The organism is Paenibacillus sp. FSL F4-0125, assembly GCF_038008565.1.
Lineage (GTDB): Bacteria > Bacillota > Bacilli > Paenibacillales > Paenibacillaceae > Paenibacillus_AQ.
Window position 1 is genome coordinate 5,995,224 of record NZ_JBBOZJ010000001.1, and the last position, 230,686, is coordinate 6,225,909.

General features: G+C 44.3%; 184 protein-coding genes, 1 tRNA gene, 3 rRNA genes, 1 pseudogene, 2 riboswitches and 1 other annotated feature (2 of these 192 only partly in view). Of the genes and pseudogenes, 18 read left to right on the top strand and 171 right to left on the bottom strand.

Translation table 11 applies throughout. The features are described from left to right. From rpoC to cysE, 16 genes are all read right to left on the bottom strand, one after another. Positions 1 to 3,194, bottom strand: the 5' portion of a protein-coding gene (gene rpoC / locus NST74_RS26840; protein ID WP_339288290.1) for a DNA-directed RNA polymerase subunit beta'. The gene continues 418 nt to the left of window position 1, outside the view; only the first 3,194 of its 3,612 coding nucleotides appear in the window; the start codon lies at positions 3,192 to 3,194; its stop codon lies off the left edge, out of view. Between the two features lie 115 nt (positions 3,195 to 3,309). Further along, positions 3,310 to 6,855 carry a DNA-directed RNA polymerase subunit beta gene (gene rpoB / locus NST74_RS26845; protein ID WP_341115365.1) on the bottom strand — a complete coding sequence of 1,182 codons (3,546 nt, stop codon included), beginning with the start codon at positions 6,853 to 6,855 and terminating at the stop codon, positions 3,310 to 3,312. Between the two features lie 423 nt (positions 6,856 to 7,278). Then, positions 7,279 to 7,878, bottom strand: a complete 600-nt coding sequence (locus NST74_RS26850; protein WP_341115368.1) for a class I SAM-dependent methyltransferase — start codon at positions 7,876 to 7,878, stop codon at positions 7,279 to 7,281. Positions 7,879 to 7,990: 112 nt separating this feature from the next. Next, positions 7,991 to 8,350 (bottom strand): 50S ribosomal protein L7/L12, encoded by a 360-nt coding sequence (gene rplL / locus NST74_RS26855; protein WP_042131233.1) that lies wholly within the window; start codon positions 8,348 to 8,350, stop codon positions 7,991 to 7,993. A gap of 66 nt (positions 8,351 to 8,416) precedes the next feature. Further along, positions 8,417 to 8,920 (bottom strand): 50S ribosomal protein L10, encoded by a 504-nt coding sequence (gene rplJ / locus NST74_RS26860; RefSeq protein WP_042131234.1) that lies wholly within the window; start codon positions 8,918 to 8,920, stop codon positions 8,417 to 8,419. Positions 8,921 to 8,984: 64 nt separating this feature from the next. Further along, positions 8,985 to 9,137, bottom strand: a sequence feature (ribosomal protein L10 leader region). 67 nt (positions 9,138 to 9,204) lie between these two features. Then, the gene (gene rplA, locus NST74_RS26865; protein ID WP_036680504.1) at positions 9,205 to 9,897 is read right to left on the bottom strand and encodes a 50S ribosomal protein L1; all 693 of its coding nucleotides are present in this window, start codon (positions 9,895 to 9,897) and stop codon (positions 9,205 to 9,207) included. An 82-nt stretch (positions 9,898 to 9,979) separates the two neighbouring features. Continuing rightward, positions 9,980 to 10,405: a 50S ribosomal protein L11 gene (rplK, locus tag NST74_RS26870; protein WP_042131235.1), complete on the bottom strand. Its 426-nt coding sequence runs from the start codon at positions 10,403 to 10,405 to the stop codon at positions 9,980 to 9,982. 75 nt (positions 10,406 to 10,480) lie between these two features. Continuing rightward, positions 10,481 to 11,014, bottom strand: a complete 534-nt coding sequence (gene nusG, locus NST74_RS26875; RefSeq protein WP_036680499.1) for a transcription termination/antitermination protein NusG — start codon at positions 11,012 to 11,014, stop codon at positions 10,481 to 10,483. A gap of 21 nt (positions 11,015 to 11,035) precedes the next feature. Then, the gene (gene secE / locus NST74_RS26880; RefSeq protein ID WP_036680497.1) at positions 11,036 to 11,227 is read right to left on the bottom strand and encodes a preprotein translocase subunit SecE; all 192 of its coding nucleotides are present in this window, start codon (positions 11,225 to 11,227) and stop codon (positions 11,036 to 11,038) included. Positions 11,228 to 11,247: 20 nt separating this feature from the next. Next, complete coding sequence (rpmG, locus tag NST74_RS26885; RefSeq protein ID WP_076099620.1) at positions 11,248 to 11,397, bottom strand: 50S ribosomal protein L33; 150 nt, start codon at positions 11,395 to 11,397, stop codon at positions 11,248 to 11,250. A gap of 391 nt (positions 11,398 to 11,788) precedes the next feature. Continuing rightward, entirely contained in the window at positions 11,789 to 12,433 is a 645-nt protein-coding gene (gene sigH / locus NST74_RS26890) for an RNA polymerase sporulation sigma factor SigH (RefSeq protein WP_036680496.1), read from the bottom strand. 158 nt (positions 12,434 to 12,591) lie between these two features. Continuing rightward, positions 12,592 to 13,113, bottom strand: coding sequence for an NYN domain-containing protein (locus NST74_RS26895; RefSeq protein ID WP_076121171.1), 522 nt, complete (start codon positions 13,111 to 13,113; stop codon positions 12,592 to 12,594). A gap of 2 nt (positions 13,114 to 13,115) precedes the next feature. Continuing rightward, positions 13,116 to 13,880: a 23S rRNA (guanosine(2251)-2'-O)-methyltransferase RlmB gene (gene rlmB, locus NST74_RS26900; protein ID WP_042131237.1), complete on the bottom strand. Its 765-nt coding sequence runs from the start codon at positions 13,878 to 13,880 to the stop codon at positions 13,116 to 13,118. Between the two features lie 37 nt (positions 13,881 to 13,917). After that, complete coding sequence (locus NST74_RS26905; RefSeq protein ID WP_042131238.1) at positions 13,918 to 14,352, bottom strand: Mini-ribonuclease 3; 435 nt, start codon at positions 14,350 to 14,352, stop codon at positions 13,918 to 13,920. Further along, complete coding sequence (gene cysS / locus NST74_RS26910) at positions 14,349 to 15,758, bottom strand: cysteine--tRNA ligase (protein WP_341115370.1); 1,410 nt, start codon at positions 15,756 to 15,758, stop codon at positions 14,349 to 14,351. Before cysS ends, NST74_RS26905 begins: the two co-directional genes overlap by 4 nt. A 48-nt stretch (positions 15,759 to 15,806) precedes the next feature. After that, complete coding sequence (gene cysE, locus NST74_RS26915) at positions 15,807 to 16,499, bottom strand: serine O-acetyltransferase (RefSeq protein ID WP_042131240.1); 693 nt, start codon at positions 16,497 to 16,499, stop codon at positions 15,807 to 15,809. Positions 16,500 to 16,610: 111 nt separating this feature from the next. Here cysE and NST74_RS26920 point away from each other — a divergent pair, with 111 nt between their 5' ends. Beyond that, positions 16,611 to 16,763, top strand: coding sequence for a hypothetical protein (locus NST74_RS26920; protein ID WP_170880370.1), 153 nt, complete (start codon positions 16,611 to 16,613; stop codon positions 16,761 to 16,763). Positions 16,764 to 17,007: 244 nt separating this feature from the next. Here the strand turns inward: NST74_RS26920 and gltX are convergent, their stop codons facing one another. From gltX to NST74_RS27000, 16 genes are all read right to left on the bottom strand, one after another. Beyond that, complete coding sequence (gltX, locus tag NST74_RS26925) at positions 17,008 to 18,471, bottom strand: glutamate--tRNA ligase (RefSeq protein ID WP_341115371.1); 1,464 nt, start codon at positions 18,469 to 18,471, stop codon at positions 17,008 to 17,010. A gap of 53 nt (positions 18,472 to 18,524) precedes the next feature. Next, entirely contained in the window at positions 18,525 to 19,013 is a 489-nt protein-coding gene (ispF, locus tag NST74_RS26930) for a 2-C-methyl-D-erythritol 2,4-cyclodiphosphate synthase (RefSeq protein ID WP_341115373.1), read from the bottom strand. After that, positions 19,010 to 19,708, bottom strand: coding sequence for a 2-C-methyl-D-erythritol 4-phosphate cytidylyltransferase (ispD, locus tag NST74_RS26935; protein WP_042131243.1), 699 nt, complete (start codon positions 19,706 to 19,708; stop codon positions 19,010 to 19,012). Before ispD ends, ispF begins: the two co-directional genes overlap by 4 nt. Before the next feature lie 95 nt (positions 19,709 to 19,803). Next, positions 19,804 to 20,892, bottom strand: coding sequence for a PIN/TRAM domain-containing protein (locus NST74_RS26940; RefSeq protein WP_042131244.1), 1,089 nt, complete (start codon positions 20,890 to 20,892; stop codon positions 19,804 to 19,806). A 179-nt stretch (positions 20,893 to 21,071) separates the two neighbouring features. After that, positions 21,072 to 21,809: a CDP-diacylglycerol--serine O-phosphatidyltransferase gene (pssA, locus tag NST74_RS26945; RefSeq protein WP_042131245.1), complete on the bottom strand. Its 738-nt coding sequence runs from the start codon at positions 21,807 to 21,809 to the stop codon at positions 21,072 to 21,074. A 64-nt stretch (positions 21,810 to 21,873) separates the two neighbouring features. Then, a complete protein-coding gene (gene disA, locus NST74_RS26950) occupies positions 21,874 to 22,950 on the bottom strand; it encodes a DNA integrity scanning diadenylate cyclase DisA (RefSeq protein WP_042131246.1) in 1,077 nt (358 codons plus the stop codon). Positions 22,951 to 22,964: 14 nt separating this feature from the next. Then, positions 22,965 to 24,332 (bottom strand): DNA repair protein RadA, encoded by a 1,368-nt coding sequence (gene radA, locus NST74_RS26955; protein ID WP_076121175.1) that lies wholly within the window; start codon positions 24,330 to 24,332, stop codon positions 22,965 to 22,967. A gap of 193 nt (positions 24,333 to 24,525) precedes the next feature. Next, entirely contained in the window at positions 24,526 to 26,994 is a 2,469-nt protein-coding gene (clpC, locus tag NST74_RS26960; protein WP_042131248.1) for an ATP-dependent protease ATP-binding subunit ClpC, read from the bottom strand. A 35-nt stretch (positions 26,995 to 27,029) separates the two neighbouring features. Further along, positions 27,030 to 28,094: a protein arginine kinase gene (locus NST74_RS26965; RefSeq protein ID WP_042131249.1), complete on the bottom strand. Its 1,065-nt coding sequence runs from the start codon at positions 28,092 to 28,094 to the stop codon at positions 27,030 to 27,032. A gap of 28 nt (positions 28,095 to 28,122) precedes the next feature. Then, the gene (locus NST74_RS26970; protein WP_076121176.1) at positions 28,123 to 28,647 is read right to left on the bottom strand and encodes a UvrB/UvrC motif-containing protein; all 525 of its coding nucleotides are present in this window, start codon (positions 28,645 to 28,647) and stop codon (positions 28,123 to 28,125) included. Between the two features lie 30 nt (positions 28,648 to 28,677). Further along, positions 28,678 to 29,139 carry a CtsR family transcriptional regulator gene (locus tag NST74_RS26975; RefSeq protein WP_042131251.1) on the bottom strand — a complete coding sequence of 154 codons (462 nt, stop codon included), beginning with the start codon at positions 29,137 to 29,139 and terminating at the stop codon, positions 28,678 to 28,680. A gap of 290 nt (positions 29,140 to 29,429) precedes the next feature. Continuing rightward, the gene (locus NST74_RS26980) at positions 29,430 to 30,602 is read right to left on the bottom strand and encodes a GNAT family N-acetyltransferase (RefSeq protein ID WP_341115376.1); all 1,173 of its coding nucleotides are present in this window, start codon (positions 30,600 to 30,602) and stop codon (positions 29,430 to 29,432) included. Positions 30,603 to 31,022: 420 nt separating this feature from the next. Then, a 5S ribosomal RNA gene (gene rrf / locus NST74_RS26985) occupies positions 31,023 to 31,139 on the bottom strand. Between the two features lie 132 nt (positions 31,140 to 31,271). Continuing rightward, positions 31,272 to 34,200 (bottom strand): 23S ribosomal RNA (locus tag NST74_RS26990). A gap of 177 nt (positions 34,201 to 34,377) precedes the next feature. Continuing rightward, positions 34,378 to 34,453 (bottom strand) — tRNA-Ala (locus NST74_RS26995). Positions 34,454 to 34,554: 101 nt separating this feature from the next. Next, positions 34,555 to 36,112 (bottom strand): 16S ribosomal RNA (locus NST74_RS27000). The 16S, 23S and 5S rRNA genes sit together here with 1 tRNA gene alongside, the layout of an rRNA operon. Before the next feature lie 415 nt (positions 36,113 to 36,527). On the opposite strand from NST74_RS27000, the gene NST74_RS27005 reads away from it, so the two are divergent. Next, positions 36,528 to 37,784, top strand: coding sequence for an MFS transporter (locus NST74_RS27005; RefSeq protein ID WP_341115378.1), 1,257 nt, complete (start codon positions 36,528 to 36,530; stop codon positions 37,782 to 37,784). A 20-nt stretch (positions 37,785 to 37,804) separates the two neighbouring features. Here NST74_RS27005 and NST74_RS27010 read toward each other — a convergent pair whose 3' ends face one another. The 14 genes from NST74_RS27010 to NST74_RS27075 all read right to left on the bottom strand — a co-directional run bounded on the left by NST74_RS27010 (position 37,805) and on the right by NST74_RS27075 (position 58,033). Then, entirely contained in the window at positions 37,805 to 39,712 is a 1,908-nt protein-coding gene (locus NST74_RS27010; protein WP_341115379.1) for a transglycosylase domain-containing protein, read from the bottom strand. Then, entirely contained in the window at positions 39,709 to 40,308 is a 600-nt protein-coding gene (locus tag NST74_RS27015; RefSeq protein ID WP_341115380.1) for a hypothetical protein, read from the bottom strand. Before NST74_RS27015 ends, NST74_RS27010 begins: the two co-directional genes overlap by 4 nt. A gap of 64 nt (positions 40,309 to 40,372) precedes the next feature. Further along, a complete protein-coding gene (locus NST74_RS27020) occupies positions 40,373 to 41,485 on the bottom strand; it encodes a sensor histidine kinase (RefSeq protein ID WP_341115381.1) in 1,113 nt (370 codons plus the stop codon). A gap of 19 nt (positions 41,486 to 41,504) precedes the next feature. After that, entirely contained in the window at positions 41,505 to 42,212 is a 708-nt protein-coding gene (locus NST74_RS27025) for a response regulator transcription factor (RefSeq protein ID WP_042131255.1), read from the bottom strand. Positions 42,213 to 42,413: 201 nt separating this feature from the next. Next, positions 42,414 to 44,426 (bottom strand): NAD-dependent DNA ligase LigA, encoded by a 2,013-nt coding sequence (gene ligA, locus NST74_RS27030; protein WP_341115382.1) that lies wholly within the window; start codon positions 44,424 to 44,426, stop codon positions 42,414 to 42,416. Positions 44,427 to 44,504: 78 nt separating this feature from the next. Then, positions 44,505 to 46,844 (bottom strand): DNA helicase PcrA, encoded by a 2,340-nt coding sequence (gene pcrA, locus NST74_RS27035; RefSeq protein WP_341115383.1) that lies wholly within the window; start codon positions 46,842 to 46,844, stop codon positions 44,505 to 44,507. A gap of 159 nt (positions 46,845 to 47,003) precedes the next feature. Next, complete coding sequence (locus NST74_RS27040) at positions 47,004 to 47,723, bottom strand: heptaprenylglyceryl phosphate synthase (RefSeq protein ID WP_341115384.1); 720 nt, start codon at positions 47,721 to 47,723, stop codon at positions 47,004 to 47,006. Positions 47,724 to 47,951: 228 nt separating this feature from the next. After that, on the bottom strand, positions 47,952 to 48,818 hold the full coding sequence (locus NST74_RS27045; protein WP_341115385.1) for a phosphatidylinositol-specific phospholipase C/glycerophosphodiester phosphodiesterase family protein: 867 nt from the start codon (positions 48,816 to 48,818) through the stop codon (positions 47,952 to 47,954). Between the two features lie 122 nt (positions 48,819 to 48,940). Beyond that, positions 48,941 to 50,347: an undecaprenyl-phosphate glucose phosphotransferase gene (locus NST74_RS27050; protein WP_341115386.1), complete on the bottom strand. Its 1,407-nt coding sequence runs from the start codon at positions 50,345 to 50,347 to the stop codon at positions 48,941 to 48,943. Further along, the gene (locus tag NST74_RS27055; RefSeq protein WP_445668220.1) at positions 50,344 to 51,243 is read right to left on the bottom strand and encodes a glycosyltransferase family 2 protein; all 900 of its coding nucleotides are present in this window, start codon (positions 51,241 to 51,243) and stop codon (positions 50,344 to 50,346) included. The genes NST74_RS27050 and NST74_RS27055 overlap by 4 nt, the downstream gene beginning before the upstream one ends. 157 nt (positions 51,244 to 51,400) lie before the next feature. Further along, positions 51,401 to 52,423 (bottom strand): glycosyltransferase family 2 protein, encoded by a 1,023-nt coding sequence (locus tag NST74_RS27060; protein WP_341115388.1) that lies wholly within the window; start codon positions 52,421 to 52,423, stop codon positions 51,401 to 51,403. Positions 52,424 to 52,528: 105 nt separating this feature from the next. Continuing rightward, a complete protein-coding gene (locus tag NST74_RS27065) occupies positions 52,529 to 53,983 on the bottom strand; it encodes a class I SAM-dependent methyltransferase (protein ID WP_341115389.1) in 1,455 nt (484 codons plus the stop codon). Between the two features lie 29 nt (positions 53,984 to 54,012). Then, positions 54,013 to 57,117 (bottom strand): glycosyltransferase, encoded by a 3,105-nt coding sequence (locus NST74_RS27070; RefSeq protein ID WP_341115390.1) that lies wholly within the window; start codon positions 57,115 to 57,117, stop codon positions 54,013 to 54,015. Continuing rightward, positions 57,107 to 58,033 (bottom strand): NAD-dependent epimerase/dehydratase family protein, encoded by a 927-nt coding sequence (locus NST74_RS27075; protein WP_341115391.1) that lies wholly within the window; start codon positions 58,031 to 58,033, stop codon positions 57,107 to 57,109. Before NST74_RS27075 ends, NST74_RS27070 begins: the two co-directional genes overlap by 11 nt. Before the next feature lie 277 nt (positions 58,034 to 58,310). Between NST74_RS27075 and NST74_RS27080 the strand changes: the two are divergent. After that, positions 58,311 to 58,508: pseudogene (locus NST74_RS27080) on the top strand (transposase); the annotation flags it as partial. 123 nt (positions 58,509 to 58,631) lie between these two features. Further along, positions 58,632 to 58,931 carry a hypothetical protein gene (locus NST74_RS27085; protein ID WP_341115392.1) on the top strand — a complete coding sequence of 100 codons (300 nt, stop codon included), beginning with the start codon at positions 58,632 to 58,634 and terminating at the stop codon, positions 58,929 to 58,931. Positions 58,932 to 59,245: 314 nt separating this feature from the next. Here NST74_RS27085 and rfbD (NST74_RS27090) read toward each other — a convergent pair whose 3' ends face one another. The 11 genes from rfbD (NST74_RS27090) to rfbA form a co-directional block, all read right to left on the bottom strand. Next, complete coding sequence (gene rfbD / locus NST74_RS27090) at positions 59,246 to 60,106, bottom strand: dTDP-4-dehydrorhamnose reductase (RefSeq protein WP_341115992.1); 861 nt, start codon at positions 60,104 to 60,106, stop codon at positions 59,246 to 59,248. A gap of 5 nt (positions 60,107 to 60,111) precedes the next feature. Beyond that, positions 60,112 to 61,137, bottom strand: coding sequence for a dTDP-glucose 4,6-dehydratase (rfbB, locus tag NST74_RS27095; protein ID WP_341115393.1), 1,026 nt, complete (start codon positions 61,135 to 61,137; stop codon positions 60,112 to 60,114). A 134-nt stretch (positions 61,138 to 61,271) separates the two neighbouring features. After that, the gene (gene rfbB, locus NST74_RS27100; RefSeq protein ID WP_341115394.1) at positions 61,272 to 62,255 is read right to left on the bottom strand and encodes a dTDP-glucose 4,6-dehydratase; all 984 of its coding nucleotides are present in this window, start codon (positions 62,253 to 62,255) and stop codon (positions 61,272 to 61,274) included. Between the two features lie 153 nt (positions 62,256 to 62,408). Further along, positions 62,409 to 63,146, bottom strand: a complete 738-nt coding sequence (locus tag NST74_RS27105; RefSeq protein ID WP_341115395.1) for an ABC transporter ATP-binding protein — start codon at positions 63,144 to 63,146, stop codon at positions 62,409 to 62,411. Positions 63,147 to 63,163: 17 nt separating this feature from the next. Continuing rightward, the gene (locus NST74_RS27110; protein WP_341115397.1) at positions 63,164 to 63,943 is read right to left on the bottom strand and encodes an ABC transporter permease; all 780 of its coding nucleotides are present in this window, start codon (positions 63,941 to 63,943) and stop codon (positions 63,164 to 63,166) included. Continuing rightward, positions 63,940 to 65,121 (bottom strand): hypothetical protein, encoded by a 1,182-nt coding sequence (locus NST74_RS27115; protein ID WP_341115398.1) that lies wholly within the window; start codon positions 65,119 to 65,121, stop codon positions 63,940 to 63,942. Before NST74_RS27115 ends, NST74_RS27110 begins: the two co-directional genes overlap by 4 nt. After that, positions 65,112 to 65,642 (bottom strand): GNAT family N-acetyltransferase, encoded by a 531-nt coding sequence (locus NST74_RS27120; protein WP_341115399.1) that lies wholly within the window; start codon positions 65,640 to 65,642, stop codon positions 65,112 to 65,114. The genes NST74_RS27115 and NST74_RS27120 overlap by 10 nt, the downstream gene beginning before the upstream one ends. Positions 65,643 to 65,660: 18 nt before the next feature. Then, positions 65,661 to 66,791, bottom strand: coding sequence for a DegT/DnrJ/EryC1/StrS family aminotransferase (locus NST74_RS27125; protein WP_341115400.1), 1,131 nt, complete (start codon positions 66,789 to 66,791; stop codon positions 65,661 to 65,663). Between the two features lie 15 nt (positions 66,792 to 66,806). After that, positions 66,807 to 67,652 (bottom strand): dTDP-4-dehydrorhamnose reductase, encoded by an 846-nt coding sequence (gene rfbD, locus NST74_RS27130; RefSeq protein WP_341115401.1) that lies wholly within the window; start codon positions 67,650 to 67,652, stop codon positions 66,807 to 66,809. A 13-nt stretch (positions 67,653 to 67,665) separates the two neighbouring features. Then, positions 67,666 to 68,217, bottom strand: a complete 552-nt coding sequence (gene rfbC / locus NST74_RS27135; RefSeq protein WP_341115403.1) for a dTDP-4-dehydrorhamnose 3,5-epimerase — start codon at positions 68,215 to 68,217, stop codon at positions 67,666 to 67,668. Between the two features lie 13 nt (positions 68,218 to 68,230). Continuing rightward, positions 68,231 to 69,100, bottom strand: a complete 870-nt coding sequence (gene rfbA / locus NST74_RS27140) for a glucose-1-phosphate thymidylyltransferase RfbA (RefSeq protein ID WP_341115405.1) — start codon at positions 69,098 to 69,100, stop codon at positions 68,231 to 68,233. Positions 69,101 to 69,217: 117 nt separating this feature from the next. Here rfbA and NST74_RS27145 point away from each other — a divergent pair, with 117 nt between their 5' ends. Beyond that, positions 69,218 to 71,950, top strand: coding sequence for an O-antigen ligase family protein (locus tag NST74_RS27145; protein WP_341115408.1), 2,733 nt, complete (start codon positions 69,218 to 69,220; stop codon positions 71,948 to 71,950). 72 nt (positions 71,951 to 72,022) lie between these two features. Here NST74_RS27145 and galU read toward each other — a convergent pair whose 3' ends face one another. From galU to NST74_RS27170, 5 genes are all read right to left on the bottom strand, one after another. Next, positions 72,023 to 72,910 carry a UTP--glucose-1-phosphate uridylyltransferase GalU gene (gene galU, locus NST74_RS27150; protein WP_042131276.1) on the bottom strand — a complete coding sequence of 296 codons (888 nt, stop codon included), beginning with the start codon at positions 72,908 to 72,910 and terminating at the stop codon, positions 72,023 to 72,025. A gap of 311 nt (positions 72,911 to 73,221) precedes the next feature. Further along, a complete protein-coding gene (locus tag NST74_RS27155) occupies positions 73,222 to 75,744 on the bottom strand; it encodes a U32 family peptidase (RefSeq protein ID WP_341115409.1) in 2,523 nt (840 codons plus the stop codon). A 208-nt stretch (positions 75,745 to 75,952) separates the two neighbouring features. Then, entirely contained in the window at positions 75,953 to 77,866 is a 1,914-nt protein-coding gene (locus NST74_RS27160) for a copper amine oxidase N-terminal domain-containing protein (RefSeq protein WP_341115410.1), read from the bottom strand. A gap of 27 nt (positions 77,867 to 77,893) precedes the next feature. Further along, on the bottom strand, positions 77,894 to 79,024 hold the full coding sequence (locus tag NST74_RS27165) for a S1C family serine protease (RefSeq protein WP_445668162.1): 1,131 nt from the start codon (positions 79,022 to 79,024) through the stop codon (positions 77,894 to 77,896). 129 nt (positions 79,025 to 79,153) lie between these two features. Next, the gene (locus tag NST74_RS27170; RefSeq protein WP_042131279.1) at positions 79,154 to 79,363 is read right to left on the bottom strand and encodes a DUF2759 family protein; all 210 of its coding nucleotides are present in this window, start codon (positions 79,361 to 79,363) and stop codon (positions 79,154 to 79,156) included. A gap of 877 nt (positions 79,364 to 80,240) precedes the next feature. On the opposite strand from NST74_RS27170, the gene NST74_RS27175 reads away from it, so the two are divergent. Further along, a complete protein-coding gene (locus NST74_RS27175; RefSeq protein WP_341115413.1) occupies positions 80,241 to 81,764 on the top strand; it encodes an acyltransferase family protein in 1,524 nt (507 codons plus the stop codon). 1,078 nt (positions 81,765 to 82,842) lie between these two features. Here the strand turns inward: NST74_RS27175 and uvrA are convergent. Together uvrA and uvrB are read right to left on the bottom strand one after the other, a co-directional pair. After that, positions 82,843 to 85,716, bottom strand: coding sequence for an excinuclease ABC subunit UvrA (uvrA, locus tag NST74_RS27180; protein ID WP_341115414.1), 2,874 nt, complete (start codon positions 85,714 to 85,716; stop codon positions 82,843 to 82,845). A gap of 392 nt (positions 85,717 to 86,108) precedes the next feature. Further along, the gene (uvrB, locus tag NST74_RS27185; protein WP_042131282.1) at positions 86,109 to 88,100 is read right to left on the bottom strand and encodes an excinuclease ABC subunit UvrB; all 1,992 of its coding nucleotides are present in this window, start codon (positions 88,098 to 88,100) and stop codon (positions 86,109 to 86,111) included. Between the two features lie 277 nt (positions 88,101 to 88,377). On the opposite strand from uvrB, the gene NST74_RS27190 reads away from it, so the two are divergent. Both NST74_RS27190 and NST74_RS27195 read left to right on the top strand, forming a co-directional pair. After that, a complete protein-coding gene (locus tag NST74_RS27190; RefSeq protein ID WP_341115415.1) occupies positions 88,378 to 89,160 on the top strand; it encodes a flagellar motor protein in 783 nt (260 codons plus the stop codon). Beyond that, positions 89,157 to 89,996 (top strand): flagellar motor protein MotB, encoded by an 840-nt coding sequence (locus tag NST74_RS27195; RefSeq protein WP_341115416.1) that lies wholly within the window; start codon positions 89,157 to 89,159, stop codon positions 89,994 to 89,996. Before NST74_RS27190 ends, NST74_RS27195 begins: the two co-directional genes overlap by 4 nt. A gap of 468 nt (positions 89,997 to 90,464) precedes the next feature. Here NST74_RS27195 and gcvH read toward each other — a convergent pair whose 3' ends face one another. Continuing rightward, positions 90,465 to 90,857, bottom strand: a complete 393-nt coding sequence (gcvH, locus tag NST74_RS27200; protein WP_042131286.1) for a glycine cleavage system protein GcvH — start codon at positions 90,855 to 90,857, stop codon at positions 90,465 to 90,467. A gap of 277 nt (positions 90,858 to 91,134) precedes the next feature. Further along, a riboswitch (glycine riboswitch) is annotated at positions 91,135 to 91,232 on the top strand. Between the two features lie 186 nt (positions 91,233 to 91,418). On the opposite strand from gcvH, the gene gcvT reads away from it, so the two are divergent. The 3 genes from gcvT (at position 91,419) to gcvPB (ending at position 95,447) form a co-directional block, all read left to right on the top strand. Next, complete coding sequence (gcvT, locus tag NST74_RS27205) at positions 91,419 to 92,531, top strand: glycine cleavage system aminomethyltransferase GcvT (RefSeq protein ID WP_341115418.1); 1,113 nt, start codon at positions 91,419 to 91,421, stop codon at positions 92,529 to 92,531. A gap of 106 nt (positions 92,532 to 92,637) precedes the next feature. Continuing rightward, entirely contained in the window at positions 92,638 to 93,990 is a 1,353-nt protein-coding gene (gcvPA, locus tag NST74_RS27210; protein ID WP_341115419.1) for an aminomethyl-transferring glycine dehydrogenase subunit GcvPA, read from the top strand. Then, on the top strand, positions 93,987 to 95,447 hold the full coding sequence (gcvPB, locus tag NST74_RS27215; protein ID WP_341115420.1) for an aminomethyl-transferring glycine dehydrogenase subunit GcvPB: 1,461 nt from the start codon (positions 93,987 to 93,989) through the stop codon (positions 95,445 to 95,447). Before gcvPA ends, gcvPB begins: the two co-directional genes overlap by 4 nt. Positions 95,448 to 95,781: 334 nt before the next feature. On the opposite strand, the gene NST74_RS27220 is transcribed toward gcvPB, so the two are convergent. From NST74_RS27220 to NST74_RS27245, 6 genes are all read right to left on the bottom strand, one after another. Next, entirely contained in the window at positions 95,782 to 98,796 is a 3,015-nt protein-coding gene (locus NST74_RS27220; protein ID WP_341115421.1) for an efflux RND transporter permease subunit, read from the bottom strand. Positions 98,797 to 99,053: 257 nt separating this feature from the next. Then, complete coding sequence (locus tag NST74_RS27225; protein WP_341115422.1) at positions 99,054 to 100,208, bottom strand: cation:proton antiporter; 1,155 nt, start codon at positions 100,206 to 100,208, stop codon at positions 99,054 to 99,056. A 220-nt stretch (positions 100,209 to 100,428) separates the two neighbouring features. Beyond that, positions 100,429 to 100,752 (bottom strand): L-rhamnose mutarotase, encoded by a 324-nt coding sequence (locus NST74_RS27230; protein WP_341115423.1) that lies wholly within the window; start codon positions 100,750 to 100,752, stop codon positions 100,429 to 100,431. A 124-nt stretch (positions 100,753 to 100,876) separates the two neighbouring features. After that, positions 100,877 to 102,037 (bottom strand): ABC transporter permease, encoded by a 1,161-nt coding sequence (locus NST74_RS27235; protein WP_341115424.1) that lies wholly within the window; start codon positions 102,035 to 102,037, stop codon positions 100,877 to 100,879. Continuing rightward, entirely contained in the window at positions 102,030 to 103,205 is a 1,176-nt protein-coding gene (locus NST74_RS27240) for an ABC transporter permease (protein WP_341115993.1), read from the bottom strand. The genes NST74_RS27235 and NST74_RS27240 overlap by 8 nt, the downstream gene beginning before the upstream one ends. Before the next feature lie 18 nt (positions 103,206 to 103,223). Continuing rightward, the gene (locus NST74_RS27245) at positions 103,224 to 104,159 is read right to left on the bottom strand and encodes an ABC transporter ATP-binding protein (protein WP_341115425.1); all 936 of its coding nucleotides are present in this window, start codon (positions 104,157 to 104,159) and stop codon (positions 103,224 to 103,226) included. A gap of 167 nt (positions 104,160 to 104,326) precedes the next feature. Between NST74_RS27245 and NST74_RS27250 the strand changes: the two genes are divergently transcribed. Both NST74_RS27250 and NST74_RS27255 read left to right on the top strand, forming a co-directional pair. Next, the gene (locus NST74_RS27250; protein WP_341115426.1) at positions 104,327 to 105,484 is read left to right on the top strand and encodes a sensor histidine kinase; all 1,158 of its coding nucleotides are present in this window, start codon (positions 104,327 to 104,329) and stop codon (positions 105,482 to 105,484) included. A 56-nt stretch (positions 105,485 to 105,540) separates the two neighbouring features. Beyond that, entirely contained in the window at positions 105,541 to 106,194 is a 654-nt protein-coding gene (locus NST74_RS27255) for a response regulator transcription factor (protein ID WP_341115427.1), read from the top strand. A gap of 183 nt (positions 106,195 to 106,377) precedes the next feature. Here NST74_RS27255 and NST74_RS27260 read toward each other — a convergent pair whose 3' ends face one another. The 5 genes from NST74_RS27260 to ftsE all read right to left on the bottom strand — a co-directional run bounded on the left by NST74_RS27260 (position 106,378) and on the right by ftsE (position 112,493). Beyond that, positions 106,378 to 107,688: a PDZ domain-containing protein gene (locus NST74_RS27260; protein WP_341115428.1), complete on the bottom strand. Its 1,311-nt coding sequence runs from the start codon at positions 107,686 to 107,688 to the stop codon at positions 106,378 to 106,380. Positions 107,689 to 107,979: 291 nt separating this feature from the next. After that, entirely contained in the window at positions 107,980 to 109,446 is a 1,467-nt protein-coding gene (locus NST74_RS27265) for a S41 family peptidase (protein ID WP_341115430.1), read from the bottom strand. A gap of 124 nt (positions 109,447 to 109,570) precedes the next feature. Next, complete coding sequence (locus NST74_RS27270; protein WP_341115431.1) at positions 109,571 to 110,872, bottom strand: murein hydrolase activator EnvC family protein; 1,302 nt, start codon at positions 110,870 to 110,872, stop codon at positions 109,571 to 109,573. 30 nt (positions 110,873 to 110,902) lie between these two features. Next, a complete protein-coding gene (gene ftsX, locus NST74_RS27275; protein ID WP_341115432.1) occupies positions 110,903 to 111,817 on the bottom strand; it encodes a permease-like cell division protein FtsX in 915 nt (304 codons plus the stop codon). Then, positions 111,807 to 112,493 carry a cell division ATP-binding protein FtsE gene (ftsE, locus tag NST74_RS27280; RefSeq protein ID WP_042131302.1) on the bottom strand — a complete coding sequence of 229 codons (687 nt, stop codon included), beginning with the start codon at positions 112,491 to 112,493 and terminating at the stop codon, positions 111,807 to 111,809. Before ftsE ends, ftsX begins: the two co-directional genes overlap by 11 nt. 230 nt (positions 112,494 to 112,723) lie before the next feature. Here ftsE and NST74_RS27285 point away from each other — a divergent pair, with 230 nt between their 5' ends. Then, positions 112,724 to 114,151, top strand: coding sequence for a VanW family protein (locus tag NST74_RS27285; RefSeq protein WP_341115433.1), 1,428 nt, complete (start codon positions 112,724 to 112,726; stop codon positions 114,149 to 114,151). A 151-nt stretch (positions 114,152 to 114,302) separates the two neighbouring features. Next, on the top strand, positions 114,303 to 114,704 hold the full coding sequence (locus NST74_RS27290) for a hypothetical protein (RefSeq protein ID WP_341115434.1): 402 nt from the start codon (positions 114,303 to 114,305) through the stop codon (positions 114,702 to 114,704). Positions 114,705 to 114,750: 46 nt separating this feature from the next. Here NST74_RS27290 and NST74_RS27295 read toward each other — a convergent pair whose 3' ends face one another. From NST74_RS27295 to NST74_RS27330, 8 genes are all read right to left on the bottom strand, one after another. Beyond that, positions 114,751 to 115,353, bottom strand: coding sequence for a DL-endopeptidase inhibitor IseA family protein (locus NST74_RS27295; protein WP_341115435.1), 603 nt, complete (start codon positions 115,351 to 115,353; stop codon positions 114,751 to 114,753). A 203-nt stretch (positions 115,354 to 115,556) separates the two neighbouring features. Continuing rightward, on the bottom strand, positions 115,557 to 116,162 hold the full coding sequence (locus tag NST74_RS27300) for a type IV pilus inner membrane component PilO (RefSeq protein ID WP_341115436.1): 606 nt from the start codon (positions 116,160 to 116,162) through the stop codon (positions 115,557 to 115,559). After that, positions 116,146 to 117,765: a pilus assembly protein PilM gene (gene pilM / locus NST74_RS27305; RefSeq protein WP_341115437.1), complete on the bottom strand. Its 1,620-nt coding sequence runs from the start codon at positions 117,763 to 117,765 to the stop codon at positions 116,146 to 116,148. The genes NST74_RS27300 and pilM overlap by 17 nt, the downstream gene beginning before the upstream one ends. Positions 117,766 to 117,780: 15 nt before the next feature. Beyond that, a complete protein-coding gene (locus NST74_RS27310; protein WP_341115438.1) occupies positions 117,781 to 118,530 on the bottom strand; it encodes a prepilin peptidase in 750 nt (249 codons plus the stop codon). Positions 118,531 to 118,626: 96 nt separating this feature from the next. Beyond that, complete coding sequence (locus NST74_RS27315; RefSeq protein ID WP_341115439.1) at positions 118,627 to 119,106, bottom strand: type II secretion system protein; 480 nt, start codon at positions 119,104 to 119,106, stop codon at positions 118,627 to 118,629. A 168-nt stretch (positions 119,107 to 119,274) separates the two neighbouring features. Next, positions 119,275 to 120,480 carry a type II secretion system F family protein gene (locus NST74_RS27320; protein ID WP_341115440.1) on the bottom strand — a complete coding sequence of 402 codons (1,206 nt, stop codon included), beginning with the start codon at positions 120,478 to 120,480 and terminating at the stop codon, positions 119,275 to 119,277. After that, entirely contained in the window at positions 120,480 to 121,529 is a 1,050-nt protein-coding gene (locus tag NST74_RS27325) for a type IV pilus twitching motility protein PilT (RefSeq protein WP_341115441.1), read from the bottom strand. Before NST74_RS27325 ends, NST74_RS27320 begins: the two co-directional genes overlap by 1 nt. Before the next feature lie 43 nt (positions 121,530 to 121,572). Further along, entirely contained in the window at positions 121,573 to 123,237 is a 1,665-nt protein-coding gene (locus NST74_RS27330; protein WP_341115442.1) for a GspE/PulE family protein, read from the bottom strand. Between the two features lie 375 nt (positions 123,238 to 123,612). On the opposite strand from NST74_RS27330, the gene NST74_RS27335 reads away from it, so the two are divergent. Beyond that, positions 123,613 to 128,052: a DUF5057 domain-containing protein gene (locus NST74_RS27335; RefSeq protein ID WP_341115443.1), complete on the top strand. Its 4,440-nt coding sequence runs from the start codon at positions 123,613 to 123,615 to the stop codon at positions 128,050 to 128,052. Between the two features lie 69 nt (positions 128,053 to 128,121). Here NST74_RS27335 and NST74_RS27340 read toward each other — a convergent pair whose 3' ends face one another. The 3 genes from NST74_RS27340 to NST74_RS27350 are packed head-to-tail and all read right to left on the bottom strand — an operon-like array spanning position 128,122 to position 131,051. Then, complete coding sequence (locus NST74_RS27340; protein WP_341115444.1) at positions 128,122 to 129,918, bottom strand: hypothetical protein; 1,797 nt, start codon at positions 129,916 to 129,918, stop codon at positions 128,122 to 128,124. Positions 129,919 to 129,931: 13 nt separating this feature from the next. Then, a complete protein-coding gene (locus NST74_RS27345; RefSeq protein WP_341115445.1) occupies positions 129,932 to 130,477 on the bottom strand; it encodes a prepilin-type N-terminal cleavage/methylation domain-containing protein in 546 nt (181 codons plus the stop codon). Further along, positions 130,461 to 131,051: a type II secretion system protein gene (locus tag NST74_RS27350; RefSeq protein WP_339288343.1), complete on the bottom strand. Its 591-nt coding sequence runs from the start codon at positions 131,049 to 131,051 to the stop codon at positions 130,461 to 130,463. The genes NST74_RS27345 and NST74_RS27350 overlap by 17 nt, the downstream gene beginning before the upstream one ends. A 188-nt stretch (positions 131,052 to 131,239) precedes the next feature. On the opposite strand from NST74_RS27350, the gene NST74_RS27355 reads away from it, so the two are divergent. Further along, positions 131,240 to 132,028, top strand: a complete 789-nt coding sequence (locus tag NST74_RS27355; RefSeq protein ID WP_341115446.1) for an alpha/beta hydrolase — start codon at positions 131,240 to 131,242, stop codon at positions 132,026 to 132,028. A 136-nt stretch (positions 132,029 to 132,164) separates the two neighbouring features. On the opposite strand, the gene NST74_RS27360 is transcribed toward NST74_RS27355, so the two are convergent. The 83 genes from NST74_RS27360 to fni form a co-directional block, all read right to left on the bottom strand. Then, complete coding sequence (locus NST74_RS27360; protein WP_341115447.1) at positions 132,165 to 133,001, bottom strand: phosphoenolpyruvate hydrolase family protein; 837 nt, start codon at positions 132,999 to 133,001, stop codon at positions 132,165 to 132,167. A 41-nt stretch (positions 133,002 to 133,042) separates the two neighbouring features. Further along, complete coding sequence (locus NST74_RS27365) at positions 133,043 to 134,251, bottom strand: Tm-1-like ATP-binding domain-containing protein (protein ID WP_042131317.1); 1,209 nt, start codon at positions 134,249 to 134,251, stop codon at positions 133,043 to 133,045. A gap of 99 nt (positions 134,252 to 134,350) precedes the next feature. Then, complete coding sequence (locus NST74_RS27370) at positions 134,351 to 135,550, bottom strand: phosphoenolpyruvate hydrolase family protein (protein WP_341115448.1); 1,200 nt, start codon at positions 135,548 to 135,550, stop codon at positions 134,351 to 134,353. A 144-nt stretch (positions 135,551 to 135,694) separates the two neighbouring features. After that, positions 135,695 to 137,110 carry an argininosuccinate lyase gene (argH, locus tag NST74_RS27375; RefSeq protein WP_341115449.1) on the bottom strand — a complete coding sequence of 472 codons (1,416 nt, stop codon included), beginning with the start codon at positions 137,108 to 137,110 and terminating at the stop codon, positions 135,695 to 135,697. A gap of 94 nt (positions 137,111 to 137,204) precedes the next feature. After that, positions 137,205 to 138,440, bottom strand: a complete 1,236-nt coding sequence (locus NST74_RS27380; RefSeq protein ID WP_076297891.1) for an argininosuccinate synthase — start codon at positions 138,438 to 138,440, stop codon at positions 137,205 to 137,207. A gap of 293 nt (positions 138,441 to 138,733) precedes the next feature. Continuing rightward, complete coding sequence (argF, locus tag NST74_RS27385; protein WP_042192355.1) at positions 138,734 to 139,702, bottom strand: ornithine carbamoyltransferase; 969 nt, start codon at positions 139,700 to 139,702, stop codon at positions 138,734 to 138,736. After that, on the bottom strand, positions 139,699 to 140,985 hold the full coding sequence (locus tag NST74_RS27390; RefSeq protein WP_341115450.1) for an aspartate aminotransferase family protein: 1,287 nt from the start codon (positions 140,983 to 140,985) through the stop codon (positions 139,699 to 139,701). The genes argF and NST74_RS27390 overlap by 4 nt, the downstream gene beginning before the upstream one ends. A 70-nt stretch (positions 140,986 to 141,055) precedes the next feature. Then, on the bottom strand, positions 141,056 to 141,886 hold the full coding sequence (gene argB, locus NST74_RS27395) for an acetylglutamate kinase (RefSeq protein WP_341115451.1): 831 nt from the start codon (positions 141,884 to 141,886) through the stop codon (positions 141,056 to 141,058). A gap of 41 nt (positions 141,887 to 141,927) precedes the next feature. After that, positions 141,928 to 143,160 carry a bifunctional ornithine acetyltransferase/N-acetylglutamate synthase gene (gene argJ / locus NST74_RS27400; RefSeq protein ID WP_341115452.1) on the bottom strand — a complete coding sequence of 411 codons (1,233 nt, stop codon included), beginning with the start codon at positions 143,158 to 143,160 and terminating at the stop codon, positions 141,928 to 141,930. A 20-nt stretch (positions 143,161 to 143,180) separates the two neighbouring features. Next, a complete protein-coding gene (argC, locus tag NST74_RS27405; RefSeq protein WP_445668163.1) occupies positions 143,181 to 144,236 on the bottom strand; it encodes an N-acetyl-gamma-glutamyl-phosphate reductase in 1,056 nt (351 codons plus the stop codon). Positions 144,237 to 144,411: 175 nt separating this feature from the next. Further along, a complete protein-coding gene (locus NST74_RS27410; RefSeq protein WP_042131326.1) occupies positions 144,412 to 145,296 on the bottom strand; it encodes a YitT family protein in 885 nt (294 codons plus the stop codon). A 153-nt stretch (positions 145,297 to 145,449) separates the two neighbouring features. Further along, a protein-coding gene (gene prfB, locus NST74_RS27415; protein ID WP_139328511.1) for a peptide chain release factor 2 occupies positions 145,450 to 146,563 on the bottom strand; the annotation gives its coding sequence in 2 pieces (ribosomal slippage) (positions 145,450 to 146,490 and positions 146,492 to 146,563; 1,113 coding nt in all). Between the two features lie 363 nt (positions 146,564 to 146,926). Next, positions 146,927 to 149,434, bottom strand: a complete 2,508-nt coding sequence (secA, locus tag NST74_RS27420; protein WP_341115453.1) for a preprotein translocase subunit SecA — start codon at positions 149,432 to 149,434, stop codon at positions 146,927 to 146,929. Between the two features lie 280 nt (positions 149,435 to 149,714). Beyond that, a complete protein-coding gene (hpf, locus tag NST74_RS27425; RefSeq protein WP_042131328.1) occupies positions 149,715 to 150,263 on the bottom strand; it encodes a ribosome hibernation-promoting factor, HPF/YfiA family in 549 nt (182 codons plus the stop codon). A 229-nt stretch (positions 150,264 to 150,492) separates the two neighbouring features. Next, a complete protein-coding gene (locus NST74_RS27430) occupies positions 150,493 to 151,935 on the bottom strand; it encodes an S-layer homology domain-containing protein (protein WP_341115454.1) in 1,443 nt (480 codons plus the stop codon). Between the two features lie 385 nt (positions 151,936 to 152,320). After that, on the bottom strand, positions 152,321 to 152,518 hold the full coding sequence (locus NST74_RS27435; RefSeq protein ID WP_019915069.1) for a cold shock domain-containing protein: 198 nt from the start codon (positions 152,516 to 152,518) through the stop codon (positions 152,321 to 152,323). 235 nt (positions 152,519 to 152,753) lie between these two features. Then, positions 152,754 to 153,095: a hypothetical protein gene (locus NST74_RS27440; RefSeq protein ID WP_341115456.1), complete on the bottom strand. Its 342-nt coding sequence runs from the start codon at positions 153,093 to 153,095 to the stop codon at positions 152,754 to 152,756. Further along, entirely contained in the window at positions 153,088 to 153,498 is a 411-nt protein-coding gene (gene fliS, locus NST74_RS27445) for a flagellar export chaperone FliS (protein ID WP_341115457.1), read from the bottom strand. Before fliS ends, NST74_RS27440 begins: the two co-directional genes overlap by 8 nt. 19 nt (positions 153,499 to 153,517) lie before the next feature. Then, complete coding sequence (gene fliD, locus NST74_RS27450) at positions 153,518 to 155,380, bottom strand: flagellar filament capping protein FliD (protein ID WP_341115996.1); 1,863 nt, start codon at positions 155,378 to 155,380, stop codon at positions 153,518 to 153,520. Positions 155,381 to 155,428: 48 nt separating this feature from the next. Continuing rightward, positions 155,429 to 155,821 (bottom strand): flagellar protein FlaG, encoded by a 393-nt coding sequence (locus tag NST74_RS27455; RefSeq protein ID WP_341115458.1) that lies wholly within the window; start codon positions 155,819 to 155,821, stop codon positions 155,429 to 155,431. A 172-nt stretch (positions 155,822 to 155,993) separates the two neighbouring features. Continuing rightward, positions 155,994 to 157,508 carry a flagellin N-terminal helical domain-containing protein gene (locus NST74_RS27460; RefSeq protein WP_341115459.1) on the bottom strand — a complete coding sequence of 505 codons (1,515 nt, stop codon included), beginning with the start codon at positions 157,506 to 157,508 and terminating at the stop codon, positions 155,994 to 155,996. Between the two features lie 221 nt (positions 157,509 to 157,729). Then, positions 157,730 to 157,975: a carbon storage regulator CsrA gene (gene csrA / locus NST74_RS27465; protein ID WP_341115999.1), complete on the bottom strand. Its 246-nt coding sequence runs from the start codon at positions 157,973 to 157,975 to the stop codon at positions 157,730 to 157,732. 1 nt (position 157,976) lies between these two features. Further along, the gene (locus NST74_RS27470) at positions 157,977 to 158,423 is read right to left on the bottom strand and encodes a flagellar assembly protein FliW (protein WP_341115460.1); all 447 of its coding nucleotides are present in this window, start codon (positions 158,421 to 158,423) and stop codon (positions 157,977 to 157,979) included. A gap of 117 nt (positions 158,424 to 158,540) precedes the next feature. After that, the gene (locus NST74_RS27475; protein ID WP_341115461.1) at positions 158,541 to 159,107 is read right to left on the bottom strand and encodes a DUF6470 family protein; all 567 of its coding nucleotides are present in this window, start codon (positions 159,105 to 159,107) and stop codon (positions 158,541 to 158,543) included. A 15-nt stretch (positions 159,108 to 159,122) separates the two neighbouring features. Further along, a complete protein-coding gene (flgL, locus tag NST74_RS27480; RefSeq protein ID WP_341115462.1) occupies positions 159,123 to 160,040 on the bottom strand; it encodes a flagellar hook-associated protein FlgL in 918 nt (305 codons plus the stop codon). A 15-nt stretch (positions 160,041 to 160,055) separates the two neighbouring features. Continuing rightward, positions 160,056 to 161,639, bottom strand: coding sequence for a flagellar hook-associated protein FlgK (flgK, locus tag NST74_RS27485; RefSeq protein WP_341115463.1), 1,584 nt, complete (start codon positions 161,637 to 161,639; stop codon positions 160,056 to 160,058). Between the two features lie 54 nt (positions 161,640 to 161,693). Next, the gene (locus NST74_RS27490) at positions 161,694 to 162,194 is read right to left on the bottom strand and encodes a flagellar protein FlgN (protein WP_076119065.1); all 501 of its coding nucleotides are present in this window, start codon (positions 162,192 to 162,194) and stop codon (positions 161,694 to 161,696) included. A gap of 12 nt (positions 162,195 to 162,206) precedes the next feature. After that, positions 162,207 to 162,491, bottom strand: coding sequence for a flagellar biosynthesis anti-sigma factor FlgM (gene flgM / locus NST74_RS27495; RefSeq protein ID WP_042131340.1), 285 nt, complete (start codon positions 162,489 to 162,491; stop codon positions 162,207 to 162,209). A 102-nt stretch (positions 162,492 to 162,593) separates the two neighbouring features. Beyond that, positions 162,594 to 163,004, bottom strand: coding sequence for a TIGR03826 family flagellar region protein (locus NST74_RS27500; RefSeq protein WP_341115464.1), 411 nt, complete (start codon positions 163,002 to 163,004; stop codon positions 162,594 to 162,596). A gap of 169 nt (positions 163,005 to 163,173) precedes the next feature. Next, complete coding sequence (locus NST74_RS27505) at positions 163,174 to 163,761, bottom strand: ComF family protein (RefSeq protein WP_341115465.1); 588 nt, start codon at positions 163,759 to 163,761, stop codon at positions 163,174 to 163,176. A 257-nt stretch (positions 163,762 to 164,018) separates the two neighbouring features. Then, positions 164,019 to 166,022 (bottom strand): DEAD/DEAH box helicase, encoded by a 2,004-nt coding sequence (locus NST74_RS30060; protein ID WP_445668221.1) that lies wholly within the window; start codon positions 166,020 to 166,022, stop codon positions 164,019 to 164,021. 126 nt (positions 166,023 to 166,148) lie between these two features. After that, positions 166,149 to 166,595 (bottom strand): glycosyltransferase family A protein, encoded by a 447-nt coding sequence (locus tag NST74_RS27520; protein ID WP_052414762.1) that lies wholly within the window; start codon positions 166,593 to 166,595, stop codon positions 166,149 to 166,151. Positions 166,596 to 166,832: 237 nt separating this feature from the next. Next, positions 166,833 to 167,555: a response regulator gene (locus tag NST74_RS27525; protein WP_042131342.1), complete on the bottom strand. Its 723-nt coding sequence runs from the start codon at positions 167,553 to 167,555 to the stop codon at positions 166,833 to 166,835. 4 nt (positions 167,556 to 167,559) lie between these two features. Further along, entirely contained in the window at positions 167,560 to 168,720 is a 1,161-nt protein-coding gene (locus tag NST74_RS27530; protein WP_042131343.1) for a sensor histidine kinase, read from the bottom strand. 57 nt (positions 168,721 to 168,777) lie between these two features. Continuing rightward, positions 168,778 to 171,510 carry a stalk domain-containing protein gene (locus tag NST74_RS27535; protein WP_081389832.1) on the bottom strand — a complete coding sequence of 911 codons (2,733 nt, stop codon included), beginning with the start codon at positions 171,508 to 171,510 and terminating at the stop codon, positions 168,778 to 168,780. A gap of 229 nt (positions 171,511 to 171,739) precedes the next feature. Continuing rightward, positions 171,740 to 175,780 carry an Ig-like domain-containing protein gene (locus tag NST74_RS27540; protein WP_341115468.1) on the bottom strand — a complete coding sequence of 1,347 codons (4,041 nt, stop codon included), beginning with the start codon at positions 175,778 to 175,780 and terminating at the stop codon, positions 171,740 to 171,742. 202 nt (positions 175,781 to 175,982) lie between these two features. Then, on the bottom strand, positions 175,983 to 177,185 hold the full coding sequence (gene metK / locus NST74_RS27545; protein ID WP_076119058.1) for a methionine adenosyltransferase: 1,203 nt from the start codon (positions 177,183 to 177,185) through the stop codon (positions 175,983 to 175,985). A 338-nt stretch (positions 177,186 to 177,523) separates the two neighbouring features. Then, positions 177,524 to 177,793 (bottom strand): alpha/beta-type small acid-soluble spore protein, encoded by a 270-nt coding sequence (locus NST74_RS27550; protein WP_042131347.1) that lies wholly within the window; start codon positions 177,791 to 177,793, stop codon positions 177,524 to 177,526. A gap of 151 nt (positions 177,794 to 177,944) precedes the next feature. Beyond that, complete coding sequence (locus NST74_RS27555; protein WP_341115469.1) at positions 177,945 to 178,481, bottom strand: hypothetical protein; 537 nt, start codon at positions 178,479 to 178,481, stop codon at positions 177,945 to 177,947. Between the two features lie 88 nt (positions 178,482 to 178,569). Beyond that, positions 178,570 to 181,236, bottom strand: coding sequence for a hypothetical protein (locus NST74_RS27560; protein WP_341115470.1), 2,667 nt, complete (start codon positions 181,234 to 181,236; stop codon positions 178,570 to 178,572). A gap of 821 nt (positions 181,237 to 182,057) precedes the next feature. Beyond that, positions 182,058 to 182,399, bottom strand: coding sequence for a hypothetical protein (locus tag NST74_RS27565; RefSeq protein WP_042131350.1), 342 nt, complete (start codon positions 182,397 to 182,399; stop codon positions 182,058 to 182,060). 155 nt (positions 182,400 to 182,554) lie between these two features. Next, entirely contained in the window at positions 182,555 to 186,511 is a 3,957-nt protein-coding gene (locus NST74_RS27570) for an S-layer homology domain-containing protein (protein ID WP_076119052.1), read from the bottom strand. A gap of 159 nt (positions 186,512 to 186,670) precedes the next feature. Beyond that, positions 186,671 to 187,798 (bottom strand): glycosyltransferase family 4 protein, encoded by a 1,128-nt coding sequence (locus NST74_RS27575; RefSeq protein WP_042131352.1) that lies wholly within the window; start codon positions 187,796 to 187,798, stop codon positions 186,671 to 186,673. Between the two features lie 116 nt (positions 187,799 to 187,914). Beyond that, positions 187,915 to 188,670, bottom strand: coding sequence for a WecB/TagA/CpsF family glycosyltransferase (locus tag NST74_RS27580; protein WP_042131353.1), 756 nt, complete (start codon positions 188,668 to 188,670; stop codon positions 187,915 to 187,917). 6 nt (positions 188,671 to 188,676) lie between these two features. After that, a complete protein-coding gene (csaB, locus tag NST74_RS27585) occupies positions 188,677 to 189,810 on the bottom strand; it encodes a polysaccharide pyruvyl transferase CsaB (RefSeq protein ID WP_341115471.1) in 1,134 nt (377 codons plus the stop codon). Further along, on the bottom strand, positions 189,786 to 191,822 hold the full coding sequence (locus tag NST74_RS27590; RefSeq protein WP_341115472.1) for a DUF5693 family protein: 2,037 nt from the start codon (positions 191,820 to 191,822) through the stop codon (positions 189,786 to 189,788). The genes csaB and NST74_RS27590 overlap by 25 nt, the downstream gene beginning before the upstream one ends. Before the next feature lie 134 nt (positions 191,823 to 191,956). Further along, complete coding sequence (locus tag NST74_RS27595) at positions 191,957 to 193,678, bottom strand: phospho-sugar mutase (protein ID WP_042131356.1); 1,722 nt, start codon at positions 193,676 to 193,678, stop codon at positions 191,957 to 191,959. Positions 193,679 to 193,725: 47 nt separating this feature from the next. Beyond that, on the bottom strand, positions 193,726 to 194,148 hold the full coding sequence (gene fabZ, locus NST74_RS27600; protein ID WP_042131357.1) for a 3-hydroxyacyl-ACP dehydratase FabZ: 423 nt from the start codon (positions 194,146 to 194,148) through the stop codon (positions 193,726 to 193,728). Between the two features lie 256 nt (positions 194,149 to 194,404). Continuing rightward, positions 194,405 to 194,641: a DNA-directed RNA polymerase subunit beta gene (locus NST74_RS27605; protein WP_341115473.1), complete on the bottom strand. Its 237-nt coding sequence runs from the start codon at positions 194,639 to 194,641 to the stop codon at positions 194,405 to 194,407. Positions 194,642 to 194,651: 10 nt separating this feature from the next. Next, entirely contained in the window at positions 194,652 to 195,473 is an 822-nt protein-coding gene (locus NST74_RS27610) for a flagellar hook-basal body protein (protein WP_341115474.1), read from the bottom strand. A gap of 52 nt (positions 195,474 to 195,525) precedes the next feature. Beyond that, entirely contained in the window at positions 195,526 to 196,404 is an 879-nt protein-coding gene (locus tag NST74_RS27615) for a flagellar hook-basal body protein (protein WP_341115475.1), read from the bottom strand. A 47-nt stretch (positions 196,405 to 196,451) separates the two neighbouring features. After that, positions 196,452 to 197,450: a rod shape-determining protein gene (locus NST74_RS27620; protein ID WP_042131361.1), complete on the bottom strand. Its 999-nt coding sequence runs from the start codon at positions 197,448 to 197,450 to the stop codon at positions 196,452 to 196,454. 129 nt (positions 197,451 to 197,579) lie between these two features. Beyond that, a complete protein-coding gene (gene spoIIID / locus NST74_RS27625; protein WP_019915029.1) occupies positions 197,580 to 197,867 on the bottom strand; it encodes a sporulation transcriptional regulator SpoIIID in 288 nt (95 codons plus the stop codon). A gap of 270 nt (positions 197,868 to 198,137) precedes the next feature. After that, positions 198,138 to 198,872, bottom strand: a complete 735-nt coding sequence (locus NST74_RS27630; RefSeq protein ID WP_042131362.1) for a M23 family metallopeptidase — start codon at positions 198,870 to 198,872, stop codon at positions 198,138 to 198,140. 61 nt (positions 198,873 to 198,933) lie between these two features. After that, on the bottom strand, positions 198,934 to 200,085 hold the full coding sequence (spoIID, locus tag NST74_RS27635) for a stage II sporulation protein D (RefSeq protein WP_341115476.1): 1,152 nt from the start codon (positions 200,083 to 200,085) through the stop codon (positions 198,934 to 198,936). Between the two features lie 235 nt (positions 200,086 to 200,320). Further along, on the bottom strand, positions 200,321 to 201,697 hold the full coding sequence (gene murA / locus NST74_RS27640; RefSeq protein ID WP_076119185.1) for a UDP-N-acetylglucosamine 1-carboxyvinyltransferase: 1,377 nt from the start codon (positions 201,695 to 201,697) through the stop codon (positions 200,321 to 200,323). 201 nt (positions 201,698 to 201,898) lie between these two features. Beyond that, positions 201,899 to 202,156, bottom strand: coding sequence for a DUF1146 family protein (locus NST74_RS27645; protein ID WP_042131364.1), 258 nt, complete (start codon positions 202,154 to 202,156; stop codon positions 201,899 to 201,901). Between the two features lie 299 nt (positions 202,157 to 202,455). Next, positions 202,456 to 202,872, bottom strand: a complete 417-nt coding sequence (locus tag NST74_RS27650) for a F0F1 ATP synthase subunit epsilon (protein WP_042131365.1) — start codon at positions 202,870 to 202,872, stop codon at positions 202,456 to 202,458. 104 nt (positions 202,873 to 202,976) lie between these two features. Then, on the bottom strand, positions 202,977 to 204,377 hold the full coding sequence (gene atpD, locus NST74_RS27655) for a F0F1 ATP synthase subunit beta (RefSeq protein ID WP_042131367.1): 1,401 nt from the start codon (positions 204,375 to 204,377) through the stop codon (positions 202,977 to 202,979). Positions 204,378 to 204,638: 261 nt separating this feature from the next. Beyond that, a complete protein-coding gene (gene atpG / locus NST74_RS27660; protein WP_042131368.1) occupies positions 204,639 to 205,508 on the bottom strand; it encodes an ATP synthase F1 subunit gamma in 870 nt (289 codons plus the stop codon). Positions 205,509 to 205,661: 153 nt separating this feature from the next. Next, a complete protein-coding gene (gene atpA / locus NST74_RS27665) occupies positions 205,662 to 207,173 on the bottom strand; it encodes a F0F1 ATP synthase subunit alpha (RefSeq protein ID WP_042131369.1) in 1,512 nt (503 codons plus the stop codon). A gap of 11 nt (positions 207,174 to 207,184) precedes the next feature. After that, complete coding sequence (locus tag NST74_RS27670) at positions 207,185 to 207,736, bottom strand: F0F1 ATP synthase subunit delta (protein ID WP_042131370.1); 552 nt, start codon at positions 207,734 to 207,736, stop codon at positions 207,185 to 207,187. After that, positions 207,733 to 208,221 (bottom strand): F0F1 ATP synthase subunit B, encoded by a 489-nt coding sequence (gene atpF, locus NST74_RS27675; protein ID WP_042131371.1) that lies wholly within the window; start codon positions 208,219 to 208,221, stop codon positions 207,733 to 207,735. The genes NST74_RS27670 and atpF overlap by 4 nt, the downstream gene beginning before the upstream one ends. A gap of 97 nt (positions 208,222 to 208,318) precedes the next feature. Further along, entirely contained in the window at positions 208,319 to 208,531 is a 213-nt protein-coding gene (gene atpE / locus NST74_RS27680) for a F0F1 ATP synthase subunit C (protein WP_039877624.1), read from the bottom strand. Between the two features lie 104 nt (positions 208,532 to 208,635). After that, positions 208,636 to 209,403: a F0F1 ATP synthase subunit A gene (gene atpB, locus NST74_RS27685; RefSeq protein ID WP_042131372.1), complete on the bottom strand. Its 768-nt coding sequence runs from the start codon at positions 209,401 to 209,403 to the stop codon at positions 208,636 to 208,638. Between the two features lie 29 nt (positions 209,404 to 209,432). Beyond that, positions 209,433 to 209,810 (bottom strand): ATP synthase subunit I, encoded by a 378-nt coding sequence (locus NST74_RS27690; RefSeq protein WP_042131373.1) that lies wholly within the window; start codon positions 209,808 to 209,810, stop codon positions 209,433 to 209,435. After that, the gene (locus NST74_RS27695) at positions 209,803 to 210,036 is read right to left on the bottom strand and encodes an AtpZ/AtpI family protein (RefSeq protein WP_076119036.1); all 234 of its coding nucleotides are present in this window, start codon (positions 210,034 to 210,036) and stop codon (positions 209,803 to 209,805) included. The genes NST74_RS27690 and NST74_RS27695 overlap by 8 nt, the downstream gene beginning before the upstream one ends. A 178-nt stretch (positions 210,037 to 210,214) precedes the next feature. Beyond that, positions 210,215 to 211,375, bottom strand: a complete 1,161-nt coding sequence (gene wecB, locus NST74_RS27700; protein ID WP_076119034.1) for a non-hydrolyzing UDP-N-acetylglucosamine 2-epimerase — start codon at positions 211,373 to 211,375, stop codon at positions 210,215 to 210,217. A 60-nt stretch (positions 211,376 to 211,435) separates the two neighbouring features. After that, on the bottom strand, positions 211,436 to 212,065 hold the full coding sequence (gene upp, locus NST74_RS27705) for a uracil phosphoribosyltransferase (protein ID WP_042131376.1): 630 nt from the start codon (positions 212,063 to 212,065) through the stop codon (positions 211,436 to 211,438). Positions 212,066 to 212,488: 423 nt separating this feature from the next. After that, on the bottom strand, positions 212,489 to 213,736 hold the full coding sequence (glyA, locus tag NST74_RS27710) for a serine hydroxymethyltransferase (RefSeq protein ID WP_341115477.1): 1,248 nt from the start codon (positions 213,734 to 213,736) through the stop codon (positions 212,489 to 212,491). Between the two features lie 113 nt (positions 213,737 to 213,849). Then, a complete protein-coding gene (locus NST74_RS27715) occupies positions 213,850 to 214,434 on the bottom strand; it encodes a TIGR01440 family protein (RefSeq protein ID WP_341115478.1) in 585 nt (194 codons plus the stop codon). Between the two features lie 74 nt (positions 214,435 to 214,508). After that, positions 214,509 to 214,591, bottom strand: a riboswitch (ZMP/ZTP riboswitch). A gap of 48 nt (positions 214,592 to 214,639) precedes the next feature. Continuing rightward, on the bottom strand, positions 214,640 to 215,227 hold the full coding sequence (locus tag NST74_RS27720; protein ID WP_341115479.1) for a low molecular weight protein arginine phosphatase: 588 nt from the start codon (positions 215,225 to 215,227) through the stop codon (positions 214,640 to 214,642). Positions 215,228 to 215,274: 47 nt separating this feature from the next. After that, positions 215,275 to 215,847, bottom strand: coding sequence for a manganese efflux pump MntP (locus NST74_RS27725; protein ID WP_341115480.1), 573 nt, complete (start codon positions 215,845 to 215,847; stop codon positions 215,275 to 215,277). A 126-nt stretch (positions 215,848 to 215,973) separates the two neighbouring features. Continuing rightward, on the bottom strand, positions 215,974 to 217,212 hold the full coding sequence (locus NST74_RS27730) for an L-threonylcarbamoyladenylate synthase (protein ID WP_341116001.1): 1,239 nt from the start codon (positions 217,210 to 217,212) through the stop codon (positions 215,974 to 215,976). 208 nt (positions 217,213 to 217,420) lie between these two features. Further along, positions 217,421 to 218,176: a stage II sporulation protein R gene (gene spoIIR / locus NST74_RS27735; protein WP_341115481.1), complete on the bottom strand. Its 756-nt coding sequence runs from the start codon at positions 218,174 to 218,176 to the stop codon at positions 217,421 to 217,423. Between the two features lie 83 nt (positions 218,177 to 218,259). Further along, positions 218,260 to 219,444, bottom strand: a complete 1,185-nt coding sequence (locus tag NST74_RS27740; RefSeq protein WP_341115482.1) for an FtsW/RodA/SpoVE family cell cycle protein — start codon at positions 219,442 to 219,444, stop codon at positions 218,260 to 218,262. Positions 219,445 to 219,665: 221 nt separating this feature from the next. Further along, complete coding sequence (locus NST74_RS27745) at positions 219,666 to 220,850, bottom strand: FtsW/RodA/SpoVE family cell cycle protein (protein WP_341115483.1); 1,185 nt, start codon at positions 220,848 to 220,850, stop codon at positions 219,666 to 219,668. 139 nt (positions 220,851 to 220,989) lie between these two features. After that, on the bottom strand, positions 220,990 to 221,988 hold the full coding sequence (prmC, locus tag NST74_RS27750) for a peptide chain release factor N(5)-glutamine methyltransferase (protein WP_341115484.1): 999 nt from the start codon (positions 221,986 to 221,988) through the stop codon (positions 220,990 to 220,992). Further along, positions 221,981 to 223,054: a peptide chain release factor 1 gene (gene prfA, locus NST74_RS27755; RefSeq protein ID WP_042131385.1), complete on the bottom strand. Its 1,074-nt coding sequence runs from the start codon at positions 223,052 to 223,054 to the stop codon at positions 221,981 to 221,983. Before prfA ends, prmC begins: the two co-directional genes overlap by 8 nt. Before the next feature lie 233 nt (positions 223,055 to 223,287). Further along, on the bottom strand, positions 223,288 to 224,388 hold the full coding sequence (gene ychF, locus NST74_RS27760; RefSeq protein WP_042131387.1) for a redox-regulated ATPase YchF: 1,101 nt from the start codon (positions 224,386 to 224,388) through the stop codon (positions 223,288 to 223,290). 142 nt (positions 224,389 to 224,530) lie between these two features. Further along, positions 224,531 to 225,883 carry a S41 family peptidase gene (locus NST74_RS27765; RefSeq protein ID WP_341115485.1) on the bottom strand — a complete coding sequence of 451 codons (1,353 nt, stop codon included), beginning with the start codon at positions 225,881 to 225,883 and terminating at the stop codon, positions 224,531 to 224,533. A 163-nt stretch (positions 225,884 to 226,046) separates the two neighbouring features. Continuing rightward, positions 226,047 to 226,517: a GNAT family N-acetyltransferase gene (locus NST74_RS27770; RefSeq protein WP_341115486.1), complete on the bottom strand. Its 471-nt coding sequence runs from the start codon at positions 226,515 to 226,517 to the stop codon at positions 226,047 to 226,049. 41 nt (positions 226,518 to 226,558) lie between these two features. After that, positions 226,559 to 227,590: a type 2 isopentenyl-diphosphate Delta-isomerase gene (gene fni, locus NST74_RS27775; RefSeq protein WP_339291503.1), complete on the bottom strand. Its 1,032-nt coding sequence runs from the start codon at positions 227,588 to 227,590 to the stop codon at positions 226,559 to 226,561. A 292-nt stretch (positions 227,591 to 227,882) separates the two neighbouring features. Here fni and NST74_RS27780 point away from each other — a divergent pair, with 292 nt between their 5' ends. Beyond that, positions 227,883 to 229,412 (top strand): phospholipase D family protein, encoded by a 1,530-nt coding sequence (locus NST74_RS27780; protein ID WP_341115487.1) that lies wholly within the window; start codon positions 227,883 to 227,885, stop codon positions 229,410 to 229,412. Between the two features lie 68 nt (positions 229,413 to 229,480). Here the strand turns inward: NST74_RS27780 and cls are convergent, their stop codons facing one another. Further along, positions 229,481 to 230,686: the 3' portion of a cardiolipin synthase gene (gene cls, locus NST74_RS27785; RefSeq protein WP_341115488.1), read on the bottom strand. Its footprint extends 303 nt past the window's final position; only the last 1,206 of its 1,509 coding nucleotides appear in the window; its start codon lies off the right edge, out of view; its stop codon occupies positions 229,481 to 229,483.

Below are 230,686 nucleotides of genomic sequence, written 5' to 3' on the forward strand. Positions count from 1 at the left end.
TTATCATTGATCTCAACGCCCTGGTTACGATATACACGCTGAACTTCTTGCAGAATGTAGTTTTGTACCCCACGGATCCCTTTGATTCGCAGCATTTCTTTAGGGTCAATCGAACCGTCTGTCAACTCATCGCCGGCTTCAATTTCTTGGCCTTCGCTGACACGTAGACGTGATCCATAAGTAATGGAATAAGTCTTGGATTCTGCTTCACCTTGAACTTCGATTTCACGACGATCCTTAGTTTCACGGATTTCCTTGATTACACCATCGATCTCACTGATTGTAGCCTGACCTTTAGGGTTACGGGCTTCAAACAACTCTTGAATACGCGGCAAACCTTGCGTGATGTCATCACCGGCAACACCGCCGGTATGGAACGTACGCATTGTAAGCTGGGTTCCTGGTTCACCGATAGATTGTGCAGCGATAATACCAACCGCTTCACCGATCTCAACGTGTTTACCAGTTGCCAAGTTACGACCGTAACATTTCTTACAAACACCATGACGAGCACGGCAGCTTAGTACAGAGCGGATTTGTAGCTTAGTTACACCAGCGTCTACGATTGCTTCCGCTTTATCGGAGTCAATCAAATCGTTGCGGTGAACAATGATTTCGCCTGTTTCTGGATGACGAACAGTCTCGAAGCAGTAGCGACCTTCAATACGGTCATACAGATCCTCAATAACCTCTTTACCATCCTGAATTCGACTAACTGTAAATCCTTTGTCCGTTCCACAATCTTCCTCACGGACGATAACGTCCTGAGCTACGTCAACGAGACGACGAGTCAAGTAACCGGAGTCAGCAGTACGAAGTGCGGTATCGGCAAGACCTTTACGCGCTCCGTGAGTGGAGATAAAGTACTCCAAGACCGTAAGACCTTCACGGAAGTTCGCTTTAATTGGTAATTCGAAAATCCGACCCGAAGGTGTTGCCATCAGACCACGCATACCACCCAGCTGAGTGATCTGCGATTTGTTACCCCGCGCTTTGGAGTCAACCATGAGCATGATAGAGTTGAAACGGTCCATCGATTTAAGCAGGATGTTCGTAAGATCATCCTTCGTCTTCGACCAGATCTCAATAACACGGTCGTACCGTTCGTCATTAGTGATCAGACCACGGCGATATTGGTTAGCAACCACATCTACCTTAGCTTCGGACTCTTTCAGGATCGTAACTTTCTCCTCAGGCACGATAACATCCGACACAGCAACGGTAACACCGGAACGTGTGGAGTACGTAAAGCCGAGTTGTTTAATTTTATCCAAAATCATAGAGGTTTTGGTTGTATGATAAGTTTCAAAACAACGTGCGATAATCAGACCCAGATATTCTTTACCTACAGCGCTGGCTTCAGGAGCGGATTCAATCAGCTCGCGAATATCTGCGCCTTTTTCATAGATAAAGTATTTCTCTGGCGTGCCATGCAGCAAGTTAGTCTTAGTCGCTTCATTGATATAAGGGAAACTACTTGGGTAAATTTCATTAAAGATAATCTTACCGATCGTAGTAATCAACATTGCACCTTGTTGTTTTTCCGTAAAGCAAGTCTTACCTAGTGCTTTAACTGGAATAGCTACACGAGCATGAAGACCTGCAGTTCCGCGTTGGTAAGCTGATACAGCTTCATTTACGGTACGCAGAATCATACCTGATCCTTTTTCTTCCTTGTTGTCCATGGTCAGGTAGAAAGTACCAAGGACCATATCCTGGGAAGGTGTTACAACTGGTTTTCCGTCTTTAGGGTTCAAGATATTACCGGATGCAAGCATAAGAATACGTGCTTCCGCTTGAGCTTCTGCTGACAGAGGAACGTGCACCGCCATTTGGTCACCGTCAAAGTCGGCGTTGTAAGCCGTACATACGAGTGGGTGAAGACGAATAGCATGACCTTCCACCAAAATCGGTTCAAAAGCTTGAATACCGAGACGGTGAAGTGTTGGTGCGCGGTTTAGAAGTACTGGGTGCTCTCTGATTACTTCTTCAAGTACATCCCATACTTCAGGACTTACACGCTCAACTTTACGTTTCGCGCTCTTTATGTTGTGGGCTAGGCCCTTGTTAACCAATTCTTTCATAACGAAAGGCTTGAACAATTCTAGCGCCATTTTCTTAGGAAGTCCGCACTGATACATCTTCAGGTACGGTCCTACAACGATAACGGAACGTCCAGAGTAGTCAACCCGTTTACCGAGCAAGTTCTGACGGAAACGTCCTTGTTTACCCTTCAGCATATGGCTGAGTGATTTAAGTGGACGGTTACCAGGACCCGTTACAGGACGTCCTCTACGGCCGTTATCGATGAGAGCATCGACAGCTTCCTGTAGCATCCGTTTCTCGTTCTGCACGATAATGTCAGGTGCACCAAGATCCAGCAGTCTTTTCAGACGGTTGTTCCGGTTAATAACACGACGATAAAGATCGTTCAAATCAGACGTAGCAAAACGGCCACCATCCAATTGAACCATCGGACGAAGTTCCGGAGGAATAACCGGTAGTACATCCATGATCATCCAATCAGGTTTGTTGCCTGAGTTACGGAATGCCTCAATAACTTCCAGACGTTTGATCGCCCGGTTACGACGTTGGCCTTGAGCCGTACGCAGTTCTTCTTTGAGGAATTCCAGTTCTTTCTCAATGTCGATGTCTTGAAGAAGCTTCTTAACAGCTTCAGCACCCATGCCGGCTTGGAAACCGTAACCGTATTTTTCACGGTAGCTACGATATTCTTTTTCGGACAGAAGTTGTTTCTTTTCCAATGGTGTTTCACCTGGATCAGTTACAACATAAGAAGCGAAGTAGATAATCTCTTCAAGAGATCTTGGAGACATATCTAGTGCCAAGCCCATACGGCTTGGGATACCTTTGAAGTACCAGATATGAGATACCGGAGCAGCCAATTCAATGTGACCCATACGTTCACGACGAACTTTAGCACGAGTAACTTCAACGCCACAACGGTCGCAGACTACGCCCTTATAACGGACACGTTTGTATTTACCGCAATGACATTCCCAGTCTTTTTGCGGTCCAAAGATACGCTCGCAGAAAAGACCCTCTTTTTCCGGTTTCAATGTACGATAGTTAATGGTTTCCGGTTTCTTAACTTCTCCGCGGGACCATGAACGAATCTTCTCCGGAGAAGCGAGTCCGATTTTCATAAATTCAAAATTGTTAACGTCCAACAAGGAGCAACCCTCCTTAACCTAATCCTGATTTAGTACCGCTTTGCCCTCCTCTGACTGTTACATCAAAAGAGGGCGCGGTCCTTTATAAAATGGAACTCTAAAGCTCCTAGCGTGATTATTCTACTCCGACTTCTGCGCCTTCTAAATTGAGGCTTAGCTTGTCGCCTGACGTCTCGTCCTCATCGTCCAATTCTCTCATTTCAATTTCCTGCTCGTCACCGCTAAGAATCTTAACATCCATACCCAGGGACTGCAGTTCTTTGATCAATACTTTGAACGATTCAGGAACACCTGGTTCCGGTACATTTTCACCTTTGACGATGGATTCGTACGTTTTCACGCGACCAACCACGTCATCGGATTTCACGGTCAAAATTTCTTGCAATGTATATGCAGCACCATAAGCTTCAAGCGCCCACACTTCCATCTCCCCGAAACGCTGTCCACCAAACTGAGCTTTACCACCCAGCGGCTGTTGCGTAACTAATGAGTAAGGACCTGTTGAACGGGCGTGAATCTTATCATCAACCATGTGCGCCAGTTTAATCATATGCATGACGCCGACAGTAACTTCACGTTCGAAGCGTTCACCTGTCCGACCATCGTACAATACAGTCTTACCATTACGCTGCATACCTGCTTCTTCCATCGTATCAAACACGTCGTACTCACGCGCTCCGTCAAATACCGGCGTTGCAATGTGAATACCCAGACGCAATGCGGCCATACCAATATGGACCTCGAGCACCTGTCCGATGTTCATACGAGAAGGAACGCCTAGAGGGTTAAGTACAACCTGTACTGGCGTACCGTCCGGAAGGAACGGCATATCTTCTTCTGGCAGGATACGGGCAACGACACCCTTGTTACCGTGACGTCCGGCCATTTTGTCACCCTCAGAGATCTTACGTTTCTGAGCGATATAGACACGTACCAATTGATTTACACCAGGAGGCAGTTCATCACCGTTCTCACGTGTAAATACTTTAACGTCCACGATAATACCATCACTACCGTGAGGAACGCGTAAAGAGGTATCCCGTACTTCACGAGCCTTCTCACCAAAGATAGCGTGCAGGAGACGTTCTTCTGCTGTCAGTTCAGTTACACCCTTCGGAGTAACCTTACCAACCAGAATGTCACCAGCGCTGATTTCCGCACCGATACGGATGATTCCACGCTCATCAAGATTGCGCAGAGCTTCTTCACCCACGTTTGGAATATCACGAGTAATTTCTTCAGGTCCCAGTTTAGTGTCACGAGCTTCAGATTCGTATTCTTCGATATGAATCGAAGTGTATACATCTTCCTTAACTAGTTTCTCACTTAACAGGATCGCATCCTCGTAGTTGTAACCTTCCCAAGTCATGAACGCAACGACTACGTTGCGACCAAGAGCAAGTTCGCCCATTTCTGTGGAAGGACCATCTGCCAGGATATCACCTTTCTTAACAATGTCCCCTCTTTTAGCTAGAGGACGTTGGTTAATACAGGTACCTTGGTTAGAACGCATAAATTTGTGTAATTTATATTTAACGATATCGCCTTTAACTTCTTTGCCTTCGACTGTTTCAACCCGGCGCAGCCAAATTTCATTAGCTGAAGAACGTTCGATAATACCGTCATACTTAGAAACAACACATACGCCAGAATCCTTAGCGGATTTATGCTCCATCCCTGTTCCGACCAGCGGAGCTTTAGGAATTAGAAGTGGAACGGCTTGACGCTGCATGTTAGATCCCATCAGTGCGCGGTTGGAGTCATCGTTCTCAAGGAACGGAATGAGCGCCGTAGCGACGGATACGACCTGTTTAGGCGAAACGTCCATGTAATCCACACGATCACTTGGCATCGTTGTAATGTTGTCAGAGTCTTTATTGTAACGAACGATTACCATGTCTTCCTTAAAAGAGCCATCTTCGTCGATCAATACATTAGCCTGAGCAACTACATAATTATCTTCCTCATCAGCAGTCAGATAATCGATTTGTTCAGTTACCTTACCTGTCTTTGGATCTACCCAACGATATGGAGCTTCAATAAAGCCGTATTCGTTGATACGAGCAAAGGTAGACAAGGAGTTGATCAATCCAATGTTCGGACCTTCCGGTGTTTCAATTGGACACATCCGACCGTAGTGACTGTGATGGACGTCACGAACTTCAAAGCCCGCGCGCTCACGTGTCAAACCACCGGGTCCGAGTGCAGATAGACGACGTTTATGCGTAAGTTCCGCAAGCGGGTTCGTCTGATCCATAAATTGAGACAACTGAGAGCTACCGAAGAACTCTTTAATGGACGCGATAACCGGACGAATATTGATCAGAGCTTGAGGCGTAATTGCATTAGCATCCTGAATCGACATTCTTTCACGCACAACGCGCTCCATACGGGACAAACCGATACGGAACTGATTCTGAAGAAGTTCACCCACAGAACGCAGACGACGGTTACCCAAATGGTCAATATCATCGGTATTACCAATTCCGTGAAGCAAATTAATAAAGTAGCTGATCGAGGATATAATATCAGCTTGAGTAATGTGCTTAACAGACTTGTCGATGTTGCCGTTAGCGATCAGCTTAATAACCCGACCTTCTTCGATTGGCGAGAATACGTCAATCGTCTGAAGAGGAATATCTTCGCTGTCCATAACCCCACCAGTAACACGGTAGTTTTTAAAGGCAACATTCTTTTCGAAATATGGAATCAATTCATCAAGCAGTCTGCGATCGACCATTTGGCCGGACTCTGCCAGGATTTCTCCTGTAGCTTCGTCAACCAAAGGCTGAGCAAGACGTTGATTGAAAAGACGGTTCTTAATGTGTAGCTTTTTATTGATTTTGTAACGGCCTACATTGGCTAGGTCGTAGCGTTTTGGATCAAAGAAACGCGCGACCAGCAAACTTTTGGCATTGTCTAGTGTCGGCGGTTCGCCCGGACGCAAACGCTCATAAATTTCAATAAGCGCCTTCTCCGTGGAGTCCGTGTTGTCTTTATCCAGCGTATTGCGAATATATTCATCATTGCCAAGCAATTCCAGAATTTCGGCATCACTACCGAAACCGAGAGCACGCAAAAGTACGGTAACAGGAATTTTACGAGTCCGATCGATACGAACATACATAATATCCTTAGCGTCGGTCTCAAGTTCCAACCAGGCTCCGCGGTTCGGGATTACTGTGGCGGTGTAGGTTTTTTTGCCGTTCTTATCCACTTTTGTGCTGAAATAGACGCTTGGAGAGCGAACCAACTGGCTGACAATAACCCGTTCCGCACCGTTAATAATAAAAGTGCCGGTCTCCGTCATCAGCGGGAAATCTCCCATGAACACTTCCTGCTCTTTGACCTCACCGGTCTCCTTATTAATGAGCCGCACCTTTACACGCAGAGGAGCCGCATACGTCACGTCCCGCTCTTTAGCGTCGTCAACCGTATATTTTGGTTCACCCAGGCTGTAATCAATGAACTCTAGTACCAAATTACCTGTGAAATCCTGGATCGGCGAGATGTCCTGAAACATTTCCCGCAATCCTTCCTCCAAAAACCAATCATACGATTTTTGTTGGATCTCGATCAGGTTCGGGACCTCGAGTACCTCGTTAATTCTCGCATAGCTCCGCCGAGTGCGTCGACCATACTGAACAAGATGTCCTGCCAACTTTACTCACCCCTCATGTCTACTCACTTAAAAATTGATTGCGAACCCTTGTTTGGAACCGTATAATGGAACCATACTACAAGGATTCAGTCATAAATAAAAGAAAAGCCCTTATCGAAATCTTCGAAAAAAGAGCGCACTTATCCATGACCAAAATACTCCTTATCCAGTAGATTTGCCCAAAACGTACATATTATACGTCACCAAGCAACAGTTTATGCGCTATTATCTATTACCGCGTAACACTCGCTACGCCAGAGCATAGAGAACCAATTCGCACAAAACTTGCCGTACGGCTTGCGCTAGCCGGCGACAATATATCGCTTGACATTTTCAGCAAACTAAAGACATGGAGCCTATCTTAATACTGACATTTTATAATAATACCATTATCACTATCACATGTCAATAACCTATTGATTTTTATTTCTGAGCTTTAATAATACGATAACCTTTATCTTTCCCCACTTCTTCCACATTCGAGAACAAGCTTTCAAGTTTAGCTACCGCTGACGGAGCACCCTGCTTCTTCTGAATAACAATCCACAGAAAGCCACCCTCATTCAAATGATCATAAGCTTCTTCAAAAATCTGATGCACTACAGCTTTTCCTGCACGTATCGGAGGATTGGTAAGAATCACATCGAACTTTTGTTGTTCATTCAATGCGCCGAGTACATCGCTTTCCATTACCGTAACATTCCGGATTCCATTGTGCTGAGCATTCTCACGCGCAAGTTCTACCGCACGACTGTTAATATCAATCATCGTCACTTGCCCTTTGGGGGCTAGGCATGCTGCACTTATGCCTATCGGTCCATATCCGCAACCCACATCAAGCACTGCCGAACCGTCCGGAATGATCATAGCTTCAATAAGAACTCGGCTACCGTAATCGATATCTCCTTTAGAGAAAACACCCGCATCGCTCGTAAAACGAAAGCTTTTGCCTCTTAGAACGGTGTCGATGGTACGTCTGTCATGACGCACTTCCGGTTGCTGCGAATAATAATGTTGCGACATCTCTATCCTCCCTTTCCTTTATGTTAATAGTTTGTATTTACAAAACCCTACTAACTCTATTTATAAAATAAACCCCTTGAACAAGTTCAAGGGGTTTTCAGTATAGAAGGAATTACTTCACTTCTACAGCTGCGCCTGCTTCTTCCAATTTTGCTTTAGTAGCTTCGGCTTCTTCTTTGCTTACTTTTTCTTTGATTGCTTTTGGTGCGTTGTCTACAAGATCTTTAGCTTCTTTCAAGCCAAGGCCTGTGATTTCGCGAACGATTTTGATAACGTTGATTTTGGAAGCGCCAGCGCCTGTCAAAATTACGTCAAATTCGGATTGCTCTTCAGCAACTGCTGCTACCGCACCGCCAGCTGCTACTGGAGCTGCTGCAGTTACGCCGAATTCTTCTTCAATTGCTTTAACCAGGTCGTTCAGTTCCAATACGCTCATGCCTTTAATTGCTTCCAAGATTGCTTCTTTACTCATGATTGAACCTCCATTTATAATTTAAATTTGTTTGTGGTAATGATTTATGCTGCAAGAGTCAAAGGCTTACGCGCTTTGTTCTTCTTTTTCAGCAACAGCTTTAACTGCAAGCGCGAAGTTGCGCATTGGAGCTTGAAGTACGCTAAGCAGCATGGACAGCAAACCATCGCGGGATGGAAGCTCAGCCAGTGCTTTCAGTTGGTCCGCGTCGATGACACGTCCTTCTACTACGCCGCCTTTCAATTTCAAAGCGTCGTTTTTCTTGGCGAAATCGTTCAAAATTTTAGCTGGAGCTACTGCATCAGTTGCGCTGAATGCGATAGCTGTTGGACCAGTCAAAACTTCATCCAACTCAGTCAACTCAGCCGCAGCAGTTGCGCGACGTAGCAATGTGTTCTTCAGGACTTGAAACTCAACGCCAGCTTCACGAAGTTGCTTACGCAGTTCAGTCACTTGGGAAACGTTCAATCCACGATAGTCCGCTACAACAGTCGAAAGACTGTTTTGCAGTTTCGCAGTAACAACGTCAACCGCATCCTGTTTTGCTTGAATTACTTTTGCATTTGCCAATGTATACACCTCCTGAAAATTTATGTGTCGGCGTCCTTTCCAAGGAAAGCATCACCGCTCCTACGCAGGCATTAGAAAAGCCTCCGCAGAATCACGAAGGCTTGATAAAACGAAAGTTATACGAGCGAGCTCGTTACTTCTTGTTTCTATCACAACACCTCGGTAGGGAATTAAGCACTAAGGCACCTACTGTCTACGGTAAGCATATTCAAGGTTAAGATTGATACCTTAAGTTTCACAACTGTTATAGATTATCAAAATTGACTCAAAGAGTCAACCCTTATTTATCTGAAGACGGTTGTGTTCACACGAGCGCTAGGACCCATTGTGGAAGAAATCGAGATGCCTTTAAGGTATACACCTTTAGCAGCAGCTGGTTTCGCACGGTTCAAAGCGTCGATAAGAGCTTTAAGGTTATCGTTCAATTGTGCAGCATCAAAGGACACTTTGCCGATTGGCGCGTGAATTTGACCTGCTTTGTCGAGACGGTATTCGATTTTACCGGCTTTGATTTCTTGCACAGCCTTGGAAACATCGAATGTAACTGTGCCGGCTTTAGGGTTAGGCATAAGACCTTTACCACCAAGCAGACGACCTAGTTTACCGACTTCACTCATCATGTCAGGTGTAGCTACGCAGACATCAAATTCAAACCAGCCTTGTTGAATTTTGTTGATCATGTCTTGATCACCAACAAAATCCGCGCCAGCAGCTTCTGCCTCTTTCGCTTTTTCACCTTTTGCAAATACAAGCACGCGTTGTGTTTTACCAGTGCCGTGAGGCAGGACAACAACACCACGAACTGCTTGGTCTTGTTTACGCGGGTCTACACCCAGACGAACTGCTGCTTCAACGGTTTCGTCGAATTTTGCAGTCGCTGCCTTTTTCACAAGCTCTACAGCTTCTGAAGGCTCGTAAGTTGCTTCGCTGTTGATCAGCTTAGCAGCTTCTTGGTATTTCTTACCATGTTTAGCCATGAAAATGTTCCTCCTTTGTGGTGTTAGCGGAAATTCCTCCCACATACTTGCGGGTCACGAATGACCGATTCTTCGAAAACTACTAGTCTTCGATTGTGATACCCATACTGCGAGCAGTACCTTCAACCATACGCATTGCAGCTTCTACAGATGCAGCGTTAAGGTCGGGCATTTTTGTTTCAGCAATTTCACGAACCGCTGCGCGGCCGATTTTTGCTACTTTTTTCTTGTTTGGTTCGCCGGATCCTTTTTCTACTTTAGCAGCGATGCGAAGCAGAACAGCAGCCGGAGGAGTTTTAGTGATGAACGTAAAGGAACGGTCTTCAAATACTGTAATTTCAACCGGAATGATCAAGCCAGCCTGGTCGGCAGTACGAGCATTAAATTCCTTACAGAATGCCATGATGTTGACACCTGCTTGACCTAACGCCGGACCTACTGGAGGCGCTGGATTCGCTTTCCCTGCAGGAATCTGCAGTTTCACCATTTTAATAACTTTTTTAGCCATGAGTGACACCTCCTTGCAAAAATAGTGGTCTTCGAACGCCATTAGCGCTCTCCCACAAGAAACCCTTAGCTTATGTTATATTTTCTCCACTTGAGTGAAATCCAACTCTAGCGGGGTTTCCCGTCCAAACATGTTAACATGCACTTTAATCTTGCTCTTGTCAGCCAAAATTTCTTCCACGGAACCCACAAAATTCGCAAACGGACCAACCATAATACGTACGGATTCCTTGATTTCGAAATCAATCTTCGCTTTAGGTTCAACCATGCCCATATGCTTCAGAATTTGTTCTACCTCTTCCGGAAGCAAAGCTGTCGGTTTAGACCCTGAGCCTGTCGAACCAACAAATCCAGTAACGCCCGGAGTATTGCGGACAACATACCAGGAATCATCAGTCTGAACCATTTCCACCAAAACATAACCCGGGTAAACTTTACGCATGACGGTTTTTTTCTTACCGTCTTTGTTTACGATTTCTTCTTCCATAGGAACAAGAACGCGGAATATTTTGTCTTCCATGCCCATGGACTCAACGCGCTTTTCCAAATTGGCTTTGACCTTATTCTCATACCCAGAATAGGTATGAACGACATACCATCTTTTTTCCATATCAAGCCACCTGGGACCTCTCTAAATAATCGCTTCAATCACAGCGGAAATACCGATGTCCAGAACCCAGAAGTAAATAGCGACAACTACAATTGTACCGAGAACGATCAATGTATAGTTGGTCAATTCTTTACGACTTGGCCAGCGAACCTTTTTGAGTTCACTCCAGCTCTCAGTGAAAAAGGAAAACATAGACTTGAAACTACGTTTCATGCCGACTACACCTCCACAGACTATCTGGTTTCGCGATGAGGAGTTTGCGAGTTACAATACTTGCAAAATTTCTTCATCTCCATGCGGTCGGGGTGATTTCGCTTGTTTTTGGTAGTCGCATAGTTTCTTTGTTTGCAACTTGTACAAGCCAAAGTGATAATTACCCGCATGATGTGCACCTCCCGAGACGTCCTTCTAACTATACAATTAGAAGACGTAAATATTGATCCTAAAAAAAGCCGCGAATTTAGGCCTACCTAAAACACTTTAGCATAATGTCAAGGTCTGTGTCAACGAAAGAATTCCGTTCTGCACTGGGTAATTTCGGGTGTTATAGTCATATGGCCGTACCCTGCCTTTGGGTCTATCTCTTCCTCACACTTCGCTGTCTTCCTTATCATTATGGGGTATTCCGACTGTGTATAAACCTACCCTCAACGGCAACGACTAAAATCGACTCAAATAGGAATTTATGGTATTAGACCCTAATTCTATCCGAGCAATTTCATGAGACTAAAAAAAAGAACTCGATGTACGAGCCCTCTTGTGTTCATTATATCATTAATTGTCGCGCACTTCTAGATATCTTTCTAATTTCCGCTTTACACGTTGTAAAGCGTTGTCAATAGATTTCACATGCCTCTTTAGATCTTCAGCAATTTCCTGATAAGATCTTCCGTCTAAGTACAACATTAGAACCTTACGCTCTAGGTCACTTAAAATCTCTGCCATCTTATCTTCAAGTCCAATGAATTCTTCTTGATTAATAATTAGTTCTTCTGGATCTAGAACCTGAGTTCCACAAATGACATCCATAAGCGTTCGGTCAGAATCTTCATCATAAATGGGCTTGTCCAAAGAAACATAAGAATTGAGCGGAATATGCTTCTGACGAGTGGCCGTCTTAATAGCGGTTATAATTTGACGTGTAATGCAGAGCTCAGCAAAAGCCTTAAATGAAGAGAGCTTGTCACCTTTAAAGTCACGAATAGCCTTATATAGACCAATCATTCCTTCTTGAACAATATCTTCACGGTCTGCCCCGATCAAGAAATAAGAGCGGGCTTTAGCACGTACAAAATTACGGTATTTATTAATTAAGTGTTCCAATGCGCCACTGTCGCCACCACGGAAAGCCTCGACAATATCTTCATCACTTATGAAATCATACTCAGACAGCATTATTTCCTTGAGGTCGACACTCACCAAGAATCCCCCCGGCTGCAACGCAAGACACATCGTTACTTCGCGAAATATAGGATCAGTATATATTATGTTACCTTACACCGTCAACCGGATTTGTCCAAAAACAATCTGGAATAGCATATAATGGAATAAAAACATTACCTAAATCTTCCCAACTATCACTGTCTACGCCAATTTTCCAGTTTACTCCGCACATCAGGTGGCAGTTTGTCTCCTAAAGAATGACGTGTAGAACTGATACTTCCCGGTTCGATAGCCTTTTTCACTTGTTTCTGATTCTCTTCAATCTCTAGATGTAATTCTCTTGCAGAAATCCGCAGTGCACCTTGAGCAAAAATAATATGCTGCTCCACTAAATCACTCGTTGCAACATAGATTTGGCGACGTCGGTTGCTAAATTCCCCAACCAGTCGCTCGATGCACTCGTCTGCGGTTTCTTTTTCCTTGGTGAAAAATACCTGGACTTTGCCTTGGACAAATGACCGTCCCAATCCTGGAACGCGGTATGCATCAAACACAGCAATAACCCTTCGTCCTGAGTAAGCCTGGTAATCAGCCAGCAAATCCATCAAGCGGTCGCGTGCTTCCTGCATACCAATCTGGGACAGTGCCGCAAGTTCCGGCCAGCCACCGATCATATTATATCCGTCCACAAGCAGCACATCACGCCAGTCGGCCATAGTTATCCCTGCTGTTGCCGAAGGCGTACCACTTCATACATAATGACTCCTGCGGCGACAGAGGCATTTAATGAATTGATCTTTCCGGCCATCGGCAGTTTAAGTAATACATCACATTTCTCACGAATCAGGCGTCCCATCCCTTTATTCTCATTACCGATTACAACAGCTACCGGTCCTGTGAAAATATTGGATCCAAACAGATTCTGATCTGTATCCACATCTGTACCTACTACCCAGACTCCCTGCTCTTTCAGACGATCAATGGTCTGACCTAGGTTAGTCACCCGCGCAACCGGAACATATTCAACGGCACCCGCCGATGTTTTGGAGACGGTAGCAGTAATCTGAGCCGAACGACGTTTAGGTACAATTACTCCATGCACTCCAGTACAATCTGCTGTCCGCAGAATGGATCCCAGGTTATGTGGATCTTCGATCTCATCCAGCAAAATTAGGAATGCAGGCTCTCCTTTAGCTTCTGCTGCAGCAAGCAAATCATCTACCTCGACATAGGCAAAAGGTGCCGCTTGAGCAACTACCCCTTGATGTTGAACTCCTGGAGCGAGTTGATCCAGCTTACGCTTGTCCACATGTTGAATGACAATCCCCGCTTTGCGTGCTTCAGCGACGATTGGTGCAGTCAGATGCTTCTGAGCCGTTTCTGCGATCCATATTTTGTTTAAAGTACGACCCGCACGAAGTGCTTCAAGCACTGAATGCTTCCCAGCTAATATTTCCTCTTCTGTCTTCAAATCTTCTTCCATGTCCACTTCTCCTATTCTCTATTTCACAAAAGCCATATCACGGCTGATTCAACATAAACTGTATACCACTGTGTACAATTTCTTGTATTCGCTCTTGTTGACCTGTGTAGTATAAGTAACCAATCAGGCACTCAAAAGCAGTAGCATGACGGTATTCAAGCACATCTGCATTCTTAGGAATACTTCCCGACTTAGCGTTTCTCCCTTGACGGGCGACATCCTTTTCCTCTTCTGTGAGATTCGGCTCCAAAAATCCAAGAATGGCACTCTGCGCCTTAGCGGATACAAGTCCTGTAGCAGAGCGATGCAAATGGTTTGGGCGCAAATTCGGAAGAGATACTAAATACTGACGAACTGACACCTCGTAAATAGCATCTCCTACATAGGCAAGTACGATTGGTGAGAGGAGTCGCGCAGGTTTGGAAGGCTCGTAAGGAAACCACCCGTTCTGAAACTTGCGTTCCTCACTCATTTACGCCGCCACCGCATTCCTTGCGGAGTATCCTCAAGCAATATGCCCAAGCGGCCTAATTCATCACGGATCTCATCGGACCGGCTCCAATTCTTATTCTTACGCGCTTCAACCCGCTCCGCGATCAATCGTTCAACTTCTTCACTCGCGATCTCTTCTTCCTCATGCTCAGGTGTCAAACGCAGCACAGCATTCATTTCCCCAAAAGCTTGCAAGAGCGCAGCAAAATCAGACGGGGCTGCTTCACTATTCGCAAGAGTATGGTTTGCAAGACTCACCCAATCAAACATAGCGGTAATCGCATCTGGAGTATTAAAGTCATCCTGCATTTTAGCATGAAAATTGGCCACTATAGCAGATAACTTATCGTTAATCTCTAAGCTCACTTCACCTTGGGCAACTCCTTCAGCAAGCTCAAGACGATGCTTAACATTGCTCTCAGCTAGAGAGATACGCTCAACGCTCTTTTCGGCTGAAGTCAACGAATCAACAGAAAAATTCAAAGGATTACGGTAATGTGTCGAGAGCATGAAGTAGCGGATGGTTCCAGCTTTAAATTGCCCACGGATATCTTTTACAAGCCAACCATTACCAAGGGATTTGGACATTTTCTCGTCCCCGATATTGAGAAATCCATTATGCATCCAGTAATTAGAGAGTGGCTTTCCTGTCAGAGCTTCTGTCTGAGCGCATTCGCATTCATGATGCGGGAACTGCAAATCTTGTCCGCCACCGTGGATATCGATTGTATCTCCTAAGAACTCTCTTGCCATGGCCGAGCATTCAATATGCCAGCCTGGACGTCCATTCCCCCAAGGGCTTTCCCAATACACTTCACCTGGCTTCGCCGCTTTCCATAGTACAAAATCCTCAGGCTTCTCTTTACGGGAATCAACCTCTACACGAATACCAAACTGTAATTCATCTAGATTCTGACGAGACAGCTTACCATAGTCTTCAAATTTGGAAGTGCGATAGAATACATCGCCGCCGCTCTCATATGCGTACCCTTTTTCCTCAAGGTCTTTAATGAATTGAATGATCAGATCCATGCTTTCTGTAACCCGCGGATTCAATGTCGCCGGCTTCACTCCAAGTCCTTCGAGATCCTCAAGATAGGCAGCGATAAAAATCTCCGCAACCTCCGCTACTGTTGTATTCATTTCCTCTGCTTTGCGTATCAGTTTATCATCTACATCCGTGAAATTCGTAACATACCGTACCTCATTGCCAAGTTGCTCCAAATAATTCCGGACCATATCAAAGACAATAATAGGTCTAGCATTTCCGATATGCATATATCCATAAACGGTTGGACCACATACGTACATTTTCACTTTGCCCGATTCCTGGGGCACAAACTGTTCCTTGCTGCGTGTCATTGTGTTGTAAATTTGTAAAGCCATCCTATTCCAACCCTTTCTGTTGTCCCGATTCCTTAGTACCGGATATGCTTAAATTTCGTAATCACCAATATACTGCTGAGTTTCAGCCAGTCGCTGTGCGGTCTTTTGCTTATCTTCTTCGCCAAGCTTCTCTCTGATCTCTTCGATTTCTTTTTGCAAAAAACGAAGTGAATCTACAAGCGGGTCTGGCATCTTGGTATGATCCAAACGATCGGATACACGTTCACCGTTTCGTTTTACTACACGGCCCGGGTTCCCTACTACCGTACTGTTATTTGGCACTTCACGCAACACAACTGCATTAGAACCTATATTTGAATTGTCGCCGATACGAAACGATCCTAATACCTTCGCACCAGAACCAATAACTACATTGTTGCCAACTGTGGGATGACGTTTACCTTTTTCTTTCCCTGTTCCCCCGAGTGTAACCCCTTGATAGATAATAACATCATCACCGATTTCACAGGTTTCTCCAATAACAATCCCCATACCATGGTCGATAAACAGCCTATTTCCGATGACGGCTCCGGGATGGATCTCAACACCGGTCATAAATCTACTAAACTGTGAGACCAAACGGGCCATTGTATACCAGCGGCGTTTGAAAAAAGAATGAGCAATTCGATGACCCCAAATGGCGTGCAACCCTGCATATGTGAAGACAACCTCGAACCAGCTGCGGGCAGCGGGATCGTTATCGAATACCGCCCGAATGTCCGACTTAATATGCTTAAACATCACGGTTCCTCTCTTCTTGACTCCCCCATCTCCTGTTAACAGGTACACAAGGGAGGTATTGTCTCCCATTCATCATTCTTATCATACATATGCTGTGGGTGTTTGCTTGGTTTGTTATATAAAAAAGATACCTCGAAACAAAAAAAGCCCCTGCAGCATAAAGCTGCAGAGACGTTTAACCGCGGTTCCACTCTGCTTGAACGAATCAAACAGGCTGCGTTGTTACCATCGGCAGAGTTTCTTCGTTCCACTTGGCATCATTAACGGCGATGTACCCGGCACGATCTAACGAACCTTAAGGATCGTTCAACCGTGCAGCTCACAGGCGCATGTTCTGCCCCGGACAAATGAATAACTCCCAGCCCGAAAGGTATCCCTTTCTCGGTTATTCTCTCTGGCAATTGCCTTAATGGACGTACTTCTCCTGATCGCAGCTATTATCATATGGTACTATCTTAGCGCAAAAGCTAAGGGACTGACAAGAGGCTTAGTGATAAGTAATCCTGCTTTAAGCTCCCTTAATTTGTGATTTCAAACGTTCGATAACTCGGTTTTGGCCGAGCAAAGCAATCGTTATATTGAGATCACGTCCGTGAGTTTGTCCGGTCAGAGCTACGCGGATCGGCATAAATAACGCTTTACCCTTGTGACCTGTTTCCTTCTGTACTTCTTTAATTAGAACAGCCATGTTGCTAGCACTGAAATCCTGACAGGCTTCAACCTTAGCCAGGAAAGCAGACAAGACCTCAGGTACTTGGCTTTCCGCCAGAACCTGCGCCGCTTCTGTTTCCAACTCCAGATGACTGCGGAAGAATAGTTCAGATAGCTCTACGATATCGGAGGCAGAGGTCATCTGCTCTTGATACAGTGCTACAAGGCTTTCTGCCCATGCCTGCTGCTCATCATTCAGCTCAGCCGGTATTTTCCCCGCTTTTTGTAGATGTGGAATCGCTAATGCCGAGATCCGTTTAGGATCAGCATGCTTAATATAGTGATTATTTAGATGCGCCAGCTTATTCTTATCGAATACAGCCGGACTTTTGGACAATCGGTCCGCATCAAAAATAGAAATAAGTTCTTCTTTACTGAAAATTTCTTCTTCACCTTCTGGCGACCAGCCCAGGAGAGAAATGAAATTAACCAAAGCTTCAGGCAAATAACCCAATTCGTCATATTGCTCGATAAATTGAATAACGGATTCATCCCGCTTGCTGAGCTTCTTGTGGTTGTCGCCAACAATAAGGGTCATATGACCAAACAAAGGCGGTTCCCAGCCAAGTGCTTCAAAGATCATAAGTTGACGCGGGGTATTGGAAATATGATCTTCTCCACGCAATACATGGGTAATAGCCATCAGATGATCATCAACAGCTACTGCAAAGTTGTAGGTCGGAATTCCATCCTTCTTTACAATAACAAAGTCACCCATTTCCTTCGTATCAAAAGAAATGTTGCCCTTTACGATATCATCGAACGCATACGTACGATCTTCTGGTACGCGGAAGCGAATACTAGCTACCCGTCCTTCAGCTTCAAAAGCAAGGCGTTGCTCTTCCGTCAAATCACGGTGTTTACCGGAATAACGAGGAGTTTCTCCACGAGCAGTCTGTTCTTCACGTTCCGCTTCCAGTTCTTCCTCTGTGCAATAGCAACGGTAAGCCAAACCTCTATCCAGCAACTCCTGCCAATATACGCGATAAAGATCCAGACGTTCAGTCTGGCGGTAAGGTCCATACTCTCCGCCAACATCAACGCTCTCATCCCAATCCATACCTAGCCATTTCAAATATTTAAGCTGGCTCTCTTCGCCGCCTGCGACATTGCGCTTCACGTCTGTATCTTCAATTCTGATAATGAATTTACCGCCTTTATTACGGGCGAACAGATAGTTAAACAGCGCCGTTCTGGCGTTACCTATATGTAAATGTCCCGTAGGGCTCGGTGCGTAACGCACCCGGACTTGATCCGTCATTATATTCCCTCCGCTTCATATGGTTAAAACTTAGATTTACTACTTAGACCATCTCAAGATGATATCACATCTTGGAGTAGACAGACAATAGATTGTGCGGCAATTCCTTCGCCACGACCGGCAAAACCAAGCTGCTCGGTAGTGGTAGCTTTAACATTCACCTTGGACGGGTCTGCATGAAGCGCACGAGCGATGATCTCCGTCATTTGAGGAATATATGGCGCCATCTTTGGTTTTTGGGCAATAATCGTGGAATCGATATTTCCAAGCTTATAACCACGCTCGCTAGCAAGCGCCCATACTTGTTCTAATAATTTCAAGCTATCCGCGTCCTTAAACGCCGGATCTGTGTCCGGAAAATGTCTGCCAATATCACCTAGTCCAAGCGCGCCTAGAATAGCGTCACTTACTGCGTGCAGCAGCACATCTGCATCGGAATGTCCCAGTAGTCCTTTTTCATATGGAATCGTTACTCCTCCAATAATACAAGGCCTTCCCTCTACCATTTGATGTACATCAAATCCTTGTCCTACAGCGATCATGATTGTCCCTCTCCCCTGTTTCTTTCTGTGAATTCTGCAAAATCTAAATCATCAGGCGTCGTAATCTTAATATTTCTGTAGCTTCCCTCTACCACAGAAACCGGAATGCCGGCACGCTCCGCTAAACTGGAATCATCTGTACCTAAAAAACCATCCCGCTCCGCTACCGCATAAGCATCCAGCAATTCAGAAAGACGAAAAGTCTGCGGGGTTTGAATCGCCCACAGACTTCGCCGATCCGGCGTAGAAAGTACTTTGCCTTCGTTATCTACCTGTTTGATCGTATCTTTGACGGGTACAGCAAGAACTGAAGCACCGATCTGCTTCGCTCGCTTGTAACATGCCTCAATTTCAATCGGCTGTACAAACGGGCGAACCCCATCATGCACCATTACCCACTGTGTCGTAAGTTTCAACAATCCTTTATGTACAGAATGCTGACGCTCAGATCCACCAGGCACGATAGCCTTAACCTTGTCCAGCTTATAGAGCTGTATCCATTCCCGGCAGCGTTCAATATCTTCCTTACCGGTTACAAGCACGATTTCGGAAATCAATTCGTGCTGCTGAAATACTTCCAGCGTATGAACGATAATTGGTTTACCCTGCAATAACAGATATTGCTTGCTCTCTACAGTCCCCATTCGCGTTCCTCTGCCTGCCGCCACAATGACGACGCCCACACTGTTTGACATTACTCAGGCTCCTGTCTTTCACGTATATTCCCATCATAACGTGTTTGGCGGGCATTTCCAACCCATAGGACAGTTGTCGTACACTTTATCTTCACTTATTGTGCTTTTTCCAAGAGCTTTGGCTTCGCAAATATCATCCGTCCAGCTGAAGTCTGAAGCACACTAGTGACAAGTACCTCCATCGTAGTCCCGATATATTCACGTCCGCCTTCCACAACGATCATCGTTCCATCATCTAAATAGGCTACGCCTTGTCCATGCTCTTTGCCATCCTTAATGACCTGTACCACGATTTCCTCACCGGGCAACACTACGGGCTTCACAGCATTCGCAAGATCATTAATGTTCAGAACTGAGACTCCCTGCAATTCGCATACCTTATTCAAGTTGAAGTCATTTGTAACTACTTTACCTCGCAGTACCTTCGCTAACTTCACCAGCTTACTATCCACCTCAGAGATTTCTTCAAAATCCCCCTCATAGATTAACACCTTCACATCAAGCTCTTTTTGAATCTTATTGAGAATATCAAGTCCCCGCCGTCCGCGATTCCGTTTCAGTAGATCGGAAGAATCTGCAATATGCTGGAGCTCCTCAAGTACAAATTCCGGAATAACAATCGTTCCTTCAATAAAACCAGTTTTACAAATGTCAGCAATCCGTCCATCAATAATCACGCTAGTATCGAGGATTTTATGCTCCTCCAGCCCACGACCTTCCGGCTCAGCCGCTTGTCCCCATCGTCCAGTTGTCCAAAGCGCAGCTAGTTCCTCTTTTTTCTCCAGCCCGATCCGCAGCCCCATATATCCAAAAGCTAACGTAACGGGTACCTGCAGCAGCTGTCCAGCTTTTCCAAGCCAAATCATCGCAGGATATAACAGAAGAGACAGCAGAAGCCCCCCTGTAAGCCCAGCTGCACCTGCAGCCAATTCATTCATTGGTATACGCGAACAGTACAGAACCGCCTCCCGCAGTTTTGAACCTCCCCATTCCGCGCATAAAGACCCCGCAAACAAAAAAATAATGGCACCCAGCACCGTAAATAAAATGCTTCCCTCTACAGGTAAACTTTCACTCAGCTTTTCCATCCCCTTGGGGAATCCTCTTTCAAGCGCATGGTATAGCGAAAAACCAGACCAAGCTCCACATATTAAAGCAAAAGACAATATCACTTTTTTCCACATAACCTAACGCACCTCCTTTTTATTCATCCTTGAATGATCTATACCTCACCAGTATGTTCCAATTTTCAAGACGATAAACTTGGAATAGCGCTGTAATTGCAAAAAGGCTCTGCCATCCCAAGGGACGACAAAGCCTTTTGTTATAATTGTATGGATTCTCCTTACTACGAGCGAATACTTTAACCGTTCTTTGAGTGATACACTTTATCTTCGGAACGTCTTCTACGACGATGACGGCGTCTTGCTGTCAATCGATCGATGTTTTGTTTAAAACCATATAACGCGTAAATCCCAAGTAAGACGAAAATTAGCTTAGCAATTTCCTCCGGGAATACAACGGCAACTGCTACAGCAACAATAATGACTACTGGCGCACCGACAACCACTTTTTTAGGCAAGCCGACCTTCTTAAAATTAGGATATTTAACAGTACTGACCATCAAATACGATAAGAGCAGTGTAGCCACGATCATAAACGGAGCGGAAACATCTTTATTAAAAAGAGCTAATGTGGCAAGTACACCACCAGCAGCAGGAATTGGCAAACCGATGAAATAACCAGGAACCCCTGGTTGAACATTAAAGCGAGCAAGGCGCAATGCCCCAAACACCGGGAATATTGCAGTTACTGTCCAGGCTAATGCAGAATTCAAATCATGCAGGCTTGAAACGTACATAATAACAGCCGGCGCTACTCCAAAGGAAACGACATCAGACAAAGAGTCCAGTTCCTTACCAAATTCACTCTCACATTTAAGTGCACGAGCAACTCGGCCATCCAATCCGTCTAACAGCATAGCAATAATAACCATGATAGCGGCCATGCTAACTTTACCGTCAAACGCCATCATGATACCAAACATTCCGAGCATCAAGTTACCTATGGTAAAAAGACTCGGAATTGATTTTTGTATCATTTCTTCACCTCAATTTTCTCACATTGGCCTTAAATAGCTCCAATATTACGTGATTGTATGTTATTTACATTTGCCTGTCAATAAGAACTTGCTTCTGTAAACGTTTGAGCCCATCCTGAATATTACGAGCTCGCACCTCCCCAATTCCGTCCACTTCATCCAGTTCGGCTATGCTTGCAGACATCAAATTAGGCAGCATTTCAAACCGCTCCACCAGATTATGAATGATCACATTTGGAAGCCGCGGAATTTTGTTAAGCAGACGATACCCACGTGGTGTAACCACTTCTTCGGATGAAATTGCCGTTGAAGAGTAGCCCAGCAATCGAGCAATATGGTTGTCATCCATTAGGTCATCATCACTAATACGTTTGAGACCGGCAATAATTTCACGAATTTTATCTTCTTGCTCTTCCTTAGCATAGTCTCTGTATAGGAGCCATGCTTCTTCCTCTGTATTTCCAACCAGTTCTTCCATCTGCATGCTGATTAAGCGTCCTTCGTTGCCTAATTCATTTATATATCGTTTGATCTCCATTTTTATGCGTAGAACCATCTCTACCCGCTGAATCACTCCGACCACTTCGGCCACGGTTACGATTCCCTCATACTCCGAAGCAGACAAATTCGTCAGTCCTTGTGTAAGAACCGCTTTGTACTTTTCGAGGGTCTGAATCGCTTGATTAGCTTTAGCCAAAATAGCTCCGATTTCTTTTAGTGCATATCGAATGGAGCCTTGATACAGAGTAATGATATTACGGCGCTGTGAAATGGAAACCACCAGTTTGCCTGTTTGCTTCGCTACACGCTCGGCGGTCCGGTGACGAATGCCTGTCTCGATTGATGAAATAGACGAATCCGGAATCAATTGTGTATTTGCATACAAAATCCGCTTTAAGTCTTCACTAAGAATAATGGCACCGTCCATTTTGGCGAGCTCATATAAATAATTGGGCGAAAAATCGCAGTTAATGGAGAATCCTCCATCCACTACTTCCATCACCTCGGGACTATAGCCAACGACGATTAGTGCTCCCGTCTTTGCGCGCAGCACATTCTCCAGACCTTCCCGAAAAGGTGTTCCCGGTGCCGCCAGTCTGAGCAGATCATTCATATTCTCTAATTGGTTATATTCTTTCATAATCCCTGTGCCCCCTAATCTAACGCGACCGATAGTGCATCTGCTACGGTACTGACGCCTATAATCTGGATATCTTGCGGGTGCTTCCAGCCCTTCAAACTTTTCTCTGGCATGATCACCCGCCGGAAGCCTAGCTTCGCGGCTTCCTTCACACGCATTTCCGCGCGTGAAACACCTCTTACTTCACCTGTAAGTCCTACTTCACCGAAGAAAACATCGTAAGGTTTTGTTGAAATATCACGAAAGCTGGAAGCGATACTAATAGCTACTGCTAAGTCAATCGCCGGTTCATCCAGCTTTACTCCTCCAGCCACGTTAAGGTACGCATCCTGATTCTGTAGGAACATGCCCATTCGCTTCTCCAGTACAGCGATGATGAGTGCCATCCGTTGATGATCCATACCTGTGCACACCCGGCGCGGGGAGGGGAAATGAGTAGCAGCGACAAGAGCCTGAAGCTCAACCAGCACCGGTCTAGTCCCTTCCATACTGGCCACCACGGTGGATCCGGCTACGCCGAGTGGACGTTCCGACAAGAAGAGCTCAGATGGATTTTCTACTTCTGTTAGGCCCACTTCACCCATTTCGAAAATGCCGATTTCATTCGTTGAACCGAAGCGGTTCTTTACAGCCCGCAGAAGTCTATACGTATGATGCCGCTCTCCCTCAAAATACAGCACACAATCCACCATATGTTCAAGCATCCGTGGGCCTGCAATAGCGCCTTCCTTGGTGACATGCCCAACGAGAACTGTTGCAATTCCCCGAATCTTAGCGATACGCATAAATCTTGTCGTACATTCCCGAACCTGAGTCACACTGCCTGGCGCACTGGTTACTTCTGGCATAAATACAGTCTGAATCGAATCGATCACAAGGAATTGCGGCTGAATTTGTTCAATCGCTTCTTCTATGCTTTCCATATTCGTCTCACATAGTACATATAGCTCAGCTGACAACGCACCGAGGCGATCCGCACGTAGCTTAGTTTGCCTTACCGATTCTTCGCCCGAGATGTACAGCACTCGCAATCCCTGAGTTGTTAGAGCATGCGATGTCTGTAACAAGAGCGTAGATTTACCGATTCCTGGGTCTCCCCCTACTAATACCAGCGATCCTGGCACGATCCCCCCACCGAGAACACGGTTAAGCTCACCTATACCTGTCAGTATGCGCGGTTCCTTGTCACTTTCTATACTTATGATCGATTGTGCTTTTTCTTTACTATGAAAAATAGGGGCATTCATTCCCTGTGTTTTGACTACGCTTTCCGTTTCCTCCACCATGGAGTTCCAAGCTTGGCACCCGGGACATTTACCGAACCATTTTGGCGATTCGTATCCACAATCAGTGCAAAAAAATTTAGTTTTTGGTTTAGCCATTTGTTCTCCTTACGGTCCGAACTTTTAAATTGCGGATATTTTCTTCTAATGAAAGTTTACCATTTCTGCCTCTTTAACGAAAGGTCATTCGGCATTTGTACTAAATGTATATTTTTAAGTGAAAAATTTATATTAAAAAAGCTCCCACCCCTCTAAAAAACTGAGGAGTGGAAGCCTTATTTATTCCGTTTTATTATTCGGATTCTACTTCTTTTTCAAGCAATGGCGCTACTGGAGCATCCACTTTATTCACTACAAGTTCTCCGCCAACCTCATCAATGTTGAGGGAATCACCCTTTTGGATATTTCCTCGGAGCAATTCCTCGGAAAGACGGTCTTCAATATGCTTCTGAATCGCACGACGCAACGGACGTGCACCAAAGGCTGGGTCGTAACCTTCCTTAGCTAGGAAAGCCTTTGCTGCATCCGTGAGTACAAAATCAACATCATATTCACGCAGCCGCTTGCGCAGCTCATCAGACATCAACGTAACGATTTCAGCAATATGCTTCTCATCGAGGGAATGGAAGACGATGATTTCGTCAATCCGGTTCAAGAACTCAGGACGGAAGCTCTTCTTAAGCTCTTCCATAACCTTGCCCTTCATATTGCCGTATTCTGCTCCAGCATCTTGCACAGCTGTGAATCCAAGTGTCGAATTCTTCTTGATCGCTTGTGCGCCTACGTTAGAAGTCAAAATAATTAATGTATTACGGAAATCGACTACCCGTCCTTTAGAGTCAGTCAAACGACCGTCTTCAAGAACCTGCAGCAGAATGTTGAATACTTCTGGGTGCGCTTTTTCAATTTCATCAAGCAGCACTACAGAATAAGGTTTACGGCGTACCTTCTCGGTTAATTGGCCGCCTTCTTCATAGCCAACATATCCAGGAGGGGCTCCGACTAAACGGGACGTGGAGTGCTTCTCCATATATTCCGACATATCAATACGGATGACCGCATTCTCATCGCCGAACATAGCCTCAGCCAATGCACGAGCCAACTCCGTTTTACCTACACCTGTAGGACCGAGGAAGATAAAGGAACCCATTGGACGTTTCGGATCTTTAAGACCCGCACGCGCACGGCGTAGTGCCCGGCTAACTGCCTTAACGGCTTCATCCTGACCGATCACTCGTTCATGCAGTAAAGCCTCCATGTTAAGCAGACGGTCGGTCTCCTCTTCCTTCAGCTTGCTTACAGGAATCCCCGTCCAGCTAGCTACAACCTGTGCGATATCTTCAGGTGTAACCTCTGAATCCGTGCGACCTTGTTTTTCTTTCCATTGGTTCTTAGTGGTATCAAGCTCTTCACGGATCTTTTGCTCTGTATCACGCAAGGCAGCCGCTTTTTCAAACTCTTGACTCTGCACTGCGGAATCTTTCTCCTTGCGGATATCATCCAAGCGCATTTCAAGTTCCTTCAGATTTGGCGGGATGGTGTAAGAGTGAAGCCTTACTTTAGATCCTGCTTCATCGATAAGGTCAATCGCTTTATCTGGCAGGAAACGGTCCGGAATGTAACGATCGGACAACTTCACTGCTTCCACAATAGCTTCATCCGTAATCTTCACACGGTGATGCGCTTCATAACGATCGCGAAGTCCGAACAGAATTTGGACCGCTTCCTCTGGAGAAGGCTGATCCACCGTAATCGGTTGGAAACGTCGTTCGAGCGCTGCATCTTTTTCAATATATTTACGATATTCGTCAAGCGTAGTAGCGCCTATGCACTGAAGTTCTCCTCGGGCCAAAGCCGGCTTAAGAATGTTAGATGCATCAATCGCACCTTCCGCGCCGCCAGCACCGATCAGCGTATGAAGCTCATCGATAAAGAGCACGATATTACCTGCTTGGCGAATCTCATCCATAATTTTCTTGAGGCGGTCTTCAAATTCACCGCGATATTTTGTTCCAGCCACTACTGAGCCCATGTCGAGCGTCATGACGCGTTTGTCGCGAAGTGTTTCTGGGATTTCATTGTTGATAATCTTTTGTGCAAGTCCTTCCGCGATAGCTGTTTTACCAACACCAGGTTCACCGATCAGTACCGGGTTATTCTTAGTCCGGCGACTCAGTACCTGAATAACACGTTCAATCTCCTTGCTACGGCCGATAACCGGGTCTAGATTGCCCTCCTTAGCATAGGCGGTCAAATCGCGCGCAAGACCATCTAGAGTCGGTGTGCTGACATTAGCCGGAGTTCCACTATGACTAGAGGCAGCCTCACTGCTTCCCAGGAGCTGCAGCACTTGCTGACGAGCTTTATTCAAGCTGATGCCGAGGTTATTAAGCACACGTGCCGCGACACCTTCCCCTTCACGGATAAGTCCAAGTAAAATATGCTCAGTGCCGACATACGTATGTCCCAGCTTACGGGCTTCATCCATCGACAGCTCAATCACTTTTTTAGCGCGAGGAGTATAAGCAATGTTCGTAGGCTGTTCTTGACCTCTGCCAATCAGTGTCTCCACTTCGTCCTGGATTTTTTCAAGACCTAGCCCTAAAGCAATTAATGCCTTAGCAGCAATGCCGTCTCCTTCACGAATAAGTCCGAGCAAAATATGTTCTGTGCCAATATTGTTGTGTCCTAAACGAACAGCTTCTTCCTGCGCCAGCGCTAGCACTTTTTGTGCGCGTTCCGTAAATCTTCCAAACATCATATCTCCTGCACCTCCATGAATAGTAAATATCTATATTAATGTTGTGTTCCCAATGTCTCTCGGAGCAGTTTTGCCCGATACATATCTCGTTCAGTGGCGTTTAACTCATCGCCGAACATCTTTTGCAGAAATCCTGGCTGTGTCTTAACGTTAAGTTCATTTAGCACTGAAATCGAAAGACCTTCCAGAATGCCAAGATCAACCCCAAGTCTCACATCAGACAGTCGTTGTGCAGATTCTTTAAGCTCCATAAGAGCTGCATAACATAAAATCCCATAAGAACGCTTCACTCGGTCGGTTATTCTCAGTGCGGAATCAACAAGCAACCGTTCACGGGCATTTCGCTCATGCTCTATGATCTGCGTAACTACACTGTGAAGGTTCTCTATAATTTCACTCTCCGTTTGACCGAGGGTGATCTGATTGGATATTTGAAAGATGTTCCCTACTGCTTCGCTGCCCTCACCGTAAATTCCTCTTACAGTCAAGCCTACTTGGTTCACTGCAGACAATATGCGATTGATCTGATGCGTCATTACAAGTGCTGGCAAATGCAGCATTACTGAGGCACGAAGCCCTGTACCCACATTAGTGGGGCAGCTGGTCAAGTATCCTCTTTTATCATCAAAAGCGTAATTGACAGCTGCTTCAAATATATCATCGATCGCCGTCGCACGTTCCCATGCTTCTCTAACCTGAAGACCAGGAAACAGACATTGGATTCGCAGATGGTCCTCTTCGTTAATCATGATGCTGACCGACTCATCTTCATTTAACAAGACAGCCGCGCTGCGCGAATCATTAGCCAAGTTAGGACTGATTAGGTGTTTCTCAACCAGTACCTTTTTGTCCAGTTCATTCACTTCATCAAGCTTTAGGAGTTGAAAAGATCCGAAATCTGCAGCTGCTTCCTCATGAAACACAGGAGCCAACAGCTCTAACACTTCTTCCGATTGCTCTAAGGAAGCCAGCATTGGAAACGGAAGATGCTCTAGATTACGGGCAATACGCATACGACTGCTAATTACAATCTCGGAGTGGCTACCTCCAGAGCGCATCCAATCACTAAGTGCTTGTTCAGTAAATCGGAGACTTGACATGTCATATCCCCCCTATATATCAAAGACTTTACTCTTGTGCTATTTCTTTTTCAAGTTTACGAATCTGATCCCGCAGCTCCGCTGCTTTCTCGAATTCTTCTTGTGTAATACTCTGCTGTAATTCCTGCTTGAGTTCATCAATTTGGCGTCTAAATACAATCTGAGCTCCTGCACGTTTCGGAATCTTACCTACATGTGAAGTACTGCCATGCACTCGCTTAAAAAGCGGGTCAAGTGCGCTGTTAAAATATTTATAACAGGAGCTACAGCCAAAACGGCCTAACTTGCTAAACTGGGAGTACGTCATCCCACAATTCTCACATTGCAGACTCTGCGTTGTCTTCGTTGCAGCCGACTTCTCCTTGCCGGCACCCTCTAGATCAAGCAGACCTGACAGCAGACTGTGGATGGAGAACCCTCCAGCCGTTCCGGGAATGAGTTCCCCCTTCTCCCGTGCACAGCTCTCGCAGATATGAAACTCCGTCTTCTCTCCATTCACGATCTTAGTGAAGTGGAGTGTTGCCGGCTTGACGCCACATTCCTGGCATTGCATAAGCGAAAGCCCCTCCCTTATGGTTGACAATTATTTGCCTAACAAAGAGATTAACATCGCCTTCATAATCTTGGCACGAATCTCATCCCGGTATGGAATCTTAACCGTTAGGCATTCCCGAGAAACAGCAGCGCGCATAAGGCACGCTTCACGCTTACTTAGAAAACCGGCTTCCTCCAGCTGATAAATCAGCCCTTCAGCAGCGTTCTGATCAATCCCGCCACCTATAGTATGGTTTAAATGGGCATGCAGTGCCACGTTTGGTGGCAATTCAAAACGTTGAATACGAATATATCCCCCACCACCACGCTTACTTTCCACCACATAACCTTTTTCCAAAGTAAAGCGTGTACTGATGACATAATTGATCTGTGACGGTACGCATGAGAACTGGTCCGCCAGGTCATTTCGCTGGATTTCCACCGTACCTTCGGGACTTTCATGCAAAATATTCTTCAGATATTGTTCGATAATATCAGAGATATTGCGCATCACTCATCCTCCAGTGCTTAAATCTTTATAATACCGATTGCAACTTGCATTCCTAATGACAATGGTCTTTAATTGAACTTAAACATTTGTGGATAATTCCACGTGTTCAGAGGATCGGATCAATGTCATTAAGTTTCGTTGACTTTGACTTTCTTTGACTTTTTAATATTATAACATATTCTGTGCTAATTCCAAGTGGATTCTCTTATTTTTCACTTTTTTCAGCGAATGTATTCGGAAATAAAGAGCCCTCCCAACATCTTTCGAAGGGGAGAGCCCGAATTTTTATTTTAAAAATGATCAAATAATGCAGTGTGTGCTTGCGGTAAGATTTCTTCAAACCATTCCAGTGCAGCTGAATGACCTGAGATGCATCCATAACGAGCTAACTCTGCCGGACGTTTATATCCAAGCATTAATGCCGTCAATGTGCCGATATCACAGTTTAAGTCTGCTTCTGCCGGTTTCCCTTCCCCGCGTGTAAAAGTTGCCGATCCCTCATTAGAAATATTCAATTCCCACAATCCATCATTCCAAGGTGCGTATTTATCTTCTATATAAATAAGCTGTTTCTTTGGGCTGCTGTTTCCTCTGAAGGTATAACCTTCAATGAATGTCTTAGCATTCACAATACGACCCATAAAATAAGGATAATTCTCCTGCTCTATACGCGGATCTGGCAGCAAGAAGGGTAACATGTCGTCCGAAGGCACCAGCTTCAACGATGCACCGGTCACCATCGAATCATGGTTCGCAAGAAATGTCCACAGCCCCTGCCGAGCTTGTTCGTTCAAAAAAACAAATTCATCAATGACCAGTTCTCTGTTCTCTACCTTATACAGCACGTATCCCTCTGGTTCACCACTTTTAGAGTAAAACACTGCACTTTTTCCTTCGTCATCTAATACAGAATTCTCCCACCAGTCCAAATCACGCTTAAGTGTCCCGTTATATCTGACAGCGAATTGATTGTATAAGCTATCCAATACTTCGATATCTTTAATGTCCCGTTTAACTTTGCCCTCAACTTCAACCTTCTTGGGAAACTTCGCTACAGGAATGGAGTATTTCTTATATTCACAATAAACTTCCCAACCAAATTTACGATAAAAGGGAATCAGGAACGGATGCAGAAAAGAGAGCGTTTGACCCGCTTCATTCATCGTTTGCAGTGCATGTGTTAAAAGCTTTGCCACATGCCCTTGTCTGCGGTTCTCTGGCCATGTTGCTACCCCAGCGATACCACCCATAGGCACTACTTTCCCTTGTATGTACACTTGGAATGGCAGAAGCGTCAATTTTGCTTCGAGTGTCCCGTCTTCAAAGGCACCCCATACCCGTTCCGGCTTGAAACTTTTTTGAGCACTTTCCCGTTTGTCGCTAGGTAACTTGTATTGAAAAGCATATTCTGACAAGTTCATGCTTGCATCGAACTCATCTGGGCGTAACTGTCTTATTACCACAAACTCACCTCATCCTTTATAAAATTACTTTTAGGATAAGTATAACAAGAGCGTCAATTGTGCGCTAATCTATTGCATTATTTATAACTTTATTTTTAGTTATCCACAGCTCTATGCAGTTTTAAAAATAGTCTTGAAATCTTGTCACATCCAAGTTAAAATAGTTATCCACTTATCAATAGCTCTATCCACATAATCCCGGCTATATCCACAGCAACCCGTGTATTACTTAGGTTTTCTGTTGACAGATCTATATAAATATGTATTTAATCCACACTATTTAGGGATTATTTCTCTTTCAATCATCTATCCACATGTGCGTAACTTTTCTGCAAATTCAAAATATTATCCACAAGTTTTCCACAGTCTATAATAAACGCAAAAAAGCCACTGTCGATTACTCAACAGTGGTCTAATTGTGCTTGGCAACGTCCTACTCTCCCAGGACCCTTCGGTCCAAGTACCATCGGCGCTGGAGGGCTTAACGGTCGTGTTCGGGATGGGTACGCGTGGAACCCCTCCGCTATCGCCACCAAACATGATTTTTCGAAGCTTTCGCTTCTCGAAATCGCTGCGAGAAAATATCAGCCCTTATAAAGGACATGCAGCTTATTGATTACAGGCTTAATGCCTGAAAACTGAATCCGAATTGAATTTGCGTTTTAAGTATAGGATAAGCCCTCGACCGATTAGTATTGGTCAGCTCCATGCATTACTGCACTTCCACCTCCAACCTATCTACCTCGTCGTCTTCAAGGGGTCTTACTAATTGGGAAATCTCATCTTGAGGGGGGCTTCACGCTTAGATGCTTTCAGCGCTTATCCCGTCCGTACGTAGCTACCCAGCCATGCTTCTGGCGAAACAACTGGTGCACCAGCGGTACGTCCATCCCGGTCCTCTCGTACTAAGGACAGCTCCTCTCAAATTTCCTGCGCCCACGACAGATAGGGACCGAACTGTCTCACGACGTTCTGAACCCAGCTCGCGTACCGCTTTAATGGGCGAACAGCCCAACCCTTGGGACCTACTTCAGCCCCAGGATGCGATGAGCCGACATCGAGGTGCCAAACCTCCCCGTCGATGTGGACTCTTGGGGGAGATAAGCCTGTTATCCCCAGGGTAGCTTTTATCCGTTGAGCGATGGCCCTTCCATGCGGTACCACCGGATCACTAAGTCCGACTTTCGTCCCTGCTCGACTTGTAGGTCTCGCAGTCAAGCTCCCTTATGCCTTTGCACTCTTCGAATGATTTCCAACCATTCTGAGGGAACCTTGGAACGCCTCCGTTACTCTTTAGGAGGCGACCGCCCCAGTCAAACTGCCCGCCTGACACGGTCCCCGTACCCGATTAGGGCACTAGGTTAGAACCTAGATACGATCAGGGTGGTATCCCAACGGCGCCTCCACCGAAGCTTGCGCTCCGATTTCTACGGCTCCCACCTATCCTGTACAGATCGTACCCAAATTCAATATCAAGCTGCAGTAAAGCTCCATGGGGTCTTTCCGTCTTGTCGCGGGTAACCTGCATCTTCACAGGTATTAAAATTTCACCGGATCTCTCGTTGAGACAGCGCCCAAGTCGTTACGCCATTCGTGCGGGTCAGAATTTACCTGACAAGGAATTTCGCTACCTTAGGACCGTTATAGTTACGGCCGCCGTTTACTGGGGCTTCGGTTCATAGCTTCGGGTTACCCCTAACCACTCCCCTTAACCTTCCAGCACCGGGCAGGCGTCAGCCCGTATACTTCGCCTTGCGGCTTCGCACAGACCTGTGTTTTTGCTAAACAGTCGCTTGGGCCTTTTCACTGCGGCCCCCTCGTGCTATTCACACTACCGGGGCACCCCTTCTCCCGAAGTTACGGGGTCATTTTGCCGAGTTCCTTAACGAGAGTTCTTCCGCGCGCCTTAGAATTCTCTTCTCGCCTACCTGTGTCGGTTTGCGGTACGGGCACCTTCTCCTGGCTAGAGGCTTTTCTTGGCAGTGTGAGATCATGACCTTCGCTACTATAATTTTCGCTCCCCATCACAGCCCAGCCTTAACGATGTGCGGATTTGCCTACACATCAGCCTCACTGCTTAGACGGACATATCCATCAGTCCGCGTCACTACCCTCCTGCGTCACCCCATCGCTCATAGCGGATTACGGTGGTACAGTAATTTCAAACTGTTGTCCTTCGACTACGCCTTTCGGCCTCGCCTTAGGTCCCGACTTACCCTGAGCGGACGAGCCTTCCTCAGGAAACCTTGGGCTTTCGGCGGATCAGATTCTCACTGATCTTTTCGTTACTCATACCGGCATTCTCACTTGTATGCTGTCCAGCGCTCCTTACGGTACACCTTCAACCCACATACAACGCTCCCCTACCCCAGATACATACGTATCTAGCCATAGCTTCGGTGGTGTGTTTAGCCCCGTTACATTTTCGGCGCAGAGTCACTCGACCAGTGAGCTATTACGCACTCTTTCAATGGTGGCTGCTTCTAAGCCAACATCCTGGTTGTCTGTGCAACTCCACATCCTTTCCCACTTAACACACACTTGGGGACCTTAGCTGATGGTCTGGGCTGTTTCCCTTTTGACAATGGATCTTAGCACTCACTGTCTGACTCCCGGCAATAAGTATATGGCATTCGGAGTTTGACTGAGCTTGGTAATCCTTGCGGACCCCGCACCCAATCAGTGCTCTACCTCCACTACTCTTATACCGAGGCTAGCCCTAAAGCTATTTCGGGGAGAACCAGCTATCTCCGAGTTCGATTGGAATTTCTCCGCTACCCCCACCTCATCCCCGCACTTTTCAACGTGCGTGGGTTCGGGCCTCCAGTGCGTGTTACCGCACCTTCACCCTGGACAGGGGTAGATCACACGGTTTCGGGTCTACGTCCACATACTCATTCGCCCTATTCAGACTCGCTTTCGCTGCGGCTCCGTCTTCTCGACTTAACCTTGCATGTTAAACGTAACTCGCCGGTTCATTCTACAAAAGGCACGCCATCACCCATTAATAGGGCTCTGACTTTTTGTAAGCACACGGTTTCAGGTTCTATTTCACTCCCCTTCCGGGGTGCTTTTCACCTTTCCCTCACGGTACTGTTTCACTATCGGTCGCCAGGTAGTATTTAGCCTTAGCAGATGGTCCTGCTGGATTCATACGGGGTTTCACGTGCCCCGCACTACTCGGGATCCGTCTCGGAGAGAACACAGTTTAGGTTACAGGGCTTTTACCTCTATCGCGGGCCTTTCCAGACCTCTTCACCTACCATATTCCTTTGTAACTCCATGTGAGACGTCCCACAACCCCTAAGAGCAAGCTCTTAGGTTTAGGCTGTTCCGCGTTCGCTCGCCGCTACTGACGGAATCACTATTGTTTTCTCTTCCTCAGGGTACTTAGATGTTTCAGTTCCCCTGGTCTGCCTCTACATACCCTATGTATTCAGGTATGAGTAACTGCGAATTACCACAGCTGGGTTTCCCCATTCGGACACCCCCGGATCAAAGCTTGCTTACAGCTCCCCGAGGCAGTTTCGTTGTTCGCCACGTCCTTCGTCGGCTCCTGGCGCCTAGGCATCCTCCGTGTGCTCTTATTAGCTTAACCTTGATTTTTCCGCAGGAAAATATCATACGATATCTCTCTTGGAATCATCTCACTAATAACATTTACTTGTTTGCACAAGTTGCTAAAAGATGTTCTAAAACGCAAATTCGTTTCGGTATCCAGTTTTCAAGGATCAAGATAAAACTATTCTAGACATAACAAATAGATGAAGTTTGTTGGTGGAGCCAAGCGGGATCGAACCGCTGACCTCCTGCTTGCAAGGCAGGCGCTCTCCCAGCTGAGCTATGGCCCCGCAAATTCCATCAAAACCGAACAAATGGATACGCGTTAAATAATTGTGGAAGTTTAACTTCCGATTTGAATGTCTCCACTTCCGAAGACGATTCTCCATAGAAAGGAGGTGATCCAGCCGCACCTTCCGATACGGCTACCTTGTTACGACTTCACCCCAATCATCTACCCCACCTTCGGCGGCTGGCTCCCTTGCGGGTTACCCCACCGACTTCGGGTGTTGTAAACTCTCGTGGTGTGACGGGCGGTGTGTACAAGACCCGGGAACGTATTCACCGCGGCATGCTGATCCGCGATTACTAGCAATTCCGACTTCATGCAGGCGAGTTGCAGCCTGCAATCCGAACTGAGACCGGCTTTGATGGGATTGGCTCCACCTCGCGGCTTCGCTTCCCGTTGTACCGGCCATTGTAGTACGTGTGTAGCCCAGGTCATAAGGGGCATGATGATTTGACGTCATCCCCACCTTCCTCCGGTTTGTCACCGGCAGTCACTCTAGAGTGCCCAACATTACTTGCTGGCAACTAAAGTTAAGGGTTGCGCTCGTTGCGGGACTTAACCCAACATCTCACGACACGAGCTGACGACAACCATGCACCACCTGTCTCCTCTGTCCCGAAGGCCGCTGCTATCTCTAGCAGATTCAGAGGGATGTCAAGACCTGGTAAGGTTCTTCGCGTTGCTTCGAATTAAACCACATACTCCACTGCTTGTGCGGGTCCCCGTCAATTCCTTTGAGTTTCAGTCTTGCGACCGTACTCCCCAGGCGGAGTGCTTACTGTGTTAACTTCGGCACCAAGGGTATCGAAACCCCTAACACCTAGCACTCATCGTTTACGGCGTGGACTACCAGGGTATCTAATCCTGTTTGCTCCCCACGCTTTCGCGCCTCAGCGTCAGTTACAGCCCAGAAAGTCGCCTTCGCCACTGGTGTTCCTCCACATATCTACGCATTTCACCGCTACACGTGGAATTCCACTTTCCTCTTCTGTACTCAAGTCACCCAGTTTCCAGTGCGACCTTAGGTTGAGCCCAAGGTTTAAACACCAGACTTAAATGACCGCCTGCGCGCGCTTTACGCCCAATAATTCCGGACAACGCTTGCCCCCTACGTATTACCGCGGCTGCTGGCACGTAGTTAGCCGGGGCTTTCTTCTCAGGTACCGTCACTCCGGTAGCAGTTACTCTACCGGACGTTCTTCCCTGGCAACAGAGCTTTACGATCCGAAAACCTTCATCACTCACGCGGCGTTGCTCCGTCAGACTTTCGTCCATTGCGGAAGATTCCCTACTGCTGCCTCCCGTAGGAGTCTGGGCCGTGTCTCAGTCCCAGTGTGGCCGTTCACCCTCTCAGGTCGGCTACGCATCGTCGCCTTGGTGGGCCGTTACCCCACCAACTAGCTAATGCGCCGCAGGCCCATCCCTCAGTGACAGATTACTCCGTCTTTCATTCTTTTTTCAGGAGAAGAAAGAAATTATCCGGTATTAGCTACCGTTTCCGGTAGTTATCCCAGCCTAAGGGGCAGGTTGCCTACGTGTTACTCACCCGTCCGCCGCTAAGTCATTTTGAAAGCAAGCTTTCAAAATGACTCCGCTCGACTTGCATGTATTAGGCACGCCGCCAGCGTTCGTCCTGAGCCAGGATCAAACTCTCCAATTAGTATTGAAAAGAGCGATATGCTCATTTTGAAACTGACGATTCATTAAATGAATCTTTTAAAAATTAACGCGTTCCATTTGTTCAGTTTTCAAAGAACTTGCTCCCAGCATTTCGACATTCAATGTCTCTTGCACAGGAATTTGAGTATATCATATTTTCGTATTTCTTGTCAACTTATTTTTTCATCGTTTGTGTTTCATTTGTTCGATGCGTCATAAGCACAAGAGATAATATACCATGCGGTTCTTATGTTTGCAAGCTTTTTTTGAAATAAAAAATAATCGACGCATAAATACTTTCAAACCAGCACAAACCAACACAAATTGATTCCAATCATCCGTGATCTGTGGCTAAATAGAACTTATCGCAATCCCATAATATTAACTTCGAATGATACGTACAGAGAGGAGTCTAAATGAAAAACCAACCATCTAGTGCTGCGATCCCAACAAACACTAAGGACAAGGAGCAGCGTAATCTGCAGCAAGCAACAATCTATAAGATTTTGCTGGCAGTCAGCTTTGTTCATTTATTTAATGATTCTATTCAGGCAGTTATCCCTGCAATCTTCCCTATTCTCAAAGATAACTTATTACTCTCCTTTGCTCAGATCGGATGGATCTCCTTTGCCCTAAATATGACGTCCTCAGTTATCCAACCAGTCATCGGGTATGCTGCTGACCGCAAGCCTCGTCCTATATTATTACCACTAGGCATGTGCAGCACATTTTTAGGCGTACTTTTATTGGCATATGCCAACAACTATATTCTTGTATTGTTTTCCGTCATGCTAATCGGCTTTGGCTCAGCTACTTTTCATCCGGAAGGCATGCGTGTTGCTCATATGGCTGCCGGGCAGCGGAAAGGCCTTTCGCAATCCATTTTTCAAGTCGGCGGTAATGCTGGGCAATCTTTAGGTCCAATGCTCACGAAATGGATATTCATCCCCTTTGGGCAGATTGGGGCACTTGGTTTCACTATCGTTGCAGCTGCCGGTATTGCCGTCCAGACTTACGTTGCTCGCTGGTATCGGGAGATGCTGGACGCAGGATATACATTTCATAAGAAATCAACAGCTCGTGCAATCGATCCTGCCCGCCGCAAAAGTATTCGAACAGCAACAATTATCCTTGTCTTCCTAGTCTTTGTAAGGTCATGGTACGGCGCTTCTATCGGCAGTTACTACGCTTTCTATCTAATGGACAAATACCAAATGACGCTTGATAAAGCCCAAATCTACATTTTCATGTATTTAGCAGCTGGTGCCATTGGTACATTCTTTGGAGGCCCCTTGGCGGACCGCTTCGGACGGCGTAATCTCATTCTTCTCTCTATGGTCGGAACAGTGCCCTTCGCGCTGGCTCTCCCCTTTGTGAACCAAATGTGGGCCGCTGTACTCCTACTGATTGGCGGTTTCATCCTTTTGTCCAGCTTCTCTGTTACTGTAATCTATGCTCAGATGCTTTATCCAGGGAATATCGGAACAGTCTCAGGGTTAATCACCGGTCTTGCTTTTGGTCTCGGGGGAATTGGCTCCTTGGTACTCGGCAATCTGATTGACAGCATTGGGATTTCAAAAGTGTTTATAGCTTGTGGCTTCCTGCCTCTTCTCGGTTTCCTCGCTCTCCTGCTTCCTAGAGATGAGAAACTAGAAGAATGGGCCGCTCAATAAACATCAATAACATCATAGAATCAATAATTACTTAGCGCTTTACTCATCACTGTAGAAAATAGAGCGGCAGCCTTCCCGCTGCCCTCTGTCATATAATTATCCTTATTTGTACGATCAAACCCCATCCACACTGCAGCTGTCCATTCCGAAGTATAACCAACAAACCATAGATCCCGATTTGCTTTCTTGCTCACACCTGGCAGGTCCAATTGAGTTGTTCCGGTTTTCCCTGCTACGGGTCTGTTCATTTGTGCCTTTTTGCCGGTTCCTTCATTGACAACACTACGCAGCATAGTCGTCATTGCATCTGCTGTTCGTTGCGATATCACCTGACGTGATACAGTGGGATGTGTATATACGACTTTCCCTCCTGCATTAGTTATCGAGCGCACCATATGAGCCTCATTGAATTTACCTCCATTAGCAAAGACACCGTAGGCCTGTGTCATTTTAAGTGGAGATACCCCTTTATGAAGCCCTCCTAAAGCTATTGATAAATGGTTGTCCTCCTGCGTCAGTACTATTCCTAATTTCGCGGCAAATTGCCGTGCAGAAGAGATTCCAACCTGCTTCAAAAGCCAAACGGCTGGCGCATTCACGGATTTTTGCAGCGCTCTACTCATTGTAATTTGACCTTGATACACACCATTCAAATTCTCAGGTACATAGTTGCCATAAGCATATTTATGATCAGACAGTATACTATTTGGGCTATACTTCCCGCTCTCTAGCGCGGGTCCATAATCAATGATCGGCTTGAAGCTGGAGCCTGGCTGCCGCGCATCAATTGTAGCTCTGTTCAAGCTCCCCTCGTTTTGCTCACGCCCACCAATCAGTGCCACCACTTCACCTGTACGATGATCCATGATGGTCATAGCTGCTTCCACCAGTTGATCCTTTCCATCGGGCGGGAAAGAAGACGCCTTAAGAAAAGCCTGTTCAAGCGCCTGCTGCGCTTTAATATTCAACCCTGTAACGATAGTGTAGCCTCCCGTTCGAAGCTCTTCTACTGACTTCCCAGTGATCTGAGAAGCTTCTTTAAGCGCAGCATCCACATAATGCACGCCAATGACTTCTACTTTGTTCGCAGCCGGAGGTTGATACTGTTTATCTCTGGCCTCCATCATTTGTTCAGTAGTGATCAGTCCTTGATCTAGCATGATCTGTAGAACGAGATCCCTTCTTGTTTTGGATAATGTACTATTGTCTACCGGATTATAAATAGACGGTCCTTTAGGAATTCCCGCTAGGGTGGCTACTTGCCATATCTCTAGTTTTTTCAAATCAGATACACCGAAGTAACGCTCGGCAGCTGCTTTCACTCCATACTGTCCTCGTCCCATATAGATTTGATTGAGATAAAGTCCCAGAATTTCACGTTTAGATAGCCGCCGCTCCAAAGCAAGCGCAATGGATGCTTCATTTAGCTTGCGCATCACATTCTTGTTCCTGTTCAAATAAAGATTGCGAGCAAGCTGCTGAGTGATGCTGCTTCCGCCCTCGGAGAGATCCATATCCACAACATTATTCAAAAAGGCGCGAGATATCCCTTTGTAATCTATTCCCTGATGGCTATAGAAACGACGGTCCTCCACTGCTAAAAATGTATTTATCAATAATGCAGGCATCTCCTCCAGCTCTGCTAGATGTCTATACCCAGAGCCTGGTAAAGGGATCATCCTTAATGTCGTCCCATCCGAGGTCTTAATGATGCTCGATTCCGGCAGTTGAAGTTTATCCTCTTGTTGTTTAACCACTTGTCCGCCGTATTGAAATACGTAAAGCAAACCCACAAGCGCTATTATTATTCCAATGACACTCGTATCAAAAAATAAATATCCCAGACGGAGTATCCGAGTACGCACGATCCATCTGCCATCTTTGTCTGAATGGACTTCACTTAGTTTTTTTTCGGTAACGGCACTCATGATTCTATAATCAGGTTCTCTAGGAACCGCTCCATACTACGGGCTTCAACATTTGCCGCTTCAAGAAGTGCGTGCGCTTCTGCCCCATCATCTGTAATGTCAGCCTCTTCTACCTCACGAAGAGTACGGAGAATTGCCCGAGTTCTAATCAATAAAGCTACAGCTGGTGTATCTTGCATCGTTTCTGGTGCTAAACCTCTATTCGGAACTTCAATTCTTTGCATACGATTCAGGTTAGCGGCGATTTGGCCTAATTCTCCTCCAGAGAGGACCTTAATTTCTTTTGTTGCTCCCTTGTCTGCCATCTCTGAGGTCCCAACCAATACGGTGTACAAATCATCGGAAATTTTCTGTGAACGTAGAATAAACAGACCGCTGAAGAGCAGAACAAATAGAATAACAGCACAGGGGATTTTTCCAATATGATTAATGACCCAGTGGGTAAGACGGATAAAAAAAGCATCTGATTGCCCCGAATAATGAGCGTACAGCAAAGCAACACCCCGCTGGACAACAAAAAGAAAGGCAGCACTCAAAAGAGCACTCCCTATAAAAATATAAAGATAGTGGATACGAATCGTCTGAAGTTTGTGCATAGTAATCCCCTCCTTGTGCTCACAAGGATATCTTCCAAATCTTAAGAACCCGCCAAGAGTTTTCTTAAGATTCTCTGAAGAATGGGAAATGGGTAATAAAATCCGTTCGAAGGGGGGAGCTTTCTACATAAATAACGCCATTATGGCGTTCAATGATACTTTTTGAAATGGCAAGACCTAGGCCCGAACCACCTGTATGCTGTGAACGGGACTTCTCTGCCCGATAGAATCGTTCAAAAATATAAGGGATATCACTCTCTGCAATCATCTCTCCAAAGTTACTAATGCGAACAACCGCTTCATTCCCCTTTTTACTGAAACCAATCTCCATTTTTCCGCCGCTTCTACCGTAACGGATCGCGTTCGTAATCAAATTCTCATAAGCACGAACTAACTCTTTAGGGGAAGCTTCTATCCATAACTCATCTGCTTGGTCATCGATCTCATAGGTCATTTCAGCCTTTGTTAGTTCGGGAACGGATTCCTCCGCTAACTGCCGTATAAAGGCTTTTAAATCTAATCTCTCCAGAACCAGAGGGTATTCTCCACTATTAACACGTGTATATTCAAAAAGATCGTCGATCAGTTTACGCAGCACAAGCGATTTGTTGTAGGCTATACTCACGTAATAACGTATTTCTACTTCTTCCTGACATCGATCCTGCTCGATATACTCCAGAAAACCGAGGACAGAGGTAAGCGGGGTTCTTAAATCATGTGAAACGCCAGTGATCAAATCGTTTTTCGCGTTCACAGCTTTACGTTCCTCCTCCACGGAGTGCTGCAAGCGTTCAGCCATTTCATTAATATTCTCAGCCAGCACTCCCAGCTCGTCCGTGGTTCTGACTTTAATTCGGTGCGACATCCCAGAGCTTGTGATTTCCCGAATCCCTTTGGTGATCTCCTCCAGATAAAGTACTACTTTACGAGTATAGATAAAAAAGAACAGCAAAAAGCTGATAATACCAGCGGCGGTCAGCAGTGGCATAGAACCAATATGATTAATGATCCAGCGTAAGATACGTGAATAGGGAGCCGACTCTGACGCTGGATTCAAATAGATCATGAAATTAACGAGCTGGTAACCTGCAAACAGCAGTAATCCACCGGAAAGCACACTAAGCAAAAAGGCGTATATAAACTTCCAACGAATCGTAGTTATATATTTGGAATTCAAGAAGCCTCACCTAATCCTTTCAGGAAGGTCCATCTAATTTATACCCAACTCCCCAGACGGTTTGTATATAACGCGGGCGCTTCGAATCCACTTCGATTTTGTCGCGGAGGTTACGAATATGTACCATAACAGTATTACCTCCATCTAAAAATGGCTCGTTCCACACCTTATCGTATATCTGCTCTAAGCTGAGCACTTGACCTTGGTGCCTTGCCAAAAGCTCTAAAATAGAAAATTCCCGGGGAGTCAGCTTAATCTTCTGCTGGTCTATATGTACCTCATGCTTAGACGTATCTATAGTTAAATCTTCAAAGCTCAGTTTGTTGTCAGTTCCCAAGCTATTACTTTCTTTATTGAAGGCGTGGTAACGACGCAGTTGTGACTTCACCCTAGCTACAATCTCCAAAGGATTAAACGGCTTGCCCACGTAGTCGTCCGCTCCTATGCTGAGTCCTGAGATTTTATCCATATCGGTATTTTTGGCTGAAAGAATGATAATTGGCATCTTCCGCTCTTCACGGATCTTCATACACGCAACTAGTCCATCCATCTTAGGCATCATGACATCAAGAATGATTAAATCTACTTCTTCCTTCTGCAGACACGCTAGCGCTTCCATTCCATCATAGGCTTTAAGCAGCCGATAGCCCTCATTACAGAGGTATATCGATAATAGCTCGACTATTTCCTTCTCATCATCTACTAACAATATCGTCTCTCTCTTCACGGAAGGGGTTTCCTTTCAATTATAGTAATAATATCTATAGCTTCTATATTAGCAGATCAATCGAACGATTTTCCTCGAAAATAGAAACATGTACTTACAATCGCATGACAATAAAGTAGGTTACGCGAAAAAGGGCACCCGCTCCTCTCGTACTTAAACGAAATGGAACAGGTACCCTTTTAGGATCTATTGAAAATATGCTTACATCTCCAGCAATCGAATCAGCTCATCCTCATCTTCAATGACTTGTATGCCTAACTGCTGTGCCTTGGCCAGTTTACTGCCTGCCTTCTCTCCGGCAATAACCAAATCGGTCTTCTTGGATACACTTCCGGATACCTTTGCTCCAAGCGCTTCTAAGCGCTCAGCCGCTTCGTCACGTGTAAGCTTTTGTAATGAACCGGTCAACACTACCGTTTTTCCACTAAAGAAGGAATCGGTATTAACAGGACGCGGTGCTTCAGGGGCCTTTGCTTCAACACCCAAAGCTCGCAAGCGAGCAACATTTGCCACCACAACAGGATCTGCGAAGAAATTAACAATACTCTCGGCGACAATCCCACCAATGTCCGGTAACTCGGCGAGTTCCTCCGCTTTAGCCTGCATTACAGCATCCAGATCACGAAAATGATCAGCCAGCATCTTGGTTGTTGCTTTACCTGTGTTAGGGATTCCTAACGCAAATAAGAATGACGCGAGATCGCGCCCTTTACTATCCTCTAACGCTTGCAGCAAATTCTGCGCTTTTTTCTCCCCAAAACGGTTCAACTGTACAAGCTGTTCAAAAGACAATTCATACAGATCCGCAGAGTCATGTACATTAAGCTCGTCGTAGAGCTGACCTGCCGTCTTCTCACTAAACGTCTCAATATCCATCGCATCACGCGAAGCGAAGTGGGTGATCCGACTAATAATTTGCGGTCTACAGTTCAGCTTATTATTACAGAAAAGATGCGCACCGCGCATTTCTAGCGGATATCCGCAAGCCGGGCAGTCCTCAGGAAAAATAATTTCTCCTCCGTCATTCTCCTCTGTTACCTTACCGAGAATTTCCGGGATAACATCATTAGAACGCCGAATAAACACTCGTGCCCCTAAGGCGAATTTCAAATTTTTACGCTCAATATCGCCTACATTATTTAATGTGCAATTCTGTACAGTAACTCCAGCAAGTTCTACGGCTTCAACACGAGCCAGCGGAGTCACTTTGCCTGTACGTCCTACATTCCAGCTAACAGACTCAAGCACGGTCGTTGTTTCTTCAGCCTCAAATTTATAAGCCACTGCCCAGCGGGGGAACTTGTCAGTGTAACCAAGAACTTCTCGAATACGGAAATCAGTCACCTTGATTACAGCTCCATCAATGAGGTAATCAAGACTCGAACGACTCTCCTCGATTCCAGCAAGCTGTTCGGTCACATCATCGAAATCATTACAGTAAGTCAAATAAGGATTTACTTTGAATTTGTTATTCCGCAGAAAATCCATCATCTCCTGATGATCGGCGAATTCTACACCTTCTGCAAAACCTACATTATAGAAATATGCATTTAAACGACGTTCTGCAGTAGTCTTCGGATTTAGATTGCGCAGTGCACCTGCTGCTGCATTACGCGCATTCTTCAGCGGATCTGCAGCCCGTGTATTATAATCAGCTAGCACAGACAGATTCATAATCCCTTCACCTTGAACCTCAATGACCCCTTCTTTAAAAGGAATCGTTAATGGAACAGACTTAATGGTCTTCACCTGCGCAAGGATTCCTTCACCAATGACACCATTACCACGCGTCGATGCCTGTTCAAGAACGCCATTTCGATAGGTTAAATTCAGCGTTAAGCCATCGAACTTCAGCTCTACTGCATAACAAGGATCAGGAAGAGGGTTGTCTGGATTCTTAAGATTGTACTCATTCACTAACCGGAGTACCCGCGTATTCCAGCTCCGCAGCTGTTCAATATTCTGTGCTTTATCGAGACTCCAAAGCGGAGCCAGATGCCGATGCGGCGTGAAGCCCTTAAGCAGCTCTCCACCTACACGTTGTGTAGGAGAATCCGGTAGTACGAAGCCACTTTCAGCCTCCAGTGCTACAAGCTTGTCGTATAAAACATCGTATTCCTTATCACTGACTAGCGGAGCATCCAGCGTGTAGTAGTGGTAATTATAATTATTTAACTCCGCAACAAGCTCTTCCATCACATGCATAGCATCCATGCAGGTACATCCCTCCGTCAATAAGTTTCCTAATGGTTAGCGTGGTCTAAATATCCGTTCGTTAATCGTTTCCTACTATTATTCCACCCTGGTAATCGGTGCAAACCCTGCAAGCAGTCGTTTTACACCCACTGGTGCCGGGAAAGCAATCTGCAGCTCCGTGTCATTCCCGGTGCCCTTAACAGCCACAACGGTACCGGTGCCCCATTTGCCGTGCGAAACCTTATCACCCGCTTTGTATTCGCCAGCTGCTGCAGCCCCTGATCCAGTAGCGCGCTGAGCGCCTCCTGAGGTTACGGTCACGCTGCTTTTGCTTGTCGCTGCGGACGATGTGCTTCCGCTGCCACTCGGTGCCGCACCAGCGGCTCCACTTCGGCCGCCGAAGTTCCCACGACTGCCGCCACTGAAGCCGCGTCCGCCGTAAGCACCGCCTACCTCCGAGCCTCCACGTTGGAAACGGTCCTGCGTCTTAGCTGTATCTTCCTTCAGTTCCTCCGGAATCTCTTCAATGAAGCGGGACGGCTGATTCGCCGTCGTCCGCCCAAAGAGCGTACGCATCCGCGCGCAAGAGAGAAACAGCTGTTTCTCCGCGCGGGTGATCCCTACATACGCAAGGCGGCGTTCCTCTTCGAGCTCGTCATTATCTTGGAAAGCACGGCTGTGCGGGAACACGCCTTCTTCCATCCCGACAATAAACACCGTTGGGAACTCCAGACCTTTGGCGCTGTGCATCGTCATCAGGACTACAGCGTCACTACGGTCCTCTTCATCATCATTCACACTATCAATATCTGCGATAAGTGCAAGATCCGTGAGGAAGGAGACAAGCGACTTGTCCTCGTTATTCTTTTCAAACTCCATCGTCACCGACAGGAACTCATCGATGTTCTCTAGTCGCGAGCGAGATTCGAGTGTGTTTTCATTTTGCAGCTCCAAACGGTACTGCGACATCTCTAGTATTTTTTCCGTCAGTTCGGTTACGGACAAGAACTCCACCATACGATGCAGAGCTTCAATCATATCGTAGAACTCTACTAGCATATTCCGCGTCCGCCCAGCAAAGCCCAAATCATCTACAGTTTGCAGTACGCGGAAAATAGAAACACCACGCTCAGCAGCCGCAGCTGCCAGCTTGCCAACCGTTGTATCCCCTAATCCCCGCTTAGGTACATTAATGATACGCGTCAGACTAATGTCATCATCAGGATTTGACAGCAGGCGTAAATAAGCGAGCAGATCCTTGATTTCTTTACGATCATAGAACTTAATCCCGCCCACGATTTGATACGGAATATCAGATTTAATTAGAATTTCCTCGATTACCCGTGACTGGGCATTTGTACGATACAGTATCGCATGATTCTGATAGGCCTGACCCTGTTTCACATTTTTGCTGATTTCTCCGGTTACAAAGTAACCTTCATCATGCTCGGAGTCCGCCCGGTACACCTTAATCTTGGCGCCTTCCTCGGAATCGGTCCACAGCTTCTTCGGCTTACGTCCACTATTGAGTGCGATCACACCATTGGCTGCATTCAGGATATTAGCAGTTGAACGGTAGTTCTGCTCTAGAAGAATGGTCTTCGCTTCTGGATAGTCCTCTTCAAAATTAAGAATGTTCGTAATATCCGCTCCGCGCCAGCGATAAATCGACTGATCACTATCCCCTACCACACAAATCCGGTGGTGGCTGTCAGCGAGCATACGGCACAACATATACTGCGCTCTGTTCGTATCCTGATACTCATCCACGTGGATGTATTTGAATTTCTTTTGGTAGAAATCAAGGACCTCGGGAACTTCCTTAAACAGTTCGATAGTCTTCATAATCAAATCATCAAAATCAAGCGAGTTATTGCTTCTTAAACGCCTTTGATACATCTTATATACCTTTGCAACTAAGCCTTCAAAATAATCGCCAACCTTCTGCTCATACTGCGCCGGAGTGATCAACTCATTCTTGGAAGCGCTAATGATGGCCTGCACTGCTTTTGGTTCAAATTTCTTCGTATCAATATTCAGTTCCTTCATACAGTTACGTATTACGGATAGCTGATCTGTAGAGTCCAGAATGGAGAAGTTGGAGGTAAAACCAATCCGCTCGATATCCTTCCGCAAAATCCGAACACACATAGAGTGAAAGGTGGATACCCAGATATCTCTTCCCTCAGGTCCGACAAGCTTAGATACACGTTCCTGCATTTCCCGCGCGGCTTTATTCGTAAACGTAATCGCCAAAATCGCCCAAGGCGGCGCCTTTCGATTGGCAATCAGCCAGGCAATTCTGTGAGTCAACACTCTCGTCTTCCCACTGCCCGCACCAGCCATAATCAAAAGTGGTCCTTCAGTAGTTTCGACAGCCTGTCTTTGTGGAGGATTCAGTCGACTTACTGCGTCTTGTATGCTAATAAGTTGCATGTGTAACATGCTCCTTTCTAAATATAAAATCACAAATCAAAAGTAGTCCTAAAAATAACCACTAAGCATAAACACCTTCGGCATCCTTATAAGGACGGTAAGTGTTTATGCGAAAATATAAAGATAATGTATAACGTGAAACTTATACTTTCTTATATTTTAATCAAATTGCTCTTGTACTGTCTTCCTCACAGCCGCAACTGTTAGCAGTGCCTGCTGTACATCGCTATAAATAATATTGCCGACCACTACTGTATCACATAGAGCTGCTGCTTGCTCGGCCTCTGCCTCACAAGTAATGCCCCCTCCATAAAAAAGCTGAGCCTGCTCCACCATTTCACGCACCGTCCGCACGGTGTCCATATCCCCGAATCTACCGCTGTATTCAAGATAAACAATCGGCAGTGACATCAGCCTGTCCGCAACCTGGGCATATGCAGCCGCTTCTTCAGCATCAATGGCCGTCTCAGCCCCTGTAATCCGTGCAACTGAAGAGTCACTATTCAGCACAATATAACCTTCCGCTAGAAGCGAATCCCATGGAATCATAAATCCATAGCGTTCAATAGCTCGGCGATGATGGCCTACAATCCAGGCTGTATCAGGCGTATTAAGCACCATAGGAATCATATAAAGATCAAATCCGGGTACAGCAGCTTCAAGTTCGGATACCTCGAGTGCACAGGGTAACTCAAAATGCCTCACTCTTGATAAGAGATCCACTGTATTCTCATAGGTTACTCCTGTAGATCCCCCTATCAGTATGGCATCCGTGCCTGATAAGCAAACAGCCTCCAAATCCTCATCCGAAATCATCCGGTCAGGGTCTAGCTTAAACACATGCCGCCAAGGTTTGATCATTTGCTGCACTGCTTTCATGAGAATCATCCTTAATAGTCATTTGGGCAAGACAAAGACACTCCTGCCGCCGCAAAAGATATAGATCTAGTCTATGCCAGCACAGCAGGTGTGTCAATTTAAAGCGAACAAAAATGCGAACATTTTTTCGTATATAAATTTTGGGACTCCCGCAAAGCACCTGAATACACATCTATGGAAAGCACCACTTTTTAGAGATATATTAATGGTAATAAGTAGTCAAAGATTTCAACGTACACCTGAGATGTTAATCAAATCCTCTTCCGGCACAAAATCAGTGTAAAAACCATCCACGCCCATACGGGATAACTCCCGAATTTCATCTTCTTCATTCACAGTATGAACATATACACGTGCGCCAGCCTTCTTCAGCTTTTTAACAAAGCTTTTGTTGGCCCGACTAACCGGCATGGTAATATCCACTCCAGCTCTTTGGACAAAATCAATGACTTGCTCATCCGTATCCTGAGATTGGTAAAGGGTATAGAGTACTTTCGAAAAAGTGTGTACTTTATTGATCTCATCAAGCATCTTCTGATTGTATATTTGTGGAATGATTCGTTCCAATATGGCTGGATCCCGGCGCTGCGCCGCTTCTACCAACAATGTAAATTGTTTATTTATAAGTTCAGATTTGATCTCTTTCGTATCCGTCACGATATAGGCATCTGGATAATGCTGCATCAGATCAAGCAACCTCTCAACATCGATTGGGGAGTAAATATTCAGAATTGGACTATCCATGAATTCTTTATAATCTAGTACAACCCCTTGTTTATTAGCAGGAAGCACATCCAACTGTCCTAAGAGCTTGCTCATATTCCCTGACCACTCATGCCGACCAACTAGCTGATCATCAGCCGATAATAACAAGTCTACTTCAAATACGCGAGTTCCTTGTGCATAATTAGCTACAAATGCTTCAAAAGCATTGGTGTACGTATGACCGTTAATGCCACCCATGGCATGTGCTACGACCTTGTGAGCTTCAAAGCCGCTTACAGATTGCTCGTCTTCATTACTAAAAGCGATTACAAGTAGCGTTATAAGAGCCCCAATTACAATTACGGTTGCAACAATCCTTTTCTTATCCATAGTTGAGAGTTTCCTTTGCGAAGTTTAGATTATAAAACCAATAGAAAAACAATACCCCGCTCTACCATAGGTAGAAACGGGGATCCAATTAAAGTTTTAGCAAATCTGAATCAGTGCAGGAATCAATAAGCATTTTTGTTGACGAAGCCGTTGCGAATCGTTTTGAAAATAATTCGAATATCGAACAGTAAAGACCAGTTCTCAATGTAGAAAATATCGTGTTTGATCCGCTCCTCGATGGAAGTGTCACCGCGGAGTCCATTGCTCTGTGCCCAGCCTGTGATTCCAGGGCGTACATGGTGTTTTACCATATACTTTGGAATTTCGTCACGGAACTGTTCCACATAATACGGGCGTTCTGGTCGAGGTCCAACCACGCTCATATGTCCCAGCAACACATTAAAAAATTGCGGAAGCTCATCCAGACTTGTCTTACGGATAAAGGTCCCAAATCTAGTTCTACGAGGATCTTCTGGTGTACTCCAGCCTGTATCCTCTTCGCCGTCCTGCTGCATTTTCATCGAGCGGAACTTATACATCATGAAATTACGTCGATTTAATCCCACTCGTTCCTGCCGGAATATAATCGGTCCCGGAGAAGTAAGTCGGACACCAAGGGCTACGATGAGCATTACAGGAGATATCATAATGATTGCGAACAAGGAGAACACAATATCAAACAATCGTTTTGCCATCTTATTACCCGTCATATCTAGTGGAATATCACGAACATTAATCATTGGCATACCTGCAAAGTTATCAAAGTACGGCCGCGCTGGTAAGTAGTCAAAAAAGTCAGGGATAATTAATGTGCGCACACCTGCTTTTTCACAGGCTGCAATAATTGAAGGATACTTCGAATGCGCATCGAGCGGCAATGCTAGTATAACTTCATCCACAGGCAGCATCTCTAGCATACCGGACAACTGGTCAACTGTTCCCAGGATCGGCTTATAACGTTGTTCTTCAATTCCATCCCAAGTGTGATAGTCATCCAAGAAACCAATCGCTTCATAACCGAGCTCGGGGTATTGCTCTAAATTATTATAGAATCTTTTGCCTAACGTACCTGCGCCGATGATAAGTACAAACTGTCGGTTGAAGCCTTTTTCGCGAAAAGATTTAAGCATCTTCTTCAGTACATAACGGTACAGCATAATAGAAAGAACGTTAAATCCCAAATAAAGCGCAAGATATGTACGCGAAATATTTATTTCTTTCACGAAAAACATCAGACCGAGCAGGATGAAAATACTCATTATATGCACTTGGAAAATCTTAATAAATTCATCGACAAAACGTTTCTTCCGCTTAGGCAAATACATTGACAGAAGTATACCGATTAGGACAGCCACTCCACCGTAAATCATACTCCAGTAAGCGTACGACTCTACAGGCAAAGGATTTTCGTACTCCATCCATCCGCTTCTAAACTTTAGCCACCAAGCTACTAGGAAGGACAGCTGGATGACAAGAAAGTCAGCTACCATATAAAGCTGTGTCAAAAATTTTTGATTCCGCCGAATCATAATCTCACCTCAGTATTTTTTTCGTTACGGGCACCTGTTTCATTAGCAGAGTTAAGACTCTGAGCAGGTGATGTGACCGTTTTAGGAGAGGTTAAGGCATTCCGCAAAAGCGAAAGTGCGAACTTCACACCAACGCCGGCATATACTGTTCCATTTATCATACTGTTGTACTTCTTACTATAATGCTTACGATGAAATAAAATCATTGCCCGGTGGAATTCATAGACGATCTTGAACGGCCTACGTCTAGCGCTACCGCCTTTAAGATGCACGATAGAGGTCTTCGGATAATAATAAATCTCCCAGCCAGCCTCTTTAATACGATAGCACCAGTCCAAATCCTCACCGTACATAAAGAATTCTTCATCTAATCCGCCCACCTGATCAATCGTCTCCCGCCGCAGCAGCATAAACGCACCAACAAGACAATCAATCGGGTAATCAAGATCAGGGTCCAGATAGCCTAACTGGTAACCGTTAAACCTCGGACGATCCGGAAACAGCTTACTGAAGCCAAAAGCATAATAGAAAGAAGCAGACGGTGTAGGGAATCCACGCTTGCACGCTTTATCCAGCGAACCATCCGGCAAAATAATCTTACATCCTGACGCCCCAACATCGGGTCGACCGTCCATAAAGGAGATCATTGTCTCCAGCGTATCCTTACGTACTACCGTATCTGAGTTGAGCAGAAGCACATACCGTCCCGATGAAGCTTCCATCCCCTGATTATTAGCACGGGCAAAACCGACATTGTCGTTATTTGCGATCAATATTACACCTGGAAACTCTCTACTAATCTTCTCTACTGATTCATCACGGGAATTGTTGTCTATCAAAATAATCTCATAGGAATAGTTCGTTTCTGAGTCATACACCGACCTGAGACAGTCCATCGTCAGGCGACAAGTGTTGTAATTAACAATAAGTATGCTTACATCTACATTCACTGCGTAACGCTCCTGACAAATATAGTAATCTACCGACAATTATTATAACATAAAACCTCCCTGAGAGGAGGTGACGTTTCAGGGAGGTTTTTCCATTTTCGGTTTAGTTTTTGTGTTTCTTTCTCTCTTTTATCGTAGTTTGTATATACTTCCGCTTCTTTTTTAACGCAGGGAGCTGAGTGAAAAAGGATTTCCAAGCAACTATTAACTGCGGCTCTCTAAGCAGCATATAGCCGTGAGCTGCAATTTCATAGGGAAGAGAAATGAAGATTGTTTTCAAGATAGTTAGAGCAGGTTCATTCTTGTAGATCATTTTATAGCGGTTAATGTAAGATATTCGTCGGATAAACATCGGCTTGGTGTTACGACCAGATGTTTTCCAGCCACGTTCGTGATACCCGATCGCCTCAGCATCATAATATCCCTGCCAGCCGAATAACTCCGCCCTCCAAGCCACATCCACATCTTCCTTATATGCGAAAAAGTCAGCATCAAAAAATTCACCATTAACACTAATATCATCGATCATCCGCCGAGAGTACATCGCAGCCGCTCCAGATACACCGAATACCGGACCCGACTGTGTCCATTGATCAGCTGGCTCGCCTGCACCGCGATCAAACGCACGCCGTGCTCTATTCATTCGAAGACCTGTGCTGTCTACCAGCCCATGATCCGCCTTAAGCAAAAGCTTGCCTGTGACGCTGCCGATCTGCGGGTTGGCTTCCATGTGTGCAATGAGTCTAGAAACATAGTCAGGAGCCAGCGTTAGGTCAGGGTTAAGAACGAGCACGTAATCTGTACTCGTGGCCGATATCGCCTGGTTGTGGGCTGGGGCGAAGCCTGTGTTGTTTGGGTTTTCTAGAAGGACAAGAGATGGATATTTGGTAGTTCTACCTTCGGTGCTCGAGGCATAATGGTCCGCTGAGAACAATTGTGCTGAACCCGATTTGATCTGTTCGTAAAACCATCTGACCTTGTCTGTCGAATCATCGGCTGAAGCATTGTCCACTATGACAATTTTTTCGAGCGGATAATCCTGGGCAAGGACTGCCGACAAGCATTCAATAATATCATCTACGCTGTTATAAGTAACGATATGCACGCTTACTGTTTTATTCTTCATAAATATCCTCGAATTCAGCCCAAGTTATTTAATAAAACGTAAAATGGCCGATGGTATTTCCATTTGCACTTCTTTTTCCAAAGAAAATTACTGTATAATGTCATGTTACTCATTAGTAATGTATGCTGCTAAGCTTACATTAGACAAAAACATGATTTTCCGACTACTAATCTCTAACAATCTAACAATGCTATAATTATCGCAAACGCGAAATCTAAGCAACACTCCGCCCTTAACTTCTCTTTCCAGCTCCCAAACCTGCATACCTTCTTGTGTAACAGTAAAGTTCATTTGCTGAATAATAGTTCCGTTTTGAACTAGTTCTATTAATAAATTAGCACCAATATTTGAGAATAAAAAATAATAAATCTTACTGCCAACTCCAGATAATGAATACTCGAAGTATTTACTGTAGGGAACTGTATTTGATATTGTTAAAATTGAGTTTCTATTAAAAGAATTATTGAGAAATGTAAGACCATCTATAAACTTAAAATGATTACTAGCTAAAGCACTGTATATATTATTCCCTTTTCTAAATAGCTTCTGCTGACGCCATTTGAAGACAGGGGTTTCTTTGTCCTCCATTAGTTCGAGGACAGATGAAGCTAAACTATTTTTTTCTAATAATAACTTTTGAAGTGAACTTGTTGTTTTCTCATTCTCTTGCTTAATTTTAAGTATTTGCTCTAACTGATCCTTTTCCATTTGTTGGACTCTTTTTCCTAGCCAACTTAGTCGCTCTTCTGATTCATATAATTTTTTTTTAATTTCATTAATATCATTGTGAGCATTTTCAATACTAATTTGAACATCATTAGTGTGACTATCTAGTCGTTTTTCAAGTCTATCATTCCATTTTTTTATATCTGAAAGAATTGAAGTACCCATGTCTTGATTTATTTCTCTATTACGAACTTGTTGTATAATATCAGGTTCATTTTCGTCTGCTAATTTTTTAAATTCTAAAACTTCATCCAAAGTGAAAGGACTTCCCGATTTATTAACCGCTAATACATAGTATATTTGATCACATACATTTTGGAGCGACCTACGAGCATTGCGCTTTTCTTCTTCAGATAAATCGATATAATCAGGGAAATAGAAATATTCCATGCTAACAGTGTGTATATTTACACTCAATTGGCTATTATCGCTCGAACCTAATCCCCAATTATAAGCATGTGGATTGTAATAATCCCTTTTATCTATGGAAGTGTTACTATCGGATGTGAAAAAACGAAAAGTCGCCTCATTAAAAACTTGCTTATGATAAAAATTAGCGAAATTTACAGTCTCCATATGATACGGAGATAAGACATAAATCAACGCCCCATGCTTACAGACACGATAAATTTCCTCCATGATGAAGTAGATATTATCAAAGTGTTCTAATGAATGTGAACATAACATAATATCAACTGAGTTATCTTCAAGAGGAATTCCATTATTCACGTCTGCTGCGATGTCTACCCCAGATAGAAGGAATCGGTCTATTCCTAAGTATCCCTCAGCTTTTGTGTGTCCACATCCTAAGTCGACCCTTACTATATTATCCATTTCATTTGTCCTCCAAGCCGTTTAACTACTCATTCTTTAAGGTCAATGTAAAGTAAATCAGTAATTGGCAGGTGAATATTTACTCTATTTAATATTTTATACAAATAATTTCTTTTCTGTTTATTTTCAAATATTCCGATAGTATTTTGGGCAGATTGAATAGAAAATTCTATAATAAAAAGTCTTTCTGCACAATTTGAAATGGGCTCGAACTTGAAATATGTCCATTCATTAAAGCTAATACTACTAATATCTAATACAGCATCTCGCAGCTTTCTATCATTCACATATAATGCCATATTAACTGTTCCAGCATTATCTTCTCCATTTAAGTTGCCAAAAACAATGCCAATTTCACTTAATTGATTCAAATTACAGATAAATTTATACTTCTTTGAGTTATTAATAGGTCTAGAGAAACTAATGGAATCAGGGTCTATTACTCTGGGTTTAATTAAATGATTAGCTGTTCTATAAATATCATAAATCTTAGTTGAAGAATGAGATATAGAGTTATGTTTTTTTGTTCTAGTTTTTAGTATTAGATGGTCTAACAATCGACTTCTCACTACTTCTAAGCTGTATTCTTTACCTATAAGATCATTTATATTATTTGTGATTGTATACCATTTTTCTTTGCTATCGATAGCTTTCTGAAGCGTTTCATATATACTCATTGTTTCAAAATCTTTAGTTAAGTAGCCAGTTACCCCATCAATTATTAACTCTGAAATTCCACCACAGGGACAAGCAATTGGAATCAATCCACCCGCTGCGCAAATTAATAGAGTTTGTGGGATACTTTCATCAATTGATGTTGATAGTATAATATGATTCTCGGAAATTATTTCTTCCATAGGCACTAGTCCATGTAACCTAATCTGGTCATTCAATTTATACTTTTCGATATAGTTTTGAATTTCTTCAACATAGGATGATAGCATTTGAAGTTTGTACCCGTATAAATTAAGTTCGATATTATATCCATTTTGAATAAGTAAATGACATGCTTTCACAGCTTCTAATTGACGCTTCCTCTTTTGTAATGTGCCACCAATTGCAATGGAGATTTTTTGAGTATCAGATTTTATTTTAATTATTGACTCATTAAGGACTATAGAAGGGATTTTTATAGCCGTTAAATCAAAAGCTCTATTATAGATCTGGGCTGCCCAATCTGAATCAGAAATAATACTACTTGCTGCTTGCTTTAATTCTATGATTTTTTCAAAACTATATCCTGTAGGTTGAAATAAAGCAAACACTGAGTGAACATCCATCATGGACGCTACCGAGACTATATCATCAATGTTACTGCTACTTATTATTAATCCCACTTCTTGTGTAGATATCCAATTGATCAAGGTTTCTCTATAATTATCCTCTTTATTCTTGGAATTGTATGGTGCTTTTAATATCGGTGGCAAACCTTGACTTTGAATATATTTGTTTAGATCATCTTCGCTTTCATCATCCCCATATTTTTTTTGATCTGGAACACAGATTTGTACATTAATACCGACACTACTTAGCATTTTACCGATTTGTACACCGTAAATCTCCGAGCCTGAAATCATAGATGAATTTAAAAATATTAAACACTTTTTATAATTAATATTTGTTAGTAATTGGATAGTTTGTATGATGTAACTACTAAACTCATCTTCCTTCAATTGTAATTTTCTTGTGTTTATTTTAATAATTTTATCATCACAATCAGAGAGATTAACTACAAGATCTGATATATCCATTAATTGTATAGCAGCTTGAAGCCGTTCTTCATCCCATGGAAGTCCCATTTTAGGAAAGTACAAATCCATCTTAAAGACGTTTTGAACACATTCGAGTTGATTGTAATCAAGGATATTCTCAAAAGCATTCTTTTGAAGTCCATACGAGATTAAGTACAAAATAGGAATATTTATTTCTTTGTACTGTCGAATATAGTCCATCATAAAAAGACCTGTACAATCAACCAATAAGAGAAAGTCAATATCAGAAGGCGAATATGATGATAGTTGCCATTCTCCACAAGTTAATATAATAGAATCCTTATGTTGCTTTTGAAGAAGTTCTTTATACTTTGAAACTTTGTCATTATATACATTACAAACTAAAAGAATCCGAAGTTTACGGTTCAAACTGAATTCGGAGTTAAACGGAGAAATCTGATTTTTATCATTAGTACTAAACAATCGGTTATTAAAGGAATTTTCATTATTATAATAGGTATGCCCTTCAAAAAAGGGCTTATATACAATGTTATCTACATTCTGATACTCATCATAGTTTTTTACATATGGTAATAACACGTTAAAATCAAATACATCTAATTGATCAATCGTGTCAGGCAACAATTTTTTAGTTCTTTCATACATACGTTTTTCATCAGTCATTAATGCATAAGTTAGCTTATAATCCATTTTAACTGAGAGGCCAAGTGAAACTGGAGAAGAGGGGCCTAATTCAGTGCTAAGTACCTTATTAACATAATTAAATGAAGCCCCTAGTGATTTAGCTCTAAGCCACAGATCCCAATCACATAAACGTCGCATTCCAATATGAGGATCATATAGTCCATATTGTTCAAAGAAGGATTTCTTACAGAGAACTGAACCATTTGGAATCGTATTTAGATGATACATGAATTCAAGCGTTAGGGGCCATTCCCCTAAAAAGAAATGTTCGTCGTCGCTAACCTTCATTTTCGTTATAGAATATTGTACATCAGCGGATTTTGAATCCATCTGAGTTAATAGAGTCTCCAAAAAAAGAGAGTCCCATATATTATCGTCAAAAATGAATGCGACATATTCGCCCCTAGCTTTCAATATTCCTTCATTTGTTCTGACAGCTGGTAAACCGCAATTGGTATCATGACGTATATATACTATTCTATTGTCCTTTAAAGCGTATTGAGTTATAAGCTCTTGGGAACCATCACTTGAACCGTCATCAATAATGATAAATTCAAAATTCATAAATGTTTGGCTTAATACGGACTCTATACAGCGTTCAAGAAAGCCTTCTGCCATTCTACAATATGTTGGCATAACAATGCTAATTATGGGGGTGTTATTCTCGAAGCCATTATCTAATATTTGTTGATCATGTAAAAATTCATTAAATCTCATTGTTATTTTCCTTTTTCCTTTTGATAGTTTTTTGAATTCCCTCTTCGAGGGTGAATTTCGGTTGCCACGAGCAATCCTTTGTAATCTTTGATATGTCTAGGACATTCACACTAACCCCACTATAATCATTATTATGAAATACGATCGCCTCTTTATTCAATATATGCTCAATTATATGTATGATATCCGTCAACTTTCTGCCTTCGCCGGTACCAATGTTGTAAATCCCATGTTTCTTTTTATCTAATAGTGTAATCAACGCGTCACAAAAGTCATCAATAAAGATGTAATCTCTTATAGAATTCCCAGCACCACTCCATATGGTTATTGGGTTATCGTTTGAAATATTTTGAATAAAAATATCCACGGCTCCCTGTTCTACTTTTCTATAAAAGTGGCAACCGTAAAGGTTTGAAATCCTAAGAATTAAATATTCGACATTATGAATTCGATTATAAAATTTTATGATTTCCTCACTTAAAAGCTTACCTTGGCCATAAGAGGAGAGAGGATTTAGTTCGGTTGACTCCGTTGCAGTTTGTTCTTCACAGTTTCCGTATATAGTTCCACCAGATGAAGGGAATACTATTTTCTTCACATTTAATTCTACCATTGCATCCAGAACATTATCTAATGCAAGAAGTGAATTCTGTAACTCATAGTTTAAATTATCGCGACTTGATCGTGGCAACGAATGTGATACAAAATAAAACACAACATCAACATCTCTAAGCGCTGATCTAACTGTATCTTTATCTAATACATTTCCAACTAAAGTTTCAACGTTTGTTCCATTAAATTTATCTGTAATATTTCGATCTAGCACCTTTACGTTCCAACCATTATTAAATAGTGTCATAGCTACACTAAACCCAATAAACCCTTGCCCACCAATCACCAGAGCTCTATTTACCACTATTAACCTACCTTTAGTTTATTTGAATTTCTATAACATATTTCTACTAAATTACCCTTACTAGTAAATTATACGGCAAGTAATCTTCTTAGTAAACTTAAACGTGTATTAATTTGTTTCCAATAAAACCTTATTGCAAGCACAGTATATTTATATTTATTGTGCAGCTAGAATAAAAAGTAGACGCTCCTTACTTAATGGACAACAGATAATTAAAGCAACGTAAATGGATATGATGTTGGAAATGAAAGCCACTTGATAGAACTATAACGAGACATTCAAACGTGAGGCAGTGAAGTACGTACATAAACAATCGAAATCAATGGAGCAAATTGCCGATAAACTGAATATTAATCTAGGTACTTTACATAACTGGATGGGCAAGTATCGCGAGTCCGAAAATGAGCCATTGGCGAATCACTTCGTCGACACTCACGAATTATTAAAGATCAGAAGAGAAAGATTGATGAATTAAGGGAAGAGGTGCCATTCTGAAAAAGGCCATGCACATCTTCAGCAAAGAAAGGAACTGAGGTTCCAATTTACCGAAGATCATCGCTCTGAGTTTCGATTGTCGAAGATGTGCAAAGTACTTCTTGTGTCCAAGAGCAGTGTTTACAAATGGCAAGTCTCAGAATCCTCTGAACGAGAGAAACGAAAAGAAGACCTGGTAAAGCGCGTGAAGTGGTACTTCTATGACTCCGATGGAACCTACGGAAGCCCTCGAATACGAAATAAGTTAGTAAAACGCACAGTAGGTATCATTATGCGTGAACACAGTCTTCGCTCCTGTATGTCTCGTGAATTTAAAGTGGCTACGACCGATTCCAAACATGATCATCCAGTTGCTCCTAACGTACTGAAACAAGATTTCAAAGTCACAAAAACCAAACGATAAATGGGTTGCTGACATTACCTATATTCCATGTCGACAAGGTAAGCTCTATCTAGCTACATACTAGATCTGTACACTAAAGAAATTGTTGGTTGGAAGCTACGTGATTGCATGACGCTCGATATTACGCTAGATGCACTAAAGATGGCATATGACGCTTCCATACAAAAGTCAATACCCCTTTATAATGTAAACTTGCTTAACAAAACCTCTCATTTATGGCTTTATGGTATCTAAACTAATGATAATGTTCTCACTACAGACAAGTAATTTAGGTTTCTGATGAAGCGATCTCATTAAATCTTGGAATATTATTTTCAAGTCAGTTCTTGCAAAAAATCTCTTAGCCCCTCCCTCCATGGCCGCAAATCCTGAAACCCATTTGTACGAATTGATAAATGCTCCATTACCGAGTTACGGGGGCGTGGTGCCAACCGGTGAAACTCCTCCGTGCTGCATGGTACAAGTTGCGCAGAAAATTTCAGTCCCAAAACTTCTTCAGCTTCCTCGAAGATCGCTTGAGTGAATTCATACCAGGTACAGGACCCGCTGTTAGAAGCGTGGTATATACCATATTTTTCGGTTTGGATTAGTTCCAGAAGGATCTTCGCTAGATCAACCGTATAGGTTGGAGAGCCCATTTGATCGTCTACAACCTGTAGAAACGACTTTTCCTGCCCCATCTTCAGCATAGTTTTAACAAAGTTGCTACCATGTTTGCCATATACCCAGGAGGTACGCACAATAAAAAATTTGGAGGAAAGGGATTGAACCAGTATCTCTCCCGCCTTTTTGGACTTGCCGTAAATGCTCTTGGGATTGGTATTATCATATTCATGGTATGGATCTATCCCCATGCCGTCAAAAACATAATCAGTGCTAATATACACCAGCTTGGACCCGTTCTTTTCTGCAGCTATTGCTACATTACGGCTACCCGTAGCATTTATCATATAAGCAGAATTCACATCACTCTCAGCATCATCAACCGCTGTATATGCAGCACAATGTATGACAACGTCAGGACCGAACTCTTTAATAACCTCCTGACATCGCTCTAGAACAGTAATGTCCATCTCCTTACGGCCACACCCCATAACTTCATGCCCCTGCTTCTGGAGTTGCAACATAACATCCTGACCTAATTGTCCTGCAGAGCCTGTGACAAGCACCTTCATCTGGGTCACCATAGAGTCTCCCCGAGACCGTTTCCGTACTGCTGTTCAGTATATTTATGGTACTCTCCCGATTGAATTCTGCTCAACCACTCTTGGTTGTTCAAATACCATTGAATAGTCTCTTTGATGCCCGTTTTAAACGTATACTTAGGCTTCCAGCCTAAATCGTTTGTTATCTTTGTCGGATTAATGCCATAACGGCGATCATGTCCAGGGCGATCCTGAACATAAGTTATGAGAGATTTGGGTTTGCCCAACTCCTGAAGAATCGTGTTTACGATATTCAGGTTTGTACTTTCATTGTTACCGCCAATATTATATACTTCTCCATTAACACCTTTATGAATAACCAAATCTATCGCACTGCAGTGATCCTCAACATACAACCAATCGCGGATATTCAAACCATCCCCGTACACCGGCAATAGCTGATCATTCAGAGCACGAGAGATCATCAACGGAATGAGCTTTTCAGGAAATTGGTAAGGACCATAATTGTTCGAACAACGAGTAATATTTACCGGTAAACCAAACGTCTCATGATAGGCACGCACAAGCAGATCCGCGCCCGCTTTACTCGCTGAATACGGACTGTTTGGAGTCAAAGGAGTTTCCTCAGTAAAAAGGCCTGTAGCTCCCAGCGTTCCATATACCTCATCCGTAGACACCTGGACAAATTTAGTCAAACCATACTTCAACGCTGCATCTAAGAGTACCTGCGTACCCAAAACATTCGTCTTCACAAACACATCTGGTTTCAGGATACTCCGGTCCACATGGGACTCCGCCGCGAAGTTAACTACAACGTCAACACCTTGTAGAAATAGCTGCTCAATCGCCTTTGTATCGATAATATCTGCCTTTGCAAAGGTATAATTAGAATTACCTTCAATCAGTTTCAGGTTCTCCGAATTCCCGGCATAAGTCAGCGCGTCCACATTAACAATTTGATAATCCGGATGCTGTTGCAGCATGTAAATGATGAAGTTACTTCCAATAAACCCGGCTCCGCCGGTAACGAGTAGTCTCATAAACAAACCTCCCCAAAAATGAGAATGGAGTAATGGCTCCATTTCACCAGCAAACAATCACCTTATTAATATTCATTATCCTTTTAAAAGGTGATTGTTTTTGTCGGGGAGGCTTCTATGAAAAATATAAATAATTAATTGTTCTGATAGGATCCATTCAAAATACTCTCCCACCAGTCCTGGTGCTCAAGATACCATCTTACAGTTTCTCTAATGCCTGTCTCGAAATTATACTCAGGCTTCCAATTAAGTTCTTTTTTAATTTTTGTGGCATCTATAGCATAACGTCTATCATGTCCTAGACGATCCTCCACATATTCTATCAATGTTTCCGGCTTATTCAGTAGTTCAAGTACCAGTTTTACTATACTAATATTGGTATGCTCATTGTTTCCACCGATATTATACACTTCGCCTGCTACCCCATTATGAATAACCAAATCAATCGCTCTGCAATGATCTTCTACGTAAAGCCAGTCTCTTACATTTAATCCATCTCCATAAACGGGCAATTTCTTATCATGAAGAGCATTGATTATCATCAGAGGAATTAACTTTTCCGGGAAATGATTAGGTCCATAATTATTAGAACATCTCGTAATATTAATGGGAAGGCCATAAGTTTCATAATAGGCTCTCACCAATAAATCAGCACCCGCTTTGCTGGATGAGTAGGGGCTATTAGGAGCCAATGGAGTCGTTTCACTAAATAATCCTGTTGCACCCAATGATCCATAAACTTCATCTGTTGAAATTTGCACGTACTTTTGAATTCCGTACTTTTTCGCCAAGTCGAGGAGAGTTTGGGTTCCTAGAACATTGGTCATTACAAATACATTCGGGTCCACAATACTACGGTCCACATGTGACTCCGCAGCAAAATTCACAACAACATCGATCCCTTTCTGAAAGAGGGGTTCTAGTTGAACCTTATCTAGGATACTTGCTCTTAAAAATGAGTAGTTTTCCATATTTGAAACAGCAGTGAGATTATGCAAATTACCGGCATATGTCAAAGAATCCACATTAATAATTGTATAATCGGGATGCTTGTTGCAAATATAGTTGATGAAGTTACTACCAATAAATCCGGCTCCACCCGTGACTAACAATTTCATTTCCGATCCTCCCAAAGAAAATTTATTAGTATTTCACTCGAAAAGCATACAGTTGAATCTTATTAATTTTCAAAAGTATATATCTAATTCGTTATAAAACTAATATTATTTTATTTTCAAGTAGTTCACCTCGAACAAATCTTTGTCCCCCTGCTATTTTGAATTCGGCAACATAGCTTGAAGATAAGCTTGAGATACTTCCTCAGTACCACCAATCATTCTAATTTGTCCTTTATCTAACCATATACACTTGTTGCAAAAATCCTTTAGAGATTTCATGGAATGCGTAACAAAAACAAGAATTTTAACACTTCCCATTAATTCTTTCATTCTCTTTTCAGCTTTCTCCAGAAATGCCGCATCACCCGCAGCAATAACTTCATCTAGCAATAATATATCGGGTTTAATAGCTGTGGAGATTGAAAAGGCTAGCCGCATAAACATACCAGAAGAATAATATTTGACTGGTACATTTAAATATTCACCCAAACCACTAAAGTCCGCGATCTCTTGTGTTTTATTTTTAATACTTTTTGGATGTTCTCCTAACATTAAACCTCTTAAATATATGTTATCCCATCCTGTAGCTTCCATTTCGAAGCCAGTAGCCAGTTCAAATAAGCAAGCAATACTTCCGTCAACGTGAACATTCCCACCAGTAGGAGGATAAATTCCAGCTATCAATTTAAGTAAAGAGCTCTTCCCAGCTCCATTGTGTCCAATTATTCCAACACGTTCACCCGCATTTATAGTAAGATTTAAATTACTTAATGCATTAATTTGCTGTGACTGCCCTTGTTTGTTAGTTTGTTTAAGCAATATATCTTTTAAACGAGCATCTTTTCTAATCTGAAACGTTAAATCAACGGAGTTCAAGTTTACAACACTCATAAGATGGTATTCCCCTTCTATAATCTAAACGTAATTTTTCTTCCCACACGTTTCATTAAAGTTATCGCAGTAAGAAAAGCACTAATAATAATAACAGATGCTATAATCCAAGCATTCGAAGAAGGAAATTCTCCTAGTAAGGGCCGACGAATAATTTCCAATATATAGTATATGGGATTCCATTGATATAACCATTCGAAATTTCCATCACGTAGCATTTCAGCTGGAAAAACAATCGGCGTAGCATAGAACAGTCCTTGTAATAACAAGGATTGAATATGGATAAAATCTCTGAAATAAGTGTTAACCAACCCAGATATTATAGTGATTGATACACCAAGTATCAACCATAGACACATTGCTGGAATTACCAATAACATTTTAAAATTAAAAGAATCAATATTAATAAATAAAATTATCAATAAAAAGGCGGAAAGAGAAATCATCAATTGAATAAATGATCCGAACATTGTACGCAAGGGGAAGACAATTACAGGAATCCTAGTCTGTTTTATATACCCTTCTGCATTAAGAAACGTCATTGTACCTCCATCGGCACATTGCGTAATAAACATCCAAGGAATAAGACCTGAGAAAAGATAGGGAATAAAATCCCGTAGAGGCTGCCCCATTAGCTGTGAGTATACCACCCCTATTATAGCCACAAGACCAAGCGGGTAAAGCAATGACCAACCAATACCCAGAATAGAATTGCGATATTTATTTTTCAAATCCTGTCTCACTAAACTTAACAGAACAAAACGAAATTCAAATAAACTCTTCAACAAAATAATCATTCCTTTTTGCGGAGTTTCCAAATCACCTTTTTAGTTATATATAATGGTGCTCTGAAGCCCATGGATTTTACGATATTGACTAATTTACTAATCAATAACTCCTTGTCCCCTAAATTCAACTTCAAAATATCGGGTTTACAGTATGGTGCTTGAAACTTTGTTAATTCCACTAATCCACTTGATATATCATTTGCTATTTGTGGCGTTGTAAACTCAGCCTCTAACTGAAACCGAGCCGATTTATAAATATTCGTCCTAAGCATCTGATTATCTATAAGAGTTGATAATCCTTCTATCCAAGCCTCATCCGTATTCTCAACTAGAAGACCATTCACTTGATTTTGGATTATTTGTTTGTACGGTTGAACATTGGAATATATACCTGCCGCGCCAATAGACCCATATTCCAAAAATTTATTGTAATACTTACATGAATGAAAATCACTCTCCGGCAATGGGGCTACCCCTATATCCCATTGAACTTCACTCATCTGCCGAATATAACTGTTGTAATCAGATTGATAAGATATATGTCTATATGGAATTTGATCTCCAAAATCCGGCTTTGCCCCCATAAATTCAAATTCAATCTTGTCCCTATACTTTTCCTTTAGTTGATATAGAGGTTTTTTTAGGAAAGTCTCCAGATTCGCTTTATGATCAGTTCCACCGCTAAATCCAATTATAATTTTGCCACTTGCCGATTCTTCATTCTTTTTAAGTGCTATCTCTTTTAAAAGAAGTGCGGGAGCCTTAACAATTAAAGCCCCCCTTTGAACGAATGACTCGTATTTTTCTTTTATATTGATTGTGTTAGTTAATAAATAATCACAATTCCCCATTATAGAAATGATGTTATTTTTAACCAATTCACTGTTGAAATATTCCGTACTTGCTGCATTTTGCGGGATGTTCAGCAAGTCATCATCCAAATAATAAATTATTAGCTTGCCGGCTTTCTTGCATTCCCTAACAATGTTTAGTTCATAAGAATCGGCCGAACGGATGCAGATTATAACATCAGCTTCTGCAAGTATCTCTCGGGTCAAATGTGCTGCTAAGTAAAAATCGAACTCTATCAGTCCTTCTTTTTGCAATTCCAGCATAGGCTCAACAATCCCTATTCTAGCCGAGGGAATATCGCCTAGGCAAAAAGAAACCACTTTAGTTAAACGCATTTCAATTGCTCCTTAAACAACGACATTCGTAATACTTCTTTACCGTCTTTGTAATACTGACCTTGTGGTAAGAACCCTACTTTGGAATATATCGTATGTGCAATAGAATTCTCACCTAAGACCTCAAGACGAATTTCATTCAGCTTCAATTGCTCAAACCCGAATTTGCAAAGTAATAAAGTTACAGTAAACCCTAGCCCCTTTCCACGGGCAGAGGGTTCACCAATTAAAAACCTTCCAAATTCAGCGGTTCCTAGTTCGGTGTTCACATCATATAGTCCGACCATACCAATTTTTGTAGTTGCACCTGTAATATCATTGATAATAAACATTATGTCATCTTCTTTACCCAGATACTTCTGATACCATAACCTCTGCTGTTCTGCTTCAATATAGGAATTCGTTAGAAAGCTTGTCTGATTAATTGGAGCGTTTCTCCAGTCCCTCATGAGCTCAATATCATCTTCACCTATTGGTGTCAGAACAATTTCACTTGATCGGATAGTGTAATCGTGGTTCAAACCAGCATCGGCCTCCCCTTACATACTTGTAAATTTAATAACATGTTCAACCACTCTGTCGACATCGGCCTTCTGCATTCTGAGGTGCATAGGTAGAGACATGATTCTTTCACTTAGTTTGTGAGAATTCGGGCAGGTTCCCTTAGCGTATGAATACATTCTATATTCCGTATTATCTCTATAATGAACACCAGGATAGATCTCAGATTCATTTAAAGCTAGCAACAATTCATCCCGCTTATCGATTTCAATGACATATAAATGTCTGGATGAGTCACAACCCGGAGCCATTTCCACTGGTTTAATATTGGAGTGTCCACGGAATCCTTCGTCATACCACCGAGCCAATTGTTTCCGGTATGCATTATCTTGATCTAGATACTTCAATTGAACCAGACCAATCCCAGCCATAATAGAGTTTCCGTGATATTTATAGCCTACGTATTCAACATCATACTTCCATTTGTATGCGCCTTTATCGTTAGAACGTGCGTAAGTGTCTTTATTAATCCCCAACCAAGTAAGTTTACGGCATAGATCATCATTATCTTTTTCCTTAAAGCAAATCATTCCAGAATCAGCAGTAGGAAGATTCTTCACCGCTTGAAAAGAATACACTACTGCATCTGCTTCACTACCAGGAACTTTCCCATTCAATCTTGTCCCAGCCATATGTGCGGCATCGAGAATAAGGGCTAAATCATATTTTTTACAAAGTTCAACAATTTCGAGATATCTGCCTGTATTTCCTCCAATACCTACAAATAGAACAGCTTTAGTTTTACTTGTGATTTTGGATTCTACGTCCTTAGGATCAAGACACATAAATTCATCTACATCAGCAAATACAGGTTTTAAATCTTCGTACATAATCGCATGGTTTGTAGATACAAAGGTTAGTGGAGTTGTGATAACTTCCGCTTCATCATCCCATCCATTCTGCATTTTTAAAATTTTGAATGCTAAACTTAATCCTACAGTAGCAGAATTCAAAAAGTGGGCATTTTCAAGTCCAGTATACTCTTTCCATTTGTCCTCAAACTGATTGGTTTTAAATCCCAGTCCGGTCCAACCCTTTTCGAGACATTCTCTGATCTCCTCTAGGCATTCCTCTATTCTGAAAGTTGGCATAAACAATTGAATTGACATAGATACACTCTCCATTTATCGATTTATTAAAAAGCTATGTAACGCTTCACTAAAATGTCTTAACGGGTGCTTGTACACCTTCCATTTCGTATTATCCAACACTGAATACGTGGGACGAGCAGCCTTTGTGAGATAGCTACTTGAATGAACAGGCTGAATGCGTGTTTCAAAATCAAGAATATTTTTTTCTTGAGCAACTAACCGAGCAAGTTCGTACCAAGAAGTAGAACCGCTATTTGTAACATTATAAATTCCATAAGGACAATCCAGCAATTCAAGTAAAGACTCCGCCAAATCAACTGTATAAGTGGGGCAGCCAATTTGATCATCTACAACACTAAGAATTTCGGTTTCTCTCAAAAGCTTTTGAGCTATAGTATCAGGAAAACACTTTCCTCCCTTACCGAATAACCAAGAGGTTCTGATGATATAATACTTTTCGTAATTAGCCCTCAATATATCTTCTGCCAGGAGTTTCGATCTTCCATATATATTAAGAGGTCTACAAGGGCTTTCTTCCCGATAAGGAATTCCTTGTTTTCCATCAAATACGTAGTCCGTACTGAAGAAAATAATTTTAGGTTTTAACTCCGAAATAGATTGTAACAAATTGTACATACTGAGACTATTAACGTTATAAGTATCCATCGGAATAACTTCTGCCAGATCGACGTTAGTTAGCCCAGCAGCATGAATAATTAACTCAGGCTGGTATTTAATTATAGTTGTCTTTAGAGACTCAATATCAGTTATGTTACACTCATCTTTGGACATTCTCACTGTTTGATAACCAGCGTGCTGGAAAGCATGATATATATCACTTCCAAGCAATCCAAAACCTCCAAGTATTAATGTCCTCATTATTCACTTCCTTTCACTGGCTCAGCTCGTTAATGCTCTTCCAGTTCTCATCCTTTGTTGAAAGAGAAACCTGTGATATCCCTTCCAACGGCCACACAATGCCAATTTCAGGGTCATTCCATTTCAGACCTGACTCATGGGTTGGATCGTAGAAATTAGTACACATATACGAAAATACCGCAGTTTCTGAAAGCACTAAAAAACCATGGGCGAATCCTTCCGGAATGTACATCTGCTTACGATTTGAAGCAGATAGGTTGACACCGTACCATTTCTTAAACGTAGTTGAGTTAGGTCGAATATCCACGGCAACATCAAAGACCTCACCCTCAAGAACACGAACCAACTTCCCCTGTGGATTGCGAGTTTGAAAATGTAGACCTCTCAACACGCCCTTTTTAGATAGGGACTGGTTATTCTGAACAAACGTTGCACCGATTCCACCATTTTTATAATCTTCATAATGATAGGTTTCCATGAAATATCCGCGGTCGTCCCCGAAGATTTTTGGTTCCACTACGATCAAACCTTCTATACCCGTCTGAAGAAAAGAAAAGTTGCCCATATATTACCTCCCATTAATTATGTGTGGACAGTTCTAATAGATATTGTCCGTATTCTGTTTTAAGCAGTGGTTCTGCTAAAAGTGCCAGCTCACTGCTAGAAATATAGCCCATTCTATAAGCAATTTCCTCGATACATGAGATATACAATCCCTGTCTTTTTTGAATAGCCTCAACAAAATTACTTGCTTCAAGCAGAGACTCATGAGTTCCTGTATCTAGCCAGGCCATGCCTCTTCCCATAATCTCTACACGAAGCTTACCTTTATTCTTATATTCTTCAATCACTGAAGTTATTTCTAATTCACCTCTTGTGGAAGGCGTTACTTTTGAAGCGATATCCACAACATCCCGGTCAAAGAAGTAAAGTCCTGGGACTGCGAAGTTAGATTTCGGTTTATTCGGCTTCTCTTCAATAGAAATCACGTTATTATTAGCATCAAATTCTACTACCCCATAGGCAGAAGGATCTTTAACATAACAACCGAAAATGACTGCTCCTTCTTGAAGTTTTGACGCATTGTTCAACAGCCCACTAAAATTGTGCCCGTAAAATATATTATCTCCGAGAACCATTGCCACAGAATCGCCATTTATAAAAGTCTCGCCTATAATAAAAGCCTCGGCCAAACCCTTCGGCTCGTTCTGAACACGATATTCAAAACTCATTCCAAGCTGTGATCCATCACCTAAAAGACTCTCAAAAAAAGGGAGATCTCTCGGAGTAGAAATAATTAAGACCTCTTTAATTCCGGCCAACATCAAAACAGATAATGGATAATAAATCATCGGCTTATCATAAATTGGCAACATTTGTTTAGAAACTGCACGGGTTAATGGATAGAGTCTCGTCCCTGATCCACCCGCTAAAATAATACCCTTCATCTCTACACTCCTTTGAACAGAACCTCGAACATATTTTTTGAAACTCAATAGTATGTAGCCCCATCAATAATCATATGCTAAAATATTGTCGTACCTACAGGAAAAGGAGATTATAATGTGTCGAAACCAGTATACGGTAAAAACGCCGCTCAGTCGAGAAATGTTGAAAAGATAGCAAGCCCGATCTGGGCATTGGTTATTGCTTTCATTTTATTTTTATGTTGGGCCCCATTTCAAGTGGGATTATTTAACGGACAGCAGTTAGACTTCGAGAAGCCCATATACGTGTCAGCACTAGTAAGTGGACTTTTGCTGCTAGTCTGTCTTGGCTTATACTACAGAAAGTTCAAACTAGATGAACAGAGGGACATAGTGGCTTCAGCTTCAATATTACTACCACTGACTTATGCTCTATCATTGTTTGTCGCAGTTTCGCATTATATGGCGATGAATATGTTGTTTATTCAGAGCATGTATGTTGCAGTATTCATTATAGCCTTTTATCTCTTGAAGCAAAAGCAAGTAAATGTTGTCATTCAAAATGCTATCTTAGCAATTGCTTATTTCATAGTAGGTTTTGGACTCCTAAATTGGCTGGGGAGTAACAAACTAGCGGGAGCTCTAGTGGGTTGGTTCTCAAACACTGTAAGAAATAATATTTACTTAGATGCAGTAATGACTGATTCTAACGGACTTCGTCTGACTTCGATCTTTCAATATGCAAATACCTATGCGGCATTCTTGATGGCCTTTTTATTTGTAGCTATATTCGCTCTTATTCGCTCTAAAAAATGGTATGGAACGTTAACACACAGCTTTATGTTAGTGCCCATCATTGTATCGATCTTATTAACATTATCTCGTGGTGGCCTAGTATTGCTACCTGTAGTATTTATATTGCTGCTGATGTTCCTGAAACCTGCACAGCAAATCCTTTGGATTCTACATCTTGGTGTTGCTGGTATTGCTTCGTTACTCATCACGACTCCAGTGACTAATCTAGGATTAGAATTAAATACGAATTTCACTTCTTCCGGCGCCTTAAAAGGCTGGGGATATCTGCTTGGAGCCTCAATCGCTGTAGCTGTAGTATCTTGGGTCATTCAGAGGTTTGCCGCTCCTTGGCTAGAGAAGAAGCTTAGCAATTGGTCGTCGCGTAAATTAACAGGTCTATGGATTCCACTTGGTTCTGTTGTACTCGTCGGAATTATAGCTTTCCTATTAATAGGTACAAGCGCAAAAAATATTTTACCTAGCAATATGGCAACTCGTCTTGAGAACATCAATTTCCAGCAACATAGTGTTCTTGAGCGGATTACTTTTTATAAAGATGCTATGAAGGTAGTTAAGGATTATCCGATTCTTGGTGCTGGTGGTGGTGGATGGTCCTCATTATATGAACACTATCAAAACAACCCTTACATTAGCCGTCAGGTGCATAACTTCTTTTTACAATTTTTGATTGAGGTTGGGATCCTTGGTTTCTTCGTATTTATGGGATTCATTTTGTATATTTTCTATAAATATATTCGTGGATATGTGAAACGGGATAAAAATGATTTTGAGAATGGTTTCTTTTATCTAATTATTGCGCTATCTATTCTTGTTCACAGTCTACTAGATTTCAATATGAGTTATGCCTTTATGGGAATACTCGTCTTCCTTGGACTGGCAGGCATGGCAGTTGTCATGGATAGCAAACAGCTACGTAAAAGTTGGAATAAAACTAGTTTGCGGCTGGGATATTCCGCTGTTCTCACAATAGGTACTATATTCTTGTTGTTCCTCTCCATTAGCTATATTGGTTCCAGTAATGCTGCTTTAAAAGGTAAGAATTTAATCGGGGTTAGTACCTCTTACGAAGAAATTAAGAAGCCATTAACTGAGGCTTTAAAAACACGTCCCGGTCATCCAGAATCCGTCTTGTACCTATCCTCGTTAGATCTACAGGTTTTTAAGCAGAATCAAGATGAACAATTTCTAAATGAGGCTTATAGTGTACTGACTCGAGCACTAGAGGATGAGCCATACAATAAAAATATTTTAGCTCAGTTAGTAAGCTATTATGACTTAAAAGGCCAAAGTGACCTTGCATACGGTGTTTACCGTGACAATGCTGATAAGTTCAACTGGGATATTGATTGGTACGAAACTCTCATCAGTCGTTCCTTTGCATTAGGTCAGCAAGCACTAAATCAAAAGGATGAAGCTAAGAAACAGGAATATTTCGATGCAGCACTTGAAGCTTATGAGCATGTTCTTGCTGGTGTAGAGCACCTAAAGACTCTTCCACCTGAGCAATTGCAAGGACGTCCGTTCTCGGTAACTCCAACGATTGCATTAAACATCGCCAAAATTCAGCAGATTTCTGGACAAGCAGAAGCTGCCACTGCAACCTTGAAGCTTGGTTTTAATGAGAATTACGCTGATATAATTAATACCGGAACGCTCTGGGATATGAACTGGTATGATGCGCTCATCAGCCGCTCTTACGAGCTGACTGAACAAGCTCGTGCCGGACAAGACGATGCTGGTAAACTTCTTAATCTTAAGATTGGGCTACAGGCATATAACCAAGTGGTCGGTGACCACGAAACCCTTACACCAAGTATCGCTCTGAATACGGGTAGAATTCAGTTAATGTCTGGGCAGTTACAAAATGCTATAGAGACCTTAAAGCTTGGTCTGAGCGATGATTATACGAATGCGACGAATCGTGAAATTGCTCGCTGGTATCTTGCTACATTGAAGAAGTCAAACAATGAAGATCAAACAATTTATGATAAGCTGATCGCAGCAGATCCTGCGGAAGCAGCACAAATCGAGGCTATCGCAAATTCACAATTCTAAAAAGGAAGAAATCAAAAAAGCGCGTCACTGTAATTACAGTGACGCGCTTTTTTTCAATGATATGAGTTCTATTTAAAGCCCAGCCTTAGCAACTTCACTATCTACAAGCTCTTTCATATAACGAAGTAAATCATCTTTTAACTCTTCATGCTGTAGTGCATAATGAATAGTGGTCTGAATGAAGCCCATCTTCTCACCAACGTCATGACGTTTGCCTTCAAAGTCATAAGCAATAATCCGCTCCACTTCACTTAAGCGAGAGATGGCATCCGTCAGCTGAATTTCTCCACCCACACCCACCTGCTGCTCGCCAAGCATATCGAAGATACGTGGAGTCAGAATATACCGACCTAGGATAGCCAGGTTAGAAGGTGCATCTTCTCTCTTCGGCTTCTCTACAAGACGATTGGCCTTATAGACTCTCTCAGCCAATTCAGTTCCATCTACCAATCCATAGCGGGAAACTTCTTCCCAAGGCACAGGTTGGACACCCACAATGGAGGATTTATACTGCTCATATACCTCCATCATCTGCTTGAGGCAGGGTTTCTCCGACTCAACAATATCATCACCCAGCAGTACTGCAAACGGCTCGTTTCCAATAAATTTACGCGCACACCAAATCGCGTGTCCAAGACCTCTTGGCTCTTTTTGGCGAATGTAATGGATATCAGCCATTTCAGAGGATTTGCGAACGGACTCAAGAAGTTCCCACTTCTGCTTCTCTGCTAAATTAAACTCTAGTTCAAAAGAGTTATCAAAGTGGTCTTCAATCGCCCGTTTACCTTTCCCCGTCACGATAATAATATCCTCGATTCCGGAAGCAACTGCTTCTTCGACAATATATTGGATCGTCGGTTTATCTACTATCGGCAGCATTTCTTTAGGCATTGCTTTGGTTGCAGGCAAAAAGCGGGTACCAAGACCTGCAGCGGGGATAATGGCTTTACGGATCTTCATCACATTAACTCCTTCTGTCGGTTACTCTTCCATTTTAAATTCTGTATAGTAAAATGGCATATTTCCTTCAATTATAGCAGTTATACCAGACTAATGTCAGAGAGTTTGTTATATTTGTATATCAATTCCAATCAAACCTGAGAGTGGGGAAATATTTTAGATCTTATACAAGATTAAACCCTTTACTGACTCTCACGATACACTATCTAGTATATGCAAATCATGATAAGGACGAGATTATTTCTATAAAAAAGGGCCAAGCAACACCAGTATCTCCTGGTAGTCACCTAGCCCTATTTCTTTAACCTTTGTTACTTCGCGTTAACCAATTGCCCCCGAGTAACCCCGAGCTGGTTGGTAGCCTTCAAGCTCTTCCATACCTGCGTACCAGAGATCTCACCACGCAGTGCGCGGCTGTACAGGCTAATTACCTCAGCCACTTGCTCTGGTGTCTCTTCCAGGAACTCCACACGGTACGAGGATACACCTAGATCACGGAAATTGTTCAAATACTCCGCACCGGACTGCTCAACTGCGTTGTAGACAGTATTACGGCAGCCTTCATCCACACGAACAGGATGTGACATTCCAATACGGTCTTGCAGGGAAGCGCGATGCTCTTCACATGGACGGCCACAGTTCGTAAAGTCTGTGCCTTCACTCATGAAGGTACAGTATACACAGTGCTCTGTGTGGAACATCGGCAAATGCTGATGGATTACAATCTCCATACGAGAAGTGTCGCTGTGCTCAAGCAGATCGACCATCTGTTGAATGTTCAAGTCATAGGATGGTGTTACCATGTCACAGCCTGCCTCAAGGAACAGATCCACTGCCTTATGATTGGCGATATTCAGTGAGAAATCGCCAATCAAGCGAGGATGCACAGCATCCGGTTGTTCCTGGCGGCGGCGCAGGTAATAATACAGCGCGCCTGTGTTGCGTACTAACACGGCATCCGGCTGCAAACGCAGGATATTGGCGTGGTAGCCGTTCTCGCCCGGCATATGAATGCGCGGCGTGGCCAGCGCGATGCTGGCCCCTGCAGCCCGTACAGCATCTACCGCTGCCGGGAACTGCTTAATAAACTCGAAGTCGGCGTAGATATTTCTCACGCCGGCCTCGAGCGCAGCCTGCACCTGCGGCAGGCTGCGGCACAGCGCGGTGAGCTCCGCTTCACCAGCGCGCTGCGGAGCGACGCCCCTACGGGTAGCGTCGCCATAGACCTCGATCGCCCGTTTCACGTACACGGGCGGTTTCGGGCGCTCGCCCGCAAGCAGCTCCACCGCTTGGCGGCGGATGCTGTTCAGCTCGCGCATAGGGACGATCACGTCGCCTTGCAGATGCGACTCTAACGCGTCAAGCTGGAACACGGTCCCGCCCAGGCGGCCGAATTGTTCTTCCAGCAGCGCGGCATCCATCGGACGCTTTTGCGCGGTTTCCAGCGCGAGCTCCGAGTCCACACGGACGGTAACGTTCTTCTGAACATCCGTCCACCAGGTGGTCAGCTTCTCTCCTACGCAGCCCTGCACTCGCACATGTACCGGGAATACCCGGTATGGCTTCTCGGTTTCATAAGTCTGACGCAGCGCCTTGTCTAGCGCAGGGTCATTCGTCTTCCAAATGCGGTCACCGACATTTAGACGTCGTAGGTCCACATCGTTACGACCGGCTACGATGTCGACGATCCAGCCTTCCCCGGCTTCGCCTTCGAGTTTCACGCCTTTACGACGAAGATCGTATACGCGTCCACCTTCTTCTTTTTTCGTCGGATCCCCTGCATCAAACACGATGCCATCGCCACGCTTCAGCGGTGCATGAATACGGCAGACTACACCATCGCGAAGAATTTGTTCAACTGTTCCGAGATATACACCACGGCTTTTCGGGAAAGTGCCGTCTACGAGCTTCTTATTGTTTGTTCCGTCTAGGAAACCATGTGTGAAACCGCGGGAGAAGCTCTGTTGCAGTTCACGAACTTCTTCCTTCGATGGTTTGGACAGATCGCCATCAAAATACCGATCAATTGCCTTACGGTACTTACTAACTACATTCGCAACGTATTCCGGGCTCTTGAGGCGGCCTTCGATTTTGAAAGAAGTTACACCCGCCTCGATCAGCTCAGGCATAAGATCAATAGCTGCCAAGTCCTTAGGGGAGAGCAAATAAGTCACATCACCCATTGGTTTAACTTCTCCATCCACCATCAGATCATAAGGCAGACGGCAAGCTTGAGCACATTCTCCACGGTTGGCGGAACGTCCACCCCACATTTCCGAAGTTAGACATTGACCCGAATAAGAGACACATAAGGCTCCGTGCACGAATACTTCCATCGGCAGGCGGGCTTGTTCCCCAATCGTCTTAATTTGCTTCAGATTGTTCTCACGACCGAGTACCACGCGTTCCAAACTAAAAGGCTTAGTAAACTCAACCGCTTCCGGTGAAGTGATCGTCATTTGTGTCGAACCATGAATCGGGAAATCCGGTGAGATTTCACGGATCATTTTGACCAAACCTAAATCCTGTACAATCACCGCGTCCACGCCAGCATCTACACAAGCGTCAATCAGTTCTTTCGCATCAGACAATTCATTTTCAAAAACCAGTATATTAAAGGTCAGGAAACCCTTCACACCATAGCTATGCAAAAACGCCATAATTTCCGTCAGCTCGTCCATGCGAAAGTTATTCGCTCTCGCCCGTGCATTAAACTTCTCTACGCCAAAAAAGATAGCATCCGCTCCGTTCGCTACCGCCGCACGCATGCAGTCCCAGTCACCTGCAGGTGCCAATAGCTCCACGTCTTCTCTGCGTATTTGTTGCTCTTTCATTTATATCCTCCCAAACCGCCAGGTGGCGGGTCATTTCTAGTTGATTAACTTGATAATTGTATCAAATATCACATCACAGCGCCATGTGTTTACCAACATTTATATAAAGAAAAGAACGTCCCACGCCATTTTGGCAACAAGGACGTTCTCATCTAATTGAATTACACTCTACTATTAGTTAGTCATGAACTCCAAGTTCGCCTCTAAACTATTCATTCCCCGTAAACCGAAACGATTGCAGCGTTTTATCCAGCAGCGCTTGCTGTTCTGTAGTAGCATTGGCATCATTTAGCATAACAGTAATCGTATAGACCACCTCATTTTTACCAAAAACAACTTGCTTACTGCGGAGAGGCACACCATTCTTGATTTGATTCACAATAAGGATCGTAGCAGGAACACCCGCAAAGGTAGATTCCACTATACTTTCAATGCGGGGACCTTTAGGATCATTATTTTTATTTTGATAAGAATCCTTGAGTACATTAACCGTATAATCCACGGAGCCCTCAGGTTTTGAACTGATCTGGAAGCGTCCTCCGATGAACCGATACTCCACCGACTGTGTCTCGAATACATCTTGATTAGGCGTCCACAAGCGTGGAATATCGATGGCATAGCCGTATCTTTTGGATACTATGGTTATCGTTTTATTCTTGAGTGTCTTATAATCATCGCTAGCGAGTCGCCCGAAGTTCTCCTTCATGAGATCAAAATCAATATCAATTGAGGCTATAATGGCTTTAAATTTGGCCTTATCGTCTTCTTGTCCAGCAGATGTCACATATTCAAAATAGTATCGGAACCCATTCTTGAGCACAATTACCTGATATTCTGTCGTCCACCCGTTGCCGAAATTCAACTGTGTCTCACCTATTTGCGCAGGTACACCGGAGATTTCAGACTTCTTGATATCCTTAAAAATATAAGCATCCGCTACAAAGTTTTCCTGCGTTTTGGTCTTCAATTCTTCAGCCCAGCTCTCTAGTGTGGAACCAGCAGGTGCCGACGTGATCGCCACACTCAAATGACTCCCTTGTTTGCTTTCATAATAGAAATGTTGGTCATCCTTAGTCCAAGCAACAGGAACCTGTAGTGAAATGCCGTAGTCCTCATTGTAGGCTTCGCTCAGGCCGTTTTTTACAGTAGATAGATCACGGATCTTGTTATCCTTGGTGTCAAAAGAGGGTCGAAAGGAACTCAGCAAACCCGAATACTTAGCAAAGTCTTTATAATTAATGGCTTTTTCATCCGTCAAATAAATCTCATAAAGTCTACCTTCTGCATAGATCAACCTGCTTTCCCAGAGTGCTCCGCTGGAATCTTTACTGACCAATCGCGCATAGGGCACAGAGGCCTTGGGGAACGACTCCCGATCTAATATCAATTCCCCACCTTCCTCGACTTCCCGAACTAGTTGTTCCAGAAGCCCATCTGCATCTAGCGAAACCGCCTGATCAATTGCATGAATCTCCAAATAATAAAGATTGTCAGCACTCGAAAAGGTAGCCACGCTCTCATCTCCACCGCTATTTCCAGTAATCAGTCCAGACGGATAATTTAATGTCCATTGAAAATAGCTGTTCCCAATTCGCGTCTTCCCCACATCACTATCAATACCCGTATCCACTGGTACATCTCCTTCATTGTCTGCAGGAACTAGGGTAATTATTAGCTCACCGCCTTTCCCTTGGGAGAGAGTTGCACCCAGTACATTCGCCACAAAACGCAGCGGCACCATTAGCACACCTGAAACCATCCGAGGCGCGGAGCCGAGTCTAACTTTAGTCTCATCCTTCCAGGCGCTAGTACTACCCATTGTCATCAACCCTGTATGAGAGCCGTACGTTACTTTCACTACATTATTTCCCTCTAAGGAAACCGTACTGCCAAATGTCTTTTTAAAAACCCCAAGCGGAACCATAACCGTTCCATTCTCTATAAAAGGTCGCTCAATAGCCACCTTTTTTCCATTCACCGTAGCTGATGTACTACCAACTTTAAGGCTCAGCTGTAGCTTCTTTGCTTCTGCTGCCCGTGCTGCTTGTATGGGTAATATAGAAAAAAATAATAGTAAGGCCAGTATCACACACAATCCTTGTTTTAACACTTTAAAGCCCATTTACCGTCCCCCTCACGAGTTCCCTGATTATTCTTCCGTATGCTCGTCCCCATCTGTTCCTGAACCTTCTTCACTTAACAGGGGATCACCCTGAGTGAGCACGACCTTACGGATAATGATATCCCCTTCACTTTGCATAACCAGTCGTACCGTCATACCTGGAGAATAGCTTTTGAACAATTCATTAATATCCACTAGTGAGACCACACGGTGACCGTCAATGCTGTACAAGACATCGTCTTCGGCAACACCCGCCTTAACTGCTTCAGGAGATACCACCTTGGTTACGGTCAGTGGATCAAACGTTGGCAAGCCCACAATTGAGGACCAACTCGCTTCTAACTCCAGTCCAAGACTCGGGTGTTTTACTTCACCGTACTTAAAAAGCTGGTTCATAATATACTGCACGGTGTCTGCCGGAATAGAGAAGCCCATATTCTCCACACCCACCGCTGAGTATTTCAAGCTGTTTATTCCGAGCACCTCACCCTTCATATTCACTAGCGGACCTCCGCTATTTCCGGGATTAATCGCTGTGTCACTCTGAATCAGACGATAAGCCGCAGCTACTTCACGGTTAAGACCACTTATTACCCCTACAGTCGCAGAATTCCTTAGTGAAAAACTGATCGGTGTGCCGATGGCGACTACCTTCTCACCAACTACTGTTTTGCCTGTCGATGGAATAAACTTTGCAGGTTTAAGGGAGGTGGCATTGATTTTGATCAGTGCCAGATCACTTACTTCATCGAGATACGTTTCTTTAATGCTGTAGGTTTTGGAATCCGACGTCACTACCACGGCGTTCTGCAGATCCTTGATGACATGTGCATTAGTTACAATCCAGCCGTTCGATTTCACAATAATGCCAGAACCATGCGTCAGATTGTACCGATCATCCGGTCCGCTATTCCCACCACTATCGTCTTTGCCGATAATGCCCACTACGGAAGGGGTAACATTTTTAATAATCCCTGGTATGAGGTCTTCTGCTGCTGTCGAATTTTTAATTTTGCTTCTCTGGGCTGTCGACGCCGTGCTAACCGTCTTTGCCGCACTACCAAACGCATAAACCGACTCACTCCATACTCCTGACAGCAACACACCGCACAGCAGCAGGCTCAATCCTTTCTTCACCAGCTTCTCCCCAATCCTCATCGACCTTCACCAGACCCTCTCTGCACATGGATAAATTTTACAATATATAATTTGAAAAAAGACGCCTTCAATGCGCCCACGGCGTTAAAGGAGTCTTTTGGTGCAAAGCTGTTCAGTTTAGTTCTTTCGTTAACTTAACCAATGCATCACCATGGCATAGTCAGAGATTATAAAAACCAGCAAACTAACCGCTCCGAAACCAATGGCGAACTTGTTCTTCTGCGGAGCTCTCAGCAACCGAATGACTCCGACCAAAATTAGGATGGTGAATAAAATCATAAAAACATCAAAGGTATGAAATTTAGACGGTCCTTGCGCGGCAACTTCTGCAAGTAGCATTACCTTACCTCCTCAAAAATGTTGTCAAGCAAGATCCAGTATTCCCCATATCCTCTTCTATGTTATCGCTACCATTTGGGCGATGCAATAGGTTTTGTAGAAAAATTATGTATTTGTCGCAAAAAAAATATTTTATTCCTGTCAATCGAGGAATATGAGTGATGTTATTCATTGACGTTAGCTGTTTCGAGCATAATAGCGAATCGATTAATAATGATCTATCCTCATGAAGATGATTATTAAAAGTTAATTAGCATCCAAAAAATAAGCATTTTAAATTTCAATTAATACTTAGCGCTTCTATTTCGTACTTTTATAGATTAGGGAATCCCTCTCTAAAACCCCTAATAATCCAAGCGTTTTAATAGAGTCTCATGTCTAACTATTTTATTTATTTTTCAAGGAACCCTATCCATTAAGCATGTTTCCATTACCAACATGCTCCTCATTAAATCTTACGACGGATATATCTTATATATGCTACCTTGTCTATTATTCTTTCTTTATATGAGTCTTTTATTTCAAACTTACACTTTTTTCTAGAAATCTTGCATCAGATCAAATTATATTGAAACGTAATCCGATTGATTTTCGAATGACAACGAGCAAAAAGCTGCAGCGAATGCTGCAGCCTTTTCTTTTCAGTAGAGAAACATCCATTATGAGTAATTTCATCGCAATTCCTTGATCTTTTCTCTCATCCATGAACTCATCAATCTCTATACCCATCAGAAATTACCAATGCACTCCAATACACACTCACGAACAGTTTGGTCCTAATACGCAATAGATATTCCACCGTACTTAGTGTACATTATTTCTTGTATACTTGTAGTATAATTACTACTTTATGAATAAAGAAAAGAGGTTCTTCTTGATGTCTTCTTCATTAAAGCCAAATGAACAAAATCACAACTACTCATTACAAATACTTCGAGGCATTGCGGCGCTGATGGTCGTTATTTATCATGTCAAAGGTTATACCAACATCGTTGGAAATTACCCCGATAACTTATTCAACTACATCCCCCAGATTTTCGGGTTGGGAGCGCCACTTTTCTTTTGTATATCAGGCTACGTTATGGCAATGTTAATCGAAAGTAGTTACCCAAACTTTCTATACAAACGTTTTATGCGGATTTACCCCCCCTTCATAATTGCATCAATATTAGTAGTGTTTGCAAAAGCTTTATTTTTAGGAAACGTATCATATAACAAGTTATTCTATGCTATGACCTTATTGCCTTTAGGCATAACACCGAGCTACCCGCTTAATATAGAATGGACCATGATCTACGAAGTTTTTTTCTATATAGTTTGTTCTATATTCACACTGAAATTTTGTAAAAAGTTATTTCTCCCCTTTTTAATTATTTGGGGATTAGTAATTTTAATAGCACATAATGTCTTCGGGATTCAGACGAGTGAGTTAACTACAATTAAACTTATACCTTTTTCAACGTATAATTATTTCTTTATAACAGGTGCAATTGTTTACTATATTCACAGATTCAAAAAAAGCAATTCAATAAAAATCAACTTTACTATGATATTTTTATCCACGACCACACTATTTACTTTCTATTATATCGTATTAAAAAACTCTGTTTTGTTAATGAAATTCAATTTTTTAATCTTTGCAATACTTTTTGGAATAATAATCTATTTTGTTGTTAACCTAAAAGTAAATAAATCAAATATATGTTCGCGATCTGGGGACTACTCTTATGGTATCTATTTAATGCATGCACAAGTCCTTTACATTGTTTTGTCTATGTGGGGCAACTATTTCCCTATAAACGAATTAGCTAGTAGTTTTGCTTTAATTATTTCTCTTGTTGTAAGCTGGAATTTCGGAAAATTTGAGTATGCTCTTCATAAAAAACTTAAAAATAATAATTTCAAAATCCCTATCTTTAAAAGAGGCCAAATTATAACAGCAATCTCTGTCTGTTTATTGCTCTCTTCACTCTTCGCTGTTCAATATTTTAATAGCACAAAACCTATGGAGGATGCAGTATCTTTTGATTCCACAAACGTATTGAGTAACGAATTAAATGCCGGTTGGGTTGACAACATATCGGATTTAAGTGTAGGGATAAACCAAGACTTCACTTTATCTGGTTGGGCGATCGATCCTTTTCTCGTCACACCAGCCTCTGAGGTTATACTGGTTTCTGAAAATAGAATAATCCCAACTCAGTTAAATTGGTACGAAAGAATAGGTCTGCCTGACGTATTTAATACAAACTCCGTTTTAATGTCTGGATTTATACTGACTGCAAACTCACATTACTTTAGTAGTAATTCTATAAATAATATTGATATCTATGCAGTAACAAAAGATAATAAATACATTAAATTGCAAGTATCCTCTCCAATAAATATAAGTAAAAAATAGAACAATAGAAGAGAGACCATTCATAGTCTCTCTTCTATTGCCTTTTTACCATATTGTCCATCTACGCAATATACATCAAAGAAACAAGTATTATAGTAATCCCTCAATCAAATAATCTTTTGTAAAGATACTTCGAAAATTCCACTCCCGGGTTATCAACCAATCAGTAGTATGTATACTTATACACTACAAGAAAAATAAATGATATCCCAAAAGAAATAGCGAGAGCAACCGAATAATTTATACTCTCTATGAGAGAAGTGAATATATGGGAATAACACTAAATAAGACTAGTTATGAATTAAATATATTGAAAATGATATATTTTTCAAAAAAATACAAATGACATAGAACTAAATGTCGTCTGGACAATCTTCGAGTACAAGGAGAAAAGTACAATTAACACAGCAGCTAAAGAGTGATTAATAAGGTAGTAATCAACATTAAGAAGATTAGGGAATGGAAATTTTAAATTTTGATAATTCACGCCACTCAAAGCGTTTGTACTTTCTTGGTAGGGAATGAACCAAATGCAAGTGCTAATATTAATGTGAGTTCCAGAATATAATTATTAATATGGTATAGATAATATTGGGTTATGATTCCGTCGGTATGACCTCTCATTATCTTCTAGTCTCAGCTAGGGATCGAACAATCTGCGTCTTCCCTGTTAAACAACCAAGTGTTCTATAACCTCCCTTTCTATAAATATTTTAGTAGAAAACATAAATCAAATGGACCTTATAATTAACACAGTTCCTTCCGATGATAATATAATTCACTCCTTGCAGGAGGTCTACAAAAAGGCAGACATGTTTGAACCATAGGACATTTGTCCCTCATTCCCTAGGAAAACATCTCCGACTCAGTAGCCAATGTTCACCTCTTTACTTCGGAAACAGCCAGTTTCAATTAATCACTGTTTGACATTGGCGAGGTGGAACCATGAGATAAAAAATGACCCCTGTACAATACAGAGGTCACCTTCTACAATCTGCCTAGCTTTCTTCAAATGTCCTTAATGTAGAGTACAGTTTAAAGATGCTTTGGATACTTTCATTTAATTATCATACTTGGCTTAAGTGGTTTCCGCCGTCTCAAGCATAAGAGCTTTGGTACGCTCTGTATCACGAATCAGAACCGGCTTCAGATACTTACCTGTGTAAGACTCCGCAACGGTAATGAGTTTCTCTGGTGTTCCTGTTGCCAGCACAGTTCCGCCGCCACTGCCTCCTTCAGGTCCCATATCGATGAGATAGTCCGCGGTCTTAATAACATCCAGATTATGCTCAATGACAAGTACCGATTCTCCAGAATCCACCAAGCGATGTAATACTTCTAGTAAACGACCAATGTCATCCACATGCAGACCTGTTGTAGGCTCATCCAAAATATAGAGTGTTTTTCCGGTACTACGACGGTATAGCTCGGAAGCCAACTTCACGCGCTGCGCTTCACCACCGGATAAAGTAGTACCTGGCTGACCAATCTTAATGTAACCAAGACCAACATCCATCAGTGTTTGCATTTTACGATGAATACGAGGAATATTCACGAAGAATTCTGTAGCATCCTCTACCGTCATCTCCAACACATCAGAAATATTCTTCCCTTTATACTTCACTTCTAGTGTTTCCCGGTTATAACGCTTGCCCTTACATACTTCGCAAGGAACATAGACGTCCGGCAAGAAGTGCATCTCAATCTTGATAATTCCGTCCCCACGGCAGGCTTCACAGCGTCCACCTTTTACGTTAAAGCTAAACCGTCCTTTTTGGAACCCTCGCACTTTAGCTTCATTTGTCTTCGAGAACAGATCACGAATGTCGTCAAATACACCCGTATAGGTTGCTGGGTTAGAGCGTGGTGTACGCCCAATTGGTGATTGGTCGATTTCAATAACTTTATCGAGATTTTCCAGTCCCCGAATTTCTTTGTGCTCACCAGGTCGAACCTTCACAGCCTTATTCAATTGACGCGCCAAGCTCTTATAAAGAATCTCGTTAATCAGTGAGGATTTACCGGAACCCGATACCCCTGTTACCGCAGTAAAAACACCTAATGGAATCTTCACATTCACATTCTTCAGGTTATTCTCTTTAGCACCACGGATTTCAATCCAGCGATCATCAGTTGCGCGACGCTTAGCGGTTACCGGAATAAACTTACGACCGCTTAAATACTCACCCGTTAAGGAATTCGGATCATTCATAATTTCTTCCGGCGTCCCTTGTGCCATAACTTGTCCACCATGAATACCTGCACCGGGACCAATATCAATAATATAATCCGCTGCCATCATCGTGTCTTCGTCATGCTCTACAACAATCAGCGTATTCCCTAAGTCACGCATATGCGCAAGGGTTGAGATGAGGCGATCATTATCCCGCTGATGCAGTCCAATACTTGGTTCATCCAGAATGTACAATACACCCATTAAGCTTGAACCGATCTGAGTCGCCAACCGGATACGCTGTGCTTCACCACCAGATAGTGAGCCTGCTGCACGGCTAAGTGTCAAATAGTCCAATCCGACATTTACCAAGAACCCCAGACGATTGCAGATTTCCTTAAGAATGAGATTAGCGATAGCCGTCTCTTTCTCACTTAACTTTATATCTTCAAACCAATGCTGGCAGTCACCAATCGAGAGATCGGTAATATCCGATATGTTGCGTTCGTTAATCGTTACCGCCAAAATTTCTTTCTTCAGACGTTTACCCTTACAGACATGACAAGGCTTAGCACTCATAAATCCTTCGATAAATTCACGAATACCGTCAGATGCAGTCTCCCGGTAACGACGCTCCAGATTCGGAATAATCCCTTCAAAAGCAACCATCGCATCTTTCTTTTGTCCAAAATCATTCTCATATTTGAAGCGTACCTTCTCACTACCTGTACCATGCAGTAGTTTGTTCATATGATCAGGTGATAAACTGCTCACTGGAACGTTCTGTGGAATATTAAAGTGCTCACACACGGACTTTAGAAATTGCGGATAGTAATTGGAGGTACTTCCGGTCCAAGCTAAAAAAGCACCCTCTTCAATGGATTTTTCAGCATCAGGAATAAGCAGGTCTGGATCGACTACCATTTTCATACCAAGACCATCGCACTCCGTGCAGGCTCCGAATGGACTATTGAAAGAGAACATACGAGGTGCTAATTCTTCAATACTGAATCCACACACCGGACAAGCAAAGTTAGAGCTGAAGAGAAGCTCTTCCTGCCCGATAATATCCACAAGGATTTTACCACCCGAAAGCTTCAGGGCCGTCTCCAATGAATCTGTAAGACGTGTCTCCATATCATCTTTAACGACAATCCGGTCAACAACAACTTCGATAGTGTGTTTCTTATTCTTCTCTAACTCGATATCTTCAGAAAGATCTCGCAGTTCTCCATCCACACGTACACGTACGAAGCCTTGCTTGGAGATATCTGTGAAGAGTCCCTTATGTTCCCCTTTACGTCCTGAAATGATAGGCGCCAGGATCTGCAAACGTGTCTTCTCTGGATACTGCATAATCCGGTCTACCATTTGTTCAACAGTCTGCGAAGTAATCTCAATTCCATGCTCTGGACAATGAGGGTGACCGATCCGCGCGAAAAGCAACCGTAAATAGTCATAAATCTCAGTTACCGTACCTACTGTAGATCGCGGATTACGACTTGTTGTCTTCTGGTCAATAGAGATCGCCGGGGACAATCCGTCTATGGAATCCACATCGGGTTTCTCCATTTGACCCAGGAACTGACGAGCATAAGCGGACAAAGATTCAACATAACGCCGTTGTCCTTCGGCATAAATGGTATCAAATGCAAGCGACGACTTACCTGATCCGCTCAGTCCCGTCAGCACGACGAAACGGTCACGTGGAATCGTCACATCGATGTTTTTGAGATTGTGCGCCCTCGCGCCTTTAATTACAATATTATCGTTCGCCAACGGAACCTCTCCTTAATGAATCTAATATCAAAGCTTTATCAAAAGCGTTTTCGATCCCTCCCAAACCCTCCCTTCCAAGGGAGGGCCCCAAGGGTTGCACCCTCTGGACACCCGCATTTTTTGGTGAAGGAGGTTGGTGGGACGGGACTTAGTGACTACGGCGTTCAGATCGCTTATCCCTACAGGACCGCTTGGACGTTAGGCGCACACTAGCTAAAAGCGGAAAGTGCGAGATTACCGCAACTGCTATAACGTTGCGGAACGCTGTCCCTACGGGATGCGCTAACTACACAGGGCACTGGGATGCGCGTCCATCTATTTATTCAAAAAGAACGGCCTGGACAGCACCGTTCATTACATATTTTAAATATCGGTGATGCGTTTATCGTTTGTTACTCGGCCCGAAGCTCCAGCAATGCGTCACGCAGCTCTGCTGCGCGTTCGAATTGCAGGTTCTTCGCTGCGTCCTTCATCTCAGCTTCCAGACGCTGAATCAGACTTTGTTTCTCTTTCTTATTCATCTTGCCACCAACACCCGTAAGGTAATCCGCTTTAGACTCGGCAACCTTGGTTGCCTCAATGATGTCACGCACCTTTTTATTAATGGTGGTTGGGGTAATACCGTGTTTCTCATTATGGGCGATCTGGATGGCGCGACGACGCGATGTTTCGCTCATCGCTTTCTCCATCGAATCAGTGATTCGATCACCGTACATGATTACACGACCCTCGGAGTTCCGGGCCGCACGACCAATCGTCTGAATCAGCGAGCGTTCGGAACGAAGGAAGCCCTCTTTATCAGCATCGAGAATGGCAACCAATGATACTTCTGGTAGGTCAAGACCTTCTCTTAGCAGGTTAATCCCTACTAAAACATGGAATGTACCGAGACGAAGATCACGTAAGATCGCCATCCGCTCCAGCGTTTTGATATCAGAGTGCATGTAACGAACCTTAATTCCTATTTCCTTAAAGTAATCCGTCAGATCCTCCGACATCTTCTTCGTCAACGTGGTGACGAGTACACGTTCATCCCGTTCCACCCGTTCGCGAATTTCACTGATCAAATCATCGATCTGCCCCTCTGTAGGACGAACCTCAATGATCGGATCTAAAAGACCCGTTGGCCGGATAATCTGCTGCACCATAGTATCACAGTGTTCCATTTCATAGGGTCCAGGAGTCGCAGAAACGTATATAATTTGCTTCACCTTTTCTTCGAATTCCTCGAACTGGAGTGGACGGTTATCCAGCGCAGACGGCAACCGGAAACCATGCTCTACCAGCACCGTCTTACGCGCACGGTCACCGTTATACATCGCTCGAATCTGCGGAAGCGTTACATGGGACTCATCAATAATGATCAGCATATCATCCGGAAAATAATCCATTAATGTATACGGAGTTGCCCCAGGCTCACGGAAGGTCAGCGGTCCGGAATAGTTCTCGATCCCCGAACAGAAGCCCACTTCCTTCATCATCTCAATATCATAACGTGTTCGCTGCTCCAGACGTTGAGCTTCCAGAAGTTTACCTGCGTCACGAAGGACCGTTAAGCGATCTTCCAGCTCCTTCTCAATGTTGACCAGTGCCACTCGCATCGTTTCTTCCTTGGTAACAAAGTGAGACGCCGGAAAAATAGCGACATGATCGCGTTCCCCGATCAGTTCACCCGTCAGCACATCAATCTCAGTGATTCGCTCAATTTCATCACCGAACAATTCGACTCGAATGGCATGCTCACCCTGAGATGCCGGGAAAATCTCAACCACATCACCGCGTACACGGAAGGTTCCGCGTACAAAATTGATATCATTACGCTGGTACTGAATATCCACTAGTCTGCTCAAAATCTCATTTCGAGGCTTCTCCATCCCTACCCGCAACGACAAAAGCAAGCTTCCGTATTCCATCGGCGAACCGAGGCCGTAAATACAAGACACACTCGCCACAATAATAACGTCACGCCGTTCGAACAAGGAGCTCGTTGCGGAGTGGCGCAATTTATCAATCTCTTCATTAATACTGGAGTCTTTCTCGATATAAGTATCGGAGGAGGGAATATACGCCTCTGGTTGGTAATAGTCGTAGTAGCTGACGAAATAGTCTACCGAATTATGTGGAAAAAACTCCTTAAACTCACTCGCCAGTTGGGCAGCCAAAGTCTTGTTGTGCGCAATAACTAGCGTTGGGCGGTTTAATTTGGAAATGACTTGTGCAACGGTAAACGTCTTACCTGTACCCGTTGCGCCCAGCAGCGTCTGGTGCTTCTTGCCCTGCCGGATGCCTTGTAATAGTTCCTCTATGGCATGAGGCTGATCGCCCTGGGGTGTATACTCGGACTCCAATTCAAAAGTCTTTGTACTGACGACAATATCACTCATTTGCCCGTCTCCCCTCTATCGTCTAAACTAGATTAATATATTATAATTGTTGTCTGAATGTTCTCTCTCCATACGATGGCAAGCTAAAACGCCTTTGGCGTCTCTAAAAGACGTTAAGTGTTTGTGCGAGAATTATAAGGGTTAAAGTATAACGTGAAACTTATACTTCCTTATAATTAAAAAATATGGAAGATAAGAATATGTGTTCCCGTTCATTATACAGTGTTGATGAAATCGATGCAAACCATAATACATAGAAATGTTAGGAGCTTAAAGCATGGATATCACCTCAATAATCGGCCTATTGGCTGGACTGGCTGCGTTAATCGGCGGCTATCTCTGGGAAGGCGGAAGCCTCTCAGGACTGCTGCAGCTTAATGCAGCTTTGATTGTCTTCGGAGGTACATTTGCCGCCGTTATGATCAGTTTCCCGGCATCTAAGCTACGCTCCATCCCAACAGCACTGCGCATGGCCTTCGGCAGCAACCCTGATCGTGATGTAGAAAAAGCAGAAGAACTCATTTCAATGGCAACCGTGGCGCGTCGCGGCGGTGTGTTAATGTTAGAAAAACAAGCAGAAATACATCCAGATCCTTTTACACGCGAAGGTCTACTTCTGATTGTCGACGGCACTGACCCAGAACAGGTTAGGCAAATTCTTGAACTGGAAATGGACGCTAAGGAACTGAAGCATGAGAGCTACGCCAAAATTTTTGAAGCCGCTGGTGGGTATGCTCCTACAATGGGAATTATCGGGACGGTGATGGGTCTCATTCGTGTGCTAGGCAACCTTACAGACCCTTCAAATCTGGGCACTTCTATCGCAGTTGCATTTACCGCAACACTGTACGGTGTCGCTATCGCTAATTTAATATTTTTACCCATCGCTTCCAAAATTAAATCCCGCAGTCAAAGTGAGTTACATAGTATGGAAATGCTGCTTGTCGGCATTCTTTCTTTGCAGAACGGAGATCACCCCTTGCTCGTTCGTAAAAAATTAAACTCATTCATCTCAGACACGGACACGAATGACCGCGCAGAAACTAGAGGTCTTCTATGAGACAAAGATACCGGCGAAAGCGGCGTGTAGAGACTCGGGAAAGCCGCGACCGCTGGATGATTACTTATGCTGATCTAATTACACTTTTGCTTATATTTTTCGTTATATTGTATGCGATGAGCAGCCTGGACACGGACAAATATAATATTGTGACGGGCTCGTTATCCGAGACCTTCAAGTCTGGAAGCACTGTTCTTGACGGTGGGAATGGCATTTTAGATGCTGGGAAGACAACTGAGAGCAGACAGAACAGTGTGGACGGGAATGGTGGGAACGCAGCTGCAACTGCGAGACCGAATGATGGATCTGCTGAACAAACGGAGAACGAAGCACCTTCGGCACGTGAGCTGGCATTTCGAGAACAAGAGGCAAAGCTTGCTGAATTAATGGGTGTGATCACCCAATATGTCGAGGCAAATAATCTCGGAGAACAAATATTTGTTGCTGACAAACCACAAGGGATAGAAATCACCCTCAGTGACCGTTTTCTCTTTGATGCGGGTAAAGCTAATTTGAAATCTCCAGCCTTTCCTGCCCTTCAGCAGTTGTCTGGTTTATTCAAAGACATCGGCGCAAAGATTAGCATTGAGGGACATACCGATAATACGCCAGTATCTTCGGCTTCGCACTATAACGACAACTGGGAGCTATCAGGTGCTCGTGCGCTGTCAGTGCTGCGCTTTTTCTTAGATCATGAAGGGTTGAATCCCGACAATTTTCAATACGCGGGTTATGCTGATACCCAGCCCACAGCGGAAAACATATCAGCAGCAGGTAAGCAAAAGAACCGCCGTGTAGAGATCATTGTGCTGCGGCAGCTTCAAGAAGGTGAGTAAGTTTAGAACTAATCAATTATTGATAATTAAGCGTTAAAAATTGCAGCATAATAACAATTCAGAAACTGCTTAAAAATACTACCATAATAGAACCGCCACACTAATTACGGAAAACCTCCCTAATTATTTACTTATTATCTTATTCAGGCGCGTAATTAGGGAATTCCTCCCCGATTATTACTCTTTTTCGTCGGAAATAGTGGTTTTACCGAGATTTTTAAGGAGGAATTCCCTAAAAATCATATTTTCGCGCTAAAAACGTCTAAAATCAGGGAGGTTTTCCCTCATTTCATATCAGTAAATTTGATTCCAAGAAAATTTCCACAATTCCCAACAGAATCGAAGATCTAACGCAAAGTTATCCGATGCTCCCATAAGAAACACCAAACAGCAAGTCCCCAAATCACAGAAACTTGCTGCTACAAAAATCACACGCGATGAAATTAATATACAGTAAAAAAACCTTAATTACTCTCCTACCAATGCTCGGTATCCGGCTGCATCAAGCAAACCTTTTACAGCATCAGCATACTCTCCGTCTACTTCAATTTCAAAGATCCAACCTTCGCCATACGGCTTATCATTGATCAGCTCTGGACTTGCTTCTAATCCGTCATTAATCTTGGTAACCGTCCCAGAGACGGGTGAATACAATTCCGATACAGTCTTAACGGATTCGATACTACCTACGCTGTCACCGGCTGAAATGGCCGAGCCCACTTCTGGAAATTCCACAAATACGATATCGCCTAACAAATGCTGAGCATGATCCGTAATCCCAACACGTACTACGCGTCCTTCCACTTGCTGTGCCCACTCATGCTCTTCGCTGTAAAGAAGGTTATCTAAAACTTCACTCATTTCAAGCCGCCTCATTTCCAAATTGGAATTCTAAATTTAGTTATAGCCTAAGTGATCCCAGAGCATAATGTCAATATTACTAACAGTAAAATAAATTTGTCGTTTTTTTGACTTTTTCTTGTTGACAGCGCCCTCCTATACCCGTTTAATGGAGACATACAAGAAGAAACAACGATGTCGTCTTTTTATAGACGATAACCGTTTCTCGAAGAAATATAAGGATAATGTATAATGTGAAACATATACTTTCTTATATTTGAAACAAATACAGTTGCGGATGATGGCATAGGGAGAGACTGTCTCACTTGAAGACGGCGCCGAAGGAGTAAACCCTAACAGGGTGAATCTCTCAGGCAAAAGGACCTTTGTCGGACGTATCTCTGGAGAGCATCAGACGCAGGGCGAAGGTGCGTCAGGTCACCAACGGGGAAACTTGCAGGTTAGTTACGCAGGGTAACTCTCAGGTACAAAGGACAGAGCAGAAAGCGATTAGTGCATTTATGCATGATTGCTTCTGCCTGTCCTTTTTTCGTATGTAATCAGATCAAGGGGAGTGACGACATGGATGCTTTGAAAAGAACGCCTTTTTATGATCTCTATTCCGCTTATGCGGAATCCAGATGCATTGATTTTGGCGGCTGGGAGCTGCCAGTACAATTTACAGGTATCGTGAAGGAGCATGAAGCCGTTCGCCAGCAGGCTGGACTGTTCGATGTATCGCATATGGGTGAATTCATGGTGATCGGGAGCGGTGCAGAAGCCTTTTTGCAAAAGATGACGACTAACGATGTCAGCCGCCTCACCGATGGTTCGGCACAATATACGCTGCTCTGTTATCCAAACGGCGGAGTTGTAGACGATTTACTCGTGTATCGACTAAGCGAAGGTCGTTATATGCTCGTCGTTAATGCCTCCAACATCGATAAGGACTTTCAGTGGCTGAATGAGCACCTGACCTCTGAATTCGGTGAAGTCACACTCACTAATGTCTCCGATGAGACGCTTTTACTTGCCTTGCAAGGTCCGCTGGCAGAGACTATACTCGCGGAAGTTACTGATACTCCTATCTCAGCCCTCAAGACTTTCCACTTCATCGAACACGCTACCGTCTGCGGTGTAGAAGTATTGATCTCCCGTACAGGTTATACCGGTGAAGATGGCTTCGAAATCTACGCTTCGCTGGATGGTGCAGGAGCGTTATGGAACGGGCTTCTTGCTGCGGGTGCTCCTCATGGATTAACACCTGCTGGCCTGGGCGCACGGGATACCCTGCGTTTTGAAGCGAAATTGCCGCTGTACGGTCAGGAACTCTCAGCTGATATCACGCCGCTTGAAGCAGGATTGCAGTTCTTCGTGAAACTAGACAAAGCAGACTTCATCGGTCGTGATGCGTTAGTGCAGCAAAAAGAAGCCGGTCTTCCCCGCCGCCTTGTCGGCCTAGAGATGATTGATCGAGGTATTCCGCGCTCCCATTACCCCGTCTATGCAGACGGCGTTAAAATCGGAGAGGTCACAACCGGAACACAATCGCCAACGTTGAAGCGTAACTTGGGATTAGCTCTGCTTGATACAGCTTATAGTGAAATAGGTACAGAGGTTTACGTAGAGATCCGCGGCAAACAGCTTAAGGCTGTCGTGATTAAGGCCCCTTTTTACAAGTATAAACGCCTTTAGCGTCCATATAAGGACGGTGAGCTTTTAAGCGAGAAATAGAAGGATAAAGTATAGCCTGAAAATTCTACTGTCTTATATTTTAAAAAAGCCAAGGAGTGAAACCTTAATGAAGCACCGTTATCTGCCCATGACTGCACAGGACCGCGAAGAGATGATGGAAGCCGTCGGGATTCAGTCCATAGATGAGCTGTTCTCCGATATTCCTGAAGCCGTCCGTTTTCAAGGCACTATGCCGATGTCTGAACCACTCGATGAATACGCCCTGCTTCGTCACATGAAAGGTCTGGCTGACCGAAATGCCGACTTTGATTCTCACGCCAGCTTCCTCGGCGCCGGATTATATGACCATCACATCCCTGTGGTGATCAACCATGTCATTTCCCGTTCTGAATTCTACACTGCCTACACTCCTTATCAACCGGAGATCAGCCAAGGTGAGCTGCAAGCGATCTTCGAATTCCAATCCTATATTTGTGAACTAACCGGTATGAAAGTAGCTAATGCCAGTATGTATGATGGCGCAACCGCATTATCCGAAGCAGCAGTCCTCGCAGCTGGTGCTACCAAACGTAAAAAAATAATCGTCTCCCGCACCGTTCATCCTGAAGCACGTCAAGTACTACGCACATCGGCTAATGCCTGGGGTCTTGAAGTGGTAGAGATTGACTATAAAGACGGAGTTACCGATCAGGCGATGCTTGCTGAAGCCATTGATGGAGATACCGCAGCAGTACTGATGCAATCGCCTAACTTCTTTGGCTGCATCGAAGACCTAAGCTCTGTTGAGCCGCTAATCCATGCGGTTAAAGGATTGTTCGTCGTCAGTGCAAATCCGATTGCTCTTGGCGTACTTGAAACACCGGGTAAGCTTGGAGCCGACATCGTAGTCGGTGATGCTCAGCCACTCGGTATTCCAGCCTCCCTCGGTGGTCCAACTTGTGGATTCTTCGCCGTAGCGGAACATTTGATGCGCCGTATGCCGGGCCGTATCGTCGGTCAAACCGTTGACCGTAACGGTAAACGCGGCTTCGTTCTGACACTTCAAGCTCGCGAACAGCATATTCGCCGTGAAAAAGCGACATCGAACATTTGCTCCAATCAGGCGCTGCTAGCTCTTTGCGCGTCCGTCTATTTGTCCGTTATGGGCAAAGAAGGTATGCGTGAAGTTGGCGAGTTGAACATTCGCAAAAGCCATTACGCCGCTAATAAACTTAGTGGACTAACAGGTACTGAGCTTACCTTCTCCTCCCCATTCTTTAACGAGTTTGTCGTGAAGCTTCCTGAAGGAAGCAGCGTGAGCGCAATTAATTCCAAGCTGCTGAAGGAAGGTTATCTCGGCGGTTATGATCTGGGCCGTGATTATCCCGAACTTTCTGGACAAATGCTGATATCCGTTACGGAAAAAAGAAGCAAAAACGAAATCGATCAATTCGCTAGCGCACTGGAGGGCTGTTTATGAAACCGGAGCAAAGTCTAATTTTTGAATTAAGTCGTCCCGGCCGTTCGGCCTATTCCTTGCCACTTTGCGATGTGCCGCAGGAAGAGAGCATTGAAACGCTCATTCCGCAAAACCTGCTACGTAGTGAACCCGTCGTACTCCCAGAAGTATCGGAAGTGGATGTCATTCGCCACTACACTTCGCTTTCACGCCGTAACTTCGGTGTAGACAATGGCTTCTATCCGCTAGGTTCGTGTACGATGAAATACAATCCGAAGATTAACGAAGATGTTGCCCGCATCGTAGGCCTAGCTAAAATCCACCCGTACCAACCGGAAGAAAGTATTCAGGGTGCACTGGAATTAATGTATACCCTCCAAAATGACTTGTCCGCATTAACCGGCATGGATGCTGTATCTTTACAGCCAGCCGCAGGTGCGCATGGTGAATGGACCGGTCTCATGATGATCCGCGCCTACCATGAAAGCCGCGGCGAGAGCCGCACGAAGGTTATTGTGCCGGACTCCTCGCATGGCACCAACCCTGCTAGTGCTTCAGCAGCAGGACTTGAAACGATTACGATCCCTTCCACGGATAAAGGGATGGTTGATCTTGAAGCACTGAAAGCAGCGGTCGGCATCGACACAGCCGCTCTGATGCTGACTAACCCAAGCACACTCGGCTTGTTCGAGACCCAAATCGTCGAGATCGCTGAGATCGTGCATGAAGCAGGCGGCTTACTCTATTACGATGGAGCCAACTCCAACGCTATTATGGGCATCACCCGTCCAGGTGACATGGGCTTTGACGTTGTGCATTTGAACTTGCATAAGACAATGAGTACCCCGCATGGCGGCGGCGGCCCTGGAGCCGGTCCTGTAGGTGTAAAATCCATTCTGATTCCGTTCCTACCACAACCAACTGTGGTGAAAAACGAAGATAGCAGCTTCTCACTCGACTTCGGCGGACCTGAATCCATTGGACGCGTGAAAGCTTTTTACGGAAACTTTGGTATTCTCGTTCGTGCCTACGCCTATATCCGTACCTATGGTCCAGACGGACTGCGTGAGGTATCGGAAAATGCTGTGCTGAATGCGAACTATATGATGCATCGCCTGGCGCCATATTTTGAAATCCCATATCCGGGTGTATGTAAGCATGAATTCGTAATGTCCGGCAAAAATCTCAAGCAATATGGCGTTCGCACCTTGGATGTTGCCAAACGGTTACTCGACTTCGGCTACCACCCGCCAACCGTGTACTTCCCATTGACGGTAGAGGAATGCATGATGATCGAACCGACGGAAACCGAAAGCAAAGAAACGCTCGATGGCTTCATCGATACGATGATCCAGATCGTGAAAGAAGCGCAGGAGACACCGGAGATCGTAATCAACGCACCGCATACCACAGAGATCAGCCGATTGGATGAGACACAGGCAGCTCGTAAACCGGTATTAAATTGTTCTTGCGGTTAAGTTCTCTATATTAACAAGTAACAATAAACAAGGCTAAAGCCTGGTGTTTAACACCGGGCTTCAGCCTTGTTTATCTTTTATCAGATAGCATTCTTGTCCTAATAGTAAGGAACAACGGCGTGGATCAGATTTACCTGAAGTGCCTTTAGGACCAAACAGATGCTATTCGTCCATTCACTGGCTTATTGAGTTACTATTGGACTCCTGAGTCCGATGCATCATTGGACAACAAAAAAAGCCATGATTCACACTTCGTTCCGAGAAGAGTTCATAAACAGGAACATCCCAACAGCATTATCATAGCCGTTGGGACGCCCTATTCCTCTAATCGATATTACGCACCATGCGTCGGAGTTTCGGCTTTCACCACGCCTTTGCGCTCCTTAGCAGATTTACGGAAGTAGAACAGTTCGTAAATCGCTGGAACTACAACCAGCGTAAGCAGTGTTGCCGCAGTTAATCCCCCAATAACTACAATTGCCAAGCTTTGCGAGACGATGCTTCCCATCTCGGCATGCCCGAACAGGAGTGGAGTCATGGCGCAAATGGTAGCAATGGCCGTCATCAGAATCGGACGCATCCGTGTTCCGGCCGCTTCCAGAATCGCTTCGCGAATACTCATATGCGCTTCATTTTGCTTAATGCGGTCAATTAGCACAATCGCATTCGTGACGACGATACCAATCAACATTAACGCTCCGAATAAAGCGGTAAAGTCAGGCGTTACACCGGATACGATCAGTCCAACAATCGCACCAATCGCAGCTAGCGGCAAGGAGAACATGATCGCCAGCGGAGCACGAAGCGTTTTGAAGGTGAGGACCATGATCAGATATACCAACCCGATGGAGATCAGCGCTGTCATACCAAGGTCTGCAAAATCCTCTGACTGATCAACCGAGGCTCCGCCTGCAAACAGAGTCACACCCTTTGGAAGGGTAAGACTATCGGTTTCTTTTTTAATACTCGCCCCGATTTCAGACACTTTCTTCGGATCAACTTCCGCTGTAATTCTCGCATATGGCTTTCCATCTTTATGGAACAATAAGGCTGGTTCATTCCGAACCTCATAGGTTGCGAGTTGGGACAGTGGCTTTGGACCTTCAGCAGTCATAAGCGTCATTGCCTTTAAATCCTGCTCCGACTTCGGCTCAACCATAGGATCCAACACTACTCCTGCAGGAGTACCGTCCAGCTCGATCTGCCCCATAGGGATCGGATTCAGCATAGCCGACAATTGCATGGTAATTTCTTGTGCATTCGTCTGAGCCGGATCTACCTTAAATGAAAATACTGGTTTGGTATCCTCCATATTGCTGCTGACCTTCTGAATACCCTCCACAGTTTTCAACTTATTCGTAACTTCAGCTGCAACAGCAGTAATATCTGTAAGATTATCACCTACGATATCAATATACTCGCTGGTAGAGCTTGAACCCATCATACTCATCTCGTTCGCAACGAGTGTTGCTCCAGCGTAGGAATCCTTCACATCACGAACATAATTGATGAACGCCTCAGCATCCGCACCTTTTTTCATAACAACGGTATAATCCACCAAGGTCTCCGAGCTGACAGTACCCCACTGGGCCGCATCCGCACTGTTCCCTGACTGCATGATCACCGTTTCTGCTTGTGGCTGTTTCATCAAATCTTGCTCTAACTGTTTTCCTTTTTCCAAGATCTCTTTAACAGGGACATCCTTAGGATAATTCAATTGAACAGAGACATAGCTGGCATCTGAAGCATCAAGCGCACCTTTTGGCATAGTTACATAAGCTGCGATGGAGCCAATCAGAAGGAGAAGACCTAGTGATAAAGTGATCCATTTCCGGCGCAGATTCCAATCTAGGAATCGGGTGAACCATTTAGATGGCTCGTGCTCTTTCATTGAAGTTCTTCTCAGCAGCCATGAGCTTAACAGCGGAACCACTGTCAAAGCTACAACGAGTGAGGTTAGCAATGAATACGTGACTGTTAAGGCAAACGGCAGTAGAAAAGCCTGCAAACTACCACGCAGAAGACCCATCGGCAGAAATACCGCTACCGTTGCAATCGTCGATGAAGTAATCGCTCTAGCCACTTCCCCGGTTGCGCTTATAATCATTTCACGGGAGAAGGGTTCTTTTTGCAGCCTACGGTAAATGTTCTCGATCACTACGATACTATCATCCACCAAGCGACCGACCGCAACAGCTACCCCTCCGAGTGTAATGATATTCAGACTTATGCCGGATATATCAAGCAGATATAGGGTAACTGCTAAAGAAAGCGGGATAGAAACCGCCGTAATCAGTGTTGCCCGCAGGTTGCGCAAGAACAACAGAATCACGATCGTAGCGAACAACGCGCCGAGTAATACTTCACGCATCATACTGTTCACTGAAGTAACCACCATATCTGATGTGCTGAATACCACCGCTGCTTCCGCGTTTGGAATGGTTTTGTTAATATGAGCAATGGTATCCTGAATATGATCTCCAACACTCACTGCATTCGCATTTGCTTCTTTGGTCACTATGGCGAAAAGAACATCTTTCCCATTCGAGCGGCTAACGCTTTCTTGATCCTGCTTCAATTCGACGGCAGCGATATCCTGTAGCTTAACGCCCGCGGAAACAGGGAGTTTTTTTAACGTATCGATACTATCTATCGTCGAAACCACGTTGACATTACCTGTCTGGCCGCCAATCGTCTGCTCCCCGAGAGATGCCGATACATTACGCCCTTGAAGTAATCCTAGCACTTGAGGGGTACTGATTCCCTTCTCAGCCATTAACTTTGGATCTAGCTTCACTCGCACTTGTGGAGTTACTTTGCCGTATAAGGCGACATTGGCAACACCTTCTGCCTTTTGCATTTCTGGAATGATCGTTTCTTCCGCAAGCTTCAGATTCTCTTTCGTCAGCCCTTCGTCAAACGCTAGCGTGATCTGTGACACAGGAATCATTGATGTATTCAGCTGAAGTACAAAAGGAGCCATCACCCCTTCAGGGAATTGTAACGAATCTACAACCTTTTGGACCTCCCCAGCAGCATCCTTCATATTTGTTTTTGAATCATAAAAAATATTTACCTGTGCGTATCCGTCTCCGGAAGTGGACAATATTTCTTTCTTCCCCTTAACAAAAGCGGCCCCAGCCTCAATCGGCTTCGTAACCTTCGTCTCCATCGCATGGGCATCCTGACCCGGCCCAAGCACCGTAACAGTCACTTGAGGATTATCTGCCTCCGGCATAAATTCCATCGGTAGCGAAGTATAGCTCATCCCTCCCACTACAAGAGCCATGACCACTAAAAGCCCCACCGCAGCCTTGTTACCGAACGACCATTTGGTTAACCATTTCATTTTCGTTTCCCCTTCCACCCCATATATTTCTGGTACTTCTCTTATGACTGCCCCATTATGTATTATTTTCCATCCCGAGATTTAGTTTAGACATTTTTGGCCGAAGTCAAAACAGCCCTACGGCTGGTTTTATACTCCGTCTTAAGACGGGGACCTTGCTCCTCCCCAAGTACAGGGAATTAGGGCGGTGAAGAATAAAACAAGGTGCCCCATAAGCCATTTAATGGCTTCGGAGCACCTTGTTGTTTGGTTTTGCTTTATTTTTCTCCCGCGCGTACTGGATCACGGAACATATATTTTAAGAGCGGCGGTGTTACAAGTGTAGTTACAATGACAACAATAATTACGGAAGTAAAATACTGCTGCTGTAACAAGCCGCTTTGCAGACCTGTTGCCGCGATGATCAACGCAACCTCACCCCGCGAAATCATCCCTGAACCAATAATAAGCGACGAATGGTTATTAAAGCCTGTAAGACGCGCACCCAGACCACCACCAAACAACTTGGTCAGAATGGCGACAACCGCCAGCAAGAGCACGAATCCGATTTGACTGCCAACCCCTTCAAAGGAAACATTAAGTCCGATACTTACAAAAAAGACCGGAACAAAAATCGAGTACGCTATAGGCTCAAGCTTGGTTTCCACCGTATGCTTAAAAGAGGTTTGAGATATAGCAATCCCAGCCGCAAAAGCACCGATGATCCCTGCCATCCCCATAATTTCAGCAAAATACGCGAACGCAAAGCAAATCATTAGCGCCGCTGCGATAACAGCCTCCGTCACCTTTAGCGGAGCCATCCATTTCATAACCCGAGGCACAACGAACCAACCCACAACAAGCGCTACAGCGAAGAACAACACTTTTTTCGTAATCAAAAGACCAATGGACACTGATTCTCCTGTGCCGAAAAAGCTCATTAATACAGCGAGCAAAATAACAACCAGGATATCATCGACTACAGCGGCTCCCAGAATGGTAGAACCTTCACGTGTATTCAACTTATTCATATCCTTCAGTACCTGAACCGATATGCTGACCGATGTTGCACTAAGAATGACGCCCATAAACATAGCATTATGATAAGCAAAACCAAACATTTCTCCAATGGCGAATCCACCTAGAAAAGGTAAAATAATACCTCCGACAGCTACTGCGAAAGCTGATTTCCAGTTTTTTCGCAGTTGATCCAGATCCGTCTCAAGCCCAGCGATAAACATTAATAATAGAACACCGATCTCCGAAAAATAATGAATAAACTCTCCACTCTGAATCCATCCCAGTACCGCAGGACCCAGTATAATACCGACAATTAGCTTACCCAGTACCGACGGTTGTCCCAGTCGCACAGATAAATCACCAGCTAGCTTGGTGAATAGTATAATCAGCATAAGATATAGCACAAACTCCATGTTTCATCCACTCCCTTGTTGTATATAAGAACTGCCAACCAGGGACATCCCAAGCCAAAAAAAGACAAAGAGGAGCCCTTGTTGACAGGCTCCTCCAAAAAACAAAAAATTATTCAATTTAACATTATTAAATATATTATAACCGTAATATAAAAGACTGTAAACAAGATACGCCGATAATATACAATATGCAAATTTTAGTTAATAAAGAATCAGCTCACTATTTTAGATAGAACACTTCGTTTAAGGGCTGCATCGGCACCTCATCATTGAAATCAAATGAGCCTTCAACCATCTTTGAAGTAATGGCATTCCATCGGTTGCAGGCGTCACTTTTAGCAATGTAATCGACAGCCGCTTCAGTATCCTCACATTCAAAGCAATAAAAAAACTGATTGCCATTCTGAAAGATAGAATAGTTAGAAATACCAGCCTTACTGTGCTCCTCCAAAACTTCTGGCCAAGGATTTAAATGCATGGCTACATACTCTTCCAGACATTCTTCCTTCACCCGCCATGTCCAAGCCAATTTATTGCTGCTCATCTGTTCATCCTCCTAGAAATGCCCTCTATTGTACATAATAAGAATCAAATACATTTGATACCTATTATTGTACCTGAAGGAAACAGGTCAGGCTATGAATATCTAACCTTCCATTTCAAAATACCTAAGCGTTGATTCCTGCTTGGCTTGGACGGAGAATGGCAGAACCAATAGCCAGCAGCACAGCGGCCATAAGTCCTAAGATGGCAAAAGGTAACCATAACTCATTCCAGCCACCTCCAGTTGCAGCGATATCAACGGCTTGGATGGCCCATTTTTGCGGAACAAAATTAGCCGCCTTCTGCATATAGTCCGGCATAATGGATAAGGGCCAGAAGCAGCCTCCAAGCATACAAGTGGGTGTGATAATAAGGGAATTCAGCATACCAGCATTATTAGGATTACGAATTAACCCCGCCACTGTACTCGCGATTCCCATGGACACCAGCATAAATGCCGCAAGAACAAGGAAATATAGATAGATTGGAACTTCATAATCATAGTGCAGCACCCAGCGGCCTAAAGCCAGCACTACGACGATCTGAATCATACCGACCATGAAGCTGCCCAGAAAATTACCAATCGCAATTTCGTAAGAACGAACCGGAGCACTGAACATCCGCATCATGGTTCTTCCTTTTCTATCATCCATAATCAAGGATACAGAGCTCGTGACTAGGCTCATGAGGAACATTAGTGTTAAACCTGTAACAACTCCTAGTCCCTCCCGAGGATACAAATTATAATCGGTTCGAATGCTGCCTATACTATGCTGTTCCGCTCTTTGCATAACAGTAGTGAACTGTGCGTCAACGTCACTAGATCCTTCATTTGCTGCTCCAATAGTCGCGGCGGTACTCCGCATCTCATCAGCGATCGCACTTGCTTTTAATTTGATCATAACAGAAGTTTCATTCGTCTTAAGCTCATATACACTAATTTGTGGTTCTTCCCCGGCAAGTAGAGCTGAAGTGAACCCTGCTGGAATCAGAATCCCCGCTTCTCCATTCTGATCTACAACACCTTCTCTTAAAGCAATCTCGTCATTCTTTTCTACAAATTTATATTCACCGGAATTTTTTAGTTCAGTGAGCAAGTGCTTACCTGCAGCCCCGTTATCCATATTGGAATACAATACAACCGCTGGGTTCTCCCCCATCGTTCCAGTAACGGAGACAATACCTGCAAGTACAATACAAGGAAGCAGAATATATATAAGCACACCCTTCCTAGTACCAATGGTTCGTTTCACCATGTTCCAGCCAATCGTTAAGATTTTATCCATGATAACCCACCTTCCGGTACGAGATTGCTGCTGCACTGAACAACACTAGACAGATCAGCGATAAAACTCCCAAATTCGGCATGATTTGTGATACATCAGCATGTAACATCATTTTCAAAATCGCCTGCATTGCCCAATGGTTAATTGTAAAAGCCCCTGCAGAGTTCACCCAAGATTCTGGAAGTGGAGCCATCCCTCCACTAATGAAGGTCATACTTACTGTAAGCAGTGTAACGATATTTCTTGCGCTTGCTCCAGTCTTACTGAACATAGAAATAACGATAGATAATGTCATCGAAGCCACAATCATCAGTAGGCAAAATAGGAGTAACAAGCCCGGCCGATTTCCCCAATTTACACCGAAGAGCACATTCGTTAGAATAATAATCGCTGCGCACTGCACTATACTTACGACACCTACACCAAGCATTTTACCAATGAATAGCTCAGATCCTTTAACGGGCATTGAATTTATCCGGAAGAGGGTATGATTTTCTTTTTCATTAAAAAGAGAAGTACAAACCGTCAAGCCGCTATATAGCAGGAACATCAACATCATAGATACTGCATAGAACTGTGAAGAAGTATATGAATACCCTCCCTCGCTCAATTCTCCAAGTTTTACGGAAGGCTGATTACTGGTGGAATTAGGTGCCATAACGTTTAATGCTGCCGGACCCAGTGTCAAAGCTACAGACTGTTTATAATTAAGAGTCTTTAAAAAGTTATCGAATACCGTTCCTGCCACTCTATTGTCTGTACTTTTTTTGCCAAGTATAAACTCCAGCTGTGCAGCTTCACCATTCTGAACCTTACTATCAAAGCCTGGAGGGACAACAACCGCATAGCCATATTTTCCTGTTCGTAGACCGCTTTCTGCTGCCTCTCGACTATTTACTATAATCGGGATAATAATATCCTTAAGCGCTGTTGATTTCAAAAAGCTGTCCATCATCGTTGAGCTCTCATAGCCCTCGCCAGAAAGATTAACAACTGCCACACGCACAATATCGATATTAGAGGAGCCTTCTTTATCACCAACGACACCGGAGAGCGAAGCACCTAAGAGAAAGATTAATAACAGGGGCAGTAAAAACATATTTAATATCATAGAGCGTGAGCTAAATAATCTTCGCAGCTCATAGATCATAATCGTCCAAGTATTCATCAAAATAATCCCCCCTTTTTAGTCTCGTAAGGTACGTCCGGTCAAGCTTAGAAACAATGTCTCCAGATCAGGTTCTTCAATATTTAGCGAGCCGATAATCCCCTTATGTTTGGCAAAAATAAAAAGGATATCCTGCAGTTCCCCTTGTGAAGAGGGCAAGTACAGCTCGACTACTTCTTCCTTTGCTTCTACGCGTCTAATTCTAGGGTGAAGCGCCAGCTCTTGGATAAGCTCCGGTGTGATATTAGCAGCTTTAATGACGATTTTTTCTTCCTTGGCAACGCGTTCCCGCAGTTCCTTCTCTGTACCACAAGCAATGATATGTCCTTTATCCATAATGGCTACCCGATCACAAATGGCTGCAACCTCCTCCATATAGTGACTGGTATAAATAATAGTTGAGCCGAGCCGATTCAGCTCTTTGACCGATTCAAGGATATGATTGCGAGATTGTGGATCGATCCCCACCGTAGGTTCATCCATAATAATCAACTTTGGACGATGCATGATGGCGCAGGCAATATTCAGACGTCTTTTCATTCCCCCGGAGAATGTTGAGGGCTTCTCTTTACCACGATCGCTAAGACCTGTGAAAGCAAGAGCCTCTTCAACCCGTTCCTTCAAAAGCTTGCCGCGCAAGCCATATAATCTTCCGAAAAAGGTAACGTTATCCGCCGCTGACATCGTGTCGTATACGACCAACTCCTGTGGAACCAAACCAATTCTTTTCTTCACCTCAAGTGATTTCGAAGACACAGGCAGACTGTCGATGACAATGTCTCCTCCGTCAATTTTAAGTAAGCCACAGATCATACTGATCGTTGTACTTTTACCCGCTCCGTTCGGGCCAAGCAAGCCAAAGATTTCCCCTTCTTCTATCGTCATATTCACATGGTCCACTGTTAATTTACCTTCATATCGTTTCACCACATCGGTTAATACGGCGATTGCCATTCGATCATCTCTCCTGTCATTTGCGCTTCTATATTTCCAATTTTATACTACATTTCATTCTACAGGAGGTACGAAAGGTCATCTTTTGAAGGTGACTAAAGTCATCTCCTGAAGTAGTAGGCTAATATGCTAAGATTAGAAGAAACCCTGTAAAGGATGTCTTAGGCGTGACTAGAGAGCTGAATCTATTGCGTTACTTACTCATTATAATTCCAGCTTGTATTAGCATTTACATCTATCCATATGCCGATTATGGAATCTTCACACTGCATATTCTGATGCTTCTATTCCTTGTGGTCATGGTACCAAAGCTGCCCCAATCCCTTCATCCCTTGATAAGCATCATTGAAGTACTATTCACCGCCTGGTTATGCTACCAATACGGCAGTATAATGATTTTTCCAGCGGTCTCGGCCTTACTTTATTATTCTAGACTTCAGCCCCAAGCCGTGCCGCTCGTGTTTACGGTTGTGCATCTGATTACCCTGAACATAGCGCTTCGGGATTCTCCACAGCTCATCATTACGTTCATCAACATTACTTTTCTGCTCATCGCCTATCTCAACGAATTATTACAGCGGGCTGGTCGGGGCCGTGAGAATACTCTCCATCTATACGATGAGCTCCGGAAAAAGCATTTCGAGCTGGATGAAGCCCGCAACCGACTGCTGGAGTTTAACACCCAAATAGAAGATGCAGCCCAGTCCAAAGAACGGGTCCGCATCTCACGCCAGCTCCATGACGATATCGGTCACCGCCTGATTCGTATTAAAATGATGATGGAAGCCGCGCTGCACACCTTACCCACCTCGCCTGAGAGCGGAATGCAAATGATGGAGCTCATTCGAGATCAGCTGTCAGCTAGCATGGACGATATGCGCTCCGCAGTGAAGCGTATCAACTATACGCCACAACTAGAGGGTGCTTACGCGTTAGATCGTCTGCTTGAGGAGACAGGACGAGATACGGGAATCGAGACCTCATACCAAGTACTTGGGATACCTTATCCGCTATATCCTAGTATCCAGGTGATCTTGTATAAGAACGCCCGTGAGGCCATAACCAATGCTCTGCGTCATGGAAAAGCAACAGCAATCTGGATTACGGTCGACTTCAGTACTACTGGAATTACGATGGAGGTTAGCAACAATGGAACACTTTCCGAAGAGAATAAGCTAACTACATTGCCGGGAAGTGGTGGTGTCGGAATGAAAGGAATGTTAGAACGAACGCATTTGATCGGCGGAACCTTGGAACTGCGGCAGGAGCCTCAATTCACAATTGTTACACGATTGCCCATTTATAAGCAGGGAGAGATTGTATAGGGAAGATAGTACCCATGGTTATATAGAAACCTAAATTCAATCAAGGAGACTTGCTAATGATTAAAGTGATGATTGTAGATGATGACCCTTTTATTCGCCAAAGTCTAAAGCTACTACTAGAATTGGACTCGGAGCTTAAAGTGGTCGGAGCTGCGAGTGATGGAAACGAGGCCTTGAGCTTACTCCAGACTGAAGATGTAGCCGATGTGGTTCTGATGGATATACGGATGCCGGGCTGTGATGGTGTTGAAGGAACAGAGAAAATTAAGCAGGCTTTTCCTCAGGTTTCGATACTGATGCTAACTACTTTCGATGACGATGAGTATATCATTGAAGCGTTACGTAACGGAGCCAGTGGATATTTACTCAAAAACATACCGCCAGACCGTATCATACAAGGCATCAAAACGGTCAATGAAGGTAATATGCTAATTCATCCCGATATCGCGCGCAAACTGGCAACCTTCCTACAGCCTGCATCCCGTCCTGAATCTCCACAGGCACAGCCGCTGGAGTCCTTCGGACTGACTAAAATGGAATTGGCTGTTGTGGCCTCTATCGCTGAGGGGCATACCAACAAAGAAATCGCCGGACAGCTGTTCCTAAGCGAGGGTACGGTCAAAAATTACATAACGGATATTCTAAGCAAATTACAGCTGCGAGATCGAACGCAAATCGCGATTTTCTATTTAAAAGGTGGGCGGGGGTGAAGTAGGCGGTTTGTTCAAGTTGATTCTAACGTCTCCTATTTTTGTTTAAGCTTCATTTTCAGTCTTGGTCAATTCTTCTTTTGACAATTATCCTGATATTAAAGATAGTTGATGCATTCCTCCACGCTCGCCATGCTACAAAAAAGCCCGGACTCTATTTCCAGAGTCCGGGCTTAACTTTAGCTATCCTTCCGCTGATTCCTTCTTGGCTTTAGCGGCTTTGTTCCGTTTGAGTCGGCCGTTCGGAAGATTGCGGCTGCGAGTACCTGTCTTCATCGCGATGATACTGAAGATGCTAGAAGGCTTCGCCTCCGCAGTAACCGCTCCATCTGTCTCCGGTACCAGAATGATCCCGAGCTGATGATGGTCCCCGTCGTAGATCGGGCTCTGAAGGTATTTGCTCTCCCCTTCACGGTTCTGCACCTCCAGCTTGCAGAACGCTGGATTCATGCGCAGCGCCTCATGTAGCTGCGCGGCATCGGTCAACAGGACCCCGTTGACCTTCAGTAAGATCTCGCCGGGCAGGATGCCCAGCTCCTGCCCGGGACTGCCCGGCAGCACGGCCAGCACCTTGCGGCCGCGCGGTGGATGCACGAAGATGGGGCTGATGCTGCGCTCTTCCAGAGCGCTGTACCAGCTTAACCCTTCGTGCAGCACCATTGCTGCGAGCGCCGCGAGCAGGGTCAGCGGGCTCCACCAGGCGGCAAGCAGGCTTAAGCCGAGCAGGACGATGCTGTAGATCAGCAGCCGTCCTGAAGAGCGGGCCGCCTTGCGCCCGGGCAGCATGCCCTGCGTCATCTCGCTGAAGCCGATGATGACGGGCAAAGAGACAATGCCAAGCCCGCCGCCCAGCAGCGGCTGCCATGGCAGATCCGTTCCTGCGCCCGAAGGGATCAGCAGGAACAGCGGCAGCGGCCAAAAAGCCTGCAGCTGATAGCCGCCGACAACCATGCCGCGCTTGCCCTTCAAAAAGAGGGGCGTCGCAAGCTTCGCCCCTTGCCAGCGGGCCAGCAGAGCTTCCGCCATATGCAGCAGCGCAGCTAGCACTAGCAAGGCTGGAATATCCATTTCCCGTATGGCTGTTGTAATGTTCCCGACCGTTCCACTATGTAAGGCATCAGGAAAGAAAGACAGTACAAATTGAATCACGCCAAGCAGACCTATAGAATAAGCAAAGCACAAATACCGCACACGCAATAGCGATAACAGCACACTGACTACCCAAATGCAGGCTACAGCTGTACCTGATAAGGAAATCCCTAACAATATGGCTGCAATAGAAACCACTAATCCCATCACCAGCCCACTCCACACCGTTCGCCACGTTTCTTGACCCCAGCTATGTAACTTCACATGAATCAGCTTGCGTTCTAATGCCACCTGCCGACGGTAATACAATGCAATAAATATAATAGCAATATAATAATATGGCTGGATCAGCAAGTGTAAGAACGCAGTGCCCAAGCTTCCTAACAGTTCCTGAATCACATTCAAACTGTTCGTCACACTCCTTCCTTATCTACAAAAAAACTTTTATGAACCCTTGTTCACATACCAGAATAAATGTTCAGCTCTCTTATTCACACCTGTAAAAGTGCAGCATTTTGTACAGATATCCTCTTCATTATACGCGAATACTGCAAATATACAGGAATAACCTCACTTATGGCTCGAAGGCTCCGCTACGGATTAGCCAACCATCCGCATTGAGCTACACCGTGTGTACGCTTATGCCCTTGATCGATTCTTTCATTTATAAAAAAAAGAAGGCTGAATTCAGCCTTCTTACTTTTTCGACGCTGCCGCCTTAATTTCCTTCTGAATTTCAGCAATCCCTCTATTCCGTTGGTTGTCGTTGGCAGGATCCTGAATCACTTTGATCAGTGCCACCTCCAGCGCCTCCGCCGTCTTGACATCAATCATGCCTGTGACTTGAAGTTTCGCTTCACTTTGGAATTTCTTCACTGCATTCTTAGTGCCAGCATCGAAATAGCCATCTTTACGACCCGGCTTGTAGCCTAAGCCGTCCAGCATCGTCTGTGCACTCTTCACATCAGCATTGTTCATGTTATATTGCAGTGTCACACTCTTGTTAATCGGAGCCACTGAGAAGTAATCCGGCTGTGCTACTGCGATATCCGGTTTAATCCCCTTGCCGTGAATCCACGTGCCGTCCGGTGTAAGCCATTTAGCAATAGTAACCTTCAGCAAGCTTCCGTCTCCGAGCTGTTTATCAAAGCTCGTCTGCACCGTGCCCTTACCAAATGAATTATCACCAATAAGCTTAGCTCCTGCTGACTGCTGCAAGGCACCCGCCAATATTTCTGAAGCGCTCGCGCTACCTTTATTCATCAGCACTACCACAGGATAAGCCTTGCTCGAGCCCTTGGACGTACTAACTTCGCGTTTTTTATCTTTGTATTCTATTTGAACTATGTTTTTGCCGGCTGGAACGAACTCTTCAGCCATTTCAATAACAATCGGGAGAACACCGCCTGGATCATTACGGACGTCAATGACCAGTCCCTTCATACCTTGCTTCTCTAGCTTTCCAAGCTCTTCCTTGAATCGTTCTGCGGTATTTAGAGAGAACTGAGTGACCTCGATTACCCCTACTCCGTCTTTTTCCATGGTCGAGTAGACCGTCTCAAGCTTCACATCATCCCGGGTAAGTGCAAACTCCAGAGGCTCTGCAGAGCCGGAACGTTGTATTTTCAAAGTAGCCTTACTACCCTTAGGTCCACGTATCTTCGCAACAGCAGCATTTAGATCCATGCCTTCCAGCGATTCTCCGTTAACGGACAGAATGATATCTTTGGCCTGAATTCCTGCTTTTTCCGCAGGTGAACCCTTAATCGGGGAGACCACGACTACCTTGCCGTTATCTGAAGAGACTTCCGCACCGATGCCTGAGAAGGAACCTTCAATGCTTTCTTCAAACTTCTCGGCTGTTTCTTTAGCCATATAATTGGAATAAGGATCGCCTAGCGCTTCCATCATACCGTTGACAGCACCATCTATCAGCTTCTCCCGATCTACTGTCTCGTAGTAATTACTCTCAATCAGACTGAGCGCAGTCCCAAGCTTCTGAGATTCCTTTTGTTGTAGACCTGTCACCTGCAACGCCGAGGCCAGTCCTTGTCCTGCAGCTTGTCCAAAGACATGAGTATAACCCGTCACGCCCAAGGTTACTAAACTACCACATAGCAAGGCGGCGACAATCATAAACGCCGCTGTGCTTTTTTTCAACATGATTTTCCCACCGTCCCTTCTTGTCCATCTCGTAAACAACACCTATGTCCGTCCTGAAAGGTACGGTATCCATTCCAGTATATACCGTACAATCAAATAATATGAGTTATGAGTTCCTTAAAAGTTAGAGATATGGCATAGGATTTACTGTCTTACCATCAATCCGCACTTCGAAGTGAAGGTGAGGACCCGTTGAATTACCTGTGGAACCAGATTCAGCGATCACATCTCCGCGATTGACTTTATCCCCAGAACTAACCCTAATACCGCCTTTACGTATATGTCCGTAGAGGGTCCAAACTCCGCCTCCATGGTCAATAATTACACAATAGCCGTAACCACTCCACCATTCAGCTAAAATAACCGTTCCGGAATCCGCTGCATGAATACTGGTTCCTTGCGGAACCGCAAAGTCGACGCCAGTGTGCACTTTGCCTTTCTCACCTGTGATCGGATGTGTCCGTGGTCCAAAGGAGGACGAGATTCTTGCCGACCCTACAGGAAGTAGAAACGGTCCGTCTCCACCTGCATAAGCCGTTTCATTCGAGCTGGAGCTTGAACTGCTGCTTCCCTTGCTGGCAGCAGCCTTCTTGGCAGCCTCCGCAGCTCGACGAGCTGCTTCCGCCTTAGCTGCTGCTGCTTTACGAGCAGCTTCCTCAGCCTTGATCTTATCCTTTTGCGTTTCCAGTGCAGAACGTTCGCTTGCCAATTTGACCAGCTTCTCATTCTGCTCCTCACTCAAATCATCGCTTTCTTGAATTTGCTTGTCATAGAATGCGATAAGCTCTTGCTTCTCCGCTTCTTTCTCCTTGAGCAGACTTCTCTGTTGCTCCAAAGAAGTGTACAACTGCTTAGCTTGAGCATATTGCCCTTCAAGCTCCTGTTTCTTTTCTATCACTGTCTGCTTGTCCAGCTTATGTTGCACTAGCAGCTCCTGATCCTGATCCACGATCATCTTAAGTGAATCTGCACGGTCTAGGAAATCAGCAAAGCTTGTCGAAGAGAGTAAAACATCCAAGTAAGAAACCGCTCCATCGGTATACATTAGCCGAACACGGGACCCCAAGACTTCCTCTCTTGAAGCGACCCGCGCCTCTGCTTTATCCAATTCCGTTGCTGTAGCATTCAAAGATTGCTCTGTATCGGAAATTTTGGTTGAGATTTCGGTCATTTTACCCTTAACTTGATCTACCTGCTGCAGTACGTACTGCAGATTGAGATTCGTCTTATTCTTATAATGTTGTGCTTCCTGCGTTTGGGACGCCGCTTTCTCCTGCTGCGCCTTAGCTTCCTGCACCTCTTTTTGCAGCTGCTTTAACTGCTTATCGATTTCGGCAACACTTGTTTTTTTGGCATATCCATCAGAGGGCTGGAATATAGTGACAGCTAGTAACATTACGGCTAGTCCGGCGGCAATCTTCTTCAACTCGCACTCCCCATCCTTCACTTTTTAATATTAAACTTTCAAGAACTTTCGAATAGAAACCGTACTTCCCCAGACGCCGATCAGCACGCCTAGCCCAACTAACACACCAATGATTTGCATCCAAATATCTCCGAATGGAATCAGCTGCAATTGGAGCATTGGATCTCCCTGTACGGAGGACTCCAACCCGCTGTAACCCAAATATAAGATACCAGAGGTGACAAGTGATCCGATCAATCCGATCAGTGCCCCTTCTATAAAGAAAGGCCAGCGAATAAAATAATTTGTCGCGCCAACCAGCTTCATAATACCAATCTCCTTACGACGGGCAAGAATCGTAACCCGAATCGTATTGGAGATGAGGAACATAGACATGAGCGCAAGACCTGCAACAAAAATAAAACCAATATTACGTACAGCGCGCGTTATTTTGAACAAGGTTTCTATCGAGCCCTTGCCATATTTCACTTTGTAAATAGGCTCCTCGGTATGTGTCTTGTTGAGTGCTTCAATCTTTTCTGCCACAAAGGCTACTGTAGTAGGTTCAACAACTTCTACCTTAAGCGTATCCGGGAGAGGGTTATTGTCTTCATCGAACCCTTCCAGAAGCTCCGCTGCGTCCTCACCCATGTCTGCACGGAGATCTTTAAGTCCTTGGTCCTTGGAGATAAACGTAATCTTGCTGACCTCTGGCATATTGCCAATTTCAGTCTGCAAAGTCTCACGCATTTTCTGGTCTACATTCAGTGCCAAATGCACATTAATTTGTACCTGACTGTCTGCCTCATCCGCTACAGCATTCACATTAAGAACAAGAAGAATAAATACACCTAGGACAAAAAGAGAGACGACGATGGAAGTGATCGAAGCAATCGACATCCAGCCATTACGGAATACGCTTTTGAAGCCTTCCCGCACATGTCGCAAGAAGGTTTTAAAACTCATATCCATATTCCCCTCTCGCTTGGTCTCTAACAATATTTCCGTTCTCAATCGCAAGCACCCGTTTGCGCATTTTGTTCACGATATCTTTATTATGGGTAGCCATTACAATCGTTGTTCCACGAAAATTAATTTCGTCCAGCAGTTGCATTATGCCCCATGAAGTCTCAGGGTCCAAGTTGCCTGTAGGCTCGTCCGCAATAATAACAGAGGGGTTGTTAACAATAGCCCTTGCAATTGCAATCCGCTGCTGCTCGCCGCCAGAGAGCTGTGAGGGCTCACGATTCGCTTTATTTTTGAGTCCAACCAGATCGAGAACTTCATTCACACGTTTCTTGATGACCTTCTTCGGCGCTTCAATAACCTCCATGGCAAAAGCGACATTCTCATAAGCCGTCATCCTTGGCAATAGCCGAAAGTCTTGAAATACAACGCCGATATTACGGCGCACATATGGGATTTTACGTTGTTTAAGCTTCCCTATGTTAAAGCCTCCCACAGAAATTTGACCCTTAGTTGGCACTTCTTCTCTATAAATCAATTTCATAAAAGTAGATTTACCCGCGCCGGATGGACCGACAACATACACGAATTCATTGCGGTCAATTTTTACTGAAACTCCTTGCAGTGCGTGAGTTCCGTTAGGGTAGGTCTTCCATACATCTTGCATTTCAATCATTTTCTCACTTCCCAATTATGACATTTTCCACTTGTTTGAATCGACAGGGTCCAGCTTAAGTTTCCATAAACTTCAATATTTCCGCAATGTATCTATTGTAACAAATCTGTAACCGATTGAGTACCCCGTAACTGCTCCACTATTCGAAAGTTTTGTAGTGTCTGTACATATAAATAGAAAAAGCACCTACGGTGCCTGCTCGCAGATGCCATCCAGGAAGGGGATTAATCATGAAAAAAATTCATCTGGCCCTCATAGTACTCACTGCACTCATTCTTATCGGCTCATTAATATATGGGGGACTTCATCTATATAGCCACAATAACACGCTTCCAAAAGGTACAACCCTTGCCGGATGGGAGGTGGGCGGGCTGAACATCTCGGAGGCTCGTTCCGAACTGGAGGAGAAGCTCCATGCCCTTGAATCTGTCCCCCTCGTTCTGCAGGTAGAAGGGAATTCTGAGCTTACCCTCAAGCTTAAACAAGCCGGAATGACCTATGCGGCCGCGGCTTTTGAGCAAGGACTACAGGATCTCACAGAAGGAGGTCTATGGGATCGGGTAAAAGCCCGTTACAGCTTCCCCCAGAATTGGAGTCTTGAAGCCCATCTGAATATCGCTCAATTAAAGACCATCCTAAGTCCCGCTTGGGAGAGAGAATCCTTTGGAGATCCGGTCGATGCTACGCGGCGAATTACGGGGGATGATCGTGTAGTGTATACGCCCGAGAAGACTTCTCTTGAGGTAGACTGGACAGGAATGGTCACCTCACTGTCGGCTGCCGCTCCCACTCGGTTTAATCGTCTGATTACGCTCCAGGAGAAGGGGATTACACTGGAAGTTCCTTTAACTATATTACAGCCGGATATCACCCTAAACGCATTAAAAGAGCAAGGCATTGAGCGAAAAATCATGCAATTCAGCACCTCACTCGGCGCAAGTGGACCTGGACGAATCTACAACGTTGAATCAGCGGCCAAAGCTGTGAACGGAACGGTGCTCCCACCTGGAGCGGTCTTTGATTATGGCAAAGCTATTGAAAAAGCAAAAATAGAATATGGCTTCCGCGAAGCGCCAGTCATTGTGAACGGTAAGCTACAAGCCGGTGTCGGCGGCGGAATCTGCCAAGTGTCCAGTACACTGTACAACGCCGCTCTTCGTACTGGACTAGAGATTGTGGAGCGCCGCAATCACTCCTTGCCGGTCAACTATTTACCCAAGGGCCAGGATGCGACGTTTGCTGAAGGCTATATTAACTTCCGTTTTCGCAATACGACTGGCAAATATCTTGTCATTAAAGCAGCTGTGCAAGGCCGCTCACTAACGATCAAGCTCTTCGGTACCTTTCCGCAAAATGTTACTTATAAAGTCCATTCACAAATCGTAGAGGTGCTGCCTCCAGTCGACAAGTACGTAAACGACCCTTCCCTCCCTCGCGGAGGTACACGTGTTATTCAAAACGGGAAAACTGGCTATGTTGTTGAAACCTACAGCACCCGGTTAGTTGACGGTAAATCCACTGAGGTAAAAAAGCTGTCCCGCGATGTGTATTACGCACAAAAACGATTAATCGCCATCAATCGTGGAGGCGTGAGCAAATCCGTTATTCCAGAAGCACCTAGAAAGCAGTTGGTAGAGGACGGCGTGCGAAGTGAATAGATTACTTACAAAAAAAACGGCCAGACCTCGTGAGGTTCTGACCGTTTTTGCTTGTGAATCTATTTTACCTGTAGATGACCTTTCTCGCCTTTAAAATTTACGATTCGGGGGTACATTAGAAATAGACCTATAATCAGAAAGGATGAACACCATGTCAATAGCTCTTGTAAATGATCTTTCTAATATTGTCCGCAGTGCACCTGCTATTTTCGCCTCACGTACTTGTAGAGAAGCCCTTCGCGTAATGTTCCAGCATCCGGAATCGAAATGTATTGTCGTCTGTAATGCTATGAATGAACCACTTGGATTATTAATGAGCGAACGTTTCTTTTTAAAAGCTACAGGAAGATCAGGGGTAGATATGTTCTACAAAGAACCTGCCATGAAGCTTATGAGCAAAACACCGCTAGTCTATGATATCTCCACTCCACTTGATGTCGTATTCGCTACTGCTATGAACCGCCCAGATCCTATGAAGAATGATTGTGTCATTATTACCCGCAAAGGCAAATTCGCAGGCGTTGTTTATACCTCTGATCTTAAGCGCTGTTAGTTCATAACCCCTACTATCCTCTTTCCTCTAATACCTTTCCCTTTCCTCAAAAAAGAATATCCGGCGACATGTCGATTCTCCAGTATCCCTCCACTTTCTTCAGCTTCACATACACCGACTCACTGCTTCCCTGCGCTTCTGGATAAGGAACGGTCAGTTCAAATTCAGCGGTTGTCGCAGTCTTGGAGAGCATGCGGGCGGTGGCTTTTTCATACATTAATAGATTGCCCACATCTGCATTAACCTGCGACATTCTTCCGTCATGCTCTAAAAACTGTGTCTGTACATAATAAGCTGCAGCGTTGTGAGTGTACGCTTTTTTTATGTAATTCATTAGCTTCGTCTTGGTGCCAAGATCACTGGAAAGATAACGGTACTCCTGCGCTTTATATGTGAAGGTTTCTATCGGGAAGATATTGCCGCCTCGATTACTATAGAAATAAAGAGCTCTTGCATGGACTACGAGCGGAATGATACTTTTCACCGTCAAATTATTGATGGTAGCAGGGCCCTCTTTCCCAGGTGCAGACACAGCCACCTTCTTGATTTCCGTACTTCCTGCTGACGGTGAAGCTGCCATAGCTCCCCCACTTGCTGAGATCAGCCCTATGGAAAGGGCCAACGAACCAATCATCCACTTTTTGTTCATTCGGAATTCCTCCTTTGTCATTTGAAAAATACAGGCGATAGCCACTGTTCCAGCTTATGCACCCCGCAAGCTAAAATACCCAATAAACAGGGGAATGAAAACGGATTTATATATTTTCGGTAACGAAAAAAACCACCCTCCTGTTTTACAGGAAAAGTGGAGTCGTATAATGGTGCAATTGTTTTATTACATGGGTGAGATTTCTAATTCGATGTTGGAGTAACGGCCTCATAAAAAGCTGTGAAAGCTACGTTAGCAGTCAAGATACTTTCTGGAGTGTTCGCAGAACGCTCTTCATAGGACTGTTGGAAATTAAACGAGTCAACATTCACAATACGCGGCAGCTTCTGCAACTCCTCCATCCATTGTCGTATCCCCGTATACGTACCTTCTATGACTGCGGTCATTTTGATCTGTTTGATGGTAGGGAACAATACTTCTGCTGAGCCTGTCATTTGCTGAATCGGATTAGCCTCATCCAGAATAAAGCTAACGTCTCTTAGCCGCGCTTCTGAGGAAGTGCTTACTCCCCGCAAATCAACGATCAAACCTTCGCTTTCATCGCCTTTCGGGAGTGCTGCTAGAAGTTCCTGTTGTTCTGAATCCACAGAAGCTGCATTGCTTTTCAGTTCATTAATTTTAGCTTGGAGAATCTCTGCTTCTTTTTCAAGCTGGCTGACCTCAGCGTTCTGTGCGGATATTTCTTTATTGGTCGGTTGAACCCCCAGCATATAAAAGGCAAACAGCACCAAGAACAGAATCAATACACCTAGTACGATTGGAGAGCGATACTTATTGAACTGTTCCATCGCTATTCACCTCCTCTTGGCTTACATCCGTTCCATTGGCCTGTTGATTATTAGATAATAAGTTTACTTTATAAATCGCTGTATACATATTTAAAGAACTTGTTCCAGCATTCTGACCGGCCGTTCCTTCAGTCAGCTTCGAAATTGAGGCGTCCACTGTAAAAGACATTTGGCGAAGTTGTCTTAAATAATTAGAAGCATCCACCATAGCTGGTACGTTTACAGTCAAGTCAATAGCAGTGCGGTAGGTGTAGTTAATATCAAGGATCACAGCACCCGGTGGCAACCCTTCAACTAATTCATCCAGAATAGGAACAGCAATTACCTTACTATTCTGAATCTTCTCGATAGCTACCTTCCGATCTAACTGCCCAGGTCCGCTGTTCTTAAGTTTGCCAAGCTCTACCTGTAGCATTAAACTGCGATCCTGCAAGCCCTGCAGCTCCTCTTTACCATTAGAGATTTGACCCTTATTAGCTGAAAAATAAATCCCCGTCCCAATCGTTCCCACCAGCCAGATCGCCACAAGACCCATGGTCACATAGGGGAATAATAACGTCTCTCGGTCTTCTCTCGGCAGTAAATCAATCGTATCCACGCTGATGATGCTTTTTAGAGCCGTTCCTGCGGCTACTCGATAATCATTTAGCTCGAGATCAGATACAGCATTTTTCCCCATCTGATCTAGGCTTATCGGTGTAATATCGAGTTCTGCCAGCGACTGCTGAAGCTCTAGGTCTAGCTGTTTACGAATGGAGGGGGTACCTGTTATGACTAGGTTTTTGATACGAGTCGAACCATCGTGTAAGCTGTACTGGTAGAAGCTAAGCATCCGCGAGATTTCCGCAGTGATCTCCACCATTTGCTCCGGTGATAATTGCTCTTCTACAGCTACTGCTGTTTCTGCCAAGACCTCACTGTCTGCCATGAATTCCATTGCCGTCGCCGCAACGTTTCTTCCCTTATGCAGATCAAGCAAGTTAATCGTACGAATGAATACCGGATTCCCGTTTCTGAACATATAAATGTCCATGACCGAAGGCTCTAGATTAATAAGCATTGTTTCCGCAAAGCTTTCCCCATGTCCAGTTGCTATACTTCGCGCCAAGGCCGTTGCCGAAATTTCAACACTGCTTATTCGGAGACCTGCACGCTCCAGAATATCTACATAATCCTGTATCGATTTCCGCGGAGCAGCAAATACGAGCAAATGACTATGTTCCTCATCCACTTCGAGCGTCACGTAGTCGTAAACAGGATTTTCAAATGGCAAATGCAGCCCCGTCTCCACTTCGAGCTTTACAAGCTGCTCTACCTGTTTGTCGTTGGTACTTGGGATGCTCATTTTGCGGATGATGATCTGCGAAGGTGGAATAGACAAGGAAACCTTACTGCCCCTTAACCCTTCTTTCTTCACCCACTGCCTGACCCGATCATAAAGCGCCTCACTATCCGCCACCTGATTCTCAATGATCATGCCTGGAAGGAGCGGAAGATACCGTTTTTTGCGGACTTCCCATGACTGTTTATTCTTAAAACTAATATAACGAATACCGGTAGCCTCAATTGAAATCCCGGCCACTTTAGGGCCTAATCCAAGCATATGATCGGTTTCCTCCTATCCGATGAGCGAGAGATACGCGCCAATGATGTGTGAACCATACCCGAAACTAATTAATGCACCTATTGCTAACCATGGACCAAAAGGAACCGGTTGTTTGCGTTTGATGATACCAAGCAGCATTAGCAGTCCTCCGACCACACTTCCAAGCAGACAGGCCAGCAGAAAGGCCAAAATAACATTCGGAAATCCGATGACCAAGCCTAGTAGCGCAAATAACTTCACATCCCCAGCCCCCATCCCGCCTAACAACACAAAGGGAATTAGGATACCTCCTCCAAGGACAGCTCCTAACAAGTGATGCCATAACGGCCCCTCCGGAAAGAGCAATACAAGAATGAGCAGCAGCGGCAAAAAGAACAGCAACACCTTGTTCGGAATCAGCATGTACTTCAAGTCAGAAACTGTCACAATAACCGTCAGACTCACAAGCACAAATCCGACGACTCCCTTACCTGTCAGCCCAAACTGCAAGTATACCCATAGAAAAAGCAAACCCGTTACAGCTTCTCCTAGCGGATATAAAGGCGACACCCTTGTGCCGCAATAACGACACTTGCCTCCTGACAGCAGGTAGCTTATTACCGGAATCAAATCCCGCACCTTTAGCCGTGTATTGCAGTTCGGGCAATGTGACGGTGGATTGAGTAAGGATTCCTTAGCTGGCACACGCAGTGCCACTACGTTATAGAAGGAGCCCAGAATCAGGCCCAATAATGTGATGTAACTTGCGATGAATATTGTCATGGATTTCCTCTGTTGGCTTTCTGGATTTTAAAAAAGGAATCGGGAAGTCCGATTCCTTGGAGTAAAAAAATTTCAATCTATAAATAAAAGATAATGTTAGTCACCTGAAACTGGAGTTGGTGTAGGAGCTGCTTTCGCACCTAGCACCTTTTCAGCAACATAAACTCCATTATCACTTCCCGCTGGTTTTGGATCGATAGTTACCGAAACTAATTCCCCTTTGGCATTAAAACTCACAAATGTTGTACTATCATTAAGTGATTCTTTTGAGCTTGGTAAAACAAGAGTCTGATCAATATAATTACCTGATTTCAGCTCATCAAGGGTTACTTTCGCAACAGATGTAAAATTGCCATTCTTCTCACCCATTATATACATACGAGACGCGTCATAAAGTTGTCGTGCTGTCGCCAGGTCTGCATCTTTCTTTGAATTATTAATAATCCCACCAATCATCGGTATAGCAATAACCGCGATAATCCCCAAAATAACGATAACTGCCAATAACTCAATTAGCGTAAACCCCTTTTGATTTTCCTCTTTGCTCAATCTTCTCTTAATGGCTTGTGCTAACATTTTATTTCCCCCTCTAAGTGGTGTGTGATAATAAGGCCTATATTTTTTTGTTTCAATGAATCCCGCTACACTAATGATCCTTCCTAGTCAGCGCCAGCAAAAGATCTGTGGCCCTGCCCTGCTCCCTCGGGCGTCACCCCTCTCAATATTTACAAGGAACCGCAAGGTTCACATATTACCGTACAGACTGAACATCGGCAGCATAATAGCGGCCACAATCACACCTACAACACCTGCTAAAAAAGCAATCAGTAACGGTTCAAGTAATGACTTCAGACGATCAACGGTATTTTCTACGTCCATCTCATAGAAATCAGCTACCTTAGACAACATCGTGTCGAGCGCCCCCGTCTCTTCACCAATCGCAATCATTTGTGTAACCAGCGGCGGGAAGACCCATGCTTTTTTCAGAGGTTCAGACAGTGGATTCCCTTGTCTCAGCGAATCTCCTGCACTACGGATAAAACCTCCAATGACCTTATTTCCTGCTACCTCTTCTACAATCACCAAGGATTGCAGGATCGGAACTGAACTGGCATATAGAGATGAAAAAGTACGCGTAAACTGAGCAATCGAGCCTTTTTGATTCAGCTTGCCGAACACCGGAATCTTCAGCTTGGCATAATCAAGCGCATAGGCACCCTTTTCTGTGCGTTTTGTAATCTGAAAAGCTATCACTAGGAGGAGAACTCCGAGTATCCAGAAATACCATTGACCTTGAATGCTTTTGCTAAGGGCCAATACCATCTTTGTAATCGCTGGAAGCTCTGCATTCATCGATTCGAACATCGTTACAAACTGCGGGACTATCGCCCAGAGCAGGTATATAACCGCTCCAATCGCCATCACCCCGACCGTAATCGGATAAGTGAGCGCAGATTTAATCTTCTCTGTCGTAGAGTGCTGTTTCTCAAAAAACATCGCTAACCTGTCGAGCGTCCCTTCAATATCTCCGGATTCTTCACCGGCACGGATCATGCTGACGAATAGCTGCGGGAAGATTTTTTTATGATCCTGAACAGCTTGTGAGAACGATATCCCGCGCATCAGGCTAGAGTTCACATCTGCTAGTGCTTTACGTAGTGGTTTACTTTCTGTTTGCTCTGCCAAAATACGTGTTGCATCCACAATCGAAACTCCAGCACGCATAAGCGTGGCAAACTGCCTACAATAAATGATGAAATGAAGCGGTTTGACTGGATTACCAATATAAATATCCATCGATAGAATCGTTGTTTTGCGTTCGATCAGCGAGAACACCGTAAGTCCCCGCTTGCGTAGCTCTTCCATTGCCGTAGGCTTATCTGTTGCGGTCAGCTTTCCTTTAATGGATTTACCTGCGGTTGTCTTCACTTGATATTCAAAAAGAGGCATCAGCTACTCACCTCCGCCATAAACGCCTTAGCTGCAGCCGGATGAATGAAATCCTGAGATATATACTCACGGATACTCATGTCCAACGTATGCATGCCTTGCGAGCGTCCAGTTTGCATTACATTTTTAATCTGATGTGTCTTTTCGGTACGAATGAGGTTGGCTACGGCAGGTGTATTCACTAAGATTTCTGTTGCACATATCCGCCCGCGTCCTCCTGCCCTTGGAAACAACCGCTGACTGACAACTGCCAGTAATACTGAGGCTAACTGTGAACGAATCTGTCCCTGCTGATGACCCGGAAAAGCGTCAATAATTCGATCAATCGTCTGTGGTGCGTCTGTTGTATGTAAGGTTGCCATCACTAGATGACCTGTTTCCGCGGCAGTAACTGCTGCTGTAATGGTCTCCAAATCCCGCATCTCTCCAACGAGAATAACATCCGGATCCTGACGTAATGCAGCACGTAGTCCGCTCGCAAAGCTAGCTGTGTCACTGCCCACTTCGCGTTGATCCACTAAACAGGTTCCATGACTATGCAGAAATTCTATAGGATCTTCAAGTGTCACAATATGCTTGCTTTCGGTCTTGTTAATGTAATTCAGCATAGCTGCTAACGTAGAGGATTTACCGCTGCCCGTAGGGCCTGTAACTAGAATCAAACCTTGTGGTTTGAGTGATAAAGTGGACAAAATTGGAGGCATCGACAGCTGTTCTAGACTCGGAATCTCTGCAGGAATTGCCCGGGCAGCAATACTAATTTCACCCCGCTGACGATAAACATTCACCCGAAATCTTGCACCGCCATCCAGCGGATAAGAGAAATCTACCTCGCCTGCATTCCGAAACACTTCGCTTCTTTCACTGCCAAGCAGCGCTTCTGCCATTTCAGCAGCTTCATCGGCTGATACTGGTTCACCCTCAAGAGGGTGAAGCGTTCCATCCATACGTATAACTGGAGGCGAGCCTACAGAGATATGTAAGTCGGAAGCTTTGGAGGAGTAAGCTGTCTGCAAAAGCTGTCTTATATCCCGCGTATACGTTGGCATCCGCTGCTCCCCCTAGATTAAAATGCAATTCACCTTATATATCCTAATGTGAGACCGTCTCACGCATGACCTCTTGTAACGTCGTGATTCCCTGACTAACTTTGAGTAGTCCGTCATCCATCAGTTGAACAAGTCCACGCGCTTTTCCTGCGATACGCAGTTCTTCTACCGAAGCGGTGTTCGTAATAAGCTGCCGCAAATGATCGTCAATACTAAGTACCTCATGAATCGCTATTCGGCCACGATAACCGGAACTGCTACAGCTACCACAGCCTCGACCACGATGTAATTCGTCCGCTGGCAGCCCCAAGCTACGTAACATAATCGCTTCCTGCTCAGACGGTTTGTAGGTTTCTTTGCAGTCGGTGCAGATTTTACGAACGAGCCGCTGCGCTACTACACCTATTAGTGAAGAGGCAATCAAGTAAGGCTCCACCCCCATATCTCGCAATCGAGAGACGGAGCTAATCGCATCGTTTGTATGTAAAGTAGACAACACCAGATGACCTGTTAATGAGGCACGAACTGCAATTTCAGCAGTTTCTGCATCCCGTATTTCACCCACCATTACAATATTCGGATCTTGTCGGAGAATCGAACGTAGTCCCGCCGCAAAGGTTAACCCAATAGCCGAGTTTACGTGCACCTGGTTTACGCCCTCCAGCTGGTATTCCACTGGATCTTCAACCGTGATAATATTTGCACTTTCTACATTAAGTTGATTCAGCGCTGAATATAAAGTTGTTGTTTTCCCACTACCTGTAGGTCCAGTGATTAATAGAATTCCATAAGGGCGAGCGATCATTTCCTTAAAAGCTTCCGCATTTCCCTCACTGAATCCCAAAGCATCTACAGATTTGACCCCAGTGCTTAAATCTAGTAACCGCAACACTATCTTCTCTCCGTGCATCGTAGGCAATGAGGATACACGAATATCTACCATTTTGTAATCAAACTGCATTTTGATTCGCCCGTCTTGTGGCAAACGCCGTTCTGCGATATTCAGTCGGGCCATTATTTTCAGACGAGCGGTGATAAAGCCCTGCATCTGCTTAGGGATAATCCGCTCCGTCCGTAAGGTTCCGTCAATCCGATAGCGGATCGTTAGATTATTCTCACCTGGATCCATATGTATATCAGACGCCCGCAGAGCAACAGCCTGCTGAATCATCTGGTTGACCAAACGCACGATTGGAGAGTCCTCGTCTGTAATCTCCGTTTCTTCTATTTCTTCTTGTGTAGGGAGCTCTACTAGCATCTGATTCATAGAATCACGCATCCCATAATGACGCGCAATCGCCCGCTGTAGCTCATCTCTAGTAGAAATAGCAGGTTCGATCCGGAAGCCAGTACTCATTCGCAAATCTTCTATCGCAAAATAATCCAGCGGATCGGCCATCGCAACCATCAGCTTACCTCCTTCTTTCAAGAAGGGAAGCACCTGATAACGCTTAGCCATACTTTCAGGAATAATCTGCGTAATCGCAGGATCAATCTGGTATTTAAATAAACTGACATGCGGAATGCCGAGCTGGAATTCAAGCACTTCAATCAGCTGCTGCTCCGTGATATAGCCTTGAGAGATTAGCAGATCGCCAAGCTTACGCTTGCTTTTACGCTGTTCCGCAAGTGCTTCAAGCAGCTGTTCCTGCGAAATAATATTATTTTCTACCAGCAAATCTCCAAGTCTCTTTTTCGCGATGGCCATGTCCGTTCAGCTCCATATGCCGTTATTGGTTATACCTTTATACCTACTAGATAATGGATAATACTTGGAATAAACGGAGGATAAATTACCAGTTACATTTCTGCAAAATATGAAAATGATTTTTTCCATAATTACGGATTCATCAATTTTGTCAAACTAGCGTATTTTTCAATAGACTTGGGACTTTAGTAATAAATTTATAGGTATATTTCAATAGATTTATGTTGTCTATCAATGCTGAATGTCCTAGAATGTATATAACATAGATTGGATAATTTTACAACGAATTCAGCTGAAAAAGCTGTCGGAAACTAGCATACACAACATACAATTCGACCATATCTACCAATAGTTAACAATCAGGGAGAGATGAACATGAAATTTGCCAGTAACAAAAGGATCTATCTTTTTACAGTAACGATCTTGCTTCTCCTTCTGCTTGTTCTGCCACTCAAAAATCACTTCACGAATGTCGAAGCCAGTTCAAATGATTATCAGATTCGTATGCTTGAGGTTACGGAGAATGGAGTTAGTGAGCTTGCGTCTCTAAAAACGGGAATATCTGGCCTTACCATTGATACGATGAGTATGAAGCGCTTTGTGGCGCTGCGGGATGATCTGGATGGAAGATACGATGCGATTTATATCGGGAAGGGGACTTACAGTACGAGTGGGGTTTCTGGAAAAGACCATAATACCAAATTAGTCATGAACGACATAACTAATCTAAAAGCTAAAGAAATTACCGATTATTTTATTAATAAAGGGCTTTACGTAATTTTCCACAAGCAGCCCTTCTCAACTCCAACACAAAACGGAATTTTATATAAGACCTTTAATACATACCAGGCATTAACTCCAAAATCTAATGTTCTATTCTTTAATGATTCTGAGTTAAATACCTTTATCTCTGAATTGAAAAAAAGTAATTCTACTTATTTGTCCAAAATGAAGCAAAGACCTCAACTAGAGATTACTAACAAGAGTCAAATTATCGAATACGGTTCTACTGTACCCAAGATCTATACGCCTGGCGACGAGCTCACGTTCAAGTTCAATGTTTCAAATGTTAATTTAGGAACGAACCCTATACTTGTTAAGCTCTATCTGGGCTTAGATAAGTCCACAAAAATGACTGAAGATCAAGTCGTTGCAACCACCTCCTTAAGTACTTCGACAACCGGAGAAATAAAATACAAACTTCCCAAGACTTATTCAGGCCTACTTTATTGGAAGCTAGAAGCAGTAGATTCTCTGAATCAAAAATCTCTAAGCGATTTCACTATCGGTACTATTCAATTTAAGGGCAAGAAGACAGTGGTCAATGTATTGCAGATCTTACCAGATGGAAATAATGACAGCAAACTTATTAATAATGAATTAGTTATGGATCCTAGCTATCTACAAAACGTATCTAAGGACTACGAACTAGTTATCGAAACAAAATCAATGACTCAGTTCAATGAATACATTAAAAGTAAGGAAAACTCTACTCCAAAATACGGCTTGAATGGCACATATGATATGCTCCTGTTTGGATTCCGGGATGTATACAATGAAAAAGCTCTAATTGATGAGCTCTCCTCGAATGCTGTATTAAATTTCATCAATGATACCAAGCAAAGTGTTATGTTCACTCACGATACTATTTATATTGCCAGCAACAACAAGAGTAGCCAATGGATTAATAAGTTCCAAGGAATCACAGGTCAAACCAGCCCTCAAACCAATTTGGGCTTAAATGCTCCGAGTACATCAACCTCTGTTACTCCTGTGAACGATGGATTGCTAACTCAATATCCTTTTAATTTAAGCGAGCAAGATGATAAGAATAAGGTAGCCAACACACATAATCAATACTTTACCCTTGACTTAGAAGATTCCACTGTCATTCCTTGGTACAACATTACTGGAAGTAATCGGGATATTAACGACAGCTGGAACCACTACTATACGTACTCTAAAGGGAGTGTAACTTACTCAGGAACCGGACACATCATCGGAACATCTTATAATAGAACTCAAGCAACCTCTTTCCCAAAATGGGAACAAAAGTTGTTCGTAAACACGATGTACCGTGCATTTACAGGTGCCAATCATGCTCCAGAAATTACTGTGCATACACCTATGGACAAAAGCATTAAACCTTCTTACCAGAACCAACTGGTCGTCAGCTATACAGTCGATGACTGGGATTTGAAAGACAAGAACCTATTTACCAGTATTAAGTTTAAACAAAACGATAATGTAATTACCGGCTATACAATGAACGAGAAAGCAATTTTATCTGGAGAGACCGTTACGCAAACTTTTAACAATCCTCTTCCTGCAGGGGGAAATCTTCAAATTGAGATTACTGCCAGGGACAGACAAGGTGCAATCTCTACTAAAACTATAAATGTAAACGTTCAAAAAATCGAATCAAACCTTACGATTCAACGTACACAGTCTAACTCTACTGTTGAAAAAGGGAATCCGATCACTTTTACGTACACAGTAACGCCAAACGCTGTTCCTTATCTTGCTGTTGATCCAGGTGAGCAAGGGATTGAAGATCTAGTGATCTCAAACGTTCAATTTGAAGAGAAATTTCCGCCTAATCTGGAATTTAGTGATCCTCTTCCAGAAGGCATGAGTAAAAGCGGTACTTTAAGCGAGGGATATACTCTATCTAAAAATTTAGGGAACATTAACTATAAGTTAACAGAAAGTAACAACGTCAAATCTTATACACCAATAAACAATTCTGCTAACACTTTTAGTCTTACTGCAATTCCACAAGAAAAGAAGACATACCTATTGGATAATTCTAAGATTTATTATGATGAGATCCATGCAGCGACATCTTCATTCCCTGGATCCAATGCTCCAGTCTCATCACTGGGCATAGCTAATGATTATTCAATCTTTATGCTTGAGAACATTGATTTCCCAAACAATGGATTCACAAATAATTGGCGTATAGCAGCAGGTGGGAATATAAATATTGCATCATTTAGTTTAGGAGGTTCATTAACAAATGCCGATACTACTGCAACTGTTGTGGCAGGTAGAAACTTGACCTTAAATGGTGGTTCAATGAAAGGGATGGCCTATTACGGTGGCAATATAACGGCTCCAGCCTACCTTATTAATCAAACTCAGCATAAAGACAACTATATTGATTTTGCTGAGGTTGGGAAAAAACTTAAAAATCGTTCATTGTATTATGCAGCATTACCGGAGACGTCCAAATCAACCGATCTGTATCAGACCATTACTCTAAAGGGAACCGATCCTAAACTTAACATATTTCATTTAAATCCAACCAATGGAAGTATTAATAGCCTGAGCATTGATACTCCAAGCACTTCCACTACTGTTGTCAATATTTCCGGGGAAAATGTAACCATCAGCAATGGCACCAACACCCTTACAGGTGTAAGCAGTAAAAACGTGTTATACAATTTTTATGAAGCAACATCATTTAGCCTACGCGGATACAAATTATATGGTACTGTTCTGGCTCCATTAGCAAATATATCTTTCACTGGTGATATTGTTGGCTCATTTATCGGAAAATCAATCTCAGGTTATAATGGTGGGCACAGTATCGATCTGTCTCCATTCACCGGAGATTTACCGAACCCTACACCAGTCACCCGAGAACGGGTAACAATAAGTTTCTCTCCGATTTCCTTTGAAGCTATCGTTAAAGTAGCGAACATTCAACTTCAAGATACAGTGATTCGGATAGATAGTGAACTGAAACTGCTACCTGTCATAACACCTGAAGATGCCAACAACAAAGAAGTCAGTTGGTTGTCTAAACAGTCGGATATAGTCTCTATTAGTGACACCGGAGTAATAAGAGGTCTAAAAGCCGGAGAAGCAACATTAGTGGTTACAGCTAGAGATGTAAGAAGCGATGGTAGCCACGTCTTTACTACTGCAAAAGTAAAAGTCGTTTCAGCTGATTTAACGATTACAGGAGCTAAGGACGCTATAGTCGGTGAGAAAGTTCCCTTCGAAGCTAGTTATGAGCCCTTTGATGAAACCATAATTGGCTACGAATGGTCCATCAAACCAGGGGCGAATTCAGCCAATGCTACAATAACTAAAAATACCGATCCATCTATTGGAAGTAAAGCAACCCTGCTGGCTAATCGATCTGGATCAGTGACAATTGTGGCCACAGTCAAAACTGATCGGAAGCCTAACGGTGCTATCTATTCAAAAGAACATACCGTTACAATTACAAATCCTGTTCGTGAGATACAAATTAATGGGGATTCTTTTGTAAACATCGGAAATGAAATACCGTTAAATGTGTCTGTCGTTCAACCTGTAGAGAATTCCGATCCGGTTGAATACGTATGGAGCCTGGAAGGGGATGGAAGTAATTATGCAACATACGTCCCTACCCCTGATAACAAAACTATAAAGTTAAAGGGCAACGTGTTTACCAAATCAGTCAAGGTCAAAGTGATTGTAAAAGGATCCTCCCCTGTTATTGAAGCCTTTAAAGAAATAGCAATTGGTGTTAAATTAACTAACCTATCCTTACCCGCGCCATTCAAAATAGGAGTTGGACCGGATAATTCCAGAGATTTATTTAATAACGGTCTTGTACTTTGGCCAGAAAGCTTAATCAAAAATGACTTTAAAGATAAACTCCTCTGGACAAGCAGCAACATAGCCATCCTGACGGTTTCAGGTGATGGTAAAATAACCGGTCTAAAGAAGGGGAAAGCCACTATTACTGTTTTGTATATTGAAGACCCTAAAATTCAAGCCTCTGTAGAGGTAATTGTAGAGAACGAAGATCGTTACTAAAAAGGCAAAACCCCCGAGTCGCAAAGATACTGCGACTCGGGGGTTTTATATTCCACATTTTATCAAACGCTACTCCAACTGCATGTCTTCTACGCTAATATTCACTGTCTTCACACGGGGAAGTCCGGCCTTCTGATCTTCAAAGATCTGATCGTTATAAGCTGCTTTGAACCGGATCAAATTGCTGTTGCTGTCTATTACAATATTATTATCTTTGCCTACAGCTGTTCCCCGTACAGCATTTATAGTAAGATTCCCCTTTGCAAAGAATCCTCCGCTAAGCGAGAATATAGATCCTACACCATATAAATCCGCATCCGAATCAGTATAGAAAAAAGCATCTAACTGAGTAGGAGTGTTACTGAAGGCGGCCAAACGATTAATAAGTATTGGACCACGGGAGATCAATACTAGTTCCTTACCATCCAATCCTTGAAGTGTTGCATCTTCTACCAATGTAGTATGTTCGGGAATTCCATTAATAGTCGAGGGTTCTTTAAATACAAACATAGTGGAATCAATTTGAACATTCCCCCGAATTTCTACCTTTCCAGTCACCAAAATATTCGCTCGTATCTGTACTGGTTTTTCATTACCATAGTTATCAACGATTAGATTTCCGTCTACAATGAGCCACTTACGGGATGACGTTGAGTTTTTGTCTTCTTCTGAGTATAAGACACCCGGAAAGTCATCACTGCCGTCCAGATCCAGATTTCCATTATAAATAACAGATTTGGTTGGATGCTTTATAGTGTTTAACTTTTTAGTATATTCCCTCATTTCCTCCTTATAATCCTTCTGAGCCTCAGGCGAATCATCCCTTAGAATTGGCTTGATTAAGCCAATCTGATCAATAGCGTCAAAATTATATAGATTCATACCCGCTAAATAGGATGCTAGTTTGCCTTCAGCAAGCTTATTTCGAATCGTAGTTCTGTCAGCCCCTGCCCCTATTGCTTCCGCCACTTTATCCACAAATGAACCCTCAACATTAACTTCTACGAATGTACGACGATTTCTAATTTCCACCTTATCTTGAGGGATTTTCCCAGTCATGGAGGTTTCTTTAGTAATTTCAGAAGCCTTCAACTCACTTTTACCTTCCTCTCGATATATCAGCTTATCAAGAGATTGAACATGCGCCTCACCATCTATTTCAAAGGGACTTGATACAAGTGTATGGAATTTTTTCTTATACGTGTACTCAGCCTTGTCGCTGATAATTAGTATGTCTCCTGCGTAAATGTTCCCAATAATTAAGGGTGCTCCATTAATCGCAAGATTCTTCTCTGACCCAATAGTGTATTTAAGAAAATCTGGAAAAGTGTCTATAAACACCCTTTGCTTAAGATTACGCTTGACCCCGTTAACCTCAGCCTCCGAGTTGATAGTCACTATGTATTTGACCAACGTTCCTGTTCCAATCGTCCCCTCTACCGCATATGTAATTCCACTTATTTTCCCAGCTGCGTTTGCCAAATCAGTACTTGTCTTAAGACCTGCTGAAAGTGTATCTGGAAGTGTAGTTGGAAGTGCAGTCAAAAAATTCTTTATGGACTGATCCAGTTCTGCTTGGCTAATATCTATATTACTCTCTATTTTTTTATTTAAGCTCGATGTAATATACGCCACAGCCTCATCAAGTGTTTTTTCAGCTAAGTGTAGACTTTGCACATCATTTTTACGCATCTCCGTCCGCTGTGCACCGCCCACTGTAGCACTAAGTACACTTAAACCGAGAATAGTAAGAATCAGTACAATGAACATGACCAGTACAAGTGCCGAGCCTCTCTCTTCTTTTAAGCATTGCAAACTAGTATGAGCTATTCTGACGCGGATAGACCGGGATGATTGTCCTGTCATTATGTGATTCCTCCTAAAACCCAAATTTGCTCACCATCTCCATATCATATGTCCTTCCATCGTAATGCTGAGTTAAAAGTAGTTTTATATCAACCAGTCCGCTTCTACAAGGTACATTAACCTTGCAACCCGTACCATTAGAATTGGTAGAAACAATCGTAGAACCAGAAAGATCGGAATGAATTGCGGTACGAGGATCGTTTATGACACTATTAATGGTAAGTGTGGTAATGCCACCTTCCCCGCCCTCAGAAGTAACAAATTGAATAGTCCGCGTAGATATCACACCATCTGAATCCTTTATCAGATTTAATCCATCTGTCGTATTCTCCACTCTAGTTGGTCCGAATACATATAATTCATTGATGATAGATGACATAATCAAATCAGCTTCCTCACGAAGTGAGTTCTCAATCGTTATTTTATGATAGCTGCGGAAACCGAACATCATCACCATAGAGAGCATTCCTGCAACCATAGCGAAGAGGGTAATCGCGGCGATCATCTCAATCAGTGTGAAGCCCTGCTGGTATTTTAGGCGGTCAGCGAATCTTCTCATCCGTAATATATCCCTCCACCACCGTAGTATAAGCTGTTCCACCAGGCCCACCATTACCACTAACTTTCACCTCGACAGGGATAAGATACGGTGCCATCTCGCTCTTGCGGGTATCTACCCCTCCACCACTATTCTTTCCTTCCTGCATCTCCTGATGTAATTGAAACTGGTATCGAATATTAATCTCATATTTGATGTTGTTAACGACTGGATTTAATACATCTGGTAAAGCTCCACCATTTACAAAACTATTGCTATAAACACATGTTATAGTCGTCGTGCACTCAGAAGCCTTAATCATGGGCAGTTCCTCACCTGCATCTACAATCATCTTATGCTTTAATGGATCTGTTACAAAAAAATTACTCATTTCCTCAAAATCCTGCTTCTCCACATAAAACAGCGCGTTCCGCGCCAGATTGACCATAATCGTCTTGTTCTGGTTCGATTTAGAGTAACTCATGGCGTTTGTAAAGTAAGACGTAAGCACCAGTGATACTATCGACAAAATCACAATAGCGGCCAGCACTTCGATCAAAGTAAAACCTTTTTCCTGCTTTAGGCCCGATTTCATCCTACTTTTTGCCTCCCGCCTATGAAAATAATTTCGTATTTGCACGTTTCTTCCTTATTTTTCTACTTCCATTATATTCTCTCATATCTAGGTACAGCAATCCTCAAAATCCTTATAATTCAGATATTTCTACAATATCTCTCACTTTTTCTATGTGCTATTATTTGGAGAGAGAGGGGATGGATGAAATGGCTTTAATAGAGTGTAAATTTTATTCGGAAGTACTAGGTTTGAATACCTCAATGACTGTAATTTTACCGCAAAAAACAACCACACAAATCGGTATGAGCAACGTAACAAGGGGAGAACTACATCCTACATTGTATTTGCTGCATGGTTTGTCCGACGATGATTCGATCTGGCTTCGCCGGACTTCGATAGAACGATATGTAGCAGAGATGGGAATAGCTGTAGTTATGCCGAATGTGCATCGCAGTTTCTATACGGATATGGCGGTTGGCGGTCGTTATTGGACCTTTATTAGTGAGGAGTTGCCTATGCTTGCGCGCTCATTCTTCCCATTGTCAGATAAACGCGAGGATAACTTTGTAGCCGGGTTGTCGATGGGTGGTTATGGAGCGATTAAGCTGGCACTGCGGAAACCGGAGGCTTTTGCGGCGGCGGCAAGTCTGTCGGGCGCACTTGATATGGCGCATAATTTTATAAACTTTGAGGATCCTACCGTCAAAACCAAAGAATACGAAATGATCTTCGGAACAGAAGATATCGCCGGTACGCCCGAAGACCTGCTATGGCTGCTTGAGGAAGTGAACCGCTCCACGGGACCGAAACCAGCGCTGTATCAATGCTGTGGCACAGAAGATTTCCTGTACACAGATAACTTGAAATTCCGCGATGCGTGCCGAGCAACCTCCCTGGACCTCACCTACGATGAAGGCCCGGGTACACATGAATGGGGATATTGGGATGCCAAAATCCGCGATATATTGGCTTGGCTGCCGTTGAGTAATAATTAGCTTCTTCTAATAGACAACAAAAAAGGTGCAGCTATAAGCTACACCTTAATTCTATACTACTCAGATTGCCCTCTCCGGAGGGTTCTTTTATTTCTCGATTAATGGCTTACCGTCCTTATAGGGACGCCGAAGGCAATTATGCTTGTTTGGTGATATTTTTAAATAGAACTGTCTGATCTTTAATTCCTTTTTCAGCAGCAAATCTTTCAATACTCGAGGCACCAAAGAATCCGTCTATACCTTCTGTCCGTTCAATTACATACGCAGCATCTTCTGGTTCAGCAATCGGTCCACCATGACAAATCACCATAATATCTGGATTTACTGCTTTCCCTGCTTTAATAATCGCTTCAATTCTTTCTACACAATCATCCAATGTCAGAGCGGTCTTAGCTCCAATTGTACCTTTGGTAGTCAATCCCATATGCGCTACCAAAATATCTGCGCCTGCTTCTGCCATCGCTTTTGCTTGATCAGGATCAAATACGTAAGGAGTTGTGAGCATATCCAATTCATGCGCTGCTCTAATCATATCTACTTCTAAACCATATCCCATCCCGGTCTCTTCAAGGTTCTGTCTGAATACGCCATCGATCAAACCAACGGTTGGGAAGTTTTGCACGCCGCTAAAGCCTTGATCCTTAAGCCCCTTCAAATACACCTCCATCACTCTAAAAGGATCTGTTCCACATACGCCTGCTAGAACAGGAGTATTTTTCACAACAGGTAATACTTCAGAGCCCATTTCGACTACGATTTGGTTGGCGTCTCCATAAGATAGTAGCCCTGCCAATGATCCACGACCTGCCATTCTGTATCTACCTGAATTATAAACAATCAGCATATCCGCTCCGCCAGCTTCACTGCTTTTTGCAGTAATCCCTGTACCGGCTCCCACGCCTAAAAGAATCTTTCCATTTGCTACTTCTTCTCTAAACTTCGCCATGATTTCAGTTCTTGTATTTTTGTTCATGTGTAACGCCTCCATCATTATTTAAATGTTCTGTGTTAGTGTTATTTGCTCATGAGATCTATTAGCTTCTGCGCTGCTGCTTCTGCAAACTCTACATCATTAATGGCACAATCCATTTCGATAACCTCGACAACATTCCGGTTCACACCATTTCTCAAGGTATCAAATAACATTTGATCTTCCTCTACACCGTAAAAAGCTTCCCCTGCAACATCAATGCCCGATATCCCTTTAAGCGGCAACATTAACACCGTTTTCTCTTTGGCCATATTTAATTTCTCGACAAGTTTTTTGCCGATAGCTTCATTCTCTTCTACTGTTGTTCTCATCAAAGTAACTGTAGGGTTATGCTTATAGAACTTATGTCCAGCAAATTTCTCGGGTACCGTATCATAAGGGCCAAAGTTACACATATCAAGGGCACCTACCGACACAACCTGTGGAATATGATGTTTACCAGCAGCTTCTAACCGATGAGGTCCAGCATTTAGCACACCACCAATAATTTCGTCCGCCCATTCTGTTGTGGTCAGATCCAATACACCTTCAATAAAACCAGCCTCGATTAGCGCTTCCATGGACTGGCCACCTACACCTGTTGCATGGAATACAAGCACCTCATATCCTCTAGCTTCAAGATAGTTACGGGCTGCCGTCACACAGGGAGTTGTTACCCCAAACATTGTTGTAGCTACTAATGGTTTTTTCTCTATCACTTGTTTATTCTCAAATTTAAGCATTCCGGCGATGGCGAAGGCTGCATTGGTAAAAATCTTTGTTGAAATGGAGTTCAGTCCAGCAACGTCTACTACGGAAGGCATCATGACAATATCACTAGTGCCTACATATGGGGCAGTATTCCCAGAAGCTACGGTCGAAACCATCACTTTTGGTACACCAATAGGTAATGCCCGCATACCAGGGGTTACAAGTGAAGTCCCTCCAGTACCCCCAAAGGAGATAATCCCATCAAATTTGCCTTGCTTATATAATTCAGGTACTAATTTTTCCATACCTTTGGCTAATAATTCTGTCGCTAATGCTCTATCCTTCTTGGCAACGAGCTCATCTATACTTACACCCGCGGCTGCTGCTACTTCACGGTTAGAGATATCCGGTGTAAAAGTGGGTTCAAACACACCCGTATGAATCGTAAACGTACCTAGCTCCAAGCTTTCCAGCAAATTTTTAATGTAGAGATATTCTTCACCCTTGGTGTCAAAAGTTCCGGCAATGGCAATCGTCTTCATTTCTTCAACCTCCTCTTCAAATATCTACAACAAAAAAGCATGATCAACTTATGAGTTAATCATACTTCTTTGAATTATGAATGAAAACGCTTTTATGTCTTATGTTTTTGTGTTTATGTTAGATTTATATTGTTTTGGAGAGAACCCTTTGTACTTCTTAAACATTTTGCTAAACTGCGCATAATCTTGATATCCAACTAATGGCGCTAGCTCAGATAACTGGATAGGGTCTCTATGTAATATTTCCGCTGCCTTATCCATCCGAAATTGTACGAGATACGTTTGAAAGCTGCAGCCAACTTTTTTGGTAAACAAACTACTTAAGTAACTTCGGGATACATGCGCCACCTTAGCTAAATCTGCAAACAAAATCTCATTCATATAATTTTGAGCTACGTATTCTTTTACAAATTCAACATAATCATAGTGCTTTGTAATGCCGTCTAACATTTTCACCATAAAATCATCTTCATCCAGCGTCCCCGACACTTTAAAAGCTTTGGTTATATTTGTGATGGACTTCTCCGATGGAATTCTTTCAAAAGCAGAGCCCCCGATGTACCCCATCAGGTTTTGATTATTACTGTACATATACTGCACATCGATCGGCGTTTTCACGGGACCACCATACACCAATTTAATTAAATCTGGCTTTAACGCATTGCATGTATTAAAAATCTTGTCAGCCTTAGCCTTGGCGGCTTCCAGAGAGAATACTTTTTTGGCTCCTAATAATCCCCCTTCGGTTAAGCCTAGATGTGCACAAATAATATCCGCTCCAGCCTCGATCATCTGAGCAGCTTGAATTTCGTCAAATACAAAGGCTATGGTAAACAAATCTTTTTCATGGGCGATCCTTATAGCTTCTACTTCGAGTAGATAACCATTCCCCTCTTCTTCGAGTGCTTCTCCAAATTGACCATCTATTAATCCGACCGTGGGGTAATTATTAATTCCGGAAAATCCCTTATTCTTTATTTCACTAATATAGCTCTCCATATCTTTTGTCGGATCGGTTGCATTGAGTCCAAAAATAATAGGAATATCTCTTACCAGAGGGATGATTTCCCTAGACGCAAAGTCCATCACCATATCATTGCTATTGCAAAATGGCAAAATCCCAGCGAGAGAACTCCTCCCCATCTGGCGGAATTTACCCGAATTTAACATCAGAAGAAAATCAGCGCCACCCTGCTTCGCATACTTTGCCGTTATTCCAGCACCTGTGGCTACTCCGATAATATGATTGCCCAGTTTTAATTGCGATCTAAGCTCGTCTAGGATCTGCTCTCTACTCATACTTACGAACCCTCCAATCCCTAATTTAAGGATAACCGTAAAGAGCACTGTGAATCCAGTTGTGTTGTACTTAAAGCCCCATTAGATAAAAAATCTCGCCTGCGACCTATAAAAGTCTGAGGCGAGATTTGGTATTGATACGGTTTACAAAATAGCTTCACCGTGTTTTACTACCCATTCATTAGCTTCCTGCAGCGCCTGCTCCGCGCGTTCGATCGCAGCCTTCACCTGAACGGTGGCTGTGCCGCCATAAACGTTACGGGCGTTAACTACAGCTTCCGGTTGAAGAACAGCATAGATATTCTCGTCGAACAGCGGTGAGAATTGCTTGAACTCTTCCAACGTCAGATCCAGCAGGAACTTGCCTTCGTTAATGCAGTAGAGCACTGTTTTTCCGATTACTTCATGTGCTTGGCGGAAAGGAAGACCTTTGCCTACCAAGAAGTCGGCGATATCCGTTGCATTCGAGAAGTCCGTGTTCACGGCTTCACGCATACGTCCCTTGTTCACCTTCATGGTGGAGATCATCGGCGCGAACAATTGCAGTGCACCAGTCAGTGTAGTAACAGTATCGAACATGCCTTCTTTGTCTTCCTGCATATCCTTGTTGTACGCCAGTGGCAAAGATTTGAGCACGGTCAGCAAGCCAATCAGGTTGCCGTAAACCCGGCCTGTTTTGCCACGTACCAGTTCTGGTACGTCCGGGTTCTTCTTCTGTGGCATAATGCTGCTGCCTGTGCAGAAAGCGTCATCCAGTTCCACAAAGCTGAACTCTGTGCTACTCCACAGTACCAATTCCTCACTGAGTCTGGATAGATGTGTCATAACAAGCGCTGCATTTGCCAAGAACTCGACGATGAAATCGCGGTCGCTGACAGCATCCAGACTGTTCTCGTACACACTGTCAAAGCCCAACTGTTCCGCTACAAAATGGCGATCGATCGGGAAGGTTGTACCAGCAAGTGCGCCTGCTCCGAGTGGCAGCACGTTGATCCGTTTGTAGCTGTCTGTCAGACGTTCTGCATCGCGGCGGAACATGGAGACGTAAGCCAACAAGTGGTGAGCAAACAGGATCGGTTGTGCCCGCTGCAAATGCGTGTAACCAGGGATGATCGTCTCTACATTATCTTTGGCTTGTTCAATCAAAGCTTCCTGTAATTCATGCAGCAAGCTAACTAGCTCAACTACACGGCCCCGCAGGTAAAGGTGCATATCCGTTGCCACCTGATCGTTACGGCTACGTCCAGTGTGCAGTTTACCACCGACCGGACCGATTTCCTCGATCAGATGTTTTTCAATATTCATATGGATGTCTTCATCCGCTACGGAGAAAACAACCTCTCCAGCGTTAACCTTGTCCAATACTTTGTTCAGACCTTGCTTAATCGTCTCCACATCTTCTTGTGGAAGGATTCCGCATTTGCCCAGCATTGTGACATGCGCCAGACTACCTTGTACATCTTCTTTGGCCAAAGCCTTATCAAATCCAATGGAAGCCGTATATTCCTCCACCAGCTTGTTTGTTCCTTTAGTAAACCGTCCGCCCCAAAGCTTGCTCACCTATAGTTTCCTCCTCTTGGACGCCAGAGGGCCGCTCCTATCCTGACGGGAGGAACGGCCTTCGGGGTTGCCCGTTTAAGTTTATGTTATCGTACTATTTCGAAGCTCCATTTACACCTGTAGAAACCTTAAGGCGCAATGCGTTCAAGTGGATAAAACCAGTTGCATCCCCTTGATCATAAGCTTGTGTAGGATCAGCTTCCATCGTTGCAATTTCAGGGTTGTACAGGCTGACTGGGCTCTTCACTCCAGCGCCGATGATGTTGCCTTTGTACAATTTAAGACGAACAGTACCCGTTACATTTTGTTGGCTCTGTGTTACAAGAGCTTGCAGTGCAATACGCTCTGGAGCGAACCAGAAACCGTTATACACCAAAGTGCTGTAACGAGTGATCAGGCTATCACGCAGGTTCATCACTTCACGGTCCATCGTGATGGACTCCATTTTGCGATGAGCGACGAACAGGATTGTTCCACCCGGAGTCTCATATACGCCGCGGCTCTTCATGCCGACAAAACGGTTCTCAACCATATCCACACGTCCGATACCGTGTTTACCGCCTAGCTCGTTCAGTTTCTCCATCACTTGAAGTGGAGTTAAGGACTCACCATTCAGGGCTACGCAGTCTCCCTTAACGAAATCGAGTTCTAAATATTCCGCTTCATCCGGAGCATCCTCAGGAGCGTTGCTCAGCAGGAACATTCCTTTGTTCTCTGGTGCACTTGGATCGAACCAAGGATCTTCCAATACGCCGCTCTCATAGCTGATATGCAGCAGGTTACGGTCCATCGAATACGGCTTCGCCGCAGAGGCTTGTACCGGAATATCATTAGCTTCCGCATAAGCGATCATTTCCGCACGACCCGGGAATTGATTGCGGAACTCTTCCAGACGCCAAGGTGCGATCACCTTGATGTTCGGAGCCAATGCAGCTACACCAAGCTCGAAACGCACTTGGTCATTCCCTTTGCCTGTCGCGCCGTGCGCGATAGCCGTTGCGCCTTCTGCGATGGCGATATCCACCATGCGCTTAGCGATCAGTGGACGAGCAATACTAGTTCCGAGCAAGTATTGACCTTCATAAAGCGCGCCGGATTGGAACATTGGATAGATGAAATCGCTAGCGAATTCATCACGCAGGTCGTCGATGTATACCTTCGAAGCGCCAGTAGCGAGCGCTTTTTCTTCCAGACCGTCGAGCTCTTCCTTTTGGCCGATATCGGCAGTGAAGGCAATGATCTCCGCGTCATAAGTTTCTTTAAGCCATTTCAAAATAACGGATGTATCTAGTCCGCCGGAGTAGGCGAGTACAATTTTTTCTTTAGCCATGGTGTGGCAACTTCCTTTCGTGTGGGCTATATAAATTAAAATAACCGTGCTCTCGCTAGCACTTTAACGATTAATCGCAACTACGCTGAATGTTTGGACTTCCGGTCGCTGTTATCATCAGATTTCTTTTATTTCAAACCGCATTATGCGAGATGAAATCTGATGATAAAGGCGAACGCTACGCTCCTACAGTTCCAAAAATTCCGCTCCATTACTCTATCGTCCAAAACCTAACTTCGCTCAACATTAATTCAATTTATATAGTGATTTATATTTTATATTATTTAAATTCCTTAACTCATCAGAGCAGCCATTAAAGCCTTTTGCGCATGCAGACGGTTCTCAGCCTGATCAAAGATGACAGAGTTAGGGCCGTCAATCACGCCTGTGCTGACCTCTTCCTCACGGTGGGCCGGCAGGCAGTGCAGGAAGAGATAATCGCTCTTCGCACCTTTTACAAGCTCCTCATTGACCTGATAGTCCTTGAATGCCGCTTCACGCGCCTTTTGCTCCTCTTCGAAGCCCATGCTCGCCCACACATCGGTGTAGATGACGTCAGCGTCTTGTACAGCTTCTTGCGGGCTGTGAGTAACCACAATCTTCGCTCCGGTTTCTTTAGCGATCTCACGGGCTTCTGCTACAACCGCTGCATCCGGCTCATAACCTTCCGGTCCGGCAATAGATACGTCCACGCCCAGCTTAGCTCCGCCAATCATCAGAGAATGCGCCATATTGTTGCCATCGCCGATGTAAGCCAGCTTCAGGCCTTTGAGCTTTCCTTTGTGCTCATAAATCGTTTGGTAATCCGCCAGCACTTGGCAAGGATGTGCCAGGTCGCTCAGGCCGTTGATTACTGGAATAGAAGCATACCGAGCCAGATCCTCTACTTTGTCATGACCGAAGGTACGGATCATAATTCCGTCGAGGTAACGTGACATTACTTGTGCTGTATCGCCAACCGTTTCACCGCGTCCAAGCTGAATGTCATTTTTGCTCAAGAAAAGGGCATGCCCTCCCAGCTGATACATTCCAACTTCAAACGACACGCGCGTACGAGTAGAGGATTTTTCAAAAATAAGACCAATCGTCTTTCCCTTCAGCGGCTGAAATTCTTCGCCATTTTTCTGCTTCTTCTTCAGCTCAATCGCTGAATCAATCAGATACGTAATTTCTTCCGGGCTGTAATCGTTCAGCTCCAGTAAATCACGGCCTTTCAGTTGCTGTGCAATGGTGTGCTTGTTACTCTGTACGCCCTGACTCATGAGCTTACCTCCCCGTTTGCTTGTTTAGCATAAGTATGAATGAGTTCGGAGACGATGTCTACCGCCTGGTCGATCTCCTCTTTACTTACATATAAATTAGGCAGCAGGCGAAGGACATTAGGACCCGCTGTCACGAACAACAGGCCTTTCTTTTGTCCAGCCAAAACAATATCGCCCACTGGTGATTGACATTCAATCCCGATCAACAGACCTTTACCACGGATATCCTTGACAAAAGAACAGTCTGCCAGCTTCTCTTTCAAAAGACCTGTCAGGTATTTACCCATTTCCTCGGCGCGCTGTGGAAGCTCATCCTCCAGCATCGTCTCAATCGTCGCTGCCATAACCGCTGTTGCGAGCGGTGTTCCTCCGAAGGTGGACGCATGGCTGCCAGGTGAGAATGCTTCACGCAAATAGCCTTTGCCAAGCATTAAGCCCGCTGGGAACCCACTAGCAATCCCTTTAGCCAAAGTGAAAATATCTGGTTCAATTCCATAATGCTGATGAGCGAACAGCTTGCCTGTACGTCCCATACCTGTCTGTACCTCATCTACAATCAGAAGCAATCCGTGCTTCTTGCACAGTGCCACTACAGCGTTCAAGTACTCTGGTTCTACCTCAAGCACGCCTCCCTCTGCAAGCACCATCTCCAGCATGATAGCAGCGGTATGATCACCGATAGCAGCCTCTAATGCCGGGAGATCATGCAAGGGTACAGTTTTGAAGCCTGCTGGAAGCGGCAGGAAGCCTTCTTTTACCTTTTGCTGACCTGTAGCTGTTAGTGTGGCTAGTGTACGTCCATGGAAGGATTGTTCAAATGTGATGACCTCATAACGGTCGACACCTTTTACCTTCTGGTGGTAACGACGAGCCAGCTTAATAGCAGCCTCATTTGCTTCTGCTCCACTATTACAGAAAAACACTTGATCAGCGCAGCTATTCTCTGTCAAAAGATTTGCAACTTTGTCCTGTCCAGGAATATGGAACAGGTTCGAGACATGCCAGAGCGTATCAATCTGATCCTTCAGCTTCGCACCGACTTTTTCAGGAGCATGACCTAGACTGGTCACAGCTAATCCACTTGTGAAATCAAGATACTTGTTGCCCTTATCATCCCATACCCAAGTGCCTTTGCCTTTAACTAAGCTGAGATCGTATCTGGCGTAAGAAGGGAATACCGCGCTAAGCTTGCCTGCTGCAACATCCGGTGTACCTGATCCTACTGTATCGGTCTGCTGTGCCCCTGCTTGCAAATCCAATTCAGCTTGTGTAAGCTTGCTCATTCTAAGTCACTCTCCCATCGGCTGCTCCTGTGTACCAGGCTGCACCTCTAAATGATATTCATCTATGATTCTACGAACGAATAATACGTGTGCCTATCGCTTCACCTTGCAGTACTCGGCTAAGCACCCGCGGTTCTTTTCCATCCACAATGATAACCTCTGAAACGCTGCCTTGAATGCAATCGATCGCTGCCCGTACTTTGGGGATCATGCCGCCGTAGATTTCTCCACTTTCAATTAAAGCTTCGATTTCCTGTACGGTAACGGATGGAAGTACAATTTTTTGACCCTCCACCGTACTCATAATGCCAGGCACATCTGTGACCACGATCATTTGGGGAGACTCTACATAAGAAGCGACTGCCCCTGCTGCTGTATCTGCGTTAATATTGTAGCGCTGACCTGCAGCATCTACACCGATAGGTGCAATGACAGGAATATATCCCATCCCAACAATACCATTTACGATCTCAGCCTTCACTTCCGTTACTTCTCCTACCAAACCTACTTCAGCGCTATTAGCTACGGGTCTAGCAGTAATCATATTTCCATCGATGCCGGATAGCCCTAGAGCTAGACCGCCACTTCCTTGAATTCGCCTTACAATTGCTTTGTTGATGCTCCCTGCCAGCGTCATCTCTACGACATCTAGTACTGCCTCGGTGGTTACCCGCAGACCGTTCACGAAGCTGCTTTCAATGCCCAGCTTTGCTAGATTCTCTGAAATGGCTGGCCCTCCGCCATGAACAATTACAGGCTGAATGCCTTCCTGCTGCAAATCTCGTAAATCTTCGAAAAAAGAATCAGGAAGAGCAGCCAACGTACTGCCGCCGCATTTCATCACAAACAATCCACTACCATCTAATGCATCTATGAGTTCAAGCTCGCTATTTAGCGTCATATGTTCGGTATCCTTCCCTTGTGGGCTTAAGCCGCCACAAATTAAGTACGGTATGCAGCGTTAATACGCACATAATCGTAAGTTAGGTCACAGCCCCAAGCTGTAGCCTTTCCGGTTCCATCATGCAAATCTACAGTGATCAGCACCGTTTCACTTTTTTGCAAATAAGCCAAAGCCTTCTCTTCATCAAAAACAACCGGCTTCGAGTGCAGTAGCACCCCAATATCACCTAAAGAAATGTTTACGCGCTCCGGCGATACCGGAACACCCGCGCGTCCAACCGCTGCAATAATTCGTCCCCAGTTCGCATCCGCTCCAAAAATAGCAGATTTCACTAGACTAGAACCTACCACTGTCTTGGCAATCGCTGCAGCAGCTTCGTCATGAACTGCACCATTCACTTGAACCTCAATCAGATGAGTCGCACCTTCTCCATCACGAGCAATCGCTTTGGCAAGCGTCTGGCAGACATACGTGAATCCTGCAGCAAAAGCATCCCAATCCGGATGCAGTCGAGTCAGCTTCTCATTCCCTGCAAGCCCACTCGCCATCGACACTAACATATCATTGGTACTAGTATCTCCATCGACTGTAATCATATTAAAAGTAACGTTCGTAGCAGAACGAAGTAGACTGTGTAAATCTTCCGCTGAAATATCAGCATCTGTAGTCATAAAACCGAGCATGGTAGCCATGTTAGGATGAATCATCCCGGAGCCCTTCGCGGCTCCAGCAATAATAACTTCTACACCGCCAACAAGCACCTTCACGGCAACCTCTTTTTTAACTAAATCAGTTGTAAGTATGGCCTGACAGAATTCCTCCGCTCCAGCAGCCCCACCGTCCAGCTTCTCTGGTATTGCAGCAATACCGCTACGTACGCAGTCCATTTTCAGTAATTCACCAATAACTCCAGTTGAAGCGACAGCAACATCGTTAACTTTCACGCCCAAATGCTGGGCCGCAGCAGCGCGCATCTCATAAGCATCGGCTTCACCTTGTTCACCAGTGCAGGCATTAGCATTCCCGCTGTTCACGACCACCGCCTGCAACGTTCCGTTCACAAGGCTTTCCCGCGTCACCTTCAGCGGAGCCGCCTGAAAAACATTCGTCGTATACACGGCGGCAGCCGTAGCTGGAACCTCACAAAGAATCACTCCGAGATCGTTGCGGTCCGTTTTTTTCAATCCACAGTGCAGTCCTCCGGACTTAAATCCTTTAGGTGAAGTAATGCTTCCACCTTCCAAGGCAGTAAATAATTCAATCTCGCTCATGTTATTTGTACCGCTGATCCTTATGGATACACAGGTGTGTAGCCGAGGCCAAGGGTTTCCTCCCATCCCATCATCAAATTAAGGTTCTGTATTGCCTGACCTGCCGCACCTTTTACAACGTTATCAATGACGGAGACTATGGTCACCCGCCCTGTACGAGCATCTGTCGCAAATCCGATATCACAATAATTAGAGCCGCTAACTTCTTTTGTTGCCGGAATCACACCTACATCGCGCACCCGCACATAAGGTCTGCCCGCATAATATTCACGATATAAATCCACAAAATCCTGCTCCGTATAATTGCCCTTCATTCCTGCATACATCGTACTCATAATGCCTCGGCTCATCGGTACGAGATGTGTGGTGAATGTTACGGTTACCTTTTCTCCAGTAATCTCCGAGAGCGTCTGCTCGATTTCCGGTATATGTTGATGTTTATTTAATTTATAAGTTTTTAAGTTCTCATTTATCTCTGCATAATGCACCATCAGGCTCGTTCCGCGTCCTGCTCCGGTAACCCCGGATTTCGCATCAATAATAATACTGTCATGCTTAATCCAGCCTGCCTGAATCGCAGGAATTAGTCCAAGAAGTGTAGCCGTAGGATAACAGCCTGGATTAGATATAAAATCAACCCCAGCCACACGCTCTCCGAACACCTCACAAAGTCCGTATACAGCCTGTTCTAGGTATTCATCAGCAGGAGCCGTATGTTTGTACCAGTGCTCATACTCTGCGCCATCCTTCAATCGGAAATCGCCGGATAGATCTACGACCTTAAGTCCAACTTCCAGCAGCTGCGGGACCAGCTTTGCACTTACACCCGACGGCGTAGCCGTAAAAACCACATCCGCCCGCTCAGCCATCTGCACCGGATCAACGCCATCCAGCCTTCGGTCAATAATGCCCGTCAAATGAGGAAACCCTTCCTCTATCGCATCCCCTGCACTAGATGAGGAAATTACCGAAGTAATCTCTACTTTAGGATGACTTTGTAGTAGCCGAATCAGCTCTACGCCTCCATAACCCGTTGATCCAACAATCGCCGCCCTCAGCTTGCCTTCCACTGTCATCCCCACTTCCTGCTTATCATGAATATATTATTTAATATAATGCATACCGTCTTAGAAATATGTATTATTATACATCCCTATTAATATAAATACAACACAATATGTGAACTTTATTCATCCTAAATATAACCTCATTTAGAAAAAAAGAGAAGCGTCGCCTCCCCCGTAGGAGAGATTACGCTTCTCTTTTAAACCCTTCGCCTAACACTTCATGTGCTTCGGTAATAATAACAAATGCACTTGTATCTACGGATTGGACTATCGCTTTTAGCCTTGACACTTCATTCTGGCCTACCACTACCATCAGAACGGTACGTGCATCGCCAGTGTACCCGCCATGTGCGTCCAGCTTTGTCAGTCCACGATCCAGATCATTTAATATCGCCGCAGATATTTCATCTGTCTTGTCCGAGATAATATATGCAACCTTCGTATAGCGGAAGCCTACTTCTATCGCATTAATGGCCTTACCTGTCACAAACAATCCAATCAACGCATACAGCGCTTGCTCCATACCGAGAATAAACGCAGCCAGTACAATAACCGTCCCATCCAGCAACACAACGGAAACCGAGAAGCTGAGACCCGATATTTTTTGAATGATTTGCGCCAAAATCGTAAGACCACCTGTTGAGCCCCGTCCGCGGAACACGACGCCAAGCCCCACTCCCACACAGATACCGCCATAGATGGAGGCTAAAAGTGGATTTGTTGTAGGTGTAGGTAAATCTTTTGTCAACAAGATAAATAGCGGCAGCACAAAGCTCCCAAGCAAGGAGCGAACGCCGTATTGTTTACCAAGGAAGATTACTCCGAGCACAAACAACGGGATATTAAGTGCCCATTGCGTAAATGCCGGTTCAGCCCCAAACCAAGCTTCAGCCAATACAGAAAGACCCGATACACCACCAGAAGCTATATGATTAGGCAGAAAAAAAAGATTAAAACCCAGTGCCGTGATTAGCGAACCGATCAGAATAAGCGTTGTATCCACCACATGACGGACGGGTCCATTCAGTGGAATCAGCGGGGGTTTATTACGAGAATTGATTTTTTGCATTTCATGGCGCTCCTTAAAGTGTCATCTTGCTCTACGTAAGAAGAAACGGGTACCCCATTCAGATCAAAGAATGGTATCCGTTTCCCCGAAAAATAAATATATAGATAAAGTATGGAGTAACTTTATACTCTCCTATATTCCCGAAAAAATCCCTTAGTCCGCCTCAACCTTGATCTGGCTACGCAAGTAGCCATCGATGAACGCATCCAGATCTCCGTCCATTACCGCACCCACATTACCCGTTTCTACGGAAGTACGGTGATCCTTGACCATGTTATATGGATGGAATACATAAGAACGGATCTGACTGCCCCAAGCGATATCGGATTGCTCACCGCGAATCTCATCCAATTGCTGCTGCTGTTCTTGCAGTTTGCGCTCATATAGTTTAGAACGTAGCATCTTCATTGCTTGTTCCCGGTTCTTGATCTGTGAACGTTCATTCTGGCAGGTTACCACCACACCCGAAGGTAAGTGAGTAATCCGTACCGCAGAGTCTGTAGTATTGATATGCTGACCACCGGCACCGCTCGCACGATACGTATCGATCTTAAGATCCTCGGTACGGATCTCAACTTCTACGTCATCCGTAATTTCCGGAACTACGTCACAGGATACAAAAGAGGTATGGCGTCTACCAGAAGAGTCAAACGGAGAAATCCGCACCAATCGATGTACACCCTTTTCAGCTTTCAGATATCCATATACATTGAAGCCTTTGATGAGCAGTGTGACACTCTTGATTCCTGCTTCATCACCCGGCAAATAATCCAAAACCTCAACCTTGAATCCACGTTTCTCAGCCCAACGGGTATACATCCGCAGCAGCATTTGTCCCCAGTCCTGGGATTCCGTACCGCCCGCACCCGGATGGAGCTCAAGGATTGCATTCAGCTTGTCATACGGCTGGTTAAGTAGCAATTGCAGCTCGAATTCATCCACTTTTCTGCCTAAGCTGCTGATTGTCTCCCCAATCTCTGCCGCAAGATCTTCATCGCCTTCTTCGTCCGCAAGCTCTGCCATCATCGCAGCATCGTCGTATTCTTGTTGCAGCTTCTCATATTGATCCACAGAAGATTTCACGGCATTCATCTCACCGATCACACTCTGTGCTTGCTCTGGATTATCCCAGAAGCCTGGAGCAGCCATTTTTTCTTCAAAGTTAGAAATCATCTCTTGCTTAAGATCTAAGTCAAAGAGACCCCCTAAGGTCAGTTAGTTTCTTGCCTATTTCACGCAGATCTTGCTTTACATTCGCTTCTATCATAGGTCACTTCACCTTTCAAAATAGGTTGTTACGGTCTTCGCTCTAATGGATAGTTAGTGCGTGAGTGATTAGCCATTCCGAGAAGGATTGGACTTCCGATCGCTGTTATCCTCAGATTCCTTGATTAGATAACCGCAATTGGGGTTGGAATCTGAAGATAAAGGCGAGCGCTACGCTTCTACAGAACAATTCCACCTGCTCCGCTCTATGATCACCCAACTACTAAATATCCAAAAAAGCGACTGGGCCGTAAACGGGGGATACCCCCGGGCCCAGCCGCTCTTTATGGTTAGTATACCCATAGACATCAGGGATACAGACTTACATCTTACTCCTGATTATGAGTGCTACTGAACGTTTATCTTATGCGTTTTGACCGTGGCAATTCTTGTACTTCTTGCCGCTTCCGCAAGGGCAAAGATCGTTACGGCCAGTCACAGCCTCAACATGAACCGGACGTTTCTCAACAGGCTCTCCGTTTGTAGAAATCTTGTCTTCATCAATAACGGATTGACGTTCCTGATTCGCTTCGATGTGAGCCTTCATAATATAAGTAGCTACTTCTTCTTGAATCGTAGCAGTCATAGTATTAAACATCTCAAAACCTTCGAATTGATACTCGCGAAGTGGATCCGTACCCCCGTAAGCACGCAAGTGAATCCCTTGACGCAATTGATCCATTGCATCAATATGATCCATCCATTTGCTATCTACGGAACGAAGCACGATTACCTTCTCGAATTCACGTACGAGTTCTGAACCTAGACGTTCTTCACGTGCAGCATATTTCTCAAGCACACGTTCGAAAATAAACTCGATGATCTCCTCTGCTTCCTTACCCCATAGAATATCACGGGTCAAAGCACCTTCTTCAAGCAGCTTACTGTTTACGTAATCAGCAACTTCTTGCAGTTCCCAGTTCTCAGGAATATCATCGCTACAGTGTGCAAGAACGATACGCTCAATTACTGGTTTGATCATTTCAAGCACGATATCTTTAATATTATCAGACTCCAAAATCTCACGGCGTTGTTTATAAATAATTTCACGCTGCTGATTCATCACGTCATCATATTGCAATACGACTTTACGGATATCAAAGTTATTGCCTTCAACACGTTTCTGAGCAGATTCTACAGCACGTGTGATCATGCGGCTCTCAATCGGCTGATCTTCCTCAAATCCGAGACGATCCATCATAGTTAGAACGTTGTCAGCACCAAAACGCTTCATAAGCTCATCGCCAAGCGATAAGTAGAATTGCGTAGAACCAGGGTCACCTTGACGACCTGCACGACCGCGCAGCTGGTTATCAATCCGACGCGATTCATGACGTTCTGTACCAATAATATGCAGACCTCCAAGATCTGTCACACCTTCACCTAGAACGATGTCCGTACCACGTCCAGCCATGTTGGTAGCAATCGTAACTGTACCCGGTTGACCTGCATGTGTAATGATTTCCGCTTCTTCAGCGTGATGCTTCGCGTTAAGCACTTGGTGTCTAACACCTTTACGCTTCAGCATTTCAGATACGAGCTCTGAATTCTCGATTGACACTGTACCAACCAGTACAGGCTGGTTCTTTTTGTGACGCTCTACAATTTCTTCCACAACAGCTTTGAACTTACCGTTCTCACTCTTGTAGACAACATCCGGCATATCTACACGTTGATTCGGTTTGTTCGTAGGGACTTGAAGAACCTCAAGACCATAAATCTTCTTAAATTCCTCTTCCTCAGTCTTCGCTGTACCTGTCATACCGCCCAGTTTGCGATACATACGGAAGTAGTTCTGGAATGTGATCGTTGCAAGAGTCATACTTTCATTCTGTACTTCAATTTCTTCCTTCGCTTCAATCGCTTGGTGCAGTCCATCGCTATAGCGACGTCCTGACATTAGACGTCCTGTAAATTCATCGACAATAACGACCTCACCCTCGTTTACAACGTAATCTACATCACGACGCATAATTACGTTTGCTTTCAGGGCTTGGACGATATGGTGATTCAAGGTCACATGACTGTGATCATACAAGTTCTCAATACCAAAAGCGCGCTCAGCAGTAGCTACACCTTTTTCAGTCAAGGCTACAGACTTCACTTTAATATCAACTGTGTAGTCTTCCTCAGCTTTAAGCTTTTTCACGAAACGGTCTGCTGAAAAGTACAATTCTGTAGACTTCTCAGCTTGTCCGGAAATGATAAGAGGTGTACGTGCTTCATCAATAAGAATAGAGTCCACTTCATCAATAATACAGAAATACAGAGGGCGCTGAACCATTTGCTCTTTATAGAGCACCATGTTGTCACGCAAATAATCAAAACCAAATTCGTTGTTCGTGCCGTACGTAATATCGCAGGCATAAGCAGCTTGTTTATCAGCATGGTCCATACCGCTCAGGTTAACCCCAACCGTCATGCCCAGGAAGTTATAAATTTGTGCCATTTGTGCGCTATCGCGCTGAGCCAAATAGTCATTGACCGTTACTACGTGTACACCTTTACCTAGCAAAGCATTCAAATACACTGGCAATGTACCTACTAGCGTCTTACCTTCACCAGTCTTCATCTCGGAGATTCGGCCTTCATGCAGAGCCATACCACCAATCAGCTGCACATCAAAATGCCGCATACCAAGTGTCCGCTTGGAAGCTTCACGCACGGTTGCAAATGCCTCGGGAAGAATTTCTTCCAAAGTTTCGCCTTTTTCAATACGGGCACGGAATTCTGCTGTCTTAGCTTGTAACTGATCATCAGACAGCTTTACAAATTCCGGTTCCAATCCATTAATTACATCGACTGTCTTCATGAGACGTTTAACGTCACGATCGTTGGTGTCTCCGAATATTTTCTTTACAAGTCCTAGCATGGTTAACCCCTTTCATGCAACACAGATGGTGGAACCGAGCCCATCCTCACAAAATTGAAAGGGCCATTTATAAATTCGATTCCGCTGCTTCATAAATTGTAACAGTTTGTAAGAGATGCCGCAATACAAGGTGTATCAGCCACATTTTTCAAATCTAGCCGCTTATACGCACAAGAGCCCTATTCGCTTGCAGCGAATAGGGGCTCGGTTTAAATTTCTTAGGTTCTGACTAACTCTCGAAGCCCTTTATACTTAGAGCATAACTGGCATCACTTGGATCTTAGCCCTGTTCAATCAGTCCATATTTACCATCATCACGTTTGTAAACTACGCTTACTTCCGAGGTGTCGATATTGGAAAACACAAAGAAATTATGTCCTACCATATTCATTTGAAGAATCGCTTCTTCAACATCCATCGGCTTCATCGTAAAGCGCTTGTTCCGCACAACTTCTAAATCATCATAATCTTGTTCTTCTACAGCAACAGCGGTACTTGCTCCGTCCACAAACAGCGTCTTGAGTCCCTCTTGACGGAACTTACGATTGATCTTCGTTTTGTGTTTGCGAATTTGACGTTCTAGCTTGTCCACAACGGCATCTATGGAAGCATACATGTCATCGCTGCGATCTTCCGCACGAAGCGTCACGCCAGCAAGCGGAATGGTTACTTCCACCGTATGAAGGCCGCGAACTACGCCAAGCGTCACAGACCCTTCAGAGGTAGGGGGTGCTTCGAAATACTTCTCAAGTTTGCTGAGCTTCTTATCAACATACTCTCTCAAAGCGTCGGTCACGTCAATTTGTTGACCTCGAATGGTGAATTGCATGGCCACTCCTCCTTTAGTTACACCTTCATTATACCAAATTGTTAAGGCTAAGTAAAAAGTAATTCCTTACAGCCCTTACAATTAGATAACAATTATTGTCGTAGTGTTCACAAATAAAACAAGTCCGGCAAGAGCAACTATTCGCCTCACCGGACCAAGAGTAAACCTGTCGTTATTATAGTACGAATTCCATTCTTATATTCCCAAACTGAGACAGTATAAGATTAAGTTACTTGGTATGAATTTGAATGATTTCTACAGGTGACAATTGCGTACCCGATCCTGTAATAACGTATACCTTATAGGCAGTATTGGCTGTCAATCCAGTCAATGTATGCGTATGTTTTACACCAGGAGCGAACGTAAGCGTGTCCGTCCATGGAGCAGTCAATGCTGTACCAGTACTATTCTGGCCTAAAGAAATTTGTGTTGCGCTAGGTGCTTTTTCATTAGCAGGCAATACTACATATCTTACTGGGGTTGGAGCGGCACCTGTCGCACCATATTTAATATATACATCTGCTGTAACTGTACCTACTTGTCCTGGCTCAAAAAATGTAATCGAGTTTGTACTTGCCTGAGCAGTAGTTAATCGAACAGTTGTCACAGTAGACAGATTGCCAGATGCATCCGCTGCTACGATATATGTTGCGTATTCTGTCCCAGGATTCAATCCGTAAACAGAGAAGGTAACCGTTGTGTTGGTCATAGTTGCAACACTACCATGAATTTCGCTTGCAGTTCCATTGCTGATTTGTCCATTTTCCACCTGCAATGCACTCGGTGCACTTACGTTAGCACTATAAGGAGCTACAACATAATATACTGAGCCCGTTACGGTAGATGTCAGGTATACATCGGCTGTTACCGAACCAACGTTACCATAGGTTGCTCCACTTACGGTTGGTGTAGTGACAGTTCCGCCATCACCGTTACCAGATCCACCACCGCTGCCTCCACCTGTACTACCCCCAGGGGTAGCTGTTGGCGTTGGGGTAGCTGTTGGTGTCGGAGTAGCTGTTGGCGTTGGGGTAGGAATTACTCCACCACCTGTACCGCTACCTGGGTAATAGATCACTGAAGTATTGATAATCCCTACAGCCTCTGCACGTGTTAACGATCTCTTAGGACCGAAGGTTCCGTCCGGATAACCGTTAATGATCTTCTTATCGGCTGCAGCGGCTACTGCACCTTTTGCCCATGCTGCAATTTGTGCATTGTCTTTAAATTTGCTAGTAGTGGTATTAGTGCTCAATTTAAGTAATTTCGCAGCCATTACAGCTGCCTCTTGTCTTGTGAGCGGACTATTAGGACGGAACGTATTGTCCTCGTATCCTCCGATATAACCAGCTTCCACGGCTTTAGCCACTTCACTGTAGTTCCAGTTTGTACTTTTCATATCTTTAAAGCTTACAGTTGCTTTTTGTGTAAAACCGAACAGGCGATTTACCAGAGTCACATACTCTCCACGTGTAATTGCCTTATTTGGTTTAACAGTACCGTCTGGGTATCCTCCAAGGTATCCTCTATCTAGCCATTCCTGTAGCTGACCTTGGGCCCAGTGACCTTGAATATCCTTAGGTACGGAGGCGGCAGATGCGCTGCCAAGAGATCCTAATAACATACTAACTCCTAAAACTCCGGTCATAAGACCGCGCAACTTCTTTTTCATCCTGCTAATCATCCTCCTAAAAGTTTTGATAGCATAGGCTATATGAATCTTTTCTTAGATGTATTGACCTAGGCTAACATAGTGTGCGTCGAGGTAAGATAAACAGCTCAACGTACAACTATTACCCACATTTCGAAGAGTTCTAACATTTTCCATAATATGAATTTACAAAGCACGCAATTTTCTAGCTTTTAACAGCCTTATTAGAGGTTTATGAGAGCACAAAATATCCCCACAAAGTGGAGCTTTACTTCGATGCATACTCAGGTACTTTGCGGGGGCCCCAAACACAAAAAAAGGACCTTGGGAGAGTTCCCAAGATCCTTGCTAGCGCTGTCTAAATTGCTAACCATCTACTTATATGTAGGTCGGCTTAGCCGTATGATTATAATTTGATTACGTTAGCTGCTTGTGGTCCGCGTGCACCTTCAACGATATCGAACTCTACGGATTGGCCTTCATCCAAAGTCTTGAAACCATCAGTTTGAATCGCGGAAAAGTGTACGAATACGTCGCCACCGTCTGCAGTTTCAATAAAACCATAACCTTTTTCTGCGTTAAACCATTTTACTTTACCTTCCATTGATTAAACATTCCCTTCGTCATCAGATGAACGTGAGTCTTGCTCACAAATCGACTATACCACCGCAACTTCTTTATTGTCAATTGGAAAAGTAAATGTTTACATGCAATAATTTACCACGTAAAATATGACATTTATCTCTCCCTAATTAAGAAATAGATTTGGTATAACGATAAAATAAAAAGCAGACGGTATTTAATACCCGTCTACTCCTATAGTGAAACACTGAAATCATTTATTTTCTGCGATCCATTAGAAAGCTGTCTGGGGTGTAAGCGGCCTCGTAGGCGCTGCGCTGTACCTTGGCCTGATTACGCTTCTGCAACCATTCCAGAGCCTCGAGGCAAAGAGTGTTCATGCGAGCAGTGATTTCTGAATCGTGATGCAAAATTCGTTCAATTTCGACTTTTTGCGCTTCCGTTGCAGGAACCAACGAGAACTGTCGGATGATGTCATCAATTAATTTCTGACGCTCGTCCACGAAAGACTCTAACTCTTCAAATTCAACTTCGTATAACCGCTCCATTATTTTCTGCGTCAATTGCTTCAACTCTATAATAAGCTTATCTTTATCCATTTGAAATTTCCGTAGAAAACGGCGGCTGACCTAGACCTGCTGCGATTTTGGAAGCCTGCAACCACGTTTCCCGTAGTTCAATCAAATATCCCACCGCTTCCTCAGCCTTTGTTGTATCTTTGCGTATATTGGCCTCAACAAGTAAGAAATTTGTATATTCATAGAGCGAATACAGGTTCTTGGATACTTCATAATTATTATCAAGAGTGCTCATCAACTCACTGACAATGGTTTGGGCCTTGCCAAGATTGATATTGGTTTTTTCAAGGTCATCCCGCTTTAAACCATCTAAACCAGCCCGAATGAAACGAATCGCTCCATCATAGAGCATAAGTACCAGTTGAGCAGGCGTAGATGTCTGAACAGAAGACTGCCGATATTTATCGTAAGGAGAATTAATCAATAATCTCACCCTTTAACTATTATGATGATAGACCTAAGCTGGAGAGTAAACTGGAGGACTGGGATTGCAACTTGCTCATTGCTGTTTCCATGGCAGTAAACTGTTTGTAATAGCGGTTTTCAGCATTAACGAGATTCTTATTCATAACTCCGATTCTTCTATTATAATCCTTTAGTGTCCTTCCCATGACACTTTCTTCCTTGAAACTACTAGTCAGGTCCATTGTAAATCTGTTAGTACCAGCACGATCAGAGATTTTTTGAATCGCACTTGTCATATTAGCGGCTAACTTATCAAATAAACCAGAATCTGAGGCACTTGCTGGACCTTGAAACAAATCTAAAGCAATTTGAGGATTGGCACTGATAGCTTTCTTCAACTTTGTTTCGTCCTCAAGTATTAATTTGCCGTTCTCCATATACTTCCCTGTGGTAATACCAAGCGCACCGAGTGGACCGAGTTGTTGAGTAATAACCATGCGCATCTCAGACAAAACAGTTTTCATGATATCGTCATTTTTGAAGAGCCCACTCTTTGCTTTTTCTGTCCAGCTTTTTATATCATCTTCTTTCAATTCCTTTTTCTGCTCGTCCGTCAATGGCTTGAAATCTCGGAACTTGGCCTCATCAACTTTTGTGTTGAGCATTTTGATCAAATCGTTATAATCTTCTATAAATCCCTTGATGGTTTCTAAAACTTTTTCTGGATCAGATTGATTTTTTACTATAAGGGGGGTATCAATCTCTGTTCCACCACTGTCCTTTACAATAGTCGCCTTCAACAAAGTGAGTTGAAAACCATTAATTGTGAAAGTATTACTCTTTATATTATCAAGTTTTTCACCATTGATAGTAACTTGTGCATTCTTCCCATCTATGACTTTCTCAATAGCATCATTTCCAATTACTTTTGGCACTGTCCCTTTAAACATCTTTAATAGCTCATAGGAACCGCCGCCCATAACTACTGCACCATCATCTTTGCCTACAATTTTTAATTTTTTTCCATCAAAACTAGCTATAACATTAGCTCCAACCTGATCATTAATTCCCTTTACCAAATTAGCAATTGTAGTGTTTGCATCGAAATTAAAGGACTTTCCATTTATACTAAAGTTGTATTTCTTCGAATTAGCTTCTTCCACTGTTAAATTTTGCAGTTGTCCCATTGTTGTTGTAGATTCATCTATCGTTGATTCCAACCCATTTGTTTCAACAACTTTTGTTTTTGAAAAAAGACCAATTAGTGCGTTCCCTTGCGCGGGATTAACAATCTCTACAGTTCCACCCTCACCACTATCTTTTGCAGAAATTGTTAACTTTCCTGTAATTTCATCAAAACTTGCAATCGCATTTGCTTTTTCATTTGAATTAATTGTTGCTACCAATGTAGAAATGGATGTGCTGCCATTGAAAAGCGACTTACCATTCTTATCTTTAAAATCCGCACCATTTATTTTAATATCAAACCCTTTATTCAGATACTCTTCCACTTCTTTTGGAGTCATGATTGACAGATCAACATTATCTAGCTTAGCTAATGATGTAGACCCTGTTATTCCCTGACCTAGTCCAGGTGTTGAGTAGGTCGTTCTGGTCGCCAATTGAGTAACGCTGATCTTCATTTCAATTCCATTGGCCATCGACGTTGCCTCAGCTTTTACCGCATCTGTATTTCCTGTGACAACCGCCTTATTAGCATTCAGTGCGGAACTGCTACCATACTTAGTTCCCAATTTATTAGTCCGGAAATCATAGAGCCTACTGTTCAACTCACGATAACCTTCCCGCTTCCATTCCAGTAGCTGTTTATCTTGATTAAGTTTTTCAAGTGGCACTCTTTTGGCGTTCATCATATTCTTGACCATACTGTCAATATCCATTCCCGAGAATCCGTTTACTCGTGTAACCAAAACAACACCCCCATAATGTTATATTTTTTCGTCTACCAAAATCCCGGCGATCTCCATCATATTGGCTACAAGATCCAGCGTTTTCTCTGGAGGAACTTCACGAATCAACTCACCAGTGTCTTTATTGAGTACCTTCACCATAATTTCATGCGTCTTTTCATGAATTGAAATCTCTAGAGTGGTCAACGGTCCTTGTAATGATTTTACCGCCTGTTCAATTGTACGGATGAGTTGTTTTTCGGCAATTGACACGTTTACTCCCTGCATTTCTTTTGCACTCATATCTTTGCTGTCTCTGATCAAAGATGTTTTACTAGCCTGTGACCCCGCACCTGTATTTTGCTTGTTGTCTGCGGCTCCGCTCTGTCCCGTTATATTGGGAGTAGCAGTAAGCGAGAATTGTATATTCATTAATTCGACCTCCAACAAAGCTCGATTTATACTATATATCGGTTTATTTGAGGGATAATTTAGGACTTTAACCTGTCAAGCAAAAAAATAACACTTCCAGCAGCAGATTGATTACCAAAACAAAAAAAGGCCCCAGGGATATCCCCAGGACCAGAAAAAAGCAGAATTAATTTTAACGAAGCAATTGCAGAACGCCTTGCGGTTGTTGGTTCGCTTGAGCCAACATAGCTTGGGAAGCCTGTGCAAGAATGTTGTTCTTGGTTTGTTGCATCATTTCTTTAGCCATATCTACATCACGGATACGGGATTCAGCAGCTGTCAAGTTCTCTGAAGAAGTTCCCAAGTTGTTAATGGTGTGTTCCAAACGGTTTTGAACAGCACCCAGTTTTGAACGTTCACCAGATACATTTTCAAGAGCGCTTTGAATTGTAGTAATAGCTTTGGAAGCATCTGCTGAAGTAGCGATGCTGATTTTTTCTCCTCCAATAGTAAGACCAAGCGCTTTAGAAGACATATCCTCAATGTCAAGCTTCATTGTTTGATTCTCATTGGCACCAATCTGGAAAGTAGCGGAGCTGTCAGTTCTTGCTGCAAGAGCATCCTTAGCTTTCAGACCATCGACAACAAGCTTGTCTCCACCAGCAATATTAGCTGCACCTTTATTAATAGTAAGACCGTTGTAAGTGATGTTACCTGATCCATCTTTACCAGATCTGTCCACAGTAGTGGATACATTGCCAGACGCATCTGTAAATTTATCTGTTACTGTAAGCAAAGTGGCACTAGCATTAGTGGACGCTTTAGCTGCTGTACCTGCACCTGATCCAAACAAAACGTTAGTTGCACTTGTTGCACTTGCAGTAGTTTGTAAGATATTAAGTTGAGTAGCTGAAGCTGCCTTGCTGGAAACAACCAATTTACCATCAACTAATTCAGCCTTAGCATTAGTTTGTGTAGTGATTGCATTCATTAAATCTGCTACAGTACTGTTAAGGTTAATACCTGTCAGTGCAGTTTCAGAGCCAGAATCACCTACTGCTAGACCTGCCACATCTGTAATGCCTAGAGAAGCAAGAGTTTCTGTTCCATTAAAGTTAGAAGCTGTTCCTTTTACTTCACCAGCAACACCTGTTGAGAACGTAATTTCATGTGTACCAACTTTATTACCTGTAAGAACACCGGTTGCTCCTGTGATATTAGCAGTCGAAGAACTTTTGAAGTTAGCTTGTCCTTCAACTACTCCAGCAGTTGCAGTTCTTGCAGCTCCAAGGTTACCATTCAACAGTTTCTTAGTATTGAATTCTGTTGTGTTCGAGATACGATCGATTTCATCAACAAGTTGGCTAACTTCTTTTTGAAGTTCTCCACGGTCCAGGTCGTTGTTAGTATCGTTTCCGGATTGCACTGCGATCTCACGCATACGTTGCAAGATGCTGTGAGTTTCGCTCAAAGCACCTTCAGCTGTTTGAATCAAAGAGATACCGTCTTGAGCATTACGGGAAGCCTGATCCAAACCACGGATTTGACCGCGCATTTTTTCGGAGATTGCCAGGCCAGCTGCGTCATCACCTGCACGGTTGATGCGAAGACCGGAAGACAGTTTCTCGATATTTTTGTTAGTGTTGGCAGTGTTTGTAGACAGTTGGCGATGAGTGTTCAAAGCCGCGATATTGTGGTTGATAATCATTTGATATTTCCTCCCTGAAATTAAGTTAGTTCCACATCCATGTGGTAAACGCCGAACCATTAAGGTCGGCCGCCCTGCCGGATCAGCGTCTACTACATATATCGACGGCATGTACCCAACTGTTTAGAGCATTTCGAAGTTTTTTTAAAATTTCTTGGAGAATCTGCCTATATCACAAAAAAACCTGAGGCTGCAGCCCCAGGAATGAGTTTTGTAGACACTTATTCGTTATTGCCATTGGGTACGCGAAGCCGATGAATCAGCGCATTAAGATCCGATTGCAACGGAGCAGCCGATTCACGGTTTGCTTCCTGTATAGACAGATATACTTCTTTACGGAAAATATCTACATGCTTGGGAGCGGCAATGCCTATTTTAATCGTATCTCCCTCCACACTTAAGACCGTTAGTTCAATCTGATCTTGAATGACGATGGACTCCCCTTTTTTGCGGGAAAGCACGAGCATATTATCCACCATCCTTTCCGTCTATTGCTGGCTGCTCTTGCAGCAGGCTATGCTTGGTGTGATAAGCTGTTCTGTGTAGAACAATTTGTTTACCCGCTTTACCATCAGGATTCAATACAATGGGAGCCAGCAGATTGATTGTAGACTGCTCAACTTGTTCCTTCAGCGTAATGATGCAGCGGACAACCACATTCGAACCAATCCGGAGCTCTTCAGCTTCATCATCCAGCAGTTCAAATTCATAGGAGGGATAAAATATAAACGGATCACCAAGCAGAAAGGATAATCCTTCGTTCTTCACTGACTGCAAGTACCAGAAGGGAGATTCAGCCATTTCTATCAATGCGAAATCTGTTTCTTCGTCGAATCCTGGGATTCCTTTAGAAAAATGATAAAGCTGTTCCTCGTTCACTTCAAGTTTGCCCCAAGACAGTGTTTCTATAATCAAGTTGTTCACTCCTCAAAAGTTCTGCATAGCAAAACTGGTTCTTAACTTACTTCATTCGGATTCTAAAGAACAGAAAAGCTATAGAGGCGCTTTCCGGCACATCTATAGCTTAAGAAGCTACAATTGAACATTCAGTTCTGGTGGAATAAACTGAATCGAAGCGTATTGCTGCATGTATATGTTCAACTTCCCACGGGTATATTCAATTTCTGGATTATGTCTCTCCACCTGAATATCCACTTTTGCGGCTCGAAAATCGATTTGTGGGGCTCTCGTTTCGATGTGAATATCCACATTGTCGTAGGATGCAGGTCCTCGAATCTCCGGAAACGAATTCGGCTCGGTATCTGTGCCGTAAACTTCTGCAATTGTGTTACCAGGTCTGAAAAACTGAGCCATACGGTTCCCTTGCTCGACCTTCCTAGCAATCCCCTGAAGATACAACTGCTGAATTCCAGAGTAAATCCGTCTATTCATATCGAGCATTTTCCCGCCATTATAGGCTTCCCATGCTCGAGATTGATCTACAGTAAGCTCAGGCCGAGTGGATTGAACCGTTAATTGCCCCGGAGTGGTTGTAACATTGACCTCAGCCTTTGGCTGGGCTATCGAATATGTGCCCGGATCAGCATCAATGCCAATCACTGCAGGCTTCTGACGGATTTGCAATATCGGCTGAAGCAAGGAGCACCACCTCCGTTATCTGATAAAGTCTACGAGTGTTGTGGAAATAATCTTTGCACCCACAGACAAAGAGGCATTATAGATATTCTCTTGAATCTTAGAGTTCATAATCAAACCCTCATAGTCCGCATCTTCAGTCTTAGCCTGTAAATCTGTTAAGTTAATATTCAAATCACTAAGCCGATCCTGCATTAATTCCACACGATTGGTTTTGGCGCCTATTTCAGAGCGCGCCGTCAGAATTTTTTCCACCCTTGTATCAATTAAACCAAGTTGTGCCGATATTCCTTTGGAATCACCAGATTTCAAGGCAACTGATAATTGATTAATGATTGCAAACAAATTGTCAGCATCCCCAGTATTACCAAAAACGTCATTGCCAGTCGTACTAATTGGCATACGTACATCTTCACCTACTATAAACTGAATCTGCCCGCTATCTGTGGTAATCGCCTTGGAGACATCATAAGTGCCATCTGCACCTTTAGTGAAATCATAAGGTTTTGTGTTGTATTGTTCGCCATTAAAGATATACTTCCCATTTAGCGTACTGTTCCCAATATCAACAATCTGCTCTTTCAACTGCATCACTTCTTCGTTAATACTATCAAGTGCTGACTGGGGGTTAGTTCCTGTCGCAGCCTTTACTGTCAATTCACGAATCTTCTGTACAACGTCCCCAGCTTGACCTAGGACTGTATCATTATAATCCAGCCATGAAAGGGCACTATCTACATTCTTGGTATATTGCTCATTAGATGAAAGTTCCGCACGGTAACGCAGGGAGTATGTAATCCCTACAGGATCATCGGAAGGCTTATTGATTTTGCGGCCGCTTGAAAGCTGTAGCTGTGTGTCATTCATCGTACGGGCATTACGGTTTAGGTTAAGCAGAAGCTGTGAATTCATCATGTTAGAGGTTACTCTCAACATACGTTATATCTCCTTTTATCTGCCGACTGTGCCGGTGGAATTAATCAATTTGTCGAGCAGTTCATCAAAAGTAGTCATAAAACGCGCAGCGGCACTATAAGCGTGCTGGAACACGAGCATATTCGACATTTCCTCATCCAGAGACACTCCGCTAACCGATTGACGACGGGAATTAACCTGCTCTACCAGATAATCTGAGTTATCGGTTTGACGCGCAGCCTCTTGTGATTGAATACCTAACTGACCCACCATGGAGCCAAGAAGCCCACCAACAGTATTGCTAATGCTACCGTCCGGCGTAGTGAATTTACTATCCTTGAGGTTCGTCAATAAAAGAGCCAAGGTGTTATTTCCTTTAACGACCTGCGTGTTGCCAGCTGCATCTACAGTAGTACGCAGTGAGGTTGCGAATAAACTAACATCCGCAGCAATTTCCGGATTCAACTTGATCGTTCCAGCGTCACCAGAGGTTACAAAGAAATCACGGCCGGAGCTTCCATCCATTGCATAACCTAACTTGTGAAGTCCGTTCAAGCCTTTAACAATGGTCTTGGTGTCCTCATACATTGTTGCTCCCTTAGGCATAGCCTGACCTGCAGCCAATGTAACTACGGTGCCATCTGCTTGTGTAATCTTAGCATCAGTAGTCAACAACGTACCTTCAGGAAGATTTGAACCTGCAGGTATTGTAATTTCAACATCACCAGTAGCAATCGTACTAGCCATATCGTTGAGTTGTTTCTTGTAGTCGGTAACATAAGTATTTTTGGAGAAAATCATTCCGTAAGCCTCTCCGCCCTTCAAAGTACCGGCGGCGTAAGCATTATTAAGAAATGCGCTATCTACGTTTGCAGTAACTTCTCCACCCTCTACCAACGGCTGTCCACCCAGAGAAACGTTATAACCAGCTTCCGTCTCCACAACGGTAATATTTGCAATCTTGGATAGCTTGTCCGCCATCAGATCGCGTTGATCGCGTAAATCATTCGCTTGATCACCCATACCCTCAATCTTATAGATCGATTTATTCAAGTCTGCGATAGCGGTCAGGTAGCCCTGAGCCTCTTTTGCTTTAACGTCAATATTAGTAGTTAGATCCCGATCAAGATTATCTAATTGCGTGCTCATATAATTCATAGCATCAGTCAAAGATTGTGCAGTCTGTACTACAATCTTTCGTGCGGTAGGGTCTTCCGGGTTTTTACTAAGATCTGACCATGATTTCCAAAAATTATCTAGAACTGTACGAATACCTGTATCCGATGGTTCATTAACAATCGCTTCTAGTTTAGAGAGGGTATCTGCTTGAAGTTTCCAGTTTCCAAATGCAGAATTCTCACCACGGTACTGATCATCCAGAAACATTTCCCGAATCCGATCGATAGACGAGAATTCCACCCCAGTACCCATTTGACCAGGAACAGTAGATTTATTAAATCCGTACGCTTCAATAGGTAAAGCGGCCTTCATATTAACACGTTGACGGGTATAACCCTCGGTATTCGCATTAGCGATATTATGTCCAGTTGTATTAAGAGCTGCGGTCTGAGTAAAAAGGCTGCGTCTCGCGGTCTCTATCGAGTGAAATGTGGATGTCATGCTTCTTACTCCTCCTTATGTTCTGCTCCAGCAGAACACTTCATCAGTACAATTCTAGCCTCTTGCATCAAAAATCCCCGACCGATTTACGTTATTGCCCTTATCGGACGGACGATGATATGTGATATCCTGATTCGGTCTTCCGACCAGCAGATCCAAAGAATAATCTATAAAAGTAAGCGACTGCTCTATCAGCTTCTGATTAAGCTCATTTGCTTCTTTCAAGCGGTGTAAAGTGCCAGAAAGCTTCTGCTGAATATGCAGCAGTCGTGCCTTGTCTTCAGGGTCAAATATAAGTCTGGACAGCTCAGTTAGGTTCAGGTTCAGGTTGGAACGAATACCCACGCCTTGCAGAACGGTATATGCTGCCGCGATTCGCTGTTCCTCGAGCTGTCCAATCAGTTTCATTAACTTGGACTCACGGTTCAGGATGTCGATTAATGCATCCACCTTGTTGTCCATAATCGTCTGTTTTTTCTCAGCGGCCAGCTCCAGCATTTGGTTATGTACTTCGTCCAGCCGCTCCAATAATTCTATTAATGTTGTCAATGCCATGGATGGTTTCACCTAATTCTCGGAGGATTGCTTAAAGTAAGGGGCGAGTTTCTCTGCTAGCTTAGCTGCATCTACTTGATAGGTACCTGCGGAGACCTGTTGCTTCAAACTGTCGATCTTAAGTGCACGTTCAGCATCATTACCAGAATTCTGTGCTTGCAAGAGCTGAATTGCTTCATCAGAGATCGATACCTCATCCTTGCGTGAACTTTTCTTCATTTGTTCCTGCCTTTGCGCGTCGGCGCTGCGTTGATACGGATTAATCGCGTTAATTCGTCCGGTCTCGTTAATTTTCATAACTTCACCTTCCTTCTAATATAAAAAAGCCGATAATCTTTACTAAGTTTATCGGCGTAGACTGAAACATTCTTTATAGCTGCAAACGTTTTTTTGCAGAATTTATAGGCCACGCAGCTTATCTATGGCGCGATATGCGCCGTCTGTTGTCTTTTTGGTAGTATCCTCAGCAGCACTTTCCTTGGCGGCACTGGAAAGATCCTTCCTTAGCCGACTACGGCAGCTGTCGCACATATGCCCATCGCGAATCAGTGTTCCACACACCTCGCAAGGATACATCATATTAGGAGCATTAGCTATAGATATCCGGCCCTCTCGAATAAAGCGGGTGATCTCCTTAATCGAAATTCCCGTAGCATCGGACAGTTCTTGAATGTTGGTTCCTTTGTTCTCCCGCAAATAATTCACGCAGATCTCATATTCATGCTCCAGATCTTTGATGCAGGGCTGGCACAAACCCATAAGATTCTTGACAAACAACCGGCCGCACCTTGGACAATTGTCTAGATTCATAACAAGCAGCCGCTCCTCTCCGTACATTCTGTACAATGCATAATATCCTCATGCTCCTAGATTACATGATTGCAGAGAATTCGTCTATGGGACGGAAGAAACGCTATTAAGCGTATGAATCTCCTTAAATAATGAATGGAGGTGTTCACAATCATGCATTTCTCTCTCCTTAGGAACGTGCCCAAGTTAAGCTATAGACCTCAACCGTATAACCATAATCTAAACCCATTTGTTGTATGATCTCAGCGCACGCACGAATGGTACTGCCCGTCGTATAAATATCATCAACAATAATAATCCGAACAGAACGATTTAGAGGTGCCTCCCTTTTTAGCCAATCTGAAAATTGTGCTGTTACTGCCGGATTCTCTGCAAAAGCGTGTTTCATATCGGTCAGTCGTTCCGCTCGGCTCTTAAAGCTTTGTTTTCCGGTATGGTGTGTGCGGATCAGCAGCGGAAGCTGGGGAACCTTCCTACGTCTAGACAAGACATCACCCAGTCTCTCCGCTTGATTAAACCCCCGTTCTATTAGCCGAGAATCGCTGACAGGCACTGGAACTAACAAATCAGCAGACCAAGAGCCGCGTTGTATATCTTTTTTATTTTTGAAGTAATGCATGATGGATGATTTTCGGGATAAAAAAACACTCTGTTTCTCTTCTTTCAAGGTTAGATACGCTCTGTCCAGCATGAGACCAAGTAAAAGGACGTATCGTTCATTGCCTCGATATTTATACTGACCCAACCATTCCCTCATAACGCTTGTGTAGGCCACTGCACTCCGGTTACAAATAATCGGTGACGGTTCATTACTACGGGAACAGTCAGGACAACCGACATGCCGACCACATTTCAGGCAACGAGGGGAACGTATCCAAGGAATGGATTCTACGCAAGTTCTGCAAACTCCAGGAAATTGTGAGGACCCAGGGTTGCGCTTGCCGCAAGTTAAGCATGGTGTTACTGAAGAGGACAAGAGTGCCTGTGACTTAGTTAACCATGAGAACAGAGAATTCATCTCGACACATCCTTACTGATATATCCTTTGCGGCGAGCGATAATGTTCATAGTTCGGATCTGGGAGATTGCTCTACGTTGGGATCGGGTCCATTGTGGAGAGGCAAATACAACACGCCCGGCAGGATCATCCTTAGATCGCCCTGCACGACCCGCCATCTGAACCAAGGAGGCTTCGTCAAAAAGATCGCTGTCCGCATCCAAAATAAATACATCGCTGCGAGGCACTGTAACTCCTCGTTCCAGAATCGTAGTCGTTACTAATAAGGAGATCGCGCGGCTACGGAAAGCAGTTACCTTCTCTGCCCGGAAGGGATCCTTGGAGGAAGTACCTTCGATGACTACGCCGGGAAAGCTCCGACGAAGCAGAGCCAGTAATCCTTCAATATGTGCAATACGCGACACAAAACAAAAGATTTGCGCCTCTCGCTCGAGCGACTTACGAAGCGTATGTATGAGAGATCTAGGTACCATCCCACGCTTTAGGCATGTTTGAACGGATGTCATGGTCAAATGCTGCGGCACAGGCAAAGGATGACCATGGAAACGGACAGGTACTCTAGCATGTGGAAGTCTGCCTGACCGAACCAACCGCTGCATTTCTTGTGGTGGTGTGGCTGATAAGTAGATAAAAGATCCGTTTGCCTTACAGGCTTGTTCGGCAGCATAAGCCAACATAGGATCATTGTGATAGGGGTACGCATCCAGCTCGTCAATGATTACGAGATCAAAGCCTCGATGGAAGCGCAGCAGCTGGTGGGTAGTCGCGAGCGTTAAGCGACCACCCACCCAGCGTTCTGCGCTGCCGCCGTAAAGCACGGCGAGAGTCTCCGCCGGGAAAGCCTTAGCGAGCCGCGGAGCGAGCTCGAGTACGACGTCGCGCCGCGGCGTCGCTACGAGGGCCCGGCCACCGGCGGCGAGCACGGCCTCTAGGAGCGGGAAGATCATCTCCGTCTTCCCGGCTCCCGTCACCGCCCAGAGCAAGAACCGCTCTGGGCACGCTTTGGCGGAGCGCTCGCGCCGCTCCGCCAGAAAACCCAGCGCAGCGCCAGCGGCTCCCGCCTGCGCTGGGCTTAACCCCCACCGGCCTGCGGCCGCGGTGGGGTCAAGAGCGGCCGTGCACCGCACGGCCGGAAGCGCTGCGCTGCGCAGCAGCAGCGCGCAAGCCCGGCTGCGCCCAAGTGCGAGGCAGGCCTCGCAATAGGCGCAGCCCATAAGGCCGCACGCGGCGCATGCCGTGCGGCCGGTCGGGGCGCTGCCGCAGCGCAGGCAGCGCGAAACCGCGCGGCGGGCGACAGCGCCGCGCCACCACACGTGCGGCAGGCTAGCCGCCGCACGCGCCAGAGCGCCAGCACCTGCAGGGAGCTGGCGGGCCCGCGCCCCATGTGCAGCCGGGGCGTGACTACCCACGGCGGCTGTCAGCTGCAGCCACCCCTGCAAATGTGCCAGTTGTGCCGCCTGGCGCCAACGACCTGTCAGCGCCGGCAATTCCTCTGCCAGCAACGCTTCTATTTCCGGTTGCAATAGTGAGCGCCCAGCCACCGCCCACGATAGTTGTTCTGCCTCCGATTCAAGCAAAGCATAATCGAGATCATTTCCTCTGCAATCATTGTTCTTCTTATCCTGTTCTATACATACCTCTCTTTGCTCAGAGAGCCGCCATAACGAAATCCCATCATAAAGCAATTCTTCCTTCGCAATTCCTCCTACCTCCCTTTCCTCTTTCAACTCAGGCTCAAGGACATTACTCACATATTGCCCCCATTCCTTAGTCCCCCAGCTCCTCATCCCCCCTCTTTGTTTGAAGGAATCGCGTAGCTTCACCGCCCACCCCAGCGGTAGCGCAGGAGATAATAAGACCAGCTTGTCCACCGTTACTAAGCCCCTACCTTGGCTCAACGAGCTAGCGCTGGACCACCACCATATATCTACTGTAAGGTCTAAAGAAATCCATACACTCCAGGTGCCCCTACATTCCAAGGCATATACAGCAGCTCGCATAAAACCCGCCTCCTTAACTCTCACCATTAATCACTCTTGCTTACACCACTTCCCTTACCGTAAACGCAAAAAGCACACTCCCCCATTTCTTGGAGAGTGTGCTTCACCCGTAACTTACATATTTACTTAAGATCTGTCGCGCTTTGATTCGCATCCCCTACTTCCTGCCATCCCCATAAAAGGCAACGAGCCAGACTGCCCTGACAACCGCAAGTCTACCACAATCCCTTGTTGCAGCAACTCTTCTTCACTCACCTGAAAAGTGTACATAGATGTTGCAAGATCGATAGAGCAGCCACTATCAGCCATCCTGGAAACAATTCCAAGGGTTCCATCGCTTGAGCCATCATCCATGAAAGTTACTCGAAATCGTTTTCCGGTTAAAAAAGCTTGAAATGTCAGCGCTCGAATGTACCATTCCACAACAGATGCATGATTGCGGGTAATGAAAATATAATGAATCCATTTCACGGACTGCGGTGTCTGCCGCACCTTCTGCCGATTATGCAGCATATGAATAATCACTGCAGCGGATACATAAACAACCGCAATCCATATCAACTGGGCTACCATGGAGATGCACCTCCTCTGTATACCAACACTATATGCCGGCTTTAAAAGGTCGGTGACTGCCCAGAGTTCCTATCAAGCATAAACGCCTTCGGCGTCCTTGAAAGGACGGTAAGCGTTTAAGCGAGAAATATAAGACATAAAGTATGGTGTGAAACTTATACTTTCTTATATTTTATAGAAACAAGCTGTGCTCTCCTTGATTTGATTCCTATATGTAACGTAAATCTGTAGATATTTTTATAAAGTTACCCAACCATATTTGATCGAGTTAATTACAGCTTGCGTACGATCATCCACTTCCATTTTTTGCAAAATGCTACTCACATGATTTTTGACCGTTTTTTCACTAATAAATAAATACTCACCGATCATTTTATTACTCTTACCTTCCGCCATTAGGCGCAGAACTTCCGCTTCACGACGTGTTAGAGGATTGTTGTCACCGGCTACAAATTTAACACCGGCTTCCTTCACTACTGTATCCGCAGCTACTCCAGTCTCATTAAGGTAAGTCATGCGCCGCAATTGATTGATTAGCTTTCCGGTAACCTTTGGATGGATAAAGGCGTGCCCCTCACAGACCGAACGGATCGCATTAATAAGGGATTCGGCTTCCATATCCTTCAGTAAATAACCATTGGCCCCTTTACGAAGGGTTTCAAACACATAACTCTCATCATCATGAATCGATAAAATAATAACCTTAACCTCTGGGAACATTTCCCGCAGTTTTTGAGTAGCCTCCACGCCATTCTCAATAGGCATATTAATATCCATCAGTACGATGTCTGGTTTAGTTCCGTTACAGAACTCCAATACCTGGATACCGTCACCACATTCACCGATGACTTCGATATCCTCCTCCATATTCAAAATACGTTTCAGCCCTTCACGAAAAAGCTGATGATCATCCGCCAAAAGAACTTTAATGGGCGTTTTAGTAGAGTTTAAGTTCTCCATCACATTACTCCTTCCCTTTCTCCACGTTCGTCGGAATGTGGATCACGATTGTTGTCCCCTGATTCTCGGCTGATATGATTTCCATTCTACCTTCAAGCAGCTCTACACGTTCCCGCATACCAACTAGCCCGAAGCTTTCACGATTGCCCTGCGGATTCTTTAATTTCTGCACATTAAAACCTAATCCATTATCCTTAATCACAATCTTAATTAACTGCGCTTGGTAAGTAATCTCTACCAATACGAAACTCGGGTAGGCATGTTTAGCTGCATTAGACAGAGCTTCCTGGACCAATCGGTATACCGCTGCCTCCATGGCTGAAGATAGTCGATGTTCCTGACCTCTGGTTTCCAAGGTCGTCCTCAGCTTCGTCTTCTCCTCAAAATCATGCACATATTTCCGCAAAGTCGGAATTAATCCCAAATCATCGAGAGCCATCGGTCGTAAATTAAAGATGACCTTACGCATTTCTTCCAGGCTGTATCGAACCTGTCCTTTCAAATCTATTACTTCGTCCTGCACCAACCCAAATTCCTGCTTTACCAGCATTCTTTCTACAATTTCCGTCCTAAGGACTAGATTTGCCAGCATTTGAGCAGGACCATCATGAATTTCCCGGGCAATTCTCTTCCGTTCTTCCTCTTGAGCCAGGATTATCTTGAGTCCTATCATCTGTCTGTTCTTCGCAGATTCGACAATTCTCGTCACCTGACCTAGTTCTCCCGACAAATATTCGAGCACTACGCTCATTTGCGAACCAATTGACTCTGCACGTTCTACAGAATTTTCGACACTGCGCACTCGCATTTGTAATTCATCACGTCTTGATCGAAGATAGACCTCTCTCTCACGCGTCATCATGAGTTCGAGCTGTAGCTCCGTAGCCTTCTCATAGGCTATACGAATATCCTTCTCTGAGTAGCGGACAAAGTCCCGGCTGACCTCTGTCAGCCGGATTCTGGAGCGGTGATACTGCAGCTCCAGCTTATCTACTTTTTTTAATGTCTCATCCGTTTCGTCCATGACCCGCTGCAGTTCTTTATTGAGTGCAGCAAGTTCATCACGTGCAACCTGCAATATTTCAAAAATCTGATACTTGCTGCTCTCCATCACGTCGATGGTATTTTTAATGACGCGATCAATCGCATCGGCTTGAAATTCCACGGATGCTTGCCCCTTTTCTATCGAATCGTTTTAAAGGTTTTCCTTTATATTAACATATCACGATTCGATAGTTACGGTCTTCGTTTTCTGTTCCCATTTTACAGTTAATCCTAGCTGTTCAGAAACTAGTCTTAACGGTACTAAAGTCCTACCTTGCAAAATGATAGGTGCTACTTCAGCACTCTGACGTTTACCATTCAGCAGATATTCTTTTTTATTTACGGTAAGATCCAGTGCCTTGGCTCCGCGTAATACCATGATCTTCTTATTCACCTGATCCCAAGTAGCGCTGCCTCCGAAAGCATCTAGTACATACCGAATTGGCACATAGGTACTGCCGTCTTTTACAATTGGAGCTACATCAATAGCTTTCTTATTTCCATTTACAGTCATTGCTTTCGAGCCAATGCTCATAGAAGCCGTACCTTTTGGTAAGCCCGCATCACTGGAAAGTGAAGGCATTGTAAAGGTGATATTATCAAAGGCAACTGTACCTGTCTTCGCCCGTTCATCTTGACCTTCCTCTACGTTGACTACATAAAGTCTCTTCAGCGTAGCTGGGAATTTAATACCTGAGCCTGACAAGTCGATGTTAATGTTCTTCCAACCGTTCCAATCGATAATCTTTGCAAGATCTACATAAGCTGTAGCTCCGCTGTTGTCTACAAACTCAGCACGCAGCCAATTCAAGCTCATATCTCCCATCACATCAACCGACATCGAGGTTGCAAGCGCTGGAACTGTTTTTCCACTTGTACCATTAAGCTGGGCATAAGCATACATTTTTCCGCTTCCAGCCGTCATATCATAACTGAGTGACAGTACCTTAGAGCCTACTCTTTCGGCTGTTCCATCAACTATTGCTGCAGTACCCTGTACCGCTGGAACATTAGTCGTAAAGTTGATTGGATAGCTTACCTTCTCAAAATCTTCCCACGTTGTAGCCGCTGCTGTCGATAATACAACCACTGCACTAAATCCATCATAACGAGCAATAGCATAACCTGTAGTTACCCCTGCATCTACAGAGTTTACAGTAAGCTTGCCATCTTTCACGGCTCCCTTAAACCCTACAAACTCCCACTTCAGGGCTGAATCTGGAACATTAATAGTTGCTCCACTCTTCGTAGCTGCCGTAACAGGCACAGACACAGTGGTTCCGGCTGTCAGCGGCGCTGTAGCTGTACCTACACTCATACTCGACAGATCATTGCCACCCAGAACTGTAACGGTTGTAGAGGCGCTTGCCGAGCCGCTTTTAGCTGTTAAGGTGACGGTACCTGGCTTCACTGCCGTAACTTCTCCTGCATTTACAGTTGCGCTTCCTCCACTGGATACCCAAGTAGGATTACCTGCCGCTACATCAATAGGGTTATAGTAAGTGTCATACCCTTTTAAAGAATACGTAGCCTTTTGGCCAACTAGCAATGCAGAACTTCCACTAATCTTGATTCCCTTCACTTCACCTTGAGGTGCGTTAGTATAGACACCAAGCGCATTAACGATGCTACGTTGCTCTGTGCCATACTCTGTATTAAACGTGAGTGTAGTCGAGGTTTCGCCGAGGGGCCTGTCTACCATCGTTGTAGAGCCGCCTCCATCGAGATTAAGCCCCTTCCAGACTCCAATATTCGTCATAAATGATTGCAGTTCGGTTAAAGACATTCCTGAACTATTGCCGTTTTTTTCAGCCGCTATGATATATACATAACGTCCATCCTGTGAGTAACCTAAAGCCGTACGTGCACGATAGCCCCCAATGCTGCTAGTTGATCGCGAAAACGTTGCTGCTTTCCCGTTATTTACTAGAATCGTATGTCCGCCGATCATCGTTTGCAGATTCGCAGGATCGAGCGATTGCTGAGTAGTCTTGGATTTCAAAGAATACTCGCTGGTAACAGGTTGTCCTACTGCCAAATGGGCAGTAACATATCGTGCGGCTAAGCCATGTGCCCGTAAAATATAAGCTCCCTTAGGAACCGCTGTAGGAAGCGCAGCATTCTCTGAGATTTGAGTAACTACACCATTCTCAACAAGTACCTCAGTTGGAGTGGTAGAGCTATTTTTAGGACGATCAAGTGCAGTCCATACATCTGTGTAGATATACATAGCATTAGCATGACTATAAGTCGAGCTTCCGCCTTCAGGGCTATAAGCACCTTTATTGATACCGGAGATCTCAAACTGTGCGCCATCTGGTGCGGTTACCATCCCCTCAAAGCTGTACTCGTCAATAATAGGTTTACGGTCTTTTGTCACTGCAAAGGCATACATTCCATTCAATTGTGAAGGGGTAGACACCAGTACTCCACCTGATACTTGTCCACCGATTGGAGCACCCTCACCGCCTGTATTAAAATAATCTCCATTTACAGCAGCTACGGCTCCAGTTTCCTTAGCCATTCCACCAGTACTTTGCCGTGTAGTCAGGTTTCCGCCTTTACCCGTCATCACATCTAAAGAAACATATGGGTTGTTAAGATCTACTCGAATAACATCCGCAAGCCCAGAAGCACTCGCTCCAGAACGTGTAGTAGTATATTTATATTTCATCATAATGGCGCCCGAAGTAATCACTTCTTCTCCCAGCTTACTTACTTTAAAAGGAGCTGTGGCTGCAGCTGCGATTGGTGCAGACCCCTGACCAAACAGCATCATACCTTCACTGCCGATTACCGGCATAATCCATAACACACCAGCCAATGAAGCAGCAATCCACTTTTTAGTGGAAGATAATCTTATTCCCCGTACAACATCGCTACTCTTCTTCTCCATGAAAACTTCATTCATTTCAACGTAACTCTCCCATCTCTTTTGTACTCTATCAGTCCATATCAATGTCTGGAAACTGGTTCCTATTTTTCTAGTACTCTTTTAATAGACTGAAAATAAGCCAAAAAGTTGCGAAATTGAGAGATTTCAAGCTTTATAGAGTCGGAATTGTCATAATTAGACGACAAAAAAAAGCCCGGCATAATTACCGGACTTTACCAATTGATTCTTTGTTTACAAGAGTTGTTTACAGGTAATCTGCCTGTTTCAGCATCCGCTGCAGCATCACGGCAGCTTGAGCACGGGTGGCATTGCCCTGAGGCTGGAACTCACTTGCTGTCATGCCCAAAATTATCCCTGATTGCACTGCCTTGGCGACGAACTCAGCGCTTTGATTCTGAATCTTCGACTTATCCTTGAATTTTGCAAGCGTTGAGGCAGAAGTACCGCTTAGCGTAATAGGATGATTGGTATATTCCATCGCACGGATCATCATAATCGCCATCTGCTCGCGTGTTATATTATCATTCGGACGGAAGGTTCCATCCGTATTCCCCGTAATAACTCCTGCTTTAGCCGCTGCGCCAATGTAGTCTCCAGTTTGTGTGGAAGGCTGCACATCCCGGAAGCGTTGCGCGGTCTCACGATCTCCCAGCAAACCTAAACCGCGACTAAGCATAACAGCAAACTCAGCACGGGTAATTTTTTTCTCTGGATTAAATGCACTACCGTAGCTGCTATCTATAATATTCTTAGCGGTAAGTTCAGCAACAATCGCATTGCTCCAATGCTTACCCATATCCGTAAAGGTTCGGGTGGACAAAAAGGTCCCTAATATCTGATTACCAGCGGTACGAGCACGGATAACCGTATAGTTGCCGACCGTACTGACTTTTGTAGGTAGATAAGCCGCATCGTAATAGGAGAGGTCTAATCTGGCCGCAGATGTTTGCGCACTATTTAATGAAGAAGTAGTACGTACGGTATATTCTCCTGGTACAGTCAGTGCCTTGGCATTCGCATAATTATCACTAATTATTGCTGTCACCCGGACATCCAAAAGACTTGTAATGGTTCGCATCCCCATCGTTTGTAGCTTTTGCTCAAAAGGTGTAAATGTGCCTGCTGGAACTTTATCCAAGCGGAACACAAGTGAAATATTTTTACTGTCTGAAATCAAGCTACTTGCAAGTCCGCTCATATCAATATCATTGAGTCCTACACTAAATAGGTTATCTCCATGTCGAATCATAAACTTTGTATTTTTATTACGGTTCACCGCGTCAAGCAATGGTTTTAGCGGAACGGTCACAAAAGCTGCTTGTTCCGTGGAAGGAACCTCAAATGCCAAAATATCATTATTCATCTTAGACAGATATTCATAACTGGCAGCTATTCGATCTGCATTTAAAGTATATCTTTTTAGAGACAGATTATATAAAGAGCGGTCATCCACAATTTGCGAAGAATCACTCTTTAGTAGTGCATACTCTTTACCAAACTCACTCGTTGCAAGTGTTCCTAGATAGGATGGACGATTTCCAGATCCGGTTGTCACGCCTGTCAGATTCTGAACTGATAGTGCAGAGAATGACGACAGTACATTACCACTGAAATCCTTAATCGTACCGGCACCAGACATATAGGATAAGTCCACTGTTTGACCGGTCTTTACAACAGAGGATAGCGTTATTTTTAGAATATTGCCGGAGATATAGTAGGATTGCACACCCAAGCTGCTGCCATCTGCTCTAACTCCAAACTGATTGGCGTAGAGGGAACCGGATGCTTGCATATTCTTTGCAAAAGTAACCGTTAACTCGTCTCCTGAAACGGTCGCTGAGTTAATCTCCGGTATGGTAGTACCGCTGTTTTCTGAGATGGATACAGGCTGTAGGTTAATATACGCTGCCCGATTGCCATTCAGATCGCTTATCCCGGCAGAACCAGGCACATAAGATATGGTCACATTCTGATTAACTGTCAGCGCAGTCTGAAGCGTTAAAGTAACCTGAGTGCCGCTAACCGATACATTAGTCACATAATTAGGTGTGCTGCCCACTAACACAGAAAACTGACTATTCAGCGGGAGACTGGTTGTAGACAAGCCTTCATTATAATTCAGAATGATCTTAGTGCCGCCTCCGGTTGCACTTTGAAACACTGGCGGAATGGTATCGTTGCTGTTACGGATATTAAAATCAGTAAAGTCCGCAATATTTTGTCCATAAGAATTCTGCAAAGGATATGAACCTGCATAATAGGACACCCGAACGTTCTGTCCATTTGATGCTTCACTACTCAATGTTAAGTATACTGTACTGCCGCTGGAACTTATCGAGTTGACTCCAAGTGAGCTTCCATCTGCAATCACTGAGAACTGGTTATGTGCGTAATAGGAAACCGGTTTTAATGTGTCATTAAAATTCAACACTACGGATCTACCCGTGATTCTCCCGTCTTTAGGTGTCGGCATGGAGGACTCGATAGAGTTCGTAATCTGTTTAGCGCTAAAAGTGCTCGCTGCATTTCCGCTTGGGTCTTGAATTGTCCGCAGTCCGCCATTATAGCTGACCTTCACAATCTGCCCAACAGCTACTCCTGTACTCAATACCAGATAAGCGCTGTCTCCTTGAATATAGACACTTTCAATCGCTCGATTCTCGTCATTGACCGTAACTCCAAAGCTTGAAGTCAGCAGCGCTATGGATGAATTGAGCGTCTCATTATATTTCAGACGAATGGTTCGGTTATTCTCAAGCTGTGCAGATGTGAGCTGTGGAGCTGTTTTGTCCAGAGACAAGGTCTTGAAGCTCCATGAATTTTTACCGCTTAATCCTTCATATAGAACGTTAGCATCACTTGCATCTACAAAAGCCCCTTTGGCGATGTCAATGTAATACGTAGAGTCACTATCTAACGCTACGGAAGGTGTGATGATATATTCTTTAGCTGTGCTGGTACTCCGAGTAACGTTAACCGGCACCTGAGACCCCCCACTTTTATATAGAGCCACACCACTAGCCACAGCGCTGTTGTAATTCACATCCCGATTAAACGCGATCGAAAAGGATCTGTTATTCGCTATAGATTCACTTCGATCAGATGGATTCAATGCACTTACACCAAGTCCAGTCAAAGATACCGTTGTGAAGGTCCAAGTGTAAGCGCCCGAGGCAGGAAATACATTTCCATCTTGGTCATAAAAAGCACCTTGGGGGATGGTAACTGTATATTGCGTGCCATTTAGCAGAGGTGAGGCTGCTGATGCCGGATTCAATGTTATGGTTCTGCTGCTTCCTCCAGTAACCGCTGGCGAGTTCACATTAAGCCATCTCGTTCTAGCATCGTTAGCAGCCCCTGGGGACACCGTAATCACACCTGATGCAGGCATCATAGGTCGGTCAAAAGTAAGCTGTAGCGCTCCTGTGGTAGATACACCACCTGTACCGTTAGCAGGTGATGGAGTCATCGGAATTTCAGCTACACCTTTTGTAGAAAAACTCCATACATTCCCGCTAGAAATACCAGAAAATGTTCGATTATCTACATCTTTAAAAGCGTAGGAATCAATGAGAACATAATAATTCCCTCCGGCTCCCAAGGCTTTATCCAACGATAATTTAACTGTTGTAGAACTAGCATCAGTTTGAACGTTAACTCTGGTGTCATCATCCTTAATTCTGAACTCTTGCACTGTTGTATTATCTGCTGAAGACAGGACTCGGATAGAGCCTCCACCTTTTAACAGCTGCTTATTTAGTGTCAGACTAAGTTCCTTTAAACTCCCGGCATCTACTCTTGCATTACTAGCCGGTGTGAAGTTACCTGCGGTAATAGCCGTATTACTCTCAGGAGCAGTGGTAAATGCCCATGAAGTAAGCCCTGATTCATTCCCCTCATTATCTTTGAACAATCCTTTGGGAATTGTAACCGTGTATGCCTTATTCGGAGTAAATTGTTGGTTTGGACCTAACTTAAGCTCGTAGTCTTTTGAACTACCAATTAATCCATAGCTACCAATAGGAATCGTTACAAAAGGTGCACTATCTCCCTGTCCCGTGATGGTAATTTCTCCAGCCTGTGGGTTGACTTGACGGTCAAAGCTTAGTTTAAGAGATGATCCTATATTTACATAGGTTGCTCCAGGTGCTGGTGACACGCTTATGCCAAATTCCGCTGCAGCATGCACTGCCGATATTCCGATTCCAATAGAAGGATACCCTGTTCCAAGTACCAGTTCTCCCGCTAGAAAAAGCGCCGTCCATATTGAAATTTTTCTTTTCATGCCGTGATAGACTCCTCTCAAACCATACTAACGTCTTTATGTATATTCTTATATTTCGGTTAAAGGGCTTACAAAGTTTAGTAGTCTACTTCTCTATGATTAGAATCAATCCTAATTCTGTTCATTACATAAAAATAGCCCGCACAGTCGACACTAAGTGCCAACTTGCGGGCCTAACGTATTATTAAGAACGTATAATTAACTACAATCCAGCCTGATCTCTGAGTAATTCCGCTTTATCTACGCGTTCCCATGGAAGATCTACATCCGTACGTCCGAAATGGCCGTATGCCGCAGTCTGTCTATAGATCGGTTTACGTAAATCAAGCATGGAGATAATCCCCGCAGGGCGAAGGTCAAAGTTGTTGCTGATCAGTTGAACCATCTTTTCTTCACTGATTTTACCTGTTCCGTATGTATCCACATTAATCGAGACAGGAGTAGCCACACCAATGGCATAAGCAAGCTGAATCTCACATTTATCAGCCAGACCTGCAGCCACTAGATTCTTCGCTACATAGCGAGCTGCATAGGCAGCAGAACGGTCCACTTTAGTTGGATCCTTACCAGAGAATGCACCACCGCCATGACGAGCATATCCGCCATACGTATCAACGATAATCTTCCGTCCAGTCAGACCGGCATCCCCTTGAGGACCACCAATAACAAAACGTCCGGTTGGGTTAATAAAGTACTTGGTTTCGGAATCGAGTAGTTCCGCAGGAACAACCGGCATAATTACATGTTCTTTAATATCAGCCTGAATTTGTTCAAGAGAGATTTCCTCCGCATGTTGTGTGGATACTACGATAGCGTCCACGCGTACAGGCTTCTCATCTTGATATTCAATCGTAACTTGTGTCTTTCCGTCAGGACGCAGATATTCCAATGTTCCGTTCTTACGAACCTCAGACAAGCGACGAGCAATACGGTGAGATAAAGCGATCGGTAGCGGCATCAGTTCTGGTGTCTCATTCGTAGCAAAACCGAACATCAATCCTTGATCACCCGCGCCAATATTTGCCGTTTCTTCAGCCAATTGTGCTGGATCACGGTGCTCTAGTGCAGAGTTTACACCCTGAGCAATATCAGCTGACTGCTCATTAAGTGAGCTCAACACTGCACAAGTATTATAATCGAAACCATATTTTGCACGTGTGTAGCCAATTTCTTTAATGGTGTTGCGTACGATGGCAGGAATATCTACATACTCAGATTTGGTACTGATTTCCCCGATCACCAAAACAAGACCAGTTGCTACTGCTACTTCGCAGGCTACACGTGCATTTGGATCATTAGCTAAAAATGCATCCAATACCGCATCGGAAATCTGGTCACAGATTTTATCCGGATGCCCCTCCGTCACGGACTCGGAAGTAAACAAATGACGCCCTTTAATAGACAAGTATAACAACCTCCCTTATGGTTAGTCTGACACTGTATAAGGAGTTCCTTTATAATCACACAGGCCAAATAAAAAAACTATAAAACAAAACAACTCAGAAGCCTGTTTCTTTTTATGAAGGATGATTGCAGTATTTCATGTTTATATTCACTAAACTCTTCAAAAAATGAACCTTTCCCATATGGAAAAGGTCTAAGGCTTTCCTCAAAAGTCATATTATCTTATTTGGGAGGTGGTGTCAATTACTCCGAAACCCCTCCAACACAGTATAAATATTGATTTCGCCGTATGAAAAAGCAATATCAGATAGGATATATAAGAGTCCCTATACCCTGATATTATTGAAAAAGAGACTGTTCGGCTTGCTTAATGAGTCTCTTCGTGATTTCTCCGCCAACAGAGCCATTATCTCTTGAACTAAGATGTCCAAGATACTGGCTACGGCCAGAACCACTACCTCCGATTGCCCCTAATTCAGAAGCAAACTCCGTGTCTGCTCCGCCTCCATAGTGCGCTCCATATAAACCAAATTCAGCTGCAATCTCATATTGCATTTGCTTCAACATTGCCCGACTTTCCGGTACCACTGTACGATTGTTACGTGCCATGTTACAGCACCTCCTGTGAATTTGTAAGATTACAGGAATATTGTGCGTCCAATATCTACTCTTCAATCGCGCCAATGATTTGTAACTTTGGAAATCAGTTTGAATGTATGATCAAGTACTTTTAAGGGCATTATGAGTATATAATTACAAATTATTTCAGTGTATAACCACCGCGAACCATGACAACAAGGCCAAGGGTTTGTCCTGTTTGGACAGTAATACCACGACTATCCCGAGGAAAGGATAATAAATGGTTAGTCGGCGCAGCTACTCCATTTGCAAGATCTTTACCATCTGTTAAATCAGCCACACCGTTTGCATCCTGAGAGTAGATAACCGCTTTACCTGCGCGAACAATAAATTCAGCACCTGCGGAAGCAATTAAAGTTTGACCTGGTTTTACATCGACAATTACGGATTCATTACCACTAGTAGTTGGAGCTGTTGTTGCTGTTGGAGCTGAGCTAGGACTCGGAGTAGCTGTAGCTACTGGAGCTGTACCTGTACCACCTGTAAGTGCTTTCTGAATTTGCTGATCTACATAGCTTTTGGTAACCACTGGATCATCTGCTGTGCCAGGTTGTGAACCAACACCTGCACCTTCAGCAGTAACATTCAACAGTGACCCAGCCCATACACCACCAGCCAGCAATATTACAGCTGTTGTTACTTTCCATACCGATTTCAATGAAGTTCCTCCTCATGAGTGGGGATAAATGCCTATAAAAAAAGAATAGCCTCCGAAGAGGCTATTCTTGCTTCGTAAAGGAAGCTAATTATCTTACAGTTTGTTTGTTACCTTTAACAATTGTAAGACCATCGTTATCAGCAGATTTAGCATTTTCCTTAACTTCAACAGTCAAGGAATCAACAGTATTCAAATCTGTGATTACTTTACCGTTAACAGTAAGTTTCAACAATACTTTACCTTCTTCGCTACCAGTACCAACAGTTGCATCTACAACTGCTTTAACTGTATCCTTACCATCCAAACCTACAACAACATCGAAGTCACTAGCATCAACAGTCTTAACATTACCTGAGAATGTCAATGTCAGGTAAGTAGAATTGCTGTTAATAGCTGCTTCAGTCAATTTAGGAGCAGTTGTGTTCTTAATATAAGGATTTGCAGAAGCTGCAGTAGTTGTATCCAGTCCGTTTCCTGCTGCATCAGAGATACCAACAACTTCAAACTTGTAGTAGTCAGATTTTGTAATTCCACCTACTGGAATGAATACATTCACATGAGCAGTAGCTGGTTTAGTAGCAGAATCATCTTTACCGATTGAAGCTACAACAGGATAAGAGCCGGAAGGTAGAGCTTTACCGCCTAGAACATAGCTGCTAACATCACGAAGTGAAGCTACATTCAAACCAACGTTGTCATTAGCAGTTACTGTGAACTGATGGTATCCAGGTTGTGAGGAAACCGTCTCATAAACTACAGAAGTAACTGTAGGTCTCTTGTCATCGTTAGTTGTGATTTTTTCAGCTGTAAGATTAACAGTTGCTGCGTCGGAAGCATTAGCTGCTCTAGCTTTATCCTTCACCAATCCAGCAGTCAGACGAACTGTGTAATCTCCGCCCAAAGTAGTGCTAGTCTTAACAGTTACTTTTGCACCTTTAACAGTCATATTAGCTTGAGTAATTGGTGAACCAACAACAGTACCTGTGGATTCATCAATGATGCTAACAGATCCAGTTGCAAGTACAACATCTTCACTGAAAGTCAGTACAAGACCGCTAGAACCGTAAGTAGCAGATACTACAGTTGGAGCAGTAGTGTCTTTAACGAAAGTAACTGCTTGAGTCACAGTGGATCCAAGAGTGTTACCCAAAGTATCACGAACTGCTGCTGCAAATGAAAGTGTACCAGTGAAAGTTCCGGATGATGGGAAATTGAAACCACTAGGTACTTGCAGTTTAATTGTGTCGCTATCGTCAGTTGTAACAACGCTCATGTTACCAACTTTGTCGCCGTCAGCTTTCAACAAGGAAACATTACCCTTGAAGGATGCAGCGTTAACCTTTTTGTTAAATTTAATTTTTACATATTGATCGCTCTCAGGAGTAACGCTAACGATCGTAGGAGCAGCAGTATCAGCTACTACAGTTACACTTGTTTTAAGCGAGCTTGCAACGTTACCAGCAAAGTCAGTAACTTTGTTAAGCACTACATCATTAGCTGTACCAGTTTTCAGTGCAGTATTTGTAGTCAATTTAAATGTATCAGCGGATTCTTTGGATACAGATACAGCAGAACCGTTAACAGTAGCAGTAAAGCTATATTGTTTTACTGGCTCGCTGAATTGTACGAATACTTCTTTAGTAGAATCTTTAGCAACAGCATTGATAGCTTTAACTGTTGGAGCTACTGTATCAGCAACTGTCAACAATGTAGTGTAAGTAGCAACTTTAGTTCCAGCTGATGTCAGAACGCTGTCACTTACTACTACTGTGTATTGACCCTTCAAGTAGTCAGTATCAACTTTGTCAAGAGTGATTGTCAACTCGGTGCCAGCTTCATTCAAGCTTGCAGCTGAACCAACAACAGTTACAGCAGTTCCGCTTACAGGTACTACCTTAACAGTGTCAGCAAGCAATTTACCATCTTCAATCACAGAATCAGCGCTAATTACACGGTTGAATTTAACAACCACTTGTTTAGCGTTTGGAGCTTCTACGGAAAGAACCTTAGGAGCTGCCAAAGTTACTTTAGTTGTGTAGTCGTGGTTATTATGTTTGAAGGAAATTGAAGTTTCAACGCCTTCTACAAGTGCTGTAGTCAAAGTTACAGTAGTAGTAGTTTTGTCAGAGAAAGTTACAACTACGCTAGTTGGGCTTACTGCTTCTGCAGAAGCTACAGTAGGAGCTGCTTTCAATTGATCAACTGCATATGCTGTTTCAACTACCAAAGAACGGCTAGCGTTAGCTTTGAAGTTAGTGTCTTTAGCAATCAGACCAGCATCGATTACTGCTTGAGCATAACCTTTAGCCCATGCAGATGCACTGTTGTCGCTTGTTGCTGGTGCTTCAAGTTTCAAAGCGCGGAACAATACAGCCGCCACTTCTTCAACAGTTACTTTACCGTTGTAGTCGAAGATACCTTTAACAGTATCTTTACCTTGCATCAAGTTAGCTGCAGTAACAGCTTCGATGTAAGGAACTGCCCAGTTACTAGCGTTGTAACCTTTGTCTTTGTAAGACAATTTGTTAGTTACTTCAGTAAGATCGAACAATTTAGTAACGATCTTCGCGAATTCAGCGCGAGTAAGATCTTTTTCAAGGTGAGCTTGACCATCTGGGTACCCATTGAGAATACCTTTTGCTGCCAAAGCGTCAAATTTTTGTTGCGGAGTTGCTGCTGCGTCACCAAACGCTACAGAGGCAAACATCGAGAATGCCATTGCTGTAGATAATGCTACGGATAAAATTTTCTTCATAACCTTTTTTTCTCCTCCTTGGACGTTCATAAACTGAGATTTTTCTTTAGTTGAGTAGCTCGTGTCACTCATTAGCCGATGCACCCCCTTTCCAGAGTTGAGCAAATTAAGTATAAATAATGTCTGTGACGGGTATCACAGAAACTGGTAAACAATGATCAGGACATGACAATACTAGATTCCTAATTATACCTAAGTATTATACAATGTGCCTCAAGTCACGTAAAGCTAATTTTTCCATTTTGTTAAATTCGCTTTACCACCGGTTAATTTCAACTGCCTGTGTAAATGACTCTACACCTTAAACGCAGAAGATTTGGAAAAGTTGCGGTTTCTCAAAAAAAATATTTTCTTTTTTTGTTTTCCGGTACAATCCCAATAGAAGATACATATGTATGTTCTACTAACTATTGTTAATCATGGGTTGCCACGGAAAATAGTATACCATAGTCGTTTTCTAAACGTCATTATGCAATATTTACTAAGTATCATTAACACTAGTGCCATTTATTTAAACATTCCTACAAAATTTGAGTATAAAGGGGCGAAAAGACCTGATTACTCACATTCACCGTAGGCTGTTTATATGGCGGCTCCCCTTCTGAGCTTCAGCTCTTAAAGCTATAACCTAAAACCCTTCGCTTATAGATTCGATCAAACATGTCCTTTCTCGGTTCGCCTCCTGGCTCATTGCTTTGATGATTCGTAAGCTGATGGCTACTACTTACCATCACCACTCGGAGATCCGCTCTATAGATAGCATCATGCTGAACGCAACAAAAAAGCGCCGTTGCCGGCGCTTGCTTCTATTACAGTAGGGTCTAACGAATCTTCATAGATAACTGGATCAATTCCTGACGCTTTTCAGGACTTGAGTTTACATTGTCGTACATTGCATCAATAGCTGCGCGATTCTCGCGGTAGCTCTTTTCATGCTTAATTGTAGTATGAGACCATTCGATCAGAGCGTTCTCAGCAACGACAAGCTCATTGTAAGAATCATGGAATCCTGTAGCTTGCACAAGCTCCTCCATAACCTCCTGTGTAATCTCCTGTAGTGCCCGCTTAGCCGCAATTTCCTTTTCTAACACTTTTGCTCTATTCTCAAACATATTCTTGGCTTTCATGTAATCCAACTGTGCTTTTGCTAAAATCGGTTTCATGGTTGGCTTTCACCTTTCAGAAAATAATATTTTCTACGTTATTGTATCGTAAATCTAAGAAGAATACAAAATATATGTCTTTGGTAATTGCTCTCATTACATTAAAACACCGGTCTGCGAATATTTTTTCGCAGGCCGGTGAACATTTTTTTGCTTTAGTTAAAGTTCTTCGGGAAGATGCTTGTACTCTTTTGCAAGAGCGCAACTGTAATCTTTCCAGCCTCCGCTCTAGTCAATTTACCCTTTGGATTAAAGTTATATACGGGTTTCTTCTGTCCTGTAACCGTCACGGCGCTTCCTTCCATAATCTTAGCTTTGGACACAGCTTCAATGGCAGGGCGTGAATAGAAATCCATATTACTAGTATCAACAAACGATTTACTTAAGGTTGCCAAGAGTTTACTGTCATTCAAAGACATCTTCAGCTTTAGCGCCCTAGCGATCATTACCGCCGCTTGTTCACGTGTTAAAGCTTGGTCAGGTCCAAAGAAGCCGTCACTTAGTCCTGTAACAATACCTGCCCTAGCAGCAGTCTCAATATGTTTGAAATCCCAGGTAGCCGAAACCGCTTGTGGCACAATATCGAAGAATGTTTGCTTATTGGCATCATAGTTTAAAGGAATACTCAGAGATTTCACCAGTAGTGTAGCGAATTCTCCACGTGTTGTTAAATCATCTGCGCCGAATGCATCTGCACGAAGATTAGTCATGAACCCTTTAGAATACAATCCATTCATAATATTTCTACCCCATGGGTGATTCGTAATATCAACAAAACCACGACGTAGCTTCATAACAGTGTAGTAACCAAACTCATCAAATGGAACTGTGATGGTGTGCTTCTTCGTATCTACTTCTCCACCTATGTTTTCCCATTTCCCAGCATCGGTATAGCGGAATACTGTTATTGTCGACCCCACTTCATCCACAATGCTGGAGTTAAAAGTAAGCGTCAATTCACCGCGTTGGGAAGGTACAATTTTACGAGTTTGACTGTACTGCGTAAAATACCCCGTCTTCCCGCTAGCGTCCACAAAATGCGGAGTAACGCCATTGGTTTCAACATTAACACCGTCTTCTCCTAAACCTCCACTGAGCCAGTAGATATCAGATACTCTTGAAAAATTATTTGTAGAGACGGTTGATGTGAAGCGCAAAGCGAGATCCTGCGGGATCACAAGTTGGCCTCCTCCGCCTTCTGTTCTGTCATCGCTGCCAGTGACGTTAATTATATTCCCGTAGTCATTCTTTCGTTCAACGACACCGTCAGCGGGGTCCGCAATACCAAACAATAATTTTGTATTAGGATAATATTTCGCAGCACCAGAGCTCGTAAATCCCTTCATAATTGTCCCTTTAGGGAAATTCAATTCCAGGGCTTTATTGAAAACACTATACTTCGTAGCTACCTTCTCCGCCATATACTGCGTGTCGATCTGTACCGCACTGGCATAATAGACATCTATAGTATCGCTAATTGTAGAGTTAGCACGGACGATTTGTATCTTAATTGGCGTGGATTTGTCTGCCTTCAAACCTACATAATCATAGGTAAAACGATCTTGATTCGGAAAATCTGTGCGTTTTTTGGCTTCATCTTTACCAATAATTACTTTAGTCGCGCCTTCTGCTTCAATATCGAAACGAACAAAGTTCTTGTTAACAACGATTTGTTTACCTACAGTTGGTACAGGTGAGAGAAGACGATATGGAGCCACCTCTCGTACTACCTCGAGACGCTGTGTAGTTCTTGCCCCTGTCTTATTAATAAGCTCAAGTGTATAAACTTGACTTCCTGGAGCATCAAATTTAATGTCACGTAATCGTAAGATAAAGTTCTTAGCGCTTCCGATGTACTCATAGTACAGGCCATTTGCAGCCAACTCATCAGGATAACGTTTTGGACCAATAGGACCTTCAGGATTGTCTGTTAGGAGCTTATCTTGTCCTGTTGAAGTAAATACCAGAGTTGAACCCTGATATAGATTTAACGTCGAAGCTCCGCTTCCTTGTAGCACCAAGTCAAATTTATCTTTGCTTGTTGTATATTTCTCGTCCTTATAAATAATTTCAGATGGCAATGCAAGAATTGCATTACGCTCTACTTCATTAGTAAGAGTTGTCGATGTAAAAGGTAGACGATTATCTCCTAAGGTTGGGTGGAACTGCTTCAACCCAGATATGTTGGTATCAATGATATAGAGTTTCAGTTCTTTTTTAATAATCCGCTGATTTCCTGTACTATCTTTAGAGACCCCTGTAAACACGATTTTATTCTCACCGTACACCAAGGGACCCGACTGGCTAATTCCTAAGTTGAAATTGAAGGTCGTCTTGTCGCTAGTTGAACCATTCTTCACCACACCAAGTGCAAATTTATTTACAATAACTTTACCCTCTGAATTCTTGGTATCAGGTAATTGATTACTATCAATACCATTAATCTGTACTTGTGCACTCTCGATATTCTCAAATCCAATATATTCACCATTAACATTCAGTGTTCTATCGATACTTGAATCGAATTCGTAGGTTTGTCCGTCCTGCAGATTGCTTACGTAAATATAGTTTTTAGATACATATGAAATATCAGCATTATAATAAGACTCCGATCCTGTGTATCGGAACTGTACTTTCTGCTGACCGTTAGAGAAACCCGTAATTTTATAAACGTATTCGTTTGTACCAGTAACCGCCTCAGTAACAGGAGATATACTTAACGGTTTATTACTCAAAGGTAAATAGTTAGCAGTTAACACAGCTGATGTTGATTTATTTGTTTTTGCCAAAATATAAAAGGTATCACTCTCCAACTGTTGACCATTTAGAGGCAGTTTTGAAATGTTTGTAAGAGCTCCTGAGCCTGTATATCCAGGAAGATAGTACATTTCTGTTATAACAGTCTCATCTTTTAAGAATTTATAAGAATAGATATGAGAACTACTATGGGTGCCATAATCAACGGACAGCTTAAAGTCATTTACACCTGGGAGAATATCTAGATTAGTATCAGTCGTAAATTTAACCAATTTGTACGTTGGAGTAACGCCATCAGGACCAGGAATAGTTAATTCCTCTTCCACGCTTTTTATCGTAACAACTTTTTCAGTACTGGCAGTACCTTTATTAAGAGTTAGTACAGCACTTGTTTTGAATGGAGCTACGTTGTAAGGCACCAATATTTGTCCTGTAAAACCTGCAACACTAGGACTAAGATCAGCAGTTAATGTAGGTATTTTATCATTTAGAATATTATAATCGACAGAATTATGATTGATGTTCAAAGAAGCAAACGGTTGATCCTTATCAAAGAAATAAACCGATCTGTCTATGGTTATAGAATCCGAGGCATTTTGAATCACAATTTTTAGAGTACTTAAACCCGGATTCAAATTTAAAGCAGGTGTAAAAAATGTTCCATCTTCCAATAAGGAGGTCTGTAATGCAGTCCCGCCATTCACGGAGACACTTACTTTCGTTGCATTCGCTACTTTACCTTGAAGAGTAACTGTAGATACCGGCACAACAACCTGTGTTCCTTCGTTTAAATTAAGCGCAGAAGGTCCACCCAATACTTTTAATTCTGTTACATAAGGCACTTGATCATATAGCACATAGAAGGATTCTGAACGTTGAAGATTACCTTGCATACCAGAGAAAGTAATCTTATTAAAGCCTGTATACAAAACAAGACCAGACGCTACAAAGCGATTGTCCGGACTATTGTTATCTGTTGTAACTGTTCCTGTAGTCAAGCGAGTCGAATCCGTTACCCATTTTTTGCTTGAGCTATCCTGAGTTAGCTGCTCAACAGTAACCTTCATTGTAGATGAAGTTACCTGTGAGTATGTCCCTGTAATCGAAAAGGTAGGATTACTTATTTTGTAGACACTAGAACGACTAATTAACCCCTCTGGGTTTTGATTATCTGTTGTTGGCACAACGTCCTGCTTCAACAAAACGGTATTACGTAATGTGAGATCATCCGGACTGAAGAAAGTCGTAGAGCTCGTGGTTGCCGCTGCCGCTAACGGCGTGTATTTACCTGGGAACATAGAAACGATCAAAGCCGCCAGCATCAGCCAAACGAACGGTCTCTTAAAGCGTTGCATGTGTTATATCTCTCCTTTGAGTATAAGTTCTCGTAAACCTTCACTTTGTTCTTTATCGGTCATAAGTAGTGATATTTTTAGGGAAAATAACAAAAAACTCATCCGAAATCGAATGAGTTTTGTTAGATATAGAAAATTTTAGAATAATTGCTTAGTCACTTAGGACTTAGAGCCTCTTTCCGGATCAGCCTTCATACGCATTCTTAAAAAGAAATCAATCAGCGGACGTTTTGTCTTGCCGATCAAACCTGTGATTTCAGCACCAATCTGCAGGAAGAATAGCATGATGCAGATGACCACGAACGTAACCCAGTTCGCTTCATATAGAGCTGCTGATGATTGAATGACAGCTAGGATACCGAAAAATGCAGCAATACCATAAATAATAAGTACAGTCTGACGATGGCTGAAGCCAAGCTCGCGAAGACAGTGATGCAAATGCCCTTTATCTGGCGCGAAGATTGGTTTCTTCTGCAGCTTACGTCGCACGATCGCAAAGAACGTGTCCGACAAAGGTACACCGATAATAAGTAAAGGTGTAATAAACGAAACTACAGCAATCTGTTTAAATCCTAGCAAGGCTAGTAAAGCTAAGCAAAAGCCTAAGAAAAGCGAACCCGTATCTCCCATGAAAATCTTAGCGGGATGGAAGTTAAAGAACAGGAATCCAATAATGCTACCCAGAAGCAACAGACACAACATTGCAACCATGGTGTTTCCCATTACGAAAGCCATTGCCGCAATCGTAGCAATAGCAATTCCTGATACACCAGCCGCAAGCCCGTCCAGCCCGTCAATCAGATTAACGGCATTGGTAACACCGACAATCCAGAAAATCGTAAGCGGGATAGCAATCCAGCTCTCCAGTGAGGAATACGTATTGTTAAATGGAATATTCACAAAATCTACAGTAATACCAAAGCCGAAAACAACGATACATGCTGCGATAATTTGGCCCAGTAGCTTCACTTTTGCTGATAATTCAAATCGGTCATCAAGTGCCCCGATAAGTACAATCAGTCCGCCGCCACACAGCAGCGCTTTAATGAAGTTGACCTCCCGCGGAGTGAACTCGTATGGAATAATCGGCAATACGGCAAGCAGGCCTAACACAAACGCTAGAAAAATAGCTAATCCGCCAAGGCGGGGCATTATTTTCGTGTGCACTTTACGAGCATTCGGCACATCTGTTGCACCAATCTTAATGGCGAATTTCTTCACCAAAGGTGTGAGGCCAAGTGCGAGTCCCATGCATACGATAAATCCAGCGATGTATATGATTAACATTTGATCAGTCGACCCCCATTTCTCTACCGCATTGAATTATACGCTGTTACAAAAACAAATTCCAATCCTTTATTTAGGCTATTTATCTGATTTTCTAGGTGAATATCGGCATTTCACTAGACTTTTGTTACTTTATCTTTCTCACGCACCACTTTTAATGCGAATTTCGGCAGTGCAAGCATTCGTTTGTACCGAGTAGGCTCTTTTAGGAGGCGGTACAACCATTCTATTCTCATTTTTTGGAAGGCTTTTGGTGCCCTTTTACTCTTTCCAGAAATCACGTCAAAGCTGCCGCCGACCCCCATCATGATAGGAACACCCAGTTTGGATTTATATTTAGCAATCCATGGTTCCTGACTATCCGCACCTCTGGCAACAAATAGTAGGTCAGGATTAACCTTAACAATTCCAGCAACAATTTCTTCATCTGCTTCCGGACCAAAATATCCGTCGTGATATCCTGCAATGATAACACCCGGATATTGCAATTGTAACCTTTCAGCGGTTTCCCGAATCACTTCAGGCGTAGAACCAAGGAGATATACCTTCCAACTATATCTTTCACCCTGTCGCATCAATTCATGTAACAGATCATAACCTGCTACCCGTTCTGATACCGGCTCATTACAATAATTAGCAGCCCATACAACGCCCGTCCCATCGGGGACAACCAATTCAGCCGATTTCATAATATCCATATAAGCTGGATCTTCCAGTGCAGCCATAACCATAATCGGATTTGCTGTAATCACTTGATGCGGGATACGGGTATGAACAGCCTCCGTCAAATAGGCAACTGTTGCTGCCATATCAACTTTCGAGACTCTAATCCCAAAAATAGGAACTGTAGGTACCGCGCTTTCTGCTTTCACTTTAGATCATCCTTTATGGTGAAAATATTCTACAATTTGCCGAGCTGGTGCCCCTGCTTCTTGAATCAACTTGGAAATGACATCTTTACGTTCTGTTCTCCATTCCTGACCTGTGTTCAAAAGATGGACAATCTCGGCAGCAACATGTTCAGCATCAAGTGCGTTTGTTGCTCCAACAGGATGGCACTGGATTCTTTCCAGAAAATGATCGATCTTCGGATCATAAGAAATACCTATCAGTGGAACACGTCTTCCAGCCGCGTATATCAAGCTATGAAGTCGCATACCGATCAGAACATCGCATACTCCCACTTCCCGTAGCATCTGCTGTGGGTGAATAGCATCCTCACAAATACTGACCTGCCCACCATGTTCGGTTATGCTTTCTTCCAAGCGCTCCATCACATAACGCGAGGCTTCATTATCAGTTGGAAAATGAAACGGAAGGAATCTTAAATGCAACGGCTTATCAAGATTCGCCTTAATCAATCCTTGCACAAGTGCATCCAATTCCTTGCGATCTTGTTCCCAATAACGTACCGATATTCCTACTACAGGAAGTACACCCGAAGAAGGCGGCTGTCCTGCAGAACCAGTCTCCTCAGGCAGAGACAAGCCCAAAACTGGGTCAGGAACAACCTCTATGTTCTTCTGCTCTAGTCCCATAGATAGGAGAAGTTCGCGGGATTGTTCATCCCGCACAGATATATAGTTACATTTGCGAAACACGGATTTGATTAACGGGTGAAAAAGTTTGCGATTCACAGGTCCGATACCTTGAGCATAGATAAAGGTGGGTCTACCCATCCACTGCGCAAGCTTTAAAATACCTAAATAGTAAGGAATGGTCTTGCTACCTGTTACATCCTGCAGCAGGCTGCCCCCACCACTGATCAGACCAGCACTCTCATAAATCGCTTGGCGGACTTCGACAAGCTTCATCCGGTGCACGGATTTCACTCCGTATGTGGCACTGGTCCACTCAGGATCAATCGATAGCACTATAGGCTCAATGGATATACCCAAAGCTTGAGACTGTTTCTGCAGTGCAATTAGAATGGACTGTAGCACCGCTTCATCTCCACTGTTACTGAAACCATAGTAACCAGAGATAACTATTTTTTTAGGAGTGGCGACCATCGTTTCCAACACCCTTCTGCAATCTGCCATACGATTACGGCAATTATACCAATGATCAGTCCGAGACCAAGACCGAGCAATCCGCGAACCAGCGAGATCAGAACAGGTGAATGAATATGTGCAAAGGTATCCACCATGGAGAGCTGACCGATTACGGCAATAATCATGATAAACGCTGCACTCCGGTATCTAAAGGCTAGGAATGCACCCAAAATTAAGAGTGGGTGAGCCAGTAAAAATTCTTTGTTACGTGGCCGGACACCGACCGTATTCTCAAGGAATGTACGGAAAGCCATTTCTAAAGGTGTTACGTTGCCACCATTTCCAGTTCGGCTCAAATAATACATCCCCACTACCCCAAGAACCGCAGCGGCAATAACCCAAGCCAGTGTAATAGGTGTCCGAAGCAGCTTGCCTGTTTTGTTGAAAACAAACTCTCCACGGTATAAAAGTACATATAGTGCCACAAGGCCGATAGGTGCCATGTGCAGTAGACTAACACCACGGAACTGGTCCAGCACTAAACTGTAGGTTATGTTGTTGAGCAGTGCAATCACGAATGGCACAGCACTCAAAGAAATTAATGAGGTCTTCAGATAAAGCACCAGACTATGCGTGAACCGACGTTGCGGGCTCATAGCCTTATAGGTAAGGTTATTGCCCCGTAAAGGAGGCCCCATTTCATTGACCTTACGAATGGCAAGTACAACCGCAAGAGTTGGTGCACTTATCGCGGCCGCTAGCGCCAGTGCCTGCTCAAACAGCTCTGGTTTCAATACCAGCAGGCCTGCACTTCCCAGTAATCCTAGCACCCATGCTGGGATCGTAAGCCAAGGAATAAAGTAAGAAATCAGCAGCGCCACTAACGAGACTGCGCCAACTACTGCAACTAGCTTGAAGTAACGCTGATAAGACGAATCTACAACCTCAAAAGCCGTAGCTTGTCCTAACTTAAACCCATTGTCTTTGATCTGCTCAACGGCACCACCAGGATCACTAAGACTCGTGACAAGGTTGTCCAGCGTATCTGTTATCTGTGCCTTAGCTGTATTCCGTGAAGGAATCGTATTTAAATAAATCATGCGGATATTACGATCCTTTGTTGCCAAAGCGAAACGATCCGAGATCACTTTTGGATCTAAGGCAGAATCACCTTCACTAAGGGAATATAACCGTGTTACGTTATAGTCCAGCAAATAAGCAAGCTTGTTAAAGCCCTTCTGCTGTTTCTTAATATTTTCAATCGCTGCAATTCCGATTCCACGTTCTTTAAGGAGGTTTGCAAAGTCAGTGATACTGCCAGTATCGGCATCATCATTAAACCCTTTAACGGACTCTCCTTCGAATAGGATTCGTTTTACACCCAATTCTTCATAACGATCCAACAGCTTCTCAACTGTTGCTTTATTATAAGTCAAAGAATCCACAAGACGCGGTACAATGGTGAAACCTTTGTCATGCAGCATCTCCAGTGTAAATGGATCTGGCTGAAGTGGCTTCAGTGTAGCATCTTCTATTGGAGTCTCAATAATAAGACCTTGTTGTCCGCGGAAACTCCATTCCTTTGAAGTAATCCCAAGATTACCGAATGCCTCTTTAATAACAGGCGCCAGAGCCTGGTAGTAATCAGGATTAGTAAAAAGAACATAAGTATAATTCTCATTCTCCGGAATGATTGTATCGGTAAGATTAGCGATATCAGCCGCACCCCACATCATTAGACGACGCGCCTTACGATAATCTTCCAGCGTGCTTTCGTAAATCGCCATGCTCTGAACACCAGCATCTTTTAGGCGATCTAACTGTTCAGAAATATAATTCTGCGGATTTGCACGATAGCTGGCGACTTCAACTAAATCACGATAATCAAATACAAATTCCACTGTCTTGGAAGACTTCTCCGTCTGCAGACGGTCATAGACAACAGGCAGGGCAGCTAAAACGCCAACCACAACTATAATCCACAGCCACTTTCGGGAAGAAATATTCCAACGTTGCCATTTTTGCTGCACCAAAAGTACCTCCTCTTTCACTTTAAAACTCTTTTTACAAAAGTAGAAACGGATCGTCATCCTTTTAGAGACGGTACCCGTTTCTACGTAAAAAATATAATTTCACAATATAGAATGCGCTCTATATTCTTATTTTATTGTTCCCCGTCAACACGGGCCATAACCTGTTTGGATAGTGTAGCTACCTTGTCTTTAGCATTCTGCAAGGATTCACCCACAACCGCAAAATAAACTTTAATTTTTGGTTCGGTACCGGAAGGACGCAGGCAGAACCATGAACCGTCAGCGAGCAAATATTTCAATACATTTTCCTTCGGCAGACCATTCAAGCCTAGTGAATAATCCAGTACCTCTGTAACGGCAGATCCGGCAATTTCTTGTGGCGCATTCGTACGCCAATCATTCATAATACCTTGAATTTGCGCAACGCCATCCTTACCCTTTAAGGTACGGGACTCCAGGCTTTCCAAGAAGTATCCGAACTGCTCATACAATTCCTGAAGAACATCATATAGTGTTTTGCCTTGAGCTTTGTAATAAGCACCTGCTTCAGCGATCAACATAGCCGCAAGAACGGCATCCTTATCACGGGCATAGTTACCTGCAAGATAACCATAGCTTTCTTCATAACCGAAAAGATATGTGTAATCTCCGGATTGTTCGAATTGAGTCATTTTTTCGCCAATATATTTGAAGCCCGTTAGCGTATTAAATACAGTTGCACCATAATGAGAAGCTACAGCAGCTCCCATCTCGCTCGTCACGATAGTCTTCACAACTGCACCATTGCTAGGCAACTTACCTTGTTCCTGTAAACGGCTCAAATAATAATGAATCATCAGAGCTCCAGATTGATTGCCCGACAAAACAACAAATTTACCCTCATTGTCGCGAACCACTGCACCCATACGGTCTGCATCGGGATCCGTACCAATTAAGAGATCCGCATTCAACTCTTCACCCAGCTTCATAGCCAGTGTAAAGGCTTCGCGCTCCTCTGGGTTCGGCGATTTCACAGTAGAAAATTCGGAATCTGGTTGCTCTTGCTCAGGTACTACATGCACCTGTGTGAACCCAATTTTCTCAAGCACACGACGAACTGGCAGATTACCAGTACCATGTAGCGGGGTGTATACGATTTTGAAGTCTTTTCCAAGCGTGGAGGCAATCTCTTCACTTGCAAGACTAACCGCAGCGACAGTATCGGTAAACGCTTCGTCATCCTTCTCACCAAGCCAGTGAAGCAGACCTTGGCGCTCCGCTTCTTCTTGGGAAATCCGTTTCACACCATCAAAAGTGTCAACCCCTAATATGTAAGAAATGACCTTTTCGGCTTCGTCAGGAACAAGCTGTCCCCCTTCAGAATTATAAACTTTATACCCGTTATATTCTGGCGGATTATGACTTGCAGTAATAACAATACCACCCGTTGCCTTCAAATGACGCACGCTGAACGAGAGTTGCGGTGTTGATCGCAGAGAAGTGAATAAATGAGCCTCAATGCCATTAGCAGCCAATACTAAAGCAGCCTCAAGCGTGAATTCTGGCGAGAATCGACGGGAGTCATGAGCGATAACAACAGAAGGTCTTCCCTCTCCAGTATGCTTTTCCAGAATATAATTAGCGAAACCTTGTGTAGCTCTGCCTACCGTATAACGATTGATACGATTACTACCCGCACCAATTACACCGCGTAGACCACCTGTACCGAATTCTAGATCTCTATAAAATCGTTCCTCAAGCTCCTGTGGTTCGTTCTCCAACGCACGCAACTCCGCCTTCGTAGACTCATCGACAGAGGCGTTCTCCAGCCAGCGAGATAAGGTTTCTGCCGCTTTTGGGCTTAATTGAGTCATTTAGAATCTCTCCTTCTCCATGTATAATATATTTTCGCTAATTAATATTAGCTCAGAGCAAACATAATTTCCCCAGAGGCAACAACTTTTCCATCAACCGATGCAGTAGCTTGTCCTTTTCCAATACTGCCCTTAAGACGGGTAATCTCCACTTCAAGAGTGAGCGTATCTCCCGGTACAACTTGACCACGGAAACGGAATCCATCCAGCCCAGCTAAAAATCCAATTCGGCCGCGATTCGCTTCTACCCCCAGAATAGCAACCGCCCCAACTTGAGCAAGCGCTTCTGTAATCAATACACCCGGCATTACCGGATAACCAGGAAAATGACCTGCGAAGAAAGGTTCATTGATCGTTACATTTTTGATGCCTACAGCTCGTTTACCCATTTCAATCTCTGTGATTTTGTCCACCAGCAGAAATGGAGGCCGATGGGGGATGATTTCTTGAATTTGGTTAATATCCAGCATTATAACAAAACTCCTTTCGGATGATACTTCATTTATTCTTCGCCGAAATGCATAAATTTAGGCAGCTTCGGTAAAAACTATAACTATCCTTCACCACCTGCAGAAGTGGAGGTTAAGATAAGGGGCTTTCTCCAACGGATGCGACAGCATAGCGGAGAGGGCCCTTTTTGCTGCCCGTGGCCCCCCACCATTATACATTTATCCGTATAAAAAAGAAAACTCCCTTATACAACAAGGGAGTCATTATCCTCTTTAATTATGGAGCAAAAACCAAATCATATACATGTCTCCATGTGCTCCATTGTATAACATCGCTAAACTCTTTTTTGCCAAGGACGACGTAACCGACGACCAGCCCGCCTCCAAGTGCAGCAACGAGAAGCAAAGGAATAAGAATCCACTGGATGAGTGTCCATTTTGATAATCCTCGCTGCTTCGTCTCTTTCTTGTCTTCGGGTTTGTCTTCCGATTTTACCTTTTTCTGACGTTCCATTCCTTCACCTCTACCCGCGCATGTTATTGGCCAGACCTAGCATCTGATCACTGGAAGAAAGCGCCCGAGCTGCGAGTTGATACGTACGTAGAATCTGCATCATTTCTGTCATTTCTGTGGTCATGTCGACATTCGACTGCTCCAGCCACCCTGAGCGCACTCCAATTCCAGAAGCCTCACCTGCCGCTCTTTGAACAAAAGCCTGCTGTACTGTTACTCCATCGGCAAGCATATAGAAATTTCCGTCCACTGCCTTTAAAGCATTCTGTGTCTTAGGTTCTACAATCATTATAGTACCCGCTACCTGAACAGGTCCATTCTCAGTCTGTTTCGTTAATACACGACCAGATTCATCGATAGCCGCATTCACGCCCACAGAGACCCTTAAAGGATTACCTGCTGTATTCAGTACCGGATTCCCCGTATTATCTACAAGGACCATCTTCGTTGCATCGGCAGTGTCCGGAGTAAAGTGAAAGTCACCTTGTCGTGTATAAGCTGTAGTTCCATTGACCTGAACTCCAAAAAGCCCATTCCCCTGAATCGCCAAATCGGTTGGATTACCGGTTTCTTTAAGAGGTCCTTCTTCCCAATTGGTCGTAATCGAAGGCACATAAGTCCCAAAACCGATATTAAAACCCAGCGGTGTAGCGCGGCCCGGCTGATCATAGTCATCTGATTGCTGCTGTACACGAGTCAGCACATCCTCAAAGGAGCCTTGCTTGCTCTTATAGCCATTTGTATCCATATTGGCTAGATTATCCGCTATAATATCAAGCCGCTTCTGAAGGCTGGACATGGAGACTGCTGCACTAATCGTTGAGTTGTTCATAGATCAAACCTCCTATAAGCTTTACCTGTAAAGCTCAGTTCATAAGTAGTGCCTATACCCTGCCGACTTCAGTTACAGCCTTTTGCAAGCTGCTATCATAATATTGAACGATCTTTTGGTTCGCTTCATAAGCCCGGTATGCAGCATTCAAATCTACAGTAACCTGGGTAGGATCAACATTGGAGCCCTCTAAGTATCCTTGACGCACCTGCAAGTTATCAGTTGCATTGGAGTAACGAATGTCCGCCGCCGCTATATCATCAGCGTGAAACACACCTTTACCATCACGTACAAGCTCCTGCGGCTTTGTAACTACACTCACACCAATCTTGGTCCCTGTCGGAAGTCCTGTTTCTGGATTTAGTACATTCCCCTGCCCGTCCACTTTAAGGGTGTCCTGATTTCCTGTCAAGACAAGAGGCTTGCCAGTGGAATCAAGAACCTTGAAACCTCCACTGCTCAACACTTCTCCCGTAGCTGCATTGACTGAGAAACTTCCATTTCGGGTAAATAAGTTATTGCCTTCAGCATCCTGTACTGTAAAAAAAGCCTGTGGACGGTAAATAACCTCACCATCAGGGCTTACATATTTCCCCGAACCATCAAAAGATATATTCTGACCCGTCACAGGGTCCGTGACTTGCAAATCCGTAGATAAAGCAAAATCCATAGACTTGCCGCTCTCCCTTAAATCACCCTGTAAGTATTGGGATATCGACTGTTCTGCAAAAACCCCCGTGTTAAGGCGCCCAACCGGCGTAGTATTGCCATTACTCATAGCCGAGATCAAGACATCCGGAAAAGCATGATTAACACTATCCACCTGCTTATATCCCGTTGTATTTAAGTTAACAATGTTCTGTGTTGCCGTATCGTGTCTACGTTGCTGCGCAACCATACCTGCAGCTGCCGTATATAATCCTCTTATCATGAAGGTAGTCTCCTTCCGAATCTAATGCTACCTTTTATATCGGCTGCTTAGAACTTTTTCTTAACGACCTTGTCCAAATTGTCCAGCATAATCCCTGTTCCCTTTACTACACAATGCATAGGGTCTTCCGCAACCCAGACAGGTACATGTAATTCTTCTGAGAGCAGCTCGTCCAATCCGTTAAGCAGAGCACCTCCGCCAGTAAGAACAACACCCCGGTCAATGATGTCCGCAGACAATTCTGGTGGTGTACGCTCCAGTACCGATTTAGCCGCAGCCACAATGGAAGAAACCGGATCCCACAACGCTTCCTTTACCTCACCAGCCGTAATAGTGAGCGTCTGGGGAAGTCCGCTTACCATGTCCCGGCCGCGAATATCCATTTCGGACTTCATCAAACCAGGTCGAACCGTACCAATAGTAACCTTAATATCCTCTGCTGTCCGTTCACCGATCAATAATTTATACTTTTGTTTAATATATCTTAAAATGGCCTCGTCGAACTTGTCTCCAGCGACTTTAATCGAAGAAGCGGTAACGACGTCGCCCATAGAAAGTACGGCTACATCCGTCGTTCCGCCACCGATATCGACGACCATATTTCCACTTGGTTGATAAATGTCCATTCCCGCTCCAATCGCAGCGGCCTTTGGCTCTTCTTCCATAAACACTTCCTTAGCCCCGCTACGTTCTGCCGCTTCCCTTATGGACTTCTGTTCCACAGATGTAATATTTGTAGGGGCGCATATCAGAATGCGAGGCCGTGAGTACCAGGTACGACCGCCAACACGGTCAATAAAATACTTCAGCATCATTTCCGTGATTTCAAAATCCGCAATGACACCATCCCGTAAAGGACGGATAGTTGTTATATTTCCAGGTGTACGTCCAACCATGCGACGTGCCTGTTCTCCCACCGCAAGGACTCTCTTCGTATCACTTTCAAGTGTGACCACGGAAGGTTCATCCAGAACGACTCCCCTTCCCTTAACATGTATGAGCACATTGGCCGTGCCGAGGTCGATTCCGATATCCTTGCTAAACATAATGAAAGAGCCCCCAAAGTGTTATTTTAATTGAAAAAACAGCAGTTAGTACTAAATTTAAAAATAACATACTTTAGGGGAAGTACACAATGTTTTAAAGCTGAATATTTCCTTAAATTTCCGAAAATCTCATGGCTTTGATGCTACAGCAACCTCACGCTTTTTCCCCGTCGTTTTTTTATATTTAATTTTTGTGGCTTCTCCCCCCCGAAGATGTCGGATGGATTTGTGATATTCAAGAATGTGCTTCACCTGATCAGCCAGATCAGGATTGATCTCTGGCAGACGCTCAGTCAAGTCTTTGTGCACCGTGCTCTTTGAAACGCCAAATTCCTTGGCTATGGTCCGGACCGTATGCCTGGTTTCCACGATGCAGCGTCCGATTTTGATCGTACGTTCCTTGATGTAATCGTGCACGCTCCCGCCTCCCAACTGTGGATAGTTTGGTACATTATATGAGGGGCGGGCTTATATATTCGCGCTTTCAAGACATGACAAGCCTGGGAGGGCTCATTTTATTTAATGGACAACCTAAGAAGCCTTGTTATTCGCAAGCCGGAACGTTATTAGTCCTTTAGAACATGCAGCCGTTTCTCGCAGAAAATAAGGCTCTTTATAAGCATGCAGCTTAAGAAGAGCCTTGTTCACAAAAAAATAGGGGGCTTTCGCCCCCCGCTATAGCTATTCTTATCGCCCTGGCAATAACTCAGATGGATTAACTACGTTACCATCCTTATACACTTCAAAGTGTACATGATTACCGAGGTTCTTCTCGAGTTCACTGCGACCTGCTGTTGCAAGAGTATCCCCTTGTTTCACAACATCGCCTTTTTTAACTTTCGTGTCGCCAAGACTTTGGTACACGGTCTTCATGTTACCTTGATGAGTAATCTCAATTACCTTACCTAATACCGCAACATCTTCCACTCTAGTTACTTCACCGCTAAGCGCTGCTTTAACGTCGAATGTGTTGTTGTCTTCACGGGCAAGATCAATACCGACATTAGGAATAAATTTGTCGTTATACTGCACCATGGCGGCAACGTGATTATCCTCTGTACCATTCTCATCATAGTACGGCTTGACCACTTCTACTTCCCCTGGATTGGCTACTGGCCAAGCCAAGCTTTCCGCTGAAGCAAGAACTTCAAGGGCATCTGGATTACTGTTAGCAGTACCAGCTTCGTTAGTCGAAGCTCCTACTTGCTGTGTTGTGGCGGCGGTGTCCAGCGGCTTTTGGCCGGCATCCTGATAGACCCACACCAAGGTTAGTATAATTGCCGCTGCCGCCGTGTAGACTGCTGGGAACACCCAACGTTTAGATAACATCTTGCTCCATGAAGAAGGTTTAGCACCTGAATCTCCCTGCGATTTTTTGAGAGATTCATCATGGTTTGTTTTGTTTTTGTCTTGTTCATTCATATGGTTATCACCTCAGTAACCAGTGTTACCGGGCTTCTATCTTTTATACGTATCTTTCAAGTTATTTTTTCAGAAGAGTTGAGATTTGCGTAAAAGAGATACCACTGTAATAGTGTTTGAGAATTTGAGTAGCCGTTCCGCCTTCCTTTGCCATTCCATTTGCTCCCCACTGACTCATTCCCACACCATGCCCATTTCCGAAGGTAGTTATAAAGATTTTGTTCCCTTTTCGACCCCAACTGAATTGGCTGGAACGTAACCCTAGCTTCTCTCTTACTTCTCTTCCAGTAAAAATAGTACCGCCGATAGAGATTTCTTTAACCCGATGTCCAGTGGTAAGAGACAACACTTCTACCGGCAATTCAGAAGAAGTAGATATCTTCTTAGTTGGGACTGAATGGGTCATTTCTTTGGAAGCAGGGATTACGCTGTCGTTTAACCCAAGTCTAGTAAGTATTTCCGAAATGGTGAAGGTCGTTGTCACCGCATAGTTTGGCGTAATCTCTTTCTCCCAAGGACTCGTCACACTGCGCAGATAGGGAATAGCCGCATTCCAGTATTCTTCCGAGTTCTCCGTATATCCTCCACTGGAGGCGAAAAAGGAGGCCGTAATCGGCTGCCCTTTATAGGTCATAATGACACCGCGCGTCTCAAGGACCGCGCGCTGAAGCTTAGCGAGCTCGGCGCTTCTTCCGCCGAGCTTCCACTCCCGTTCCAGCGTGTCCTTAGATACGTAAGCCTGATGGCTTACCGTATCGGTTACATCCGCCCCCGGAACGGGGACGCCGCTCCTGTCGCCAGCCAGCAGGCGGCGAAGGATAAAGGTGCGGGCCGCTACTGCCTGTGCTTTGAGCGCTTCAAGCTCAAAGCTGGCCGGCATCTCGGCCGCAAGCACGCCGCTGACGTAGTCCTCCAGCGGCAATGTCTCTATTTGTCCGCTACGCGACAAATAGACGGAGACCTTCGGCTGCGGCGCTTCCTGCGCAGCCGCCTCCGGCCCTGCGGGTGCGGCCGGTGCGGCCGTAACCGCCGGCAGAGCCGGAGGCGTCGGTTGTCCCCGGTGCAGCGGGACAACCACCAGTGGAATCAGCAGCGCCGCCAGGATAGGCGCTGCGAACCAGGCGACGGGACCAAGTCGCCTGAGCCGGGGACCAAGGGGACGCGAGTGCCAGCGCGTTGACTTGTTACGTCGCAAGTAGTGGAAATCTTTCATCTCTATGGCTCCTTCCGTGAGTCACTGTTGATTCTTATAGATATGAATTTAAAGCAACTACTAGAACAACATTTGAGAGAAAGAGAGTAGCATTCTCGTATCTATCACTATGCCCCGTGTTTGAGAAATACAAACCAAAAAAATCCCCACTAGATGAGGATTTAGAGATACATTCTTAACAATAAAAAAAGACCAGGCCGCATCACTGCAGCCTGATCTCACCTAATGACTGATATTATACCCAAGTTGCTTGAACCTGAAAGCGAGGTTTAACTTCTTCGCTTTTATTCGATTCGCTCTTGGCGACTTCTGGTTTAAGAGTTTCATCCTTCACTGTTTGTACAGCTGTGTCTTCCATGGAAATACGCCATATTTCCGCACCTAGTCCAGACAGCTTCTCAGCCAAATGTACGTATCCGCGGTCAATATGATGAGTTCCACTTACCTCAGTAGTACCTTCAGCAACCAGACCTGCCAAAATAAGCGCAGCTCCCGCACGTAGATCCGTAGCACATACTTTGGCTCCGACCAATTGTGCATTACCTGTAACGATTGCTGAGCGGCCTTCGATCTTAATCTCAGCATTCATGTTATGGAATTCGTCCACATGCATGAATCGGTTCTCGAATACAGTTTCCGTAACGACACTAGTACCTTCAGAGCGCAGCAATAATGCCATCATTTGTGACTGCATATCCGTTGGAAAGCCTGGATACGGCAAAGTCTTCAAATCAACAGCTTTAAGAGGTTTGTCACTAATTACACGAACCCCGTTCTCATCAGGAATAATGGTTACGCCCATCTCTTCCATTTTAGCAATGACAGGTCCCAAGTGATCAGCGATTGCGCCTTCCACATATACATCGCCACCTGTAATTGCTGCAGCAGCCATATAGGTGCCGGCTTCAATACGGTCAGGAATCACATGATGCTTAACGCCATGCAGACGTTCAACACCTTCAATACGGATAACACCTGTTCCTGCACCGCGCACGATTCCACCCATGCCGTTCAAATAGTTGGCTAGGTCTACAATTTCAGGTTCTTTGGCCGCATTCTCAATCACGGTCACACCTTCGGCTAGTGTTGCTGCCATCATTATATTTTCGGTCGCACCCACGCTAGCTACATCCAAATACACTTTGGCTCCGCGCAGGCGACCGTTACTTTTCGCTTCAATGTAGCCCTGGCCGAGACTAATCTCCGCACCAAGCGCTTCAAATCCTTTCAAATGTTGATCTATCGGTCGTGTGCCAATGGCGCAGCCGCCAGGCAAAGAAATTCTTGTCTGACCAAGCCGAGATAACAGAGGTCCCATGACTAAAAAAGACGCCCGCATTTTTCGTACCCATTCATAAGGTGCTTCACAGGAAGTGATGTTTGTAGCATCCACCTGGATAATATCGTTTTGATATGTAACCCCTGCACCCAAAGATTCCAGCATTTTTGAGATCGTCATTACATCATCAAGCGGAGGTGCGTCCACAATGACGCTTACTCCTTCTTCTGCCAATAGAGAGGCGGCTATGATCGGTAATACGGAATTTTTTGCGCCGCTAACTTTCACGCTCCCGGTCAATCTGTTGCCACCGCGGACGATAAATTTGCTCATTTTCGGTTTCCCTCCGCGTCCATTATTTCTTAAATTATTTTTTTAGATTAAAAGTAATTGCAAAAAAATTCGCATACTCCATCAATATGCCCTTTTAGCCGGGCATGTTCCTTAAAGTTCAGTGTTGACATAATAAAACCTTATTATTCGACACTTTTTGACCACTGCGACCTATGACACTTATAACCAAACTCCATATTCCTAAAACATATAGCGGATCATCCCACTCCAGCTAAGGTAATCCAGAAAGAATCCTGCAACTAAACGACCAAGTACAATGGCCAGAAGCAAGTGCAGCAGCCTTCCCTGAGGACTCTTGGGATATCTTATGACCAAATCCAGCTTAAGGTTCTGCAATGCCCACCAAGATAATACAACACTGAGCAAAGAAACAATCATTGAGATCATGCTGCTGGTTCCAGCTGCACTAGACCATCCATTGGACAATATATCCCCCATGCTAACCCTCCGTGTTCGTATTACTCGGAAATCGACTCTTATATCATACTTGTGCAGGGCAAAAGAATCCAGTACTTTTACAAATTTTTAAACAATTCAATGCCAATATCCAAGAAAATGAAGAAATCTTAACCTTAAATATATAGATTACTATAACAAGCTTAAACGCATTCAGCGGCGTCCTTATAAGGACGGTAAGCGTTTATGCGAGAAATATAAGACAGAAAGTATTGTGTAAAACTTATACTCTCTTATATTAAAAAAAAAGCAGTCAAGCTTAGAGCTTGACCGCTAATAACCTACTGTTGTCCTTTACCAGTGGACACTTTAATCCGTGTAACAGCGCGTTGCAGCGCCAACTCCGCACGGCGGTGATCGATATCATCTTGTTTGCTACGAGTCTGGAGACGGCGTTGAGCCCGTTCTCTAGCGGCTTCGGCGCGCTCAACATCAATATCTGTTGGCAGCTCGGCACTTTCGGCCAGCACTGTTACCTTGTCCTTATGCACTTCAACGAACCCGCCATGAACGGCGATGGAAATCGTAACACCGTCCGATTTGACGGATAACGGAGCAACCTGAAGTGGAGTCACAAGCGGAATGTGTCCAGGCAAAATACCCAACTCGCCTTCGACTCCCCGTACTGTCAAGCTATTCACTTGTTTAGAATAGACGAGATGCTCCGGCGTGACAATTTCCAACAAAAAGGTATTCACTTCCATTCCTCCTTAAAGCTTTACGAAGTAAAGCTCTCATCGAAAGCATACACTTAGCTTTACAAAGTAAAGCTCGCTTCGAAAGCATTTCACTTAGCTCAGTGTTACATCGATTTCGCTTTTTCAACCGCTTCTTCGATTGTACCTACGAAAAGGAACGCTGCTTCTGGAAGATCATCATGCTTACCATCCAGAATCTCCTTAAAGCTACGTACAGTTTCTTTGATTGGCACGTATTTACCCTTGAAGCCGGTAAACTGTTCAGCTACGTGGAAAGGCTGCGACAGGAACCGCTCAACTTTACGAGCACGGGCTACGATAACCTTATCATCCTCACTCAATTCATCCATACCCAAGATGGCAATGATGTCCTGAAGTTCGGTATAACGTTGCAGCAATTGTTTAACACCTTGTGCCACATTATAGTGCTCTTCACCAACAATTTCCGGAGCTAGCAAACGCGAGCTGGAAGCCAGTGGATCAACCGCTGGGAAAATCCCCTTCTCGGAAATCTTACGCTCAAGGTTAGTTGTTGCATCCAAGTGAGCAAACGCCGTTGCCGGAGCAGGGTCAGTGTAGTCATCCGCTGGTACGTAGATGGCTTGAATGGAAGTAACGGAGCCTTTTTTGGTAGAAGTGATACGCTCTTGCAACTGACCCATTTCAGTAGCCAGGGTTGGTTGGTAACCTACCGCGGACGGCATACGTCCGAGAAGAGCGGATACTTCGGAACCCGCTTGGGTAAAGCGGAATATATTATCGATAAAGAGCAGCGTATCGCGGCCTTCTACATCACGGAAATATTCCGCCATAGTAAGACCGGTCAAAGCTACGCGCAGACGCGCGCCTGGGGGCTCATTCATTTGTCCGAACACCATTGCTGTTTTCTTAATAACGCCGGAGTCCGTCATTTCGTGATAAAGGTCATTACCTTCACGAGTACGTTCACCCACACCCGCGAATACGGAAATACCGCCGTGTTCTTGGGCAATGTTATTAATCAATTCTTGAATCGTTACCGTTTTACCTACACCGGCACCGCCGAACAGACCAACTTTACCGCCTTTAGCGTAAGGTGCGAGCAAGTCGATAACTTTAATACCCGTTTCCAAAATTTCGGCTTGTGTTGACAATTCATCAAATGTCGGAGCCAAACGGTGAATCGGGTTCTTTATTTCGGAAACAACTTCACCAGCGTTATCAATTGGATTTCCAAGTACGTTAAATACCCGGCCTAATGTCGCTTCCCCTACAGGAACCGAAATAGGACCACCTTGGTCAATCGCATCCAGTCCACGAACCAGACCATCTGTAGAAGACATCGCGATACAACGTACCAAATTGTCTCCCAAGTGATTGGAAACCTCAAGTGTTAGGTTAATCTGGCGACCATTGTCCAAGACGGTTTCAATTTTGATAGCGTTGAATATCTCGGGCAACTGGCCGCGTTCAAATTCAATATCGACAACCGGACCCATAATGCTTACAACGCGTCCTTTGTTCATCTTCATTTCCCTCCTCGAAAGCTGTTACGTCAAGAAGAAACGACGTTGTCGTCATATAAAGATGACAACCGTTTCTCGTAGAAATATAAGCATTTTGTATAGTGAAAAACCTATACTTTCTTATATTTTAAGAAGAACTGCAGTGCCGTTCTTAAGGAGCCATACTCCAGAAGCGGGCGATACTCTGTATCGCTCCATGCGGCACTGTTTCTCGTAAAATACAAGGCAAGTCAAGCACAGTGCTTAACTGTTCTTGTATTTTTAAGACTGAGCGTTCGCTCCGGCCACGATCTCGGTAATTTCCTGCGTAATTGCCGCCTGACGGGCACGGTTGTACGTAAGGGTAAGTTCTCCGATCATTTTCGACGCGTTCTTTGTTGCACTGCCCATCGCTGTCATTTTCGCACCCAGCTCACTGGCCTTGCCATCCAGAATTGCGCTATAAATTAAAGTTTCAGCGTATTTCGGAAGTAGCACTTCGAGTACGCCTTCTGGTGAAGGTTCATATTCGTAATTTGCAGTCGCTTCATGATGCTCATGATTTCCTACGCCTTCCATAGGCAACAATCGATCAACAGTTGGAATCTGGGTAATCGCATTGACGAATTGGTTATAACAAACGTACAGCTCATCATACGTACCATCTACAAACTGTTGTACTGCCGAATTAGCGATAGACTTGATGTCAGCAAACTTCGGCGCATCCGATAGCTCAGTAACCTCCTGTACAATCGGATATTCACGGCGGCGTAAGAAGTCACGGCCTTTACGACCGATAACGAACAAGGCGTACTCATCTTTGGATTTATGGCGTTCCGCGATGAGCATCGTCACCTTACGTAAAATATTAGCGTTGTATCCACCCGCAAGCCCTCTATCAGAGGTCACGATAAGATAACCAGTTTTTTTCACAGGCCGACTGACCAGCATAGGATGCTGAACGCCTTCTGTACCGGCAGCAATGCTCGATACAACCTCTTTCAGCTTCTCAGCATAAGGACGGGCGGCAATCGCCTTCTCCTGAGCTTTTCTCAGCTTGGAGGCAGCTACCATTTCCATCGCTTTTGTGATCTGTCTTGTGTTTTGAACACTCTTAATTTGACGTTTAATATCACGCATGCTTCTTGCCATGATTTCACCACCTTAGAGCTTTGACGGAGTCAAAGCTAACTTCGTAAGCATCTTCTTAGCTTTGACCAATTCAAAGCTAACTTTATAAGTAATAGCCTGAGCTTCGGCAGTGCCAAAGCTCACTTAATAAGATTTGTTTACGCGCGATCTATATTAGCTAGTAGCAAAGCCTCTTTTAAATTTATCAATTGCAGCTTTAAGAGCGGCTTCGTTATCGGCTGTCAAATCCTTGGTATCTCTGATGGATTGAGCAACTTCAGCAGCACTGCTATCCATGTAAGCAAGGAATTCCTTTTCAAAACGTTTTACGTCCTTAACAGGAATATCATCCAAATACCCTTTTACAGCTGTGTACAAGCTAAGCACTTGATGCTCAACAGACAACGGCTGATTTACACCTTGTTTCAGAACTTCCATCATACGCGCTCCGCGATTCAGACGAGCAAGCGTGGATTTATCAAGATCTGAGCCAAACTGTGAGAATGCTTGAAGTTCACGATATTGAGCAAGATCCAAACGAAGCGAGCCTGCTACCTTTTTCATCGCTTTAATCTGAGCGGAACCCCCTACACGGGAAACGGAGATACCGACATTGATTGCCGGACGTTGTCCAGAGTAGAACAGATCAGACTCAAGGAAGATTTGACCATCTGTAATCGAGATTACGTTCGTAGGAATGTAAGCCGATACGTCAGATGCTTGTGTTTCGATGAACGGAAGCGCGGTTAATGAACCACCACCAAGCTCATCACTAAGCTTAGCCGCACGCTCCAAAAGACGGGAGTGCAAGTAGAACACGTCACCAGGGAATGCTTCACGACCCGGTGGACGACGAAGCAGCAAGGACAATTCGCGATAAGCCGAAGCTTGTTTTGAAAGGTCATCATAAATGATCAATACGTGTTCGCCCTTGTACATGAAGTATTCGCCCATTGCGCAACCTGCGTATGGAGCAATATACAACAGTGGGGACGGCTCGGAAGCCGAAGCAGTTACAACGATTGTATATTCCAACGCGCCATGACGGCGAAGAGTTTCTACAACCTGTGCTACTGTAGATTGTTTTTGTCCAATGGCAACATAAATACATTTCATGCCGTTGCCTTTTTGGTTGATAATCGCATCGATTGCGATTGCAGTCTTACCAGTTTGACGGTCACCAATGATAAGTTCGCGTTGTCCACGACCAATTGGTACCATCGCGTCAATCGCTTTAAGGCCAGTTTGCATTGGCTCATGAACCGATTTACGGTCAATAACACCAGGAGCGTTATTCTCAACCGGACGGAACTCCGTCGTTTGAATAGGGCCTTTACCGTCAAGCGGCATACCGAGTGCATTAACTACACGACCCAGAAGGGCCTCTCCCACTGGAACTTGCATGATTTGTCCAGTACGTTTTACTTGATCGCCTTCACGAATTTCCTTGTACTCACCCAGAATAACAACACCGACGTTGCTTTCTTCCAGATTGAGCGCCATGCCCACTACTCCGTTGGAGAACTCTAGCAACTCGCCTGCCATTGCGTTTTCCAGACCGTAGACACGAGCGATACCGTCTCCGACTTGAATGACGGTGCCCACTTCGGCAACTTCGATATCGGCTTTATATTGCTCAATTTGACTTTTGATCAAAGTGCTGATCTCTTCAGGTCTGATGCCCAATATCCTCACCCCTATCTTCTATGCTTATCATTAAAGGATTTCTCGAGACGTTCCAATTTACTAGACAGACTGCCGTCATACAGCGTATCGCCGATATAAACTTTCAGTCCTCCCAGCAGGCTTGGATCTACCACATTCGTAACCCGGATTTTACGGTTTACGAGCTGGCCAAATTCTGCAGCTACAGCCGCTTGTTCTTCTTCACTTAAAGAATAAACGGAGTATACCTTAGCATCACCAATGCCAAGAGCGTCTCCTTCAATCTTGATATACGTATCCAGCAGTTCGGCAAAAATATCGGTTCTGCCCCGCTCTACTAACAGTTCTACAATGTTCATCACGATAGGAGAGAGCTTATCTTGAAGTGCTGTGCGCAGCACTTTCAGCTTGTCGGACTCCGAGATACGTGGTGCAAGAATAAACCGCTGTACCTCTAGGTCTGAGTGTAATACTTCGACCACTGCCTTGAGCTGTTCTTCTACTTCAAGGGTAATCCCCTTCTCTACTGCTGCACTGTACAATGCTTTAGCGTAGCGCTTGGCAACTACCGTATCGCGGCTCATGATCGGCCTCCTACCTCATTGAGGTATTGGTTCACAAGCTGCTCCTGCTCACTGCTAGCGCTAACTTCTTTCTTAAGAAGTTTAGAAGCAATACGAACAGATGCCGTTCCAATTTCGCTGCGCAACTCTTCCACTGCTTTATTCTTCTCGTTCTCGATATCGCGCACGGCCTCTTCTTTGACGCGTGCAGCTTCAACTTTAGCTTGCGCCAAAGCTTGTTCTACCTGTTGATTACTAGTAATTTGCGATTGTTGGATAATCTGTTGAGCTTCCTGGCGTGCACTGTTCAGCGCTTGCTTCTGCTCTTCCACATACGCGACCGCTTGCTCTCTAGTCTTCGCAGCTTCATCCATTTGCTGCATTACCAGCTCACGGCGCTTCTCCATCACTGCGAACAATTTGCTGAACGCATACTTACTGAGCAAGAAATATAGAATCCCAAAGGCTACAATTGAAAATACGATGTTTGTCCAAACAATTTCCACTGAGGTCACTCCCTTCCGTTACCGCGTCATGCGGACGTATACAAAAGTAAGGCGCGGATGGCACTGGCCGTCCCCGCCAAACCGTAAATACGGTTTATTAAGAAAACATGATCAGGAATGCGATAACTGTTGCTGCGAGCGGAATAACTTCGACGATACCTACACCGATAAACATTGTTGTTTGTAGGGCATTACGAGCTTCTGGCTGACGAGCGATGGACTCAACTGTTCTACTAACGATCATACCGTTACCAAGACCTGCGCCAAGTGCACCCAATCCAACCGCTATTGCTGCTGCTAAAAATTCCATTTGTAAATATCCTCCTTTAATTTCGGTTCATATTGTGTTTAATGATATAAGATATCTCCCGCGAAAGAAAATCAGACGATAGCCGTTCTCTTCGCAGCAGTTCATTAATGTGCTTCTTCTTCGTGAATCGTCATCTGTGCGATATAAACCATCGTCAGAATCGTAAAGATAAACGCCTGTAGTGCCCCGACGAAAATACTGAAGCCTTGCCATACAGCCAGGAACGGAATACTGAGAATCCCCAGTTTCAAAATGACTGTAATCAGTACTTCTCCGGCAAAAATGTTAGCAAATAGACGAATAGCCAAAGCTACTGGTTTTGCCAAGTTCTCGATAATGTTCAGTGGCAAAAAGATTGGAAACGGCTCAATATAGTGTTTGAAATAATGCTTTCCATTGAGCTTAATGCCCAGGAAGTTCATCAGTATAAACACAATAATTGCCAATCCTGCAGTGATATTAATGTCAGCAGTCGGCGACTTGTACCATAAGATCTCAACATGATCACCATGCGCCAAGTTCTTGGTTGCTTCAATCACATGGCCAAACACAGTTACAGGTCCATGTGCTTCAGTTACAACTGAGAAAGGCAATCCAAGAAGGTTGGAAACAAAGATAAACAGAATCAACGTTAGCCCCAAAGATATGTAAGGTTTTCCTTTCTTCAGGTCCATGGCACTGCTAATGACACCCTCTACAAATTCAACAACCCATTCCATAAAATTCTGAAGCTTAGATGGATTCTCAACCGAAAGCTTACGAACCGACAGCATCACCAGTACAAATACTACTGTACAACTGATCAGAAGCATCAATACGGCTGATATATCTATCGGTATTCCCCCGACAAAGATTTTCGGCATCTCATGCATAGTATCATCCCCCTTTCTCTTTAATCTGGTTAAAGTTTGTTCTTCACACTCAGATATATCCCCGCAGGAATGGCGAGAAGCTGAGGAATGAATACGCCCGAAACAGTTGCTACCAGGGAGAAATGCTCAATCTTGACCGCGAACATGGTGACCAAAATTGCAAAACTAATCCGTGTAACAAAACCGAGGCTGAAGGCATTCCCTTCGTTGCTCGCAATCGACTGCGTTACCCGTCGAACCTTGACGGCCAGATAACGAAAGTTTACCAATCCCGCCACCAGACCCAGAGTCATGCCCAGCGTAGTCTCCCTGGTCTCATGATGAAGCGCCCAGCCCATTAAGAGTCCTGCCATAAGGACGAGCGTAACTCTAGTGACGGTATTGATCATGGGAGTCATATTATCCATTCTGCTCCCCCAAAAATTTTTTAATTAACAGGACGACGTTCATAATCCCCAGAATCATTCCGGTTATTGTGCCAATGGCGAGCCAATATTTCGGACCCTCCATCAGGTCTTTCAGCCACCTTGCCGCAAAAAAACCAATAACAATGTAAGCGGCGAGTATAGTGCCTGCACTTCCAATGATAAGCGCGGTCTGTAACAAGCTGTCCCTGCTATTTTGTTCTTTCATTGGCTACAATCCCAACTAATTTTACTGAATTTCTGGAGACTTTGTCAATTCATTGAACATTGCCTAAAAACCCTTGAAAACATGAAAATAATCACAGCAAAATGTTCCAAAACCATATAAACCGTACAGTTTGACTGTATGGTGTTTTTAATCAGCTCAGATATTACTTTAAATGAAATTATTTATTTTTTGTGAACATTCTGTGAAACTCTTCAGGACGTTCCTTATTTACACCGAAATGGTGCAAAATCGCATTGACAATTCGTTGGGAGGCTTTGCCATCTCCGTACGGGTTGGCGGCCCGACTCATCGACTGATAGAGCTCATTATCAGTCAAAAGAGCATGTGTCCGTTCATACACCTTCTCCTCGTCCGTGCCCACAAGCTCCAGCGTTCCAGCATCTATCCCTTCAGGACGCTCCGTCGTATCACGAAGCACAAGGACGGGAACTCCATATGAAGGAGCTTCCTCTTGCAAACCGCCGGAATCGGTTAAAATCAAGTGGGTATGCGGATAAAAATTATGCAAATCCACGACATCCAGCGGATCAATCAGCTTAATTCTTGGATGTCCACCAAGAATTTCATGTGCAGGTTCCTTAACAGCAGGACTCGGATGCACAGGATAAACAATGGCTACATCTTCGAATTCATCAGCGATTCTTTTAACAGCTCGGAAGATATTACGATGCGGTTCACCTTGCGATTCTCTGCGGTGAGCAGTCATCAAAATAAGTCTTTTTCCTGAAGCAAAATCCAAAACAGGATGCCGATAATCCGGCTGTACGGTATATTGAAACACATCGGTTACGGTGTTGCCTGTGATATAAATACTTGATTCTTTTTTGTTCTCGTGTTTCAAATTACTAGCTGACCAATCGGTCGGAGCAAAATGCAGATCGGCCAATACACCTGTTAGTTGACGGTTCATTTCCTCAGGATAAGGAGACAGTTTGTTCCATGTCCGAAGTCCTGCTTCTACGTGCCCAACCTGAATTTGCTGCAGGAAGGAGGCATAGCTCGCAAGGAACGTTGTTAATGTGTCCCCATGCACCAGTACGATATCAGGCTTAACCTCTTTCAGCACAGGCTCCAAGCCTTCAAGCACACGAATAGTAATTTCATTCAGCGTCTGACGGTCTTTCATCACATCCAGATCGTAATCAGGAGTGATCTTAAACACTTCCAACACTTGATCTAGGAGTTCTCTATGCTGTGCTGTTACACAAACAATTGATTCGATATGCTCAGGATGCTTCTCTAGTTCAAGAACTAGAGGAGCCATCTTGATCGCCTCGGGGCGCACTCCGAAAACAGTCATCACTTTAATTTTGGACATAACCCCTACCCTCTCATCAAAAAATTCAAATATTTCATATCCCTAATCACGAATTGCTATTTACTTAGTTCCGTACAAACGGTCTCCCGCATCGCCAAGTCCTGGAACGATATATCCATGTTCATTCAAATGATCATCAAGCGCAGCTACGTAAATATCTACATCCGGATGAGCTTCTTGAACTGCAGCAACACCTTCTGGAGCCGCAATCAAGTTCATCATTTTAATTTGTGTACAGCCACGCTTCTTCAACGAGGTAATAGCAGCAATCGCGGATCCCCCTGTAGCTAGCATCGGATCGATTACGATTAGCTCGCGTTCCTGTACGTCTGTAGGAAGCTTAATGTAATACTCAACCGGTTGAAGTGTGTCCGGATCACGGAACAAGCCAACATGTCCTACTTTAGCAGCAGGGAGAAGCTTTAGAACGCCCTCAAGCATCCCTAGGCCCGCACGAAGAATAGGAATAAGCCCAAGCATTCTTCCCGAAATCACTTTACTTTCCGTTTCAGTGACCGGTGTCTGTACCGTAATGGTCTCTAGAGGAATATCACGTGTAATCTCATAAGCCATCAATGTGGCAACTTCATCAACATGCTCTCTAAAATCCTTTGTGTTTGTTCTTACATCGCGAATAAATGTTAGTTTGTGTTGAATTAAAGGATGATCGCAAATCACCAATTTTCCCATTTTAATGTCCCTCCGGTAATTGTAAGTCTTGTCTATAACCTCAGAAAGCGCTTTTTGCTTCTCAGTGGCTAAATCCTGTCTATTATAGCATTCCCTTCGCTTCATTTCACCTAGAAAGGCACTTGTATCCATATTGAACACATTCCTATTGTATATCCTTGACCTGAAAGGTAATGATTGGTTGAAACATTCAACCTTTCAATAATAAAACCCAGATTATGTTGTGCAAGTTTTACTTTTTCATACTATTCACATTTTTTTCACTATTGTTTATGAAAGTTCCATGAACTTTCATAAACAATTTCATCGGTTTCCCATCCATTCCCTATGTAATATTGTGAACAATAAACAACAAAAAACCTCCACCAAACCCTAAAATCAGGACTTGATGGAGGTGAACTCATTAATGAATACAAATAAGAACTAGTATTTCAATTCTGGATAAAGTGGGTACTGGTCTGTCAAATCAGCAACTTGACGAGCTGCCTCTGCCAATTTCGCTTCGTCCTTAGGATTCTTCAGAACATTAGCAATAATACGGCCAATAACTACCATTGCTTGCTCGTCCATACCACGGGAAGTGACTGCAGGTGTACCAATACGAATACCACTAGTTACAAAAGGACTCGTAGGATCAAATGGAATTGCGTTTTTATTCACGGTGATTCCGATGGAATCTAGTACTTTTTCCGCATCTTTTCCGGTAATGTTCAGGTTACGGGTATCAAGCAACATCAAGTGGTTATCCGTACCACCGGATACAATGTTAACCCCTTCGCTAATCAGCGTCTCCGCAAGAACATTTGCATTCTTCACTACATTTTCAGCATAAGTCTTAAAGGAAGGCTGCAAGGCTTCACCAAACGCAACTGCTTTTGACGCAATGACATGCATCAGCGGTCCGCCTTGGGAACCAGGGAATACAGCTTTATCGATCGCAGCAGCCCATGGCTGTCTGCACATAATCATACCTCCACGAGGACCACGTAAAGTCTTGTGTGTAGTAGTTGTAACAAAATGAGCATGAGGTACCGGGCTTGGATGAAGGCCAGCAGCAACAAGACCTGCGATATGGGCCATATCTACCATAAACAGAGCGCCGACATCATTGGCAATAGCACCAAGTTTTTCGAAATCAATAATCCGTGGATACGCACTTGCACCAGCAACAATCAATTTAGGACGGTGCTTAAAGGCCGCTTTGCGTACTTCATCATAATCAATTAGGAAAGTATCTTCTTGCACACCATAGGCAACAAAGTTATACAGCAATCCGGAAGCATTGACTGGACTACCGTGCGTTAAATGTCCGCCATGCGCCAAGTTCATACCAAGAACAGTGTCACCCGGGTTTAGCGCCGCCAAATAAACAGCCATATTCGCTTGTGCTCCGGAGTGCGGTTGTACGTTAACATGCTCCGCACCGAACAATTCTTTTGCACGATTACGAGCTAAATTCTCAACGATATCCACATCTTCACAGCCACCATAATAACGTTTGCCTGGATAGCCCTCTGCATATTTATTCGTAAGCACCGAGCCCATAGCTTCCATTACGGCTTCGCTAACGATATTCTCTGAGGCAATAAGCTCAATGTTGGCACGTTGACGTTTCAGTTCCAGTTCCATCGCTTCCAGTACTGCCGGGTCACTCTTACGTAATTGTTCCATGTTCTTATTTCCTCCCTAGTGTGTGTAGATATGTTGTATTTAAGTAGAAACGATTTGCCCGCCATAATAAGGCTTTAGGTCTGCGTTTCTGCAAAAAATATAAAACTAAATTATTAATCACAACCCTGTAAACCACTCTGCTCTGGAGCTCGATAAACGGCACGCTCGCCGCCAATCAGCGGGGGTCTGGTCCAAGCTGCATTCACCCTAGCCGCTCCAATGTAGCGTAAGGTCGGTCGAAAAGGAACCGCTACCCGGCGTAAATGCATCCCTATAAGCGTCTCACCAATGTCTAAACCCGCGTGCGCTTCTATTGTTTCCGCCAAAACAGGATCTTTCATAGAGCGATAGGCAGCCGCCGCCATCGAACCTCCAGCCCCCGGTATGGGTACAGCTGAAACTTCTTTTAACCCAAGCGACTCAAGCAAAGAGCGTTCCATTACAAGCGCACGATTCAAATGCTCGCAGCACTGATAAACGGGATGAAATCCTTTTTCCGCTGCGACCAAACGGACCCCTTCCAGCAATTGCTGTGCGACTTCAAGCGCACCACCGGTTCCAATTCGGACACCAGCGACCTCACTTGTGCTAACTCCAACGACAACAACTTTACCTGATCCAAGGTTACCAGCTTCCGCCAACTCCTTTAACACAGTGACGGTGGCTTCAGTTAAAGATAGATCCACAACTTCGTCCATCACTCAACCTCCTCAAGCTTCAAACAAGCTTTATTTAAACAAAAAAGAGCAGTCCGCAGGTAGCTGCGGATTTGCTCTTTTGCCCAGGCGACCGGCCGTTTATTCCGATGCTCCATCGTGGTTTGATCCACATTTGTCGCCAGTTACATCGGAACCGATTAGTTATATTTTCATCTTAAAGCAAAGCGGACCGAAAATCAACCATTTACATATGGCGTAAAGATTCCAGTTTATCTAGCAAACTAAACAGCGCAGTGCGAATTTCAGCAGCAGTAAGCTCATAATCCTCACGCGTACCCCCAAAAGGATCGGAAATATCAAAGCTCGGAATCCGTTGGCGGATTTCAATCATTCGCTGCAGATCCGTTGCGTTGGGTTCACCGCCTAGAGCAATGCTTAACTCAGCATCTGCATATAGGCTGTCCAATTCCTTAATATCCTCAGTCACAGCTTCTTCGTTATGCACATATTCCTTCAATGTATATGTTTTAGTTACGGCATCCGGAAAATACTGTAGCAAATGCCGCTTATGTCCACTGGTCAGGGTCAGCACAAGATCGGCCCAAGCAACGGATCGACCTGTTAATTGCGACGACTCCAAATGATCATGAATGCCTTCTTCCTGCAAAATAGCTGCAGCATGTCTCGATATAGAAGTGCCGGAAATGGCGGATACACCTGCAGACCGCACTTCCAGGTCGATTCCACGTTCCTTCGCGAGCTTTCGTAAAAGCCCCTCAGCCATAGGACTACGGCATGTATTACCGGTGCAGACGAATAAAATATGCAGCATGCTTTTGCACCCCCATGAAATTAAAATATTGTAATGCCGTTATTGTATCAAAAGATGAATAGCAAGCCAAACCCCAATAAAATAGCCCCGCCCAGTGCTTCACCATAATCCCCGAGCCCACGACTGACATGCCGCCCAAGAAGTAAGCCTACAATCGACATCAGACCTCCACAGACACCGAAAGCTAGTATAGTCAGAAGGATACCATTTACAAACATCCCTAAGGATACCCCCACAGAAAAAGAGTCCACACTCACACTGAGTGAAAGAAGCAGCATTCCCCATAAGGTTCGGTGATTCATAGCTCGCGTACCTACCACTTCCGGACGAAAGGAGTTATACACCATATGTCCACCTAACAGCACAAGAAGTCCTCCGGCGGCATAAGTCGTTACTTGACCCAGCAGCTGCCCGACATAACTTCCCGTTAATAAACCCAGAAGAGGCATCAGCATATGAAAAAAAGCAATGAGCACACTCATTTGCAGAACATGTAACAGACGAATCCCCTTCATCCCGATACCTACACCAAGCGAAAAAGCATCCATTCCTAATGCAATCGCCATTATGGCAATAGTAACCGTCTGCCCCCAACCGGCATATACATCCCCTATGCCCATGCTTAACCCCCCAAGTCCGAAATATCTTGTACAACAACGATATGCGGACAAGGGGGTAATCATGACTTCATAGGAGATTTCAGCTTAGAATAAGCGCTGCAAAGCTGGGTAGAATAGGCGCCGTAACTATCCGGCGTCAATCACGGAACCACCGGCGGCTTTCATAAGCCGGTTCATAATCGCAGCACCGAGGCCCGTATACGGACAAGCCTCGGCCAAGATGTAAGTCGCTCCCGCTTCATCGAAGCGCCGCAACGCGGCATATAGGGAGCGTGCACCTTCCTCCGGCGAGGATAACGAGCCGAGGGAGAGAACGCAGGCGGCAGGATCGGCGGGATAGAGGGGCTTATGCTCCTCAAAGAGGAGTAAGCCCGTCACTTCGCCGCTCAGTTGCGCCGCCTGAAGTAGACTTGCGGCTTCTTCCGCAACTCGTTGCGGAGAAGATCCGCGCACTACACCGAGCCAGCCGCGCGGCGCGTAGTGCGTGTACTTCATGCCCGGCGCGCGCGGCGCCGAGCTGTCGGCAGCTTCTGCACCGGAATGTTCCTGCGGTGCAGTGCCTTCTGGAACTTCCACCGCTGTGGAAGTTTCAAATTCCTTAACCGCAGCTGGCTCAGCAGCAATTGCTTCTGCCCCCACTACAGCAGCCAACTGCTCTGAAGTAATTCCGCCGGGGCGCAGCACGGCAACCTTTCCATCCGGCTGCACCTGCACTACAGTTGACTCCAGTCCAACTCCCGCGGCGCCGCCATCAAGAACACCATCGATATATCTGGACAAATCTTCCATCACATGCGAAGCTAAGGTCGGACTCGGACGACCCGAACGGTTAGCACTCGGTGCCGCAACAGGACAGCCCGCTGCACTGATCAGCGCCAAAGCTACCGGATGGTCAGGCATACGTACACCCACCGTGTCTAAGCCTGCCGTCACACAAGGCGACAAAACACCTGCACGAACAGGAAGCACAACTGTCAGCGGTCCAGGCCAATATGCATCCATCAATGCCGCAGCCGTAGGATGCACTTCTGTAACCAACTCTTCCAAAGCACCTGAATCGGCAATGTGCACGATTAAGGGGTTGTCAGACGGTCGCCCTTTTGCCGCAAAAACAGCCTCAACCGCTGCTGTATTCCGCGCATCCGCTCCAAGTCCGTAGACCGTTTCAGTTGGAAAAGCAACCGTTCCTCCTTCGCGAAGCATGGCTGCCGCCTCTGCTATAGCTAACTTATTCTCTTCACTTGGCTGAAGCACATCTGAATCCGGAGCTGTATGTTCCAACAAATCCAGCTCCCAATAAACAGTCTCATCCCTATTTTCACTCCTCCGCTGAACAGCGAATAAAGGATCGTTTGGTTCATTCATTCTCATCACAGGCTTTCTACAGGATATATATTGAACACTAGCTTTTCTAGCAAATTAGAATAAATACTCAGAATATCCATTCCTTCTAATCTTACCAAAAAGCGGCCCCAATGAAGGAGCCGCAGTCGATCTACTTATGAAATAGTAACATATCTAGGTTCAAAACTATAGACCATTTCCGCCAAAACCAAAGAGCTAGCTTCAGCAATTACGACCATAATCCCGAAATCCAGTTCCAAAGATTTTGCAGCAGCTCCCAAACGAAGAACCGCACCTCTGGCTCTGCGGAATCCGCTGCCGCTGCATCCTTTGCCGAAGAATCTGCTTGTACAGCTGTTCCTACTGCTGGTTGCGCCTTAACTCCGCTATCTGTCCCAGCAGCCGAGACGGTCTTCACCCCTTTGTCAGCAGCAGGTGCTGCCGCATCTCCGGAGCCTGCATCGATAAAGCACAGCGGTGGAAACAGTACACACCACCAGTTCTGACCCTTCCCTTCACCTAACGTAACCCGCACAGCCTCGTACTCTCCAGCCGGATAAACTGTGCCGCCGTATAATTTAGTCGGAAAAGGAACCACTCCGAGCTCCACTTTATAGGAGTATTGAATACCACGTTTCTCCAGCTCCGAGCCAACCAATGCATTAAGCTCTGGCAGATGGGTTCTAATTAAAGCACGTGCCTGTTCTAAACTCTGCGGATCCTCCAGTGCAGTAACCCACTGGTTCATTTGCTCCACGATGGTATCGCGGATTTGCCGTTTCACTAGCTGATCTTGCGTTCCGTCCGAATTCGCCAAAATACGCAGCCGGATAGAATCCTGTGGAATGGTTACTTCGGCTACTGCCGCATCGGTTTTTTGACCCTCCCAGGCCATGATAACAATCATAAAAAAACAAATTAAAATGGCAGTATACTTAAAAGTTACACGTAAGGAATCTCTTTTATCCATATGATTATCGTTCATTTGTTGCAGCCCCTCTCCTCTTAACACTCATGCTAGTAGTATGTCCAGAGATGAGAGACTGCAAACCTATGAATCTATTAAATCTATAACTTTAAAGCAAGCGCCTTAGGCAGCTGCAAATCTTCCTCAACATCCCGCCCATAAAGATGCACACTCATTACAATCCCCATACAGGCCATATTGATTAAAAGTGACGTGCCTCCATAGCTGATAAAAGGAAGTGTAATTCCCGTAAGCGGCATTAGGCCGATAAAAGCTCCAATATTTTCTAAGATTTGATACAGCAGCATAGCCGTAATTCCAATAATTAAAAATGGTCCGCTGCGCTCCCTACTCTCTAGGGCAATCAATATCATCCGATGAAGAAGAATAAAGAATAGCAACAGCAACAGCGCTGAACCCACGAACCCAAACTCCTCCGCAATCTGTACGAATATAGCATCCGAATAGGTATAAGGAACACGGTTACTCTGCACAGAGCTTCCTTGCATGTACCCCTCGCCGCTCATCCCTCCGGAGGCAATAGCCACTTTAGCATTTTTCGTGTGATAGCTTGCATCATCTGACGCCAAATCAGGTACGAGCCATGGATCAAAACGATCTACTAAATGCTTCCTGCCAAGGGTCTCCTCAAAAAAATGAACCGCTTCATCATGATAGTGTATATAGCTTAGAATTCCTGCAAGACCCAATCCGCCAACTATAATTAGCCCGATGAGCGCATGTGAAATTTTGATATTCCCGATCCACAGAAGTCCGATCAATATAACGATGTAACTTAGCGCATTTCCCAGATCATTCTGTACAATCACTATAACAAAAGGAAGCAATGTAAGAAGCGCCAGGGGGACGACTCCCTTCCAGAAGGTTAGCGTAGCCCCTTGTTTACGGACCAGAATGGACGCGAGTAAAAGAATCAATATCAACTTAAAAAGCTCCGCAGGTTGAAAGCTAAGACCGCCTATCTCCAGCCCCAGTTGCGCACCGTTCTTCACCTTACCAAAAAAACTTACTGACACCAGCAGACCTATACCCAAAATATAAATATAAAGAGCATATTTCACAAATATCCTGTAATCCACAAAAGTAAGCACAAAGAAAGCTGCAAACCCTACGATATAGTATTTCAGCATTTGTAAATGGAAACCATCTAGTTTCTGAACTAATCTACCATTAGTCACGCTATATATTGAAAAAATACTAATGACCATCAGCATAACTAGAACAATAAGGATCACACTATCGATTTTCTTGAGCTTTTCAAGCATACGTAAACCCCTTACTCTATTAAGGTTCCAACCACCCTCACCCGAGGAAGGTCGCTCCTTTCTATTGTAGAGCATTTGAGGTTACAATTCCAAATTTATGTAATGCATCCGAATTAAGAGATTCATCTTTCGGATCAGCGGACGGACATCCTCATTATAAAAAAACCGTCAGTTCCTATCCATAAAAGATAAGGTTCTGACGGTTTTTTTTGATTACGTGTTTATATCTGTTTGGCAGCTGCATAAGGAGTAGGCTTAGGCAAATCTTCCTCTACATCCTGACCATGCAGACGTACACTCATTACCAGTCCAATGCTGGCCATGTTGATAAGCAGGGATGTACCCCCAAAGCTAATGAATGGCAACGTGATACCTGTCAACGGCATCAAGCCAATAAACGCGCCGATATTCTCAAAAATCTGATACAGCATCATCGCGACAATACCGACGATCAGAAACGGACCCGCTCGATCTCTGGATTCCAGCGCGATCAGAATCATTCGGTGTATCAGGATAAAATATAGTAGCAGCACAAATGCAGAACCTACGAATCCAAATTCCTCGGCAATCTGCACAAAGATGGAGTCCGAATACGTATAAGGCACTCGATCCGTCTGAACAGAACTGCCGTTCATATAGCCCTCGCCACTCATCCCACCTGAGGCAATCGCCAGTTTGGCGTTTTTAGTATGATAAAGAGCTTTCGCTGTTGCTTTGTCCGGAACAAGCCAGGGGTCGAAACGTTCGATCCAGTGTGAGCGGCCAATATCCGTGAGGAACGTTTTAATTTCATCATGATAATGGATGTAACTCATAATTCCGGCAATCGCAGAACTCGCTACAATTACTAGCCCGATTAAGGCATGAGTGTACTTAATGTTACCAATCCATAACAGACCTGCAAGAATCACAATGTAAGACAAGGCATTCCCAAGGTCATTCTGTGTAAGGACAATAAGGAACGGAAATAAGGTCAATAGACCCAGCGGCACAACATCCCGCCAAAATAAGAGCTTACTCTTATTCTTTCGGACGAGCATAGCTGCCAGGAATAGAATCAATATCAGCTTAAATAGCTCGGCAGGTTGAAGACTCAGTCCACCAGGGAGGGACAACCAGCCTTGGGCATTATTTTTGGTCTCTCCCAAAAAGCTTACGAGGACCAGAATACCTATCCCAAACAAATAAATATATAACGCGTATTTCACTAAAATTCTGTAATCTAAAAAGGTCATTCCAATAAAAGCAATAAAGCCAATTGCATAATACATCATCATACGGATATGATGTCCGTCCAGCTTTTCTCTTCCATGTGTCACACTATATATGGCGAAGATGCTGACAGTCATGAGCAATAACAGAACGACTACGATAGCACCATCAATCTTCTTAATCTTCTGAAGCACGTTCTGCCTCCCTACTCTAAATCTGGGCTTTCTTTATAGTTCTCTAAGAAGTCCGGTTAAATTCTATTGTAAAGGAAGTCGGATTAAAAATACAATTTCACTACCCGAGCACCAGAACTCCCCTGCATAGCATGTAGAATTATCGTGCTATACCAAGCACATGACGCGGAATTCCAGCCAGATCATTAATGGTGATGATCTCTTTCCAATGGCCGGCCGCGACAAGCAGTTCGGCCACTTGCTCGGCTTGTCCGAAGCCGAGTTCAAAGCCAATCAGACGCGGCGGTGCCGGGAGCAGCGCCAGCTGCTCCATCATCCGGCGGTACGGGTCCAGCCCGTCCGCCCCGCCATCCAGCGCAGTGCGCGGCTCATGGTCGCGCACCTCACGCTGCAGCCCGGCGATATCCTCGCCGGGAATGTACGGCGGGTTGGAGACGAGAATATCCGTCTCCATCCCCGCGAACGGCTCGAGCAGATCGCCGAGCCGAAAGTCCACGGCTGTGCCGGAGCGCATCGCATTGCGCTTCGCCACAGCTAGGGCCGCCGGCGAAATGTCGCCGGCGCAGACCCGCCACGCCGGCGCTTCCGCCGCCAGCGTGACGGAGATCGCTCCGCTGCCGGCGCCGATGTCGACGGCGGTCAGCGGACGTAGAGCGCGTCCACTTTCCGCGTCGCCCGCACGATCTTGCGCTGCCGCTAACGAAGCAGCGCCTTCTTCTTGCGCCGCTTCACCCAGCGCAACCATGCCGTCCGGCCACAGCTCCGCGCCGTACCGCAAAATCGCCTCGACCAGTAACTCCGTCTCTGGCCGCGGGATCAGAACATCAGGCGTCACTTCAAAGGGACGCCCGTAGAACTCTTGCTCGCCGATAATATACTGCACCGGCTCACCCTTACTCCGGCGGGTAACCCCCGCCTCCCACGCTTCTTTAACCGCAGCTGGAAAAGGATCCGCCAGCACCATGTAATACACTGCTCCGGACAAGCCAAGCACATGCTCAAGTAGCAATTGCGCACTGCGTTGCGGTTCATTACAACCGCTCTGGCTCAAAAAAGAAGAAGCCTCCGCAAAGGCTTCCCGGATGCTTTTCACTTCCGACATGACAAATACGCCATCGTTCAAAGCATTATTATCCATTGTCCATACTATCCATCAAATCAGCTTGTTCAGCAATTGAAAGAGCCGAAATAATTTCAGTGATTTCTCCGTTCATAACCTGCTCCAAACGGTGCAGTGTCAAGCCAATGCGATGATCTGTAACCCGGCTCTGCGGGAAGTTATACGTCCGGATACGCTCACTTCGATCACCCGTACCTACTTTGCTCTTCCGTTCACCAGCATACTTCGCTTCCTCTTCCTGCCGTTTCATATCAGAGATACGGGCACGAAGCACTTGTAGTGCTTTTTCCTTATTGGAGTTCTGTGACTTACCATCCTGACAAGTAGCAACAATGCCCGTAGGTACATGAGTTACACGTACTGCAGACTTGGTCGTATTTACAGACTGTCCGCCTGCACCACTTGAACAGAAGGTATCCACACGAATGTCTTTATCATGGATTTCAATTTCAAATGCTTCAGCTTCCGGCATCACCGATACTGTAGAAGTAGAGGTATGAATACGTCCACCGGATTCAGTTGCTGGGATACGCTGTACGCGATGCGCACCACTTTCGTATTTCAGCTTACTGTATGCACCGCGGCCGTTAATAAGGAAGATAACTTCTTTAAATCCACCAAGGTCACTCGCATTGACATCCATTAACTCCACACGCCAGCCTTGTGAATCTGCAAACCGGGTGTACATCCGGTAAAGGTCGGAAGCGAATAATGCCGCTTCATCTCCACCCGCGGCACCACGAATTTCGACGATTACGTTCTTATCATCATTCGGGTCTTTAGGCAACAGCAATACACGGATTTGCTCTTCCAGCTCTACCTGACGTTTGGAAAGGTCGTCAATTTCCATCTTGACCATTTCCTTCATCTCATCATCAAGCTTTTCGCCTTGCATTTGTTTAGCGGCTTCAAGCTCTTCCATTACGTTCTTATATTCAGTATACGCCTCAAAAGCAGGCTGTAGGTCTGATTGTTCTTTGGAATAATCCCTCAGTTTCTTACTGTCGTTTGCAACATCCGGATCACAAAGCAGTTCACTGAGCTTCTCATAGCGGTCCGCCAGGGATTGCAATCGGTCCAACAAGGGAATTCACCTCTCCTAGTTCAATTTCAAATTCGCAAATAAAGCGATTAAAACATATGTCATAAAAATAGATATACGACTTTATATTATACCAAAGATATTGTGAAATGGCTACAGTTCTGTACGCGTATATGCCATAATAAATGACTTATATTTTAAAAGAGGACCATCCCAGCAGTAGATACCCCTACCGACTGAGATGACCCTCATATCCTTAGTACGCTTCAGTCCTCTTAAACGTTGAAACGGAAATGCATAACGTCGCCGTCTTGCACCAAATATTCTTTACCTTCAAGACGCAATTGACCACGTTCTTTCGCACCATTCATAGAGCCAGCTGCCACAAGATCTGCGTAAGCCACTACCTCAGCACGGATAAATCCACGTTCAAAATCTGTGTGAATTACACCAGCAGCGCCGGGCGCTTTAGTTCCCTTACGAATGGTCCATGCACGAACTTCCTGAACGCCTGCTGTGAAATACGTATACAAGCCTAGCAGCTTGTAAGCCGCTTTGATCAAACGGTTCAAACCAGATTCTTCTAGTCCAAGTTCTTCTAGGAACATCGCTTTATCTTCGCCCTCAAGCTCGGCAATTTCAGCTTCTACTTTAGCACTGATCGGAACAACTTCAGCACCTTCAGTTGCTGCAAATTCACGCACTTGCTGCACATAAGGATTATCCTCTGCACTTGCTACTTCTTCTTCACTTACATTCGCTGCATACAGCACTGGCTTCAATGTTAACAAATGAAGATCACGAATAATAAGCTTCTCGTCATCGGACAATTCTATACTACGTGCAGGTTTATCTTCGTAGAGCACTTCTTTGACGCGTTCAAGCAGTTCAACTTCTTGAGCGTATTTCTTGTCGCCGCCCTTGATGTTCTTACGGGAACGCTCAATCCGCTTCTCAATGCTCTCAATGTCAGCAAGGATCAGTTCCAAATTAATGGTCTGAATGTCACTGATCGGATTTACTTTTCCATCCACGTGGGTAACGTTCTCATCTTCAAAACAACGAACGACATGAACGATAGCGTCTACTTCGCGGATATGAGCTAGGAACTTGTTGCCTAGTCCTTCACCTTTACTCGCACCGCGCACAAGACCAGCGATATCAACAAATTCAAAAGCAGTAGGTACAGTCTTGTTAGGTTGTACCAGCTCAGTCAGTTTATCAAGACGTTCGTCCGGAACTTCAACGACACCAACGTTAGGGTCAATCGTGCAAAAAGGGTAGTTTGCGGATTCTGCTCCCGCTTGCGTTATTGCATTAAACAATGTGGATTTTCCTACGTTAGGAAGACCGACGATTCCCGCTTTCAAAGCCATTTATATGACAACTCCTATTTTCAGCTAAATTGATCATCCGAATAAGTAATACGATCTAAACCATTATATATTAGAACATATTCTCCAGCAACACCGGATGTCTTGCAGATGTGTCAATCCAGCCTTATCCAAGCGCACCCATTCATTGGGAAGCCGCAAGTTCCAATACCTTTTTAATCGCCGGCTGATCCAATAGAGGTTTAGAGGTATCGGGATCAACCTCAATATCAGGCACGGTCTTTACCTCCTCATTACAGCTTCCATCAGAGTTCAGTCCCATCTCAAAGGAAAATCTGAATACATAACCGCTATTAGGCAATGCAACGACAAGCGGATCCATCCCTAGTCCATCCCCACCTGTTCTGCCACCAACAACCGTCGCAAACCCGGTTCCTTTTGCAAAGGCTGCAAGACCTTCCGCTGATGAATACACAGAGCTATCTACCAGCAAATAGATCTTTCCTTTAAAACCAACGGATTCTTGAGGGATTACTACATCTGTATTTTTACTATATGTCTTAAACATTTTCAATGCTTCCGATGGTAAATTAGGCAACTGTTCGTCTTTGATGCTGGTAATAGGCTGCTGCCCCCTTGTGATCTGACGTGCCTGCATAAAGGTCTCAGCATAGTTGCCTCTTGTATAAAGTAAGTATGTATTGTATTCGATAGGTTTATTGATCAGCAGAGGAGCAATATGAGCTCTCCAGTAATTACTGTTTCCTCCGCCATTTCCGCGGATATCTAGAATTAATGTCTTATAATCTTTAACTTCTATTAAAAAATCACGAATCTCCGAACTATCCATCTCCATGAGACTTCCGGCAAAGCTTCGCATGCCTAGATACGCTATTTGCTCTGGCTCTATAATAACCTTTTTTACATTCCCGGAAGTCTTTCCTGTCTGACTCCCTGCCTCACCACTATTCATATCGTTTACAATGCCATTAGAGCTTTGCTGCTCCGCTAAAGGTTTCTGGTTGTAACGAGCCAACACATTTGGCTGTTGAAACACGTTGATCCAAGGCTCATAACCAAAACCTGCCTGAACATAGGCGTTTAGAAACCATGGATATTCTTCCTTAGATAAAAAATTCGTATGCCCATTATTTAACCTGCTAAGTACGAATCTCATTCGTCTAAAAAACTCATCATCTGTCTTCACTGCTGCAATTTCATTACGGTACTCCTCTTTGTTCGCAAGCCAATCCTCTCCATTTAGACGCTTATTTACCTCTAAGAAAGGGTAGTTCTCCTCAATAATCTTCCACATATAATCAAAATCCTCTAATCTTTGTTCCACTGTCAATGGAGACAACGCCGCTTCTGGCTGTTCTTCCGCTACCTTTGAAGAGGCTACCGGCGCAACCGGACTTGCCTGAACTTGCCCCGACGCAGATTGCTTTTTCCCTGGCAAATCCCCACGGTTGCAACTAACCAGTAACAGTATTGCAGCTACAGATAAAGCCGCTGGTAATACAAACCTTGGTCTCACCTTAATCCCCCTTCCAACACTCTTCTATAATCCATTTTCAGGAATTTATTTAATAATCATATTTTTCTATTAATCCTAATTCAAATATATTTATCACAATTATTTACATCAAATTTTGGAACAACAAAAAAAAAGACCTCCTTCGAGGTCTCCATGAATAGCATTATAGATCTTTAGACATCGTAATGTCGGTTACGGTATATCCCATTTTTTTGTACAGCTCAAATGCACGATTGTTCTGACCGAAGACATGTAACCCGATTTTGGTGACGTTCATCTCACGGGCTTCTTCATCAAGTGCGACCATAGCCTGCTTGCCATAACCTTTGCTCTGATACGGTTCAAAAATGTAGAAATCATAAATGAAAGCCTCTCGGCCACCGCGGCCTTCACTTACATTAAACCAGATATATCCAACCTGAGTATCACTACTTATCTCTACTATAGAATATAGATAAGCACCATCTGTGTTCAACCCTTTGGGCAGAGACTGTGAAATGGCTTCCTCAGATAGCTTCATCGCGATTTCAGGATCCCAAGCACCGGCTTTAATCTTATCTTCCGCATAGTCACGAGTAGCTTGACCTAAGAAAAATTGAAAGGCGGATTCATCCATATGGACCAGTTTAATCATTATCTTTTTCACTTCCTCACTTTTATATTTATTACATACCTCTATTTACGTATTAAACGGGAAGTTCCACGTAAAGTTGCTAAATCGGGAGCACCGATGCCGAACATCGCTATCTTAAGCTCCAGCTCCACTTGAGCCAGTGCAGCTTCGAGTGCCTCTTCAGAATCTACTGCCGGTCCTAACAGATTACGTCCAAAGCCTGCTAAATCAGCACCGAGGGCTAATGCCTTCGCAGCATCCACGCCATGCTTCAAGCCGCCGCTGCCAATCAAAGCCCCCTTCGGGGAGACAGCACGTACCTCTGCAATGCAATCTGCGGTTGGAGTACCCCAGTCCGCGAAGGCTTCAGCCGCTGCGCGCCGTATAGGATCTACACTGCGGAACTTCTCCACCTGACTCCAGGATGTTCCGCCCGCACCCGCCACATCAACAAAGGCTACCCCTGCATTATAAAGACGCCCTGCTGTATCACCGTCAATACCCCAGCCGACTTCTTTTACACCTACAGGAACCTCAAGTGTACGACATACTTTTTCTATCTGAGATAACAAGGACGCAAAACCAGTATTCCCTTCCGGTTGGAAGACCTCTTGAAGACCATTGAGATGCAATACAAGAAAATCCGCACCGGCAATATCCACAGCTCGGCGACATTCCTCCACTCCGAAGCCATAAGATAACTGTACCGCGCCAATATTAGCAATAACCGGAATATCAGGCGCTTTGTCACGTACATAAAAGGTTTCGGTTAGCTCAGAGCGCTCCACCGCTGCTCGCACAGAACCAACACCCAACGCCCACCCGCGACGCTGCGCTGCCTCCGCCAGCCGAGCATTAATAGCTCCAGTTGCTTTACTGCCACCTGTCATCGAGCTGATCAACAGCGGTGTTCGCAGCTCACGTTCCAGGAACGTAGTCTGCAATGATATATCATCGAAATTCAGCTCTGGAAGAGCATTATGCCGAAATCGGTAATGTTCAAACCCCGTAGTCACACCGACGCCACCGACTTCTTCATTTAGACAAAGACGTACATGTTCTATTTTGCGTTCACCTGTCCTTGATGCAGGCATTAAAGACTTGTCTGAACCTTCTACAGTCGGTAGGTCATTGCCATGATCCGCGCCAGACTGCCTATTTGCATCATATGGTACGGCCTCTTCTGGCGTATGATTCATGCTCCGTTCCTCCTATTCCTAAACTGCACTTATTATAACATATCCCTACAGTTGAATTTACAATATGAAGTTAGCGAATTCCCCATGCTGCTTCATTTCTCCCCACTAGGTGTTAATAGGTTGGTACATGCCGGAGCATATTAAGTTTATAGGAAGTGCTCTGCAATACTTTCAGGAGGAACTTCCGATGACATCAGATCGTGAACAACCCGTTCAGCCCCAAACGATTCAAAATATAACCCATGCTTTAGATCAAAAAAAACGCACCTCTTCACGACGCCGCAAACGAGTGATATGGACTTGCGTCATTCTAATTCTCTGGTTAATCGGCGTAATGATATATCAGACACATAAACCTCTTCCCGCAGGGATTTCCTATGAAAGTCCCCTATACAAAGTGAATAATGTATCCTTCTGGCATGATCTAACTTATCCAGACGGGACGGACACAGGTAAGCAGGAGAGTGAAATTCTTCCGAGAATTCTACAGATCGTCGAGGAGTCAAGGGAGTTCTTAGTCATTGACCTGTTTCTGTTCAATGATTATACCCATAAGGATCAGTCATTTCCTCCAGTCAGTCGAATGCTGACTGATAAGTTAATCTCACAAAAGAAAACCTATCCGGAAATGGAGATTGTCTTCATCACCGATGAGGTCAATACTAACTACAACTCAGCGCCCAATCATCTTCTAGAAGAAATGAAGGCCGTAGGGATTCGAGTCATCATGACCGATGTTAATGCGCTGCGAGATTCTACACCTGCATATTCAGCCTTCTGGCGCACCTTCATCCAATGGTTCGGACAATCCGGTAAAGGCTTTATCCCTAATCTTATGGCCAGTGGTGGACCGGATATTACCGCTCGATCTTATCTAAAACTACTCAATGTAAAGGCGAACCATCGTAAAGTGATTGTTAGTGAGAACACCGCACTAATTTCCTCTGGAAATGTTCACGATGCCAGCGCCTACCACTCCAATATTGCTCTGGAGGCACAGGGTCCAATTATTGCTGATATTCTCCAGACAGAGCAGGCAGCAGCCGATCTTTCAGATGCAGGTCCATTGCTACTTCATAAGCCCAATTTCACCCAAGAAAAAAACCTACCATCAGCGGAAGCTCTAGAAGTTCGCTATTTAACAGAAGGAAAGGTATACAAATATGCGCTGCAAGGCATTAGGTCCGCACGGAAGGGGGATACCGTATGGATGGGGATGTTCTATCTTGCTGACGATGCCATTCTGGATGCGTTGGTCGAGGCTACATCACGCGGCGCTAAGGTGAACCTAATCCTGGATCCAAATCAGAACGCCTTCGGGCGTGATAAAATCGGGATCCCCAACCGTCCGGTTGCCATGGATCTGAACAAACGCACGAACGGTGAAATTTCTATTCGTTGGTACAATACAACCAAAGAGCAATATCATCCGAAGCTGCTCTTTATTGCCAAACAAACCGGGAGCTCCGTCGTTCTTGGCGGTTCTACCAATTTCACCACACGCAATCTGGATGACTACAATCTGGAGAATGATCTGTGGATTTCTATGAAGCGGGATCAGCCGCTGTTCACAGAAATGGAAGCCTACTTCAATCGATTGTGGAATAACGAGGGGCATGCATTCACTTTGCCTTTTGAAGCCTATCAGAGCGATGTGACCTGGTTCAAGTACATCCTGTTCCGGCTGCAGACTAACCTGGGCTTTACTACCTTTTAAGCGAAAAAAATAAAAAAACCACCGTTGAGAAGGAAACACTCTCTGCGGTGGTTTAGCTTGTAATGAAGTTATAGCAGAGGGGACATTAATCTGGCGGCAGATTCCAGTATACGTATCACCATGCGTTTATTCATAAAGGTCTCATGCACAATCTGAGTGGTAGACAGTAAATCCCGTTCAAAATCAGCAACGATTCGTGTAACACTCTCTGTCTGAAGCAATAATGCGTTAACCTCAAAGTTAAGATGGAAGCTCCGCATGTCCATATTTGCCGTACCAATAGTCGCTATTTCACCATCCACGATTAAAAGCTTAGAGTGTATAAAGCCCTTCTCGTATTCATAAATCTTCACTCCAGCTTCCAGCAATGCCGGGAAATAGGAGTGAGAAGCCAGAAACGGAATCCATTTATCCGGCTTAGCAGGGAATAACAAGCGAACATCTAGACCGGATATGGCCGCTACACGGATCGCAGTCAGGATATCCTCGTCCGGAATGAAATAAGGGCTGGCAATCCATACTGATTTCTCAGCAGAAGTGATCATGGAGAAGAATATATTTTTGAGTGCACGGCGCTCATTGTCCGGTCCACTCGCAATAATCTGTACTGCTCCGTCCCCTGTCATGAAGTGTAGCTGTGGCGTGAGATAATCCTGCTCCAGTATTTTTTCACCCGTAGTATGCATCCAATCTTGCAAGAAAATGATTTGCATCGTCCGTACCGCTTCGCCTCTAATCAACATATGGGTGTCGCGCCAGAATCCATAAGTTTTGCTACGGCTTAAGTATTCATCCCCCACATTGAGTCCACCCATGAACCCGACATCGCCATCGATGACGACAATTTTTCGGTGATTCCGGTAATTCACCCGGCTAGAGAAAAAGGAGGTGGAATTACCATATGAAGCCACCTGTACCCCAGCATCAACCATCTCTTTCAAAAAGGCTCTGGAAAGCTGAAAGCTACCTACTGCATCATACATGAATCGAACCGACACACCCGCACGTGCCTTCGCGATCAAAATCTGTTGAATACGCGTTCCAATATGATCCGCACGGAAGATGTAATACTCCATATGTATATGGTGCTTAGCTTGTCGCAGCTCTAGCAGTAATGTCCCAAACGTCTCTTCACCATTGGTGAGTATACGCGTCTCTGAAGCAAAGGAAATCGGAGTGCGCGCTAAGGTCTTGGATAATAGCAGTAGTTTTTGGCGAGAGGGATCAAAGACCGACCAATCTTGATGCGTGCGTAAGGCGTCATTCTCAATCCG

What these genes read in the sequence shown, in the direction of transcription:
- pssA (WP_042131245.1), bottom strand. Translation starts at nt 21,809, where the DNA reads ATGATACAAAAATCAATTCCGAGTCTTTTTACCATAGGTAACTTGATG.
- argF (WP_042192355.1), bottom strand. Translation starts at nt 139,702, where the DNA reads ATGAGTCAGGGCGTACAGAGTAACAAGCACACCATTGCACAGCAACTG.
- NST74_RS26850 (WP_341115368.1), bottom strand. Translation starts at nt 7,878, where the DNA reads ATGTCGCAACATTATTATTCGCAGCAACCGGAAGTGCGTCATGACAGA.
- flgK (WP_341115463.1), bottom strand. Translation starts at nt 161,639, where the DNA reads ATGACATCCACATTTCACTCGATAGAGACCGCGAGACGCAGCCTTTTT.
- NST74_RS27460 (WP_341115459.1), bottom strand. Translation starts at nt 157,508, where the DNA reads ATGATTATCAACCACAATATCGCGGCTTTGAACACTCATCGCCAACTG.
- NST74_RS26970 (WP_076121176.1), bottom strand. Translation starts at nt 28,647, where the DNA reads ATGCAATGCCAGGAATGTGGCGTCAAGCCGGCAACACTCCACTTCACT.
- spoIIR (WP_341115481.1), bottom strand. Translation starts at nt 218,176, where the DNA reads ATGAACGATAATCATATGGATAAAAGAGATTCCTTACGTGTAACTTTT.
- NST74_RS27570 (WP_076119052.1), bottom strand. Translation starts at nt 186,511, where the DNA reads ATGCAACGCTTTAAGAGACCGTTCGTTTGGCTGATGCTGGCGGCTTTG.
- NST74_RS27110 (WP_341115397.1), bottom strand. Translation starts at nt 63,943, where the DNA reads ATGATTATTTTGTTGAAGAGTTTATTTGAATTTCGTTTTGTTCTGTTA.
- NST74_RS27070 (WP_341115390.1), bottom strand. Translation starts at nt 57,117, where the DNA reads ATGAGATTTAATGAATTTTTACATGATCAACAAATATTAGATAATGGC.
- NST74_RS27170 (WP_042131279.1), bottom strand. Translation starts at nt 79,363, where the DNA reads ATGCTACTTGCAGAAGTTGCCGCGCAAGGACCGTCTAAATTTCATACC.
- spoIID (WP_341115476.1), bottom strand. Translation starts at nt 200,085, where the DNA reads ATGAAAGATTTCCACTACTTGCGACGTAACAAGTCAACGCGCTGGCAC.
- NST74_RS26905 (WP_042131238.1), bottom strand. Translation starts at nt 14,352, where the DNA reads ATGAGTGAGGAACGCAAGTTTCAGAACGGGTGGTTTCCTTACGAGCCT.
- NST74_RS27365 (WP_042131317.1), bottom strand. Translation starts at nt 134,251, where the DNA reads ATGAAGACGATTGCCATTGCCGGAACTTTTGACACCAAGGGTGAAGAA.
- rfbD (WP_341115992.1), bottom strand. Translation starts at nt 60,106, where the DNA reads ATGAAGGTGCTTGTCACAGGCTCTGCAGGACAATTAGGTCAGGATGTT.
- NST74_RS27605 (WP_341115473.1), bottom strand. Translation starts at nt 194,641, where the DNA reads ATGGAACGTCAGAAAAAGGTAAAATCGGAAGACAAACCCGAAGACAAG.
- NST74_RS27330 (WP_341115442.1), bottom strand. Translation starts at nt 123,237, where the DNA reads ATGGCCATCGCGAAAAAGAGACTTGGAGATTTGCTGGTAGAAAATAAT.
- argJ (WP_341115452.1), bottom strand. Translation starts at nt 143,160, where the DNA reads ATGAGCGAGATTGAATTATTTACTGCCTTGGAAGGTGGAAGCATTACT.
- NST74_RS27055 (WP_445668220.1), bottom strand. Translation starts at nt 51,243, where the DNA reads ATGGACTGTCTCAGGTCGGTGTATGACTCAGAAACGAACTATTCCTAT.
- atpD (WP_042131367.1), bottom strand. Translation starts at nt 204,377, where the DNA reads ATGAACAAAGGACGCGTTGTAAGCATTATGGGTCCGGTTGTCGATATT.
- disA (WP_042131246.1), bottom strand. Translation starts at nt 22,950, where the DNA reads ATGAAAGAATATAACCAATTAGAGAATATGAATGATCTGCTCAGACTG.
- NST74_RS27265 (WP_341115430.1), bottom strand. Translation starts at nt 109,446, where the DNA reads ATGTTGAAAAAAAGCACAGCGGCGTTTATGATTGTCGCCGCCTTGCTA.
- gcvT (WP_341115418.1), top strand. Translation starts at nt 91,419, where the DNA reads ATGGATGCTTTGAAAAGAACGCCTTTTTATGATCTCTATTCCGCTTAT.
- NST74_RS27770 (WP_341115486.1), bottom strand. Translation starts at nt 226,517, where the DNA reads ATGATTAAACTGGTCCATATGGATGAATCCGCCTTTCAATTTTTCTTA.
- NST74_RS27315 (WP_341115439.1), bottom strand. Translation starts at nt 119,106, where the DNA reads ATGTTAGCACAAGCCATTAAGAGAAGATTGAGCAAAGAGGAAAATCAA.
- rfbB (WP_341115394.1), bottom strand. Translation starts at nt 62,255, where the DNA reads ATGAAATTGTTAGTCACGGGTGGAGCCGGATTTATTGGTAGTAACTTC.
- NST74_RS27565 (WP_042131350.1), bottom strand. Translation starts at nt 182,399, where the DNA reads ATGAAACCGATTTTAGCAAAAGCACAGTTGGATTACATGAAAGCCAAG.
- NST74_RS26965 (WP_042131249.1), bottom strand. Translation starts at nt 28,094, where the DNA reads ATGTCAAGTCTCCGATTTACTGAACAAGCACTTAGTGATTGGATGCGC.
- csrA (WP_341115999.1), bottom strand. Translation starts at nt 157,975, where the DNA reads ATGCTCGTGCTTTCCCGCAAAAAAGGGGAGTCCATCGTCATTCAAGAT.
- NST74_RS27645 (WP_042131364.1), bottom strand. Translation starts at nt 202,156, where the DNA reads ATGGGGGATATATTGTCCAATGGATGGTCTAGTGCAGCTGGAACCAGC.
- NST74_RS27190 (WP_341115415.1), top strand. Translation starts at nt 88,378, where the DNA reads ATGGATATCACCTCAATAATCGGCCTATTGGCTGGACTGGCTGCGTTA.
- NST74_RS27255 (WP_341115427.1), top strand. Translation starts at nt 105,541, where the DNA reads ATGATTAAAGTGATGATTGTAGATGATGACCCTTTTATTCGCCAAAGT.
- NST74_RS27165 (WP_445668162.1), bottom strand. Translation starts at nt 79,024, where the DNA reads ATGAGGATTGGGGAGAAGCTGGTGAAGAAAGGATTGAGCCTGCTGCTG.
- NST74_RS27525 (WP_042131342.1), bottom strand. Translation starts at nt 167,555, where the DNA reads ATGGAGAACTTAAACTCTACTAAAACGCCCATTAAAGTTCTTTTGGCG.
- NST74_RS27040 (WP_341115384.1), bottom strand. Translation starts at nt 47,723, where the DNA reads ATGAAAGCAGTGCAGCAAATGATCAAACCTTGGCGGCATGTGTTTAAG.
- rfbC (WP_341115403.1), bottom strand. Translation starts at nt 68,217, where the DNA reads ATGGGCAACTTTTCTTTTCTTCAGACGGGTATAGAAGGTTTGATCGTA.
- ispD (WP_042131243.1), bottom strand. Translation starts at nt 19,708, where the DNA reads ATGTCAAACAGTGTGGGCGTCGTCATTGTGGCGGCAGGCAGAGGAACG.
- fabZ (WP_042131357.1), bottom strand. Translation starts at nt 194,148, where the DNA reads ATGCTGGATATTAACCAAATTCAAGAAATCATCCCCCATCGGCCTCCA.
- NST74_RS27235 (WP_341115424.1), bottom strand. Translation starts at nt 102,037, where the DNA reads ATGGATAAAATCTTAACGATTGGCTGGAACATGGTGAAACGAACCATT.
- flgL (WP_341115462.1), bottom strand. Translation starts at nt 160,040, where the DNA reads ATGTTGAGAGTAACCTCTAACATGATGAATTCACAGCTTCTGCTTAAC.
- NST74_RS27535 (WP_081389832.1), bottom strand. Translation starts at nt 171,510, where the DNA reads ATGAATGAAGTTTTCATGGAGAAGAAGAGTAGCGATGTTGTACGGGGA.
- nusG (WP_036680499.1), bottom strand. Translation starts at nt 11,014, where the DNA reads ATGGAAAAAAGATGGTATGTCGTTCATACCTATTCTGGGTATGAGAAT.
- murA (WP_076119185.1), bottom strand. Translation starts at nt 201,697, where the DNA reads ATGAGCAAATTTATCGTCCGCGGTGGCAACAGATTGACCGGGAGCGTG.
- NST74_RS27310 (WP_341115438.1), bottom strand. Translation starts at nt 118,530, where the DNA reads ATGACAATATTCATCGCAAGTTACATCACATTATTGGGCCTGATTCTG.
- fni (WP_339291503.1), bottom strand. Translation starts at nt 227,590, where the DNA reads ATGCCTGCATCAAGGACAGGTGAACGCAAAATAGAACATGTACGTCTT.
- NST74_RS26940 (WP_042131244.1), bottom strand. Translation starts at nt 20,892, where the DNA reads ATGTGGAAAAAAGTGATATTGTCTTTTGCTTTAATATGTGGAGCTTGG.
- NST74_RS27355 (WP_341115446.1), top strand. Translation starts at nt 131,240, where the DNA reads ATGGCTTTAATAGAGTGTAAATTTTATTCGGAAGTACTAGGTTTGAAT.
- fliD (WP_341115996.1), bottom strand. Translation starts at nt 155,380, where the DNA reads ATGGATATTGACAGTATGGTCAAGAATATGATGAACGCCAAAAGAGTG.
- NST74_RS27325 (WP_341115441.1), bottom strand. Translation starts at nt 121,529, where the DNA reads ATGCCAACGTATACGCGGGATATAAGACAGCTTTTGCAGACAGCTTAC.
- NST74_RS27335 (WP_341115443.1), top strand. Translation starts at nt 123,613, where the DNA reads ATGAAATTTGCCAGTAACAAAAGGATCTATCTTTTTACAGTAACGATC.
- NST74_RS27240 (WP_341115993.1), bottom strand. Translation starts at nt 103,205, where the DNA reads ATGAATACTTGGACGATTATGATCTATGAGCTGCGAAGATTATTTAGC.
- pcrA (WP_341115383.1), bottom strand. Translation starts at nt 46,844, where the DNA reads ATGCAACTTATTAGCATACAAGACGCAGTAAGTCGACTGAATCCTCCA.
- hpf (WP_042131328.1), bottom strand. Translation starts at nt 150,263, where the DNA reads ATGCAATTCACCATTCGAGGTCAACAAATTGACGTGACCGACGCTTTG.
- argC (WP_445668163.1), bottom strand. Translation starts at nt 144,236, where the DNA reads ATGACAGTGGAAGGCAAGCTGAGGGCGGCGATTGTTGGATCAACGGGT.
- NST74_RS27050 (WP_341115386.1), bottom strand. Translation starts at nt 50,347, where the DNA reads ATGATTCGGCGGAATCAAAAATTTTTGACACAGCTTTATATGGTAGCT.
- rplL (WP_042131233.1), bottom strand. Translation starts at nt 8,350, where the DNA reads ATGAGTAAAGAAGCAATCTTGGAAGCAATTAAAGGCATGAGCGTATTG.
- NST74_RS27455 (WP_341115458.1), bottom strand. Translation starts at nt 155,821, where the DNA reads ATGAATATACAATTCTCGCTTACTGCTACTCCCAATATAACGGGACAG.
- gltX (WP_341115371.1), bottom strand. Translation starts at nt 18,471, where the DNA reads ATGACGGATCAAGTCCGGGTGCGTTACGCACCGAGCCCTACGGGACAT.
- cysS (WP_341115370.1), bottom strand. Translation starts at nt 15,758, where the DNA reads ATGGCTTTACAAATTTACAACACAATGACACGCAGCAAGGAACAGTTT.
- NST74_RS27740 (WP_341115482.1), bottom strand. Translation starts at nt 219,444, where the DNA reads ATGCTTGAAAAGCTCAAGAAAATCGATAGTGTGATCCTTATTGTTCTA.
- rfbD (WP_341115401.1), bottom strand. Translation starts at nt 67,652, where the DNA reads ATGAGGACATTAATACTTGGAGGTTTTGGATTGCTTGGAAGTGATATA.
- NST74_RS27175 (WP_341115413.1), top strand. Translation starts at nt 80,241, where the DNA reads ATGTCTTCTTCATTAAAGCCAAATGAACAAAATCACAACTACTCATTA.
- NST74_RS27730 (WP_341116001.1), bottom strand. Translation starts at nt 217,212, where the DNA reads ATGAATGAACCAAACGATCCTTTATTCGCTGTTCAGCGGAGGAGTGAA.
- NST74_RS27725 (WP_341115480.1), bottom strand. Translation starts at nt 215,847, where the DNA reads ATGGGCATAGGGGATGTATATGCCGGTTGGGGGCAGACGGTTACTATT.
- NST74_RS27690 (WP_042131373.1), bottom strand. Translation starts at nt 209,810, where the DNA reads ATGGATAATATGACTCCCATGATCAATACCGTCACTAGAGTTACGCTC.
- NST74_RS27045 (WP_341115385.1), bottom strand. Translation starts at nt 48,818, where the DNA reads ATGGATAAGAAAAGGATTGTTGCAACCGTAATTGTAATTGGGGCTCTT.
- NST74_RS27285 (WP_341115433.1), top strand. Translation starts at nt 112,724, where the DNA reads ATGAAAAAAATTCATCTGGCCCTCATAGTACTCACTGCACTCATTCTT.
- NST74_RS27430 (WP_341115454.1), bottom strand. Translation starts at nt 151,935, where the DNA reads ATGAAAAAGAAGTTGCGCGGTCTTATGACCGGAGTTTTAGGAGTTAGT.
- NST74_RS27380 (WP_076297891.1), bottom strand. Translation starts at nt 138,440, where the DNA reads ATGGCTAAAGAAAAAATTGTACTCGCCTACTCCGGCGGACTAGATACA.
- NST74_RS27060 (WP_341115388.1), bottom strand. Translation starts at nt 52,423, where the DNA reads ATGAAGAATAAAACAGTAAGCGTGCATATCGTTACTTATAACAGCGTA.
- radA (WP_076121175.1), bottom strand. Translation starts at nt 24,332, where the DNA reads ATGGCTAAACCAAAAACTAAATTTTTTTGCACTGATTGTGGATACGAA.
- gcvH (WP_042131286.1), bottom strand. Translation starts at nt 90,857, where the DNA reads ATGAGTGAAGTTTTAGATAACCTTCTTTACAGCGAAGAGCATGAGTGG.
- atpG (WP_042131368.1), bottom strand. Translation starts at nt 205,508, where the DNA reads ATGGCAAGAAGCATGCGTGATATTAAACGTCAAATTAAGAGTGTTCAA.
- NST74_RS27015 (WP_341115380.1), bottom strand. Translation starts at nt 40,308, where the DNA reads ATGCACAAACTTCAGACGATTCGTATCCACTATCTTTATATTTTTATA.
- NST74_RS27350 (WP_339288343.1), bottom strand. Translation starts at nt 131,051, where the DNA reads ATGAAATCGGGCCTAAAGCAGGAAAAAGGTTTTACTTTGATCGAAGTG.
- rpmG (WP_076099620.1), bottom strand. Translation starts at nt 11,397, where the DNA reads ATGCGGGTAATTATCACTTTGGCTTGTACAAGTTGCAAACAAAGAAAC.
- NST74_RS27550 (WP_042131347.1), bottom strand. Translation starts at nt 177,793, where the DNA reads ATGGCACGTAACAATCGTACAGTGGTACCGGAAAGTCGGGCAATGTTG.
- atpB (WP_042131372.1), bottom strand. Translation starts at nt 209,403, where the DNA reads ATGCATGAGATGCCGAAAATCTTTGTCGGGGGAATACCGATAGATATA.
- NST74_RS27105 (WP_341115395.1), bottom strand. Translation starts at nt 63,146, where the DNA reads ATGAGTGTTGTAAACTTGAACTCCGTTGATTTAACGTTTCAGATTAGA.
- ychF (WP_042131387.1), bottom strand. Translation starts at nt 224,388, where the DNA reads ATGGCTTTGAAAGCGGGAATCGTCGGTCTTCCTAACGTAGGAAAATCC.
- ftsX (WP_341115432.1), bottom strand. Translation starts at nt 111,817, where the DNA reads ATGAGTTTTAAAACCTTCTTGCGACATGTGCGGGAAGGCTTCAAAAGC.
- NST74_RS26895 (WP_076121171.1), bottom strand. Translation starts at nt 13,113, where the DNA reads ATGGCCGACTGGCGTGATGTGCTGCTTGTGGACGGATATAATATGATC.
- NST74_RS27290 (WP_341115434.1), top strand. Translation starts at nt 114,303, where the DNA reads ATGTCAATAGCTCTTGTAAATGATCTTTCTAATATTGTCCGCAGTGCA.
- secE (WP_036680497.1), bottom strand. Translation starts at nt 11,227, where the DNA reads ATGAAACGTAGTTTCAAGTCTATGTTTTCCTTTTTCACTGAGAGCTGG.
- NST74_RS27360 (WP_341115447.1), bottom strand. Translation starts at nt 133,001, where the DNA reads ATGAACAAAAATACAAGAACTGAAATCATGGCGAAGTTTAGAGAAGAA.
- NST74_RS27520 (WP_052414762.1), bottom strand. Translation starts at nt 166,595, where the DNA reads ATGGTAGCCCAGTTGATATGGATTGCGGTTGTTTATGTATCCGCTGCA.
- cysE (WP_042131240.1), bottom strand. Translation starts at nt 16,499, where the DNA reads ATGTTTAAGCATATTAAGTCGGACATTCGGGCGGTATTCGATAACGAT.
- NST74_RS30060 (WP_445668221.1), bottom strand. Translation starts at nt 166,022, where the DNA reads ATGCGAGCTGCTGTATATGCCTTGGAATGTAGGGGCACCTGGAGTGTA.
- NST74_RS27370 (WP_341115448.1), bottom strand. Translation starts at nt 135,550, where the DNA reads ATGAGTAGAGAGCAGATCCTAGACGAGCTTAGATCGCAATTAAAACTG.
- ispF (WP_341115373.1), bottom strand. Translation starts at nt 19,013, where the DNA reads ATGATCGCTGTAGGACAAGGATTTGATGTACATCAAATGGTAGAGGGA.
- NST74_RS27340 (WP_341115444.1), bottom strand. Translation starts at nt 129,918, where the DNA reads ATGACAGGACAATCATCCCGGTCTATCCGCGTCAGAATAGCTCATACT.
- NST74_RS27230 (WP_341115423.1), bottom strand. Translation starts at nt 100,752, where the DNA reads ATGAGCAGCAATAAATTGGCTTGGACATGGCGGGTGAAGGAAGAATGT.
- rfbA (WP_341115405.1), bottom strand. Translation starts at nt 69,100, where the DNA reads ATGAAGGGTATTATTTTAGCGGGTGGATCAGGGACGAGACTCTATCCA.
- NST74_RS27560 (WP_341115470.1), bottom strand. Translation starts at nt 181,236, where the DNA reads ATGAAGAAAATTTTATCCGTAGCATTATCTACAGCAATGGCATTCTCG.
- gcvPB (WP_341115420.1), top strand. Translation starts at nt 93,987, where the DNA reads ATGAAACCGGAGCAAAGTCTAATTTTTGAATTAAGTCGTCCCGGCCGT.
- NST74_RS27320 (WP_341115440.1), bottom strand. Translation starts at nt 120,480, where the DNA reads ATGCCTCTTTTTGAATATCAAGTGAAGACAACCGCAGGTAAATCCATT.
- NST74_RS27410 (WP_042131326.1), bottom strand. Translation starts at nt 145,296, where the DNA reads ATGCAAAAAATCAATTCTCGTAATAAACCCCCGCTGATTCCACTGAAT.
- NST74_RS27155 (WP_341115409.1), bottom strand. Translation starts at nt 75,744, where the DNA reads ATGAAAGAGCAACAAATACGCAGAGAAGACGTGGAGCTATTGGCACCT.
- NST74_RS27780 (WP_341115487.1), top strand. Translation starts at nt 227,883, where the DNA reads ATGACATCAGATCGTGAACAACCCGTTCAGCCCCAAACGATTCAAAAT.
- NST74_RS27575 (WP_042131352.1), bottom strand. Translation starts at nt 187,798, where the DNA reads ATGTTAATCATATACATCGCTGGATTTATCGTATGCATGGGACTCGCA.
- NST74_RS27195 (WP_341115416.1), top strand. Translation starts at nt 89,157, where the DNA reads ATGAGACAAAGATACCGGCGAAAGCGGCGTGTAGAGACTCGGGAAAGC.
- NST74_RS27010 (WP_341115379.1), bottom strand. Translation starts at nt 39,712, where the DNA reads ATGAGTGCCGTTACCGAAAAAAAACTAAGTGAAGTCCATTCAGACAAA.
- ligA (WP_341115382.1), bottom strand. Translation starts at nt 44,426, where the DNA reads ATGGATGCTATGCATGTGATGGAAGAGCTTGTTGCGGAGTTAAATAAT.
- ftsE (WP_042131302.1), bottom strand. Translation starts at nt 112,493, where the DNA reads ATGATTGAAATGCAAGATGTATGGAAGACCTACCCTAACGGAACTCAC.
- gcvPA (WP_341115419.1), top strand. Translation starts at nt 92,638, where the DNA reads ATGAAGCACCGTTATCTGCCCATGACTGCACAGGACCGCGAAGAGATG.
- NST74_RS27540 (WP_341115468.1), bottom strand. Translation starts at nt 175,780, where the DNA reads ATGAAAAGAAAAATTTCAATATGGACGGCGCTTTTTCTAGCGGGAGAA.
- NST74_RS27125 (WP_341115400.1), bottom strand. Translation starts at nt 66,791, where the DNA reads ATGTCAATTCAATTGTTTATGCCAACTTTCAGAATAGAGGAATGCCTA.
- NST74_RS27220 (WP_341115421.1), bottom strand. Translation starts at nt 98,796, where the DNA reads ATGAAATGGTTAACCAAATGGTCGTTCGGTAACAAGGCTGCGGTGGGG.
- csaB (WP_341115471.1), bottom strand. Translation starts at nt 189,810, where the DNA reads ATGGTCGCCACTCCTAAAAAAATAGTTATCTCTGGTTACTATGGTTTC.
- NST74_RS27115 (WP_341115398.1), bottom strand. Translation starts at nt 65,121, where the DNA reads ATGCGTTTAACTAAAGTGGTTTCTTTTTGCCTAGGCGATATTCCCTCG.
- NST74_RS27620 (WP_042131361.1), bottom strand. Translation starts at nt 197,450, where the DNA reads ATGTTTAGCAAGGATATCGGAATCGACCTCGGCACGGCCAATGTGCTC.
- NST74_RS26975 (WP_042131251.1), bottom strand. Translation starts at nt 29,139, where the DNA reads ATGCGCAATATCTCTGATATTATCGAACAATATCTGAAGAATATTTTG.
- NST74_RS27390 (WP_341115450.1), bottom strand. Translation starts at nt 140,985, where the DNA reads ATGAGCAAGCTTACACAAGCTGAATTGGATTTGCAAGCAGGGGCACAG.
- prmC (WP_341115484.1), bottom strand. Translation starts at nt 221,988, where the DNA reads ATGGATAATAATGCTTTGAACGATGGCGTATTTGTCATGTCGGAAGTG.
- rfbB (WP_341115393.1), bottom strand. Translation starts at nt 61,137, where the DNA reads ATGAGACTACTCGTTACCGGCGGAGCCGGGTTTATTGGAAGTAACTTC.
- NST74_RS27490 (WP_076119065.1), bottom strand. Translation starts at nt 162,194, where the DNA reads ATGGCATTGACAACATTAATAGAATTATTGGAGCGGCTGGACGAAGTA.
- argB (WP_341115451.1), bottom strand. Translation starts at nt 141,886, where the DNA reads ATGACGCTAAATAGCGAGCTTGAACTCATAGATGCATTAGATGGTAGT.
- NST74_RS27295 (WP_341115435.1), bottom strand. Translation starts at nt 115,353, where the DNA reads ATGAACAAAAAGTGGATGATTGGTTCGTTGGCCCTTTCCATAGGGCTG.
- NST74_RS27595 (WP_042131356.1), bottom strand. Translation starts at nt 193,678, where the DNA reads ATGACTCAATTAAGCCCAAAAGCGGCAGAAACCTTATCTCGCTGGCTG.
- rplK (WP_042131235.1), bottom strand. Translation starts at nt 10,405, where the DNA reads ATGGCTAAAAAAGTTATTAAAATGGTGAAACTGCAGATTCCTGCAGGG.
- atpE (WP_039877624.1), bottom strand. Translation starts at nt 208,531, where the DNA reads ATGGAATTTTTAGCAGCAGCAATAGCGGTTGGATTGGGTGCACTTGGC.
- flgM (WP_042131340.1), bottom strand. Translation starts at nt 162,491, where the DNA reads ATGAAAATTAACGAGACCGGACGAATTAACGCGATTAATCCGTATCAA.
- NST74_RS27160 (WP_341115410.1), bottom strand. Translation starts at nt 77,866, where the DNA reads ATGGGCTTTAAAGTGTTAAAACAAGGATTGTGTGTGATACTGGCCTTA.
- NST74_RS27670 (WP_042131370.1), bottom strand. Translation starts at nt 207,736, where the DNA reads ATGAGCCGCGATACGGTAGTTGCCAAGCGCTACGCTAAAGCATTGTAC.
- wecB (WP_076119034.1), bottom strand. Translation starts at nt 211,375, where the DNA reads ATGTCCAAAATTAAAGTGATGACTGTTTTCGGAGTGCGCCCCGAGGCG.
- secA (WP_341115453.1), bottom strand. Translation starts at nt 149,434, where the DNA reads ATGCTAGGACTTGTAAAGAAAATATTCGGAGACACCAACGATCGTGAC.
- NST74_RS27630 (WP_042131362.1), bottom strand. Translation starts at nt 198,872, where the DNA reads ATGAATGAACAAGACAAAAACAAAACAAACCATGATGAATCTCTCAAA.
- NST74_RS27715 (WP_341115478.1), bottom strand. Translation starts at nt 214,434, where the DNA reads ATGGACGAAGTTGTGGATCTATCTTTAACTGAAGCCACCGTCACTGTG.
- NST74_RS27695 (WP_076119036.1), bottom strand. Translation starts at nt 210,036, where the DNA reads ATGAAAGAACAAAATAGCAGGGACAGCTTGTTACAGACCGCGCTTATC.
- NST74_RS27225 (WP_341115422.1), bottom strand. Translation starts at nt 100,208, where the DNA reads ATGGAGTTTGTGCTATATCTTATGCTGATTATACTATTCACCAAGCTA.
- NST74_RS27005 (WP_341115378.1), top strand. Translation starts at nt 36,528, where the DNA reads ATGAAAAACCAACCATCTAGTGCTGCGATCCCAACAAACACTAAGGAC.
- rplA (WP_036680504.1), bottom strand. Translation starts at nt 9,897, where the DNA reads ATGGCTAAACATGGTAAGAAATACCAAGAAGCTGCTAAGCTGATCAAC.
- galU (WP_042131276.1), bottom strand. Translation starts at nt 72,910, where the DNA reads ATGAAGATCCGTAAAGCCATTATCCCCGCTGCAGGTCTTGGTACCCGC.
- pilM (WP_341115437.1), bottom strand. Translation starts at nt 117,765, where the DNA reads ATGCTTGGATTAGGCCCTAAAGTGGCCGGGATTTCAATTGAGGCTACC.
- NST74_RS27615 (WP_341115475.1), bottom strand. Translation starts at nt 196,404, where the DNA reads ATGATAAGAGGATTATATACGGCAGCTGCAGGTATGGTTGCGCAGCAA.
- clpC (WP_042131248.1), bottom strand. Translation starts at nt 26,994, where the DNA reads ATGATGTTTGGAAGATTTACGGAACGCGCACAAAAAGTGCTAGCGCTG.
- NST74_RS27720 (WP_341115479.1), bottom strand. Translation starts at nt 215,227, where the DNA reads ATGCTGCATATTTTATTCGTCTGCACCGGTAATACATGCCGTAGTCCT.
- glyA (WP_341115477.1), bottom strand. Translation starts at nt 213,736, where the DNA reads ATGGAACAATTACGTAAGAGTGACCCGGCAGTACTGGAAGCGATGGAA.
- NST74_RS27505 (WP_341115465.1), bottom strand. Translation starts at nt 163,761, where the DNA reads ATGAGGGAATGGTTGGGTCAGTATAAATATCGAGGCAATGAACGATAC.
- NST74_RS27440 (WP_341115456.1), bottom strand. Translation starts at nt 153,095, where the DNA reads ATGGATAAAGATAAGCTTATTATAGAGTTGAAGCAATTGACGCAGAAA.
- NST74_RS27345 (WP_341115445.1), bottom strand. Translation starts at nt 130,477, where the DNA reads ATGAGAAGATTCGCTGACCGCCTAAAATACCAGCAGGGCTTCACACTG.
- upp (WP_042131376.1), bottom strand. Translation starts at nt 212,065, where the DNA reads ATGGGAAAATTGGTGATTTGCGATCATCCTTTAATTCAACACAAACTA.
- NST74_RS27300 (WP_341115436.1), bottom strand. Translation starts at nt 116,162, where the DNA reads ATGGAACAGTTCAATAAGTATCGCTCTCCAATCGTACTAGGTGTATTG.
- rlmB (WP_042131237.1), bottom strand. Translation starts at nt 13,880, where the DNA reads ATGGAAGAAGATTTGAAGACAGAAGAGGAAATATTAGCTGGGAAGCAT.
- NST74_RS27065 (WP_341115389.1), bottom strand. Translation starts at nt 53,983, where the DNA reads ATGGATAATATAGTAAGGGTCGACTTAGGATGTGGACACACAAAAGCT.
- NST74_RS27435 (WP_019915069.1), bottom strand. Translation starts at nt 152,518, where the DNA reads ATGGAAGGTAAAGTAAAATGGTTTAACGCAGAAAAAGGTTATGGTTTT.
- NST74_RS27245 (WP_341115425.1), bottom strand. Translation starts at nt 104,159, where the DNA reads ATGGCAATCGCCGTATTAACCGATGTGGTGAAACGATATGAAGGTAAA.
- uvrB (WP_042131282.1), bottom strand. Translation starts at nt 88,100, where the DNA reads ATGAGTGATATTGTCGTCAGTACAAAGACTTTTGAATTGGAGTCCGAG.
- NST74_RS27500 (WP_341115464.1), bottom strand. Translation starts at nt 163,004, where the DNA reads ATGAATCTAGACAATTGTCCAAGGTGCGGCCGGTTGTTTGTCAAGAAT.
- NST74_RS27610 (WP_341115474.1), bottom strand. Translation starts at nt 195,473, where the DNA reads ATGAACAACTCAACGATTAGTGCAGCAGTCTCCATGTCCAGCCTTCAG.